The organism is Ruegeria sp. ANG-R, assembly GCF_000813985.1.
GTDB lineage: Bacteria > Pseudomonadota > Alphaproteobacteria > Rhodobacterales > Rhodobacteraceae > Ruegeria.
Genome location: NZ_JWLJ01000003.1, coordinates 55635 through 286320, shown reverse-complemented (window position 1 = coordinate 286320; position 230686 = coordinate 55635). Strand labels below are relative to the sequence as shown.

General features: G+C 57.8%; 205 protein-coding genes, 1 pseudogene and 1 riboswitch (2 of these 207 only partly in view). Of the genes and pseudogenes, 102 read left to right on the top strand and 104 right to left on the bottom strand.

What is annotated here, in order from left to right:
- The 3 genes from topA to RA27_RS11710 all read left to right on the top strand — a co-directional run.
- Positions 1-2615, top strand: partial view of a type I DNA topoisomerase gene (topA, locus tag RA27_RS11720; protein ID WP_039538908.1) — the 3' portion only. It extends 7 nt beyond the left edge of the window; the window shows 2615 of its 2622 coding nt (coding positions 8-2622); the start codon falls outside the window, past its left edge; the stop codon is at positions 2613-2615.
- Between the two features lie 99 nt (positions 2616-2714).
- Entirely contained in the window at positions 2715-3419 is a 705-nt protein-coding gene (locus RA27_RS11715; protein WP_039539065.1) for a CoA transferase subunit A, read from the top strand.
- Positions 3419-4045 (top strand): 3-oxoacid CoA-transferase subunit B, encoded by a 627-nt coding sequence (locus RA27_RS11710; protein WP_039538906.1) that lies wholly within the window; start codon positions 3419-3421, stop codon positions 4043-4045. Before RA27_RS11715 ends, RA27_RS11710 begins: the two co-directional genes overlap by 1 nt.
- Positions 4046-4078: 33 nt before the next feature.
- Here RA27_RS11710 and RA27_RS11705 read toward each other — a convergent pair whose 3' ends face one another.
- On the bottom strand, positions 4079-4945 hold the full coding sequence (locus RA27_RS11705; protein WP_039538903.1) for a lytic transglycosylase domain-containing protein: 867 nt from the start codon (positions 4943-4945) through the stop codon (positions 4079-4081).
- Between the two features lie 352 nt (positions 4946-5297).
- Between RA27_RS11705 and RA27_RS11700 the strand changes: the two genes are divergently transcribed.
- The 14 genes from RA27_RS11700 (at position 5298) to pdeM (ending at position 20536) form a co-directional block, all read left to right on the top strand.
- Positions 5298-5495, top strand: a complete 198-nt coding sequence (locus RA27_RS11700; RefSeq protein ID WP_039538901.1) for a hypothetical protein — start codon at positions 5298-5300, stop codon at positions 5493-5495.
- A 440-nt stretch (positions 5496-5935) separates the two neighbouring features.
- Positions 5936-6817, top strand: a complete 882-nt coding sequence (gene cpaB, locus RA27_RS11690) for a Flp pilus assembly protein CpaB (protein WP_039538897.1) — start codon at positions 5936-5938, stop codon at positions 6815-6817.
- 197 nt (positions 6818-7014) lie between these two features.
- Positions 7015-8421 (top strand): type II and III secretion system protein family protein, encoded by a 1407-nt coding sequence (locus RA27_RS11685; protein ID WP_039538895.1) that lies wholly within the window; start codon positions 7015-7017, stop codon positions 8419-8421.
- Positions 8422-8438: 17 nt separating this feature from the next.
- Positions 8439-9062, top strand: a complete 624-nt coding sequence (locus tag RA27_RS11680; protein ID WP_039538893.1) for an OmpA family protein — start codon at positions 8439-8441, stop codon at positions 9060-9062.
- 201 nt (positions 9063-9263) lie between these two features.
- A complete protein-coding gene (locus RA27_RS11675; protein ID WP_039538891.1) occupies positions 9264-10496 on the top strand; it encodes an AAA family ATPase in 1233 nt (410 codons plus the stop codon).
- Between the two features lie 17 nt (positions 10497-10513).
- Positions 10514-11953: a CpaF family protein gene (locus RA27_RS11670; RefSeq protein WP_039538889.1), complete on the top strand. Its 1440-nt coding sequence runs from the start codon at positions 10514-10516 to the stop codon at positions 11951-11953.
- A gap of 12 nt (positions 11954-11965) precedes the next feature.
- Positions 11966-12934 carry a type II secretion system F family protein gene (locus RA27_RS11665; protein WP_039538887.1) on the top strand — a complete coding sequence of 323 codons (969 nt, stop codon included), beginning with the start codon at positions 11966-11968 and terminating at the stop codon, positions 12932-12934.
- A gap of 10 nt (positions 12935-12944) precedes the next feature.
- On the top strand, positions 12945-13922 hold the full coding sequence (locus tag RA27_RS11660; protein WP_039538885.1) for a type II secretion system F family protein: 978 nt from the start codon (positions 12945-12947) through the stop codon (positions 13920-13922).
- 109 nt (positions 13923-14031) lie between these two features.
- Entirely contained in the window at positions 14032-14517 is a 486-nt protein-coding gene (locus RA27_RS11655) for a tetratricopeptide repeat protein (RefSeq protein ID WP_343294160.1), read from the top strand.
- A gap of 28 nt (positions 14518-14545) precedes the next feature.
- Positions 14546-15397 (top strand): tetratricopeptide repeat protein, encoded by an 852-nt coding sequence (locus RA27_RS11650; protein ID WP_039538879.1) that lies wholly within the window; start codon positions 14546-14548, stop codon positions 15395-15397.
- A 3-nt stretch (positions 15398-15400) separates the two neighbouring features.
- Positions 15401-15946, top strand: coding sequence for a prepilin peptidase (locus tag RA27_RS11645; protein WP_039538877.1), 546 nt, complete (start codon positions 15401-15403; stop codon positions 15944-15946).
- A gap of 116 nt (positions 15947-16062) precedes the next feature.
- Positions 16063-17370 carry an ATP-binding protein gene (locus tag RA27_RS11640; RefSeq protein WP_039538874.1) on the top strand — a complete coding sequence of 436 codons (1308 nt, stop codon included), beginning with the start codon at positions 16063-16065 and terminating at the stop codon, positions 17368-17370.
- 48 nt (positions 17371-17418) lie between these two features.
- Positions 17419-19830 (top strand): ligase-associated DNA damage response DEXH box helicase, encoded by a 2412-nt coding sequence (locus tag RA27_RS11635; RefSeq protein ID WP_039538871.1) that lies wholly within the window; start codon positions 17419-17421, stop codon positions 19828-19830.
- 43 nt (positions 19831-19873) lie between these two features.
- Positions 19874-20536, top strand: a complete 663-nt coding sequence (gene pdeM, locus RA27_RS11630; RefSeq protein WP_039538868.1) for a ligase-associated DNA damage response endonuclease PdeM — start codon at positions 19874-19876, stop codon at positions 20534-20536.
- 3 nt (positions 20537-20539) lie between these two features.
- On the opposite strand, the gene RA27_RS11625 is transcribed toward pdeM, so the two are convergent.
- The 19 genes from RA27_RS11625 to ruvC all read right to left on the bottom strand — a co-directional run bounded on the left by RA27_RS11625 (position 20540) and on the right by ruvC (position 37233).
- The gene (locus RA27_RS11625; protein WP_039538865.1) at positions 20540-21277 is read right to left on the bottom strand and encodes a LytTR family DNA-binding domain-containing protein; all 738 of its coding nucleotides are present in this window, start codon (positions 21275-21277) and stop codon (positions 20540-20542) included.
- A gap of 231 nt (positions 21278-21508) precedes the next feature.
- Positions 21509-22399 (bottom strand): bifunctional methylenetetrahydrofolate dehydrogenase/methenyltetrahydrofolate cyclohydrolase FolD, encoded by an 891-nt coding sequence (gene folD / locus RA27_RS11620; RefSeq protein WP_039538862.1) that lies wholly within the window; start codon positions 22397-22399, stop codon positions 21509-21511.
- 51 nt (positions 22400-22450) lie between these two features.
- Positions 22451-22756, bottom strand: a complete 306-nt coding sequence (locus tag RA27_RS11615) for a chorismate mutase (RefSeq protein ID WP_039538859.1) — start codon at positions 22754-22756, stop codon at positions 22451-22453.
- 58 nt (positions 22757-22814) lie between these two features.
- Positions 22815-24491, bottom strand: a complete 1677-nt coding sequence (locus RA27_RS11610; RefSeq protein WP_039538857.1) for a formate--tetrahydrofolate ligase — start codon at positions 24489-24491, stop codon at positions 22815-22817.
- Positions 24492-24656: 165 nt separating this feature from the next.
- Positions 24657-25232 carry a sulfurase gene (locus tag RA27_RS11605; protein WP_039538855.1) on the bottom strand — a complete coding sequence of 192 codons (576 nt, stop codon included), beginning with the start codon at positions 25230-25232 and terminating at the stop codon, positions 24657-24659.
- Between the two features lie 102 nt (positions 25233-25334).
- A complete protein-coding gene (gene ftsH / locus RA27_RS11600) occupies positions 25335-27251 on the bottom strand; it encodes an ATP-dependent zinc metalloprotease FtsH (protein WP_039538851.1) in 1917 nt (638 codons plus the stop codon).
- A 77-nt stretch (positions 27252-27328) separates the two neighbouring features.
- Positions 27329-28582: a tRNA lysidine(34) synthetase TilS gene (tilS, locus tag RA27_RS11595; RefSeq protein WP_039538846.1), complete on the bottom strand. Its 1254-nt coding sequence runs from the start codon at positions 28580-28582 to the stop codon at positions 27329-27331.
- The gene (gene ybgF / locus RA27_RS11590; protein WP_039539062.1) at positions 28579-29409 is read right to left on the bottom strand and encodes a tol-pal system protein YbgF; all 831 of its coding nucleotides are present in this window, start codon (positions 29407-29409) and stop codon (positions 28579-28581) included. Before ybgF ends, tilS begins: the two co-directional genes overlap by 4 nt.
- Before the next feature lie 4 nt (positions 29410-29413).
- Complete coding sequence (gene pal / locus RA27_RS11585) at positions 29414-29917, bottom strand: peptidoglycan-associated lipoprotein Pal (protein ID WP_039538843.1); 504 nt, start codon at positions 29915-29917, stop codon at positions 29414-29416.
- A gap of 86 nt (positions 29918-30003) precedes the next feature.
- Positions 30004-31323, bottom strand: coding sequence for a Tol-Pal system beta propeller repeat protein TolB (gene tolB, locus RA27_RS11580; RefSeq protein ID WP_039538840.1), 1320 nt, complete (start codon positions 31321-31323; stop codon positions 30004-30006).
- Positions 31320-32423, bottom strand: coding sequence for a hypothetical protein (locus tag RA27_RS11575; RefSeq protein ID WP_039538837.1), 1104 nt, complete (start codon positions 32421-32423; stop codon positions 31320-31322). The genes tolB and RA27_RS11575 overlap by 4 nt, the downstream gene beginning before the upstream one ends.
- Positions 32424-32438: 15 nt before the next feature.
- On the bottom strand, positions 32439-32909 hold the full coding sequence (gene tolR / locus RA27_RS11570) for a protein TolR (protein ID WP_039538835.1): 471 nt from the start codon (positions 32907-32909) through the stop codon (positions 32439-32441).
- A gap of 2 nt (positions 32910-32911) precedes the next feature.
- The gene (gene tolQ, locus RA27_RS11565) at positions 32912-33607 is read right to left on the bottom strand and encodes a protein TolQ (RefSeq protein ID WP_039538832.1); all 696 of its coding nucleotides are present in this window, start codon (positions 33605-33607) and stop codon (positions 32912-32914) included.
- 107 nt (positions 33608-33714) lie between these two features.
- The gene (ybgC, locus tag RA27_RS11560) at positions 33715-34098 is read right to left on the bottom strand and encodes a tol-pal system-associated acyl-CoA thioesterase (RefSeq protein ID WP_039538830.1); all 384 of its coding nucleotides are present in this window, start codon (positions 34096-34098) and stop codon (positions 33715-33717) included.
- Positions 34095-34745, bottom strand: coding sequence for a hypothetical protein (locus RA27_RS11555; RefSeq protein ID WP_052265266.1), 651 nt, complete (start codon positions 34743-34745; stop codon positions 34095-34097). Before RA27_RS11555 ends, ybgC begins: the two co-directional genes overlap by 4 nt.
- Positions 34715-35020: a MazG nucleotide pyrophosphohydrolase domain-containing protein gene (locus tag RA27_RS11550; RefSeq protein ID WP_039538824.1), complete on the bottom strand. Its 306-nt coding sequence runs from the start codon at positions 35018-35020 to the stop codon at positions 34715-34717. Before RA27_RS11550 ends, RA27_RS11555 begins: the two co-directional genes overlap by 31 nt.
- Before the next feature lie 17 nt (positions 35021-35037).
- Positions 35038-36057 carry a Holliday junction branch migration DNA helicase RuvB gene (ruvB, locus tag RA27_RS11545; protein ID WP_039538822.1) on the bottom strand — a complete coding sequence of 340 codons (1020 nt, stop codon included), beginning with the start codon at positions 36055-36057 and terminating at the stop codon, positions 35038-35040.
- Between the two features lie 4 nt (positions 36058-36061).
- Positions 36062-36739 carry a Holliday junction branch migration protein RuvA gene (gene ruvA, locus RA27_RS11540; protein WP_039538818.1) on the bottom strand — a complete coding sequence of 226 codons (678 nt, stop codon included), beginning with the start codon at positions 36737-36739 and terminating at the stop codon, positions 36062-36064.
- Positions 36736-37233 (bottom strand): crossover junction endodeoxyribonuclease RuvC, encoded by a 498-nt coding sequence (gene ruvC / locus RA27_RS11535; protein WP_039538815.1) that lies wholly within the window; start codon positions 37231-37233, stop codon positions 36736-36738. The genes ruvA and ruvC overlap by 4 nt, the downstream gene beginning before the upstream one ends.
- Before the next feature lie 333 nt (positions 37234-37566).
- On the opposite strand from ruvC, the gene RA27_RS11530 reads away from it, so the two are divergent.
- Positions 37567-37779 carry a DUF1127 domain-containing protein gene (locus tag RA27_RS11530; RefSeq protein ID WP_039538812.1) on the top strand — a complete coding sequence of 71 codons (213 nt, stop codon included), beginning with the start codon at positions 37567-37569 and terminating at the stop codon, positions 37777-37779.
- Positions 37780-37893: 114 nt separating this feature from the next.
- On the opposite strand, the gene RA27_RS11525 is transcribed toward RA27_RS11530, so the two are convergent.
- The 4 genes from RA27_RS11525 to RA27_RS11510 form a co-directional block, all read right to left on the bottom strand.
- On the bottom strand, positions 37894-38238 hold the full coding sequence (locus tag RA27_RS11525; RefSeq protein ID WP_039538809.1) for a hypothetical protein: 345 nt from the start codon (positions 38236-38238) through the stop codon (positions 37894-37896).
- A gap of 105 nt (positions 38239-38343) precedes the next feature.
- Complete coding sequence (locus RA27_RS11520; RefSeq protein ID WP_039538806.1) at positions 38344-39216, bottom strand: 50S ribosomal protein L11 methyltransferase; 873 nt, start codon at positions 39214-39216, stop codon at positions 38344-38346.
- A 67-nt stretch (positions 39217-39283) separates the two neighbouring features.
- The gene (locus tag RA27_RS11515) at positions 39284-40516 is read right to left on the bottom strand and encodes an MFS transporter (RefSeq protein WP_039538803.1); all 1233 of its coding nucleotides are present in this window, start codon (positions 40514-40516) and stop codon (positions 39284-39286) included.
- A gap of 79 nt (positions 40517-40595) precedes the next feature.
- On the bottom strand, positions 40596-42791 hold the full coding sequence (locus RA27_RS11510; protein WP_039538800.1) for a primosomal protein N': 2196 nt from the start codon (positions 42789-42791) through the stop codon (positions 40596-40598).
- An 88-nt stretch (positions 42792-42879) separates the two neighbouring features.
- Here RA27_RS11510 and fsa point away from each other — a divergent pair, with 88 nt between their 5' ends.
- The 4 genes from fsa to RA27_RS11490 all read left to right on the top strand — a co-directional run bounded on the left by fsa (position 42880) and on the right by RA27_RS11490 (position 46119).
- Positions 42880-43533 carry a fructose-6-phosphate aldolase gene (fsa, locus tag RA27_RS11505; protein ID WP_039538798.1) on the top strand — a complete coding sequence of 218 codons (654 nt, stop codon included), beginning with the start codon at positions 42880-42882 and terminating at the stop codon, positions 43531-43533.
- 193 nt (positions 43534-43726) lie between these two features.
- The gene (locus RA27_RS11500; protein WP_039538795.1) at positions 43727-44434 is read left to right on the top strand and encodes a DUF484 family protein; all 708 of its coding nucleotides are present in this window, start codon (positions 43727-43729) and stop codon (positions 44432-44434) included.
- Positions 44431-45351, top strand: a complete 921-nt coding sequence (locus tag RA27_RS11495) for a tyrosine recombinase XerC (RefSeq protein ID WP_039538792.1) — start codon at positions 44431-44433, stop codon at positions 45349-45351. Before RA27_RS11500 ends, RA27_RS11495 begins: the two co-directional genes overlap by 4 nt.
- A 54-nt stretch (positions 45352-45405) precedes the next feature.
- On the top strand, positions 45406-46119 hold the full coding sequence (locus RA27_RS11490; RefSeq protein ID WP_039538789.1) for a CDP-alcohol phosphatidyltransferase family protein: 714 nt from the start codon (positions 45406-45408) through the stop codon (positions 46117-46119).
- Here RA27_RS11490 and RA27_RS11485 read toward each other — a convergent pair.
- From RA27_RS11485 to RA27_RS11440, 10 genes are all read right to left on the bottom strand, one after another.
- A complete protein-coding gene (locus tag RA27_RS11485) occupies positions 46104-46571 on the bottom strand; it encodes a hypothetical protein (protein ID WP_039538786.1) in 468 nt (155 codons plus the stop codon). The two genes, RA27_RS11490 and RA27_RS11485, sit on opposite strands and share 16 nt — an antisense overlap.
- A 76-nt stretch (positions 46572-46647) precedes the next feature.
- A complete protein-coding gene (locus RA27_RS11480) occupies positions 46648-47103 on the bottom strand; it encodes a methylated-DNA--[protein]-cysteine S-methyltransferase (protein WP_039538783.1) in 456 nt (151 codons plus the stop codon).
- A 78-nt stretch (positions 47104-47181) separates the two neighbouring features.
- Positions 47182-50091, bottom strand: coding sequence for an isoleucine--tRNA ligase (ileS, locus tag RA27_RS11475; protein ID WP_039538781.1), 2910 nt, complete (start codon positions 50089-50091; stop codon positions 47182-47184).
- Positions 50092-50255: 164 nt separating this feature from the next.
- Complete coding sequence (locus tag RA27_RS11470) at positions 50256-52955, bottom strand: DUF2339 domain-containing protein (RefSeq protein WP_039538778.1); 2700 nt, start codon at positions 52953-52955, stop codon at positions 50256-50258.
- A 101-nt stretch (positions 52956-53056) separates the two neighbouring features.
- On the bottom strand, positions 53057-53536 hold the full coding sequence (locus RA27_RS11465; RefSeq protein WP_039538776.1) for a DUF2269 domain-containing protein: 480 nt from the start codon (positions 53534-53536) through the stop codon (positions 53057-53059).
- On the bottom strand, positions 53536-54849 hold the full coding sequence (locus RA27_RS11460) for an SDR family oxidoreductase (RefSeq protein ID WP_039538773.1): 1314 nt from the start codon (positions 54847-54849) through the stop codon (positions 53536-53538). The genes RA27_RS11465 and RA27_RS11460 overlap by 1 nt, the downstream gene beginning before the upstream one ends.
- 86 nt (positions 54850-54935) lie before the next feature.
- Positions 54936-55646, bottom strand: coding sequence for a VIT1/CCC1 transporter family protein (locus tag RA27_RS11455; protein ID WP_039538770.1), 711 nt, complete (start codon positions 55644-55646; stop codon positions 54936-54938).
- A gap of 54 nt (positions 55647-55700) precedes the next feature.
- Entirely contained in the window at positions 55701-56690 is a 990-nt protein-coding gene (locus RA27_RS11450; protein ID WP_039538767.1) for a TIGR01620 family protein, read from the bottom strand.
- The gene (locus RA27_RS11445) at positions 56683-57138 is read right to left on the bottom strand and encodes a GNAT family N-acetyltransferase (RefSeq protein ID WP_039538764.1); all 456 of its coding nucleotides are present in this window, start codon (positions 57136-57138) and stop codon (positions 56683-56685) included. Before RA27_RS11445 ends, RA27_RS11450 begins: the two co-directional genes overlap by 8 nt.
- On the bottom strand, positions 57135-58550 hold the full coding sequence (locus RA27_RS11440; RefSeq protein WP_039539060.1) for a YcjX family protein: 1416 nt from the start codon (positions 58548-58550) through the stop codon (positions 57135-57137). The genes RA27_RS11445 and RA27_RS11440 overlap by 4 nt, the downstream gene beginning before the upstream one ends.
- Before the next feature lie 108 nt (positions 58551-58658).
- On the opposite strand from RA27_RS11440, the gene truA reads away from it, so the two are divergent.
- Positions 58659-59426, top strand: a complete 768-nt coding sequence (gene truA, locus RA27_RS11435; protein WP_039538761.1) for a tRNA pseudouridine(38-40) synthase TruA — start codon at positions 58659-58661, stop codon at positions 59424-59426.
- A gap of 2 nt (positions 59427-59428) precedes the next feature.
- Here truA and RA27_RS11430 read toward each other — a convergent pair whose 3' ends face one another.
- The 5 genes from RA27_RS11430 to RA27_RS11410 all read right to left on the bottom strand — a co-directional run bounded on the left by RA27_RS11430 (position 59429) and on the right by RA27_RS11410 (position 63712).
- Positions 59429-60379, bottom strand: coding sequence for a membrane protein (locus tag RA27_RS11430; RefSeq protein WP_039538758.1), 951 nt, complete (start codon positions 60377-60379; stop codon positions 59429-59431).
- Complete coding sequence (locus tag RA27_RS11425; protein WP_039538755.1) at positions 60364-61011, bottom strand: DUF1007 family protein; 648 nt, start codon at positions 61009-61011, stop codon at positions 60364-60366. The genes RA27_RS11430 and RA27_RS11425 overlap by 16 nt, the downstream gene beginning before the upstream one ends.
- A gap of 70 nt (positions 61012-61081) precedes the next feature.
- The gene (locus RA27_RS11420; RefSeq protein WP_039538753.1) at positions 61082-61882 is read right to left on the bottom strand and encodes a thioesterase family protein; all 801 of its coding nucleotides are present in this window, start codon (positions 61880-61882) and stop codon (positions 61082-61084) included.
- Between the two features lie 15 nt (positions 61883-61897).
- Entirely contained in the window at positions 61898-63133 is a 1236-nt protein-coding gene (locus tag RA27_RS11415; RefSeq protein WP_039538750.1) for an acyl-CoA dehydrogenase family protein, read from the bottom strand.
- Between the two features lie 222 nt (positions 63134-63355).
- Entirely contained in the window at positions 63356-63712 is a 357-nt protein-coding gene (locus tag RA27_RS11410; protein ID WP_039538747.1) for a hypothetical protein, read from the bottom strand.
- Positions 63713-63888: 176 nt separating this feature from the next.
- On the opposite strand from RA27_RS11410, the gene RA27_RS11405 reads away from it, so the two are divergent.
- From RA27_RS11405 to RA27_RS11395, 3 genes are all read left to right on the top strand, one after another.
- A complete protein-coding gene (locus tag RA27_RS11405; protein ID WP_039538744.1) occupies positions 63889-64722 on the top strand; it encodes a bifunctional allantoicase/(S)-ureidoglycine aminohydrolase in 834 nt (277 codons plus the stop codon).
- A 91-nt stretch (positions 64723-64813) separates the two neighbouring features.
- The gene (locus RA27_RS11400) at positions 64814-65137 is read left to right on the top strand and encodes a hypothetical protein (RefSeq protein WP_039538742.1); all 324 of its coding nucleotides are present in this window, start codon (positions 64814-64816) and stop codon (positions 65135-65137) included.
- Between the two features lie 54 nt (positions 65138-65191).
- Entirely contained in the window at positions 65192-66181 is a 990-nt protein-coding gene (locus tag RA27_RS11395; RefSeq protein WP_039538739.1) for a glyceraldehyde 3-phosphate dehydrogenase NAD-binding domain-containing protein, read from the top strand.
- 40 nt (positions 66182-66221) lie between these two features.
- On the opposite strand, the gene RA27_RS11390 is transcribed toward RA27_RS11395, so the two are convergent.
- The 3 genes from RA27_RS11390 to puuE all read right to left on the bottom strand — a co-directional run bounded on the left by RA27_RS11390 (position 66222) and on the right by puuE (position 69617).
- Complete coding sequence (locus tag RA27_RS11390) at positions 66222-67649, bottom strand: nucleobase:cation symporter-2 family protein (RefSeq protein WP_039538736.1); 1428 nt, start codon at positions 67647-67649, stop codon at positions 66222-66224.
- A 67-nt stretch (positions 67650-67716) separates the two neighbouring features.
- Positions 67717-68202 (bottom strand): ureidoglycolate lyase, encoded by a 486-nt coding sequence (locus RA27_RS11385; protein ID WP_039538733.1) that lies wholly within the window; start codon positions 68200-68202, stop codon positions 67717-67719.
- Positions 68199-69617 carry an allantoinase PuuE gene (gene puuE, locus RA27_RS11380; protein WP_039538730.1) on the bottom strand — a complete coding sequence of 473 codons (1419 nt, stop codon included), beginning with the start codon at positions 69615-69617 and terminating at the stop codon, positions 68199-68201. Before puuE ends, RA27_RS11385 begins: the two co-directional genes overlap by 4 nt.
- 162 nt (positions 69618-69779) lie before the next feature.
- Between puuE and uraH the strand changes: the two genes are divergently transcribed.
- The gene (uraH, locus tag RA27_RS11375; protein ID WP_039538726.1) at positions 69780-70136 is read left to right on the top strand and encodes a hydroxyisourate hydrolase; all 357 of its coding nucleotides are present in this window, start codon (positions 69780-69782) and stop codon (positions 70134-70136) included.
- A 2-nt stretch (positions 70137-70138) separates the two neighbouring features.
- Here the strand turns inward: uraH and RA27_RS11370 are convergent, their stop codons facing one another.
- Complete coding sequence (locus RA27_RS11370) at positions 70139-71053, bottom strand: LysR family transcriptional regulator (protein WP_039538723.1); 915 nt, start codon at positions 71051-71053, stop codon at positions 70139-70141.
- A gap of 95 nt (positions 71054-71148) precedes the next feature.
- Here RA27_RS11370 and RA27_RS11365 point away from each other — a divergent pair, with 95 nt between their 5' ends.
- The 4 genes from RA27_RS11365 (at position 71149) to RA27_RS11350 (ending at position 79384) form a co-directional block, all read left to right on the top strand.
- A complete protein-coding gene (locus RA27_RS11365) occupies positions 71149-72372 on the top strand; it encodes a urate hydroxylase PuuD (RefSeq protein ID WP_039538720.1) in 1224 nt (407 codons plus the stop codon).
- Positions 72373-72525: 153 nt separating this feature from the next.
- A complete protein-coding gene (locus RA27_RS11360; protein ID WP_039538717.1) occupies positions 72526-74331 on the top strand; it encodes a BamA/TamA family outer membrane protein in 1806 nt (601 codons plus the stop codon).
- Positions 74332-74333: 2 nt separating this feature from the next.
- Positions 74334-78416, top strand: coding sequence for a translocation/assembly module TamB domain-containing protein (locus RA27_RS11355; protein ID WP_039539057.1), 4083 nt, complete (start codon positions 74334-74336; stop codon positions 78414-78416).
- A 266-nt stretch (positions 78417-78682) separates the two neighbouring features.
- Entirely contained in the window at positions 78683-79384 is a 702-nt protein-coding gene (locus RA27_RS11350) for a hypothetical protein (protein ID WP_152610700.1), read from the top strand.
- A gap of 79 nt (positions 79385-79463) precedes the next feature.
- On the opposite strand, the gene RA27_RS11345 is transcribed toward RA27_RS11350, so the two are convergent.
- The 4 genes from RA27_RS11345 to RA27_RS11330 form a co-directional block, all read right to left on the bottom strand.
- Positions 79464-80744 carry a serine hydrolase gene (locus RA27_RS11345; protein WP_039538711.1) on the bottom strand — a complete coding sequence of 427 codons (1281 nt, stop codon included), beginning with the start codon at positions 80742-80744 and terminating at the stop codon, positions 79464-79466.
- Positions 80745-81181: 437 nt separating this feature from the next.
- On the bottom strand, positions 81182-83968 hold the full coding sequence (gene fdhF / locus RA27_RS11340) for a formate dehydrogenase subunit alpha (protein WP_039538708.1): 2787 nt from the start codon (positions 83966-83968) through the stop codon (positions 81182-81184).
- An 11-nt stretch (positions 83969-83979) separates the two neighbouring features.
- Positions 83980-85683 (bottom strand): NAD(P)H-dependent oxidoreductase subunit E, encoded by a 1704-nt coding sequence (locus RA27_RS11335; protein ID WP_039538705.1) that lies wholly within the window; start codon positions 85681-85683, stop codon positions 83980-83982.
- Between the two features lie 85 nt (positions 85684-85768).
- On the bottom strand, positions 85769-86650 hold the full coding sequence (locus tag RA27_RS11330) for a LysR family transcriptional regulator (RefSeq protein ID WP_039538702.1): 882 nt from the start codon (positions 86648-86650) through the stop codon (positions 85769-85771).
- 441 nt (positions 86651-87091) lie between these two features.
- Here RA27_RS11330 and RA27_RS24075 point away from each other — a divergent pair, with 441 nt between their 5' ends.
- The gene (locus RA27_RS24075; protein ID WP_152610699.1) at positions 87092-87754 is read left to right on the top strand and encodes a hypothetical protein; all 663 of its coding nucleotides are present in this window, start codon (positions 87092-87094) and stop codon (positions 87752-87754) included.
- Between the two features lie 391 nt (positions 87755-88145).
- On the opposite strand, the gene ychF is transcribed toward RA27_RS24075, so the two are convergent.
- Positions 88146-89243, bottom strand: a complete 1098-nt coding sequence (ychF, locus tag RA27_RS11325; RefSeq protein ID WP_039538699.1) for a redox-regulated ATPase YchF — start codon at positions 89241-89243, stop codon at positions 88146-88148.
- Positions 89244-89444: 201 nt separating this feature from the next.
- Between ychF and RA27_RS11320 the strand changes: the two genes are divergently transcribed.
- From RA27_RS11320 to RA27_RS11290, 7 genes are all read left to right on the top strand, one after another.
- Positions 89445-89930 (top strand): acyloxyacyl hydrolase, encoded by a 486-nt coding sequence (locus RA27_RS11320; protein ID WP_039538697.1) that lies wholly within the window; start codon positions 89445-89447, stop codon positions 89928-89930.
- A 79-nt stretch (positions 89931-90009) separates the two neighbouring features.
- Positions 90010-90801: a tryptophan synthase subunit alpha gene (gene trpA, locus RA27_RS11315; protein ID WP_039538695.1), complete on the top strand. Its 792-nt coding sequence runs from the start codon at positions 90010-90012 to the stop codon at positions 90799-90801.
- A 163-nt stretch (positions 90802-90964) separates the two neighbouring features.
- The gene (locus RA27_RS11310) at positions 90965-92131 is read left to right on the top strand and encodes an alpha-hydroxy acid oxidase (protein WP_039538691.1); all 1167 of its coding nucleotides are present in this window, start codon (positions 90965-90967) and stop codon (positions 92129-92131) included.
- Between the two features lie 251 nt (positions 92132-92382).
- The gene (locus RA27_RS11305; RefSeq protein ID WP_039538688.1) at positions 92383-93036 is read left to right on the top strand and encodes a 50S ribosomal protein L25/general stress protein Ctc; all 654 of its coding nucleotides are present in this window, start codon (positions 92383-92385) and stop codon (positions 93034-93036) included.
- A gap of 131 nt (positions 93037-93167) precedes the next feature.
- Complete coding sequence (pth, locus tag RA27_RS11300) at positions 93168-93851, top strand: aminoacyl-tRNA hydrolase (RefSeq protein WP_039538685.1); 684 nt, start codon at positions 93168-93170, stop codon at positions 93849-93851.
- A gap of 73 nt (positions 93852-93924) precedes the next feature.
- Positions 93925-95088, top strand: a complete 1164-nt coding sequence (locus RA27_RS11295) for a serine hydrolase (RefSeq protein ID WP_039538682.1) — start codon at positions 93925-93927, stop codon at positions 95086-95088.
- Between the two features lie 9 nt (positions 95089-95097).
- A complete protein-coding gene (locus tag RA27_RS11290; protein WP_039538679.1) occupies positions 95098-95478 on the top strand; it encodes a DUF2237 domain-containing protein in 381 nt (126 codons plus the stop codon).
- A gap of 154 nt (positions 95479-95632) precedes the next feature.
- Here the strand turns inward: RA27_RS11290 and trpB are convergent, their stop codons facing one another.
- The 8 genes from trpB to RA27_RS11250 all read right to left on the bottom strand — a co-directional run bounded on the left by trpB (position 95633) and on the right by RA27_RS11250 (position 101783).
- Positions 95633-96880, bottom strand: coding sequence for a tryptophan synthase subunit beta (gene trpB, locus RA27_RS11285; protein WP_039538677.1), 1248 nt, complete (start codon positions 96878-96880; stop codon positions 95633-95635).
- A gap of 67 nt (positions 96881-96947) precedes the next feature.
- Positions 96948-97283 (bottom strand): hypothetical protein, encoded by a 336-nt coding sequence (locus RA27_RS11280; protein ID WP_039538674.1) that lies wholly within the window; start codon positions 97281-97283, stop codon positions 96948-96950.
- 44 nt (positions 97284-97327) lie between these two features.
- Entirely contained in the window at positions 97328-97972 is a 645-nt protein-coding gene (locus RA27_RS11275; protein WP_039538671.1) for a phosphoribosylanthranilate isomerase, read from the bottom strand.
- A 9-nt stretch (positions 97973-97981) separates the two neighbouring features.
- The gene (locus tag RA27_RS11270; RefSeq protein ID WP_039539054.1) at positions 97982-98332 is read right to left on the bottom strand and encodes a LapA family protein; all 351 of its coding nucleotides are present in this window, start codon (positions 98330-98332) and stop codon (positions 97982-97984) included.
- A 7-nt stretch (positions 98333-98339) separates the two neighbouring features.
- Entirely contained in the window at positions 98340-98624 is a 285-nt protein-coding gene (gene ihfB / locus RA27_RS11265) for an integration host factor subunit beta (RefSeq protein WP_008758048.1), read from the bottom strand.
- Between the two features lie 269 nt (positions 98625-98893).
- Positions 98894-100570 (bottom strand): 30S ribosomal protein S1, encoded by a 1677-nt coding sequence (gene rpsA, locus RA27_RS11260; RefSeq protein WP_039538668.1) that lies wholly within the window; start codon positions 100568-100570, stop codon positions 98894-98896.
- A gap of 236 nt (positions 100571-100806) precedes the next feature.
- A complete protein-coding gene (locus RA27_RS24705) occupies positions 100807-101157 on the bottom strand; it encodes a DUF6525 family protein (RefSeq protein ID WP_241484057.1) in 351 nt (116 codons plus the stop codon).
- An 89-nt stretch (positions 101158-101246) separates the two neighbouring features.
- Entirely contained in the window at positions 101247-101783 is a 537-nt protein-coding gene (locus RA27_RS11250) for a hypothetical protein (protein WP_039538662.1), read from the bottom strand.
- Between the two features lie 215 nt (positions 101784-101998).
- Between RA27_RS11250 and RA27_RS11245 the strand changes: the two genes are divergently transcribed.
- Positions 101999-102475 (top strand): YHS domain-containing (seleno)protein, encoded by a 477-nt coding sequence (locus tag RA27_RS11245; RefSeq protein ID WP_039538659.1) that lies wholly within the window; start codon positions 101999-102001, stop codon positions 102473-102475.
- Between the two features lie 24 nt (positions 102476-102499).
- Here the strand turns inward: RA27_RS11245 and RA27_RS11240 are convergent, their stop codons facing one another.
- The 10 genes from RA27_RS11240 to miaB form a co-directional block, all read right to left on the bottom strand.
- Positions 102500-103114: a d(CMP) kinase gene (locus RA27_RS11240; RefSeq protein WP_039538656.1), complete on the bottom strand. Its 615-nt coding sequence runs from the start codon at positions 103112-103114 to the stop codon at positions 102500-102502.
- Positions 103111-104457 (bottom strand): 3-phosphoshikimate 1-carboxyvinyltransferase, encoded by a 1347-nt coding sequence (gene aroA / locus RA27_RS11235; protein ID WP_039538653.1) that lies wholly within the window; start codon positions 104455-104457, stop codon positions 103111-103113. Before aroA ends, RA27_RS11240 begins: the two co-directional genes overlap by 4 nt.
- 69 nt (positions 104458-104526) lie before the next feature.
- Positions 104527-105237 (bottom strand): tRNA (guanine(46)-N(7))-methyltransferase TrmB, encoded by a 711-nt coding sequence (locus tag RA27_RS11230; protein ID WP_039538650.1) that lies wholly within the window; start codon positions 105235-105237, stop codon positions 104527-104529.
- A gap of 93 nt (positions 105238-105330) precedes the next feature.
- The gene (gene metK / locus RA27_RS11225; protein WP_039538647.1) at positions 105331-106512 is read right to left on the bottom strand and encodes a methionine adenosyltransferase; all 1182 of its coding nucleotides are present in this window, start codon (positions 106510-106512) and stop codon (positions 105331-105333) included.
- A gap of 5 nt (positions 106513-106517) precedes the next feature.
- Positions 106518-106566: riboswitch (SAM-SAH riboswitch) on the bottom strand.
- Positions 106567-106608: 42 nt separating this feature from the next.
- Positions 106609-108114, bottom strand: a complete 1506-nt coding sequence (lnt, locus tag RA27_RS11220; protein ID WP_039538644.1) for an apolipoprotein N-acyltransferase — start codon at positions 108112-108114, stop codon at positions 106609-106611.
- Entirely contained in the window at positions 108111-108995 is an 885-nt protein-coding gene (locus RA27_RS11215; protein WP_039538641.1) for a hemolysin family protein, read from the bottom strand. The genes lnt and RA27_RS11215 overlap by 4 nt, the downstream gene beginning before the upstream one ends.
- A gap of 36 nt (positions 108996-109031) precedes the next feature.
- The gene (gene ybeY, locus RA27_RS11210; protein ID WP_039538638.1) at positions 109032-109526 is read right to left on the bottom strand and encodes an rRNA maturation RNase YbeY; all 495 of its coding nucleotides are present in this window, start codon (positions 109524-109526) and stop codon (positions 109032-109034) included.
- A 40-nt stretch (positions 109527-109566) separates the two neighbouring features.
- Positions 109567-110589: a PhoH family protein gene (locus RA27_RS11205; RefSeq protein WP_039538636.1), complete on the bottom strand. Its 1023-nt coding sequence runs from the start codon at positions 110587-110589 to the stop codon at positions 109567-109569.
- A 147-nt stretch (positions 110590-110736) separates the two neighbouring features.
- The gene (locus RA27_RS11200) at positions 110737-111492 is read right to left on the bottom strand and encodes an outer membrane beta-barrel protein (RefSeq protein WP_241484061.1); all 756 of its coding nucleotides are present in this window, start codon (positions 111490-111492) and stop codon (positions 110737-110739) included.
- A 174-nt stretch (positions 111493-111666) separates the two neighbouring features.
- Positions 111667-112986 carry a tRNA (N6-isopentenyl adenosine(37)-C2)-methylthiotransferase MiaB gene (gene miaB, locus RA27_RS11195; RefSeq protein ID WP_039538629.1) on the bottom strand — a complete coding sequence of 440 codons (1320 nt, stop codon included), beginning with the start codon at positions 112984-112986 and terminating at the stop codon, positions 111667-111669.
- 120 nt (positions 112987-113106) lie between these two features.
- Between miaB and RA27_RS11190 the strand changes: the two genes are divergently transcribed.
- Positions 113107-113970, top strand: a complete 864-nt coding sequence (locus tag RA27_RS11190; RefSeq protein WP_039538626.1) for a hypothetical protein — start codon at positions 113107-113109, stop codon at positions 113968-113970.
- Positions 113971-113973: 3 nt separating this feature from the next.
- Here the strand turns inward: RA27_RS11190 and RA27_RS11185 are convergent, their stop codons facing one another.
- Entirely contained in the window at positions 113974-114771 is a 798-nt protein-coding gene (locus tag RA27_RS11185) for a phytanoyl-CoA dioxygenase family protein (RefSeq protein ID WP_039539052.1), read from the bottom strand.
- A gap of 85 nt (positions 114772-114856) precedes the next feature.
- Between RA27_RS11185 and RA27_RS11180 the strand changes: the two genes are divergently transcribed.
- Positions 114857-115753, top strand: a complete 897-nt coding sequence (locus RA27_RS11180; RefSeq protein ID WP_039538624.1) for a LysR family transcriptional regulator — start codon at positions 114857-114859, stop codon at positions 115751-115753.
- Position 115754: 1 nt separating this feature from the next.
- Here the strand turns inward: RA27_RS11180 and irrA are convergent, their stop codons facing one another.
- Positions 115755-116171, bottom strand: a complete 417-nt coding sequence (irrA, locus tag RA27_RS11175; RefSeq protein ID WP_039538621.1) for an iron response transcriptional regulator IrrA — start codon at positions 116169-116171, stop codon at positions 115755-115757.
- Between the two features lie 187 nt (positions 116172-116358).
- Between irrA and fabA the strand changes: the two genes are divergently transcribed.
- Genes fabA through RA27_RS11160 form a run of 3 tightly spaced genes read left to right on the top strand, consistent with a single transcriptional unit; the run spans position 116359 to position 118925 of the window.
- The gene (fabA, locus tag RA27_RS11170; RefSeq protein WP_039538618.1) at positions 116359-116868 is read left to right on the top strand and encodes a bifunctional 3-hydroxydecanoyl-ACP dehydratase/trans-2-decenoyl-ACP isomerase; all 510 of its coding nucleotides are present in this window, start codon (positions 116359-116361) and stop codon (positions 116866-116868) included.
- A gap of 30 nt (positions 116869-116898) precedes the next feature.
- Positions 116899-118128 carry a beta-ketoacyl-ACP synthase I gene (gene fabB, locus RA27_RS11165; protein ID WP_039538615.1) on the top strand — a complete coding sequence of 410 codons (1230 nt, stop codon included), beginning with the start codon at positions 116899-116901 and terminating at the stop codon, positions 118126-118128.
- A 5-nt stretch (positions 118129-118133) separates the two neighbouring features.
- Positions 118134-118925: an enoyl-ACP reductase gene (locus RA27_RS11160; protein ID WP_039538611.1), complete on the top strand. Its 792-nt coding sequence runs from the start codon at positions 118134-118136 to the stop codon at positions 118923-118925.
- A gap of 258 nt (positions 118926-119183) precedes the next feature.
- On the opposite strand, the gene RA27_RS11155 is transcribed toward RA27_RS11160, so the two are convergent.
- Positions 119184-119612 (bottom strand): peptidylprolyl isomerase, encoded by a 429-nt coding sequence (locus tag RA27_RS11155; protein ID WP_039538608.1) that lies wholly within the window; start codon positions 119610-119612, stop codon positions 119184-119186.
- A gap of 124 nt (positions 119613-119736) precedes the next feature.
- Here RA27_RS11155 and RA27_RS11150 point away from each other — a divergent pair, with 124 nt between their 5' ends.
- The 9 genes from RA27_RS11150 (at position 119737) to RA27_RS11110 (ending at position 127917) form a co-directional block, all read left to right on the top strand.
- Complete coding sequence (locus RA27_RS11150; RefSeq protein WP_039538605.1) at positions 119737-120426, top strand: haloacid dehalogenase type II; 690 nt, start codon at positions 119737-119739, stop codon at positions 120424-120426.
- Positions 120423-121250, top strand: a complete 828-nt coding sequence (locus RA27_RS11145) for an alpha/beta hydrolase (protein ID WP_039538601.1) — start codon at positions 120423-120425, stop codon at positions 121248-121250. The genes RA27_RS11150 and RA27_RS11145 overlap by 4 nt, the downstream gene beginning before the upstream one ends.
- Positions 121247-122221, top strand: coding sequence for a threonine/serine dehydratase (locus RA27_RS11140; protein ID WP_039538598.1), 975 nt, complete (start codon positions 121247-121249; stop codon positions 122219-122221). The genes RA27_RS11145 and RA27_RS11140 overlap by 4 nt, the downstream gene beginning before the upstream one ends.
- A 74-nt stretch (positions 122222-122295) precedes the next feature.
- The gene (gene pcaD / locus RA27_RS11135; RefSeq protein WP_039538595.1) at positions 122296-123084 is read left to right on the top strand and encodes a 3-oxoadipate enol-lactonase; all 789 of its coding nucleotides are present in this window, start codon (positions 122296-122298) and stop codon (positions 123082-123084) included.
- Positions 123085-123096: 12 nt separating this feature from the next.
- Positions 123097-123810 (top strand): alpha/beta fold hydrolase, encoded by a 714-nt coding sequence (locus RA27_RS11130; protein WP_039538594.1) that lies wholly within the window; start codon positions 123097-123099, stop codon positions 123808-123810.
- A 76-nt stretch (positions 123811-123886) separates the two neighbouring features.
- Entirely contained in the window at positions 123887-125086 is a 1200-nt protein-coding gene (locus RA27_RS11125; protein ID WP_039538591.1) for a tetracycline resistance MFS efflux pump, read from the top strand.
- 83 nt (positions 125087-125169) lie between these two features.
- Complete coding sequence (locus tag RA27_RS11120) at positions 125170-126288, top strand: Zn-dependent alcohol dehydrogenase (RefSeq protein WP_039538589.1); 1119 nt, start codon at positions 125170-125172, stop codon at positions 126286-126288.
- A complete protein-coding gene (locus RA27_RS11115; RefSeq protein WP_039538586.1) occupies positions 126285-127517 on the top strand; it encodes a mandelate racemase/muconate lactonizing enzyme family protein in 1233 nt (410 codons plus the stop codon). The genes RA27_RS11120 and RA27_RS11115 overlap by 4 nt, the downstream gene beginning before the upstream one ends.
- A gap of 112 nt (positions 127518-127629) precedes the next feature.
- Positions 127630-127917: a metalloregulator ArsR/SmtB family transcription factor gene (locus RA27_RS11110; RefSeq protein ID WP_039538583.1), complete on the top strand. Its 288-nt coding sequence runs from the start codon at positions 127630-127632 to the stop codon at positions 127915-127917.
- Between the two features lie 3 nt (positions 127918-127920).
- Here RA27_RS11110 and RA27_RS11105 read toward each other — a convergent pair whose 3' ends face one another.
- Entirely contained in the window at positions 127921-130962 is a 3042-nt protein-coding gene (locus RA27_RS11105) for a cyclic nucleotide-binding domain-containing protein (protein ID WP_241484056.1), read from the bottom strand.
- 169 nt (positions 130963-131131) lie between these two features.
- Here RA27_RS11105 and RA27_RS11100 point away from each other — a divergent pair, with 169 nt between their 5' ends.
- Positions 131132-131521 carry a DUF3307 domain-containing protein gene (locus RA27_RS11100; protein ID WP_039538578.1) on the top strand — a complete coding sequence of 130 codons (390 nt, stop codon included), beginning with the start codon at positions 131132-131134 and terminating at the stop codon, positions 131519-131521.
- 3 nt (positions 131522-131524) lie between these two features.
- Here RA27_RS11100 and RA27_RS11095 read toward each other — a convergent pair whose 3' ends face one another.
- Positions 131525-131986: an Lrp/AsnC family transcriptional regulator gene (locus tag RA27_RS11095; RefSeq protein WP_039538575.1), complete on the bottom strand. Its 462-nt coding sequence runs from the start codon at positions 131984-131986 to the stop codon at positions 131525-131527.
- Between the two features lie 144 nt (positions 131987-132130).
- Here RA27_RS11095 and RA27_RS11090 point away from each other — a divergent pair, with 144 nt between their 5' ends.
- Positions 132131-135526: an indolepyruvate ferredoxin oxidoreductase family protein gene (locus tag RA27_RS11090; protein WP_039538572.1), complete on the top strand. Its 3396-nt coding sequence runs from the start codon at positions 132131-132133 to the stop codon at positions 135524-135526.
- Here the strand turns inward: RA27_RS11090 and RA27_RS11085 are convergent.
- The 6 genes from RA27_RS11085 to RA27_RS11060 all read right to left on the bottom strand — a co-directional run bounded on the left by RA27_RS11085 (position 135523) and on the right by RA27_RS11060 (position 142765).
- Positions 135523-136827, bottom strand: coding sequence for an FAD-dependent oxidoreductase (locus RA27_RS11085; RefSeq protein ID WP_039538569.1), 1305 nt, complete (start codon positions 136825-136827; stop codon positions 135523-135525). The genes RA27_RS11090 and RA27_RS11085 overlap by 4 nt on opposite strands.
- A complete protein-coding gene (locus tag RA27_RS11080) occupies positions 136814-137497 on the bottom strand; it encodes a TetR/AcrR family transcriptional regulator (RefSeq protein ID WP_039538567.1) in 684 nt (227 codons plus the stop codon). Before RA27_RS11080 ends, RA27_RS11085 begins: the two co-directional genes overlap by 14 nt.
- Positions 137498-139042, bottom strand: coding sequence for a trimethylamine methyltransferase family protein (locus tag RA27_RS11075; RefSeq protein WP_039538565.1), 1545 nt, complete (start codon positions 139040-139042; stop codon positions 137498-137500).
- Positions 139043-139044: 2 nt separating this feature from the next.
- A complete protein-coding gene (locus RA27_RS11070) occupies positions 139045-141447 on the bottom strand; it encodes an FAD-dependent oxidoreductase (RefSeq protein WP_039538562.1) in 2403 nt (800 codons plus the stop codon).
- Between the two features lie 98 nt (positions 141448-141545).
- Positions 141546-142175: a glutathione S-transferase gene (locus RA27_RS11065; protein ID WP_039538559.1), complete on the bottom strand. Its 630-nt coding sequence runs from the start codon at positions 142173-142175 to the stop codon at positions 141546-141548.
- A gap of 92 nt (positions 142176-142267) precedes the next feature.
- A complete protein-coding gene (locus RA27_RS11060) occupies positions 142268-142765 on the bottom strand; it encodes a class I SAM-dependent methyltransferase (protein ID WP_039538556.1) in 498 nt (165 codons plus the stop codon).
- A gap of 227 nt (positions 142766-142992) precedes the next feature.
- Between RA27_RS11060 and RA27_RS11055 the strand changes: the two genes are divergently transcribed.
- The 5 genes from RA27_RS11055 to RA27_RS11035 are packed head-to-tail and all read left to right on the top strand — an operon-like array spanning position 142993 to position 150220.
- A complete protein-coding gene (locus RA27_RS11055) occupies positions 142993-144765 on the top strand; it encodes an ABC transporter ATP-binding protein (protein ID WP_039538553.1) in 1773 nt (590 codons plus the stop codon).
- A complete protein-coding gene (locus RA27_RS11050) occupies positions 144758-146671 on the top strand; it encodes an ABC transporter substrate-binding protein (protein ID WP_039538550.1) in 1914 nt (637 codons plus the stop codon). The genes RA27_RS11055 and RA27_RS11050 overlap by 8 nt, the downstream gene beginning before the upstream one ends.
- Before the next feature lie 14 nt (positions 146672-146685).
- Positions 146686-147714: an ABC transporter permease gene (locus RA27_RS11045; protein ID WP_039538547.1), complete on the top strand. Its 1029-nt coding sequence runs from the start codon at positions 146686-146688 to the stop codon at positions 147712-147714.
- Complete coding sequence (locus RA27_RS11040; protein WP_039538544.1) at positions 147711-148865, top strand: ABC transporter permease; 1155 nt, start codon at positions 147711-147713, stop codon at positions 148863-148865. Before RA27_RS11045 ends, RA27_RS11040 begins: the two co-directional genes overlap by 4 nt.
- Complete coding sequence (locus RA27_RS11035; protein ID WP_039538540.1) at positions 148862-150220, top strand: CoA transferase; 1359 nt, start codon at positions 148862-148864, stop codon at positions 150218-150220. Before RA27_RS11040 ends, RA27_RS11035 begins: the two co-directional genes overlap by 4 nt.
- Positions 150221-150307: 87 nt before the next feature.
- Here RA27_RS11035 and RA27_RS11030 read toward each other — a convergent pair whose 3' ends face one another.
- The gene (locus RA27_RS11030; protein ID WP_039538538.1) at positions 150308-152701 is read right to left on the bottom strand and encodes a mechanosensitive ion channel family protein; all 2394 of its coding nucleotides are present in this window, start codon (positions 152699-152701) and stop codon (positions 150308-150310) included.
- A 380-nt stretch (positions 152702-153081) separates the two neighbouring features.
- On the opposite strand from RA27_RS11030, the gene RA27_RS11025 reads away from it, so the two are divergent.
- From RA27_RS11025 to rpe, 8 genes are all read left to right on the top strand, one after another.
- Complete coding sequence (locus tag RA27_RS11025) at positions 153082-154296, top strand: membrane protein (protein WP_039538535.1); 1215 nt, start codon at positions 153082-153084, stop codon at positions 154294-154296.
- Positions 154293-155540, top strand: coding sequence for a glycosyltransferase family 4 protein (locus tag RA27_RS11020; protein WP_039538533.1), 1248 nt, complete (start codon positions 154293-154295; stop codon positions 155538-155540). Before RA27_RS11025 ends, RA27_RS11020 begins: the two co-directional genes overlap by 4 nt.
- Positions 155540-156616 (top strand): glycosyltransferase family 4 protein, encoded by a 1077-nt coding sequence (locus tag RA27_RS11015; RefSeq protein ID WP_039538531.1) that lies wholly within the window; start codon positions 155540-155542, stop codon positions 156614-156616. The genes RA27_RS11020 and RA27_RS11015 overlap by 1 nt, the downstream gene beginning before the upstream one ends.
- A complete protein-coding gene (locus tag RA27_RS11010; protein ID WP_039538528.1) occupies positions 156613-157191 on the top strand; it encodes a histidine phosphatase family protein in 579 nt (192 codons plus the stop codon). Before RA27_RS11015 ends, RA27_RS11010 begins: the two co-directional genes overlap by 4 nt.
- A gap of 2 nt (positions 157192-157193) precedes the next feature.
- The gene (locus RA27_RS11005; RefSeq protein WP_039538525.1) at positions 157194-158336 is read left to right on the top strand and encodes a glycosyltransferase; all 1143 of its coding nucleotides are present in this window, start codon (positions 157194-157196) and stop codon (positions 158334-158336) included.
- Positions 158333-159085, top strand: coding sequence for a polysaccharide deacetylase family protein (locus RA27_RS11000; RefSeq protein WP_039538522.1), 753 nt, complete (start codon positions 158333-158335; stop codon positions 159083-159085). The genes RA27_RS11005 and RA27_RS11000 overlap by 4 nt, the downstream gene beginning before the upstream one ends.
- A gap of 19 nt (positions 159086-159104) precedes the next feature.
- Positions 159105-159581, top strand: a complete 477-nt coding sequence (locus RA27_RS10995; protein ID WP_039538519.1) for a class I SAM-dependent methyltransferase — start codon at positions 159105-159107, stop codon at positions 159579-159581.
- Positions 159582-159742: 161 nt separating this feature from the next.
- Positions 159743-160432, top strand: a complete 690-nt coding sequence (gene rpe, locus RA27_RS10990; protein ID WP_039538517.1) for a ribulose-phosphate 3-epimerase — start codon at positions 159743-159745, stop codon at positions 160430-160432.
- 153 nt (positions 160433-160585) lie between these two features.
- Here the strand turns inward: rpe and RA27_RS10985 are convergent, their stop codons facing one another.
- Positions 160586-162679, bottom strand: coding sequence for a 3-hydroxyacyl-CoA dehydrogenase NAD-binding domain-containing protein (locus RA27_RS10985; RefSeq protein WP_039538514.1), 2094 nt, complete (start codon positions 162677-162679; stop codon positions 160586-160588).
- A gap of 592 nt (positions 162680-163271) precedes the next feature.
- Here RA27_RS10985 and RA27_RS10980 point away from each other — a divergent pair.
- The 16 genes and pseudogenes from RA27_RS10980 (at position 163272) to RA27_RS10905 (ending at position 182259) form a co-directional block, all read left to right on the top strand.
- Positions 163272-163985 (top strand): DUF4129 domain-containing protein, encoded by a 714-nt coding sequence (locus RA27_RS10980; protein ID WP_241484055.1) that lies wholly within the window; start codon positions 163272-163274, stop codon positions 163983-163985.
- Positions 163982-165298, top strand: a complete 1317-nt coding sequence (locus tag RA27_RS10975) for a hypothetical protein (RefSeq protein WP_052265263.1) — start codon at positions 163982-163984, stop codon at positions 165296-165298. Before RA27_RS10980 ends, RA27_RS10975 begins: the two co-directional genes overlap by 4 nt.
- Positions 165288-166244 carry a MoxR family ATPase gene (locus RA27_RS10970; protein ID WP_039538508.1) on the top strand — a complete coding sequence of 319 codons (957 nt, stop codon included), beginning with the start codon at positions 165288-165290 and terminating at the stop codon, positions 166242-166244. Before RA27_RS10975 ends, RA27_RS10970 begins: the two co-directional genes overlap by 11 nt.
- Before the next feature lie 143 nt (positions 166245-166387).
- Entirely contained in the window at positions 166388-167539 is a 1152-nt protein-coding gene (locus RA27_RS10965) for a DUF58 domain-containing protein (RefSeq protein ID WP_241484054.1), read from the top strand.
- Entirely contained in the window at positions 167539-168537 is a 999-nt protein-coding gene (locus RA27_RS10960) for a stage II sporulation protein M (protein ID WP_039538501.1), read from the top strand. Before RA27_RS10965 ends, RA27_RS10960 begins: the two co-directional genes overlap by 1 nt.
- Entirely contained in the window at positions 168534-169457 is a 924-nt protein-coding gene (locus RA27_RS10955) for an RDD family protein (protein ID WP_039538499.1), read from the top strand. The genes RA27_RS10960 and RA27_RS10955 overlap by 4 nt, the downstream gene beginning before the upstream one ends.
- Before the next feature lie 149 nt (positions 169458-169606).
- On the top strand, positions 169607-170380 hold the full coding sequence (locus RA27_RS10950) for a membrane protein (RefSeq protein WP_039538492.1): 774 nt from the start codon (positions 169607-169609) through the stop codon (positions 170378-170380).
- Between the two features lie 71 nt (positions 170381-170451).
- A pseudogene (locus RA27_RS23690) lies at positions 170452-170983 on the top strand (IS5/IS1182 family transposase).
- A 476-nt stretch (positions 170984-171459) separates the two neighbouring features.
- Positions 171460-172563 carry a hydroxymethylglutaryl-CoA reductase gene (locus tag RA27_RS10940; protein WP_241484053.1) on the top strand — a complete coding sequence of 368 codons (1104 nt, stop codon included), beginning with the start codon at positions 171460-171462 and terminating at the stop codon, positions 172561-172563.
- Entirely contained in the window at positions 172560-173471 is a 912-nt protein-coding gene (locus RA27_RS10935; RefSeq protein WP_039538484.1) for a UbiA family prenyltransferase, read from the top strand. Before RA27_RS10940 ends, RA27_RS10935 begins: the two co-directional genes overlap by 4 nt.
- Entirely contained in the window at positions 173468-175924 is a 2457-nt protein-coding gene (locus RA27_RS10930; protein ID WP_039538481.1) for a PEP/pyruvate-binding domain-containing protein, read from the top strand. Before RA27_RS10935 ends, RA27_RS10930 begins: the two co-directional genes overlap by 4 nt.
- On the top strand, positions 175917-177017 hold the full coding sequence (locus tag RA27_RS10925) for a DUF3419 family protein (RefSeq protein WP_039538478.1): 1101 nt from the start codon (positions 175917-175919) through the stop codon (positions 177015-177017). Before RA27_RS10930 ends, RA27_RS10925 begins: the two co-directional genes overlap by 8 nt.
- The gene (locus RA27_RS23165; protein WP_052265262.1) at positions 177014-178345 is read left to right on the top strand and encodes a hypothetical protein; all 1332 of its coding nucleotides are present in this window, start codon (positions 177014-177016) and stop codon (positions 178343-178345) included. The genes RA27_RS10925 and RA27_RS23165 overlap by 4 nt, the downstream gene beginning before the upstream one ends.
- Positions 178342-179187 carry a hypothetical protein gene (locus RA27_RS10915; RefSeq protein ID WP_039538477.1) on the top strand — a complete coding sequence of 282 codons (846 nt, stop codon included), beginning with the start codon at positions 178342-178344 and terminating at the stop codon, positions 179185-179187. The genes RA27_RS23165 and RA27_RS10915 overlap by 4 nt, the downstream gene beginning before the upstream one ends.
- Entirely contained in the window at positions 179180-180601 is a 1422-nt protein-coding gene (locus RA27_RS10910; RefSeq protein ID WP_039538474.1) for an AMP-binding protein, read from the top strand. The genes RA27_RS10915 and RA27_RS10910 overlap by 8 nt, the downstream gene beginning before the upstream one ends.
- A gap of 446 nt (positions 180602-181047) precedes the next feature.
- Positions 181048-182259, top strand: coding sequence for a GlxA family transcriptional regulator (locus RA27_RS10905; protein WP_241484052.1), 1212 nt, complete (start codon positions 181048-181050; stop codon positions 182257-182259).
- Here the strand turns inward: RA27_RS10905 and RA27_RS10900 are convergent.
- The 8 genes from RA27_RS10900 to RA27_RS10865 all read right to left on the bottom strand — a co-directional run bounded on the left by RA27_RS10900 (position 182237) and on the right by RA27_RS10865 (position 190559).
- Positions 182237-183169 carry a 3-hydroxyacyl-CoA dehydrogenase NAD-binding domain-containing protein gene (locus RA27_RS10900; RefSeq protein ID WP_039538467.1) on the bottom strand — a complete coding sequence of 311 codons (933 nt, stop codon included), beginning with the start codon at positions 183167-183169 and terminating at the stop codon, positions 182237-182239. The two genes, RA27_RS10905 and RA27_RS10900, sit on opposite strands and share 23 nt — an antisense overlap.
- The gene (locus tag RA27_RS10895; RefSeq protein ID WP_039538464.1) at positions 183169-183909 is read right to left on the bottom strand and encodes an SDR family oxidoreductase; all 741 of its coding nucleotides are present in this window, start codon (positions 183907-183909) and stop codon (positions 183169-183171) included. The genes RA27_RS10900 and RA27_RS10895 overlap by 1 nt, the downstream gene beginning before the upstream one ends.
- Positions 183909-185327, bottom strand: coding sequence for an aminobutyraldehyde dehydrogenase (locus RA27_RS10890; protein ID WP_039538462.1), 1419 nt, complete (start codon positions 185325-185327; stop codon positions 183909-183911). Before RA27_RS10890 ends, RA27_RS10895 begins: the two co-directional genes overlap by 1 nt.
- 10 nt (positions 185328-185337) lie before the next feature.
- Positions 185338-186270, bottom strand: coding sequence for a 3-keto-5-aminohexanoate cleavage protein (locus tag RA27_RS10885; RefSeq protein ID WP_039538459.1), 933 nt, complete (start codon positions 186268-186270; stop codon positions 185338-185340).
- Entirely contained in the window at positions 186270-187064 is a 795-nt protein-coding gene (locus RA27_RS10880; RefSeq protein ID WP_039538456.1) for an SDR family oxidoreductase, read from the bottom strand. Before RA27_RS10880 ends, RA27_RS10885 begins: the two co-directional genes overlap by 1 nt.
- Positions 187061-188596 carry a choline-sulfatase gene (betC, locus tag RA27_RS10875; RefSeq protein WP_039538453.1) on the bottom strand — a complete coding sequence of 512 codons (1536 nt, stop codon included), beginning with the start codon at positions 188594-188596 and terminating at the stop codon, positions 187061-187063. The genes RA27_RS10880 and betC overlap by 4 nt, the downstream gene beginning before the upstream one ends.
- On the bottom strand, positions 188593-189714 hold the full coding sequence (locus tag RA27_RS10870) for a ring-hydroxylating oxygenase subunit alpha (protein WP_039538450.1): 1122 nt from the start codon (positions 189712-189714) through the stop codon (positions 188593-188595). Before RA27_RS10870 ends, betC begins: the two co-directional genes overlap by 4 nt.
- A 518-nt stretch (positions 189715-190232) precedes the next feature.
- On the bottom strand, positions 190233-190559 hold the full coding sequence (locus tag RA27_RS10865; RefSeq protein WP_039538447.1) for a hypothetical protein: 327 nt from the start codon (positions 190557-190559) through the stop codon (positions 190233-190235).
- A gap of 255 nt (positions 190560-190814) precedes the next feature.
- Here RA27_RS10865 and RA27_RS24065 point away from each other — a divergent pair, with 255 nt between their 5' ends.
- Positions 190815-191084, top strand: a complete 270-nt coding sequence (locus RA27_RS24065; protein ID WP_152610696.1) for a hypothetical protein — start codon at positions 190815-190817, stop codon at positions 191082-191084.
- Positions 191085-191114: 30 nt separating this feature from the next.
- Here the strand turns inward: RA27_RS24065 and RA27_RS10855 are convergent, their stop codons facing one another.
- The 7 genes from RA27_RS10855 to RA27_RS10825 form a co-directional block, all read right to left on the bottom strand.
- Positions 191115-191393, bottom strand: coding sequence for an autotransporter domain-containing protein (locus tag RA27_RS10855; protein WP_152610695.1), 279 nt, complete (start codon positions 191391-191393; stop codon positions 191115-191117).
- Positions 191394-191616: 223 nt separating this feature from the next.
- Entirely contained in the window at positions 191617-193002 is a 1386-nt protein-coding gene (gene tcuA / locus RA27_RS10850) for an FAD-dependent tricarballylate dehydrogenase TcuA (RefSeq protein ID WP_241484051.1), read from the bottom strand.
- A gap of 87 nt (positions 193003-193089) precedes the next feature.
- Positions 193090-194769, bottom strand: coding sequence for a thiamine pyrophosphate-binding protein (locus RA27_RS10845; RefSeq protein ID WP_039538440.1), 1680 nt, complete (start codon positions 194767-194769; stop codon positions 193090-193092).
- A 3-nt stretch (positions 194770-194772) separates the two neighbouring features.
- Entirely contained in the window at positions 194773-197184 is a 2412-nt protein-coding gene (locus RA27_RS10840; RefSeq protein WP_039538437.1) for an FAD-dependent oxidoreductase, read from the bottom strand.
- Positions 197184-199583 carry an FAD-dependent oxidoreductase gene (locus RA27_RS10835; protein WP_052265261.1) on the bottom strand — a complete coding sequence of 800 codons (2400 nt, stop codon included), beginning with the start codon at positions 199581-199583 and terminating at the stop codon, positions 197184-197186. Before RA27_RS10835 ends, RA27_RS10840 begins: the two co-directional genes overlap by 1 nt.
- Positions 199580-200875 (bottom strand): aminotransferase class III-fold pyridoxal phosphate-dependent enzyme, encoded by a 1296-nt coding sequence (locus RA27_RS10830; RefSeq protein ID WP_241484050.1) that lies wholly within the window; start codon positions 200873-200875, stop codon positions 199580-199582. The genes RA27_RS10835 and RA27_RS10830 overlap by 4 nt, the downstream gene beginning before the upstream one ends.
- Positions 200875-202416, bottom strand: coding sequence for a trimethylamine methyltransferase family protein (locus RA27_RS10825; protein ID WP_039538432.1), 1542 nt, complete (start codon positions 202414-202416; stop codon positions 200875-200877). The genes RA27_RS10830 and RA27_RS10825 overlap by 1 nt, the downstream gene beginning before the upstream one ends.
- A gap of 109 nt (positions 202417-202525) precedes the next feature.
- Between RA27_RS10825 and RA27_RS10820 the strand changes: the two genes are divergently transcribed.
- The gene (locus RA27_RS10820) at positions 202526-203392 is read left to right on the top strand and encodes a LysR family transcriptional regulator (RefSeq protein WP_039538429.1); all 867 of its coding nucleotides are present in this window, start codon (positions 202526-202528) and stop codon (positions 203390-203392) included.
- Here the strand turns inward: RA27_RS10820 and RA27_RS24895 are convergent.
- The 4 genes from RA27_RS24895 to RA27_RS10795 form a co-directional block, all read right to left on the bottom strand.
- Positions 203379-203957: a hypothetical protein gene (locus RA27_RS24895; RefSeq protein ID WP_052265260.1), complete on the bottom strand. Its 579-nt coding sequence runs from the start codon at positions 203955-203957 to the stop codon at positions 203379-203381. The genes RA27_RS10820 and RA27_RS24895 overlap by 14 nt on opposite strands.
- Positions 203958-204742: 785 nt before the next feature.
- Entirely contained in the window at positions 204743-205711 is a 969-nt protein-coding gene (locus RA27_RS23155) for an adenylate/guanylate cyclase domain-containing protein (protein WP_241484059.1), read from the bottom strand.
- Positions 205712-206675: 964 nt separating this feature from the next.
- Complete coding sequence (locus RA27_RS10800; protein WP_241484049.1) at positions 206676-208043, bottom strand: sensor histidine kinase; 1368 nt, start codon at positions 208041-208043, stop codon at positions 206676-206678.
- Positions 208040-208708, bottom strand: a complete 669-nt coding sequence (locus RA27_RS10795) for a response regulator transcription factor (RefSeq protein ID WP_039538423.1) — start codon at positions 208706-208708, stop codon at positions 208040-208042. Before RA27_RS10795 ends, RA27_RS10800 begins: the two co-directional genes overlap by 4 nt.
- A gap of 139 nt (positions 208709-208847) precedes the next feature.
- Here RA27_RS10795 and RA27_RS10790 point away from each other — a divergent pair, with 139 nt between their 5' ends.
- The 5 genes from RA27_RS10790 (at position 208848) to RA27_RS10770 (ending at position 214405) form a co-directional block, all read left to right on the top strand.
- Positions 208848-209936: a tricarboxylate transporter gene (locus tag RA27_RS10790; RefSeq protein ID WP_039538420.1), complete on the top strand. Its 1089-nt coding sequence runs from the start codon at positions 208848-208850 to the stop codon at positions 209934-209936.
- A 76-nt stretch (positions 209937-210012) separates the two neighbouring features.
- Entirely contained in the window at positions 210013-212043 is a 2031-nt protein-coding gene (locus RA27_RS10785; protein ID WP_039538417.1) for a tripartite tricarboxylate transporter permease, read from the top strand.
- Positions 212044-212053: 10 nt separating this feature from the next.
- Positions 212054-213142, top strand: a complete 1089-nt coding sequence (locus RA27_RS10780; RefSeq protein ID WP_039538415.1) for a 4-oxalomesaconate tautomerase — start codon at positions 212054-212056, stop codon at positions 213140-213142.
- Between the two features lie 49 nt (positions 213143-213191).
- Positions 213192-213428: a hypothetical protein gene (locus tag RA27_RS10775; RefSeq protein WP_039538412.1), complete on the top strand. Its 237-nt coding sequence runs from the start codon at positions 213192-213194 to the stop codon at positions 213426-213428.
- Positions 213425-214405, top strand: coding sequence for a D-2-hydroxyacid dehydrogenase family protein (locus RA27_RS10770; RefSeq protein WP_039538408.1), 981 nt, complete (start codon positions 213425-213427; stop codon positions 214403-214405). Before RA27_RS10775 ends, RA27_RS10770 begins: the two co-directional genes overlap by 4 nt.
- Here RA27_RS10770 and RA27_RS10765 read toward each other — a convergent pair.
- Positions 214374-215438 carry an AbrB family transcriptional regulator gene (locus RA27_RS10765; RefSeq protein ID WP_193746505.1) on the bottom strand — a complete coding sequence of 355 codons (1065 nt, stop codon included), beginning with the start codon at positions 215436-215438 and terminating at the stop codon, positions 214374-214376. The two genes, RA27_RS10770 and RA27_RS10765, sit on opposite strands and share 32 nt — an antisense overlap.
- Positions 215439-215516: 78 nt before the next feature.
- Between RA27_RS10765 and RA27_RS10760 the strand changes: the two genes are divergently transcribed.
- The 3 genes from RA27_RS10760 to tcuB are packed head-to-tail and all read left to right on the top strand — an operon-like array spanning position 215517 to position 218672.
- A complete protein-coding gene (locus tag RA27_RS10760) occupies positions 215517-216197 on the top strand; it encodes a GntR family transcriptional regulator (protein WP_039538405.1) in 681 nt (226 codons plus the stop codon).
- Between the two features lie 11 nt (positions 216198-216208).
- The gene (gene tcuA / locus RA27_RS10755; RefSeq protein ID WP_039538402.1) at positions 216209-217603 is read left to right on the top strand and encodes an FAD-dependent tricarballylate dehydrogenase TcuA; all 1395 of its coding nucleotides are present in this window, start codon (positions 216209-216211) and stop codon (positions 217601-217603) included.
- Positions 217593-218672, top strand: a complete 1080-nt coding sequence (gene tcuB, locus RA27_RS10750) for a tricarballylate utilization 4Fe-4S protein TcuB (protein ID WP_039538398.1) — start codon at positions 217593-217595, stop codon at positions 218670-218672. Before tcuA (RA27_RS10755) ends, tcuB begins: the two co-directional genes overlap by 11 nt.
- 639 nt (positions 218673-219311) lie before the next feature.
- On the opposite strand, the gene RA27_RS10745 is transcribed toward tcuB, so the two are convergent.
- Together RA27_RS10745 and RA27_RS10740 are read right to left on the bottom strand one after the other, a co-directional pair.
- Positions 219312-219524, bottom strand: a complete 213-nt coding sequence (locus tag RA27_RS10745) for a hypothetical protein (protein ID WP_039538396.1) — start codon at positions 219522-219524, stop codon at positions 219312-219314.
- Positions 219525-219763: 239 nt separating this feature from the next.
- Positions 219764-220375: a TetR/AcrR family transcriptional regulator gene (locus RA27_RS10740; RefSeq protein WP_052265258.1), complete on the bottom strand. Its 612-nt coding sequence runs from the start codon at positions 220373-220375 to the stop codon at positions 219764-219766.
- Here RA27_RS10740 and RA27_RS10735 point away from each other — a divergent pair.
- From RA27_RS10735 to RA27_RS10710, 6 genes are all read left to right on the top strand, one after another.
- A complete protein-coding gene (locus tag RA27_RS10735) occupies positions 220344-220982 on the top strand; it encodes a peroxiredoxin-like family protein (RefSeq protein ID WP_241484048.1) in 639 nt (212 codons plus the stop codon). The two genes, RA27_RS10740 and RA27_RS10735, sit on opposite strands and share 32 nt — an antisense overlap.
- A 56-nt stretch (positions 220983-221038) precedes the next feature.
- Positions 221039-221506 carry a nuclear transport factor 2 family protein gene (locus RA27_RS10730; RefSeq protein WP_039538393.1) on the top strand — a complete coding sequence of 156 codons (468 nt, stop codon included), beginning with the start codon at positions 221039-221041 and terminating at the stop codon, positions 221504-221506.
- A 50-nt stretch (positions 221507-221556) separates the two neighbouring features.
- Positions 221557-221964, top strand: coding sequence for a hypothetical protein (locus RA27_RS10725; protein ID WP_152610693.1), 408 nt, complete (start codon positions 221557-221559; stop codon positions 221962-221964).
- Between the two features lie 102 nt (positions 221965-222066).
- Positions 222067-222555, top strand: coding sequence for a cytochrome b (locus RA27_RS10720; protein WP_082025100.1), 489 nt, complete (start codon positions 222067-222069; stop codon positions 222553-222555).
- 420 nt (positions 222556-222975) lie between these two features.
- Entirely contained in the window at positions 222976-223545 is a 570-nt protein-coding gene (locus RA27_RS10715) for a hypothetical protein (RefSeq protein ID WP_039538387.1), read from the top strand.
- Between the two features lie 436 nt (positions 223546-223981).
- Positions 223982-225496, top strand: a complete 1515-nt coding sequence (locus RA27_RS10710) for an ABC-F family ATP-binding cassette domain-containing protein (protein WP_039538385.1) — start codon at positions 223982-223984, stop codon at positions 225494-225496.
- 438 nt (positions 225497-225934) lie between these two features.
- On the opposite strand, the gene RA27_RS10705 is transcribed toward RA27_RS10710, so the two are convergent.
- Together RA27_RS10705 and RA27_RS24695 are read right to left on the bottom strand one after the other, a co-directional pair.
- Positions 225935-228397: an ATP-binding protein gene (locus RA27_RS10705; RefSeq protein ID WP_039538382.1), complete on the bottom strand. Its 2463-nt coding sequence runs from the start codon at positions 228395-228397 to the stop codon at positions 225935-225937.
- 44 nt (positions 228398-228441) lie between these two features.
- Positions 228442-228933 carry an oxidoreductase gene (locus RA27_RS24695; RefSeq protein ID WP_039538379.1) on the bottom strand — a complete coding sequence of 164 codons (492 nt, stop codon included), beginning with the start codon at positions 228931-228933 and terminating at the stop codon, positions 228442-228444.
- A gap of 345 nt (positions 228934-229278) precedes the next feature.
- On the opposite strand from RA27_RS24695, the gene RA27_RS10695 reads away from it, so the two are divergent.
- Positions 229279-229893 (top strand): response regulator transcription factor, encoded by a 615-nt coding sequence (locus tag RA27_RS10695; protein WP_039538376.1) that lies wholly within the window; start codon positions 229279-229281, stop codon positions 229891-229893.
- Positions 229894-229915: 22 nt separating this feature from the next.
- On the opposite strand, the gene RA27_RS10690 is transcribed toward RA27_RS10695, so the two are convergent.
- On the bottom strand, positions 229916-230686 hold the 3' end of the coding sequence (locus RA27_RS10690; RefSeq protein ID WP_275451358.1) for a calcium-binding protein. Its footprint extends 1809 nt past the window's final position; 771 of the gene's 2580 nt are visible here — the last part of the coding sequence; the start codon falls outside the window, past its right edge; it ends in the stop codon at positions 229916-229918.

The following is a 230686-nucleotide window of genomic DNA, read 5'->3' as shown; positions in this document are numbered from 1 at the left end:
TAGTTGTTGTAGAATCTCCGGCCAAAGCAAAAACGATCAATAAATATCTTGGCCCCGACTACACTGTTTTGGCCTCATATGGCCATGTGCGAGACCTGCCGCCGAAGGATGGGTCGGTCGATCCCGAGCATGAATTCTCGATGAAATGGGAGGTCGGCAATGACAGCCGCAAGCATGTCAAAGCGATTGCCGACGCGCTGAAGGAAGACAACGCCCTGATCCTCGCAACCGACCCTGATCGCGAGGGCGAGGCGATCAGTTGGCACCTGCAGGAAGCACTAACCAAGCGCCGCTCGATCAAGAAGGACACCCCGGTCAGCCGCGTGACCTTCAATGCGATCACCAAAGACGCCGTGACCGAAGCGATGCAGAACCCGCGTGAGGTCGACATGCCTTTGGTCGAGGCCTATCTGGCCCGCCGCGCGCTGGACTATCTGGTGGGGTTCAATCTGTCGCCCGTGCTGTGGCGCAAACTGCCGGGTGCCAAATCGGCTGGCCGCGTCCAGTCGGTCTGCCTGCGGTTGATCGTCGAACGCGAGATGGAGATCGAGGCGTTCAAGCCCGTCGAATATTGGTCGGTCAAGGCACTGTTCGAAACGCCGCGCGGCCAGACCTATGAGGCGCGCCTGGTCACTCTGGCCGGCAAGAAGCTGGACAAGCACGATCTGGCAAATGCAACACAGGCCGAACTAGCGGTGCAGGCGATTACCAGCCGGGCGCTCAGCGTCACCTCGGTCGAGGCCAAACCCGCCGCGCGCAACCCCAGCGCACCGTTCATGACCTCGACCCTGCAGCAGGAGGCCAGCCGCAAATTCGGAATGGGCGCCCGCCACGCGATGCAGGTGGCTCAACGGCTCTATGAGGCCGGGTACATTACTTATATGCGGACCGACGGCATCGACATGGCGCCCGAGGCTGTGGCAGCCACCCGGGATGCCATCGCCGATCGTTATGGTGCGGAATACGTTCCGGACAGCCCACGGATGTACAAGAACAAAGCCAAGAACGCGCAGGAAGCCCACGAATGTATCCGCCCAACGGATATGTCACGTGATGCCAAAGCGCTGAAAGTCACGGATGAAGACCAGCGAAAGCTCTATGATCTGATCTGGAAGCGCACCATCGCCTGCCAGATGGCCGCCGCGCGGCTCGAGCGTACAACGGTCGAAATCGGCAGCGATGACGGCCAGGTCGGTCTTCGTGCCACGGGTCAGGTGGTGCTGTTTGACGGTTTCATGCGCGTCTACGAAGAAGGTCGCGACGATGTTGTCGACGACGACGACAAGCGCCTGCCGCAGATCATGCAGGGCGATCCGGCGCGCTTTGCCAAAACCTCGCTGCGCGACCAGCACGCAAAAGCGATGGGCGACAGCAAAGCTGCGATTCTGTCTGACAACGAGGCCGTTCTGGCGTTGCAGCATCATACTCAGCCACCGCCACGTTATACGGAGGCCACGCTGGTCAAGCGGATGGAGGAACTGGGGATCGGGCGTCCTTCGACCTATGCCTCGATCGTCACCACGATTCAGGACCGCGAATATGTCCGCAAAGACAAGAACCGCCTGATCCCCGAAGAAAAGGGGCGGATCGTCACGATCTTCCTGCTGAACTTCTTCCGGCAATATGTGGGTTATGAATTCACCGCCAACCTGGAAGAACAGCTGGACGATGTCAGCGCCGGTGATCGCGACTACAAGGATCTGCTGGGCAAGTTCTGGCGTGATTTCTCGGCTGCTATTGGCGAGACATCGGAGCTGCGCATCTCCGAAGTGCTGGACAAACTGGATGAGGCGTTGGCGCCGCAGCTTTATCCGCCGCGCGAGGATGGCTCGGACCCTCGTATCTGCCCGAAATGCGGTGTCGGGCAGTTACACCTGAAAACCTCGCGCACCGGCGGGTTTGTCGGGTGCGGCAACTACCCGGAATGTACCTATACCCGCCCCATCGCGGGTGAAGGCGCCGAAGGGGACGAACGCCTGCTGGGCGAAGATTCCGGTGATGAGATCTGGCTGAAGTCCGGTCGTTTCGGCCCTTATGTCCAGCGCGGAGAACCGACGCCCGAGAACAAGAAGCCGCCTCGTGCCTCCCTGCCGCGTGGTTGGAGCAAGGATGACATGGATCTGGAAAAGGCCCTGATCTTGCTCAGCCTCCCGCGCCAGATCGGCGAGCATCCCGAAGGCGGCATGATCACCTCGAACTTTGGCCGCTTCGGGCCGTATTTGATGCATCAGCTGGCGGATGAACCAAAGCCGGTTTACGCCAACCTGAAAGACCCGAACGATGTGTTCGAGATCGGGATGAACCGAGCCGTCGAACTGCTTGCCGAGAAGCGTGCCAATCCGGGACGGCGCGGTCAGGCGGCAAAGCCGCTCAAAGAGTTGGGCGAACACCCCGATGGCGGCGCGATCCAGGTTCTGGACGGGCGTTACGGGCCATATGTGAAATGGGAGAAGGTCAACGCTACCCTTCCAAAAGACATCAAGCCCGAAGATGTGACACTTGAGATGGCGGTGGAACTGGCTAACGAAAAGGCGGCCAAGAAGGGCACCAAAAAGAAAGCGGCACCCAAGAAGAAAACCGCGACGAAGAAAACAACAAAGAAGGCGACCAGCTAGGGGTTAGGTAGAAATACCACCACCCCTTCGGTTTTATTGACTTCCCCGTGACGCGGCGGCACAACTCGGCCCAACACCATGTCATTGGGGGAGTTTTCCATGAAGAAAATCTATGCCAATGCCACCGAGGCGCTCGATGGGGTGATCTCGGATGGCATGTTGATCGCGGCAGGCGGGTTCGGCCTGTGCGGTATCCCGGAGATGCTGCTTGAGGCGATCAAAGCCTCGGGTGCCAAGGACCTGACCTTTGCTTCAAACAACGCGGGTGTGGATGATTTCGGCATCGGGATTCTGCTGCAGACCAAGCAGGTCAAGAAGATGATCAGCTCGTATGTCGGCGAAAACGCGGAATTCATGCGCCAGTATCTGAGCGGTGAGCTGGAGCTGGAATTCAACCCGCAAGGTACATTGGCTGAACGCATGCGTGCTGGCGGCGCGGGTATTCCGGGCTTCTACACTAAAACTGGTGTGGGCACCGTGATTGCCGACGGCAAAGAGCACAAAGAGTTCAATGGCGAAACTTATATTCTGGAAGAGGGCATCTTTGCAGACCTTGCCATTGTGAAAGCTTGGAAAGCCGACGACACCGGAAATCTGGTGTTCCGTAAGACCGCCCGCAACTTCAACGTGCCCGCTGCAACCTGCGGCAAAATCTGTGTGGCGGAGGTTGAAGAGATCGTGCCCCGCGGATCGCTTGAACCGGATTCGATCCACCTGCCCGGTATCTATGTGCATCGTATTGTGCAGGGGAATCACGAAAAGCGTATCGAACAGCGCACCACCCGTAAGAAGGAGGAAGCATAATGCCCTGGGACCGCAATCAGATGGCCGCGCGCGCGGCAGAGGAACTGGAAGACGGCATGTATGTGAACCTCGGCATCGGTATTCCGACGCTGGTGGCGAACTATGTGGGTGACAAGGACATCACCCTGCAGTCCGAGAACGGAATGCTGGGCATGGGCCCGTTCCCGTTTGAAGGCGAAGAGGATGCTGACCTGATCAACGCGGGCAAGCAAACGATCACCGAATTGTCCCGCACGTCTTATTTCGACAGCGCCACCTCATTTGCCATGATCCGGGGCGGTAAGATAGCCGCTGCGATTCTGGGCGCGATGGAAGTGGACGAAAAAGGTGATCTGGCCAACTGGATGATTCCCGGCAAGCTGGTCAAAGGCATGGGTGGCGCGATGGATTTGGTCGCCGGCGTTGGGCGTGTGGTGGTCGTAATGGATCACACCAACAAGCATGGCGATTCAAAGGTGCTGAAGGAATGCACCCTGCCACTGACCGGTCAGGGCGTTGTTGATCGCATCATCACCAATCTGGGCGTGCTGGACGTTGTCGAAGGCGGCTTGAAGATTGTCGAACTGGCGGACGGTGTCAGCGAAGACGACATGCGCGCGGCGACTCAGGCGACGATCGTTAACTGATATGGGCAAGGCCCGCCATGAGGCGGGCCCCCTTCAATTGGAGGTCTGGAATACACAGGCATCCGAAATGAACTGCGGTGGTGTCGTACAAAGCGCGCTTGCGACCTGAAACGCCGCAAGGACTTTGGGAACATAGTCTCGGGTCTCGGCATAGGGTGGGACTCCGCTGTGTTTGTGCACGGCCCCCTCACCTGCATTGTAACCTGCGAGCACGAGGATCGGGTCACTCTCGAATTCCTCCATCAGCCAATGCAGGTATTTAACCCCGCCTTCGATGTTCTGCTCTGGCCTCAGGCTGTCCTCAACGCCAAAGCGCCGCGCCGTCGCTGGCATCAACTGCATCAACCCCTGCGCCCCGGCAGAGCTTACAGCCTCGGTCTTTCCGGCCGATTCCACCGAGATTACGGCCAGCACCAGAGCAGGCGAGACGTTGGTGCCCACTGTCGAGCGCAGAATGTCCACTCCGCGTTGATCTGCGATGTCTTGCAGCGCTTGCAGACGTGGAGAGGCAACTCCCGTCGCGGTCAACGCCTGAACCGCGTCTCTAAGCCGCCCTGCATTCGCCTGCGCCAGATCGGGGGATACCCGGCTCCAGAACGCTTTGTAGGAACCAACTGGCTTGTCGGCCCCGGCTATCTTCGGCGGGTTCGACGGCGGTACTTTTGCGCGGGTGATGATCTCGGGTGCCTCCAACTTGGCACCCGTGCTGGGTGCAGACGGCGATGCCGCGTGTTGCTCGGGCGTGATCTGAATCGTCACACGCGGACGTGCGCCCGGTTTGGGGGCTTTGATACGCTTATAGACCCCACGCGGCTCTGTCTCGGTTGCGGACACTGGAATCGTGCCCGACAACAGAAACGCCACCGCACCAGCACAAAAGACTGCGTCCCGGAAATGCATTTGCCTGCCTCGATTTCTTATCTTTTGAAGCATTTTGAACATCATAACCGCCTGCAACACCAGAAAAACAAAGTGAAATGGGGCAATTTCGCCTCATTTGCCGCTATTTTGCATCGCACGTCACTTGCGCAGCAGAAAAAGAGTTCATTTTTTTCATTTACAATCAGTTAGTTACAATAATTCTCAACAAAAAATTAAGCTCTACGTAAAAAAAATGAGGTTTGGCCCAATTCCTGCCACGCACAAGGGGCAAACATATATCCATACCGAGACGATCGGGAGCGGACTGAGAGAGAAAGCTCTGAAAGACGCCGAGGTTAATTACTTTTTGATCCTTTAGGAGGGACGTAACATGATCAAGTTCATCAAGAACTTCCGCAAAGACGAAGACGGCGCCGTAACTGTAGACTGGGTCGTTCTGACCGCAGCCGTTGTTGGCCTGGCCGCTGTTGCTTACAACCAGATTCATTCGGGCGCTAGCAGCCTGGCGGGCACCATCAATGACGCTCTGGGCTCTGCAACAGTGACTCTGCCAAGCACCAACAACTAAGCCTTAGTCGGTTTATTGTAACAATTAGGGCCATGTCTTTATTCAAAGGCGTGGCCCTTTTGTTTCAATCAAGATTAATCCGGTGTAGCACAATGTTGAATAGGTTAAATAGTTTCAAAACTGATGAAACTGGCGCAGTTGCGGCAGACTGGGTCGTTCTGACGGCTGTTATCACAGGCCTTTCTGCAACAGTTTATTTCTTCTTAAGTCAGTCACTCCAGGACGCTGGACAACCAATCGTTAATGTCGAGGTCGAAGAAATCGAATTTGACTAAGATAACACTTAGCGGGCCTTACTACTTCCATCATCCAGCACCAATGCACCTTTTTAAGGAATAGTAGACGGATTGTCCGCTTTTTCGACACAATTCCAAAATATCTTGGACGCTGAATCACCGTGACGCTATGAGTCATGGTCTTAAGAAGAAAAAGAGGAACAAATGCGAGCTGTTTTTGGACTTGTTCTTATCATCGGGGTCGCCCTAGCCGGTGGTGCTGTCTATATGGCACGCGAGTACATCACTGATAATCAGGCCAAACTTGCGCAGGAACGAAAGTTGCGTGAAGAAGCGTTGGCTAATGCGAAGGCGGGCTTGATTCCGACCGTAGACGTATTGGTTTCAAATCGTTCACTAAAATATGGTGAACGATTGTACCCGGATGATATTCGCGTTGTACAATGGCCGGAAAACGCTATTCCGGAAGGCACCTTTGCGGATGCCGCCGTCCTTTTCCCAGACATCAAAAACAATGAACGGTTCGTCCTCCGAGCGATGGAGAAAGACGAAGCCATAATGGAAGTCAAAGTCACTAGCCCAGGTGAGACAGCGGGCCTCAGATCACAGCTGCCCAAGGGTATGCGCGCCTTTGCTATCAGCGTCGACGTGGCGTCCGGGGTGTCAGGCTTCCTTCGCCCAGGCGACACAGTGGATGTTTATTGGACTGGCTCCTTGCGCGGAACCAGCGAATCCGGACGCGGCGAAATAACTCGCCTCGTGCTGACAAACATCGAATTGGTCGCCGTTGACCAGACTGCAGGGCTGGATGTGACTGGCACAACCATTGCCCGTACAGTTACAGTCGCGGCAACACCGCAGCAAATTGCCGCTTTGGCTCAGGCCCAGAACACGGGACGCATGTCACTGGCACTGGTAGGTGCGCAAGACGACGAAGTGGCTGAGGTGGTTGAGATCGATCAGCAGTCGCTTTTAGGAATTGTAGAGCGAGCACCGGCTCCTGTCGTAGCGGAAAAGAAGGTCTGCACCATCCGAACGCGTCGGGGCGGCGAGACTGTAGAAACCCCAATTCCCTGCACAAACTAACGACAATTCATACCTTTATAATGGAAAGGCCGCGCAGTCCGCGCGGTCTTTCTTTTTGTGTTGTTGCGAATAATCCACATAAGGAAAATTCCAGAAACCATTGATTATTGCAATAAATCTGGTTTTGGAGCAGGGTTCCAAAGCATAGGGCATAAGACCCAAAAAAAAATCGAGTGGTGATCGGAGAGGCAGGTCACATGACAATACATTCCTGGATCAGCGCAACCCTATTGGGGTTGACGCTTGTTATGAGCCCAATCGGCGATGCCGCTTGGGCTGAAAATCTTCGCGTGGTAAAAAAGGGAACATCAGAATCGCTGGATGTTCCTGTAAACCGCGCAATTGTGGTGGAAAGCGAGCAGCCGTTCGCCGACATCAGTATCGCCAATGCTGGCATTGCGGATATCTCGACATTGTCGGACCGCACCATCTACGTGCTTGGTCGTGCCCCGGGGACGACTACTCTGACGATGTTCGACGGCGCAGGTAACTTGATTACCAATGTGCGCGTACGTGTCTCTCCGGATGTTACGGAATTCAAGGAACGGCTGCGCCAGATTCTTCCTAACGAACGAATCGAGGTGCGAACTGCCAACGATGGTATCGTCTTGTCTGGCACCGTTTCCAGCAGCGCCAAACTCGCGCGCGCGCTCGAATTGGCGGAACGGTATGCACCTGAACGTGTGTCGAACCTGATGAACGTCGGTGGCGTACAGCAAGTAATGCTTAAAGTTCGTTTCGCTGAAATGAACCGCTCTGTTGCCAAGAACTTGTCGGCATCGTTGGGTTTTGGCGGTGGCGATACGACCGCCGGTTTCAATACCTTAAACAACCAGGGCGCTCTGAACAACGCCATTGGGAACAATATCCCGTTTGTTCAAACGAATACAGGCGCTATCCTGTTTGGGTTTGGCGCGGGTTCGACGCAAGTTCGCCTGCTGCTGGAAGCTCTTGAAACTAAAGGCCTCGTCCGCAGCCTGGCTGAACCCAATCTTTCAGCCTTGTCAGGCCAAGAAGCCGAGTTTCTGGCTGGCGGCGAAGTGCCAATCCCTGTGCCACAGGGCGACGGGGTTGTTGCCATTGAGTACCGCCAATTTGGTGTACAACTCTTGTTTGTTCCTCGTGTTGTCGATGGCAACCTGATCAATCTGGAATTGGGTGCATCAGTTTCGAGCATCGACCAAAGTGCAAACTTCACAATCAACGGTGACAATGTTCCTAGCTTCATCACCCGCCAAACCCGCACAACCATCGAGCTCCGCGATGGTGAGAGCTTTGCAATTGCCGGTTTGATTCAGGATGACTTCACGGATCTGAATAGCCAGGTTCCTTGGCTCGGCGATGTACCTGTACTGGGAGCCCTGTTCAGAAGTGCGCAATACCAGCGTGAGCAGAGCGAATTGATCATCATTATCACCGCGCATCTGGTATCGCCCACACGTGGCGAAGCGCTCGCCTTGCCAACCGACCGAGTAAAGCCCCCCAGTGAATTCGACCTGTTCGTGAACGGTAAGGTCTCGCGAACCGAACGCGCAGGCAATGGAGCGGCCTCGGAAGTTGCCAAGCAGGATTTTGGCACATCTTACGGCTATGTCCTGGATTGATAGAGAGGATAGAACCAATGGAGAAGTGGATCATCGCACTGGGTCTTTCGGTTACTGTCGCCGGCTGCACGCGTGAAGCCGGATACGAAATCGATCAGGGCACATTCGGCAACGCAACCTTGAACAACATTCAGGTGATGAATGGAGAGTTGACGTATGGCCAAATTCTCGCGCGGCGTTTCGCTGCCGAGGTGCCGACGCAGATTAACTTTGCATTTGATAGCGCCCAACTGGACGCATCGGCACAACGTATTCTGCTGCAGCAGGCTGCCTGGATCAAACGGTTCCCTGAGGCACGCTTCCGTGTTTACGGCCATACTGACGAAGTCGGATCTGACGCTTATAATAAGCGATTGGGACAGCGCCGTGCAAACGCCGCCGTTGCCTTCCTGACGCGACAAGGCATATCGCGTTCACGGTTAGAATCTGTTGTGTCCTTCGGCAAATCCAGACCGCTAATCGACACTCCGGATCGTGATCGGCGCAACCGACGCACGGTTACAGAGGTATCGGGATTTGTTGACCGTCATCCAAACGTCTTGGATGGTAAGTACGCTGAAGTGATTTATCGCGAGTATATCTCAAGTGCGATTCCACGAAGCTATGTCCAGAGGCAAGAGGACGCTAGCGGCGGCGAATAATAATAAGGGGTTGGGCGGCATTGTCGCCCATTTCCCTACAATTGGTTCTTTTGCGCCCAATTCTCGCCCAACTTCCAAGCGATCTTGTGAACAATTGGGTGACCTGCGGCCAAAATTGACCGCATCGGGCGACAGCATTCCAGAACTGACCCTTCAAGCGTTCAAATGGTTTGCTCAGCCCTCTCGATGAGGATTGTGTTAATGACGAGCGCGACACCGCAGGACGAAAACAACAGCATTCTGGCTTGCACCATCAGCCGGGACGTCCAGAACTTCGATCTGTTGATCGAGGATATGGAGGTAGCGCTGGGTGAGCGCTGGGGCGATCTTGGCTTTGCCGAAGCGTTGGCTTTCTTCACCCAGCCGGAAGCCGGGTCGCTGCAATTCGTAGCTTTGGCATTGGATGGCGATGATGAAGACAATCTGACGCTGATGGGTGAAATCATCACTCAGGCTAAAGAAAAAGGTATCAAGGTCGTTCTGATCGCAGAAGACGTAACTCCGGCCGCGCTGCATCAGCTGCTGCGCAAAGGCGCGGATGAGTTTGTTCCCTACCCGCTGCCCGAAGGTGAATTACAGGAAGCTATCGACCGGATGAATCAACCCGATCCGGTTATGGCGCCTCAGGCGGCACCGTCCTCGATCAACGGCGCGTCGAAAGAAGGGGCGCTTTTTGTTGTTCAGGGCCTGGCAGGCGGCGTTGGCTCGACCACCATGGCCGTCAATCTGGCCTGGGAGCTTGCAACCGTATCCGCCAAAGAAACACCCAAAGTGTGCTTGATCGATCTGGACCTGCAATATGGCACCGTCTCGACCTATCTGGATTTACCGCGCCATGAAGCTGTCTTTGAGATGCTCTCGGACACGGATTCCATGGACGAAGAATCCTTCGGGCAGGCACTGCAGACGTTTGAAGAGAAACTGCAGGTTCTGACAGCGCCATCCGACATGGTGCCGCTGGACATCATCACCCCGGAAGACATCCAGCGCGTGATCGACACTGCGCGCGCGAACTTTGATTATGTCGTTATCGACATGCCAAAAACACTTGTTCACTGGTCCGAGACGGTTTTGCAGGCTGCGCATGTGTATTTTGCACTGATCGAACTGGATATGCGATCAGCCCAGAACGCTCTGCGTCTCAAGCGCGCGTTGCAGGCCGAGGAATTGCCCTTCAACAAGTTGCGGTTTGCCATGAACAGGGCTCCGAAATTCACCGATCTCAACGGCAAGAGCCGGGTTAAGCGCATGGGCGAAAGCCTCGGGATTTCGATCGATCTGCTTCTGCCCGACGGTGGCAAACCGGTCATGCAAAGCGGTGATCACGGTTTACCGCTCGCCAATTCGGCGGCCAAGAACCCGCTGCGCCGGGAAATTGCCAAATTGGCTCAATCGCTTCACAGCCTGGGCAGCAGCGATGCTGAAGCCGCTTAACACGAAGGGGAGCCAGCGTGTTCTCAAGATATAAGAAACAGCCTTCGGCGCAGCCGGTTGAAACTCAAGCGCCTAAAGCAGAAGCCCCGACTGCGACTGCGGCTGCGCCCAGCACAACGGCTGTCGCACGCAAGCCCGTGAAGAAAAAGGCCGCGGAAGTTGTTGGAAACGACAAGGAACGCAAGCGCAAAGAACGGCTGGGGGAAATCAAGCTCGAGCTGCACCGCGAACTCCTCGAAAACCTGAACCTCTCCGCCCTTGAAAAGGCTGAGGAATCCGAACTGCGAACGGAAATCAGCGCGATTGCCAGTGAAGTTCTGGAAACGCGCAATATTGTTCTGAACCGCGAAGACCGTATCCAGCTCAACAAAGAGCTTTATGACGAGGTGACAGGTCTTGGACCGCTGGAAGCCCTGCTACAGGACGATACGGTCAACGATATTCTGGTAAACGGACCACAGCAGATATTCGTCGAACGGCACGGTAAGCTGGAAATCAGCGACATCACGTTCAAGGATGAAAAGCACCTGATGCGGATCATCGACAAGATCGTGTCCGCCGTGGGCCGCCGTGTTGATGAATCCAACCCGTATGTTGACGCCCGTTTGGCTGATGGCTCTCGTTTCAATGCCATGGTGCCCCCAATTGCGGTGGATGGCTCACTGGTCTCCATTCGTAAGTTTAAAAAGGACAAGCTGGGCATTGACGATCTGGTCAACTTCGGCGCCTTCACCGAAGAGATGGCAGCCTATTTGCAGGCTGCTGTTTCGACGCGTCTGAACATCATCGTCTCAGGCGGTACGGGCTCTGGTAAAACGACAACACTGAACGCCCTCTCCAGCTTCATTGACGATGCCGAACGCATTCTGACCATTGAGGATACGGCGGAACTTCAGCTTCAGCAGACACATGTCGGTCGCATGGAAAGCCGCCCGCCCAACGTGGAAGGCAAAGGCGAGGTAAGCCCGCGCGACTGTTTGAAAAACGCTCTGCGTATGCGACCCGATCGCATCATCGTGGGCGAGACGCGTGGCGCCGAGGTGATCGACATGCTGCAGGCCATGAATACCGGCCACGACGGTTCGATGACCACGATCCACGCCAACTCGGCCCGTGACGGTATTTCGCGTCTGGAAAACATGATCGCGATGGCCGGGATCGAGATGCCGATCAAAGCCGTTCGAAGCCAGATCTCATCGGCTGTGAACCTGATCGTCCAGGCCAGCCGTCTACAGGATGGTTCGCGCCGCATGACATCGATCACCGAAATCACCGGCATGGAAGGTGACGTGATCTCGATGCAGGAACTGTTTAAATTTCAACGCGTTGGACTGACACCGGATAACAAGATCATCGGTCATTTCACTGCGACGGGCGTGCGCAGCCACTATTCCGAACGCTTCCGTCTGTGGGGCTTCGACCTACCTGCCTCGATCTACGATCCGACCACGATGTAGGAGAAAAGAGTTATGCAACTGCCTGTCGAGGCGCTCATCTATATCGTGATATTCGTCGGGGTATTTGCCCTGGTCGAGGGTATCTATCTCGTCGCGTTCGGAAAATCCATTAGCTTGAACAGCCGCGTGAATCGCAGGCTGGACATGATCGACAAGGGTGTCGGACGCGAGCAGGTGCTCGAACAGCTGCGCAAGGAGATGCAGCAGCACATGAAGTCGCAGAGCATACCGCTCTACTCACTTCTGGCCGACAAAGCGCAGAAAGCCGCGATTGCCTTTTCTCCCAGGCAATTGATCATGATTATGGCTCTGGTTTCAGCATTGGCATTCGCAGCTCTCAGCGTCGCAACCGCAACCGATATGAGCCTTCGGATCGCAATCTCAGGCGCCATTGGCATAGGTGCGGTGTATACATGGGTCAGCAACAAAGCCAAGAAACGCATGGCGTTGATCGAGGAGCAGCTACCTGATGCGGTGGAACTCATGGTCCGATCATTGCGCGTCGGCAACCCCTTCGTTTCATCGATCCAGATCGTTGCAAACGAGGTCGAGGACCCACTTGCAACTGAGTTCGGCATAATCTCGGACGAGTCTGCATACGGTCGGGATGTGGGTGAAGCCCTCAAGGATATGGCGGAACGGTTGGACATGCAGGACCTGCGATTTCTTGCGGTCGCGGTCTCGATCCAACAGCAATCGGGGGGCAACCTTGCCGATATTCTGGCTGGATTGGCTAAGGTTATCCGTGCCCGGTTCCGATTGTTTCGCCGGGTGAATGCCATCACCGCCGAGGCAAAGTGGTCGGGCAAGTTCTTGTCCGGGTTCCCTGTTGCTTGTCTTGTTTTTATCCTGATCAAAAGTCCGGACTACTATGACTCGGTCATCGATCACCCGTTCTTCATTCCCGCATGTTTCTTCGTCGGCATAATGTTGACGTTGAATCTAATCGTCATGCGTATCCTGACCGACATCAAGGTTTAGAGGCTCGACAATGGAATTCCTAAACCAGATCAACGACCTGCTGAAAGAAAATCTTGGCGAATTCGGCCCTTTGATCGTTGTCGGCGTGCTGGGATTGTTCATGATCCTGGTTACTGTGCCATTGATGCTGAACCAGCCGGAAGACCCCCTAAAAAAGCTGCAGCGGTCGAATACAGCACCGAAGAACGGTAAGAAGGAAAAGAAAGAACGCCTCAGAAATGCGAGCCGAAACGAGCAGCTTGAGAAGTTCGCAAATTTTCTCGAGCCCCAGAATGAGGAAGAATATTCGGCGGTCCAGCTCAAACTGCGTCAAGCGGGCTATCAGTCAAAAGATGCCGTTCGATTCTATCACTTTGCGCAGTTTGCGCTGGGAATTATCGGAATTTTAATCGGAGTGTCTCTGGTTACCGTATTCGCGGGTGATCAGGAGTTCGATTCTACTCAACTCCTCATTCGCGTATTGGGACCTGGGATTGCCGGATACTTCGTACCCAAATACTGGATCACACGTCGCGTGGAGGAGCGCAAGGAAGCGATCGTAAATGGTTTCCCCGATACGCTCGACCTGATGCTGGTATGCGTTGAGGCCGGACAATCGCTGGATCAGGCCATTGTTCGCGTGGCGTCGGAGATGAAGGCATCCTACCCCGATCTCGCTCTCGAGTTCGAGGTGGTCGCTTATGAAATGAAGGCAGGTAAAGAAAAGGACACCGTATTGCGTGATTTCGCAACACGCTGTGGTGTCCAGGACGTCAGTGCATTCGTCACAGTTATGATCCAATCGGCGACTTTTGGCACATCGATCGCCGAAGCGTTGCGAGTATACGCCGAAGAAATGCGAGACAAACGCGTTATGCGCGCGGAAGAGGCAGCAAACAAGTTGCCAACGAAAATGACGCTTGCGACAATGATGCTGACCGTCCCCCCACTGTTGGTCATTCTTGTTGGCCCCTCGGCGAAAGGTATCATGGACTTTGGAAACCGGTAGAATTCTCTGCAAGATAGGGAATGCCGTCGGACGCGTCGGTTTGAGGCTCCGCCACACAACACAGGCCACCATGGTTATCGCCATGGTGGCCTCTTGCACTGAGACAAGCGTGACTGACGATCCGTTTGCGCCCGGCATCGACCCCGATGGTCCAGCGGTGGATGAAGTGGCCGTCGGCAATCGTCTTATGGCAGCGGGTGAATACGAGCTTGCGCTTGAATCTTTCACCAGAGCCGCTCTGCAACAAGGTATGACGCCGGAAATCCTCACATCTCTCGGCACTGTCAATTTGGGTTTGCGCCGTATCAATCAAGCCGAACCCCTGCTCCGTCGTGCTGTCGAGGATGACCCAGAATGGCCCGTAGCATGGAACAATCTGGGCGTGTTCCTTGTTGAAACGGGCGAATATGCCGAGGCCGCGCAAGTGTTTCGCAGGGCCTATGCGCTGGACAATGGCGAAAGTGACGCAATCCGCGACAATCTGCGGTTAGCACTCGCAAAAATGGAAAATCCTGTTAATAATACCCCTCAAGAACAAGAATTTGAGCTGGAGCAGCGCGGCGACGGAGAATTCGTTCTGCGCAAAACCCGGTGATAGAGGCAGAGCAGTAAAGGACGCAAAAATGCGCCAACCCTTCTTGATTCCGACGATGCTTGCGTGCGGAGTGGTTTTAACCGCCTGTGCAAAAGAAACCGAAGAGGAAAAGGTCGAGCGTACTTTTCAGGAAGTGAACGTCATTGACGAGACCAACCTGAACGACGTGATGCTGAACGCGGCCGATCCCAACGAGGCGGTGACATATTTCCGTGGTGCAGCCGCCAAGAACCCCGATCGGATCGATCTTCAGCGCGGTCTGGCGATTACACTTACACGCGCCAAGCGCAGCACCGAGGCCGCCGCCGCGTGGAAACGCGTGCTGAGCATGAAGGGCGCCAACAACGCGGATCGCGTCGAATACGCGGATGCACAGATTCGCGGCGGAAACTGGGACGGCGCGAAGGCTACGCTGGATAATATTCCACCAACCTATGAGACCTTCAAGCGGTACCGGCTCGAGGCACTGGTCGCTGATTCCCGAAAGGACTGGAAGCGCTCTGACCATTATTACGAAACCGCAGTTGGCCTGACGACACGTCCGGCTGGGGTTATGAATAACTGGGGCTATTCCAAACTGACACGCGGACAATATGCGGAAGCCGAACGCCTGTTTACCGAAGCGATCCAGCAGGATAACTCATTGTTTACTGCCAAGAACAATCTGGTGCTGGCGCGAAGCGCGCAGGGCAATTACAGCGTTCCGGTTGTCCCAATGACGCAGACCGAGCGGGCCCGTTTGCTGAACACGATGGCCATTTCGGCGGTCAAGCAGGGCGATATCAACCTTGCGAAGAATCTGTATCGCGAAGCGATCGCCACCCACCCACAGCACTATGACGAGGCCGTCCGGTCGCTTCGTGCACTCGAGGACGCCTGATCCATGATCATACCAGCGTCAGCGGCGGCGTGGTTCTTACCTTTCGTTCTGCCGATCTGTTTCTACGTTGCCTTTACGGATATGCGTGAGATGCGGATCAAGAACCATGCTGTCCTGGCGCTGGCGGTCGTTTACCTCGTTATCGGGCTCATCGCCTTGCCTCCATGGTCGGGGCCGTGGAATCCCGGCAACCTTGGCCCGTTTACCCTCTCGCTGCCAGTTTACCTGTGGCAACTGCTTCACATGGTGGTCGTGCTGATTATCGGCATCGTGTTGAATGCCGCCGGTGTCATGGGGGCCGGAGACGCGAAGTTCTGCGCAGCAGCCGCGGCTTTTGTCTGGGTCGGCGACCTGATGCTCGTCATGGTAATCCTGACGGCCACGCTGCTGGGGGCCTTCTTTGCCCATCGGTTGGCAAAACATACACCCCTGCGCCAGATCGCACCACATTGGGAAAGCTGGGATCGCGGCAAACAATTCCCGATGGGTCTGACGCTTGCGGGCAGCCTCGCTGTCTATCTGATTCTGGGTATAATCCACGGATCGTAAACAATCATCAGCGCGCCTTGCCCGTGCCTTGGTCCTGCCACAAATCCGCGCAAAATTCTTCCAAAGCGGCCCTGCACGGGCCTTTAACGTTATTTTTGTATGGACGAGCCCCGCTCATGAATATGCAGACCTCCTCTGTGATTGCCCCCCCTGCCCCCAAAGGTCTGGGGGAAATGCAGCTGCCTCTGGTGATGATGCGGGACATTCTGCTGAAGACGATCTTTCGCAAGAATGTCGATACAGTAAGCGAGGTTGCCGCAGCAGTCTGTTTGCCCGGTTCAGTAACGCAAGAATTGATTGACATTGCCCGAGAGCAGAAACTGCTTGAGGCGACAGGTACACTGAACGCGAACTCGGGCAATGAGATGGGTTATCAATTGACCGATGCGGGCAAGGCGCGTGCCTTGGACGCCCTGAGCCAGTCCGAGTATTTTGGTGCGATGCCGGTGCCACTGGACGTCTACCGCGAACAGGTCAAACGCCAGTCGATCCGTAACATTCAGGTCACCCGTGATCAGTTGACCGGCGCAATGGGCCATCTGGTTCTGCCCGACAGCCTGCTGGACCATCTGGGCCCGGCGGTCAGCGCGGGTCGATCGATCCTGATGTACGGGCCTCCGGGTAACGGTAAATCCTCAATCTCGAACGGGATTCGCGACGCGCTAGGGGACAATGTCTATGTTCCGCGCGCGATCGAATATGCCGGTCAGGTGATCACCGTCTATGACCCGATCGTTCACAACGCAATCGAACAGGAAGAGGACGATCCCAACAGCTTGCGTCGACGCAAGCGGTTCGACACGCGCTATGTGCAGTGCGAACGTCCCACCGTTGTGACAGGTGGTGAATTGTCGCTGAGTATGCTGGACCTTGTCTACAACCCCACGGCGCGGACCTATCAGGCGCCCTTGCAATTGAAATCAACCGGCGGCATCTTCATCGTCGACGACCTTGGGCGTCAGGCCGAACCCCCTCAGGCCCTGATCAACCGCTGGATCGTTCCGCTGGAAGAAAGCAAAGATATCCTCGGCCTGCAATCGGGTGAAAAGTTCGAAGTACCGTTCGATACGCTCGTCATCTTCTCGACCAACTTCCACCCGAATGAAATCTTCGACCAAGCGGCCCTGCGCCGGATCTTTTTCAAGATCAAGATTGACGGCCCGAACCAGGAAAACTTCCTGAAGATCTTCGCCATGGTGGCCCGCAAGCGCGGGATGCCGTTGGACGAGGCCGCATTGGTGCACTTGTTGAAGGTCAAATATCCAACAATCCAGAACATCTATGCGAATTATCAGCCGATCTTCCTGATCGATCAGATGATCTCGATCTGCGAGTTTGAGGGCATTCCCTATCAGATGAGCCCCGACCTAATCGACCGCGCCTGGGCAAACATGTTCGTGAAGGAAGAAAAGATCGTTCACTGATCCCCAGCCAAGGTTTCCATGACCTGAGGGCTACGCTAGTTTTGCCGGATGGCGCAGATTCCTCCGGCAATCCAGAACTGGTTCTCGAGCAAAGGATGGTCGATCCACCCGCATCAGCACGAGATGTTTGGCCGGGCCGACGATCCTGCGACGCTCCTCATTGCTCCGACTGGTGGCGGCAAAACCATGGCCGGATTTCTGCCTTCACTGGCCGAATTGGCTGATGGGGCGCATGATGGCTTGCACACGCTCTATGTCTCGCCTCTCAAGGCGCTGGCCGCGGATATCAGGCGCAATCTGCGTGTTCCGGTGGAAGAGATCGGTCTGCCTATTCGGATCGAAGATCGCACCGGCGATACCTCGGCCACGCAAAAGAAGCGCCAGCGCGCCGATCCGCCGCACATCCTGCTGACCACGCCCGAAAGTCTGGCATTACTCACATCCTACGACGACGCTCCCCGTATGTTTTCCGGGGTCCAGCGTATCGTTGTCGATGAGATTCATGCGCTGGCAGAAAGCAAACGAGGCGATCAACTGATGCTGGCGCTGGCGCGTTTGCAATCCCTGTGCCCTGACCTGCGTCGTGTCGGGCTGTCAGCCACAGTCGAAGACCCCGAGGCCATCGCCCGATTTCTGGCCCGGCACCCCGATTCCTGCTACATCATACAGGCTGATCCCGGACCAGATCCCGATATCTCGATGCTGCAAACGCAAGAGATGCCTCCTTGGTCGGGCGGGGGTGCGGCCTACGCCATCCCAGCGGTGATGGAGCAGATCAAGCAGCACAAAACGACGCTCATTTTCCACAACACTCGGGCGCAGGCCGAGATTTTCTTTCATAATCTTTGGCTCGCAAACGACGAGGCCCTGCCCATCGGAATTCACCACGGCAGTCTGGATCGACAACAGCGAGACCGGGTCGAAGCGGCAATGGTCCGGGGTGATCTGCGCGCGATTGTCTGCACCGGTAGCCTCGATCTTGGCATCGACTGGGGCGATGTTGATCTGGTGATCCAGATCGGCGCACCAAAGAACGTCAAACGGTTGGTGCAGCGGATCGGTCGCGCGAACCATCGTTACAACGCCCCTTCGAAGGCCATTCTTGTGCCGGCCAACCGTTTCGAAGTGGTTGAGTGCGTTGCAGCGCTTGAAGCCGTGCAGGAACATGATCTGGATGGCGATCCGCGCGGGCCCGGCCCTCGGGACGTTCTGTGCCAGCATATCTTGATCGCGGCAGCAGCCGGTCCGTTTGAAGCGGATGCGCTCTATACCGAAATGAGGGCCGCCGGGCCTTATGCGCACATCACACGCCCGGATTTTGACGCCTGTCTGGAGTTCTGCGCCACCGGGGGCTATGCCCTGCGCGCCTATGATCGCTGGCAACGGTTGCAGCAGCGTCCTGACGGAAGATGGCAATTGCGCGACCCGAGGGCGGCGCAGCGTATCCGTATGAATCTCGGCACGATTCAGGATACCGACACCCTGAAAGTCCGCCTGAAGCGCAATCGCGGCGGCAAGCCTCTGGGCGAGGTCGAGGAAGGATTCGCAGCCTCGCTAACCCCGGGCGATACCTTTCTGATCGGCGGCCAGATCGTCCGTTACGAGGGCCTGCGAGAGATGGTGGTCGAGGTCAGCCGCCGCGCCGACCGCAAGCCCAAAATCGCTACATTCTCGGGCACAAAATTCGCCACATCAACGCAGCTGAGCGAGCGAATCCTGCGGATGTTCGCGCAACGTGATTGGCCTCAGCTGCCCCCTCATACTGCCAAATGGCTGGGACTACAGCGCGAGATATCTCGATTGCCACAACGCGATCGGTTGCTGATCGAGAGCTTTCCCGACAATGGGCGCGAACATCTCTGCGTTTACGGCTTCGCTGGACGCAATGCGCAGCAGACGTTGGGATTGCTGCTAACCAAACGCATGGAGGAGATGAGCCTTGCGCCCTTGGGTTTTGTGGCCACCGATTATGCCACTTTGATCTGGGGGCTGGATGCGGTGACCGATCCGCGCCCACTGTTCCAACTTGGCGCGCTACGGGATGGTTTGGAAACATGGCTTGCGGGTAACGCGGTGATGAAACGCACGTTTCGCGCTTCGGCCACGATCGCTGGTCTGATTGAACGCAACACCGGCGGGCAGCGCAAAAGCGGTCGACAGGCGACATTCTCGTCAGATATCCTCTACGACACACTGCTAAAATACGACCCGGACCATCTGCTGATGCAAATCACCCGCGAAGAAGCCATGCGTGGATTGGTCGATTTTGGACGGATCGAAGCAATGATCAACCGGATCGGAGGTCGGGTCGACCTTCTACGGCTGGACCGCGTTTCACCGCTGGCGGCGCCGCTCTTTCTCGAAGTTGGAAAGGTCCCCGTCAAAGGCGAGGCCGAAGAACGTCTGCTGGCCGAAGAAAGCGCGCGGTTATTGCGGGCTGCGGGATTGCAACCTGCGTGAAGCCCCTTGCGTAGACGTCAGAATCGCATGAAAAGAACGGATCATGAACAGGATTGATTTTACCTTTGCGGGTCAACAGCTGACCGCCTTGGGCTCTGGCGCCTTGTGGTGGGCCGAGCGGAACCTGCTTTGCGTCTCGGATTTACATCTGGGCAAATCCGAGCGTATCGCCCGCCGGGGTGGTCCGGCCCTGCCCCCATATGACAGTCGTGAAACGCTGACCCGATTGGCGACTGATTTAACCCATACGGGTGCTACAACCGTCATCTGTCTGGGCGACAGCTTTGACGATCTGGATGCCTCAAGCGCGTTAGCACGTGAAGACCGATTGCAGATCACAACTCTGCAGGCCGGCAAGCGCTGGATCTGGATCGAGGGAAACCACGACCCCGGCCCGGTCGAAATGGGCGGCACGCATCTTTCGGAATGGATCAGCAGCGATCTGGTTTTTCGCCATATTGCCCGTGAGGACGGCCGGGGTGAGATCTCTGGCCATTACCATCCCAAAGTAAGTCTGACTGCCCGGGGATGCTCGATCACACGCCCTGCGTTTCTGCTGGATCAAGCGCGCCTGATCCTGCCGGCCTACGGGGCTTACACTGGTGGGCTGCGCAGTTCAGAGATAACTCTGACCAACATCATGGCGCCGGATGCCATGGCTATTCTGACCGGAGCGAAACCCCAGCTCATTCCGATGCCAAGATAGGCGCTAAAGCAGCCCGTCTTTCACGAGCTGTTGCTTGTATTTTCGGCTGACCGGAACCTGATCGCCGTTGCTGAGCCGCAGAAAGGACTTTCCGCCTTCTTTATCGACTCCGACGATCGCCGCATCCACGATCCAGTGCGATCTGTGTGTACAATGACCGGGCACCGGCTCCATCTCGGCAATGGCATCGGTAAAGCGGGAGCGAATGGTAAACGTCCCCTCAGTCGTGACCACATCGACACAGTGATCACGCACAGTCAACCGACAGACCTGCCCCTGGAACGTATCCGGCAAACGAGTGTACAGCCGTGGTTTCTGCGGTTCCTCGGGCATCGCTGTATCTTCCCGCTGACGTACCAGTAACAGTCCGGTAGCAAAAAGAACGCCATAAGGGACAACCACCAACAAACCGGGTGCCATCAGCCCGTTCAGCGTGAACACGGTCCAGGTCAGCAACCACAAGGAAGGGGCAAACAGCATCAGAATCAGCAGCGCGAAAACCAGATCCCGAACCAGCAATCCCGAACGGCAGAGCCGTTCGCGTACCAGCTTTCCCGCCGTCCATGTGGCCGTCAGCGCAAGCAGCATAACACCAGTCCAGAACAGCAACCGCTGCGAAAATGACAGCGTCATATCCCGAAAAGGCGCAAACGAATAAGCCAGCAACGGAATGAAAACGAGGCCAGCCACGACCCGCTGAAGGCTACAGAACGAGATGATCGGGCTCAGTTTGGACATCATACCAGGTAACGCACCTCCTTGAAGGCAGAGCAAGAAATCCCCAAGACGGAGGATATGTTTACCCCATAAACCGCTGGAACAGAAGGTCTATTACCGACTGATCCCGGGTCAACCAGTTAGCTGAGCGGACAAGAGACCTTGCCTTTAGATACAAAAGAGCCAGAGAGCATATCCGCTCTCCGGCTCATCAGCATATTCGGGTTGCGCCCGGTTTAGACCCCGGCGCGGCAGTTATGCTGTTAGCCCTTCGGGCTCTGGCAGACCATTTGCGCGGCACGCAGCGGTGAGCGTATTCGCCAGGAGGCAAGCGATGGTCATGGGGCCGACACCGCCGGGAACCGGGGTGATCGCGCCAGCGCGTTCGGCGGCACTGGCGTAGTCGACATCGCCGACCAGTTTGTTCTTGCCGTCCCGCTCAATCCGGTTGATACCCACATCAATCACGGTTGCGCCTTCCTTGATCCAGTCACCCGGTACCATCTCGGGGCGGCCCACGGCGGCGACAACAATATCCGCACGGCGAACAACGTCCGGTAGGTCCTTGGTGCGGCTGTGCGCGATGGTCACGGTACAGCTGTCACCCAGCAGCAATTGCGCCATTGGCTTGCCGACAATGTTCGACCGGCCAATCACAACCGCATCCATGCCGGACAGCGAGCCATGGTGGTCGCGCAGCATCATCAGGCAGCCCAGCGGTGTGCAGGGCACCATCGACTTCTGACCGGTCCCCAACAGGCCCACGTTGGAGATGTGGAACCCGTCCACATCCTTGGCAGGATCAATCGAATTGATCACCAGATCCTCGTTCAGGTGCTTTGGCAGCGGCAACTGCACCAGAATGCCGTGTACTGCGGGATCGTTGTTCAGCTTGTCGATCAACGCCAGCAGATCTTCTTCGGAAGTCTCCGCGTCCAGCTTGTGCTCGTACGAGTTCATGCCGACCTCGACGGTCATTTTGCCTTTCGAGCGGACATAGACCTGGCTGGCCGGGTCTTCGCCCACCAGAACCACGGCCAGGCCGGGTGTGATGCCGTTTTCCTCTTTCAGCTTCGCCACCTGATCGGCCACCTGCGCCCGCACCTTGGCGGCAAAGGCTTTTCCGTCGATAACCTGCGCTACCATCCTTTGATCCCTTCTTTCAAAAGCCAAACGGGCGCAAAGCGCGCCCGATCTCTATTCGTTTCCAAGCACACGTTCTTCGCGCGCGATCGACCAGTCAATCAGAATGCGCCACAGCCGCTCGGCCAAATCCGGGTCCATCCCCGCTTCATCAGAACCGGCGCGCACCTTCCGTACCACCTCTTCGACCCGGTCCGGGATGCGGGCGGGCAGGCCCTCGCTGGGTTTCAGCTCGGATGCGCGGTCGATATAACCCGCGCGCGTCACCAACATCTCGATCAGTTGGCGATCCAGCTTGTCGATCTGAACCCGCAATTCCTGCATCGAATGACAGTCTTGCGGCGGTGTAAGGGTGGGCATTCTGTTCTCCTCACGGCCCGGGGATATCCCCGGACCACGAGATGTCTTATTCAGCGGCTTAGAACAAGCCCTCGATCTCACCTGCGTCGTTAAGGCAGATGGTTTCGGCTGCGGGTTTGCGGGGTAGACCGGGCATGGTCATGATCTCGCCGCAGACAACCACGATGAAACCGGCACCTGCTGACAGGCGAACCTCACGCACGGGAACCGAATGGCCCGTGGGCGCGCCGCGCAATGTCGGGTCGGTCGAGAACGAGTACTGGGTTTTCGCCATGCAGACCGGCAGGTTGCCATAGCCCGCTTCTTCCCACTCGCGCAGTTGGTTGCGGATCTTGTTGTCAGCCAGAACCTCGTCGGCGCGGTAGATGCGCTTGGCGATGGTTTCGATCTTCTCGAACAGTGGCATGTCGTCGGGGTAGATCGGAGCGAAATTGGCGCTGCCGCCTTCGACGATTTCAACCACCTTCTCGGCCAGCGGTGCCGAGCCTTCCGAGCCCAGCTCCCAGTGGCGCGACAGAACCGCCTCGACACCATGTTCACCGCAGTAGTCGTTGACTGCCTGCACCTCGGCGTCGGTGTCCGTGACGAAGTGGTTGATGGCGACAACAACCGGTACACCGAACGACTTCACGTTCTCGATGTGACGGCCCAGGTTGGCACAGCCGGACTTGACCGCATCAACGTTTTCCGCACCCAGATCGGCCTTGGCAACGCCGCCGTTCATCTTCATCGCACGCACGGTGGCAACCAGCACCACAGCCGACGGAGCGATGCCCGCCTTGCGGCACTTGATGTTCATGAACTTCTCGGCACCCAGGTCGGCACCGAAACCAGCTTCGGTCACGACATAGTCGGCGACTTTCAGCGCGGTTTTGGTTGCGATGACCGAGTTACAGCCGTGTGCGATGTTGGCGAACGGGCCGCCATGGACAAAGGCCGGGTTGTTTTCCAGCGTCTGCACAAGGTTCGGCTGCATTGCGTCTTTCAGCAATACGGTCATTGCGCCTTCAGCTTTGATGTCGCGGCAGTAAACCGGGGTTTTGTCGCGGCGGTATGCAACGATGATGTCGCCCAGACGCTTTTCCAGGTCTTTCAGGTCGTTTGCCAGGCAAAGGATTGCCATGACTTCGGATGCAACGGTGATGTCAAAACCTGCTTCGCGCGGGAAGCCGTTCGACACGCCACCCAGAGACGCCGTGATCTGACGCAGAGCGCGGTCGTTCATGTCGACCACACGACGCCATGCCACGCGGCGGGTGTCGATCTCGCACTCGTTGCCCCAGTAGATGTGGTTGTCGATCATCGCCGACAGCAGCGAGTGGGCCGAGGTGATGGCGTGGAAGTCACCTGTGAAGTGCAGGTTCATCTCTTCCATGGGAACTACCTGCGCGTAACCGCCACCTGCAGCGCCGCCCTTCATACCGAAGTTCGGGCCGAGCGAGGCTTCGCGGATACAGATCATCGCGTTCTTGCCGATGCGGTTCAGACCGTCACCCAGACCAACGGTCGTGGTTGTCTTGCCCTCACCCGCAGGGGTCGGGTTGATCGCGGTCACAAGGATCAGCTTGCCATCCTCACGGTCCTGAACCGAATTGATGAAGTCCTGACTGACCTTTGCCTTGTCATGGCCGTAAGGCAGCAGATCAGCCGAATCGATGCCGATCTTCGCACCGATCTCCTGAATCGGCTTCTTGTTCGCCTCGCGGGCAATCTCAATGTCGGATTTGTAGCTCATTGGGCAGGGTCCCTGATTGAATTCCGTGCAAAACCGACGCACGGGCGTCGGCGCTGAGCATTCCATACCTTTGTACACCGAATTAATGGATATGGATTCCGACATAATCATGCCGTGAAACGGCGTCGGGTCATTTCCGGGGTCTTCTATGGGAAACCTAAGGTCTTATGGTGCCCAGGGACGCTGATCCGGAACAAACAGTTTCAGTGTATCGCCAAGTCTGAGTTGACCCGGACGCTCGACCCAGGCCGTGACGCCCCGCCGCCCCTGCGCGGCGGGCTTGAAGGCAGCTCCGTAACCTGGACTCTCGGACTCGATCTCGCGTCCAGGCAAGACACAAGGTCGGTTTTCCATATCGATCGTCAGGGTCAAGCCATCCGCCACTTGCAGGCGCGACGATGGCGGCACATGGGTGAAATCGGGAATGCCACGTAAAACGATGCTGACCCCGAGATGTACGGGGTCCAACCGTTCCAATCCCATTTCAGCGGCGATGGCATCCATTTCCTCGACAGAAAGAATGGTCAGTTGGCGAACATTTCGGATTTCGGTGCCCTGCGGATAGAGATTCTTGACCCGCACACAGGATGCGCGATTCACCCCCTCGTGACGCGCGCCGCGATCACCCGAGAACTCAAGACATAAGGTTTCCACTGCTTCGGCGCGCAGGGATTGCCGCGCAGGAACGTGCCCCAACCAGACGACCTCGGCCTGATATTCAGTTTCGCGCAGCACCGGCATACATCACCTCTTTCGCCTCCTAATGGACACGAACTGTAGACCCGGTCGCCAAGGAAAGAACAACATAAAAAAAAACCCGGGCTTGGCCCGGGTTTTTCTGGATTACGCGGAAGGCTCTGGTTCCATCCCGCCATCAGGCGGGGATTTCTTCGCCTTTGTCTTCGGAATGGCGGTTACACTAGGCGCGCTGCCCTGATCCGGGCTGTCACCTTCGTCGTCACCTTCGGTCGGTGATTCACCATTCATGACCCGCTTGATCTCGTCCCCAGTCAGGGTCTCGTATTCAAGCAGCCCCTGAGCCAGACGTTCCCAGCCTTCGTTTTGCTCGGTCAGAATCTGATGCGCTCGTTCATAACCCTGCTGGATCAGGCGCTTCACTTCTTCTTCGATCAGTTCTTTAGTATGTGCCGAGACCGAGAACCCGGCGGTGTTACCCGAATAGCCTTCATGCGCCTCGGCATAATCGATGTTGCCGACCTTGTCGGACATACCCCAGCGCATCACCATGGCACGTGCCAGCTGGCTGGCCTGCATGATGTCACCGGCAGGGCCATTCGACACATGATCTTCACCGTATTTGATAACCTCTGCCGCCTTGCCCGCCATGGTCATAGCCAGCTTCTGCTCACATTCATCACGGTGATAGTTCAGGCGGTCCATCTCGGGCAGCGACACAACCATGCCCAGTGCACCACCGCGCGGGATGATCGTCGCCTTGTAGACCGGATCACACAACGGCAGGGTCAGGCCGACAACGGCGTGACCAGCCTCGTGATAGGCAGTCTTTTCCTTCTGATCCTGAGTCAGCACCATCGAGCGGCGCTCAGCCCCCATCATCACCTTGTCCTTGGCGTTCTCAAAGTCTTCCATGGTGACAAAGCGACGGCCCACACGGGCGGCCATCAAAGCGGCCTCGTTCACGAGGTTCGCCAGATCAGCACCTGAGAAACCCGGTGTGCCACGTGCAATGATACGCAGATCAACATCGGGGCCCAGAGGGGTCTTGCGCGCGTGAACGCCCAGGATTTTCTCTCGACCTTTGATGTCGGGATTGCCAACAGTCACGTTCCGGTCAAAGCGGCCCGGACGCAGCAGAGCCGGGTCCAGTACGTCCTTACGGTTGGTCGCGGCCAGAATGATCACACCTTCGTTGGCCTCAAACCCGTCCATCTCAACCAGCAGCTGGTTGAGCGTCTGTTCGCGTTCGTCATTGCCGCCGCCATAGCCGGCGCCGCGATGGCGACCCACTGCGTCGATCTCGTCGATGAACACGATACATGGCGCGTTTTTCTTGGCCTGTTCGAACATGTCGCGGACACGGCTCGCGCCGACACCCACGAACATCTCAACGAAGTCAGACCCCGAGATGGTGAAGAACGGCACACCCGCCTCACCCGCAATCGCACGGGCCAACAGCGTCTTACCAGTACCCGGAGGGCCAACCAGCAGTGCGCCTTTGGGGATTTTACCGCCCAAGCGCGAGAATTTCTGCGGGTTACGCAGGAATTCAACGATCTCTTCCAGTTCTTCCTTGGCCTCGTCGATGCCCGCCACATCGTCAAATGTCACGCGGCCATGCTTTTCGGTCAGCATCTTGGCCTTGGACTTGCCAAAACCCATCGCTCCGCCTTTGCCGCCGCCCTGCATCCGGTTCATGAAGTAGACCCAGACACCGATCAGCAACAGGAAGGGCAGCAGTGTGATCAGGAACGACTGGAACCCCGACTGCTGCTGTTTCACAGCCTCAACAGGGATGTTTTTGTCGATCAGCAGCTTGGTAACCTCGGCGTCGCCGGGTTTGATCGTCGTATAACTGGCGCCGTTTTGAGTCGTGTAGCGAATCTGCTCACCGTCCAGCGTGACTTTGTTCACCTCGCCACTTTCGACAGCGGTCACAAAATCAGAGTAGGTTTTTTCATTGCCCTGAAGCGAACCGCTGGGTCCGCTGAACAGGTTGAACAGTGCGAGGATCAGTAGAAACAGAACGACCCAGAAGGCGATGTTGCGAGCGTTGCCCAAGGAAAATCTCCCGAAAGGTTTCGGCAGGTGGCGACCTGCCGGAGTTACTCCTTAAAATAGAGAGGATTGTGGCAGGTTCAATGCGATAAAATCACTGCGGCGAAGTCAGACCTCTCGGATCGCATCTCGGCCTGCCATCCATTCGCGAAACCAGCAAGAGGCGCAGCCACCATGGTACCTCCGGCCCACACCGCAGGGGTCGACAATAGCGCAGTGCGGGGTTTGCCCGCCGAGCGCCAGTCTTCAAGCTGCAAAATGCCATCTTCGCCCAGAGCGCGGATTTTCGCATCCTCGGCTTTGGGACCGGTTAAGATCCAGCGCCGATCCCAAAGCTCAGCAGGGTGCGCCACCTCATTGCTGATGGCGTTTAGCTCTCTGCAAATCCATGTTTTTTTATTTTCGGGGATCAGAATACACCCCCCCAAGGTCGCCGTTTGACCGGATGATATCGCATCCAGGACCCGATCCACCGCTTTCCGGCGCGACGGATACTCTCCGCCCGCGATCCAGAAGACGGATGCGACAACAATGCGGCGGCGAATTTCTTGGGGCAGCCCATCGAATCCATCGCGATCGACGCACAAATCCCCATCCACGACCCGCACAAAGCGGAGAGCGGATTCCCGCGCGTAGTGCGCCAGAGCCTCACGCGCTTGTGCCAGATTATCAGCAACCCGTGACAATGTCTCGACCGTGATGCCGATCTGATCCAGCCCCGAAAGCGCCTTACGGGCTTTGATCCGGTCAAAGCGCTGATCCTGATTCGATGGATCGTCGACCCAGGGGATATCCTGCGCCCTCAGATATGCGCGCAAACTTGCCCGGGTTGTCGCAAGCAAAGGGCGCAACAACGTGACCCCGCGCTCTTTGCGTGCGCTCGCCATTGCGGACAGACCCGACACCCCGGCGGCGCGGGCCAGTCGCATCAGGACGGTTTCCGCCTGATCATCCGCCGTGTGGCCCAGTGCTATCGTGTTAAGCCCCTTCGTCCGGGCCCATGCGGTCAGCAATCGATAGCGCGCACGCCGTGCCTGATCCTGCAGGTTACCGGTTCCATCCCAACCCTGCCATGTCAGCGTTTCATGCGGGATATCCCAGCGCTGCGCCAGCGTCGAGACAGCCAAAGCTTCATCGGCTGATTCAGGTCTCAGGCCATGGTCGACGGTTGCCGCGAACAGGTCAATCTGCTCGTGCTGCGCGAGGTCTGCCAGCAGACGCATCAGCGCCGTCGAATCGCCGCCCCCCGAAACCGCCACGCCCAGCCGCCGTGGCAGCGGGTCAGGCAAGCATGCCCGAAGTTCAGCCCGAAGCGTATCGGCGTCAAAGGTCAAGAACAGCCCAGCGTTGCCATTTCCTGCGTAGCCGAAGTCGCGGGCGCCGAGCTCGGAAACCGCACGCCAACCTCACCGAGCGTGATGCAGGCCTGATCAGTCTGCCCCAATCGTCCAAGCGCCGCGCCAAGTTCGAACAGCGCCTCGGGGGCCAGAGGGCCTTCGGAATCGCCGGTGAAACTGGCCAAGAAGGCACGCGCAGCTTCCCGGGTATCGCCTACCCCTTTCAGCGCCTGCCCGCGCCGCAGATTGGCTTGGCTGGCCAACGGACTGCCGGGATAGGATTGGTCAAACTGCGCAAACAGCTCGGCCGCCGCCTGGAAATCCCCATCCGCCAATGCCTGTGAGGCAGCATCAAAATCCGCCTGCTCGCCTACGGCAAGTTCTCCCTGATCTGCGACCGAAGGTTGGCTCGGCGTGGGTGACGGCGCCACGGCAACATCTGTCTGCGTTTCACCACCAAGCGTCGACGTCTCGCCCAATGTGCTCAGGTCGCCGCCCTCCAGCTCAACCAGACGAAATTCCAGATCGCCGATGCGGTTGGTGCCGTCGGTCACGATATTCTGCACCCGTTGATTCAACTGCTCGGTCTGGCGCGTCAGCCGTTGCAACTCGGCCTCGATGGCGTCCACACGTTCCAGCACCGAGCTGCCCGACAGGTTTGGCGCGGGCGAGCCGGTGGTCGAAAACTCGCGCTTGAGACGCTGAATTTCCACATGCAGCACAGTCAGTTCCTGACGGATATCCGCCAGCGTCTGCTGATCCTGTGCGTGTGCCACACCAGCGACGGCCACAACCGCCGCCAGAACCAAACCTGCAAATCGCATCATCTTACCCCAAGGTTGAACCGGTCAGCACCGTCACCGCGCGACGGTTCTTGGAATAGCATTCCTCGGTGCTGCAAATTTCGATTGGGCGTTCCTTGCCATAGCTGACGGTGGTCAGCCGATTGCCCGCAACCCCGCGCGAGATCAGGTACTCACGCGCCGCATTTGCCCGACGGGCGCCAAGGGCAAGGTTGTACTCGCGTGTGCCCTGCTCGTCGGCGTGGCCTTCGATATTGGCGACGAAATCCGGGTTGGCCAGCAGCCAATCCGCCTGCCCCTGCAGGATGGTCTGCGCCTGCGGGCTGAGTGTGGACTGATCGACCGCGAACAGGACCCGGTCACCAACCGTCTGTTGGAAATAAGCCGGCGAGCGCGGATCACTGGGCGAGCCCGGGACCAGCGCGCCGCCGCCCCCAGCGCCTCCGCCCAGCGCCGACGGATCATTATTGGAACAGGCAGCAATCAGGGTCAGCGCCCCGATAGCCGCAACTTTGCTCAACAGTTTCATCTCAAGTGCCTCGTGTTTCGTTGTTTATTGCCGCGCTTCTATCACATTGCGGGTTTGTTGTGAACTTTACCCGCCATCGGTTCCAATCAATTCTGCAATGGCCCCCAGGAGGGGTCACTACCGCCATCCGGCGTCCGCACGGGGCGCAGGTTGCGGCCCGAAATATCCACGGAGTACAGCGTCGACCGACCGCTTGCCCCCTGCGTTTCGCGGGTGAACATGATGACGCGCCCGTTGGGCGACCATGTGGGGCCTTCGTCCAGGAACGAGGCGGTTAATAGGCGTTCTTCGCTGCCATCTGTGCGCATTACACCGATATGGAAGCGTCCTTTATTTTGCTTCGTAAACGCAATCAAATCCCCGCGCGGTGACCAGACCGGCGTGCCATAACGACCCTGCCCGAAACTGATCCGTGTCGCCTCGCCCCCAGTGGCGGGCATGATATACAGCTGCGGAGTGCCCGAGCGGTCACTTTCAAACACGATTCGGCTGCCATCCGGGGAATAGCTGGGCGCGGTTTCAATCGCCGGTGTATTGGTCAACCGCACACTCTGACCTGAGGCCAGATCCATCTTCCACAGATCGGTGTTTCCGCCCTGCGTCAGAGAATAAACGATTGAACGGCCATCAGGTGAAAATCGCGGCGAAAAGCTCATCGTGCCTTCCTGCGTCGGCAGTTCCTGCCGTTTCACGCGGCCCACATCCAGCAGATAGATACGCGGCTGTCCCGTTTCATAACTAGTATAAAGCAGACGGTCACCCGTGGGCGAGAACCGAGGGGCCAACACGATCGCAGCGCTGTCGGTCAGGTACTGCACATTCGCGCCGTCATAATCCATGATGGCCAGCCGTTTACGCCGCTGATCCTTCGGCCCGCTTTCCGACACAAACGCCACGCGGCTGTCGAAATAGGCGCCTTCACCCGTGATCCGGGTGTAGACTTGGTCGGCCACCTTATGCGCCATGCGCCGCCAGCCGTCGGTGGTGCCCGCAAATTGCAACCCATTGCCCAGTTCCTGACCCGAGAACACATCCCAGACCCGGAACCGGACGGTCAGACGCTTACCCGATACATTGACCGCCCCGGTCACCAGAGCCTGCGCGTTGATCGCCTTCCAGTCGGCGAACTGCACTGGTGCATCAAAACTGCTGACGCGGCTGATGAAAGCATCTGATGAGATTTCGCGGAATAGCCCCGTTCCCGTCAGGTCCGACACGATCACACGCGAGATATCCTGCGCATATTGTGCCGCCGACGGTCCATCCGGCACGAAGCTCGGCACCGCAAACGGCATTGGTTCAATGATGCCTTCGTCAATCTCCAGACGTAACGGTCCGCTTTGGGCGTAGACCGGGGCTGACAGAATAGTAAGGCCAACTAAGAGGCTGGTCAGAAGTTTCATCATTTGATCCGCATCCTCTCGGGATTGAATGTAATCTCAATATCCTGCCATTGATCGTATTTGTCAGCAGGCAGGTCATATCCTTTAGACCCGCAGCGCAAAATCGCGCGTCGGGCTGTATCGTAGGCCTGTTTTGCCGACGCATCCGAACCGCCGGAACTGCCTACCATCCGCAGACTGCCATCGACTACCTTGCCGTCACGGCTCAGCGAAAAGCCAACAACAACAACTGTCTCGAGTGCATCCGTAGATAACGATCCAACATTCCAACACCGCGATACCGCAACCCGCATCGCATCCTTTTCACCGCTCGTCAGCGGCGGACCGGATGGTTCGGTCCCGCCGCCAAGCGCTTCGGCAAGCGCGTCATTGATCGCCTGCTCGTTTTGCGCGGGCTCGGTCGGAGCAGTTTCGGGCGTTTCAGCAACCTCCGGTTCGGGCGTCGGTGCAGGGCGGTTCGGGCGCACCCGCGGACGGGGTGAGGTCCGGGGCGCCGGATCATCGACTTCTTCGGCCTCGGTCACGATCTCGGGCGCGGCCTCTTCGGGTGCTGTCTGATCCTGCTGTTCCTGCTGGGTTTCCGCCCCTTCATCCAGCGAGACAGGCGGGGTCTCAACATCATCGGGCTTGGCCTCTGGCGGTGGCGGGGCAATCTGCTCGGGCGCAATTTTGTCGGCTGGGCTCGGTTCCGCCTCCGGGCCAGGAGGGCTTGGAAGTGCTGCCATCTCGGGTTCCGGCTCCTCCAGCGTCGGGGGCTGTTCGATCAATTCGGGTTCGGGAGATATGTCCACAGTCTCCGGCTCAACCTCGGGCTCGGGCTCCGGTTCTGGTTGGGCAACAGGTTCCGGTTCTGGCGGCTCTTCCGGCATCGGCTCAGGAGTTTCGATCTCATCAGGTTGTGCGGGCTGTTGCAACTCAACCGGATCGGTCGGCACCTCTGGTGCCTCCCGCTGCGCGGTCATTGCAGCAAACTGCTCAGCCGAGATCACAGTGACATCCTGCACTGCCATCGGCAACGGCTCGGACCGGAAAGTGCCGCCGAACAGCGCCCAGCCAATCAGGCCGACATGCGCAATTGCCGAAATCTTGGTGCCGGTCTCCACCGCGCGACCTCACTCTCACCCTTCGTCCAGCGTCGGCCCGCCGGTATCGGTCACAAGGCCTACGTTGGAGAACCCGCCTGCATTCAGCGCACCCATGACCTGCATCACCTGCGCATATGGGATAGCTCCGTCGGCACGCAGAAAAACCCGGTCACTGCTGCGCTCAGCCGCAATCGCGCGCAGCTTGCCGATCAACTCATCGCGTTGAACATCCGTTGTCTGGATCTGCACCCGGCCATCTGCTGTCAGGGTCACGGTCAAAGGTTCTTCGTTATCGCCGGGCAAGGCGCTCGCGGCTGTCTTTGGCAGGTCAACAGGCACACCGACTGTCAGCAACGGGGCCGCCACCATGAAGATGATCAGCAACACCAGCATGACATCCACAAAGGGTGTCACATTGATCTCGGCCATCGGCTGCGCACGCCCGCGCCGCCGTCCGCGCCTGCGCCCGTTATCGCCCGAGGATTGCTGAACCGCCGCGCCCATCGTCAGCTATCCAATTGGCGTGACAGGATGGTTGCAAACTCATCGGCAAAGGCTTCGTAACCCCCTACGATCCGATCGCTGTCGGCGCTGAGTTTATTATAGAAAATCACCGCAGGGATCGCGGCCAGCAGGCCCAAACCCGTGGCCAGCAAAGCCTCGGCAATACCGGGGGCCACAACGGCCAGGTTGGTGTTTTGCTGTTCGGCTATCTCGATGAATGCGTTCATGATACCCCAGACTGTGCCGAACAGTCCGATAAATGGCGCGGTCGAACCCACGGTCGCCAGAATGGACAACCCCTTCTGCAGCCCTTCAGCCTCTTTCGCGATCGCCACATCCATCGAGCGGTCAATCCGCGCCGTCGCCCCGGCGATCAGTCCGCCGTCCGTCCGGTGCGAGCGCCGCCACTCGATCATTCCGGCCGCGAATATCTTCTCCGAACTGCCACTGGGCTGTGTTCCGATCTGTTCGAACAGCTCATCCAGTGGGTTGCCCGACCAGAACGATTCATCAAACACCTGCGCCTCGCGCCGCGCCGCGCGGTAGTTGATCAGCTTCTGAATGATGATCGCCCAAGACCAGAACGATGCGACCACGAGAATCAGCATCACCACCTTGACGATGAATGTCGCGCGGGCAAACAGCCCCCACATGGAGAAGTCGATCTCCTGCGCCAGCGCCAGCGTTTCAGCTTCCATGAACCTGCTCTTTTGTTTTTGCCTGACAGCCATTTGGCCTTGTTTTGCCAAACGCTAAAGCAGTTGGTCACGAAAAGCCAACAGAACCACCCGGAAAGGCCAATTTGTTACATCAATGCGCGAATCTCTGCCGGAAGGCGCACCGGTTTGCCCTGTTTGTTCATACACACGGCGGTAACAACCGCGCGAAATATTTCGGTTTCCCCCCGCTTGACCAGTTGAGACATGGTCAAGCGCGCACCAGACAGCGAAACAACATCCGTCTCGATCATCAACTCATCCTCGAATTTCGCTGCTGCCAGATAATCGGCCTCGATCCGACGCACGACCCAGACGATCCCCGCGTCCCGCATCGCGTTCTGGTCATTGCCCAGCTTGCGCACCCAGTCTGATCGGGCGCGCTCGATGAATTTCAGATAATTCGCGTGATAAACGACCCCTCCCATATCGGTGTCTTCGTAATACACGCGGACCGGGTAGAGGTGTTTCATTGCGGCGGCTCCAATCTTGCAAACAGGCGCAACGCGTGAGAGCTGTCCTGCGCCGCACCCGGCAAAACCGGATCATAGGCGGCGCGGATAAGCGCGGCGATATCGGGTCGCAGGATCGTCGCATCACCCGCAATCGCCAGGGGTGAGGCGCTGCGAAAGGCTATATCCGACCAGAGCAGCATGGTTTGCACGACCTGGCTTAGCGCCAGAGTTTCAGCGGGAACTTCGGACAGTTCCTTATCCATTCGCAAAAACACAAAGGCTGCTCGGATGGAGCCATCTTCTTCAAACCGGAATATCCGGTATTGATTGGCGTCCGCCGCAACCAGGCGATCAACCAAGGGTGCAAGGTCGGGTATCAGCCGATCCAGATCGGGCACTTGTGGGAGTTCCTGCCAATCCCGAAAAAAGAAGACCATACAATTGACGCCCAATTCCGGGTCGGTCTCAGCCATTTGATGACCCGCCAGTGCGACCACGGCCTCGAACGCGCCTTTGACGGTGGCAAGCGTCTCATCCTCGACACCAAAGACCACCGGCACGATGGGCCGCCCCCAACGCGCAAACAAAAACTCACCGCTTTCGCGGGTAAACAGCGCCTCGATCTCATCCGGTGTCACGCTCCGACCCCCAAGTGCTTTTCCCATTTGCGCCTTAATGCATCACCCGGATCTATGCCTTGCCATTCTGCGAACAACAACAAGAAACCCAGCAAATCGCCGACCTCATCCGCCAGATCATCGTGCCCGCAGACGCCGCGCCCTCTGCCCGAGTGTTTGAGGTAGGCAGATGTAACCTCCCCAAGTTCCTCAGTCATTTTGCCAAGATACCATGCAGCGTCGCGGTCGATCTCAAAACGCTTTGCATAGATGTCCGAAACTGCCCGAGCCAGTTCGGTCAGGTCCCGCAGGTTCTCAGCCATATTTTGATACACGAAAGCTATTCAAACAAATCACTCTGCCCCTTGGGCGCCTTCATCCCCAGATGCGTCCACGCTTTTTGCGCCAACATCCGCCCCCGCGGCGTGCGTTGGATCAAACCCTGTTGCAGCAAATACGGCTCGATCACTTCTTCCAGCGAGTCGCGGCTCTCGGACAAGGCCGCTGAAAGCGTCTCAATTCCCACAGGCCCGCCGGCATAGTTTTCGGCAATCAGTTTCAGATACCGACGATCCGCGCCATCCAATCCCAGATTATCGACGCCCAGCCGGGTCAACGCGCCATCCGCCAATTCGCGGGTAATCCGCCCATCGCCTTCGACAATTGCAAAATCCACAACCCGCCGCAGCAGCCGCCCTGCGATCCTCGGTGTCCCGCGCGACCGCCGCGCGATTTCGCGCGCGCCTTCGTTATCGGCCGGTGCGCCCAGCTTGCGGGCATTGCGGGTGACGATCTCATGCAGTTCGTCAACGGTGTAGAACTGCAGCCGCGTCGGAATTCCGAACCGATCCCGCAACGGTGTCGTCAGCAGCCCCATCCGGGTCGTCGCCCCGACCAGCGTAAAGGGCTGCAATTCGATCCTGACGGTTCGGGCCGCCGGACCTTCTCCGATCACCAGATCCAGTTCGAAGTCCTCCATCGCGGGATAGAGCACCTCTTCGACCGCCGGGTTCAGGCGGTGAATCTCATCGATGAACAGCACATCCCTCGATTCCAGATTGGTCAGGATCGCCGCCAGATCTCCCGCCTTGGCCAGCACCGGCCCCGAGGTCATGCGAAAGTTCACCCCCAACTCGCGCGCCACGATCTGGGCCAGTGTTGTCTTGCCCAATCCGGGAGGGCCATGGAACAGCGTATGATCCATCGCCTCGCCCCGCTGCCGGGCCGACTGGATAAAGATGCGAAGATTGGCGCGTGCTTCGGCCTGGCCAATAAACTCGTCCAACCCCTGCGGGCGCAGGGCGCGGTCATTGTCTTCGGGCATCGGTTCGGGTCGCAGGGCGGGATCAGCATCTACCATTCAGTTACCCTTTCGGAGCGAGCAGTTTCAGCGCGGCACGAATCAACTCAGCCTCACCCGCATCAGGCAGATTGGCCGCCGCCTCCGCCACCGCCGAGGCGGCCTCCGATGGTCCGTATCCCAGATTGGCCAGCGCCGACAATGCCCCGGCCGACGCCGCAGCAGCGCCAGAAGCCGGTTTTGCCATGCGGTTTGGCGCAGATGCAGGCTCGACCACTTCAACCACCTCAAGCGCCGGACCGTCCGTCGCCTCGGTCACGGTGCCGCCCATGGCCATCACGCCGGGGGCCTTGTCCTTCAGGTCCAGCACTATCCTTTGCGCCGTCTTTGGTCCAACGCCCTTTGCAGCCTTGACCGCGCCCCAATCTCCCAAGGCAATCGCCCGGCTGACCCCATCCGGCCCCAACGCACTGAGGATCGCCAGCGAAACCTTCGCCCCGACGCCCTGCACAGAACACAAAAGCCGATGCCATTCCTTCTCCACCAGCGACAGGAAGCCATACAATTGCATCAGGTCTTCGCGCACGACCATATCGGTGTAAATCGACATGGCCTCACCCACCCCCGGCAGGGACGCCATGGTGCGATCCGAGCAATAGACGATATAGCCGACCCCCCGGACGTCAATCAGAACGTGATCCGCGGCGCGGTAATCCAGCCGTCCAGTGAGCTTGCCTATCATGCGCGTACCTCTTTCATCCGTGCCTGCGGTGCGGCCCCATAATAGGAATGACAAATTGCAATCGCCAAAGCATCCGCAGCGTCCGCCCCCTTGGGCGAACAGCCAGGCAGCTGCAGCTTGACCATATGCAGAACCTGTTCTTTTTCGGCATGACCGACACCCACGACGGTCTTCTTCACTCGGTTAGGAGCATATTCCCCGACCGGCAAGCCCGCCTGCGCCAGCGTCAAAAGCGCAACGCCGCGCGCCTGACCCAGCTTGAGCGTGCCCGCACCGTCTTTGTTGACGAAGGTCTGCTCAATAGCGGCCTGATCCGGAGTATGCTCGGCTATGACTTCGACGATTTGATTGTGCAGCGACAGCAGCCGCTCACCCAGATCATCTCCGTCCGATTTGCACAATCCGTTGGCAACGTGGCTCAGGCGGCTGCCATGCGATTCGATGACGCCCCATCCCAGGGTTCTAAGCCCCGGATCAATGCCCAGAATTCGCATATTTTGACTCGGCCTGCTCGGGTTCGTGTGATCTTTTTTCATCGATTAGCACGAAGCATGAACATTTTCCAAGGAAATCGATTGGCTTCCCAAAACCGACATCCATGTCGCAGCTGCTTTATCCCGGTCTGTTTGCGACCGTGTCAGGTTCGTTTTCGACGCATTTCTGAAGGGGAATTAATCAATGATTTAAAGGGCTTTCAGTGATTTCGAGCATTGCAAAAAACGCATAGGACACATGCAATTTCTGCGCTTGTGCGGAGCGAAACACATCACTAAATGCCGGCCAGATCGCAAGATCAGAGTTTAACACAAACCAGAAGGACACAGGATATGGCTGCACTGGACACCACCCGCACCACCACTGGCTCGTTCGGCCTCGTCGGCCGTATCGGCGCATTTTTCGCATCGGTTGTAAACACCGTTGCCGAATGGAATGACGCCCGCGCAACCCGCAACGCGCTGAGCGGTCTGAGCGACCGCGAGCTGGACGATATCGGACTGTGCCGCGGCGACATCGACCTTGTTGCAGAAGGCCGCCGCTAAAGATAGCGCTCCATCACTCATACGCCCCTTCCTCCTCCCTGTGGGGCGAACAGAAACACCGCGTGTCGGACGACATGCGGTGTTTTTGTTTTCAGGAGGGTATAAGGGGTCCGGCTAGAACCAAACTTTATTCAGATGCATGGACAAAAACGCGGTCACCGGGTCGGCTTGCATAATCCAGGCGCCAGCTTGTTCAACAGGCGTACCCTGATTCAGGCTTTCGACGCGTGTTTCATAGGCAGCCGGACCGAGATGGGACAGCAGAAACGCCTTAAATGCGAAGAAACCTACCAGACAAAGCAGCAAGACCTTCGCTGAAACGGCTGACCGCATACGCTGCGGCTTCATAACCACCAGCCCATCCGGACGCATCGTGGCCCGATAGCCGCGACTTAGTTTCTGGTGTTTCTTGCTCAAACGCGTAATGCGCTGATCAAATTCGAGTTGTTTTCCTGTCATGGCAGCCTCCGAAAACCGCCCCCTCGATTGCATTCAGTGACGGTAATTAGAGAATGCGACAAAAACGTGGCAAAAATCCACAAATCTCCTGCAAATAGACTTACTTCAGCCCTGTTTGCTTAAGATTAGCGTCGTCCAATCACCAATCATATCCCTGCGAACCAGATTAAATCCATTTTGGATATAAACTGATATCACATCATCGGCCTGCTCATTGAGGATTCCCGATAGGATCGCCTGCCCGCCCGGCCGCAGATTCGCTGAAATCTCGGGCGACAGCGCCACAAGTGGCCCTTTGAGGATATTGGCGAATATCAGGTCGTACGGCGCATGTGTTTTCAGGTCCGGGTGGTCGAAACCTGCCGCTTCGACGCAGGTAACCGCACCCGCCATGCCGTTTGCCTTCAGGTTGGCCGCAGCCACATCGACGGCAACCTCGTCAATGTCGCTGGCGATGATATCACCCTCCCAGATCCGCGCGGCGGCCATGGCCAGAACGGCGGTACCGCAGCCGATATCGGCGACCTTGGTTGCGGCGAACCCCTCATCCAGAAGGTAATCCAAGGCTTTGAGGCAGCCCAGGGTAGTGCCATGATGACCCGTTCCAAAGGCCATCGCGGCCTCGATCAGCAGCGGAATACGCCCTGCGGGCAGTTTGTCGGCATCATGGCTTCCATAGACGAAGAAACGGCCCGCTTCGACCGGGGCCAGTTCACGACGCACATGTGCCACCCAATCTGTTTCGGGCAACTCTGACACCACGAAGGGCTTGGCCTCGAACGCGACAGCCAGAACGGCCAGGGCGGTCTCGTCCGGCGCTTCGGTAAAATATCCACCGACCTCCCACAGGCCCGAACCGTCCTCGACCTCGAACACGCCTACGCCGGTGGGTTCCGGATTCAGGCGCTCCATCGCCTCGCCAAGACCTTCGGCTGCAGTCTTGCTGGGCAAAGTGGTCAGCGCGGTGAATGTGGGCATGGGGGCCTCCTGTCTCAAACTTCCCCTGCGCGTAGGGCCGCACGGCGACAAGGTCAAGCGCTGGAGGTTATTCGGCGGGCGCGGGCGCGTATTTAGTCAGGATCGTTTCATTCCCCGGCTCGGGGTGCCGTGGAATCAGAAGCGACAGGCCCAGAGACACCATCGCCATGGCGGTGGCCAGACCAAATACCGCGCCAGGTGACACCACCCAAAGCAAACCCAAAATCGCGGGTAAGAACACCGCAGCAATGTGGTTGATGGTGAAGGCCACCGCAGCCGTTGGTGCAATGTCCGCCGGGTCGGCGATTTTCTGAAAATAGGTCTTCAGGGCCAACGCAAGTGCGAACAGCACATGATCGATCACGTACAGGATTGCCGCCAGCAAAACGCCCCAACCGAACCAGTAGATACCGCCATAGGCAGCAAAGACGATGGCGAGACCCGTATACTCAAAAATCAGCGTGCGGCGTTCCCCGAATGTGGCCACCGCTTTGCCCAGCATCGGAGCGGCAGCCATATTGATCATCAGGTTGATCAGATAGAGACTGGTGAGTTCATGCACCTCGAAGCCGAATTTTTCGACCATCATGAAACCGGCGAAAACGATGAAAATCTGGCGGCGCGCACCAGCCATGAATTGCAAAGCGTAGTATAGCCAGTAGCGCTTGCGCAGCACGATCTTCTTGGTCTGAGGTGTGGGGGACTCGAATTGCGGAAAAGCCACCAAACAGAATAATGCAAGCAAGACGGTCACACCGCCCGCAGCCATGAACACAAAGTTATAGGACAGGTCGAACCGGTCCCACGTCAACACGATCAGCCCATAAACCACAGCCGTCGCGGCAGATCCCATCGCGACCAGCCAGCCCAATATCTGCGGGGCACGATCCTTGGGCAACCACTGCAGTTGAAGGGACTGATTCACCGTCTCGTAATAGTGAAACCCGATTGAGCTGAACAAGGTTACAAACAGCAAGCCTCCGAGACTTGGGAACCAGGCTGTCACCGCTGTCGCGGCACCCAGCATCATCAGCGAGATCGCGGCCAGAACCTGTTCACGGATGAAGATGATCACCGCAATCACGCCCACGGCCAGAAACCCCGGAATTTCGCGTACCGTGTGCAAAAGGCCGATATCTGCCCCGTCGAAATTCGCCGCCTCGATGACGAAATTGTTCAACAGCGCACTCCACGCGTTGAACGCGATCGGCATGGTCAGCGCCATCACGAACAACAGCGTCATAGGACGGCGCCAGAGCGGGAGACTCTGCGCCTCTGACAGGAGCATGGGTTTCAACATGGCTCTGCTCTACGCCCATTTACCACTTTTGGCGAGAGGAAAGCAGCCAACGCACATCAGCTCTGCGCTGATGCAGGGGTCAGTAGAAACTTTGCGGGTCGATATCCACGGTCAGACGGGTATCGCCTTTCAGTTTCAACGGGGCGATCCAGCGGGCGATGGCGTCCTGAATGGGTGCCCCTTTCGGGGCTTTCACAAGTAATCGCACCCGGTGTCGCCCCCGAATACGGGCAATCGGGGCCGGGGCCGGTCCAAAGACCTGAGCGCCGACATCGCGCAACGGCGCATCGTTGCGCGCCATGGCATTACCGATATCAAAGACTGGTCCGACCTCTGGCCCCGACAGCACGATCCCGGCCATCCGGCCATAAGGGGGCACCCCTGCGGCCTGACGGCCTGCGGCTTCGGTCCTCCAGAACCCCTCTTCATCGCCCGACAGGATTGCACGAATTACAGGGTGTTCTGGCTGGAAGGTCTGCAACAAGGCCTGCCCCGGCTTGTCCGCCCGTCCAGCCCTGCCCGCCACCTGCCGCATCAGTTGAAACGTCCGCTCGGCCGCGCGCAGGTCAGCCCCGTGCAGGCTGAGATCTGCGTCGATCACACCGACCAGTGTCAGCTTGGGGAAGTTATGCCCTTTGGCCACCAGTTGCGTTCCGATGACGATATCGGCGTCGCCCTCAGCAATTTCTTCAATCTTGGCCTTCAGTGCCCGGGCTGACCCAAACAAATCAGAGCTTAACATTGCGATCTTAGCTTCGGGGAAAGTCGCCTCAGCCTCTTCCGCCAGCCGCTCGATCCCCGGCCCAACCGGGGCCAGCTTACCTTCGACCCCACAAGAGGGGCATGCCTCGGGCATTGGCTTGGTCTCGCCGCACTGATGGCACATCAGGCGCTTGAGGAACCGGTGTTCCACCATCCGCGCGTCGCAGTGATCGCAGGCAATCTGTTCCCCACACGCCCGGCACAGCGTCACCGGAGCATAGCCGCGGCGATTGATGAACAGCAGCGATTGCTCGCCCTTTTCGATCCGTTGCTGCACAGCTTGCCGAAGAGAGGGCGAAATCCACGTTCCCGGCTGCATCTGCTCGGCCCGCATGTCGATCGGCTTCATCTCAGGCAGCACTGCCTCACCAAAGCGCGAGGTCAGGTCAAGTCGATCATACTTTCCGGCCTCGGCATTGGCCCAGCTTTCCAGCGACGGTGTCGCGCTGGCAAGAATCACGCGCCCACCGCAGATCGAGGATCGCAGCACCGCCATATCCCGTGCGCTGTAATGCACCCCGTCTTCCTGTTTGTATGAGGTGTCGTGCTCTTCATCGACCACCACCAGCCCCAGATCGCGAAACGGCAGGAACAGAGCAGATCGCGCACCGACCACCAATTGCGCGTCGCCCTGCCCGACCATCCGCCAGACCCGACGACGTTCTGTCATCGTGGCACCCGAGTGCCACTCCGCCGGGCGCGCACCAAAACGCGCTTCCACGCGGGTCAAGAATTCTGCGGTCAGCGCGATTTCCGGCAACAAAACCAAAGCCTGCCGCCCCAGGCGCAACGCCTCAGCCACGGCCTCGAGATAGACCTCGGTTTTGCCCGAGCCTGTTACGCCCTTCAGCAGAGTGGTGCCGTAATCACCTGACCGCTGACCTGCTTGCAGCTTCGCGACTGCAGTCGCCTGATCTTCCGTAAGCGCCTTGCCCGGTAAATCAGGGTCCAAATGGGGATAAGGCAGATCACGTGGGCTGTCTTCTTCTCGAACCGCGCCCTGTTTTACCAAGCCCTTGACGACTGAGGACGTTACCCCCGCCTGTTCGGCCAGTTCTTTCAGAGTGAACGCCAGCCCCCCGTATTCCCGCAATACCTCAAGCACACGGGTGCGCGCATCGGTCATCCGATCCGGTTCCGAACCACCCAACCGATAGATTTTGCGCATCGAGGGCGGATCACCCAACCCCGGCGCGCGAGTCGCAAGGCGCAGCATCGCGGGCATTGGCGTAAGCGTGTAGTCAGCCACCTTTCCTAAGAACAGGCGCATCTCCTCGCGCATTGGCGCAACTTCAAGCACCCGGATCACCGACCGCGCCTTGTTCAGATCAAAGCCACCCTGCCCCGGTCCCCAAACCACACCCAGAACCTTGCGCGGACCCAAAGGTACTTCGACAAACGCACCCAGAAAGCACCCACCTTCGGGCGCTCTATAATCCAACGTCCGGTCCAGCGGCTGCGTTGTCAGCACCGCAACAAGCTCTCCTTCGTCGAAAAATCCGTTAGCGCTCACGGTCTATCCTTCGCAGGGGGTTCCAGCAGGGGTCTCTTTGAGGTAAAGCCATCCGCGACCAAGGCCAACCCATCAAAGGACTGCCCTCATGAAATTCTTCGTAGACACCGCCGAGATCGACGCCATCGCCGAACTGAACGATCTGGGCATGGTGGACGGCGTAACCACCAACCCCTCGCTGATCCTGAAATCAGGCCGCGACATCCTCGAAGTCACCAAAGAGATCTGTGATCTGGTCGACGGCCCCGTATCCGCCGAAGTTGTCGCAACCGAAGCCGAGGACATGATCGCCGAAGGCCGCAAGCTGGCCAAAATCGCACCGAATATCGCTGTCAAAGTGCCGCTGACATGGGCAGGTTTGAAAACCTGCAAGACGCTGACCGACGAAGGCCAGATGGTCAACGTCACGCTCTGCTTCTCGACCAATCAGGCAATTTTGGCCGCCAAAGCAGGCGCAACCTTCATCTCTCCTTTCATCGGGCGCTTGGACGACATCAACCTCGACGGTATGGATCTGATCGCTGACATCCGTCAGGTCTATGACAATTACGGATATGAAACCGAAATCCTGGCCGCCTCGATCCGCACCGTGAACCACGTGACCGACAGCGCCCGCATTGGTGCCGATGTGATCACCGCACCTCCGGGCGTGATCAAAAAACTGGCCGACCACCCACTGACCGACAAAGGCCTGGAAACCTTCTTGGCCGATTGGGCCAAAACCGGTCAGAAAATCCTCTAATACTCTGCACAGCCGCGCGGTGCCGTCAGGCACCGCGCCCGGCCCAACGGCCAAAGCTGATCTTTGATCAGCGCATGGCAGGCGGGAGCCGCCGCCACAACGGCGCCAAAATCGCCTGAGTTGTGCATTTTTCCCGAGGCAAATCCGGCAACCCGTGGTATAAGCCGCCAAAATAAAAAAGACCGGACGGGACATGAGCAGCAATCCTAAACTCAAGGACAATCTTCGCGCCGCGATTCTGGCCGAGCCGGACGCCGTGCTGGATGACAAAGACCTGATGCAGGCCTTGGTGGCGGCCAATGAACAGGCACGAGGCGACAATGTGATCGATCTGCGCGGCATCGCCATGCAGCGCCTCGAGGCACGGCTTGATCGCCTCGAAGACACCCACCGCTCGGTCATTGCTGCAGCTTACGAAAATCTGGCAGGCACAAATCAAGTGCATCGCGCGATTCTGCGACTGCTGGAACCGGTCGAGTTCGAAGATTTCCTGCGCGCACTCGGCAACGATGTGGCTGAGATACTACGCGTTGACCACATTACGCTGGTGCTCGAAACCACAGTCGTTCGCGATGACCCCGTCGTGAACCAGCTTGGCGGTGTTCTGACCGTGGCCGATCCCGGCTTCATCGACAGGTATCTGACCTCTGATCGCAGCGGCCAGCCACGCGACGTCACTCTGCGCGAAATCCGCCATCCCAATCCTCAGGTGTATGGCGAACAGGCCGATCAGTTGCGATCCGAAGCCTGTTTGAAACTGGACCTGGGAACAGGCCGTCTGCCGGGCATGATTGTCATGGGCGCCCGCGACCCGAGGCATTTTTCCCCTCAACTCGGCACCGATCTTCTGGCCTTTTTTGCTGGCGTGTTCGAACGCTCGATGCGCCACTGGCTGTCGTGAGCCTGATTTCCCCAGCCTGCCGCGATGCTCTGCAGCATTGGCTGGACAGTCTGGGGGCGCTGTCGGGACGGTCTGAAAACACCCTGAACGCCTATCGTGGAGACGTAACCGAATTTCTGTCTTTCATGACCCTGCATCATAACGAACGTCAGGGGCTGGCCGCGCTGGAGCGTATTACTGTGTCGGACATGCGGGCCTGGATGGCCGATCAGCGTAACTCGGACGTCGGCGCGCGGTCATTGGCACGCAAATTATCGGCCGTCAAAACCTTCTATCGCTGGCTGGCCGAGCGTGAGGGGTTCGAGCCCACCGCGGTCCTGTCCACTCGCGCGCCCAAGTTCACCAAGAAACTCCCTCGCCCTCTGGCCGAAGATGCCGCCCGCGCGATGATCGATACTGTCGAAATGCAATCCTCTTCGGATTGGGTAGCTGCACGAGATGTCGCTGTGGTGACGCTGCTCTATGGCTGTGGGTTGCGCATATCCGAGGCGCTGTCTTTGACCGGAGCAGATGCCCCCCTGCCGGATACACTGCGTATATCGGGAAAGGGTGACAAGGAACGAATCGTACCGGTCCTTCCCACTGCCCGATCTGCAGTCGACCGCTATGTCCGGCTGTGCCCACATCCCAAATCTGCGGATGCCGCCTTATTTCGGGGTGTACGTGGTGGCCCGCTCAATCCGGGGATCATTCAGGCCGTGGTTGCCAAAGCACGAATGCAGCTTGGTCTGCCCGCGACCGCCACCCCACATGCAATGCGCCATAGCTTTGCTACTCACTTGCTTTCTGCGGGCGGCGATCTGCGCGCGATACAGGAACTTTTGGGCCACGCCTCGCTTTCGACCACGCAGACCTATACTGCTGTGGACACCGCAAGGTTGATGGAAGTCTACAACCGTACGCACCCGAAAGCGTGACATAAAGACCCTTTTTGCTTTGCATCTACGCCTTGCTTCGGTCATGACACAAGCATGACACTCAGATTCAAAGCGCTTTCCGTTCACCTCTTCACCGCGACAGGTGCCGTTTTTGCAATGTTGGCCATGTTGGCTGCCGTCGAAGAGAAATGGAGCCTGATGTATCTGTGGCTGGTCGTTTCGTTCATCGTCGACGGTATCGATGGACCGCTTGCGCGACATTATCACGTCAAACAGAACGCGCCGGAATTTGACGGAGTGTTGCTGGATCTGATCATCGATTACCTGACCTATGTCTTCATCCCGGCCTTTGCCCTGTTCAAATCAGGACTGATGGATGGTTGGACCGGTTGGTTCGCGATCATCGTCATCACCTTTACCAGCGCCATGTATTTTGCCGATACGCGCATGAAAACAAAGGATAACTCTTTTTCCGGCTTCCCGGGTTGCTGGAACATGTTCGTCGTCGTGATCTTCGCGCTCGAGCCCAATTTCTGGATCATCCTGTTTCTGGTGACATTGCTGGCAGTGGCAATGTTTCTGCCGCTCAAGTTCATTCACCCCGTCAGGACCGAGCGCTGGCGCACGCTGTCATTACCGATGGCCTTTGCCTGGACCTTCTTTGCTGGCTGGGCCGCATGGGTCGATTTTCACCCAGAAAGTTGGGCCCATTGGGGACTGGTAATCACCAGCCTGTATCTGGTCTCGGCCGGGATCGCGCAGCAGATCATTCCCGCGCGCAAGGCACGGAACTACAGGACCTCCTGAACCTCGAACTCGGTCCCGTTGTGGGTAAACACGTCGCCTTCCTGCAGGCCGACCATAGCCAGGTAGATCGGGCTTTGGGTCGAAATGCCCATATAGGTTTTGCCGTCCACCTCAAAGCGTGTGGTTGAAACACACACAACGAAGCGACGATTGTTGAATTTGATCACGGCCCCCGGCTGTACCGTATCGGTAACGCTGAAATCAGTGTTCTCGATGACGTCAATCTTTGCGTGATGCGCATGAACCGGCGCGTCGAAAGCTGCTGCCAAATCCGCATTTTCGCGCGAGGCGGCAATGTCATCCTTGTCGTGCCCTTCCCGGTCATCCAGTTGGGAATCCTTCAGAAACGCATCGTAATGCGCCTGCGCAGTTGCCAGTTCCTGTTCTTCCAACGACATCAGGTGGTCGATGATCGCTTTCTTGCGGGTGGCGGGATCTGTCTGGCCGGTCATTCAATTCGATCCTTCAAATTCACTATTCGATATAGGTTGGGGCCGTGCCGCGCCGATTGCAACAGGTAAGTGCGGATCAGATCAACAGGCTTGCCGCGCCTTCGTGACGCAGCAAGGCCACCTTGGTCTCGATCCCGCCATCGCCAGAAAAGCCGCCCAATCCGGTCGCAGACAGCACTCGATGACACGGTATGATGACCGGAATCGGGTTTGCGCCACAGGCCTGACCGACCGGTTGCGCCGGTTGATCCAACTGTTTTGCAATATCGCCATAGGTCAGGGTATGGCCGAACGGAATGGCAAACATGATGTCACAGACCTGCTGCTGAAACTCCGATCCGGCAACGGAATAAGGCAGATCGAACTGCGTGAGCCGCCCCTGATCATATGCCCGCAATTGCGCCGCGGCTTCTTTCAGCAACGGCGTATCCGGGGCGTCGTCTGCCCCGTCCCAGACCAGACGCGTGATGGCCCCATCCGTCTCTTCCACACCAAGGCGTCCAAACTGGGTATCCACAGCGATCATCGGCATGTGCGCAGGCTTTCAGATCGCAGTGTGCTGCGCAACCCAAGAAAAAACCCCGGCTGAGGCGATCAGCCGGGGTTCAGATCAGCTCAGCGCCTCGTTGCAGCGCCCGCACACGCCCGGATGGGCGTGTAGCCCCACGTCGGGCAGGATTTTCCAGCACCGCTGGCATTTGTCGCCCTGGGCCTTCTCGAACACCACTGCGACGCCTTCGATCTCGGGGATACGGAACGCCTCGGCCGGGGCCGGGTCGGCGGTGACGGTCAAACCGGATGTGATACACAGGTCATCCACATCAAACGTCGCCAGCAACGCGCGGGTTTCCTCATCTTCGACATGCACAATCGGCGCGGCCTCGAGGCTGGACCCGATCACCTTGTCCTGGCGCTGAATTTCCAATGCGGCAGTCACCGCGCGTCGGACGCGTCGGACTTTAGCAACAGCCTCTTCCAACTCGGCAAAGCGCCACTCGGCAGGTGTGTCCGGGAAATCCACCAGATGGACCGAGCTGTCCGCGGCGGGGAATCTTTCCAGCCAAACCTCTTCCATGGTGAACACCAGAACCGGAGCCAGCCAGGTCGTCAGGCGGTGGAACAGGATATCCAGCACAGTACGCGCGGCACGGCGGCGCTGGCTGTCACCGTCACAGTACAGCGCGTCCTTGCGGACGTCGAAGTAGAAAGACGACAGATCGACCGTCGCAAAGGTGAACACAGCACTGAACACACCCTGAAAGTCGAAGGACGCATAGCCTTTGCGTACCTGTTCATCCAGATCGGCCAGGCGGCTGAGCACCCAGCGCTCCAGACGCGGCATATCCTGCGGATCGACGCGGTCGGCCTCGGTGAAATCCGCCAGCGAACCCAGCATGAACCGCATCGTGTTGCGCAAACGGCGATAGCTGTCGGCGGTGCCTTTCAGGATTTCCGGCCCAATCCGCTGGTCGGCGGTGTAATCGGTCTGAGCCACCCACAGGCGCAGGATATCCGCGCCGTATTGCTTGACGACCTCTTCCGGCACGATGGTATTGCCCAGGGATTTGGACATCTTGTTGCCCTTGGCATCCAGCGTAAAGCCGTGGGTCACTACGTTGCGGTACGGCGCGCGACCTTTAGTGCCGCAGGCCTGCAGCATGGACGAATGGAACCAACCGCGGTGCTGGTCGGTGCCCTCCATGTAGACGTCAGCGATGCCGTCCTCAGTTCCGTCCTCACGATCACGCAGAACGAAGGCGTGGGTTGAACCCGAGTCGAACCACACGTCCAGCACGTCGAACACCTGATCGTAGTCCTCGGGGTTGGCGATGCCGTCCAGCACCTGCTCTTTGAACCCGTCGGTATACCAGATATCCGCGCCGTCTTTCTCGAACGCCGCCTTGATGCGGGCGTTCAGATCGGCGTTGCGCAGCAGGTAATCCGCGTCGGTGGGCAATGCGCCTTTCTTGGTGAAGCAGGTCAGCGGCACACCCCAAGCACGCTGGCGCGACAGAACCCAATCCGGGCGCGCTTCGATCATCGAGTACAGGCGGTTACGGCCTGTCTGCGGCGTCCATTTCACCAACTCGTCGATGGACCGCAGGGCGCGTTCGCGGATGGTGTCGCCCATCTGACCCATGCCGTCATCCAGCTTGCGGTCAACGGATGCAAACCACTGCGGCGTGTTGCGGTAGATGATCGGAGCTTTCGAGCGCCACGAATGCGGATAGCTGTGCTTGATCTTGCCACGCGCCAGCAGCCCGCCGACCTCGGCCAGCTTGTCGATGACGGCTTTGTTCGCATCGCCCTCGCCGCCTTTGCGAGAGAGGATGTACTTGCCGCCAAAAAACGGCAGATCGGCGCGGAAGCTACCATCATCCATCACGTTATAAGTGATGACCTGCTCGAGCATTCCCAGATCACGATAAAGCTCGAATTCCTCCATACCGTGCGACGGTGCGCAGTGGACGAAACCAGTGCCTTCGGTATCGGTCACGAAGTCAGCCGCGCGAAAATCTCGGATATCGTCCCATTCGCCATTGCCGCCTTCGGCTCCGGCCAACGGGTGGGTCAATTGGATCTTTGCCAAGTCTTCCTGCGTGACATCGCACAAACGGCGATACATTGAGTCGTCCAGACGCGCACGGGCAAAGACATCCGCCGCGCGGTCGTCGGCCAGCAGATAACGCTCACCGATCCGCGCCCAGCACTCCTCGGGGCGTCCGGTGATTTCGTAGAGGCCGTAAGAAATACCCTCGCCGTAAACCACAGCCTTGTTAGACGGCATAGTCCAAGGGGTGGTGGTCCAGATCACCACGTAGGCGTTGTCCAGTGTTACGTCGCCCGTGTTCACGACCTTGAACTTCACCCAGATGGTAAAGCTTTCCTTGTCGTGATACTCGACCTCAGCCTCGGCCAGAGCGGTTTTCTCGATTGGCGACCACATCACGGGCTTGGAACCCTGATACAGCGTGCCGTTCATCAGGAACTTCATGAACTCGTCGGCGATAACGGCTTCGGCGTGATAGTCCATGGTGATGTAGGGATCGGGCCAGTTGCCGGTGATGCCCAGACGCTTGAACTCTTCACGTTGGATATCGATCCAGCCCTCGGCGAACTTGCGGCATTCCTGACGGAAATCGACGATGTTCACCTCGTCCTTGTTCTTGCCCTTCTTGCGGTACTGTTCCTCGATCTTCCATTCGATGGGCAGGCCGTGGCAGTCCCAGCCGGGTACATAGCGTGCGTCATGACCCATCATCTGATGGCTGCGCACAATCATGTCCTTGATGGTCTTGTTCAACGCGTGGCCGATATGCAGGTGGCCGTTCGCATAGGGAGGGCCATCGTGCAGGGTAAACGGCTTCCGGCCCTCTTTCTCGCGCAGGCGGTCATAAACGCCGATTTCTTCCCAGCGCTCCAGCCATGCGGGCTCGCGCTTGGGCAGGCCCGCGCGCATGGGGAAATCGGTCTTGGGCAGGTTCAGCGTATCTTTGTAGTCAGGTGTTTCGGCGCACATTGGGGGCGTCCTCAGGATGTTCTGGTCGTGTATGGATCGAAGCGGTCAGTGCGATAACTCAAGCACCTTTGCCCGGCGTCTCGCGATATCAGAGCGCCGGGGATATAATTCGAATAATGATGGCCAGCCGGTCAAACATGGCCGCGCTTATAGGACGCCTGCCCTCAATGGTCCAGAGGTTCCGGCCCATGCGGCGAATGGCGCAGCTTGGCCCAGCGGTTGAGCCATGCCAGCCCTGCCAAGGCGAGCCCCAATGCGAGCAAGGAAAAGACCCGGATCAGACCGCCAAGCCCCGCAATATCGATCAGGAACACCTTGGCCACCGCCAGCCCGATCACCGCCAGCCCCGCCTTACGCATTAAATCCGACCGTCGGGCGAGCGACTGGTAGAACAGCGTCGCCCCGATCACCAACAGAGTGATTGTATAGGTGTAAAGCTCAGGCTGGGTAACGCCGTTACCCTGATACATGCCGTCGGCGCCCTGCCAGAAATGACGGATGCTCAGGCCCAGCCAGAGAACTGCCAGAAATCCCGACAGACCATAACAGATCCGCTTTAGCAGAACGGGTGACGAGATAACCCGCCAGGCCGAGAAGCCAATCGCAAGCGCTGGCAACAGATAGGCAACAGATAGCGTGTTCAAAACCGGCGGGCCAAACACGGGTGCCGTCAACGGGTTGATCAACGGGTTGGCCTCCGACAGCGCCTGCGCCAGACGGAACACGCCATGCGCAGCAAAAAACGCGGCCAGCAGATAGCGAGCATAGTTCAGCTTTCCGCCAAGCTCAAACCGCTGCACCTGTGCAAAGGCCAGCAGCAGCCAGATTATCGCCAGCAGGCCCAGCCCCCAATGGCTGTTGGTGGCGCCACCTTCTCCGAAGCTCTCAAGCCAGCGCAGCAATAAGAGAGATAACAGTATTCCCGCCGTCGCCCAGGCCGCGCTTTCCAGCAGCAGGGATGCAATCGGTCGGTCCAGGGGTTTCAGCAGCACCCAGCCTGCGACGAATCCGATGACCGAAGCGGCATAGACCAGTGTCATTTCAATCAATGGTGCGCTCTCGGCCCAATCGAGCCCCGGGGCCAACACCAGTCGTACAGTCACTGTGAAGACGCCAACCCAGATGAACCAGCCCATCGGGGGCAATTCAAAACGCCGGTCCAGCCCGGCGGCGACGACGGTCATGGCGACCAGCGCTATGGTCAAAGCAGCAGAGCTTAGGACGATGATGCAGGCGAAGCTGAGGCAGGACAGCGCAGACAGGGCCGCCAAGGCTGGACGCATACGGTTTTCACCGTCGACCCGCGCAAACCGTTCGGCCAGAACAACCATCACCGCGCCCAGCGCGACGGCGTGTATGGCCCAAGGATAGGCACCGATCACGTCGGCAGGCCGCCAACCGACCTCAAGTGCGATCGCCAAGGCCGGAGCGAATACAGATGCACCTCCGGCCCAGACCACAGCATAGCGCCCGCCCCTGAAGGATCGCCAGGCCGCAAGCAGCGTGACCAACGCACCCAAAGCGACCAGAAGCGTGACGCTCCATGGAAAATCAGCCTCGGCGGTTTTTGCGTATGTTTCGGCAAAACGGGACAACACGGCACCGCCGTCCAGCCCGTGCACCAGAACAAACCAGATCAGACCCGATGCAGGGAGCACGGTCGCATCCTGCAAGGCCTGTGCGTCCCTGGCCCAGAGGATCAGCGCCAATATCAAACCGGTGAACAGGGCAACGCCCAGCCAGAATTCCCCGCTGGAATCCGCCCAATGCAAAGACAGGATCACTGAACTGGTGAGAACGGCCCCGAAAGCCAGCCGGGTAGGAAATTCGGGCCATGCTTCTCCTTTCCGATGCCGGATCATCTCGGTGATCATCGGGCCGGTATGATCTGGCCAAATGCGCCGCACGGGGATCGCTATGGCGATAAGCGCAAATGCTGTGACACATGCGAGATACCCGGATTCGGTTGCCGGTGACGACAGCACCAGCAGAAACGCCGCCCCATATGCGCCCACAAGCGTCAAAACCGAAATCCACGCCCAGCGCCGAACCGCATCGATACCCAGTCCCAGCACGGCGGCGATGACGAAATAGCCATATAGCCAGTTCGGATCATCCGAAGACCCGCCAACAACAAAGGGGGCGACAAAGGCCCCGATCAACCCCACCGCGGCCAGCAGCGGCCCGTGGAACCAGCCCAGCACGAGCCCGAACAGCGCAATCACGACCATACCGGCCAAAGCACCCTCGGGGCCGATCAGATCATAGAGCTGACGTGCCGCCAAAACGCCGCCGAACAGACTGACCAGACCTGCGCCCGAGAAAACCGATGGCAGATATGCGGTAGACGACACCTCATCATCGCCGAACCGGCGTCGTATCACTTCGCCCGCACCGATCAGCAGCACACCAAAGGCCAATGCCGCAACGACGCGCGCTGTGGGAGGCAACAGCCCTTTCTCGACACCGTACTGAACCAGAAATATCCCTGCCAGGGCCAGAGACAGTGCCGATACCGCGTAGAACCAGTTCTCGCGCAGCCAAACGCTCAGGGCGGCAATCTTCTCCTCACGAAAAACGATAGCGGCAGGAGGATCGTCGGTCTCAGGGGCGTTTGACAGGCTTTCATCCACGGCAGGTGAGGCTTTCGCCGCTGCCCAGGGAGCGGGCTTGGCTTGAGCAGCCGTCGGTTCCGGCCCTGATGGCTTGGGCGTTTCGGCGACACCCTCCGGCGAGCGTCCCGCAAGTTGCTGTTCAAGCTGTTCCACGCGCTTGCGCAGCCGCGACTGGCCAATCAGCAGAACAATGATCGAGACAGGAATGGCCAGAACGATCAGACCAACGAGGACAAGCAAGGATTCCAACCGAAACCTCCGAAATGCGATACCCCAAACGTATCGCGGGGACAGGCCGGTTTATAGTCCGCAAATCCGTAAGGTTACCGTCTGTCGCTCAGGCAAAATGCCTAGAAAAGCACAATGTCGGGCCGTGCCAGCATCAGCCAGAGGATCGCCAGCACCGCGGCAAACGCCGGAATGCCGCAGGCAAACCAGATATGGAACAGCCGGTAGTAGCCGGCCGGCAAAGCCGCGCCCTCATTTTCGGCCTGTCGGGCGTAGTTCCGCAACCTGATCTGTATCCAGACCACCGGAAGCCAGAACAGACCTGTCAGCACATAAAGCAGCAGTGAGAGCATGATCCAACCCTCAGTCAGCGACCAACCCAGACGTTCGGCCAGCAGTACGCCGGTTATGGGTTGCAAGATGACGGCCGTCGCCGTGAACACCATGTCTGCCAACACCACGATTCCAGCAGTGTGTGCGATGACCCGAGCATCCGCCGTACGGTGCGCCATCAGCATGAAAAACGCGATCCCCGCGCCTGTGCCCAGCAGAACACAGGCGCCGACCACGTGCAGCCAGCGCAGGATCAGGTCCGGGTCCATCAGCGGCTCTCCAGCATGGGGCGGGCGATTAGGGACAACATCAAAGCAGGCAATACCTTGACCAGCGGACCCAGAGGATCAAGCCAAAGCTCTGGCACCAGAAGAGTGGCAGCGACCAAGTAGAAAGCCGCGATCGCAGCCTGCGCAAGGCAGATGCGCGCAGCCCAGGGGCGCCACAGGATTGCCAGGCCCAGCGCGATATCCACCAGCGACCAGAACATCACGCTCGAACCAGCAACACCGGCGGACCACCCCCTGTTCGTGAGAAGCTCGGCGGCCTGAGAAAGACCTGTCAGACCAAACACCCCGGACAGCAACCAGAAGAGGCTGAGTACGCCAACAACGATGGGCATAAGCAGCGTCATGCGTGCCGTCAGCCTGTGTTCACGTGCGCTATCCAGCCGATTGTAGATTTCCTCCAATCCCGCCAGGGATCGACCTGTAGCGCGCCTGTAGGGCTCGGCGTCACCGGTCACACCCTGCGTCATTATCGCCATCGCCGTGCTTCTCAGGGGCGATCGCCATCCAAGGTGCCCCAACAGATCGGCCAGACCCGCCACTGCATTCGTCAGCAGTGGTGGCATCGGTATCGTTCGTCGCGCAGGTGGAAATCCCAGCCATCGTCGGGTTGTAGACAAGACCTGCGACAGCGGATGCGATGTATCTTCCACCAGATCATACTCACCGGGCGCCAGATCGCCGCGGATGGCTGCAGCGATCACTGCGCACAGATCTTTCATCCCCACGCATTGAACCGGAGTTTCCGGGTATGCGACCGGTTGCACAAAGGGAACGGCAGCCAACATTCGCAGGAGCGCAGTACCGCCATAATCGCTCTGCCCGATCACCAATCCGGGTTTGAGACACCACAAGGTCACCCCGCTTGCGCGCAAAGCAGCGTCCCCCTCTGCCTTTGTGCGCATGAAATCCGTTGAGGCGTCCGGCTCGGCTCCGATCGCCGAGACCTGTACGACTGCAATTCCCCTTCCCGCACAGACCTGCGCCAGGGTCGCAATTGCCGTGAAATGGACGGCGCGCAGATCATCGCCTCCTCCATCCTGCAAAGCCCCGGCGCAGTTTACGACGACATCGACATCTTCGAGAATTGCCAGCCAGTCTGAAGTGGATTCAAAATCACGTAAATCTGCCGATACAAACTCAATACCCGGCAAGACCCGACCCGCAGTTTTCAGGCTGCGCACAAGGCCCTTAACCCTGATACCATCCGCGCCCAACGCCCGAACGACCGCAGCACCGATAAACCCGTAAGCGCCAAGCACCAATACAGTTTTTTCATTGAGGTTTGTAGCCACGAGACGGTCCGAGGTTGTTTTCCACACCCTAACGGATCGCCCCTAACGAACCAGTCCGTTTGACCGATCTGCGACAAATGCACCATTCAGGGGTGAAACAATGAGCCGACAAAGAAGGCGATACTGGCTGCCAAACCACCAATCAGCAATGTCTCGCCCCCTGATCTCCACCACGGCGCAAGCGACCATCGGCTTTTGATCGCTCCGATGGCAAAGAACATGCCCGCCGTCATCCATGCCGAGAGCGTGAATGCGTTGCCCATCGAGAGCAAAAACGGCAACAGCGGGATCATACCGGCGACCAGAAAAGCAAAGAATGTCGCCATGGCCGCCTTAACCGGATGCGGATCAACGCCACTCAGCCCGTATTCCCCCTCGATCATAAGATCGATCCAGTTGTCATGGTTGGACGTGATTGCATCGGTTGCTTCTTCCAGAACACGGCCCGACAGGCCCTTCTGCGCAAGGATTTCCCGCACCTCGCGTCGTTCGCCGCCCGGGTAGAGCATGATATGCTGTTCTTCGATTGCCCTGATACGTCGAATATTGTCGAGCTCGGCCTTGGTGCCCGAATAGTTGCCCGCCGCCATGGAAAATCCGTCTGCCAGTACATTGGCCAGCCCAAGGGCGACGATAACAAAGGGGGAAAGCCCCGCGCCTGCCACTCCAGCGACGATCGCAAAGGTGGTCACCGACCCATCAATGCCCCCATAAACCACGTCCCGCAGCACCCCACGCCCTGGTGGAGCGTTAATGCGTTCCGAAATTTCTTGCTGGCTGTGGCCGTGATCGGTCATGGCTTGCTCCGTCCCTTTTATGCGGACTCAGGGCAAGCACAGCTTTGCGTCAGATCAATTCTTTGAAAACAAGCCACCCAGCGCGCGTTTGATCATGCCTCTGGTCGAGGGTTTGTGGCGCGCAGAAAATGGTAGCGGGCGGCAAACCTCCATCGCGGCAACGCCGACGCGGGCGCTCAGCGCACCATTCACGAGACCCTCACCGAACCGGCGGGACAGTTTACTCAGCACCGATCCGCCCAGAATGGGTTCCAGCAGGTCATCCCCGACAGCCACGGCTCCGGTCGCGACCAAATGAACGAATACGGCCCGGGTCAGGCGCCAACTGCCCAGAAAACCTGCGCGCCCGCCATAGATCTCGGCAATCCGCCGGATCATCCGCAGGGAGCTTGCCAAAGCCGTCGCGACATCCGCCAGCGCCAGAGGTACCAGTGCCGTCACCGTTGCCACCTGCCGCGCTGCTGCCTCGACCTCGCGGCTGGCGGCAGCGTCGAGCGAGGCTAGAATTTCGTCTTCAGCAAGCGTCAGCAGGGTTGCCGCATCGAATTGCTCGCCCATACGCTCCGTCAGCCGGTCCCGACCCCAACGGGTTTCATCGCGCCCTCTGTAGAAAGCGATCAGGCGGTTGGTGACGGCACGGGCTTTTGACAGATCATCCTCGGCCAGTGCGGTATCGGCAGCGCGGCGCATGTCGTCCACACGCGAAAGGCGGCTGATTGCGGCCAGTTCCCGCAGCGCAATGATTGCGACAACCAATAGCAGAGCCGCGATCAGCCCCGTAACGATCCATCCGATGACAGGTGCTCGTTCCAATAGCGAGATCGCAAAATCCCACGCGGCAACGGACACCGCAGCACCAACGACAGCAAGCGCCAGCCCCCAGAACCAACGCGCCAAGGCCGATGGCTTGCGAGCCGCCAATCGTGCCGCTGACTGCATGGCCTGTCCTTGCGGTGGCCCGACATCAGGCACCGGCGGTGCGTTCGCGACATCGGCAACCGGGGTGTCATCTTCGAGGTCGATCAGTACCGGGCCCTTAGCCATCGCCTTCTTCCTTACGTTTCCAGACGTATCTGATATCCGGCAGGTTTTCATCATTGCCCGACCCGTCGCTACGCGCGACCTCGGCAAAGCCGTTGCGCTCATAAAATCGACGTGCCGGATGGTTGGCCTGAAATGCAAATAGGCTGAGCTCTGGCCGCTGCGCCTTGGCATGGTTCAGCAGTTGTTGGCCGATACCTCGCCCACGCGCCGGAACTGCCAGATAGAGCGAGTGAATCTCGGTCTCGTTGAGGGCGAGAAAGCCGACAACATTTCCCTGCAGTTCGGCCACAGTGACCCAACCCAGATCGATCATCCGACCGCAAAAGGCAATGGTTTCGGCCTCAGAGTGCAACTCCGGCATCCAGTCGTTTTCGCGGGCGAAGCTATGCAGTATCGCGCCGGTCTTTCCGGCATCGGTACTGCGGGCCGGGCGAAGCGCCACAGTCACAGCCGGTCTCCGATCAAAAACTGCGCCGCCTGATCCAGCCGAATATGCGGCGGGCCATCGCCGGGGTTCAGGGTCAGATGAGCCGGAGCAAAGGCCATGAACCCGTAATCTTCTCCCAACCAGCCAGCATTGCCATTGCGTGCTGGGCCAAGCAAATGCGCCGGGTCTTCAGGAAGATCACCGGGATAGAATGCCGCCTGTTTCCCGCTTTCCAGCAAAGTGCCGCGCACGCAGGGCAGCTCCGCGCCATTGTGACTGCGTATTTCTTCCGTTGTGGCACGCAACGCGGCAAGCGACAGAGCCGCCGTTTCGGCACCGGCGAAACGCGCCCGGTCTCGGGCATCGCGGGTCAAAGCTTCGATAATCGCGGTCAAGCGCGGATGTTGGAGGTGATGCAGATGATCAGCCTTGGTGGCAGCAAACAGGATTCGTTCAACCCGCTTGCCCAGCAGCAGTTTGCTCAGCCACGCATTCCGACCGGGGCGGAAAGCCGACAGGATATCGGCCATCGCACGGCGCATATCCTCAACTGCCTGCGGACCCTTGTGGATCGCACCCAGCACATCAACCAGAACAATCTGGCGGTCAATCCGAGCGAAATGGTCGCGAAAGAACGGCTTTACCACTTGCGATTTATAAGCCTCGTATCGCCGCTCCATCTCGCGGTGCAATGTGCGACGTCGCGACGCCTCAGAGACTGGCAGAGGCGCGAATGTCAGAACCGGCGAACCAGCGAGGTCGCCCGGCAGAAGGAACCGCCCCGGGGTGCAATCATAGAAACCTGCGTCCCGCGCGGCGTTCAGATATTCGGTAAACCCTCGGGCCAAATCCAGAGCCGTCGACTCATCATGGGGTGTAGTCGGATCAACCGCACGCGCTTTGGTCAGGAACGCCTCGGCTTGCGTGCGTTTGTCGATATGTTCCAGCGTATCACGCGACCATGTGTCATAAGATTTGTCGAGCAGCGCCAGATCCAACAGCCATTCACCGGGATAATCCACGATGTCGAGGTGCAAGGTGCGCGGGCCTTGCAACCCGGACAGCAAGCCCGCCGGCTGTACCTTGAAAGACAGGCGCAGTTCCGACACAGCACGGGTGCTGTCAGGCCAATGCGGGGCGGAACCGGTGAGGGCTGACAGATGGGATTCAAAATCGAATCGAGGCACCGTATCGTCGGGTTGAGGCTGCAGATAGCTGGCGGTGATCCGCCCTTCTTGCTGCGCGACAAGGCCGGTCATACGCCCCCGATCCAGCAGGTTGGCCACCAGCGATGTGATGAACACGGTCTTGCCGGATCGCGCCAGTCCTGTGACGCCCAGCCGGATGACCGGTTCGAAAAATGTCTCGGACACGCGGTCGCCTACGGATTCGACGCCGCGCACAAGATTGTCTGCCAGTGATGAGATGACCAATCCGCCGCCCCGCAATTATCGTTTGTACCAAGATAGGTAGCGGTTGCAGGACATGCCAGAGGTTATGCCCCCCTTGCCCGTTCGGGCGCGGCACGTTACCAGCGCCCCATGCCCAGATATGCATTGAAAGTCGAATACCAGGGGGAGCCGTTCGCCGGATGGCAGCGGCAGAAAGAGTTGCCTTCGGTTCAGGGCGCGATCGAACAGGCCCTGTCTCGAATCGAACCCGGAGAGCACACGATCGCTGCCGCCGGCCGCACCGACGCGGGCGTGCACGCGCTGGGGCAAGTGGCGCATTGCGATCTGGCCAAGGAATGGGACCCGTTTCGCCTGTCAGAGGCTTTGAACTATCACCTCAAGCCGCAGCCCGTCGCCATTGTGAAGGCCGCGCGGGTCGATGACGACTGGCACGCGCGCTTTTCGGCACTTGAGCGACAGTATCTGTTCCGTATCCTGATGCGCCGCGCGCCTGCGACCCATGACAAGGGGCAGGTCTGGCAGATCAACCATAATCTGGATGTCGCGGCGATGCAGGCCGGAGCCGATATGCTGATCGGGCGACATGATTTCACGACCTTCCGCTCGTCAATCTGTCAGGCCGCCAGCCCGGTCAAGACACTGGATGAGTTGCGGGTGGAACAGGTTCAGGGCTTCTCGGGGTCCGAAATCCACTTCCACGTACGCGCCCGGTCTTTCCTGCACAATCAGGTGCGCAGCTTCGTCGGCACGTTAGAGCGTGTAGGCGCCGGGGCGTGGACACCAGAAAACGTGCGCTCAGCGCTTGAAGCGGCAGATCGCGCCGCCTGCGGGCCGGTTTGCCCGCCGCAAGGGCTGTATCTGGCGCGGGTTGGGTACCCCGACCCGGTGTTTGACTGAAACTATAGAGCCCGCAGCAGCAGCCCGCTTGCGACCACGGCGATCATGAGACCCGCCATCAATTCGATGGTGGGGGCCAGAACGGACGCAAACCGGGTTGCCGAGACCGAGGTCCGCAACCCGCCCCGCAGTCCAAAGGACGTCCATCCGACCAGAGTTGTGACAGTTGCAGTGCCCAGCGCCATGGCAAAAGCTCCCGCGATGCCGACCATTGCGATGCCCATCTGCCACGTCAGGATCAGCACAAACAAAGCACCGGTACAGGGGCGTGCGGCGATGCCCGCGATCAAAATCAACGCCTCACGCAAACTGCCGACCTGAGCGACCTCTTCTGCGGTTGGACCATGGCGATGGCCACAATCCGAGCAGACCCCGTGGTCGTAACCATGGTCATGGTGGTCGTGATGATGATCATGATCGTGGTGATGGGCGTCATGCGCGGCTGCCACCCTGGCTTTGTGTTGCCGTGCAAAGCTACGGAGCGCGCGAAAGATCAGCCACAAGCCAATCGCGGCAATCGCGCCATAGCTGATCGGCGCCATGACCTGTTCGGTCGTGCCTACCAGTGACTCACGCGACATCTGGAATACCAGTACACCAGCATAAACCAGAATAACCGCCGTAACCGCCTGCCCGAGACTCGACAGGACGCTGATCGCAGACAGCCGCCAGAACGCGACACGGCGGCCTAGCCCGTATCCTCCGATCAGAACCTTGCCATGACCCGGTCCGATGGCATGGAAAAACCCATAAGCGAAACAAACGGTCAGCAGCGTTGCAACGGCCTCGGGTTTCTCGGCGCGTGCCGCGCGCAGGGACCGGGCAATCTGGTTCTGGAACTCTCGCTGTTCCCCCGCCGCCCAAGCAGCTAGATGGTCAAAGCCACCACTGCCCCAAAACCACAGCAGCAACCCGCAAGCGATGGCAACGGGAACGATCAGGTACTTGGACATGAAAGCCGGATCTCGGTCGCGAATTTCTCACCAACCAGCGGGATATCGTTCTCCTCGAGATCGAAATCGGCATCCAGCGACAGCAGAAACGCCTGCATCTGCGCAAGCTCCGCGTCAATATCAGGGTCAGTACGCTCGATATCACATGCGCTTGCGCCCGAGACGACTACGGGCCGATTGACCTCATATGCGGTGTAGAAGGACTCATCAAAGGCTTTGATCGACGCCGCGCTTGCCGGCACCGGGTCACCCTCGATCGCGCGAAGATGGGTGGTCACGATGCGGGCGTCTTCGGTGGTCGCACTTGGTTCAAGTGGCCCGGACAGCGGGACAATTTCATCGCCCACACGAATCACAAGATCACCATTGTAACCTTCGACCCATTGCGCATCGAAGCCCGCGAGAAACTCTTCTTCCGCTGCAGTCAATATGCCGTCTGCGTCCTGATCCAACCGCATATCTTCCAGGACCAGCAGTGAATAGAACTCATCATAGGCCCATGTCACGCGAACATGAGTCAGATTGCCGGCCTCATCCACAATGAACTCCAGCCCGGTGTCGATAAAGACATGCGGGTGAGCCAAAGCCGGTACCGGCAGGTTGCAGATCAGAAAGGTAGCAAGCCAACGCATGGCGCGAAGATAGGGTGCGGAGCAGCCGTCGGCAATCCGGTTGCAAGGAATAACGCAGAAACCAGCCGATTCAGACAGGCGGGAACAGAACCAGCGTCTGCAGCGCCGTCCCGACCGGCCCCTTAGAGTCATAAAGAACCGACTGTGACATACCGATACCGGATGGCTGCCAGTGCGAGATCGATTCGGACGCCAACCAGTCCGAAACGGGCTCTCGGTGAATCTGCACCGTCAGATCCGTGTTCATGAACCCCATTTCCCTGGTCGGCGCATTCCACGAAATACCGTTGCCGCAATCGGCAAGCGGGCAAAGTGCTTGAATCGGCGATGGTTTTTCACCTTCCAGCAAAGGCGGCGTGCGCATCCAGACCGTTTTGGGGCCTGCGCCCTGATTGCCACCTTTGGGATAGGCAATTTCGGAATGGTGGGCGAAACCAGGCAGATCGTGACGCATCTCACCAATCGGGAAGGGGCCGTCGACGACATCATTCAAACAAGGTGCTGGGATTTCGACATTGGGCACTGCGCCGAGGTCCTTGCGCACCATATGCATCGTGGTTGCAGCGGCGCAAAGCGTATCGTCCAGATCATGCACCGTTACCCGCGTTGTCGCCAGCGTCTTGGTGTGGCGCGTGGTCTCGGCCGCGACGCGCAGCCCGGCCAGTGGCAACGGGCGGAGCAAATCAATGGTCAGCCGCGTCAGCATTTTCTCGGGACCAACCTCGGTTTCAGCGGCACGCACGACCAGACCGCTGACAGGCCCTGCATGGCAGTGATGGGCAGACCAAGGCCCTCGGGCCGGATCGTTACCAACAAATACCCCCTGGGCGTTCTGGTGAAAATACGCCTGTTCTTTTATATTCGAAGTCATCGCTTTACCGTCGCCTCAGACCTTTTCCTGCGTATGCTTCTTCAACTCGGCACGCGCCACCTGACGACGGTGTACCGCATCCGGTCCATCGGCCAGTCGCAGGGTGCGCACATGCGTCCAGGCACTTGCCAAAGGTGTATCCTGGCTGATCCCCTGCGCGCCGAACATCTGCACGGCTTCATCGATTACCTTCAATGCGACCCGAGGCGCAACGACCTTGATCTGGCTGATCCACGGCGCCGCCGCACGCGCATCGCCCTGGTCCATGTACCACGCCGCCTTGAGGCACAGCAGCCGGGCCATTTCGATCTCCATCCGGCATTCAGCGATGATGTCAAAATTTGCACCCAGCTGCGCCAGCTTCTTGCCAAACGCTTCGCGCTGCAAGGATCGCTTGCACATCTGTTCAAGCGCTATTTCGGCCTGCCCGATTGCGCGCATACAATGGTGTATGCGCCCCGGACCCAGGCGGCCCTGAGCAATCTCGAAACCACGGCCCTCACCCAGCAGGATATGGTCAGCCGGAACCCGAACATCGGTAAAACGAATATGCATATGCCCGTGGGGCGCGTCATCGTGGCCATAGACTTCCATCGGGCGTAGCACCTCGACTCCCGGAGTGTCGGAAGGCACCACGATCATCGACTGGCGCTGGTGCTTCGGCAGATCGCCCCCACCGGTCTTCACCATCACGATATAGACCTTGCAACGCGGATCACCCGCCCCTGAAGACCACCATTTCTCGCCGTTCAGTATGTAGTCGTCCCCATCCCGCACACAGGACATCGAGATATTGGTGGCATCGGAAGAGGCCACATCCGGCTCGGTCATCAGATAGGCGGACCGGATTCGGCCATCAAGCAGCGGTTTCAGCCATTGCTCTTTCATCGCCTCCGACCCATAGCGCTCGAAGACTTCCATGTTTCCGGTATCGGGCGCTGAACAGTTGAACACCTCAGCCCCCAACGGTGTTTTCCCCATTTCCTCGGCGAAGTATGCGTACTCAACCGTGGACAGTCCGAAACCCTTTTCGCTGTCAGTCAGCCAGAAATTCCATAACCCCTCAGCCCGGGCCCGGGCCTTCAGGCCTTCGAGAATCTCGGCCTGACGATCAGTGTATTGCCAGCGATCCCCCTTGTCGATTTCCGCCTGGTATTCCCCTTCAAGCGGCATGACCTCATCCCGGATCATGTCCGTCACACGCTGCAACAGGGCGCGATTCTCCTCACGCAGTCCGAATGTCATGGTCATGATAGATCCTCTCTGTGGCGTAATAGCCGCCTTTCGCATGGGTCCGAAGATGGCTCAGCAGCCATAACGCTGTCCAGTTGGGTGACGGAACGTCACACAGGCAAAATGAAGCCAGACCGGCGCTTTGGCGGCGCCTGATCAGCTGTGGCGGAAACCATCCGCGGTTTCAGAGTTGATCGGATGCGGCGGTGCGACGCCAACTACCAGTCGGGGTGCTGATCCTTAAGGTGTCAGTATCCAGTTGCCGTCAGCGGTTCTGCAGCGGCGTGTTCTGATGTCACGGGCCTGTTCAGCGCCTGCGGGCTGCACGACGTGCTGCAATATCACACAATTGCCCTGAATACTCTGCACCCGGATCGTGCCTTTTGAACCCGTGTCCTGGTTGAGCCATGCCCTCTCTTGCCCGACGGCGGGCGAGCCCGTCGACAGCAATGCGTTTGATGTGGCGCTCAGCACCTCGAAATCGGCGGGGCTCAACCCCATTTCCGCAATGATTCGGGAAAGCGGTTTGGCCTGAGCGTTTCCGTTCGATCCAAGGAAAAGTGCAGCAACCAGCGCCGTATAAACAAAGGCTTTCATGGGAGGGCCTCACCGATCTGAATTACTTTCACGCCCATAGATATACCTCTAATCCGGTGCGGCCAAGCCCCACATGACCACCTTCAAATTATCCCGAACAAACCTATCGCAAGGCGGGTGCTAGGTCCGCCTGCCCATTCGCCTCATATTGGGAACAGATGAACCAGAGGCATTCAATGACACATCCGAAATACTACGCGCCGACAGGCGGGCTGCCGGGTCAAGAGCAGCTGTTGACCGACCGCGCCATGTTCACCGACGCCTATGCAGTGATTCCGAGGGGCACGATGCGCGACATCGTCACCAGCTTCCTGCCCTTTTGGGAAGGCACGCGCGTGTGGGTTCTGTCGCGGCCTCTGAGTGGATTTGCCGAGACGTTCTCGCAATACATCATGGAGGTTCAGCCCGGTGGTGGCAGTGACGCCCCCGAAACGGACGCCGAGGCACAGGGCGTGATCTTCGTCGTCGAAGGCTCCGTGACCCTGACATTGAACGAAGCCGATCATGTTCTGGAAACCGGAGGGTATGCCTATATCCCGCCCGGCAGTGACTGGACGCTGCACAACCGCGCCGATGCCGTCGCCCGGTTCCATTGGGTGCGCAAAGCCTATCAGGCTGTACCCGGCCTGCCCGCTCCTGATCCGATCATCACCAATGAACGCGACGTGATCCCCTCCGAAATGCCCGGCACCCAGGGCCGCTGGTCCACCACCCGGTTTGCGGACCCGGAGGATCTGCGCCACGACATGCACGTCAACATCGTCAACTTCGAACCCGGCGGCGTAATCCCCTTTGCCGAAACCCACGTGATGGAACACGGTCTTTACGTGCTCGAGGGTAAGGCTGTCTATCGGCTCAATCAGGACTGGGTCGAGGTCGAGGCCGGCGACTATATGTGGCTGCGCGCTTTCTGCCCGCAGGCCTGTTATGCAGGTGGACCGGGGCGGTTTCGCTATCTGCTTTACAAGGATGTGAACCGTCATATGCCTTTGACTCTCTCATCACGATAGGCGGCGATAGTAGTAATCGCTGGCTTGGGGGTTCCCAGAATCGCTGGAATCTGATGAAATCACATGAGTTTTCAGCACTGGAGATTGTTCGATGTTACTGCGCGGAACGATGATTGCACTGGTTGCCACCCTTGGCGTTTCGGCGTTCAACGCCGCACCTGTCGCCGCAGAGGAAGAAACCAAATCCGTTTTTGTCATGAGCCGGACCTGGGCGGTAACGCAGGTCTCGGACGCACCGGTGGTCTACCGGGCCACGCGGGACAACAACAATCTGAACCCCTTTGGCCCTCCACCTCGTCTGCGCACTATCCAGGCCATGGCCGCGATACAGAAAGCAACCGGGTGTAAGGCGATCTATTCCAGCATGTATCAGAACATCTCGGGCCAGTTCTTCTCGCAGGTCAGCTGCGGCTGATATTGGTACAATACTTTCATTGAGGTCGCCTGATCTGCCTGCCATAGCTTGCGCATGAAACTCGCGATCAACGGATTCGGCCGTATCGGCCGCACGATCCTGCGTCAGGTGCTTGGCCTGTCGCAGCATTCAGATATCGAACTGGTGCTGATCAACGATATCGCGCCGCTTGAAACCTGCGCTTATCTGTTCAAGTACGACAGTACCTTTGGTCCCTATCCGGGTTCGGTGGCAACCGAAGACGCTGCGCTGAACATCGGCGGTCGCATCATACCGATGTCTCACAGCGCAGATTTGGCGCAAGTCGACCTGTCAGGCGTGGATGTTATGCTGGACTGCACCGGCATCGCGCGTACATCCGATGTGGCGAGCAGGGGATTTAGCGCCGGGGCGGGCAAAGTGCTGATCTCCGGCCCCTCGCCCGCTGCCGAGGTGACAGTCGTGCTGGGGGCAAACGAAGCTCAATTGGGCAACGCACGGATCGTGTCGAATGCGTCGTGCACCACCAATGGGCTGGCTCCGCTGGTCAAGCTGATCGATGAAATCGGCGGTCTTGTATCCGGTCACATGACGACGATCCATTGCTACACCAACAGCCAGCCGATGGTCGATGCTCCGCGCGGTGATCTGGCCCGCTCGCGCGCGGGAGCACTGTCAATGGTGCCGACGACCTCAAGCGCGACGCATCTGATTGATGTCGTCCTGCCCGATCTGGCGGGTCGAATCTCGGGGGCTGCCCTGCGTGTCCCGACCGCCAGCGTATCTGCCGTCGACCTTGTGGCCACGCTTGGGCGCAGCATGAGCCCTGCGCAGTTTGACCGAGCGCTCCGCGAAGCGGTCGCTGCGTCCGATGTGTTGGGCTGGACCGATCTTCCTCTGGTATCGTCGGACCTGCGGACCCGCCCGGAATCTCTTGTTCTGGCCGGGCCCGAGACGCGCATGATCGGCGAACACCAGGTCAGGGTCTTTGGCTGGTATGACAATGAGTGGGGGTTTTCGGCACGGATGCTGGATGTCGCGCGCCTGATGGCCCAGGCGGAATAATCCGCAGCGCCGCCACGCGCTGCGGATTTGTTCACGAAACTCAATCGTGAGGCAGACTGCCCGCCCCGTGTCCGGCCATCCCACCCGAAACCTCTTCGGTCGATTCTTCGGCCAGTTCCTCAGGCAGAATCAGGTTCAGCACGATTGCAATCAGGGCAGCAGGCAGCAGGCCACTGGTCATCAGAATACGCAAGGTATCCGGCAGGTGCTGAACCGCTCCAGGTTCCAACTGCAGCCCAAGACCAATCGAAAGCGAAATCGCAAAGATCACCATATTGCGGCGGTTCCAACCCACATCCGACAGCATCGAGATACCCGCCGCGACCACCATACCGAACATGACGATCACACCGCCGCCCAGCACCTCGATAGGCACGGTGCGGATGATTGCTCCGACCTTTGGCACGAGCCCGCACAGGATCAGGAACACGGCCCCGCAGGTCACCACATGGCGGCTCATCACGCCGGTCATCGCGATCAAGCCGACATTCTGGCTGAACGACGTATTGGGAAAACCGCCGAACATGCCCGCAAGCGCAGTTCCGAAACCATCGGCGTAGGTCGCGCCCGCGATCTCCTCGTCGGTGGCTTCGCGACCTGCCCCGCCCTTGGTGATCCCCGACACGTCCCCGACGGTTTCGATGGCCGAAACGAAGGACATCAGAGCAAACCCGATCACGGCGGCCAGCGAGAACTCGAACCCATATTTGAACGGCACCGGCAGCGCAAAGGCCGAGGCGCGCGACCAACTTGTGCCAATGGCTTCGAACGTCACCATGCCAACCATCAGGGCATAGACATAGCCGACGGCCAACCCGACCAACACCGCAGAGACCGAAAGCATACCGCGCGCAAAGAACTTGAGCCCCAGAGTCACAACAACCACAACCAGCGCAGCGGACCAATTGAGCAGCGATCCGTATTCCGGGGTGCCAATCGCAGGCACGCCGCCCGCAGAATATTGTATGCCGACCTTGACCAGCGCCAAACCGATCATGGTCACCACCAATCCCGTCACCAGCGGTGGCAACGCAAACCTTATCTTTCCGATGAACAGGCCAAGGAAGGCGTGAAACAAACCACCAATCAGGACGCCGCCAAACAGCGCCGCCAAAGCATCCACACCTTTGCCAGCGACCAGAGGGATCATGACGGGAAGGAACGCAAAACTCGTTCCCTGTACAATCGGTAACGCAGCACCCACCGGGCCTAGCGTCACAGTCTGCAGCAGGGTCGCAAGACCCGCAAACAGCATCGACATCTGGATCAGGTAGAGCAGTTCAGGAAAATCCGGGGAATTCGAGCCAAATCCAAACCCGGCTGCACCGGCCACGATGATGGCCGGGGTCACGTTTGAAACGAACATCGCCAGAACGTGCTGAATGCCCAGCGGTATCGCCTTGTGCAGGGCGGGTGTGTAATTCGGGTCCCGAAGCTGTTCGGGCGTCCCTATCGAAGTTTCAGCCATGATCTCAATGTCCTCCCTAAGATCCAATGGGGGTCTTGCCGCTTCTCTGGCGGCTTCGGTTCTGGTTTCAGCGATCGACCACCTCGTACGGTGTGCTGAACCAGTGTTCTTCCAGATTCGGGCCTTCCCCGATCCGATCAACAACCGCGAACAGGCCGGGGGCGTACAAAGGTGTCAGAACCCCGTGCCATGTGCCCCGGTGATAGTTCACTGCCTGTCCGGGATGAGTGATGAATGCGCATGGCCGCCCCGGTTGTCCCTCTTCATCCGGGGCGACGATCACCAGGAAAGACTGATGGGTCATCGGGATGAAAGCCTGACTGCCATCGGGATGACGCTCGACCATCTCCAGCAGGTATGGCAATTCGCGTGGATTGGCATTGAACAGGCTGATACCGGCGTCCGCATCACCAAAATCCATCCTGGCTCGGTCATGGTACCGCCCGCACTGGCCCTGATTGATGATCTTGTCAGGCGCGCCCGAGATATCGATCAGATCACCAAAGGGCGCGAAGGCTTCGGTCGAGATCGGTTCAGCGACAATCCGGGTCATGAGGGCAGCACATCGCGCAAACGAAACTCGGCGATCCGCTCGACCTGTTTGCAGGCTTCGGAAAATTCCGTATCGCGATCCTGTTCGATGCGCCGCTGGAATGCACCAAGGATCGAAGCTTTGTTGTGGTCCCGCACTGCAATGATGAACGGAAAGCCGAATTTGTCAGTGTAGCGCTGGTTCAGATCGGTGAAGGTGGCGCGTTCCTCATCCGTCAGCGCATCCAGCCCTGCCGAGGCTTGCTCGGATGTGCTTTCCTGTGTCAGCCGCTTGGCCTGTGCCAGTTTACCGGCCAGATCGGGGTGAGCTGTCAAAACCCCCAACCGTTCTTCGGCTGAGGCGGATCGGAACATGCGGGTCAAAGCATTGTGCAAGCCGCCCGCGGTATCATGCGCCGCACCCAATTCCAGATCATAGGCACGCTCGGCGATCCAAGCGGAATGCTCGAAAATCCCTCCATACGCAGACACAAATTCATCGCGCCCCATCCGCGAGGGTTTTGGACGCACAACCGATGGGTGCGTTTCGGCCCAATGCTCCGCAATCTGCAAACGCGTTGCGAACCATACATCCGAGAACCCGCGCGCGTAATCCAGAAACCGTTTCAACGCCATGACCCGCCCCGGACGCCCGATCAGGCGGCAGTGCAGGCCGATCGACAGCATTTTGGGCGCGCCAGCTTCACCTTCTGCATAAAGCGCATCGAAGCTGTCTTTCAGGTAGGAATAGAATTGATCCCCGGCGTTGAACCCCTGCGGCGTGGCAAAGCGCATATCGTTGCAGTCCAGCGTATAAGGAACGATCAACTGATCCCGCCCACCGGCCGGCATCCAGTACGGAAGATCGTCTGCATAGGTGTCCGCGACATAGGCAAAGCCACCTTCCTCGGCGACCAGTCGCACGGTGTTGTCCGAACAACGCCCGGTGTACCAACCGCGCGGGCGTTCTCCTACGACCTCGGTATGAAGGCGGATCGCCTCGTCGATCTGGGCTCGCTCTTGTTCTACGGGCATGTCCTTGTGCTCGACCCATTTCAGGCCATGGCTGGCGATCTCCCACCCGGCCGATTTCATCGCCGCCACCTGATCCGGTGAACGCGCCAGCGCTGTGGCCACGCCATAAACGGTGATCGGCAGATCTTTCATCAACCGATGCAGGCGCCAGAACCCCGCCCGCGCCCCGTATTCGTAGATCGATTCCATGCTCCAGTGACGCTGGCCAGGCCATTGCGCCGCGCCCACGATCTCGGACAAGAACGCCTCGGACGCGGCATCCCCGTGCAGAATACAGTTTTCGCCGCCCTCTTCGTAATTCAGCACGATCTGCACAGCCAGTTTTGCCCCGCCGGGCCATGCGGCATCAGGCGGGTTGGCTCCGTATCCGATCATATCACGGGGGTAACGAGGCGGCTGCATAGGGTCTTCCAGTCCGTTAGGTGTTTTGACAGGTTTACCCCAGAAACACTCCTTTGATTATCAAATCAATCCGAACACTGTTTCCGGTTCTTTCGGCATTTCAACCGTTTTGCGGTTTGTCCCAGACTGTGGCACACCGAAGCAAACACATAGGAGAGACCCTTGGCTGGCTATCTGACGACCCACGTTCTGGACACGGCGCGCGGCTGCCCCGCCGAAGGTCTGAAAATCGCACTTTATGCGGTGTCTGGAAACTCTCATCGCAAACTGGTCGAGATGGAAACCAACGCGGATGGCCGAACCAACAGTCCGATCCTGCCGCAGGACGACTTCAAGACCGGCACATATGAATTGATCTTTTTTGCCGGAGATTACCTGCGCGCAACGGGTCAGGACGGTGATGACCCACTGTTTCTGGATCAGGTTCCGATCCGCTTTGGCATGTCCGACCCGGATGCCCATTACCATGTGCCGCTGCTTCTATCCCCTTATGGGTATTCGACCTATCGGGGCAGCTAGGCCTAGATTTCGGCGCTGCGGACCACCTTGCCGATGCGGTCAATCATGAAGTCCATAAACAGCCGCGCCTTGGGGTCCTGATGGCGGCGATGGGTGTACAAACAGGCCATCTGTACCGGAACCGGAGGCGTTTGCGTCGCCACCGGGATCAGCAGTCCTGCTTTCAGGTGTTCGGACACCTCGAAAACAGGTTTCATGGCAATCCCCTGCCCAGACAACGCCCAATCGGTCAGCACGTCGCCATCGTCACACTCATAACGGCCCGAAACAGCGAACCGTTTCGGGCCATCAGATGTTTCCAGCATCCACTGAAACTCTGCCGCGCCGGGGAAGCGCAGGTTCAGACACTCGTGCTTGCCTGAAATCAGGTCGGTCCCAGATTCGGGCATCCCACATCGACTCACGTAATCCGGGGCCGCGCAGAGCACGCGCTGGCAATCCGCGATCTTACGGATGCGCAGAGTGCTGTCCTCGGGCTGGCCAATGAAAAAGGCCAGATCCAGCCCTTCGGTAGTCAAATCGACCGAGCGGTCCGTCAACCTGAGCCGTACATCGATCTCAGGGTATTCCGACAGAAAATCGGGCACGTGAGGCGCCAGCAACCGGCGCCCGACCCCCAACGGCGCGGCCACAAACAGCGATCCGCGGGGCGCTTCGGTCAAATGCGTGACCTGCGCCTCGGCCTCATCCACCGCATCCAGAACTGCGACTGCACCGGGATAAAACGCCCGCCCCTGCTCGGTCGGGGTCAGGTTGCGCGTGGTCCGTTGAAACAGGCGCACCCCCAAATGATCCTCAAGCTGCGAAATCCGCGCCGATGTCACCGCAGGTGAGATTCGCATATCGCGCCCGGCGGCTGACATACTGCCCAGATCATAAACCCGTACAAAGGTGCGAATGTTGTCGAGATAGGACATCTTATCGTTTTTTTTGATACAGTTTGACAATATACGGGAATACCGAAGAAAAGCCCGTTTGCCTAGTGTGGCGCAACGCAATCGGAGACATTAGCATGTACGACTTCGCCGTGTTCTGGGATTGGATTGGTTTTGGCGTGCGCTGGCTGCATGTCATCACTGCGATCGCCTGGATCGGATCATCCTTCTATTTCATCGCGCTGGACCTTGGCCTGAACCGCGACATCCCCGGCCCGGCGGACGGCGAGGAATGGCAGGTCCACGGCGGCGGATTCTACCACATCCAGAAATATCTTGTTGCGCCCGAACGGATGCCCGACCACCTGACCTGGTTCAAATGGGAAAGCTATGCCACATGGCTCAGCGGCGCTGCACTGCTGATGATCGTCTATTGGGTCGGCGGAGAGCTGTATCTGATCGACGCCCAAAAGGCCGATCTGGCGCTGTGGCAAGGCATCCTGATCTCGGCTGCCTCGCTGACTGTCGGTTGGTTGGCCTATGACTTCCTGTGCAAATCGGGGCTCGGCGAACGCCCGACACTGCTGATGGTTCTGCTGTTCGTCCTGCTGGTGGCGATGGGCTGGGGTTATAACCAGATCTTCACCGGCCGCGCGATGATGCTGCATCTGGGGGCGTTCACGGCCACGATCATGACCGCGAACGTGTTCTTCATCATCATGCCAAACCAACGCATTGTGGTGGATGATCTCAAAAACGGACGTACACCTGACCCGAAGTACGGCAAGATCGCCAAGCTGCGTTCGACCCACAACAATTATCTGACCTTGCCCGTCGTATTCCTGATGCTGTCGAACCACTACCCGCTGGCTTTCGCGACCAAGTATAACTGGATCATCGCCGCACTGGTCTTCCTCATGGGTGTCACCATCCGGCACTATTTCAACACCCGCCACGCGCGCGCCGGCAACCCAACCTGGACATGGGCCGTAACCGCCCTGCTGTTCCTTGCTATCATGTGGCTGTCGACCGCCTCGATGCACGACCCGCTGGAAGAGGCCGAAGCGCAGCAGCTCACGCCCTATGAACAGAAATTCGCAGCCGCGGAAGGCTTTGAAGAAGCGCACGATGTCGTGCTGGGCCGCTGTTCCATGTGCCACGCGCGCGAGCCTGTTTGGGAAGGTATCCTTTGGGCGCCCAAGGGCGTCTTGCTGGAAACCGAGGCCGACATTGCGCAGAATGCGCAGCAGATTTACCTGCAATCCGGCGTCACCCACGCAATGCCGCCTGCGAACGTGACGTATATGGAGCCCGAAGATCGGGAGGCGATTGTCCGCTGGTTCCGAAATGCCGGTCTCTAGCGGATTGGCACTTGTGGCGGTCAATAAAAGCGACTGAGCCTTGTTTAGTTCTTCCCCTAAGCGCCGTCAGATGCTCTAAATGAATTCAACACGCCGCATTCGTATTGGATCGCGGCGATAGCGATTTCGACTTGGGGCAGTTGGAGCCAGACAATGACAGGGAGCAGACCGCGCAGCGTTCTGAGATGCTGGCTCTATGGCGTACTGATTGCCCTCGCTCCCAATCTCGCAAATGCTTTGGAAACCACCCTGTCCGCACCCGGCGCCTCGAAGGACCTCGTGGACCGGCTGGAAGAAACGTCTTCCGTCTTCACCTCGGAATCGCGGGGCCTTGATACGTCGCTGGAAATCCTGTCAGCAGCTCTGTCCGACTACCGAACCATCGTTCAGATCATGTATGATGAAGGCTATTTCAGCCCCGTCGTCAGTATCAAACTGGACGGTCAGGAAGCCGCCAATATCAACTCCCTGAACGTCCCGGCACAGTTCAGACGGGCAACGATCCTTGTGACACCGGGACGAAAGTTCAAATTCGGCACGGCGATCGTGCAACCGCTGGCCCCGGGCACCGAACTGCCTGAAGAATTCGCCACGGGCAAGACTGCGACCACAGGGGCGATCCAACAAGCAGCCTCGGCCGGGGTGCAGGGCTGGCGCGACACCGGCCATGCCAAGGCGGAAGTGGCAGATCAAACGGTGATCGCGCGCCATGCCCAGGCACGGCTGGACGCGACGATTGATCTGGCCCCCGGCCCGAGGCTGAGATTCGGCAAGATGATCATTCAGGGCGACACCAATGTCCGCCACCGCTCAATCGAAAAAATCGCAGGTTTCCCGTCAGGCGAGGTGTATTCGCCGGAACAGGTGCAAAAGGTCGGCACACGGCTGCGACGCACCGGCACGTTCAGCACCGTCGCGCTTAAGGAGCATGACGAACCGAACCCGGATGGCACGCTGGATTTCGACGCGACGTTTGAGGACCTGCCACCGCGCCGGCTGACCTTCGGTGCCGAAATCGCATCGCGCGATGGGGTGGACGTTACAGCCACATGGACCCATCGAAACGTGTTCAGGCGGGCTGAGCGGCTGAGGTTCGAGGCCGCGATCCGCAACATCGGCGGCGCCGAGGATATCGACGGGCGCATTGGCCTGCGCCTGGACCAACCCGACCGTCTGGGACCCGATGACAATACATTCTGGAGCGCCCTGCTGGAGCGGCGCAATACCGAGAACTACAATGTTTCGGTCGCCTCGCTTGCTTATGGTGCCCGCCGTACATTCTCGGACCGTCTTTATGCCGAAGCCTCGGCAGGGTTCCAATGGTCGGACGCGGATGACGCCTATGGCAACGGGCGCAAGTTCCGGTACTTTATCATTCCTTTCCGGTCCGAGTGGGATGAGCGTGACAGTAAAGTCAGCGCCACGCGGGGGTACTATCTGGATTCACAGCTGATGCCCTTCGTGGGATTCTCGGGTTCGGACACCGGCTTTCGAATGTTCTTTGACGGGCGCGCCTATAATGATCTGGGCACGGCCGGTCGGCTGGTGCTGGCAGGGCGCGTGCAACTGGGATCGGTCATCGGACCGCCTGCGGATGGCGTTACCCCGGACTTTCTGTTTTTCTCGGGCGGCGCGGGAACGGTGCGCGGTCAGCCGTATGAAAGCCTCGGCATCCCCGTCGGAGATGGCGTCGCCGGGGGGAAATCGTTCCTGGGCCTGTCAGCCGAAGTACGCGGACGTGTAACCGATGCCATCTCGTTAGTCGGGTTCTACGATTACGGAGTGGTCGACACGTCCTCGTTCATCGGCAGCGGTTCGCAAGAGCATTCTGGCGCGGGGCTTGGAATCCGGTATGATCTGGGAGGCTTCGGCCCCTTGCGTTTTGACCTTGCGGTGCCGGTTCAGGGCGACACCGGCGACGGGCTTCAATTTTACCTCGGGATCGGGCAGGCATTCTGATGATGCGTCGCGTTGCATATCCACTGTTGCTAAGCTCGGCAGCGATGATCGCACCAATTGCGGCGGTCGCTCAGGACGAGGGCGGCAGCATGATCGAACGGTTCCTGCAGGATACCCTTTCAGGCGATGACCAGAATGTCCGGGTGATCGGGCTGGAAGGTGCCTTAAGTTCCCGCGCGACCATTCAGGAAATCACCGTTGCCGATGACGAGGGCGTCTGGCTGACCATCAAAAATGCCGAACTGGATTGGAACAGGCTGGCGCTGCTGCGTGGCAGGTTCTCGGTCAATACACTTTCGGCGCAGGAAATCGACGTTGCCCGCGCTCCGGGCACAACAACCAAGGATACACCTCCCCCATCGGCTGAGACCCAGCCCTTTCAACTGCCCGAGCTTCCGGTTTCCATCGAAATCGGTGAACTTCGGGTCGATGATCTGTCTCTGGGCAAACCGCTGATCGGCGTCGCTGCCGATCTTGCCGTAAACGGCAACATTTCACTGGCTGACGGAACGCTGGATACTACGCTGGATATCGACCGGCTGGACCGCGCGGGGGATACGATTGACCTCAAGGCAGGCTTTCAGAACGACAGCCGACAGATCGATCTGGATCTGACCGTCTCGGAAGCGTCCGGCGGATTGATCGCGACCGCATTGTCCATCCCCGATGCTCCGCCTCTCGAACTGACAGCGAAAGGCTCGGGTCCTGTAACGGATTTCAATGCCGATATAGGGCTTAGCAGTGATCAGCAACTTCGCGTGTCCGGGCAGGTTCAACTGCGCACCGCCGAAGAGAACGGCACTGCATCGGACGGCATCGCCTTTACCGCTGATCTCGGGGGCGACCTGACACCGTTTCTGGCCGAAGAGATGGACACATTCTTTGGCGCCGACACCCAACTACTGGTGGACGGGCGCACCTATTCCGACGGCGCGCTGGATATTTCGAATATCGAGGTCACATCCGAGGCGCTGGAACTCAAAAGCGAGTTGACCCTTGCGTCGGGTGGAGTGTTGCAGCTGGTCGCCCTGCAGGGTCGCATAGCGCCGCCGGACGGTAACACCGTTGTCCTGCCCATCAGCGGAGGAGACACCTCCATTGGCGCGGCACAGATTTCAGCATTGTTCAACGCTGCAAACGGTAACCTCTGGGACCTGAGTCTGACCACGAGCAATATTGAGACCCCCAACCTGAACCTGGATCACGCAAGGATCAGCGGGCAAGGCACGCTGGACCAGTCCGGTGGTTTGTCGATGGAAGGCGATGTGCAGGCTGTTCTGGATGGTGTCGATTTGACCGACGCAGCATTGAATGCTGCCGTCGGGGATCAGATCACGCTGGACGGGCAGTTCGACTATGGCAAAGACCAGTTACTGCAACTTTCCGGGTTCGAACTGGTCGGCAGCGATTACACCCTCGGGGCCGATGCGGTCGTCAGTGGGCTTGCTACCGGATTGCAGGTTGATGGCGAGGCAGTATTGCAGGCGAATGAACTGTCGCGGTTCTCTGATCTGGCCAAACTCAAGCTTGGCGGTGAGGCTTCGATCCGTGTCGAAGGTAAGGGCTCACCGCTGGAACGCAGTTTTGATGGCAAGGTGGCGGTGAATGGGCGCGATCTCGTAACCGGGCGCGACGATATTGATCCCATGATCACCGGCGAGACCGAGATCGTTTTGGATGCCAAACGCGGCACCGACGGAGTGACCGTTCGCGCATTCACCATCAATGGCGATGCATTGACGGCACAAGCCAGCGGCACGGTCACGACTCCTAATGGCGATCTGACCATTGATGGTCAGGCCAGCGTCAATGCCCCCGATCTGGCGGTGTTTTCCGGCATCGCCAAGCGTGATTTGGCGGGCGCATTGCAAGCCCGTCTGAATGGCAAAGGCACCGTCCAGACGCTGGAATTCGACGGTCAGGCCAGCGTGATCGGGACAAGTATCCAAACCGGCATGACCGAGTTCGATCCGCTTCTGAAAGGTCGCATATCGATCAATCTGGATGGTGCACATTCAGGCGATCAGATCGTCATCCGAAATGCCACCGTGAAAAGCGCCGCTCTGACCGCCCAGGTCGGGGCGACGATCGATTATCCGACCGACAATATTGCAGTCGATGGAAGCGCCAGTTTGAACGCGCCGGACTTGTCTTTGTTCTCGGGCCTGGCGGGGCGGGGTCTGGCCGGTGCGGTCAAGGCAGACCTCTCAGGCCGCGCGGCGCAGGGAAGCAAGACATTTGACGTCAAAGGCAATCTGAGCGCAGATGATCTTGGAACAGGGATCAAAGCAGTCGATGCGCTGGTTGAAGGACGAACAACGCTAAACGTGGATGCGGAGAACGATGATCAGGGCTTGAACATCCGCACGTTCCAACTGAACGGCACCGCACTGACCGCAAATGCCTCGGGCCGCCTGGACCGCGACGCAGGAGGTCTGGATTTCTCGGCGATGCTGGACAATGTCGGTCGTCTTTCATCCACGCTGTCCGGGCCGCTCAAACTGGAGGGCAACGTCGCGCCAACCGGATCGGGCCTGGAGGGCAATGCGCGCCTGTTGGGTCCTGACAGCTCTTACGCCAATCTCACCGGATCGGTTGACACCAATGGCACGGCCGATCTTGACTTTGAGGCGCGCCTCAACCGGATCGAGCGCGTCGTGCCCGAATTCCCGGGAACCATCTCCGCGTCCGGCACCGCCCGCCGTGACGCAGGCAAGTGGACAATCGACGCCAAGGCAGACGGCCCGGCTCAGATCAACGGTACCGTCTCCGGTACGTTTGACGAAGACAATGGCGAGGCGGATCTCAAGATGCAGGGCGGCGTCAATATTGGCATCGCGAACGCCTTTATCTCACCCAACAATCTGGAAGGCACGGCCCGGTTCGATCTGGCCCTGAAAGGGGCGCCTGCACTGGGTGCGCTCAGCGGGACCGTTTCAACATCCGGCGCATCGATGGCTTTGCCGGACGTGGGGCAAACGATCACCGGTATCGGAGGCTCGGTCAATATCGCGCAAAGCCGCGCCACGATTTCGCTGCAAGGCGGGCTGCGCGCCGGCGGAGGTTTCACCGTCAACGGTCCCGTTGATCTGACCCCGCCCTTCAACGCCCAGATCACCACCGCGCTCAACAATCTCGTCCTTACTGATAAACTGCTCTACGAAACCACATTAAATGGTCAGATCGCTTTGACCGGAGCATTGGCGGGCAACAGTTCCCTGGCCGGTCAGATCACCTTTGGTGAGACCAACATCAACCTCGCCGCCGCTGCCGGGGCGGTTGGCGCGGCACCGATACCCGTGATCGAGCATCTCGATGAAAGCCGTGCTGGGTTCGTCACACGGGAACGCGCCAATCTGGTGGAGTCCGAAGACGAGGTCAAAAGCAATTCGCGCATGGCACTGGATATCGGCTTGCTTGCACCCAAGGCGGTTTTTGTGCGGGGCCGTGGTGTCAACGCTGAGCTGGGCGGACGCATTCAGATCGGCGGAACCACAACATCCGTCATACCGTCGGGCCAGATCGAATTGATCCGGGGCAATATCGACATCCTGGGTCGCCGCCTTGCCCTGACCAAAGGTCTGGTGACCCTGCAGGGCGACCTGACCCCCTATATCGAGTTCGAATCCTCGACCAGCACCTCAGACGGCACCGCGACGATCGAAATCGCCGGACCGCTGGACTCGCCCGAGGTCGACGTATTCTCTGACCCGGAGCGCCCGACCGAAGAAGCCCTGGCCATGCTGCTTTTCGGCAACCGCTTCTCTGAACTTTCGCCCTTTGTCATCGCACAGATGGCGGCGTCTCTTGCCCAGCTCAGCGGTGCGGGCGGGGACGCAACCAAAGGTGTGCGCGAGGCGACCGGACTGGATACCATCGACGTGGGAGCGACCGAGGGGGGCGCCGGCCGGTTGGGGGCGGGCGCCTATCTGAGCGACAATCTCTACACCGATTTCACCGTCAATACCGAGGGCGATACCGAGGTGAACCTGAACCTCGACGTCACTGACAGCTTCACGGTACGCGGTACGGTGGACGGCCGCGGCGAGACGGGTCTCGGCATCTTTTTCGAACGCGACTACTGATCACGAAAAAAGACAACTCCCAAAAGCAAGCCTCTTACCGGAGGATTCGCTGATTGTGTTTCCGGCGCTGCCACGATCAGCGAAGCCTTAATGTCAGTTTCGAGCCCTAAGTTCAAATTTCTGCACCGTGCATCAATGCCGGAAGTGCAGAAGAAAGCTGTCGTTGAGTGTTCTATTCAAACCGCACCTTCTTCACTTTTTGGGTTGTGCTTTTGCTCTCAAGGGATGTCTCATGCAAATTGCAATGTGATCATTGGAGCTTAGCCGTGTTCGACGCGTCGACATACCTCGCGATAACTTCGATTGCAGTCATCGGCACTGTTCACGTCTTCTGCGTGTCCTTTTACCGGAGATTCCCCACCCTAGCAGGCTGGCTTTCTGATTTTTCATCAGGGATCGGACTTGGCTATGCTTTTCTTTTCTTATTGCCAAAAATCGGTGAATTGTCGGCCGATTTGGCTGCAAATGGGAAATGGGAAAACTCGCTGTTCGGTTATTCGCTCCTAGGATTTCTCATTTACTACTTGCTGGAAGCCAGTCGCGACACGGGGACCGATAACAGGTTGTCGCTCGGCTTGGACACGGTGGCGCTTGGAACCTATAACTGCTTGCTTGCCATTACCGTCATGCAAACGACGGGAACATCACCTGAGCTGTACGCTGTTGGGACGTTGGCCTATTCATTGCATTTGTTTGGGGTGAATATCTTTCTTTATAAGACCCACCCCGGGCACATGTCTGGATGGCTACGCGCATACTTTGTCGCGTCGCTTGCAGTCGGCATATTGATCGGTCTCAACGCAGACAAAAGTAGCATGATCTATTCAATTGCAACTGGGCTAACAGGGGGCGTGATAATAGCTCTGTCTCTTCGGGTTAAACTCCCCAGCTTTTCGGCGGTGAATACAAAAGCACTTTTGATTGGTGTGGTGTTTGCTGCGGTCGCAGTCGAGGTCACCCGGTACTAATCCGACGACACTGTTAAGTCATTCTATAGTATAAGCCGAGCCATTTGGCTCAGCTTACTAGATTAAGATAATCTGAAATTCACTTGCTCAAAGTCTCTGCAATTCCTTTCATCGCAACCATAGAGTCCAGGTACATAGCTGTGTTCTGAACTTCTGGTTGGCTTGATAGCTTCACCATAACCACATTGGCTTTCTGGTTCACATACAATAGCTGCCCATAGACACCAATGCCGTAGAAAGCACCATTCTCTCTATCTTTGACCCAGACTTGGTTACGGTAGTGGAATCCTTCAAACACCTCTGCATATGCGCTTTTCTCATAAGCTGCGATAACGTCATCATTTGCTTGAATCGTGTCAGCTATCCAATTTGGAGGAATAACTTGAGTGTCGTTAACCTTTCCGTTGTCCAGCATCATTATGCCAAATCGCAATAGGTCACGAGAGCTGGTAAACAACCCACCACTCGTTTGCACAATCCTTTTGGGCCCTAGTTCGCTATATGCAGGGTCCTGAGCACCGATGTCCTGCCACAACTCGGCCAGTACATCCAGATAGCTTTCTCCAGTTGCCGACTCGATAACCATACCCAGCAGCGCAGATAGCACTGAACGGTAACTATAAACTTCACCGTCTTCTACCAAGGTCTCGCGATCACTAAGAGAGATCATGTACTCTTTAACACCAGACTCAGTATCACAAATTTCAACCTTTTCAGAGAGGTCCTGACCAAAGGCACAGAACAGATCACCGGCATCGTCTAAGTAGCCGCTAGAGGCATCTTTCCAATCAACAGCAGCGGTCATATCAAGTAGGTGTCTAACTGTTGTATTTTTGAATGCTGGGCCTTCCAACTCTGGCAGGTATTCGGTGATCAGCTTTTTAGTATCTAATTCTCCCGCCTCAACCGCCAGCCCCGCTGCCATACCCAACACTGTCTTGGTGATCGAGTGAATGCGGTGAGGCGTATCAGCTCTCATGCCATTGAAATACTTTTCAGCGACCAATTTGCCATCGTGATAAATCAAAAAGCTATCGGTATGCGTTTGATGCAACCAGTCGTTGATGTTCTGTTCTTCATTATTGCTAGCTGTGAAAACAAAAGTCTCAAGCTCAGTTGGGTATGCCGCTTTTTCCAAAGTACGCACCCAATCTGACGGTGGAACTCGTGCTAATTCGCCAAAAACACTTGTGCCTTCAAATATCCAAGGGCTTCTATCTACAGACTCAACGGTTTCATCCCAGAAATAACCAGCCTCTGCGCTTGCTGGTTTTGCAGAAGCAGTAAATACCGCACCGGACCCCAAAAGAGCGATAGCAATAGCGGAAATCACTAACAGCTTGTTTGCATTTCTTTTCATTTTGGGGATCTCCGTCCGACTAGACAATCTCTAAGCAATCCAGCCACGCTTCAGCTCTGGTGTCTAGCCCCCTATGTTTGGGCCAGAGACTGTCAGACGACTGCGAATTATTCTCTGGTAGGACAGTTTAGTAGTCGCAAGCGACGGACGGCAGATACTGTGCGTTAGTCGCCTTGAGCAATGCCCGCTTCGTACGCATCTCGGAGGATGTAAAGCTCGTAATGAAGGTCCGCTTCGGTGTGAGATCAGTCATCAGAAAGCGATGAGCATAAGGCGGCTTTGTCCGCTCAGCCGACACTCTCCAAGCTAAAAAACCCTCGCAGCGCTCTGCGAGGATGTTTTTCTTGTAAGAGCCGTTGCACCTTGCGTTTTTTGACTATGCAACACTTCCGATAACAGACGTGCCTAAACGCCGCCCTTTCCCGGATGCATAAAGTCTATTCCGCAGCGATGGCCTCTTCGATCTTTTCGACACGAATAGCCGAGAACTTGAACTCGGGGATCTTGCCATATGGGTCGATGGCCGAATTGGTCAGGATATTCGCCGCCGCTTCAACATAGGCGAACGGGATGAATACCATATCTTCGGCGATCGCCCGGTCAGCACGTGCCATGATCTCGATCGATCCGCGACGGGTGGTCAGACGGATCATCTCACCCGGCTCGATCCCCATCAGTTTCAGCGTGCGGGGGTTCAGCGAACAGTTCGCCTCGGGCTCGACCGTGTCCAGGACATTCGACCGACGGGTCATCGAACCCGTATGCCAATGCTCCAGTTGACGGCCTGTGGTGGCGATCATGGGGTATTCGTCATCCGGCGCCTCATCCGGCGGAATGACGCTGGCTGGCGTGAACCGGGCCCGACCATCGGCGCGCGGGAAGCCGTCGCCGAACACAATCGCCTGCCCGGGGTCCGTCTCGGACAGAGACGGATAGGTGATCGTCTCGGTCTCAAGCCGTTCCCAAGTGATATTGTCGAGCGAGTTCATCGTCAGCTTCATCTCGGCGAAAACCTGAGACACATCCATGTAATCCCAATTCAGACCGATCCGCTGCGCAAGCTCAACGGTGATCTTCCAATCCTCGCGCGCTTCACCCGGAGGCGTCACAGCCGGACGTACACGCTGCACCTGACGGTTGGTGTTCGACACGGTTCCGTTCTTCTCATACAGCGCCGAAGCAGGCAGGATGATGTCGGCATAGTTCGCCGTTTCGGTCAGGAAGATGTCCTGCACGATCATCAGCTCAAGCTTGGCTAGAGCGTCGCGCGCGTGGCCAACATCCGGGTCGGACATCGCCGGGTTTTCACCCTGAATGTACATCCCTTTGATGTTGCCCGCATAGGCTTGGTCGATGATCTCGGTAACGGTCAGGCCCTTCTCGTTCGAGAAGTCGCGCTCATCATTCCATACATTGTTGAACTTGGCCCGAATGCCGTCATCGGTGACCGACTGGTAATCCGGCAAGAACATCGGGATCAGACCCGCATCCGAGGCGCCCTGAACGTTGTTCTGACCCCGCAGCGGGTGAAGACCCGCGCCCGGCTTGCCAACGTTACCAGTCATCAAGGCCAGCGAGATCAGGCAGCGCGAATTATCGGTTCCGTGGATGTGCTGGCTGACGCCCATACCCCAGAAGATCAGACCGGCCTTGGCTTGTGCAAAGGTACGCGCGACGCGGCGCAGCTGATCCGGTTCAATACCGCAGATCGGTGCCATTGCCTCAGGCGTGAAGGCGCGCAGATGCTCTTTCTCGGCCTCCCAGTTTTCAGTCCAGCGGTGGATGTATTGGCTGTCATAGAGCTCCTCTTCGACGATCACGTTCATGATCGCGTTGAGCATCGAGACATCCGCACCGGGGCGGAATTGCAGCATCTCATCCGCGAACTTGCGCATCCCAACGCCGCGCGGGTCCATCACGATCAGCTTGCCACCGCGCTTGGTGAACTGCTTGAAGTAGGTCGCCGCGACAGGGTGGTTTTCGATCGGGTTGGCCCCGATAATGATCGCCACATCCGCGTTTTCGATCTCGTTGAAGGTAGCAGTAACAGCACCGGAGCCGACATTTTCGATCAGAGCCGCAACCGACGACGCGTGGCACAGACGGGTGCAGTGGTCAACGTTGTTGTGGCGGAAGCCCTGACGGATGAACTTCTGGAACAGATAGGCTTCTTCGTTGGTGCATTTGGCCGAGCCAAAGCCTGCGACACTGCGCGGATCTTCCTCGCGCAAGGCTTTCAGCTTGGTGGCGGCCAGATCCATCGCCTCTTCCCAGGTCGCTTCGCGGAAGTGAGTCGACAGATCGCTGGGATCAACATTCAGGCCCTTGGCCGGTGCATCGTCGCGCCGGATCAGCGGCTTGGTCAGGCGATGGGGGTGGTGGATATAGTCGAAACCAAAGCGGCCTTTGACGCACAGGCGGCCTTCGTTGGCGGGGCCGTTGATACCCTCGACATATTTAACCTTGCCGTCTTTGACCTTCAGCGAGACTTTGCAGCCAACGCCGCAGAACGGGCAGACGCTTTCGGTTTCGCTGTCGTAATCCTTGCTGTCACCCCTCTGCTGGTCATCCAGCACAGTTGCAGGCATTAGGGCGCCTGTCGGGCAGGCCTGAACGCATTCACCGCAGGCCACACAGGTTGAATCACCCATCGGGTCGTTCTGGTCAAACACCACCTGCGCGGTATGACCACGACCGGCCATGCCGATCACGTCATTGACTTGCACGTCACGGCAGGCCCGAACGCAGAGGTTGCAGTTGATGCAGGCGTCCAAATTGACGCGCATCGCAACGTGGCTGTCATCCAACAGCGGGATTTTCTCAGCCTCTTTCGCCGGGAAACGGCTGTCGCTGACATCGTTCAGTTTCGCCATATCCCAGAAATGGCTGGACGTGTCGTGGGCTTCCTCGGGCTGGTCGGCAACCAACAGTTCCATGACCATGGCACGCGATTTCTCGGCCCGGTCACTGTCGGTTTTCACCACCATACCGTCCGCCGCCGGGCGGATGCACGAGGCAACCAGTGTGCGCTCACCTTCCACCTCAACCATACAGGCGCGGCAATTGCCGTCGGGTCTGTAACCGGGTTGCGGCTTGTGACACAGGTGCGGGATTGTGAACCCTTGCCCCTTGGCGGCTTCCCAGATGGTCCAGCCTTCGGGCACGGTGACGTCTTCGCCGTTCAGGTTGAAGGTGACGGTCTTGTTTGGGCTTGCATCAAGCATGGCTGTCTCCCTCAGATTTCGTTAGCGAAATGTTTCATGACAAGGCGGATCGGGTTCGGGGCCGCCTGCCCCAGACCACAGATCGAGGCATCGCCCATGACCTGACACAGGTCTTCCAGTAGGTCCTGATCCCACTTGTCAGCTTGCATCAGCTTCACCGCCTTTTCACAGCCTGCACGGCAGGGCGTGCACTGGCCGCAGCTTTCATCCTCGAAGAAGCGCAGCATGTTCAGCGCCGCATCGCGCGCGGTGTCCTGATCGGACAGAACCACAACCGCAGCGGACCCGATAAAGGTTCCATGCGGTTGCAGCGTGTCGAAATCCAACGGGATATCATCCATCGACGCCGGCAACAGACCCGAGGACGGACCGCCCGGCTGGTACGCCTTGAATGTCTGCCCTTCGGCCATACCTCCGGCCGCCTCAATCACGTCCAAAATGGTCGAACCCGCCGGCAGCAGGTAAACCCCCGGCTTCGCCACCCGGCCCGAGACCGAATAGCTACGCAGTCCCTTACGACCATTCTTTTCGGTGCTGTTAAGACATTCCGGCCCCTCGCGGCACACTTTGGTCACCCAATAGAGCGTCTCGACATTGTGCACCAAGGTCGGGCGGTTGAAGATACCCACCTGCGCCACAAACGGAGGACGGTGACGCGGCAGGCCCTTTTTGCCCTCAATCGACTCGATCATCGCGGATTCTTCACCGCAGATGTATGCTCCGGCACCACGGCGCAGGTCGATGTAACCCTGTTCAACAATCCCGGCCTGTTCCAGAGCGGCAATCTCGCGGGTCAGGATTTCAATAACCGCCGGATATTCGTCGCGCATATAGATAAAGCAGGTCTCAGCCTCAACCGCCCAAGCCGCGATCAACATGCCTTCGAGGAAGATATGCGGCGTACGCTCCAGATAGTAGCGGTCCTTGAATGTACCGGGTTCGCCCTCGTCGCCATTCACGGCCAAATAACGCGGGCCTTCGTTCATACGAACAAAACCCCATTTCTTGCCCGACGGGAAGCCAGCGCCACCAAGACCGCGCAGGCCCGAGGACAGGACGTCTTCCTGCACCTTTTCCCAATCACCACCGTCGCGCAGCTCTTTCAGCTTGGCGTAGCCTCCATTTGCCGCATATGCGGCAAATGCTTCGTAGTCGGGGATGTGCGCGTGGGTGTCATCCGCGGCAATCGCGGCCTGCACCTTTTCCGGCGTCGCGTGGTCGATATGATTGTGACCGATTTCAAGCACCGGGGCAGTATCGCACCGGCCCATGCAAGGCGCACGGAGGACACGCACCCGTGACGGGTCAAGCCCGTCTTCCAGCGCCTTCTGCAACTGCTGGGCACCTGCCATTTCGCAAGACAGTGAATCACAGACCCGAATGGTCAACGCCGGAGGGGGCGTTTCATCTTCCTTCACCACATCGAAGTGGGCATAGAAGGTGGCGGTCTCGTAGATCTCGGCCTGCCCTATCCGCAATTCGACAGCCAGCGCCGCGATGTGATCCGCACTGATATGGCCGTGCTCGTCCTGAATCAGATGAAGAAACTCGATCAACAGATCGCGGCGGCGCGGGCGGTCGCCCAGAAGGCGCGCGATCTCAGCCTGCGCCTCATCCGTGAACTGACGGCCTTTAGGCGTGTGCCGACCTTTGCCTTTACCTGACTTCCAGACGCCCTTGGGTGCGCCTGATGGCTTGGTATCTAATGGTGCCATGATGCCCTCCGATTGAGGCCCCGTGTCTCATCAGATTATCATATCGTCAAATAGCAAATTCATATCGCACGATAACGACAGTTTATCATCGTAAAGACGCCACAACGTCTCGCAGCGCCTCGACTGTGGGCAATTCAGGATCACGCGACAACGTCGCAAGGCAGATCGGTTTGCTGACAACCGGATCGACCAAGGGCAGAACACGGGTCCCTTTCAAATCACCCAATGCACTAATCAGAACACGCGGCACCACTGTCGCCGCCAACCCTTCCCTTGCCATCACCATTGATGCGGTAAATCCACTGGTCTCGGCAACGATGTCGGGATGCAGACCCTGTTCAGCAAAGATGCGATCCAGAATGCGCCTGTTCTGCATTTGCGGCTCCAACAGGCTGAGCGGGAATTCCGCCACCCGCGCCCAGGGCATCGGACCCGTTTCAGCCGTCATGTGTGATGGCACGAGCAGAACATAGGATTCATCATAAAGCGGTTGAACCTGCCGCAAATCTGTTCCGATACTGTCGCCATAGGTGACTCCGGCATCGACACTCCCTTCGTCCAGCCGGTGCTGAATGGCTGTGGCCGACATGGTCTCAATCCGCGTCACAATCCGTGGATGAGCCTGACGCAGGCGCTTGGTCAATCTGCCTGTGAAAGCAATTGCCGTTGGTATGACGCCAAGAATCAGAGTTCCCGTGATCTCGCCTTTGGCCGCCAGCACCTGCTGTTCAAGCGCCTTTGTATCATCGAGTATGCGCCGCGCGCGCTGGACAATCATCTCGCCTTCTTCGGTCAGGCCCTGAAACCGATTGGCACGACGAACGATGGAGACACCCAGCCTGTCCTCAAGATTGCGGATGCGCATCGAGAACGCTGGCTGCGATATCCCGCATTCTTCCGCCGCCTTGGCAAAATGACGATGCCGCGCCAGTGCACTGAGGAGTTGGAGGTCGCGGATTTCGATCATTTTGGGGTGTCTCGGATGGCGGACTAAAAAACTATTCTAGCGAGGTTTTCAGTGCTTAGGAACGCGTGATCTGGTAAGCATTTTCCGATTAGCGCGAACATTCAAGGCAATGTGCCAGCAAGCAGGTTTACTAAGGAGTTAGCTGAATGTCACAGAAGCGGACAAAACTGACTTTCGCTGTTGCGGCGCCAATGGCTGCTCTTAGTCAGAGCCCGTCAAATACGGTGGTTTTCGCCGGTACCAGAACCGGTTAAGTTATTGGCACACTCCGGGCTGTGAAGAAGGTCTATGCAGCATCCGGTAACGAGGACTCACTCCACCGCACAAACGTCCAACCTTCCGCGCTTCGAAGCTGTTAAGCCATCCTAAAAAGATTGACTCAAACTTAATGTCCTGTGTACGATCATAAGCGTTGTTATGTTAAAGGTAGGTCGGTATATCATGAAAATTCTGGCTGGTGCAATCTGTGCTGCATTACTAGGGTTCGGCGCAAATGCTGCGACAATAAATTTTTCTGCGTCCGGAACTTTAAGCGGTGGTCCACTCGTGCAGGTACCAGCCGTTGGTTTACCTGCAGACTGGTCTCTTTCGTTTTCAATCGATGATAGCGCCGTCCCGATATCTGACGATGGCACTTTCGCTACTTACGAAGTCACGCCAAGTAGCAACCCGAACATCAACTTTTCATTGAATGGAAGTTCTGTTTCTCTTAACGAAACACCAAACTTGGACAGTCGCATGGTGTTGAGCGCTAACACTATATCCTTTATAGCGCGGTTCGATCCCACCGACCCTTTGTTTTCTGGTAGTGTTGCGACATCAGGTTTACTTTCAGTGACTTTCGATGGAGCAAACTTTATTTCTGACCGGGCAGACCTAAGCACTCTTAATCTGCCTCTAGCTTTGAGCGCGATAAACCAAGGATTTAGTAGCGGCTTGGTTTTTCGAGATGGTAATGAATTTCTTACTACATCTGCTATTTCTTCTGGGAACTTATCAGTAACAACTGTGGCACCCGTCCCCCTTCCGGCTGGTGGACTGCTCCTCTTGTCTGGTCTAGTGGGGGTTTTGGGAGTAAATCGTTGGAAAAAGCGAACGGCATAGTCGCGCACTACCCTAGCGCAGAGTGCTTCAGCTTGTGGACTCGCTAGAAAAGGGTTCTTTCCGCATCCTCATGATTTTCTGCTTGAGAACTCGTCTCAACATCGACATTGGTGTTGAGCACACCCATGGCAGAATTGCTTGCGCAGCAGACAACAATCGCTTACCAGAAATTCAAGTCAAAACGGCCCTTTTAGCCGTGCAAGGCCACTCAGCCAATATCCTTGAAGTTTCTTATGCAACATACCCTTGGCAAAACTTGGTTTGATTTTGACATGTTTTTGGCAATGTTTTGGGAAAGCAGACATTGGTATTGTTCGCAGCATTTGTCGAAATGGGCTCAAAGCAGTCATTGCCTCCGGCCCGCGAAGAACCATGCCGCAGGCGTCAATGGCTAGGTATTAAACAAAAAGTGCATCACGTCGCCGTCCTTGACGATGTAGCCTTTTCCTTCGGCTCGCATTTTGCCTGCCTCTTTCGCCCCCTGCTCACCGTTTGCAGCGATGTAGTCGTCATAAGCGATGGTCTCGGCGCGGATGAAGCCTTTCTCGAAGTCCCCATGGATCACACCAGCAGCTTGAGGTGCGGCGGTTCCGGTGCGAATGGTCCAGGCGCGGGCCTCTTTCGGGCCGACGGTGAAATAGGTTTCCAGTTTCAGCAGGTCGTAACCGGCGCGGATCAGACGGTCGAGACCGGGTTCTTCCAAGCCCATTTCCTCAAGGAACATCTGTGCCTCATCGTCTTCTAGCAGGCTGATCTCTTCCTCGATCTTCGCGCTGATGATGACATGGGCATTGCCTTGGGCCGCAGCCATCTCGGCCACGCGGGCCGAGTATTCATTCCCCTCGGCGGCCTCTTCCTCGGACACGTTACAGACATAGAGCACCGGTTTAGTCGTCAGCAGCTGCAGCATTTTCCATGCCTTCGCATCTTCATCCGAGACCTCGACCAGACGCGCGGGCTTGCCGCTCTCTAGCATTTCCTGTGCGACAGACAGCAATCGATCCTGCTGCTGTGCCTCTTTATCGTTGCCTTTGAGCTTGCGCACCAGATTTGCACGGCGCTTCTCGATGCTTTCCAGATCGGCCAGCATCAACTCGGTCTCGATGGTCTCTGCGTCAGCCACCGGATCAACGCGGCCATCCACGTGGGTCACATCGCCATCTTCGAAACAGCGCAGGACATGGGCGATCGCGTCGGTTTCCCGGATATTTGCCAGAAACTGGTTTCCAAGCCCCTCACCTTTCGAGGCGCCTTTGACCAGCCCGGCGATGTCCACGAAGGTCATCCGCGTTGGAATAATCTGTTTCGAGCTCGCAATCGCCGCCAGTTTGTCCAGACGATCATCCGGTACCGCAACATCGCCCACATTGGGTTCGATGGTGCAAAACGGGAAATTCGCCGCCTGAGCTGCCGCGGTTTTGGTCAGCGCATTGAAGAGGGTCGACTTGCCGACGTTCGGCAGACCCACGATTCCCATTTTAAAGCCCATGACGGCCTCCTGATACCATTCGAGCGCCGCTTCTAGGCAGGTCCGGCGCAATGCGCAAGGCGTAGCGCATGAACACATGCGCGAGTCCATTCTGCCACATCACGAAAATGGCATCACATTGTGTTCTTGCGCCCATTGAAAACTTGCATCTACATTCTGCAATAAAACCGACACCAAAGAACGACGGACAAAGTAGGTACGATGAAATCCCTTGTTTTTCTGGCCTTCGCATTGATGGCCGCGACAACTGCACAGGCCCAATCCCTTGTTTTCGGCGCGGGTTATGCAGATTATTCCAATAGTGAAGCTGAAGATCAGGCGATTGTTTCGCTCGAGTATCAGCATCGCTCGTTTTACGAAGCCACCCGATTTAGCGCCACATGGGGCGCGGCCTTGTCCGTTGACACAGACGGCGACACGCATATCGGCGCGGGTCTGATCGGGCTTTATACGTTTGCCGACCGCTGGTTCGTCGAAGGCAGCGTCATGCCGGGTTACTATCACGAAGCCAACGAGCGGAATGATCTGGGTGGCAGTTTTCAGATTCGCAGCCTGCTGGGGCTGGGATATACGCTGGAAAGCGGAAACAAGCTGTCCATTGCGGTCACACACAAGTCCAACGCCAGCACGCAGGAAGATAACCCCGGGGTGAATGCGCTCCTCCTACGGTATCACTACGCGTTCTGAGCGCGCGCCGACCAAGCGGGATTGATTTTCAGCGAAAGTTTCTGCACATCAGGTCCAAACCCGAGTGCAAGGATTTCCGATGACCCGTATCGACGCCAAATTCGCCGCCCTGAAGGAACAGGGCAAAAAGGCATTTGTAGCTTATGTCATGGCCGGAGACCCCGACTATGACACCTCGCTCGAGGTCGTAAAGGGTTTGCCCGGCGCAGGCGTTGACGTGATCGAACTGGGCTTGCCCTTTACCGACCCGATGGCGGATGGCCCCACGATCCAGGCCGCCGGTCAAAGGGCGTTGGATGGCGGTATGACGTTGCAGCGCACACTGGATCTGGCACGCGCTTTCCGCGAAACGGATGACACCACACCAATTGTGCTCATGGGATACTACAATCCCATCTATAGCCGGGGCGTCGAGAACTTTCTGACCGACGCCAAAGCCGCCGGAATAGACGGGCTGATCGTCGTTGACCTGCCGCCGGAAGAGGACGAAGAGCTCTGCCTTCCTGCGCAAGCCGCCGGATTGAACTTCATCCGGCTGGCCACTCCGACCACCGATGACAACCGCCTGCCCCGCGTCCTGCAAAATACATCGGGCTTTGTCTACTATGTGTCGATTACAGGCATCACCGGCGTCGCCGAAGCGCAGGCAACCGATGTCGGCCCCGAGGTCGCGCGGATCAAGGCCGCAACAGACCTGCCCGTGATTGTCGGGTTCGGGATCAATACGCCCGAAAAGTCACGCAATATCGCCAGCGTTTCAGACGGCGCCGTCGTCGGCTCCGCGATTGTGAGCCAGATCGGCGCAGGAAAACCGGTGCCCGAGGTGCTCGACTTTGTAAAGTCTCTGGCGGACGGCGCACACTCCGCCTGACGGTTTCTACATTTTTCAGATGCAAACACACCGCAGCAAGCGTCCCTTTTGCTGCGGTTTTTTTTGATCATGGCGACGCGGCAACCCACCGCAGCACGCAGGCGTTGCGCAGCGTTGAGAAAATTGGTAAAGAAACTTAACCAATCCTTCGAAAGCCTGATCTATGCCAGTCATTACCAACATCGAAGACCTCAAACGGATCTATGAACGCCGCGTTCCCCGCATGTTTTTCGACTATGCGGAAAGCGGCAGTTGGACGGAACAAACGTTCCGCGAGAACACGTCAGATTTCGAAGACATCCGCCTGCGCCAGCGGGTTGCCGTAGATATGACCGGGCGCTCGACTGCGTCGCAGATGATCGGGCAGAATGTGTCAATGCCTGTCGCGTTGGCGCCGGTTGGCCTCACCGGCATGCAGCACGCAGATGGTGAGATGAAAGCCGCAAAAGCTGCAGAAGAATTCGGAGTGCCGTTCACCTTGTCGACCATGTCGATCAATTCGATCGAAGATGTCGCCGAATACACCGACGCACCGTTCTGGTTTCAGCTTTATACCATGAAGGACGAGGACTACATCCGACGTCTGATCCAGCGCGCCAAGGACGCGAAGTGCTCGGCCCTGGTGATTACGCTCGACCTGCAGATTCTCGGACAGCGACACAAGGATCTGAAAAACGGGTTGTCGGCTCCGCCCAAGCTCACCGCCAAAACCGTCGCAAACCTGATGACGAAATGGGCGTGGGGCATCGAAATGCTTGGCGCCAAAAGGCGCGAGTTTGGCAACATCGTCGGCCATGTCGATACCATCACCGACACTTCCTCGCTCGGAACATGGACTGCTGAACAGTTCGACCCCAGCCTTGACTGGAAGAAAGTCGAAAAGCTGATGGAACAATGGGGCGGCAAAGTGATCCTGAAAGGGATTCTCGACGCCGAAGACGCCAAAATGGCCGCCAAACTGGGTGCAGACGCGATCGTTGTTTCAAACCACGGTGGCCGACAACTGGATGGCGCGCTCAGTTCAATCCGCGTACTACCCGAGATCATGGATGCAGTTGGTAGCGATGTCGAGGTGCATCTGGACAGCGGTATCCGCTCCGGTCAGGATGTTCTGAAAGCTCTGGCGCTTGGCGCCAAGGGAACTTACATTGGCCGCGCCTTTGTCTACGGCCTGGGTGCCATGGGTCAGAAGGGTGTGACCGCAGCGCTGGAGGTAATCCAGAAGGAACTCGACACAACCATGGCGTTGTGTGGAGAGCAAAATGTAAACAACCTTGGTCGCCATAATCTACTGATCCCTGAAGACTTCGGTGGCCGCTGGCAGGAATGATAAGGCACCACCCGATTGGGGGCTCTGCCCCCGCCGCCCGTTGGGCGCCTCCCCCGGGATATTTGGGGCCAGATGAAGCAGGAGACCCATTCTTCATCTGGCCCCAAATATCCCGGAGCGCGAGGCAGAGCCTCGCAAAAAACTCTGAACCGCAAAAAGCCCTTTCCAAACCGGGTGAATCGAGCTAAGGACGCGGCTTCACGCGGGCATACAGCCTTGGAGGATGCCCGCCCTAACATTGGAGAATTATCATGGCTGGAGAGATTCCTGATCTCGTAGCTCTGGAACGGACGGGGACAGGCAAGGGCGCCGCTCGTCAAGCACGCCGCGATGGCATGGTTCCGGGGATCGTATTTGGTGGCGACAAAGATCCGCTGCCGATCCAGATTCCGTTCAACGAACTGTTCAAGCGCCTGAAAGCGGGCCGGTTCAAGTCGACCCTGTGGAATCTTAAGGTTGAAGGCCAGGAAGACGTTCGCGTCATCTGTCGCGACGTTCAGCGTGACGTCGTCAAAGACCTGCCGACCCACCTGGACCTGATGCGCCTGCGTCGGACCACAAAGATCGCGCTGTTCATCCCCGTTGAGTTCGTCAACGAAGAAGCAGCCCCCGGCATCAAAAAAGGCGGCGTTCTGACGGTTGTTCGCCCCGAAGTCGAGCTGATGTGCACCGCCGGCGATATTCCCGAGAAGATCACTGTTGATCTGACCGGTCTGGAAATCAACGACGTTGTCACCATCTCGGCGGTTGACCTGCCTGCCGGCACCAAGCCGACCATCGACCGTGATTTCGTGATCGCCAACGTCTCGGCACCCACCGGTCTGTCGTCCAGCGACGATGAAGAGGGTGAAGAGGACGAAGTGGCCGCAGATGAAGTTGAAGTCATCGGCCAGGAAGAAGAATAAGTCTGGATCATCTCCGGATTTGAAGCGGGGTTCCTTCTTGGGGCCCCGTTTTCTTTTGGCCGCACGGGGCTGGAAATCAATCGGCAAACCATGCAATTAGATAACGACGCGAGACTGCAGGGGACAAAGCGATGAAACTGTTTGTCGGTTTGGGGAATCCAGGATCAAAATACGCTCGCAACCGGCACAATATCGGCTTTATGGCGCTAGAGCGGGTTGCCGAGGATCACGGATTTGGCCCATGGAAGTCTAAGTTTCAGGCCGAAATTTCCGAGGGTCGTCTGGGTGGTCAAAAGGTGCTTCTGCTGAAACCCCAGACCTTCATGAATCGGTCGGGTCAATCGGTGGGAGAGGCGATGCGGTTCTACAAGCTCGACTCAACCGACGTGACCGTATTCCACGACGAACTGGACCTGGCCCCCGGAAAAGTGCGCGTGAAGGCGGGCGGTGGCCACGCGGGCCACAACGGGTTGCGGTCGATCCACGAGCATATAAGCCCGGCCTATGATCGCGTTCGGCTGGGTATCGGGCATCCTGGCCGGAAAGAGATGGTCTCGCCCTATGTTCTGAGTGATTTCGCAAAGGCGGATGCCGACTGGTTGGACAACGTCCTGCGTGGAATTTCGGACGGCGCGCATCATCTTGCTGACGGCGAGAGCGGGAAGTTCATGAATGCCGTTGCGTTGCACACCGCTCCGCCCCGGTCATCTAAAGAACCGGCCAAAACTGACACGCATCCTAAAACCACCGTCGAAGCCGTACCTGAACCGGACGAACGCTCGACGATGCAGAAGCTGCTGGACAAATTCAAGTAAGCATTCCGCAACGTAGTGGTTGCGCAATGCGTTGGGCCGAAGTCCAATATCAGGGGTAAAAGGGAGGTGTCGCATGAGAACCGTGCTCAAATGGTTGCTGCGCATTGTACTGGCTCTGGCGCTGGCAGCGGTGGTTGTCGGCATTTGGAAACGCGAGGAAATTCAGCGTCTGATGGCGGTGAACTCGTTGTTTTCCGAAGAGAAAATCGTGCACAACTTTTCGCATATGGACGAAGCGTTTCTGACGGTCAATCTGCCGCGTGGCAACGGCCGGACATGGGAACTGCCCTATGGACGCGGATTCGATCTGCCCGAAGGATTGGACCAGTGGATCGATGAACGCGCGGTAACCTCATTGTTGGTGATGCAAGACGGAGAGATTCGGTTCGAGGAATACTATCTGGGCACCACATCCGATGACCGGCGGATTTCGTGGTCCGTCGCAAAAAGTTATTTATCCGCGCTGTTCGGCATTTTGCTGAATGAGGGTGCGATTGGATCGCTGGATGACCCGGTTGTGCGATACGCGCCTGAACTGACCGGCAGCGCCTACGAAACCGCAACGATACGCAATGTGCTGAACATGGCCAGTGGCGTGACGTTTGACGAGGATTATCTGGATTACAACTCTGATATCAACAGAATGGGCCGTGTCGTGGCGTTGGGGGGTGAACTGGATGACTTCGCGGCCTCGTTGCAGGACAGCTTCACGGAACCCGGCGAAACATGGCAATATGTGTCGATCGACACGCACGTCATCGGAATGGTTATCCGGGGCGCAACAGGGCGCAGCGTTGCCGATCTGCTGACCGAAAAGGTAATCCAACCGTTGGGGCTGGAGCGGGATGGATACTATATCACCGACGGCGCGGGCGTGGCTTTTGTGCTGGGTGGACTCAACTTCACGACGCGGGACTTCGCGCGGTTCGGGCAAATGATCCTGCAGAACGGCACGCGCGATGGGCAACAGATCGTGCCCGCCGATTGGATCAGCGCATCGACCTGGCCCAGCGCGCCGACCGAACCGGGCAAGGTTGGCTATGGGTATCAATGGTGGATTCCGGTTGGTGCGCACGAAGGCGAGTTCATGGCACGAGGCGTCTACGGCCAGTATATTTATTTCGACCAGCCGCGCGGTGTTCTGCTTGTTACCACAGGCGCCGACCGGAAATTCCGCGATCCCGGTGTCAGCGCGCAAAATGTAGAAATGTTCCGCAAGATCGCGCAAAGCCTGTAAGATATTGTCATGCAAAAGCAAGACAGCATCAATGTATTGGGGGGCGTACTCGCACCTTGCTCACGCGACCCGCTGACCGGGTTCTTCAGAGACGGGGCATGTAATACATGCCCCGAAGACCAGGGCAGTCATACAGTCTGCGCCGTGATGACGGCTGAGTTTCTGGCATATTCAAAATATGTCGGCAATGACCTCAGCACCGCCCGTCCCGAATTCGACTTCCCGGGTCTCAAGCCCGGGGACAGCTGGTGCTTATGTGCATCACGCTTTCTGCAGGCTTACGACGAGGGCTGTGCGCCCCTGGTTCACCTTGAAGCCACGCACCAGAGGGCACTGGACATTATCCCTCTGCACATTCTGAGGGCCCAACGCGCCGAAGACCGAAGCTAGATCGCAAGGACCCGATATCCTCCGGGTGTATGCGCGAGGAATAGCCGGTCGAAAAGCCATGTTCCGCGCGCAGTTCTCATCCCGGGCCCGCCAATTGCAGCCTGCGGTGCAAACTGGCGCGGTTCCTCAACGGCGCCAGGCGCGTTTGGCATGATCAGTCGGCTGCTCGACCTTCGGTATCAGACATATCGAAGTTCAGATACCGCGCGACAGTCTGAACGTCCTTGTCTCCGCGTCCACACATATTCATGCAGATCAGATGATCCCCGGGAAGATCGGGCGCAATCTTCATCACGTGCGCCAGCGCGTGACAGGGCTCCAGCGCGGGGATGATGCCTTCGGTGGCGCAGCACAACTGGAACGCTTCCAACGCTTCTTTGTCGGTGATCGAGACATAGTTGGCGCGGCCGATATCATTCAGCCAGGAATGTTCGGGGCCGATACCCGGATAGTCCAGACCGGCCGAAATCGAATAACCTTCCAGAATTTGCCCGTCGTCATCCTGCAGCAGATAGGTCCGGTTACCATGCAGCACGCCCGGGCGACCACCGGTCAGAGAGGCACAGTGCTCCATCTTCTCATTCACGCCCTTACCGCCAGCCTCAACGCCGATGATATTGACGTCTTTATCGTCGAGGAAAGGATAGAACAGACCCATCGCATTCGACCCACCGCCAATGGCAGCGATAATGGTATCGGGCAAGCGGCCCTCGGCCTTCATCATCTGCTCTTTGGCTTCTTTGCCGATGATCGACTGAAAATCGCGGACCATGGCCGGATAGGGATGCGGGCCAGCCACCGTGCCGATACAGTAGAACGTGTCGCGCACATTGGTCACCCAGTCGCGCAGCGCATCGTTCATCGCATCTTTCAATGTGCCGCGTCCCGAAGTCACGGGGATCACTTCAGCCCCCAGCAGACGCATCCGGAACACGTTCGGGGCCTGGCGCTGCACGTCATGCGCGCCCATGTAGACGATACATTTCAGGCCGAACTTGGCGCAGACGGTGGCGGTGGCCACGCCGTGCTGCCCTGCCCCGGTCTCGGCGATGATCCGGGTCTTGCCCATGCGACGCGCCAGAATGATCTGGCCCAGCACGTTGTTGATCTTGTGCGCGCCGGTATGGTTCAACTCATCCCGCTTGAGATAGATTTTTGCACCACCCAGATGTTCGGTCAGCCGCTCAGCGAAATACAGAGGCGAGGGGCGGCCCACGTAGTTGGCCCACAGATCGTCCATCTCGGCCCAGAAGGTCGGATCATCCTTGGCCTTGTTGTATTCCTCTTCCAGAGACAGAATCAGCGGCATCAGCGTCTCGCTGACGAACCGTCCGCCGAAGATGCCGAAACGGCCCTGCTCATCCGGGCCGGACATGAAGGAATTGAATAGATCGTTGGCCATGGGTGTCTCCCTCGTCGTACCGCTTGTTCATAGGAGGTAGCGACAGGATTTGCCATCGCAAAACGTATCATTCCCTTTCCCGAACGCGCTGCGCCCAGACCCTCAAAGCCTGATCCCGGCTGGGTACGGCAATGCAGGGAAAATGGTGAAATTCATTGACCTCGGCCAGCCTCGAGGCCGCATCCGCAACCCGGCGATGCGGGCCGGAATGGGCAAAGGTCAGCATCGCCTCAACGTCTTGCCAAACACTGAGCGAAAAATAGAGACCCCGATGCGGAAAAACATCCGCCAACATACACAACGGATCGCCACGCGCCTGCAGCAATGCCTGACGCGCGTGCCAGAAGAGTTCCGGCCCGTAGTACCATCGTTTCAATGAAACTCCGCCAATCGCCGCCAACATTGCTGCACCCCCTACCGGAGATACGTGGCCGACACGTGTTCAGATCACCGGGTCGCGTCAATAAAGGCCCGGATCAACGCCTCATCCTTGACCCCCGGTGCACTTTCAACACCTGAGGCCACGTCCACTTGCCGCGCCCCGGTCGTGCGGATCGCCTCCGCAACATTCTCCGGATTCAGACCACCAGCCAGCATCCACGGCTTGCGCCAGTATTTACGTCCGGCCAGCAACCGCCAGTCGAACACCAGCCCATTGCCGCCAGGAAGGGTCGCATTTTTGGGCGGCTTGGCATCAATCAATATCTGATCTGCGATATCGCTGTAGAGGTCGATGGCCGCCAGATCCTCGGCATCGGCTACGCCGACAACCTTGATCACCGGCAATCCATACCGCGCCTTGATTTCCGACACGCGTTCGACACTTTCGCTACCGTGCAGCTGCAGCATGTCAAAAGGCGCTGTTTCGGTGATTTTATCCAGCACATCATCGGACGCATTCACGACCAATGCCACCTTCGCCACCCCTACAGGGACCGATCGCGTCAACATTGACGCTTGTTCCGGGGAAACATAACGCGGCGACTTGGCAAAAAAATTGAAGCCAAGATAGCGGGCCCCTGCTTCTGCCGCTGCGCGCACATGATCAGGGGCGGTCAGGCCGCAGATTTTTACACTGATTTCTCCGGGCATGGATCGGCCTCAGCTTGCCTCATCCAGCAGCGCAAGAACGTCGTCTTGCCCTTCGTTCTGCTTTTTCTTGAGCCTCTTGACTTCGCGCTCAAGCTTGCGCACCTCGCCCTGCTTTACGGTCGCGTCCCGGCGATGCTTGTGCTCGCGCAGCCACTCCCACAGGAAACCGATAATCAGTCCGGCAACCACGCCACCGAGCACCACCAGAAACAAAGGTAGCGATGCGGAAAAATTGAAGCCCAGTAACTCTGCCAGAGCATCCGGCATGAGTTTCAGTTCAACCATCTGACGATTGGCCAGCGAGACCGAGACCAATATGATCCCCAGGGCAGCGAGAAAGGCATAACGAATGTAGCGCATCATGAGGCTAGGCTTTACCGTTCAAACGATCCCTTAGCAACTTGCCGGTCTTGAAAAACGGTACACATTTTTCCTCGACCTGCACGGTTTCCCCGGTGCGTGGGTTCCGCCCGACACGCGCATCGCGTTTCTTGACTGAGAACGCACCGAAGCCGCGCAACTCAACACGGTCGCCCCGCGACATGGCATCGGTCACTTCCTCGAAGACAGTATTTACGATCCGTTCAACGTCGCGCTGATAAAGATGCGGGTTCTCGTCGGCGATTTTTTGAATCAGTTCTGAACGGATCATGCGCAATACCCTCCCAGGCGGCCGGTGTGTCTGGTCTACTGTTTTGACAGTATAGGAAAAAACCCGGAACGGGGGAACGCATACTCTGCACGGTTTGGCTTTATTTTGCCACATTCTGACGCGAATTTTAGCGCACAACCCTGTTTTCCACACCTATTGAGCGAACAAGACCGGGAATAACCCGGATAATTGGAACATATTGATTCGCAACAAAAACGGCCCCGCGCACATGCGCGGGGCCGAAAATCTTTTCAGACTGTAGCCTGAGATCAGTCGCCGGATTTCAGCGCTGCGCCCAGGATATCGCCCAGCGATGCGCCCGAGTCGGAAGAACCGTACTGTTCCACAGCTTCTTTCTCTTCGGCGATTTCGCGTGCCTTGATCGACAGACCCAGACGGCGGGTCTTGCTGTCCACGTTAGTGACGCGAACGTCGACCTTGTCGCCGACCGAGAAACGCTCGGGGCGCTGCTCAGCACGGTCACGGCTCAGGTCCGAACGACGGATGAACGACTTCATGCCTTCGTACTCGACCTCGATGCCGCCATCTTCGATTGCGGTCACTTCGACGGTCACGATCGAGCCACGCTTCACGCCGCCCACGGCTTCGGCAAACTTGTCACCGCCCAGGGCTTTGATCGACAGCGAGATACGCTCTTTCTCAACGTCAACTTCCGAGACAACGGCCGAAACCATGTCGCCTTTGCGGTAGTTCTGGATCGCATCCTCGCCACGCTCGTCCCAGCTGAGGTCGCTGAGGTGGACCATGCCGTCGATGTCGCCTTCGAGGCCAATGAACAGACCGAATTCGGTGATGTTCTTGACTTCGCCTTCGACCTCGGTGCCCTCGGGGTGTGTTTCTGCAAACACTTCCCATGGGTTGCGCTGAGTCTGCTTCAGGCCCAGAGATACGCGACGCTTGGCGCCGTCGATTTCCAGAACCATGACGTCGACTTCCTGGCTGGTCGATACGATCTTGCCGGGGTGGACGTTTTTCTTGGTCCAGGACATCTCGGACACGTGCACCAGACCTTCGACACCGGCTTCCAGCTCGACGAACGCACCGTAGTCGGTGATGTTGGTGACGCGACCCTGATGGACAGAGCCCAGCGGGTACTTCGCAGCAACCAGATCCCACGGATCTTCCTGCAGCTGCTTCATGCCCAGGCTGATGCGGTGGGTCTCTTTGTTGATCTTGATGACCTGAACCTTGATGGTTTCGCCGATCGTCAGGATCTCGGACGGGTGGTTCACACGACGCCATGCCATGTCGGTGACGTGCAGCAGGCCGTCAACGCCGCCCAGGTCAACAAATGCACCGTATTCGGTGATGTTCTTGACAACACCTTCGACGGTCTGACCTTCGGACAGGTTGCCGATAACTTCGGCACGCTGTTCGGCACGCGATTCTTCCAGGATTGCGCGGCGCGAAACAACGATGTTGCCACGGCGGCGGTCCATTTTCAGAATCTGGAACGGCTGCTTCAGACCCATCAGCGGGCCAGCGTCGCGCACAGGGCGGACGTCAACCTGCGAGCCGGGCAGGAACGCAACTGCGCCACCCAGATCGACGGTGAAGCCACCTTTGACGCGGCCAAAGATTGCACCTTCGACGCGCTGGTCGTCGGCATATGCTTTTTCCAGACGGTCCCATGCCTCTTCACGGCGGGCCATCTCGCGCGAGATGACAGCTTCGCCACGGGCGTTTTCTGCGGCGCGCAGGTATACTTCGACCTCGTCGCCTACAGCGATTTCAGGGGCTTCGCCGGGGCTTGCGAATTCTTTCAGATCAACGCGGCCTTCCATTTTGTAGCCAACGTCGATGATGGCCTGGCCGGCTTCGATCGCCAGTACCTTGCCTTTGACAACAGAACCCTCTTCGGGTGTGTCCATTTCGAAGCTTTCGTTCAGGAGGGCTTCGAATTCCTCCATGGATGTATTAGCCATGTGGCGTCGTTTTCCTTTACATACGTTTTTGCTGGCCGAGCGGTTGTCTCCGCCGGTCTTGTTTCATGGTGTCATCGGGCGTGATCCGGAACGCGCCTGAGCAAACAAACACAAAGGGCCGAGGTGACCCGGCCCTGCTCAGATACGTCATCCGGACGTTGACCGCCCTTGTTCAGACAGCGCGCGTATATGCGGATTTCAAAGCTCGTGCAAGGGCAAAGCCCATAAATACTGGCTTATGCGACAGGATCAGCGCCTGATTGCTTACCCGGTGCCGCCCAGATCACCGCATCCTGCCGCAACATCGAACGCTCGACCGCCTCAAGTCGAAGGATAGCCGCCGCGGGATTTGCCGCCCCCCCCGCCTGGTCCCAGATTTTAAGCGCCGAGGCCGGGCTCCACGGCAAACAGGCCGAGGCCAGCCAGTGCCTGAGGCCTTGCGGCAGCGCATCATACGCCTGCATTGGTGAGCCGCGCCGCTTACGACGTTTGAGGTTGGTCCGCAGGTTCCTACCTGTAGCACCTTTGCCCGGTTTGCCTTCTGCGGCAGGGACAGCGCCTCGTTTCACATCACAACGTGCAGACACATAAGAGCTCCATCTCTTCAGCGTTCGTTACGATATCATATAACATTTACTGGATGGCAAGATGTTCGTTGGTCAGGAGCGCGGAAAAATCAGATTTCTTCGCCTTTCTTCAATAGCTCTTCAACTAACTGCTGCTGCAGATCACCACTGTCGCCGCCGCCAAACTGCGCCCCTCCGCTGGAATAGAGTGTGCCATAGGTTCTCGCGATATTAACGGTTTGCGCCAGCCCCGAGATCAACTGATCCCTTTCCAGCGGTGAAAGCGGATGAAGGAATGCCGCCCATAGCGTACCATTTGCAATCGCATATCGCGCATCCAGAGCACTGTCGAAATTGGCCTGCATCATCCGCCGCAGATCGTCCTGAGTAAGATCAGCCGCGCTGCGGATCGGCACCATGACCCGCATCCGATCCGCATTGGTATCCGTCACAACAAATACGCGCCTATCCGAGATTGTCAGTTCGAAACCATGTCCATGCGGTTGCGCCTCGGGATCAAGCGCAAACAGGATTTTACCCAGACGTTCATAGGTCATCGAGGGCTCAGCATCCGGAGATTGAGATTCGGCGTCCTGAGCGGCAAGGCTGCCAGCCGCAAAAATCAGAAACAAAGCCAGTCGGATCATGGGGCCACTCCTGCAGATACACTCGAACCTTAAGGGACCCCGCACTGGCTGACCAAACAAAGCTATGTGAACACTATTCGCAGTTCATACGCCATCCCGAACGATCTGCAATGTTTTACGAATTATCGGGAATTACACGTCCGCACAGCCTTTCCTAACTTCATCCTACCGGTCGGCAATCACACCGGCCCGCACCAGATGGAAAGGAAAAACAAATGAAGTCCCTTACGCTCACCGCCCTTACAATAACCATGGCCCTGTCTGCTCCGGCATTTGCGGCCGATGAGATCAATGTCTCCAAAGGTATCTCGGCCGCAGGCGCACCGCTGGCGGTACATGGCGTGGATCTTGTGGAATTGGTTACCAGTGGAAACCCCGTTGAAGGCTTCGCCAATCACTCAGCCACGTTTGATGGCGCGTCCTATTACTTCACCAGCGCCGAAAACCTTGAGGCGTTCGAGGCCAATCCGGCGGCTTATCTGCCTCAGCACGGCGGCTATTGCTCGTTCGGTGTTTCGGTTGGCAAGAAGTTCGACGGTGACCCGGATCAATACCTTTTAGCTGACGGTAAGCTGTATCTGTTCCTGAACGCCACAACACGTGGTGAGTTTCTGAAAGATGTCACCGGTACAGCGGAAACAGCAGACGATCAGTGGGCCAATATCAAAAGCATCGCAGTCGGCGATCTGTAAGCACGTGGTCTGCTCGCGGCATACCTATACCGCGGGCAGAGTCCGCTCGATGATTTCAAGCGCCCGCGCCAGCGCCGCTTCGATACTCAAATCTGAGGTGTCCAGCTGAGCGGCGTCCTCGGCGGGTTTCATCGGCGCGGTGCTGCGTTCGGCGTCACGGGCATCTCGTTCCTTGACGTCCGCCAATACCTGCTCGCGTGAAATGTCCGCGTCCTTGGCCGCAAGCTCAAGATATCGCCGTTCAGCCCGTACCTCGGGGCTTGCTGTGACGAACAGTTTGACCTCAGCGTTCGGGCAAATCACGGTTCCGATGTCGCGCCCGTCCAGAACGGCACCTCCGGCACGTCGGGCAAATGCACGCTGAAAATCAACCAGCGCACTACGAACGTCGGGAATGGCAGCCACCTTCGAGGCCGCCTGCGCGATCTCAGCTGTGCGCAGTTCGCCGTGCTCCAACTCTTCCGCGGTCAGGGTCTGCGCCGCTGCGACGGGCTCCTCCCCTTGCAGCATACGACGCCCGACAGCACGGTAAAGCAGCCCCGTATCCAGATGCGCAAACCCGAAATGCGCGGCCACCGCTTTCGAGATGGTGCCCTTGCCAGCAGCGGCAGGACCGTCGATGGCCACCGTGAACCTCATGTACGCTCGACCCTTGCGCCAAGCGCCGCCATCAATGGCTCGAAGATCGGGAACGACGTCGCGATCGGTCCGCCATCATCCACCGAGACGGGCGTTTTTGCCCCCATCCCCATGATCATGAAGGACATGGCAATGCGGTGATCCAGGAAGCTCTGACAAGTCCCACCCCCGGGTACGCCGCCGATGCCAAGACCCTCGACAGACCACCAATCATCGCCTTCGTCCACAGCCACGCCATTGGCGCGCAAGCCACGGGCCATGGCGTCGATCCGGTCGCTTTCTTTGACGCGCAGTTCCTTGACACCGCCCATCATGGTCGTACCCTTGGCATTGGCCGCAACAACGGACAGCACCGGATACTCATCGATCATCGAAGCCGCGCGTTCTTGCGGAACATCGATGCCCTTCATGTCGGGCGAGTAGCGGGCGCGCAGGTCGGCAACGGGCTCGCCACCCTCTTCGCGTTCGTTTTCATAGGTCAGGTCTGCACCCATCTCGCGCAGCGTTGTAAACAGGCCCGCACGCGTGGGGTTCAGTCCGATACCCGGCACCAGAACATCCGATCCCGGCGTGATCAGCGCGGCGCAAACCGGGAAGGCCGCGCTGGAAGGATCGCGCGGAACGGCAATGACCTGTGGTTTCAGTTCAGGACGTCCAGCCAAGGTGATCACGCGACCTTCTTCGGTATCTTCAACAGTGATTTCCGCGCCAAATCCGGCCAGCATCCGCTCAGAATGGTCGCGGGTGGCTTCTTTCTCGATCACCACCGTCTTACCCGGTGCGTTCAGACCCGCCAAAAGCACGGCCGATTTGACCTGCGCCGAGGGCACCGGGACCTCATATCGAACCGGAACCGGATCAGCCGCCCCGACGATTGTCATCGGCAGGCGCCCGCCCGCGCGACCTACAGACTGTGTGCCAAACAACGCCAACGGGTCAGTGACCCGTGCCATCGGGCGTTTGTTCAGGCTGGCATCGCCCGTGAAGGTCGCCGTGATCGGAGAGGTTGCCATCGCTCCCATGATCAGGCGCACGCCGGTGCCCGAGTTACCGCAATCAATCACCTGATCGGGCTCAGCGAAGCCGCCGACGCCCACCCCGTACACCGACCATTCTCCGCCACCGTGATCCGTGACCTCGGCCCCCAAGGCACGCATGGCCTTGGCGGTGTCCAACACATCCTCACCCTCAAGGAGACCCGAAATCCTGGTCTCGCCCACGGCCATTGCACCCAATATAAGCGACCGGTGCGAGATCGACTTGTCCCCGGGCACCTCTGCCGTGCCGGTCAGCGGGCCGCAAGGATGCGAGGTCATCGGGATGGGCGTGCCGTGTCCGGACATGGGGGCTCCTGTTTTCGCTATCAGTACTCAGGCCGATTAGCGAATTGGGGCCGGTTGGTCCAGCGGCAATCAGCCTTTGCGGCGGAAGGTCAGGTAATGTGGCGTACGACCCTCACGCAGGGCTTTCTGTTCGTATCGGGTGGAAATCCAGTCATCCCACGGTTCACGCCAATCGGCTGGGCGTTCGGCCAGCCACTCGAAACCCGCGCGCGGAACTTCTTCCAGCGTCTGGCGCACATAATCGGGGATATCCGTAGCAACACGAAAGATCGATCCCGGCTTCAACGTGCGCGCCAGCGGTTCAAGATGTTCGGGGGTGACAAACCTGCGGCGGTGATGACGGGTCTTGGGCCATGGGTCGGGGTAGAGCAGGAACGCATGCGAAATACTGGCCTCGGGCAGAACATCGAACAGATCACGAGCGTCTCCGGGGTGCACCGCAAGGTTCTCGACCCGCGCGCGACGGATTTTACCCAAAAGCATGGCAACGCCGTTGATGTAAGGCTCGGCCCCGATAATGCCGATATTCGGGTTTTGCTGCGCCTGATGTACCAGATGCTCACCCCCGCCGAACCCGACCTCCAGCCAGACCGGCTTGCCCCCGAACAGCGCGTTCAGATCAAGGGGTTCGCGCTTGGGATTGGTTTCCCAATCCACCGCGCCAGGGGACAGGGCGGCCAGATCTTCCGACAGATACGTCTTTTGGCTGGGCTTCAGGGTTTTGCCCTTGAAGCGGCCATAAAAGTTCCTGCGAGGGCGTTTTGGGGTCTGAGTACTCATGGCGCAGCCCATACTGCGGGGCCGTGGCTGTTGCAAGAGGTCGCCCCCATGCAAAAAACGCGCCGAAACCGGCGCGCTTTTTTTGGTCTTTGATCAAACCGCCTTTTTCAAGGCATCAGCCAGATCGGTGCGCTCCCAGCTAAATCCGCCATCCGCATCGGGCTCGCGCCCGAAATGACCATATGCGGCGGTGCGTTGATAGATCGGTTTGTTCAGTTCCAGATGCTGTCGAATGCCGCGCGGCGTCAGGTCCATGGCCTGATCAATCGCCTTTTCGATCTGCGCATCCGCAACGTTGCCGGTGCCATGGGTATCGGCGTAGATAGACAACGGCTTGGACACGCCGATCGCATAGCTCAGCTGAATGGTACACCGTTCCGCCATGCCAGCAGCCACAACGTTTTTGGCCAGATAGCGTGCCGCATAAGCCGCCGAGCGGTCCACTTTGGTGGGGTCTTTGCCCGAAAACGCGCCACCGCCATGAGGCGCAGCCCCTCCGTACGTATCCACGATGATCTTGCGACCGGTCAGACCCGCATCGCCGTCCGGCCCGCCAATGACGAACTTGCCGGTTGGGTTCACGTGCCATTCAGTTTCGTTGGTCAACCACCCTTCGGGCAGGGTCTCACGAATGTATGGCTCGACAATCTGGCGGATATCATCCGAGGTCAGCGCTTCATCAAGATGCTGCGTCGACAACACGATTGAACTGACGCCAACGGGCTTGCCGTCACGATAGACGACCGAAAGCTGCGACTTCGCGTCCGGGCCGAGCGCTGGTTCGGTACCATTTTTACGGACCTCGGCCAAACGGCGAAGGATCGCATGAGAGTACTGGATCGGAGCGGGCATAAGCGCAGGCGTTTCGGTCGTGGCATAACCGAACATGATGCCCTGATCGCCCGCGCCCTCATCTTTGTCGCCGGCGGCATCCACGCCTTGCGCGATATGAGCCGATTGCTCATGAAGCAGGTTGGTCACTTCAACCGTTTCATGGTGAAACTTGTCCTGCTCGTAGCCGATATCCTTGATACAGGCCCGCGCGATATCGTCGATATGCGCCATATAGTCGTGCAGTTTGTCCTGATCCGACAGCCCCACTTCGCCACCGATCACCACGCGGTCAGTCGTAGCAAAGGTTTCGCAAGCCACGCGGGCTTCGGGTTCTTCGCGCAGGAAAGCGTCAAGCACCGCGTCGGAAATGCGGTCACAGACCTTATCCGGGTGCCCTTCGGAAACAGACTCCGAAGTAAAAGTGTAATTCTGTCGGGACATGAAAGTGCTCCATTAAGATTTCCCCATCACGCCAGGAAGCCGTTGTGACGGGCATCCGACCGAATACGCCCACAAATTAGCAGGGTCAATCGGTAATTAGACCCGCCTCGTCCGGGCGCGGCGCCATAGCAGCAGGAAAAGCGCCAATAGAACGAAAAACAGCGGTTTGTCCCCGATCCGGGAATATACTGTAGGAGAGTGAGGTCGCGGCAAATCGGCATCGATAAACCCGGCCTGCCCCAGTGGCAGCGCCTCGGTGATCCGCCCCAAAGGGTCAATCATCGCCGAAACGCCGGTGTTGGCAGAGCGCAGCATTGGCAGCCCCTGTTCGACTGCACGCATCTGTGCCTGGGCCAGATGCTGATACGGACCCGATCGTGTCCCGAACCAAGCGTCATTGGTGATTTGCAACAAAAAGTCCGGTCGATCCGGCGCGGCCAGGACATCCTGCGTGAATACGGCCTCATAACAGATCAGCGGCAGGGCTTTGCCCAGCGCCCCCGTATCGATCAGCGCGGCACCCGGTCCGGCACTGAACCCGTTGCCGGTCGTTGCCGCCATCCCGTAGATGCCAAAGCGGGCCATCATTTCGCCAAACGGCACATATTCACCAAATGGCGCCAGATGATGTTTGTCGTATAACCCTTCCTGCTGACCTTCCGCATTCAGATAGATCATCGAGTTGTAAATCTGCTGACCCTCGGCACGCTGGATACCAAGAAAAACAGGCGTGCCCTGAGCCGCGTCGACAATCGCCGAAAGGTAGGGCTGCGCGCTTCCCAGCCATGCCGGGACGGAAGTTTCGGGCCAGACGATAAGGTCCGGTCGGGGCTCGGCCACCGTAAATTCGAGCTGACGGGCAAAGAACAACGGTGCGTACTCAGGGTCCCATTTCTGATGCTGAGGGGCATTCGGCTGAATCAGACGCACGATCTGGCCGGTGTATTCGACAGGCGGACGGGTCGCAGCATAGACCAGTGCCAAAACGGCACACCCTGCTGCAATTCCCAGCGGAATAACCAAACCTCGAAGCGCCCGACCGCTGAACAAAGCCGCACCCAGGGGCAAGGTCGCAAGCAGCGTCAACGCCCCCAGACCATAGGGCCCGACGACCGAAAGCAGCTGAGCGAAAGGCGTATCCACCCAAATCTGCGCGATGCCCGCCCAGGGAAAACCGGTAAGCAGATAACCTCGTCCAAATTCAGCCAGAGACAGAGTCATGGCCAGCAACATCCCCTGCCCCGTTACGGACCCGCCGATCCGTCTTGCCGCTCCGAAGGCGAGCGCCCAGAACAAACCCAATCCGCCTGACAGGAAGATCAACGCAAAGGGCGCCATCCAGGCATGGCGGTCCGCGTCGACCAGAAACGGCTCGACAATCCAGCTTAGGGCATGGGCGAAATACCCCGTGGCAAACACCCATCCCAACAATGCCGCTCGACGGGATGTTTCCGAGGCCAGATACAACGGCACCAGCAAAACCAGAGCCAGCAAGGTCGCCGGCCAGTACCCCAACGGTGCCAGCCCGCACGCCGCCGCAACACCCAATAGTGCCGCTAGCAGCAACCGCAACCAGTAGGGCCACCCATGGGCAGGGTTCATGCAGCGATATCCGGCAACATGACCCGCAACCGTTTTATGCGGCGCGGGTCGGCGTCGATGACTTCGAACTCGGCCCCTTCGGGGTGGCACACAACTTCGCCACGCGCTGGTACTCGCCCAGAAAGCATGAAGACCAGACCGCCCAAAGTATCGATTTCTTCTTCATCCACATCCTCGTGGCTGGTCAAAGACCGACCGATTTCAGCTTCGAAATCCTCAAGCGGCACACGGGCTTGAACCACATAGCAGCCGGGTTTCTCCTGTATCCAAAGTTGATCTTCGTCGGCATCATGTTCGTCGGCGATTTCCCCCACGACCTGTTCGATCAGGTCTTCGATGGTCAGCAATCCATCGACCCCGCCATATTCATCGATCACCAGCGCCATATGCCGGCGCTCGGTCTGCATCTTGGTCAACAATACACCGATCGGCATCGACGGCGGCACGAACAGCAGAGTCCGCAGCATCGACGTCAGATCGAACTCGGCCGAATTACCGTTAAAGCCATGTGTCAGCGCAAAGTCCTTGAGGTGAACAAATCCCAGCGGTGTATCGAGCGTGCCATCGTAAACCGGGATTCGCGACAATCCGCTTTCACGGAAAATCTGCGCCAGTTCGTCTTTCGGAGTCGTCGAGGGGACTGATACGATCTCGGCTGTCGGGATCGCTACATCTTCGACCCGCATTCTGCGCAGGTTGATCATACCCCTCGGCTGAGCGCTCGTGACTTCAGCCCCGTTTACATGGCTGGTCTCATCGCTCTGAGAAGAAAATGCGTCGAAAATTCGGGAAAAAAGCCCGCCTCTTTCGTCGCTGTCATTGTTGCTGTTCTCGGAATGCGCGCCTTGCGCCGCCCTAGAACTGCCGTCTGTTTCGCCCATTATCCTGTTCCAAATGATCGGGCAAAGGTGCCCATGTCATACATTATATGGGTCATCTATACCCAGTTTGCCAAGTATCTCGACCTCCACCCGCTCCATCAAAGTGGCGTCGAGGTCACGAATGTGATCGTAGCCCAGTAAATGTAATGTACCGTGAATGATCAAATGCGTCACGTGATCGTGCATGGCCTTCCCGGCTTCAGCGGCCTCGCGGACGCATGTATCATAAGAGATCGCAATATCACCCAGCGCAATTTCGCCAGTAAAGTCTGGTTGTGGTGGCAGTGGTTTGTCGCCCGCTCTATCTGCGGCCAGATCTTCGGCAGGCCAGCTCAGAACATTGGTGGGGCCAGGTTTTTCGCGAAACTCCGCATTCAACTCGGCGATCCGCGCGTCGTCGCAACCAAGCACGCTTATTTCGCAATGATCCAAATCTAGGCCGCAATGATCCAGCACAGCGGCAATCGCGCGCGTGGCGAGTGGTTCCAGCCCGTCCCAGCGCTCATCCTCTAGGGTGATTTCCAGATTCATACCTGTGGTTCCGGCCCTGATACAATCAAGCCCCTGGACGTTATCCGGTCTCGCGGCCCGCGTCGGCCTCATACGCTTCGATGATGGCGGCGACAAGCGGGTGGCGCACGACATCCTTCGAGGTGAAGTAATTGAAGCTGATATTCGGAATCGTTTTCAGCAACCGTTCGGCGTCCGCCAGTCCTGACTGCACACCGCGCGGCAGATCGACCTGCGACCTGTCGCCGGTGATGACCATCCGGCTGCCCTCGCCCAGACGCGTCAGGAACATCTTCATCTGCATGGTCGTGGCATTCTGCGCCTCGTCCAGAACCACAAAGGCATTCGCCAGAGTGCGTCCGCGCATGAAGGCGAGCGGAGCAATCTCGATCCGCTTTTCCTCGATCAGTTTGGCCAACTGTTTGCCAGGCAGGAAGTCATTCAGCGCATCATAGAGCGGCTGCATGTAGGGGTCGACTTTGTCCTTCATGTCACCTGGCAGATAGCCCAGCTTTTCCCCGGCCTCGACCGCCGGGCGGCTGAGAATGATGCGGTCGACGTGCCCGCCGATGAACATCGAAACACCCACTGCGACGGCCAGATAGGTCTTACCAGTCCCTGCCGGGCCGATACCGAAGGCCAGTTCGTTGTTGAACAGCGACTGTACATAAGCCTTTTGCGCATCCGTGCGCGGCTCGACCAGTTTTTTGCGGGTTTTGATCTCGACCGTGCCCCCCTTGAACATCTCAAGCTGGTCACCATCGCGCGTACCAGTTCCGGCTTCGGAATTGCCCATGCGCAACTCGCGGTCGACATCTGCGGCTTCCACATCACGCCCGCCTTCGAGCCGTGTGTAGAGGGCCTGTAGAACCTCGATCGCCTGCTTTTGCGAATCCTCGTCACCCAGCACGACAAGCTGATTGCCGCGTCGAACGATCTGCACCGAGAGCTTCTGTTCGATATCGGTCAGGTTGCGGTCATATTCACCGCATAAATCGATCAATAATCTGTTGTCAGGGAATTCAACAAGCGCCTCACGCTGGGGCATGTCATCTTGCGGTGGGGTCAGGGCACCGATGGCCAATCCGTTCTCCTGTCTTGGCGTTTCACCTTGAGCGTAGACAAACTCCGGAGGTGGACGCAAGCAGCAGATTCATTTTTTGCACAGCACATGACAAATGCGCCGATTAACGCGGCAACCGCTGTCTGAAAATCACGCCTGGCACCCGTATCAGAACGTATAGTTCAGCCCAATCCGCAGCCCGCGATAGCTTGGCGTCGATTTGGTCGAGAAGGTTGGGCCCAATTCAACGGTCTTTGATTCGAATTGCAGGTACTCAATCTCACCTGTGATCGACCAATTGTCGTTCAATTGGTGTTCAGCGCCCAGGCTGGCCGAGAACCCGCCCCGGCGGTCCTCACTCTCGAACCGGCTTGTGCCACTGACATCCGTAACCGAGGTCGATGTGGTGATATCACCGCGGACATACCCAACAGTAACGAAATAGAGGACGCTGCCACTGCGATTGGTCAGCCCATTCCGAAGCCGAATGGACAATACATCGGAAATCGCGGATCTGCCACTGACCTGCTCACCTCCAATCTGGTTCGTTGTGCTGTCGTCGAGCGTGCCAAAATCATATCCGAGTTCAAGGCCGTACACATAATTACGCCCCCCCCTGGCTGGCAGGGTGCCGCGCCACCCACCACGAAACCCAGCAAAGTTGCCGCTGGGTTTGACATCACCTGCGCCAGAAACCTGGCCACCATCGACGCGCAGGCCGAATTCGTCGGAGCCGCCCGAGGCGTGCCCGGCGCTTATCCCAAGATAAAACGCGCTGACATCCCGCGCGAGACGCCCTGATGAAATCACATCGGGTTCGGTGATGTCACCGATCACATCCCCCGCCAATGTCGGGGCAGCGCAGGACATGAATACGGCAGTCGCCGTCAAAATACGGGAAAGTTCCAGTCTTGGAAAACGCATCCAGCTCACTACTCGTACCCTCCGCCAAGGTAGGCTATCAGTTTGGGTCAGCGCATACGACGACACCCAAGAATCCGCCCGGAAAATTCTGGCCTTCCTCCGAACATAGTTCCAAGCAATAAATCAAGGGTTAAATTACACGGCAGGGCCCCCTGGCGGGCCGAGCACGGCGTGTCAGACCAGTTCACCACCCAGCGAGTTCGCGCCGGATGTGACAACCCTTACCTTACGTAAATCTCCGCTCGCCAAACCCGGGTCCGAGACGTGAACTGCGTGAAGATACTCGGATTTTCCAACCATCTGGCCTGCTTGTCGTCCTGGCTTTTCAAACAGGACGTTGACAGTCTGGCCAACCATCGAGTCCTGAATCTCGCGCTGATGGCGTGTGATCATGGCCTGCAGTCTTTGCAGACGCTCATCGGCGACGTCAGCATCGACCTGTGGCCGTTCTGCCGCAGGGGTGCCGGGGCGCGTGGAGTATTTGAACGAGTAGGCGTAGCCGTATTTGACCTCTTCCACCAAATCCAGCGTGGCCTGGAAATCTTCTTCAGTCTCTTCCGGGAAGCCCACGATGAAATCACCGGACATCAGAATATCGGGCCGCGCTTCGCGGATACGCTCGATCAGACGCAGATAGCTGTCTGCGGTATGGCTGCGGTTCATCCGTTTCAGGATTTTGTCCGACCCCGACTGCACCGGCAGATGTAGATAAGGCATCAGCTTTTCGCAGGTGCCATGCGCTTCGATCAGCGCATCGTCCATGTCGTTGGGGTGCGATGTGGTAAAGCGGATGCGCTCCAGCCCGTCGACCTTGTTCAATTCCCAGATCAGTCCGGCAAGAGTCATGTCCCCGTTCGGTCCGGCCCCGTGATAGGCATTGACGTTCTGCCCTAGCAGCGTGATCTCGCGCACACCGCGTTCGACCAGATCCTGTGCTTCACGAATAATACGACCAGCTGGGCGGCTGACCTCAGCCCCACGGGTATAGGGAACTACACAGAAAGCGCAGAACTTGTCACAACCCTCCTGCACGGTCAGGAATGCCGTCGGCCCGCGCTTGGCCTTGGGGCGGTTCTTGAGCTTCTCGAACTTATCTTCTTCGGGGAAATCGGTATCCAGCGCCTTTTCGCCAGTACGCGTCTTCGCCTCCATCTCGGGCAGGCGGTGATAGCTTTGCGGGCCAACGACCAGATCGACCAGAGGCTGGCGGCGCATGATCTCTTCGCCTTCGGCCTGAGCTACGCAGCCGGCGACACCAATCTTCAGATCGGGTTTGTCTGCTTTCAACCCCTTGAAGCGGCCCAGTTCGGAATAGACTTTCTCGGCCGCCTTTTCACGGATGTGGCAAGTATTGAGCAGGATCATATCCGCATCATCGGGTGATTTGGTCTCGACATACCCCTGCCCGCCCAGCGCTTCGGCCATGCGTTCACTGTCATAGACGTTCATCTGACAGCCATAGGTCTTGATAAACAGCTTTTTCGGTTCTGACATGGGTCGGCCTTTGCAGTCGCTGGGTCGGCGTCGTCTATACGTATCGAACGCCGCTTGCAATGCTGGCGCAATTACCCGAATTTGGCGGGAATTTCCAGCAAGGCGGAAACGAAGCCAACGATGCAGTACGAATCCCTCGATCACCTTCTGAAAACCGGGCGAGCGGTCCTGAGCACGGGGCCCATCGCACTGATCTTCGCAGAGGATGATGTCGAATTAGAAGGCACGCTGCGCCACCACCTGAAGCTGGGGTTCAAATCGGTGATTGCGTTTCTGCCGCAGGAATTCACATTGGACGGCGCTTTGGGTGAACGGATTCATCGCGTCTCGATGACCTGCGCGCCCAGAACCGTCGTTTTTGACGCCATCAACCGGATCATTCAGGCCGCTCAGGGCAGTTGGGTCTACTACTGCTACAACGCCGAATACCTGTTCTATCCGTTCTGCGAGACCCGCACGGTCGGAGAACTGCTCGCCTTCCATTCAGAAGAACGCCGCAAGTCGATGCTGACCCACGTGATCGACCTGTATGCGAACGATCTGACGGCTTTTCCCAACGGGGTGGCCCCCGATCACGCCATGCTGGACAAGACCGGATACTACGCCCACACCCGCCATGACGCGTCCGGCAAGCCGTTAGAGCGTCAGCTGGAAATGTCCGGCGGCCTACGCTGGCGATTTGAGGATCACATCCCATACGAGCGGCGCCGTATCGACCGGATTTCGCTGTTCAAGGCAAAACCCGATCTGAATCTGCTTCCGGATCACACGTTCAGCGAAGCAGAGTACAACACCTATGCCTGCCCGTGGCACAACAACCTGACCGCCGCGATTTGTTCCTTCCGGGCGGCCAAAGCGCTGAAGACGAACGCCGGGTCGACGTTCGATATCTCTGACTTCTGCTGGAGCCACTCGGTTCCATTCGAATGGGATTCGCGCCAGTTGCTGGACCTGGGCCTGATCGAATCGGGCCAATGGTTCTAGGCCCTAGCGCTGCAACAGGACCGGAAACCAGTCTTCGCGCAGCCGTTGGCCCGGCACCATATCATGTCCGGGAAACGGAGGAGAGGTCCGGCCCGGACGTTCCACGTAACGCGCATCGTCACCAACCAGGCGCAGCGAGAACGCCCGGCGGCGGCTATCGGACGTATTGCCTCGGGCTCCGTGCAGCGTGCGATAGTTGAAGGCCACGGCGTCTCCGGGCTCCATCTCAAACTCGACCACCTTCATCCCTTCGGCGTCCGGGTCGGGAATCGGCATGTACTGCCCTTCGTCGGGAAAGAACCCCTCTTCCGAAACCCAGCGCGTGGGCAGCACTTCTTTGTCCCAGCGGTGCGAACCGGCAACGCAACGCAGAGTGGCCTGCTTCACCGAATCAAGCGGCGACCAGAAGCTGATATTCTGCTGACCATCGACAAAGTAATACGGGCCATCCTGATGCCAGGGCGTGGCCATCGAGGTTCCGGGCTCTTTCACCAGTACATGGTCGTGGAACATCTGCACGGATTGCGATTGCATCAGGTCTGCGGCGACTTCGGCGGCAGGCGACGCCTCGATCACCTCGCGAAACTGCGGGATGCGCGACCAGTTGCAGTAATCATCGAAGAAGCGGCCAGTCTCGCCTTCTTTCTTGTTCTCTGACGCATAAGGGCCGGGCTCTGCCATGTTCGCGGCAACTCCGGCCCGCAGGGCATCGACATGGTCGGCGAACAGGCCTTTGACCAGCACAACGCCGTCTGTCTGATAGTCGTCGATCATCGCCTGCGTAACAAGGGGGTGAGTCATTTCGGTCTCCTCGGATTGCTCCACCGATCTGCACATGAATGGGGCCTCTGTTCAAATCATATCTTTCGATCTAGGTATTAACTTCATGTTATATATTACACTGCGCCAGTACGAATATGTTTGCGCCATCGGCCGCCATGGCAGCCTGTCCGCAGCGTCGCAGCGCCTGAATGTTTCGCAACCGGCTCTGTCCAACGCGCTGACCCGGGTCGAATCGCATTTGGGATATCCGCTTTTTTCCCGAAGACGGGGCGCCCCAATGGCGCTGACCCCCCAAGGCCGCAGGTTCATCGAAAAGGCAGAGGCCCTTTTAAACCGAGCAGCACTTCTTGAGGATTCCAAGCAACCGCTGATGGGCGAGAGTCGGCTGCGACCGGGTTGCTTCATTGATCTGGCACCATTTCTTCTGGCGCAGTCGCTTCACCACCTGAGACAAGCCCTACCCGATGTTGTTCTGACACACGGGGTTGAGACGTTCGAAGGACTGATTTCCGGTCTTATCGATGGCAGATTTGATTTCGCGCTGACTTACGATATGGGAATGGATGCTGGTTTCTCGTGCGCAAAGCTGTTCGACAGCACTCCACGCGCGCTGCTCTCCATTGATCATCCTCTGGCCGGGTGCCGGCAGGTGACCCTTTCGGACCTCGCAAAGTATCCGTTGATTCTTTCCAAAGAGGGGTTGTCGGCGCAGCATGTGCTTGGGCTATTCAGGCGCAAAGGTTTGAACCCGACAGTCTCACACCGGGCGGAATCGCTGGAAATTCAACGCAGCCTGGCCGCCCACGGTGAGGGTGCGGGGATAAGTTACGCCAGCCCTGCGAGCGGGAACAGCTATGATCTGGTAGACCTTCTCAATCTGCCCATAGCCGATCCTGAAGCGACTGAATCGGTCGTGCTGGCGCGTCATGGGACCGGGCCGACTGACTCGCTCATCGCGACGGCTGAACGCGTACTTATTGAGGGGCTAAAGAAGAAGTAGATTACTTCTTACGCAGGCGGATCACCACATCGACCGATGCAATCTCGACGCCTTCAGGCGCTTCCGGCAATTGCTTAATCACCAACTGTTCAGAAGGCGCGTCACTCAGTCGGCTTTCATCTTCCCAAAAGAAATGCGGGTGGTCATGCGTATTGGTGTCGAAATAGCTTTTGGACCCGTCCACCGTGATCTCTTGCAGCACCCCGGCCTCGCAAAACGCGCGCAGGGTGTTGTAGACAGTCGCCAGAGAAACCGCGTCGCCGTTGGATTTGGCGGATTCAAACAGACTTTCAGCTGTAACATGACGATGCAACCCATCGCCCACGAGCAATTCGGCCAAAGCAACCCTTTGGCGCGTGGGGCGCAAACCTGCGTCAACCAACCAATTTGTAGCGATGTTACGGCTCTGAGGTGTCATGAATCCGATACCTGTGTTTTGCTGCCTTTAATATAAGTGCGCCTGACCTGCAATTTCAAATGAAATTCATTCGCAATTAGTATCGCCATCACAACATGATATGGCGCGTCGGTCTTGCAGGACCTTGCAAACGGGTGATAGACGAGGCCAGATGCAACAAACGGACCCAGGCAGGAGAGGCGGCAGAATGGCCCAATTCCCGAGCAGCTTTGACAAGGACGATCTGCTGAAATGCGCCCGTGGCGAGCTATTCGGCCCCGGTAACGCGCAGTTGCCCGCTCCGCCGATGCTGATGATGGACCGCATCACCGAGATCTCGGGCGATGGCGGTGCCCACGGCAAAGGTCACGTGCTTGCTGAGTTTGATATCACGCCTGACCTTTGGTTCTTTGACTGCCATTTCCCCGGAAATCCGATCATGCCCGGCTGTCTGGGACTGGATGGATTGTGGCAACTGACCGGGTTCAACCTGGGCTGGCGCGGCTGGCAGGGGCGCGGCATGGCGGTTGGCGTTGGCGAGGTCAAGCTGACCGGAATGGTACGCCCGGACCGGAAGATGCTGACCTACAAGATTGACTTCAAAAAGGCGATCCAGACCCGCCGCCTGACAATGGGTGTGGCAGATGGCATCGTCGAAGCCGATGGCGAGTTGATATACGACGTCAAGGATATGAAGGTCGTTCTGTCAGACGCCTGAGCCTGACCGGCCGCAACAAGGAGTACGCACATGCGTCGAGTAGTCGTCACCGGTCTGGGGGTTGTGTCCTCGATCGGGAACAACGCCGAAGAGGTGCTCGCCTCTCTCAAAGCAGGAAAATCCGGCATTGAGGCCAACGAACAGATGGTCGAACATGGCTTTCGCAGCCAGATCGCCGGATCGCTGAAAATCGATGTGGCCGAGCACGTGGACAAGCGTACACTGCGTTTCATGGGACCGGGTGCAGCTTATGCACATATCGCCATGAGCCAGGCCATTACTGATGCGGGCCTGACCGAAGATCAGGTTGTCAATCCGCGCACCGGTCTGGTCGCCGGTTCGGGCGGACCTTCGACCAGCGCGATGCTGACCGCGCACCAAACTGTGCTGAAAACCGGCGCGACAAAGCGGATCGGTCCGTTTGCGGTGCCAAAATGCATGTGCTCAACGATCTCGGCGAACCTGGCGACCGCGTTCAAGATCAAGGGCATCAACTATTCGATCACCTCGGCCTGCTCGACCTCGCTGCACTGCATCGGCAACGCAGCCGAACAGATCATGCTGGGCAAGCAAGATGTGATGTTCGCGGGCGGCGGAGAAGAGCTGGACTGGACCCTGTCTTGCCTGTTCGACGCGATGGGTGCGATGTCGTCCAAGTACAACGACACACCCGATAAAGCCTCGCGCGCATTCGACCAGAACCGCGACGGGTTCGTGATCTCGGGCGGTGGTGGCATCGTGGTACTGGAAGACCTCGAACATGCCTTGGCCCGTGGTGCCAAGATTTATGCCGAAGTCACCGGGTATGCCGCGACATCGGACGGGCACGACATGGTGGCCCCATCCGGCGAAGGCGGCGAGCGTGCGATGCGTCTGGCGCTGTCGACCGTGCCCGAAGGTCGCAAGGTTGGCTATATCAACGCCCACGGCACCTCGACCCCGGTTGGCGACGTCGGAGAAGTTGAAGCCGTACGCCGCATCTTTGGCGAAGGCAGCGTACCTCCGATTTCATCGACCAAATCGATGACCGGTCACGCGCAGGGCGCGGCAGGTGCGCTTGAGGCGATCTTCTGCCTGCTCATGCTGGAACATGATTTCATTACTCCGTCGATCAATGTCGACACACTTGCCGACGGCATCCTGCCCGGTGAAATTGCAACTCAAGTGGTTGAAAACGCAGGCTTGGACAGCGTGATGACCAATAGCTTCGGCTTTGGCGGCACCAATGGATCCATGGTTCTGTCGAAGTATAACGGGTGAACAAGATGTCGGATATTCTCAAGGGTAAACGCGGCCTGATCATGGGTGTGGCAAATGACCGCTCGATCGCGTGGGGCATCGCCAAAGCCATGCACGAAGCGGGCGCTGAACTGGCATTCACCTATCAGGGCGAGGCCTTTGGCAAGCGCCTGGAACCGCTGGCCCAAAGCCTTGGCAGCGATTTCATGGTCGATGCCGATGTCACCGATGACGAATCCCTGGATCGTGCGTTTGGTGAGTTGGGCAAGCGCTGGCCGACAATCGACTTTGTCGTCCACGCCATCGCTTATTCGGACAAGAACGAGCTGACGGGCCGTTTCCTGAATACCACCCGCGCCAATTTCAAGCATTCCATGGATGTGTCGGCCTATTCGTTTATTGAGGTCGCACGCCGCGCTTATCCGCTGATGAAAGACAATGGCGGCACGCTTCTGACCCTGACCTATCAGGGCTCAAACAAGGTGGTACCGAACTACAATGTCATGGGCGTGGCCAAAGCGGCTCTGGAATCAGCGACCCGTTATCTGGCAAACGATCTGGGGCCCGACGGCATCCGCGTCAACGCCATCTCGCCCGGCCCGATGAAAACACTGGCCGGAGCGGCCATTGGCGGAGCGCGCAAGACCTACAAGTTCTGCGACCAGAACGCGCCGATGCGTTCGAACGCAACGCTGGAGGCTGTCGGCGGCACCGCCGTTTATCTGGCTTCAGATGCGGGAAGCTACACCTCGGGTGAGATCATCCGCGTCGACGGCGGGTATCACATTCTGGGTATGCCTCAGCCCGAGGCCATGTGACCATATCTTTCCCTGCGGGCGCCAAGATTTGACCATCTTTGCCCTGCAGGGATTACGATATGAGTAAACTTGATCAGATCCTTGCGAGCAACGCGCGCTCGCCAGCTTTCAAACGCAAGTCAGGAAGTGGACGTGTACGTCTTTTGATGCTCGTCCTCACTACGCTTCTGATTGCCTTTGTGTTCCTGACTCAACCGCCCGTGCGGGACGCGGTTGAGCCTTGGTTGTCACAGATACCTGGGCTTTGATCCGATCGCGTCAGTTGATCGAGACGATTTCAATATCAAAGATCAGATCCTGCCCCGCCAGCGGATGATTTGCATCCAAGGTCACCGTCGCCTCATCGGCCTCAACAACGGTCACGGGTAAGGCTTGGCCATCGGGTGTTTGCATCTGTAACTGTGTGCCGGGCTCCAACGGAATGTCATCCGGGATACCTTCGCGAGGAATCTGCTGGCGCATACCCGGATTGATCGGACCATAGGCGTCAACACAATCGATCTCGACGCGCTTCTTCTCACCGACCTCCATGCCCGGCAACGCAGCATCAAGGCCCTTGATAATCTGACCGGACCCAACCGCAAACTCCAGCGGATCGCGCCCGTCGGAGCTGTCGAAGACTTTGCCATCCAGCAGAGTTCCGGTGTAGTGGATGCGAACCGTGTCGCCTTGTTTGATTGCTGTCATGATGGCCCCTGCGCCTGGAAAGAAATGAACGGCGCAGCCTAGAGGCTGACACAGCATTGTAAACCCTGACCTCTTTAACCCTGGAACCGGTTGTGCTTACCTGCGCCCGATCAGGGAGGACCGGATGGCTATCACCACTTGTGTATTCGACGCGTATGGCACGCTGTTTGACGTGGCGGCCGCCGCCCGGCAGGCCGCGGCCGAGCCGGGTTTCGGAGCCTTGGCAGAGAAATGGCCGGAACTGGCCGGTCACTGGCGTCTGAAACAGCTGCAATATACCTGGCTGCGGGCCGTGGCTGATGCGCATTGCGACTTTTGGGACGTGACCCAGGATGGGCTGGATTGGGCGCTGGAAGCGGTTGGTCTGCAAGGGGATTCCGCCCTTCGGCAGCGTCTGCTGGATCTCTATTGGCAGCTTCAAGCCTATCCCGAAGTCCCCGAGATGCTGAGCGCGCTGAAGGCCGGAGGGATGCAAACCGCCATCCTGTCCAACGGATCACCCCCGATGCTGGATGGTGCAGTTCAATCGGCAGGGATCGGAGATGTACTTGACGATGTCCTGTCGGTCGAAAGCGTTGGTGTCTTCAAACCCCATTCCAGCGTCTACGATCTGGTGCAGAAACGATTTGGGTGCGCGCGGGATGAAGTACTGTTCGTCAGTTCCAACGGCTGGGACGCAGCCGGCGCCAGCGGTTATGGATTTGTCACCGCCTGGGTGAACCGCATGGCCGAGCCGATGGACCGTCTGCCGTGGAAACCTGCCCATGTGCTGCCAGACCTGACAACGATTCCGCAATTGGCAGGGCTTCGATGACGTTCTTCACCACCTCGGACGACAAGCGCCTTTACTATGAGGATACGGGCGCGGGTCAGCCTCTGCTCTGTCTGGCGGGTCTGACCCGTAACAGCCTCGATTTTTCGTTTCTGGCACCCCATATGCGCCATCTGCGGATGATCACGATGGACTATCGCGGGCGCGGGAAATCCGATTTCGACGCGGAGTATCTGAACTACAACATTTTGCGCGAAGGGCAGGATGTAACCGAACTTATGGACCATCTGGGGCTGCGCAAGGTGACGCTGCTGGGCACGTCGCGCGGAGGTCTGATTGCGATGGCTCTGGCCGCCGGTCATCCTGACCGTCTGGCGGGTGTTATCCTAAACGATGTCGGGCCAGTGATCGAACCCGAAGGCATCGCCAAAATCATGAACTATGTCGGCAACCGTCCGGCCTCTGCCTCTTATGACGAAGCCGCTGAGGCCCTGCACCGGATGATGGCCCCTCAGTTCCCCGGCGTCCCTCAGCACATCTGGAGACAGCAGGTCGAATTCCAGTATATCCAGACAGATACCGGGCTGGAATTGCGCTATGATCCCGCCCTGCGGCAAGCGCTGATCGAACAGGCCGCCATCTCTCCTGCGCCAGACTTGTGGCCTTTGTTCGATGCGCTGCGCAATATCCCGACCGGCGTGATCCGGGGTGCGAACTCTGATCTGCTGAGCGCGGCTACACTGCAGGACATGCACGCCCGACACACCGGATTGATCTCAGCCGGGGTGCCTGACCGGGGTCATGTTCCTTTTCTGAACGAACCGCAATCCCTTGACCTGATTCACAAGATACTGGACGCCACATGAGCAGCATAGACATGATCGAAGCCGCCGCTGAACGACTGAAAGGTCATGTACGCGAGACACCGCTGCTATCATCGCCTTTTCTGGACGAACTCGCGGGCCGCCGGGTGCTGGTGAAGCCGGAATGCCTGCAACACACCGGCAGCTTCAAGTTTCGCGGCGCGTGGTCCGCGATCTCAGCGCTGGACGACACGGCGCGCAGCCGGGGCGTTATCGCCTATTCCTCGGGCAATCACGCGCAGGGCGTAGCTTACGCAGCGGCGCAGCACGGAATATCGTCGGTCATCGTCATGCCTTCGGATGCGCCAAAGCTAAAAATTGAAAACACCCGCGCGCTGGGGAGCGAGGTCGTCCTTTATGACCGCGCAAACGAAAGCCGGGAAGAGATCGGTGAAGCATTAGCCGCCCAACGCGGGTTGACCCTCATCAGGCCCTACGATGAGCCACAGGTCATCGCGGGCCAGGGGACAGCGGGGCTGGAACTGGCCCGACAGGCGCGACAGTTGGGCGTGACCGAAGGGGATGTTCTGATCTGTTGCGGCGGCGGCGGGCTGACATCCGGCATAGCGCTTGCGCTGGAACGTCACGCGCCCGGCCTGCGCGCCCGACCGTGCGAACCCGAAGGGTTCGAAGATGTGAAACGCTCGCTGACGACAGGAGCAATCCAAAGCAACGATGCCACGTCCGGCAATATCTGCGACGCGATCCTGACACCACAGCCGGGGCAAATTACCTTTCCGATTCTGCAGCGGCTCTGTGGACCCGGCCTTGCGGTCTCCGAACAGGAAGCCTTGCACGCCATGGCCCTCGCCTTTCTCCGCCTCAAAATCGTGCTGGAACCGGGTGGTGCGGTCTCGCTCGCCTCAGCCCTGTTTCGCAAGGACCAGATCGAAGCGGATGCGGTAATCGTCGTGGCCTCGGGTGGCAACGTTGACCCGCAAATCTTCGAACAGGCGTTGGAATTCCTGACCTGACAATCGGTTACGACCGGTGCAAAATCCGGTTGTAGTCTTTCAGCCGACACCCTGAGCAGACGGGGAATTTATACATGCATATCGCTGACCTCTCAGACCTGGGGATACACTACCGGATTGACGGTGAAGCCTGCGGCGCGCCCATTGTGTTTGCCAACTCGCTCGGCACGGACATGCGCCTGTGGGACCCGATATTACCTCTGCTTCCCAAGGGCTTGCGAATCATAAGGTATGATAAACGCGGGCACGGACTGTCATCGCTAACCCCTGCGCCCTATTCCATGGGAAATCTGGTGCGTGATGCTGAACGACTGCTGGACTATCTGGAGGTCAAAGACTGCGTGTTCGTGGGCCTTTCGGTCGGTGGCATGATCGCACAAGGCTTGGCGGTGAAACGGATGGACCAGATTCGCGCGCTGGTTCTGTCAAATACAGCTGCCAAGATCGGTACACCTAAAATCTGGCAAGACCGTATCGCGGCAGTCCGCGCCGGTGGGATCGAAGCTTTGGCAGACGCTACAATGGAGCGGTGGTTCTCGAAGTCTTTCCGCGCCAGCCCCCAAATGACCTTGTGGCGTAACATGATGGTCCGGCAACCGGTTGAGGGCTATCTCGGCTGTTGTGCTGCAATCTCGGGCACGGATTTCTATACTCCAACCAGCGGGCTGCGCCTGCCGACCCTTGGAATTGCAGGCAGCGAGGATGGTTCGACCCCACCCGATCTGGTACGGGAGACAGTTGATCTGATCCCGGGCTCGCGCTTTGCTTTGATCCGCAAGGCAGGTCACCTGCCTTGCGTAGAGCGCCCTCAGGAATACGCCGAACTGCTCGGCAGCTTCCTGACCGAGGTCGGACATATTTGAAGGAGTAATAGGTTGGCGGACTTCTTGCTTATACACGGGTCATGCCACGGCGCCTGGTGCTGGCGTGACCTGATCCCGGAACTGACCACGTTCGGGCATACGGCCCGGGCCATCGATATGCCCAGCCATGGTTCAGATCCGACGCCCATCCGGGATGTAACACTCGATTCATGTCGGGATGCGGTTCTGAAAGCCTCAACGCCGCAAACAATCATCATCGGGCATTCGTGGGGCGGCTACCCCGTCAGCGCCGCCGCCGAGGCTGACCCGGACGCCATGCAGGGCCTTATCTATCTAAGCGCCTATGTCCCACAATCCGGCCTTTCCATGGTTGAGATGCGTAAACGCGCGCCACGCCAGTTGATCGGTGATGCGGTCGAGAAATCTGCCGACGGATTGTCGTATACCGTGGTGCCGGACCGGGTGCATGATCTGTTCTACCACGACTGTCCGCGCGAAGTTGTGGCCTATGCGTTCGGCCGCCTGTGTCCACAGGCGATCGCGCCGCAAACGACCCCGCTGCACACCGGCGAGAATTTCGCACGCGTTCCAAAAGGGTATATCCGAACCACCGATGACCGCACAGTTCCGACCGAGTACCAGGCACAAATGGCCCGCTGTGCTGGCCCCGGTATGAACCTGACCATCGACAGCTCTCACTCGCCGTTTTTCTCGCATCCCGAACACCTGGCCGGGTTGATGCATCAGATCTCGCAGCGGATATAGGCAGGCTGCAAAGTCTTTGCTTTCAACCGATCGGACCCGCCGCTACGGTCCGGATACAGCCAAACTCAGAGGCTTCATGCGCCTGCCATTTCTGTTTGTCCTCGGGACAGTGATGATCGACGCGATGGGCATCGGACTTGTCCTGCCGATCATGCCGCAACTGATCGTCGAGGTTCAGGGCGGCACACTTGCCTCGGCCGCGATCTGGGGCGGCATTCTGAGCACCGCATTTGCGACCATGCAATTCCTGTTCGGACCGGTTTTGGGCAATCTCTCGGACGCATATGGGCGAAGAACGGTCCTGTTGATCTCTCTTTTTGTCATGGCGCTGGATTATGTGGTGATGGCCATCGCTGGCAGTATCTGGCTGCTGCTGGCGGGCCGGATTGTCGGCGGTGTTACTGCCGCGACCCATTCCACCGCCGCAGCCTTCATGGCGGATGTTTCAAAACCCCATGAAAAAGCTGCTAATTTCGGCCTTCTGGGCGCAGCCTTCGGGGTGGGCTTCGTCCTCGGTCCGCTGATGGGCGGGTTGCTGAGTGAGTTTGGAACACGTGCGCCATTTTGGGCCGCCGCCATTCTGTCGGCATTAGGTTTCCTTCTAGGACTGTTGGTCATGCCTGAAACCATCACCGACAAGACTCGCCGTGCCTTCGACTGGCGGCGCGCCAATCCTGCCGGATCGTTGCGCGCAATCGCCTCCCTGCCCGGTATCCGACCCTTGTTGTGGGTCTATTTCCTGTATTCGATCTCGATCTACGTCTATCCGGCCATCTGGTCCTATTTCACTCTGGAACGTTTCGGCTGGTCACCGCAGATGATCGGCCTTTCGCTGGCTGTCTACGGGATCGGGATGGCCGCAGTTCAGGGCGGTTTGATCCGTCCCGCCACACGCTATTTGGGCGAAAGAGTCACGATCATCTGGGGCATGGGATTCGAGATCGTCAGTTTCGTGCTGCTGAGTTTTCTGACAAATGGTCTGGTCGCATTGATGCTGATCCCCGTCACCGCATTGGGGGCAGTCGTAACCCCTGCCTTGCAGGCCATGATGTCGCGCGCGACACCTGATTCCCAGCAAGGAGAGCTGCAGGGTGTCCTCACGTCGCTTCATGCTCTGTCGATGATCATAGCGCCGCTGGTCATGACCAACGTGTTTGCGTATTTCGCAGGCCGGGATGCTCCGGTCTATCTGCCGGGCGCTCCGTTCTTGCTGGCATTCGTTCTGATGACGATCGGGCTGTTGCTTTTTCTGCGCCCTCGTCCGGCATTGGCATAACAACGACATATCCGTGGCGGATTTCGCCTTGCAGGTTGGATTGCGACGGGCCACCGTGACCGCAACAGGGAACGGGGAAAGATATGCAATCCATCAAAGCAGCCGTGTGCCGGGCCTTCGGCGAACCACTGGTCATCGAAGATATCCTGATTTCACCCCCCGGAATGGGCGAGGTTGAGGTCACGCTGGACGCCGTGGCGATCTGCCATTCGGACATTTCGTTCGCAAGCGGAGCGTGGGGTGGACACTTGCCCGCGGTTTACGGACACGAAGCGGCCGGGGTGATTTCAAAAGTTGGAGACGGTGCCGGAGATTTCAGGATTGGCGATCCCGTTGTGGTCACCTTGATCCGCGCCTGCGGCTCTTGCCCGTCCTGCGCCGGTGGCAAGCCAACCGTTTGCGAAACGCCCTATGATACGGTCAAGGGGCCGCTGCGGACTGCCGATGGCGGTCCGCTTGAGCAAGCCATGGCGTGCGGAGCCTTCGCCGAGAAGGTCGTGGTCAGCCACCGTCAGATCGTCCGCATTCCCGAAACGCTGCCCAAAGAGCTTGCCAGTCTGCTGTCCTGCGGTGTGATCACGGGCGTGGGGGCAGCGGTCAACGCAGCCAAGCTGCGCCCGGGGCAGGATGTCGTTGTGATCGGTGCCGGGGGCGTTGGACTGAATGCCATTCAGGGCGCGCGTATCGCCGGAGCACGCCGCATCGTCGCCGTAGACATGTCCGAAGACAAGCTGGACATCGCAAAGGAATTCGGCGCGACCCATGGCGTTCTGGCCAGCCTCGAGCAGCCATGGAAGGCGGCGCATGAAGCGCTTGGTGGGCGCGGCGCGGATGCGGTTCTGATCACCGTGGGTGCAATTCCAGCCTATGATCAGGCTCCACGTTACCTTGGCCGGGGAGGCAAAGCGATCATGATCGGGATGCCTCATTCCGGTGACATGTCCAGCTACGAGCCCGTCGTGCTGGCCGCGTTGGGCCAGGGTATGATCGGGTCGAAGATGGGAGATGTGGTTATCCAGCGTGATATCCCTTGGATGATCGACCTTTATGAACAGGGGCGGCTGAAACTGGATGAATTGATCTCGGGTCGTTGGACGTTGTCGCAGATCAATGAGGCGATCGAAGACACCAAAACCGGTGCTGCCAAACGCAACGTGATCATATTCGATGAAGACCGAGGCTCCGGCGGGAGCGCCGCATGAGGCTGCAAGACCTCGATATCATCGTTACCGCCCCTCCGGCCCCGGGCTGGGGTGGACGTTATTGGATTCTGGTCAAGGTCACCACCGATACGGGCGTCACCGGATGGGGGGAGTGTTACGCGTCATCCGTGGGTCCCGACGCCATGAAACATGTGATCCGGGATGTGTTCGAACGTCATATGCTGGGGGAGAACCCCGAGAATATCGAATTGATGTTCCGCCGCGCATATTCTAGTGGATTCACGCAACGCCCGGATCTGACCGTCATGGGTGCATTTTCAGGGCTTGAGATCGCGTGTTGGGATATCCTCGGCAAAGATCGGGACCGACCTGTTTATGCCTTGCTGGGTGGCCGGATGAACGACCGAATTCGGGCCTACACCTATCTGTACCCCCTTCCTCAGCATGACCTGACCGATTTCTGGACCTCGCCAGAACAGGCCGCAGACTGCGCAGCAGAGATGGTCCGGCGCGGCTATACAGCAGTCAAATTCGATCCGGCAGGGCCTTACACAATCCGCGGCGGGCACATGCCCGCGATGTCCGATATCTCGCTGTCAGTTGCATTTTGCAAAGCCATCCGCGAAGCGGTCGGCGACAAGGCGGACCTGTTGTTTGGCACCCACGGTCAGTTCAACACTGCCGGAGCCATACGCCTGGGGCAAGCGCTGGAGCCCTACGCACCGCTGTGGTTCGAAGAACCCACGCCCCCGGACATGATCGAGGATATGGCCCGTGTCGCGCGCAACGTCCGCATCCCCGTCGCAACGGGTGAGAGAATGACGACCAAAGCCGAATTTGGCGCGGTCTTGCGTGCCGGGGCCGCCGAAATTCTTCAACCCGCGCTTGGCCGGGCAGGTGGCATATGGGAGATGAAGAAGGTCGCGGCCATGGCAGAGGTCTTCAATGCACAGATGGCACCCCATCTTTATGCGGGACCGGTTGAGTGGGCCGCCAACATCCATCTGGCCGCCTCGATCCCCAACCTGCTGTTGCTCGAGAGCATCGAGACCCCTTTCCACGATCGATTGATCAAGGGGAGCATCCGCGTCGAGGAGGGCTTCGTCACGCCTCCGACCGAACCCGGTCTTGGTATCGAGGTTGATGAAAAACTTGCCCGCGCGAACCCTTACGATGGCGACGGGTTACATCTGCAAATGCAGGAAGCCCCCTGCGATTATGCAAACGGAAACGCGTTCCAGGGCGGCGCGCCCGCGACCGAGGGGTGACAATCATCGGACCGGTGAGGCATATTGGTCCAACCCAAAACTGTTTATTGGTTGTTTCGTGACAGCTCAGGACATCGACTCTCGCCTTTTGTCCGCAGAAACTCCGGCGGATATGAAAGAAAACGCGGCTCAGGCAGCCGCCTTTCTCAAGGTGCTGGCCCACGAAGGCCGTCTGATGATCCTATGCCATCTGGGGGCTGGCGAGCGATCCGTAGGAGAGCTGGAGGCCCTGCTGGACATGCGGCAGGCAGCGGTCAGCCAGATGCTGGCGCGACTGCGCGAAGAGGGCTTCGTGAAGACCCGCCGCGACGGCAAAACAATCTACTACGCGCTGAACGACGGCAAGGCCGCGCACGTGATCGAACTGCTCTATAGCCTGTTCTGCGAACCCGATCACTGAGCGTCAGTTCGAGACATATCCGGCGATCACCTGTAGCAGTTTGAAAGCCGTGGCCGCGTCATTTTCTACAACCGCGAGGAATTCTTCCTCACCGATGCGCAGGCAGGACAGGTCGGTCTCGGCCACCATGCTCAGGGCACGCGGCTCCTTGCGGATCAGGCCCAGTTCCCCCACCAGCGCGCCGGCACCGACCGTTGTGATCAATTGGTCGGGCCCATCCGAGCGCGGCAGGTACAGGCCCGCTTCACCCTCAAGAATCACATAGGCGCCGTCGGTCGGTTGGTCATCCTTGAGAAAGACCACCTGACCCGGTTTGGCGTCGAACCATCGGGCGCCGAAAGCCAACAGGCGCAGCTGGCGGCGGTCCAGCCCCGAAAACAGCGGCGTTTGCTCAAGCGCCCGCAACTTGCGCACCAGGTCAGCGGACGCCGCGCCGTCACCCTCGACGTCGGCTGGGCCTTCTCCGGTCACCACCCGGCCCTGACGGATTTCGACGTACATGTCGAAAACATCTGGATTTTCGAACGCGTCATTCAGGTAGATTACCGTAGTTTCAGGCAGCAACTCTCGCAGATTTTTGTACACCGCCACCTGCGTCTCCATATCATAGCTGGCAAGTGCCGTTTCCAGGATCAGAATATCAGGTTTCTTGATTGCGGCCCGGGTAAAAGCCAGTGGCTCGGCGAACACTGCGGGCAGGTTCTGACCACCCAGCGAGACCGGTACATCATAGATCAGTTCGACCACCATCGGACGCGCCCCGTTTTCGGCCAATACGTCGACGATCAGCTTGCGCGCCTCATCGGTGCGGGCGCCTCCGATCTGGCTGACCTTGCCGAACAAGGCGTTTTCCATGACCGTCAAACCCGGGGCAAAGGCGTCCTTGTCCAAAGGCACAAAAACATCGTGCAGCGGTTCCAGCAACTTGTCGGAATGGCTGTGGCGCAGCTCGAGAATGCGGTTCTTCAGCTCATCCGAAAACGCCGGTCCGATCTGCTCGGCCGAAATCACAAACGGCACCGACAGCAAACTGGCCAGTTGCTCGTCATCGAGTCCGCGCCCGCCTTCTTTGCGCGTCTGCTCGACCAGTTCAACGGCAGCCTCGTAGGTCTTGGCCTCGAGCCCAAGTTTGCGAAACAGGGGGTGATCAGTGCCATCCAGCCCAAAGATCTGGCGCAACATTTCGATCACGTCACGTGTCAGGCTGATCAGGGTTTCGTCCAATCCCAGCTCTCGCAGCTGGCCCAAAAACACGGTCTGTTGCGCCAGCAATTGCTGAGTGACCGGTACGCAGGGGGTCGCGAACAACAGGTTCTCAGCGACAGGTAGTGCCGGGTTGTAGGTCGACCGATCAAAAACCAGCGCCTGCTCGTCCAGACCGGCCTCACGCACCGCTCTTTGCACCAACGGCCGCAACTCGACCAGTTTTGCCGCCAGCCCCGGGCGTTCGGTGGCATCAAAGACCTGCTCAGCCCCGCGCTGAAACAGCGCCGCGCCCGAACCCATGCCGTCGATCAGCTGCAGCCACCAATCGCGCAAGCGAGCGGTATCATCAAAACCGGCCAAACCGGGGTCCAGCCATTCGACGCGGAAAGGGTCGGTGCTGTTGCCTGCCCGCAGCGTTTCCGGGAAATCCGGATCATCGGTGGACAAGGACAAGGGGCGCGACCGCATCGGCATCATCACATTTTCGCCCAACGTACCCTGAAACATGACCGGGCGCGAGGTCGCCAGACCGATACGCGCTGCAACAACGCTCTGATGCAGGCTCGCCATATTTATACCGCCAATTTCGATCCGGCCCGAGGTTGGCAGAATCTCGCGGGTCAGCAATTCGGTCAGGGCGTGGCGGTCCTCTTCGCTGGTGGCCGATATACCGATCGTCTTCCCGGCCGGGAAAGTCAGATCCAGATCGTCCAGCACCTGATTGCCGTCGATATCGCGTACGGAAACCCGGTTCAGAACAATGTCTCCATCCAGCCGAGGACGCTCGGCAGGCTCTCCGTCGAACTGAGCCTCATCGACCATGCCATCCGGGGCGAAACGCTCGATCACGACATCCCAGCGCAGCGACATGTCCTGCGTTTGGTTATAATAGGTCAGCAGTTCCTTCCACGGAGAGCTCAGGTCCTTATACGCCGCCAGCGCCGCCACCAGCGCCCCCAGCGAAACCGATCCCTGCAACACCAGCAGGCCGCCAACCAGATAGAACATGAAGGGCGTCAGTTGCGAGATGAAGTTGTTGATGAACTTCATAAAGAATTTCTTCTGGTAAATCTCGAACCGGATACCGAACAACCGCCCCAGCTGATCCGAGATCATCGCCCTCCGGTACCGCCAGCCGCCATTGGCGCGCAGGGTGGACGCACCGGCGGCGTTCTCGCCGATCTGGGCGGCCAATACGCGGACCTCCTGAATCCGCTGCTTGTTCAGCAAGTTGATCTGGCGTTGCAATTTCGGGATCAGCCAGGCCTGCAGCGGGATCAACGCAACCGCTGCCAGACCAAACCAGACGCTTTGCAGGAACAGGAAGGACAGGATCGTGATCATCTGCCCGGCCTGCAGCACAGGTTGACTGATCGCGTCTCCCATCAGCCCGCCCATCGGCTCGCTTTCAGCCGTGATCATCGACACCATCTCGCCCTGGCTTACCCGCTCGAAATACGGCTGCGGAAAGCGCAGCGCGCGGTTGATCAGCTGATAGCGGAAACGGCGCAGCATACGTTCGCTCAGAACGCCCTTCATGGTGTTGATGCGCATTTTCATCAGCCCGTGCGCCAGCACCGCGGCCAGGAAAGCGAAGCACAGGATCATCAGGAATGTGGTCTGCGGTAGGCTATAGCCCCAGACATCGATAATCTGACTGGTCGCACCAATCGCGTCGTTGATGATGCGCTTAGGCAGTTCCAGCGTCAGATAGAGCAACGGAAACAGAGTTGCCGTCACCGCCAGCAGAATCAACTGATCGCGTTTCGAGTATTTCCAGATGAACCGAAAGATTGTTCGTTCTATTGAACCCGCCCCTGCTAATAATGCGCCGCTCAAATCATTGATTTTGGCGTGAATACAACGGGCCGAATTTACCGCAATCGTATCCGCAGACGCAAATGAATTTCCAATTTGCGCTTAATTCGCGTTGTGTGAACAAGTTCATTTGCGCGGCACGGCATTACCCCCTAGTCTTCTGTTTCAGGACGATATCGGGAGGATTCATTTGCCTGCCAGCTATGGCGCTGTGTTTCTGTTGCTCTGCCTGCTTCAGGTCAAACACATGTTCGCCGACTATTATTTACAGACGCCCAAAATGCTTTCCGGGCGAGGCACGTATTTCCATATGGGACGCGCGCAACATGCTGCTGTGCATGTTGTGGGTTCTGTTGTCATTTTTGCGCTGTTTCGTGCTCCGATCGAATTCATACTGATCATCGCCGCATTGGAATGGATCGTGCATTTCCACATCGACTTCGCCAAAGCCAGTTATTCCGACCGCAAACAGCTTCAGCCAAATCAGGCGGCCTTCTGGCGCGCGGCCGGTCTGGACCAGTTGTTTCACAACCTGACCTATATAGGTATGGCGTGGGCCTGGGTGGCCTTTGCCGCCTGAGCCTCAGGGTACGACTGGTCGGCTCCGCTTGATCGTGCGCAACACCACATTCGTCTGGGCGCTGGCGACGGCGGGCAGACGAAAAAGGAAATCCTCCAGAAACGTGTTGTAAGCCGCCAGATCCCGGCACAGGACGCGCAGGTGATAGTCCGCCTGACCTGTTGTGGCATAGCATTCCTGCACTTCAGGACTTCTTTCCACCGCCCGGATGAAGTCAATGATTTTGTCCGGGTCATGCCGGGTCAGATGCACATGAACGATCGCTTCAAAGGTCAAGCCCATGGCCGAAGGGGAAACCAACGCCCCATAGCGTTCTATCACCCCCGCCTCTTCCAGCGCACGCACTCTGCGCCATAGGGCCGAGGCCGACATCCCAACGGCGTCTGCCAACTCGGCATTCGAAACCCTGCTGTCATCTTGCAGCAGCGTCAGAATACGGCGGTCTCTGTCATCAAGAGCAATCATGCTGATTATTTTAACCGTAATTTTCTCAGATACCGAAGCAGTAAACCACTTTTTTATAAATCCCTACACACTCTGGTACGTTTAACCAGTGCTTGGGGGGTAAAATAACCGGATACCAAAGGCAAAACCCATGGAACCAACATAATGAGCCAGCACGATCCCGCTCTCCGCACCTATCAGCTTGAAGATCGTTACGACTTGTCTGAAGGGCGGGTCTTTCTGACCGGAACCCAGGCGCTGGCGCGGATCATGATGGATCAGGCCCGGCGTGACCGACAGGCCGGGCTTAACACCGCAGGCTTTGTGTCGGGCTATCGCGGTTCACCACTGGGTGGGCTGGACCTTGAACTTTGGCGCGCCAAAGACAGGCTAAAGAGCGATCGCATCACCTTCATGCCTGCGGTGAATGAAGACCTTGGGGCGACGGCGGTTCTGGGTGCACAACAGGCGATACTGGACCCGCATTGCGAGGTCGAGGGCATCTTTTCGATGTGGTACGGCAAAGGCCCCGGCGTCGACCGGTCGGGCGATGCACTCAAACATGGCAATGCCTACGGCTCGGCCCCGAAAGGTGGCGTGCTTGTTGTGGCGGGCGATGACCACGGGTGTGTAAGCTCCTCGATGCCGCATCAGTCGGATGTGGCCTTCATGGCCTGGTTTATGCCAACATTAAATCCGGCCTCGGTCGAGGAATATCTTGAATTCGGCGAGTACGGCTTCGCTCTTTCACGCTTCTCGGGCAAATGGGTCGGGTTCAAGGCCATATCGGAAACGGTCGAAAGCGCGCGTTCGGTCGACCTGCGCCCGGACCGCAATTTTACCCTGCCCCAGATCGATCAGCCCGAGCGTGGCTTGCATGTCCGGAGCGCTGACCTGCCTTCGCCCGAGATCGAAACCCGCATTCAACACAAACTGCGTGCCGTGCGGGCTTTTGCCGAAGAAAATCCAATCGACAAGCGCATCTATGACATCGACAACGCCAAGTTCGGATTTGTGACCACCGGCAAAGGGCATCTTGACCTGATGGAGGCCCTGCGCCTGCTGGGATTGGATGAACCCGCTTGCCGCCGTCTTGGCATCGACATCTACAAGGTCGGGATGGTCTGGCCGCTGGCCCGTCGCAACGCGTTGCGCTTTGTGAAGGGGAAAGCTGAGGTTCTGGTCGTCGAAGAAAAACGCGGCATCATCGAAAGCCAGTTCAAGGAGTACTTTTATGACTGGCCCGGCGACAAGCCACACAAGATGGTGGGCAAGTACGACAGCCATGGCGAGCCACTGATCCCCTGGACGGGGGAACTCAGCCCTCTGATGCTGGCCCCTATCGTGGCCGCTCGTCTGGACACATTCTTTCCCGAAGAGAATCTGCCTGAAAAGGCCAAGGCTCTGACGGAAACTCCAGCACCGGTGATCAATGTGCCCGGGGCAAGCCGAACACCGTATTTCTGTTCGGGCTGCCCGCACAATACCTCGACCAAAGTCCCTCAAGGTTCGACCGCTGCCAGTGGGATCGGTTGCCACGTCATGGCGTCTTGGATGGATCGCGAAACTGTTGGCTACGCGCAAATGGGCGGTGAAGGCGTGCCGCATGTCGTGGCGTCGCAATTTAACGGTGGAAAACACATCTTTCAGAACCTTGGCGAGGGCACTTGGTACCATTCGGGTTCTCTGGCGATCCGGCAGGCGGTCGCAGCGGAGACAAATATCACCTACAAAATCCTCTACAACGATGCTGTTGCCATGACCGGGGGGCAGCCCGTCGATGGCCCTGTGAGCGTTTCAGGCATTGCACAGACCTGCCGCGCAGAAGGCGTGGACCGGATCGCTTTGGTCTCGGATCATATCGACAAATTCCGCCGTGCCGATTTCCCGGCCGGAACCACATTTCACGACCGCGCCGAGATGGATATTCTGCAACGCGAGTTGCGGGACGTACCCGGCGTCACGGTCTTGATCTACGAACAGACCTGCGCCACCGAAAAGCGCCGCCGTCGCAAGCGTGGCACGATGCAGGACCCGGACAAGTTCGTCTGGATCAACGATCTGGTTTGTGAAGGGTGTGGCGATTGCTCGGTCGCGTCAAACTGCCTGAGCATCGAACCCCGCAACACGCCGCTGGGCCGCAAACGCAAGATCAATCTCAGCTCATGTAACAAGGATTTTTCCTGTCTGGACGGGTTCTGCCCAAGCTTCGTCACCATCGAAGGCGCAACCCGAAAAAAACGCGCCATCGATCTGGATTTATCTGCGCTGGAGGCAAATTTACCTGCGCCAGAGTTGCCATCCCTCGATACGCCCTTCGACCTTCTTGTGACAGGTGTCGGCGGCACCGGAGTTGTCACCGTCGGCGCGCTGATCACCATGGCCGCGCATATCGAGGGTAAAGGTGCATCAGTTCTGGATTTTACCGGGTTCGCGCAGAAGTTCGGCACGGTACTTAGTTACATCCGGCTTGGATCAGAGCCCGAGACGTTGAATCAGGTCCGTATCGATCAGAGAGCCGCGGATGCGGTAATCGGCTGCGATGTGGTCGTCAGTTCAGCACCTAAGGCTTCAGCCCACTACCGGAACGGCACGCGAATGGTTCTGAATCGCGCGGAAATGCCGACCGGTGACCTGGTGCTGCGGCGCGATGCGCAACTAAGTGTCTCTGAGCGGGAGCAAGCCATTCGGAACGTCATCGGCGCAGAAAACCTGACTGGATTTGATGCAAATGCCGCGTCCGAGACCCTGTTGGGAGACACCGTGTTCGCCAATGTCATCCTGCTGGGCTATGCATGGCAGAAGGGGCTTGTTCCCATCTCGCTCAGCGCGCTGGGGCAGGCAATTTTGCTAAATGGGGTTGCTGTCGAAAAAAACCGGCTTGCACTGGCAATTGGCCGCGCCCTGTCTGCAGACCCCTCGCGCGTGCCGGGGTACAGCGAACCTCAAGAAACCGAAGAAACGCTGGACGAGATGATCGCGCGCCGAGCCGCATTCTTGCGCCGCTACCAAAATGACGCCTACGCAGATCGCTACACCAACCGCATTTCTGCTATACGGTCGGCCCATCCTGCTGGTGACGATGCAGTCATACGAACCATAGCAAGCAACCTGTTCCGCTTCATGGCCTATAAGGATGAGTACGAGGTCGCACGGCTACAGAGCTCGGATATCTTCGCAGAAGAATTGGCTCAGCATTTTGAAGGGGACTACAAAACCCGATACCATTTCGCCCCTCCCCTCTTTAGCTGGCGACAAGATGGTTGGGGACGTCCGGTCAAACACGCGTTTGGTCCTTGGATGCGCCCCATTCTAAGTGGCCTTGCCCGGGCGAAATGGCTGCGCGGAAGCATCCTGAACCCGTTCGGATATCACGCCGAGGCTCGGCTGCACCGCGATATTCTGAACTGGTACGAAGCGTTGTTGGATATGTTTGTTACCAACCCCACTGCCCATGCAGAGGCAGAGTGGTCGGAGGCTCTCGCAACCGCAGACCAGATACGCGGATTTGGTCCAGTGCGCGCCGAAAGTTTTGAGAAAGCGCGCGCGCTGACCTCCTAACCGAGAACCGAGAAACTGCTGTCCGTATTGACCGCTCGCTTGCGTGAATAAAAACCAGTGTCGATTGTACGCCCGATATAGGGCAGTTCAAACTGCATCGGCTTGTCGTCATGATCCGCACCGCCTTCGACATGCTCGATCAGCGACGCCATCATCTTGCCTGCGATTGGCGCGTTCTTGTACTGGTTGCCGCTGGTGCCACAGGCCATGTAGAAACCCGGCAGACTGGACTTGTCATAGATCGGAATCCAGTCGGTCGAGGCATCATACAAATCGACCACTCCCCGAGTTCTGGAGGGTATCCCGAGGCTGGGAACCCGCTGAGCAAAGCGCATGGCTTGCGTAGTCCATTGGTCTGTGAAGTCGTGGTTGTAACTTATGTCGTCCTCGCACCATTGATGCGGGTCACACGCAGGGTCTTCCGAGCCGATCAAAATGTGATTGCCATGCTCAGGACGACAATAAAGCGCGATGTCGCTATCTGAGACAATTGTGCCCTGTGTTTCGAAATCAAACCCCTCAGGTGCGGGCACGTGGACCACTTCCTGCCGCAAGGCGCGGGTGGTAATGGTCATATCGCTCAGAACCCCAGCCATTTCATTGATGATCGCCGATCCGGGACCGGCGACATTCACAACCACATTGGCATGAATCTCTTCGCCCGAGGCAAGTTTGACGCCTGCTACGCGCCCTTCACTGGTCAGGATTTCGCGAACCTCGGCACCGGTTCGAACTTCGGCACCGTGCAGCTTGGCCGCCTCCATCAGGTTTTGCGCTGACAAAGCCGGGTCGGTAACGTAACCCGCCTTTGGCCAGAACACTGCGCCCTGAACCTGTTTTCCGTTCGGCTGGCCAAATTCAGGATCATCCATGCGCCGCGCCGGAGCGAAGCTATCCAGCGTATAAATCGGCAGGCGTTCTGTGATTTGTTCGGGCGTCCATTCTTCAAACGGGCAATCCAGTTCAGCACTGTATTTCTTGTGCTTCTCCAGAAATCCGTTGGCCTCGGTCTTCATAACCAGACAGCCGGTTTCACGGAACTGAGCCAGATCTGCGCTATCGGGCAAACCCAGATAACCCGCCCACTCGCGCCAATAATGATAGCCTTCCCACGCAAACGCCGTGCCATCTAGGGTCGAATAATGCATCCGGACGATCGCGCATGAACCTGCGGTCGAACCGTGCCCGACCTGAGCGTTCCGATCCAGCGAAAGGGTTTTCCAGCCTGATTTGGCCATCTCAAACGCGATTGCCGCGCCTATAACACCGGTTCCGATGATGATTGCGTCAGGTTGGCTCATGTCCTGCCCCTTCCCAGAAACGTTTTGCATATGCGCTGAATTCGGTGATCTCTTCGGGTCGAGGTTCGACCCCGGTAAAGACGTAAAGGTAGTGCGGAACCATCGATAACCGGATCGCCATCGGCTCGTTCAACTGCGCAAGATCATAGCCGATCTGCATATAATACAGCACGCGTGCGCGGGTCTCGGCCTCGGTCGCATCATAGTTGAAACGGATGAACATCGCACGCAACGCTGCCAGTCGACTCGCATCGGATTGGTCCAGCATCCGCCGCACTTTTCCCGACCGCCTTGCCCAGTCCCGAACGGCAAAATCGAGCGCCGTATCAAACAGTTCTGTATTCACGACGCAACGCTGAACATTGCAAACCGCGGCCGTTATCGTCTCCGCGGGCAATTCGGATTGCGCGATCAGTGCGGCGGTGTTGGTTGCCTGCCATCGTGCCAGAAGCGCATCCAGCAATTCCTGTCGGGACTTGAAATACCAGTAGAATGATGAGCGAGAGACTGCCATCCGCTCGGCAAGGTTCATGACCTTCACCTGCTCGACCCCATCCGAGATCAACACGTCCATGGCCACGTTCAACCAATCGTCACGCGTGACCTTGACGTTGCCAGTCAGAGGTTCGGCTTCGGGGTCATCCCGGTGGAGGACGGGTTTTGTATTCATTCAACTCTCCGGTGGTGCGCCACCCTCTTCGGTGCGACGCACGATGAAGTCCTGCAGTGCACCAATACGGTTTGCGTCCTGAGCCGGCGCTTCGAAATTCGCCAGAATTTCTTTCCAGACCCCAGTTGCACGATGATTTGCATCCACGGAACCACGTTCGGTCCATGTGCCAAAGTTGGCATAGTCATGTACATGCGGTTCATAGAACGCAGTATTGTAGCGTTCCATCGTTTGGCTGGTAGCGAAGAAATGGCCGCTGGGTTCGACCTCGCGCAGGGCGGTGTCAAACCCGATTTCGGCCCCACCTGCCTGCGCGCCGGCGCAAAGTTCGGCCACCATGTTCAACACTTCGGCGTCACAGATCATTTTCTCAAATGACACGGTCAAACCGCCTTCCAGCCAACCCGCTGAATGGATGATCACAGTGGCCCCGGCCATCAAACAGCCCCACAGACCGAACTGGTTCTCATTGGCGGCCTGTACGTCATTGATGTTCGCGGCCGAACCCGCCGCCGACCGCCAGGGCAACCCGAGGTGACGCGCCAGTTGTCCGGCCGCCAGCGAAGCCTGAAAGTGCGAGGGCGTTCCGAAAGCTGGCGCACCAGACTTCATGTCGACATTGCTGGTGAAGGTTCCATAACAAACCGGCGCGCCGGGATTGGTCAGTTGGGTCAGCGTCAACGCCGCCAGCGCTTCGGCATGGGACAGCGTAATCGCCCCGGCCACCGTAATCGGTGCCATCGCCCCCATCAGGGTAAAAGGGGTGATGATCGACATCTGACCGTGTCGGGCAAAATCGATCAGGCCCTGTGCCATCGGGATGTCCAGAGTGCGCGGGCTGTTGGTGTTGATGATCGTATAACAGTGGGCATTGGCGCGGAACTCATCGTCAGACAGGCCCCGCGCGGTCGAGAGCATTTCGAAACAGTCCATCACCTGCGGCGTTCCGCGCGAGAAGAAGAATGGGAATTTGTCTGTAAGCTCCATCTGCGCCTTGGTCGTGAAATAGTGCCGCAGGTTTGTCGGCACATCCTGCGGCTCAACCTGGGGCGAGATCATCTGGAACACATCGAAATGATGGGTGAGTTTCAGGAACTCAAGATAATCCTGCCCGGTAGCCGGGCGGCGCCCGCGTTCCAAATCGGTGGCGTTTGGCGCCCCTGCCCCCGGCTGGAACACCAGACTGCCGAGTTCCAGAGTAAAATCCCGTCGCCGCGCCCCGGCTCGGCAGGAGATTGATTTGGGTGCCGAGGCAACTGCTGCATCTACGATCTCGCGCCCGATAAAGACCATTTCGCTGTCTTCATCCACCCGTGCGCCGCCCTTAGAAAAGATGCGGCGCGCCTCGGGCAGCAGAACTTTGACGCCAAGTTCCTCAAGCGTTCGTAGCGCGGTTTCGTGCATATCCGCGATTTGCTCTGCCGGAAACACCTCCATCAAGGGGAATGGATTTCGCAATTGGCGATAGTTTACATCACGGCTGGGCTGCGGTGACGCATCCGCGCTACGCCCCCGTCTCCGGCCTCCTCGCTCCCGTGTAGCCATGGTCAACCTCGCATCGCTTTACCCTGAGGATCGTAAGGCGACGGTTCAATAACCCGTGCCGGCCGCTCGACGCCCACAACATGCACTGACAATTCGGTTCCCGGTACGGCCATGTCGCGATTGACGAGCGCCATTGCCAGAGACTTGCCGGTATAGTGACCGTATCCGCCCGAAGTGACAAAACCCACGCGTTCACCGCTGGCCCAGATCGGCTCATACCCGCTTGCATCCGCGTCCTGCGCTTCGATTTCCAATGTAACCTGCACCTGTGCTGGTCCATTTCCATCGCGTTCAGCCAATGCGGCGTCTTTACCAACGAAATCTTTTTCCCAATCGATCCAGCGATCCATGCCCGTCATACCCGGCGTATAAAGCTGCGTAAATTCCGCCGACCAGATGCCAAAGCTTTTTTCCAGGCGTGTCGACAACATCGCATTGAAGCCGCATTCCCGGATGCCCTCATCAGCTCCGGCCTCCAGCAACATCCGACGCAGCTTGATGTGATCGCCGTAGCGGCAGTTGATCTCGTAGCCCTTTTCGCCAGTCACCGACATACGGGCGACACGGGCACGCACCAGACCGATATCAAAATCGCCGCAGCCCATGAATTTCAGGCCCGAGATGTCCTGTTCTGCCAGCTTCTCGACCACGGCCTGCGATTTCGGTCCAACCACGGCAAAGCCGCAATATTCCTCGCCCAAATCGCGAATTTGGACGCCATCCATCATGTGATCATCGAACCAACGCATATGCCAGGCACGCAGATAGTAGCTGCCCATGATCCACCAAGTGCCATCGCCCCAGTTGAGCACGGTCAGATCACCCTTGAGCCGTCCGTTCTCGCCCAGCATTGGGGCCAACTTGGCCCGTCCCGGCGCGGGGAGTTTTGAGGCCATGACTTTGTCGAGCCACTCCTCGGCGTTCGGCCCCGAGACCTCAAACCGCGAGAATCCCGAGATGTCTAGCAGGCCCACGCCTTCGCGGATCACCTTGCATTCCTCGGCCACGATATCGTGTGCGTTTGAACGTTTGAGCGTCGGCGTCTCCTCGAACCCTTTCGGCGCGAAGTAGAGCGGCACTTCGAGGTCCCAGCTCACACCCCATTTGCATCCCGCTTCGGTCATCGCGTCATGGGCCGGAGCCATTTTCAGTGGCCGGCCAGCAGGCAACTGTTCGTTCGGATAGGTCATCACAAACCGACGCGAATAGAACTGTCCCGTTGTCTCGCGAATATAGCGTTTATTCTGCGCGAAATCGCCATAGCGCGCCACGTCCATCGGCCACGCATCAGCCTCTGGCTCGCCATGGATCATCCACTCGGCCAGCGTCTTGCCCACGCCACCACCCTGCAGGAACCCGGCCATCACCGCACAGGCTGACCAATACCCGCGCTTACCGGGCACCGGACCGACCAAAGGGTTACCATCTGGCGAGAAGGTGAACGCGCCATTCACCCATGTTTTGATGCCAACATTCTGGATTGACGGATAGCGTTCAAAACCGAGCGTCAATTCATTCTCGATCCGGTCGAGCTGTTCCTGAAACAGCTCTTCGCCGTAATTCCAAGGCGCACCGTCCATGGCCCAGTGTTCATGATCGACCTCATAGATACCGACCAGAACGCCCTTCTGGTCCTGCCGCATATAGGTAAAACCTTCGAGGTCGACGGTCATCGGCATCTCGAAATCAGCCTCGGCAACTTCAGGCACTGTATCTGTGATCAGATAGTGGTGTTTGAGTGGCGACACCGGCAGTTCGACCCCTGCCATACGGCCCACCTGCTTGGCCCAGAGACCTGCGGCATTGACCACATGCTCACACGTGATCGTGCCCTTGTCGGTCACAACTTCCCAGCCATCCGCAGTCTGCGTCAGGCGTTCGACCTTGGTTTCCTCGTAATACTCGGCTCCGCGCTTTTTGGCCGCCGTGGCATAGGCCTGAACCGTTCCAGTGGTGTCGATATAGCCTTCGCGATCCGCCCACATTGCGCCAAGCACGCCGTCGGTTGACATGATCGGGCAACGTTTCTGCGCCTCTTCCGGGGATAACAATTCGCAATCATCAATGCCGATAGATTGAAAGATGCGGTAGTTGGCCTGCAGCCACTCCCACCGTTCAGGCGTGCCAGCCAAGGTCAGGCCGCCGGTCATATGCAGGCCGATGTTCTGACCCGATTCCTTTTCGATCTCGCTGAGCAAATCGATCGTATAGGCCTGAAGAGACGCCATGTTGGGATCGGCGTTCAGCGCATGGATGCCCCCTGCCGCGTGCCAGGACGAGCCCGAGGCCAAACGCCGACGCTCCAACATCACCACATCGGACCAGCCGAACTTGGCAAGGTGATACAGAACCGAGGCGCCCACAACGCCGCCACCGATGACTACGACACGATACTGAGACTTCATCCCGACCTCCGCTGAATGATCCGAATTGGACGCTAGAGGTACTGTTCACTTCTGTCTAGACATTTCTGTACAGTTCGAAGTTCACTATATTTGCAGCATCAAATCTGTGCGCTTGGGCGTGCTTGGATGGCGTCAAACCAGGCAAGTGTCGCTATGTTCCCTGTGGGAATGCGCTTCTTGATGACGCGGGCGAAATCGACAAACACGAATGTGGTAATATCGGCCAGAGAGAACGTGTTGCCCGCAACGAATTCGCTATCGCTCAGACGGGTTTCGAGCAGATCGAAGAAGGCATCTACCCGCTCAGCACCCCGCTGCGCCAATTCCGGTATTTGCGCATAACTCATCGGACCGGTAATCGCGCGATCCTTGAACGAGGGATGGGTATTGCGAAGAGTTTCAGCAATCGGCGCACCGCCCTGCTGCTCGGCAACAGCATTCCACATCAGAACCTGGCCTTTTTCATCCGCAGTTCGACCTAGCAACGGCGGCTCGGGAAACCGCGCCTCGAGATATGCGGCAATGCCGAGATTCTCTGTTAGCGTCGCACCTTCATCCGTGATCAGAACCGGGATCGTCGCACCGGGATTCACTGCACGAAACGCATCGCTCAACTGTTCGCCTTTGGCGATCGAAATGTCACGAGTTTCGATTTGCAGCCCCTTTTCCGCAATGAACATCCGGGCACGGCGCGGGCTGGGTGCGGTTGAGCAATCGTAGAACAGCATCGGAACAGTCCCTCCTGAAACGTCACGCTTCTGAAGTTAGACTGTCCTGACCGGACTGAGCTAGTCGGAATGCAAAGTGATCCCGCGGCGGATCAACGTTGATAAATGAAGCAGCGCCCTTCCACGGCGCCTTCCGGCAGCGGCAGCTCGGTCAGCGTTTCGAAATACATGCGGTCACTGGAGACCATCAGCCCGCCCGGCGCCAGCAGCGGCTCGATCAGGGGTGAGACGAGGCGGGCAAAAACATCGTTCTTTTGCCGGTTGTGCCCCCCAAGATCGGCGTGAATAAGGCTGGCCGACGCACCAAATCGCGCAACCGACGCGGGCAGTGTCTCACGCACATCGCCCAAAATCACGAGATCCTCGGGCGGGGTCGAATCCGGGTGGGAGGCCACGGCACGTTCAAAAACGTAAACAGGACGATCCTGAATATGCTGAATCATGTGGTGATAAGTGCGCCCGTTGCCCAGGCCCAACTCAAAAACCGGGCCGGACTGATCTGCCGTCCGCGCGATTGCATAGTCCAGACAGGCGCGCTGCGAGACCATACGGTCAATGAACAGATCCAGACGGCTTTGATGCTCGGACACGGGGAACCTCTTTTTTTGGCGTCGACACGAACAAGGTGCCGATTGCGCCTTTGATGACAAAATCTCAAGACTTTGTGTAGCCATACAGGCCAAGTTTCACGCTTCCGCGACAATTCAGGTAAAGAAGGTGTTTGACTAGCCCGCCCCAACCGCGCGAGACTGCGCAAAAAAGACAGGGAGTTCACTAAGCCGATGTTATCTAGCGGCCAGCCGGGTGGAAAACCCGCATGAGTGCGTTGTTGTCCGTTCGGGATCTCAGCATCGGTTTCGGCTCGGGCCCTTCGGTTGTCCGCGATGTCAGCTTTGATGTTGAGCCGGGCCAAACACTGGCATTGGTTGGTGAATCCGGGTCGGGCAAGACGATTTCGTGCCGAGCGGCATTGCGCATTTTGCCGCGCACCGCTCAGATTCGCAGCGGAACGATTGTCCTGAACGATTCCAAAGGCACTGCGAATCTGACCGAACTCAGCGAACGTCAGATGCGCGGCATTCGCGGCAATCGGGTTTCCATGATCTTTCAGGAACCGATGCGATCACTTTCGCCCCTGCATAAAATCGGCAACCAGGTCAGCGAGGTTCTCTGGCTGCATCGCGGTGCATCCGAGGCAGAGGCGCGCAAACAGGTCCTGAACCAGTTTGACCGAGTAGGCTTCCCCGACCCGGCCCGTGCCTATGACAGCTATCCGTTCGAACTGTCCGGGGGTATGCGTCAGCGGGCGATGATCGCCATGGCTATGGTTTCAAAGCCGGAACTGTTGATTGCGGACGAGCCGACGACGGCACTGGACGTCACCACCCAGGCACAGGTTCTGGGGCTGATCAAAGAATTGCAGCGCGAGACCGGCATGGCGCTGATTCTGGTCACTCATGATCTGGGGGTGGTCGCCAACATGGCCGAGCAGGTCGTTGTGATGCACAAAGGCCGCGTGATGGAGGCCGGTCCGGCCGAACCGATCCTAAACAAACCCGCGCATCCCTACACGCAGCAACTGTTCGATGCTGCACCGCAGATTCCTGATCGGGAAGCGGTGGGCTTGCCGATGCCCGACGAAGACCTGATTCTACAGATGACCGGGGTCTCGAAGACCTACACGATGCGCTCCAGCAAAGGCTGGAAGGCCGACAAGCTGATCCACGCCTGCCGTGGCGTGGATATGAAACTGGCGCGCGGCAAGACGCTTGCGATTGTGGGTGAAAGCGGCTCGGGTAAAACCACAGCAGCGCGAATCGCACTTGGCGCTGAGCTACCGGACCTCGGTGGCGAGGTGTTGTTCCGCACGACCGGCGAATCCGAACCCATCACCGTTCACAATATGACACGGGCCGAGCGCACCGCCTTTCAGCGTAAAGCTCAGATGGTGTTTCAGGACCCCTACAGCTCTCTCAGCCCACGGATGCGCATTCAGGATGCAATGACCGAGCCATTGGAGATTCATCGCCTCGGCACCACAGCCGAGCAGCGCGACAAGGCTGCCGAGATGTTGCAGCGGGTCGGGCTGAACTCGGATATGCTCAAACGTTATCCACACGCCTTTTCGGGCGGACAGCGGCAACGCCTGTCGATCGCGCGCGCAATGATGCTGGACCCGGCCCTGATCGTGTGCGACGAGCCGACCTCGGCACTGGATGTCTCGGTGCAGGAACAAATCCTGACGCTGCTCGAAAACCTTCAGGACGGCCTGAACCTGTCTTATTTGTTCATCTCGCACGATCTGGCCGTCGTCGCACGCATTGCCGACGAAGTCGCCGTGATGCGCCGGGGTCTTGTCGTCGAACAAGCCCCGCCCGAAACCCTGTTCTACAATCCACGTCACCCCTATACCAAGGCACTGATCGCCGCCCAGCCCGAACCGGATATTAACCGTCCGATTGACCTGAAACTGGTCGCGCTTGGTGCGGGTTCACCTGACAGTTGGGATGACGCCTTTCGATTTTCCGACACCGTGATACCTTCACTGGTAGAGTTGGAGCCCGGCCATAAGGTACGTTGCCATGTTTAAGACCACTCATCACTTGTTTCTGGCTGCCTCGCTGGCCGTCGCAGGAATGCTGCCCGCCGCGGCGGAAATTCCGACCAATCTTCAGGAAAGCACGTTCTGGAAGTCCGAGGTTGAAAGTGGCAACCTGCCACCGGTTGCCGAACGCATCCCTCAGGACCCGCTGATCGTCGACCTGGCCGCGAAGGGGCGCGAATTCGGCACCCCCGGCGGGACGTTGCGCACGATGGTCACCCGGTCCAAGGATATCCGGCAGATGGTGGTCTATGGCTATGCGAGGCTTGTGGGGTTCGACCACGAATACAACATCGTTCCCGATTTGCTGGACTCCTACGAGAATGAAAACAACCGCAAGTTCACTCTGAACCTGCGCCCGGGTCACAAATGGTCGGATGGCACACCGTTCACGTCCGAAGATTTCCGCTACTGGTGGGAGGACGTGGCCAACAACGAATTGCTCAGCCCCTCGGGCCCGCCTGATTTTCTGCTGGTAGAGGGCAAACCGCCCACCGTGACGTTCCCCGACGAAAAAACGGTTGTGTTCGAATGGGACGACCCCAACCCGGATTTCCTGCAATCGCTGGCGCAGGCACGTCCACCATTTATCTACCGCCCGTCCGAGTTCCTTAAGCAATATCACGAGAAGTTTGCAGACCCTGAAGAACTGGCCTTTCTGGTCGAGGACGCGCGGGTCAAGAGCTGGGCCGCCCTGCACAACAAACTTGATAACCTCTACAAGTACGACAATCACGAACTTCCCACGCTGCAGCCCTGGCTCAACGCAAGTTCCGGCAAGAAGATCCGGCACAATTTTGTCCGTAACCCCTATTACCATCGGGTAGATTCAAACGGCGTTCAACTGCCCTATATTGACGTGGTCGAGATGGAAATCGTCGCTCCGGGTCTGGTTGCAGCCAAGGCAAATGCTGGCGAAAGCGACCTGCAAGGCCGTGGGTTGGCATTCCGTGACGCCTCGATCCTGAAAAAGGGCGAGGCTGAGGGTGGATACAAAACGCTTCTGTGGAAGACCGGTGTTGCATCGCAGATCGCAATCTACCCCAATCTGAACTTTAACGACGATGTCTGGCGCGACGTCCTGCGCGACGTGCGCGTGCGCCGGGCGCTGTCGCTTGCCATCGACCGCAAAACGATCAACCAGGCGCTGTATTTCAAGCTCGCCCATCCCGGAGCGATGTCGGTTCTGCCCGCATCGCCCTTCTATGACGAAGCAAATGCGCAGGCATGGGCAGAGTATGATGTCGAAATGGCGAATGCGTTGCTGGACGAAGCGGGTTTGACCGAGCGTGATAAAAACGGCATTCGCCTGTTGCCAGACGGACGCCCGATGGAACTGGTCATCGAAACCGCGGGCGAGCGGCAGGAGGTGGAAAGCGCCCTGCAGATCGTCACGGACACCTGGCGCGAGATCGGTGTCGACCTTGTGATGCGGCCGCTGGATCGTGACATCCTGCGCAACCGGGTGTTTTCCGGCAACACGATGGCTTCGGTCTGGTTCGGCTGGGATGACGGTATCCCGCAAATGCACACCTCACCCGCCTATCTGGCGCCTACCGATCAGGTCTTTCTGGCCTGGCCCAAATGGGGCCAGTATTATCAGACAGCCGGGGGGTCGGGTGAGGCACCTGACATGCCTGAGGCTGAACATCTGATGACGCTGGCGCATAACTGGGAACTCGCGACAACCGACGATGAACGCAACGCAATCTGGTCCGAGATGCTGAAAATTCACGCCGACCAACTGTTCGCCATCGGCATCCTGAACGGGGCACCGCAACCAATCGTCGTATCGAACCGTCTGCGCAACGTGCCCGAGCAGGCCATGTGGGCCTGGGAGCCCGGCGCACATTTCGGTATTCACCGCCCCGACGAGTTCTTCTTCGCCGACTGATCAGGAGCAGCTAAATGGTCATGCTGCGCTATGCGGTGTATCGCTTTTTCACGATGCTTCTGACATTGTTGGTGGTGTCGGTTCTGATCTTCGTGATCATCAACCTTCCCCCTGGCGACTATCTGAGCAACCAAATCGCCGAGTTGCAGGCCTCGGGTCAGTCCGCAGGCGTCGCCAAAGCCGAGTTTCTGCGGAAAGAATATTCTTTGGATCGGTCCCTGCCGGAACAATACCTGATCTGGATGGGATTCTGGTCGGGGCCGCACGGGTTTGAGGGGCTGTTGCAGGGCAATTACGGCTGGTCCTTCGAATTTGACCGCCCTGTCTCGGAAATCGTCGGTGATACTCTATGGCTGACAGTCGTCGTTAATCTGGCGGCTATCCTGTTTGTCTATGCGGTGGCGTTACCGCTGGGTGTTATGGCCGCGGCCAAATCGAGAACATGGATCGATTATACTTCGGCCTTCGTCGGCTATCTGGGACTGGCCACGCCAAACTTCCTGCTGGCGCTGATCCTGTTCTACTACGGTCATCGCTATTTCAATCTGCCCATCGGCGGCCTGATGGACCCCTCGTTCGAGGGGCAACCGATGAGTTGGGAAAAGCTGAAATCCATTCTCGTCCACCTGATCGTGCCGACCTTCGTGATCGGCACCTCGGGGGCGTCGGCCATGATGCAGCGCTTGCGCGCCAACATGTTGGATGAACTGGGCAAGCCCTATGTGGAAACCGCCATTGCCAAAGGCATGGCGCCGTCGCGAATGCTGACGAAATACCCGCTGCGTGTGGCCTTCAATCCGTTTGTAGCCGATATCGGCAACCTGCTGCCGTCGATGGTATCGGGCTCGGTTCTGGTCTCGGTCGTTCTAGGTCTGCAAACTATCGGCCCGACGCTGCTGACCGCTTTGAAAACGCAGGATCAGTTCCTCTCGGCTTTCATTTTGATGTTCGTGGCTTTGCTGACCCTGATTGGCACCATGATTTCCGATATCCTGCTGGTCATGCTTGACCCGCGCATTCGTTATGAGGGGCGGGAAGCATGAGCAAACTCCCTGACGGTCGTTATGTCGACGAAGCCCCATTCGACCCGCAAGCTTCGATCCAGCAGCTTGAGCGTGCAGACCTCGACGCTCCGAATTGGGTATTGGTCTGGCGGAAGTTCAGAACACATAAGCTGGGTCTGATATCCGGCCTGTTCCTGCTGCTGTGCTATCTAATGCTGCCCTTTGCCGGCTTTATCGCCCCCTACGGCCCCAATGACCGGAACGGAGAGCACCTTTATGCCCCGCCCCAGTCCGTCAACTGGTTCCACGAGGGTAAGTTTATCGGCCCCTATGTCTATCCGATCGTAGCAGAAGCGGACCTGGAGACCTTCCAGTGGAAATTCGTACCCGACACGGAAGACCCGCGCCCGATCCGGTTCTTTTGCAAAGGGTCGGAGTATAAGCTGGCCGGCCTGATCAAATCCGACACCCATCTGTTCTGCCCGCCCGAAGGCGCCACATTGTTCCTATGGGGATCAGATCGTCTGGGCCGCGATGTGTTCAGTCGCATATTGTATGGCGCGCAACTGTCGCTGACCGTTGGCCTGATTGGCATTTCGGTGTCGTTCGTTCTGGGCATCCTGTTTGGATCAATGGCAGGTTACTTCGGCGGCAGGATCGACTGGGTGATCAATCGCGTGATCGAAATCCTGCGCTCGTTACCGGAGTTGCCCCTATGGCTGGCGCTGTCTGCCGCAGTTCCCTCGAACTGGAGCCCGGTCGCGGTGTTCTTCATCATATCGATCATCCTCGGCATACTGGACTGGCCCGGCCTCGCCCGCTCCGTGCGGGCAAAATTCCTGTCTCTTCGGGAAGAGGAATACGTTCGCGCCGCCGAAATGATGGGTGCAAGCTCGGGCCGCGTGATCCGCAAGCACCTGCTGCCGAACTTCACATCGCATCTGATCGCCTCGGCCACGCTGTCGATCCCTGCGATGATCCTTGGTGAGACAGCTCTCAGCTTCCTCGGCCTTGGCCTGCGGGCTCCGGCGGTCAGTTGGGGCGTGATGCTGAACGATGCACAGAACCTTGCATCAATCGAAATCTACCCGTGGACGGCAATCCCGATGCTGCCGATCATCATCGTTGTGCTGGCCTTTAACTTCCTCGGCGACGGGCTGCGCGACAGTCTTGACCCCTATCAGCAATGAGCTTGCTGTCCGCCCTCCCCTCAGCTGACGCATATCGGGTCTGTGGGGCGGGCGCCCGGCCCAGCGCGTATGCAGTCTCGGAACTGGCGACCGCCAGCTTCGCGGCGGTCGGGCAAGAGCTGTCCCGCCTTACCGCTGCGCTGAATCTGTCTCCGAAACCCCCTGAGATTTCCGTGGATCACCGGCTGGCCTCGCTGTGGTATGGCTTTTCATTCAAGCCCGAGGGATGGGAAATGCCGGGCCTTTGGGATGCGATTGCCGGTGACTATCTGGCCGCTGATGGTTGGATCAGGTTGCACACAAACCTGCCCCATCACCGAGCGGCGGCCCTGAAGGTTCTGCAGGTCAAAGCCGACCGGGCACAGGTGTCGCGCGCCATCCGGGGTTGGACCATCGCGGCACTTGAGACCGCGATTGTTGCCGAGGGTGGCGTAGCAGCCGCGATGCGCAGCCGCTCCGAATGGCTGGATCATCCGCAAGGGCGCATGGTGGCACGCGAGCCGCTGATCGGGTGGCAGGGACCACGCAACATCCGGCTGCGTGACCGGCATCAGGCAACTGCCGCGCGACCCCTCGCGGGATTGCGCGTGCTGGACCTGACCCGCATTCTGGCCGGACCTGTCTCAACGCGAACACTCGCTGGTTTCGGGGCTGAAGTGCTGCGCATAGATCCACCCGGCTGGGATGAGCCCGGCGTTATTCCGGACATTTCGCTGGGCAAGCACTGCGCCTATCTGAACCTGAAATCTCCCGGTGGAATAGCAACGTTCAAAGAGCTTCTGGCACATGCGGATGTACTTGTGCACGGATATCGCCCCGGTGTTCTGGATGCACTCGGCCTGGACAAAGCCACACGCGACAAGCTCGCGCCGAACAGGGTCGAGGTCACGCTTGACGCTTATGGCTGGCAAGGACCATGGTCGATGCGCCGCGGTTTCGACAGCTTGGTACAGATGAGCACCGGGATCGCCCACAGAGGTATGGAATGGGCGGGCGCCGACAAACCTACTCCGCTGCCAGTGCAGGCGCTCGATCACGCCACCGGGTATCTAATGGCGGCCTCCGTGCTGTCGGCGCTGGCCGGGGCCGCATCCGGGCAGGCCGTGATGGACGCCCGCCTCTCGCTGGCGCGTACCGCTGAATTGCTTGCAACTCTTGCGAAAGGTGATGCCACCGGAGGTGACATCACAGGTGCAACCGCGACCGACTACTCCGATACGTCCGAACCTACCGGCTGGGGTTCCGGCCATCGCCTGAAACCAGCTCTGACCGTCGGGACCGCCACGATGCGCTGGCCCTTACCCGCCTCGCAACTGGGAACGTCCAGTCCAGTCTGGCCTTCACTCGCCACCTAGACCAACCGCCGCGCGGTACGCGCGGCGCGGCCCAACGCTTTGGCGCGCGTCTCGTCAGAGACGTGTGTCAAAGGGGCGGGAGCCATTCTAGCGATCATCGCCGCCGGGGCCGATATCGTCCAGATAGTCTTCATCAATCGCGGCCTGAACGGCACCCGTCACCGCCTCGCGCTGTTTCGGCGTCAGGTCGTCCGCTTCCTTGCCGTCAGCCAGCCGCACAGTGACCTCACGGTGGGCAAACCGGATGCCTTCTCGTGCGAACAACTCGCGGATATCCTGATAGACTTTCTTGCGCACCAGCCACTGATCGCCCGGCTTGGTCATGAACTTGACCCGGATAATCATCGCCGAGTCCTGCATCTCGATCACGCCCTGCGATTTCAGCGGCTGAATGAAGTTCTCACCGATCACCGGATCGCTCAGCAGTTCCTGACCCAGCTTCTTGATCAGTTTGCGTACCTTTTCGACATCAGTGTCATAGGTCACCCGCAGCGGAAGCTTCATGATCACCCAATCGCGCGAGTAGTTGGTCAGTACTTTGATCTCACCAAAGGGAATGGTGTTCAGCGCCCCAAGGTGGTGGCGCAACTGGAAGGACCGGACCGATATCTTTTCGACGGTCCCCTTCACATCGCCGATGTCGATATATTCACCCTTGCGGAAGGCATCATCCATCAGGAAGAACGCACCAGAAAAGATGTCCCGCACCAGTGTTTGCGACCCAAACCCTACGGCCAGACCAACAACACCGGCACCAGCGAACAGCGGGCTGACATTGATCCCCAGTTCCATCAGCACAATCAGCGCGATGGTGACGACAACCACGGCCAGAATGGCGCCGCGAAACAGGGGGAGCAAGGTTGCCAGACGGCTCTGGCCGCCCTCCCCGCCTTCATCGCCCAGTTCCGCCTCTCCACCGCCGTCATCGACCTCTTCAGCGATCTTGCTGTCGATCCACACGCGAAAGAAGTGAAACAGGATATACCCGATGAACAGGATCACCATCACATCCAGCGCCCGCTCGACCGGCAAATCGTCGCTCCAGTTTGCCTGGGGGTTCCAGATCACGACCAGTGCATAAAGCCCCACGACAAAAGCCAGAATGCCTGCCACGCGGCGGGCAAGGTCTTCGAAGGTCAGGATCGCGTGTTTGCGCTTTTCAGCCTGTGGTGTTTCTGCGGCCAGTTCTTCTTCGATCGCCTCTGGCTCTGCGCCGTCGGCATTCAGTGCTTCCATCTTGCGATTGCGATCAAAATACCGCTCAAGCAGGTAGTTCATCGCGCCATAGGCCACGACGACCGACATAAAGATCGCGTAGCTGCTGGCGACGATCGGGATCGAATCCTGAACCTCAAGCACCAGATCGACAGCCAGTTTGAACCAGCTGAACACCATGTAAACCACCAGAATCGGTGCCCATGCGAACGAGACAAAACGCAAAATCCACGACACCTGATCCGGCACGCGCCCACCACGAATGGCGTTGGAAATCGCACGTGCATTGAACAGGATCATCAGCACATTGCCCAGCGCGCCAACCAGTGTCAGGCTGCCGTAGACCATGGCATAAACGTTATAGTTCAGCCCAAAATCAGCCACCCAGGTCGAGAACATAACGACCGAGATATCATATGTCGCAAGGGCCGAGGCCCAGATATACAGGCGCTTGGCGTCACGATCCGAAAACGGCGGCAGGCGATACTGACTGAGGTAAGGCGACAAAACCATCCGCCACAGATCCGAAACCGTGCGGGACAGGAAATATGCGCTAAAGATCGCCGTGACGGTAAACTGGATCGATATGTCTTCTGCTTCGCCAAAAAACAGATAACCGACGATCAGGGCAAGAACCATGGCAAAGATCGTACCGCCGATTCCCATCAGGAAACGGTAAACAAGGAAGGGCATCTTTTCACGATAGCCCACAGGGTTTTCCTTGATACGGGCCACTACCCAGCGTTTCGCAAAACGCTTGCCGTAAATCTCGGTCGACAACCAGCGCCCCAACAACAGAAACAGGATGTTCCAGGCCAGCACTTCGACATAGGTCTGAATCCGCCCGTCGGGACTGGTCTGCCTGAGGATATACTGCACCTCAAACACCGAATATGGCAGAGCTTCCAACCGCGAACGGACGGACTCCATAAACGCCGAGAACCGTTCCTGCGCCTTCATCAGTTGAGATCCGTCCCCCATCGGATCAGAACCGTCGGCCCCGGTCGTTGAACCGTCGGCATTATCGGCCGTCGACACCACCTGACCGGCGCTGTCTATGACGATTACGCTTGCACCTGCTTCGGTGGCTGAGCGAATGGCCGCTGCCAGATCGCCGTCTGTGTTTGACGAGGTCGTACCGGCATTGTCGGCTGATCCCGAAGGGTATCCCGGAATAAGAGAGGTTTGCGCTGCCGCCCCGGTGGCACAAGCCAGCATCGCCACCCAAATTGTCAGTACCAACCCGGCCAGAACATTCGTTTTCATCGTGTATCGCACCCAATTCGCAATTGCGGCCAAGACTACAGAACCTCCGGGGGCTGTTCAAATCTTCCGCACACCCGTTATCAACATCGTGAGAGCGCGTGTTCCCGGCGCAATGGCCGGATAAAGTGTTTTCAAGTCAACAAAAATTGAATATGACCAGCTGAGGCGAAAAATGTACGGGTTGTCTGATCAATCACGGACCTTCGCTCTGTATATAGCAAGGCGCATCGACGGCCGGCAGAGTAATATGCTGTTGCCAATTCGCAATGTTTAGCGCATTTGGACGGCAAATTTTGCGCCTTGGGCAAGCAGGTGTGGAAGAAATACGATAATCAGATGCAGACGCGCGGAGCTGCACCGGAATCGAAACAGGCAAAGGCATGAGCCTAGGTATCAAAAACGAAAATCACGGCCGCGCCCCGCGCATCCTGCTCTACAGTCACGACACGTTCGGTCTGGGCCATCTGCGTCGGTCGCGGGCTTTGGCTGCGGCGATCACTCAGGCTGATCAGCGGGCCTCGGCACTAATCCTGACCGGCTCGCCCGTTGCCGGGCGGTTTACCTTTCCGCGCCGCGTTGATCACGTGCGGCTTCCCGGCGTCACAAAGCGTGCCGATGGCTCTTACGCCTCACAGACCATCGGTATGGGCATCGACGATGTGACCGAGCTGCGCGCGAGCCTGATCCAGACGTCGGTCGAGCAATTCGACCCAGATGTTCTGATCGTCGACAAAGAACCCACCGGTTTTCGCGGGGAGCTGTTGCCGACGCTTGAGTATCTCGAAAACTCGGGCTCCACCAAGCTGGTTCTGGGTCTGCGTGATGTACTGGATGAACCAGAGGTTCTGGCCGCCGAATGGGGCCGCAAAGAGGCGATCGCGGCGACCGAGCGGTTCTATGACGAGATCTGGGTGTACGGGTTACGCTCGATCTACGACCCGACGCAGGGTCTTCCGCTCAGCCCCGCAACGCAACAGCGCATTCACTGGACGGGGTATCTGCGGCGCGATCTGGGTCCCGTCGGCGCCCCCCCCGAACAACCCTATATCCTGATCACCCCCGGCGGAGGTGGGGACGGCAAAGCAATGGTCAATCTGGTCTTGTCTGCCTACGAGAAAGACCCGGACCTGTCGCCCCGTGCCGTACTGGTCTACGGACCTTTCCTGTCAGGTGAACTGCGCGATGATTTCGAAACCCGCGTTGCCGCACTTGATGGCCGGGTTACAGCCGTTGGTTTTGAATCCCAGATCGAAACGCTGTTCGCCGGAGCCGCCGGTGTTGTCTGCATGGGGGGCTATAACACCTTTTGCGAGGTTCTGTCCTTTGACAAGCGCGCCGTTATTGTCCCGCGTACGACACCCAGACTGGAGCAGTGGATTCGCGCGTCCCGCGCCGAAGATCTGGGTCTGGTGCGAATGCTGGATGAAAACCGCGACGGGCTGACAGCAGATGCGATGATCCACGCCATCCGTAATCTGCCACATCAGCCGTTACCATCGCAGGCCATTCGCGCCGGATTGCTGGACGGTTTGAACTATGTCACCCATCGCATCGACGCGCTGCTGGGTACGGAACAAGAGCGCGCCACCGGATGACCACAACGCCCCCCAAGCTGGCGGTGCTGGTCAAGGGCTGGCCGCGCCTGTCCGAGACGTTCATCGCACAGGAACTGGTGGCCTTGCAGGAGGCCCGGCACCGGTTCGATATCTGGTCGCTGCGCCACCCCACAGATACCAAACGGCATCCGCTGCATGATCGGTTCAAAGGGCAGGTGCATTATCTGCCGGAATACCTCTACGAGGAGCCCGAACGGATTGCGGCGGCGCGTGGCATAGCATCGCGGCTACCCGGCTACAGGCAGGCCTACCAGGTCTGGAGACAGGATCTGCGTCGAGACCCGAGCCATAACCGCATCCGCCGGTTTGGCCAGGCCTGCGTTCTGGCCGCGGAGTTGCCCCAGCAAACGCGGGCTTTATACGCGCATTTCATGCATACCCCCTCTTCGGTGGCGCGGTATACCGCGATCATGCGCGGCCTGCCCTGGAGTTTTTCGGCTCATGCCAAGGATATCTGGACCTCACCAGATTGGGAGAAGCGGGAAAAACTGCAACTGGCCACTCACGGTGCCGCATTCGGGGCAACCTGCACCGCCATCGGTGCCGCGCATCTGCGCGACCTGGCTGATGATCCCGCACGGGTTGAGCTGATTTATCACGGGCTGGATTTGTCCCGTTTCCCTGCGCCGCCCGACAGGGGTATACGTGCAGCGGATGCTCCCTTTCACATGCTTTCGGTGGGGCGACTGGTCGAGAAGAAAGGGTTTGACCGTCTTATCGCGGCTTTCACGATGCTTCCGGAAACGCTGGATTGGCACTGGACCCATGTCGGCGGTGGAGCACTTGGAAAAGAACTGAGCGCACAAGCCGATGCAGCTGGGTTGTCTGATCGGATCACGTGGAAAGGCGCATGTGATCAACCTGAAGTCATCACCGAGATGCGTCGCGCCGATTTGTTTGTCTTGCCCAGCCGGATTGCCGAAGACGGCGACCGGGATGGCTTACCTAACGTGCTGATGGAGGCTGCCTCTCAGCGCCTCCCGATACTTTCAACGCCCGTGTCAGCAATTCCGGAATTCATCAAAAATGGCGTCCATGGCGTTCTTTCAGAAGATGACCCGTCCTCGCTGGCCTCGGCCATTTCAGACATCGCCGGGAACCCTGTCAGAACCGCACAGATGGCAGAGGCGGCTTATGACCGGCTAATCGCCGACTTCCGCATGGACCCCGGCATCCGTCGCCTGTCCGGGCGGCTGAACGCATTGTGCGCGGGCGACGTGTAATGGCGCGGGTAGCATTTTACGCGCCGATGAAAACCCCCGACAGCCCCAAACCTTCGGGCGACCGCGAAATGGCCCGCAACCTGATCACCGCGATCAGTGCCCTAGGCGATACCGTTGAACTCGCATCAGACCTGCGTATTTACGACAAAACGGGCGACCGCACGTGTCAGGACGTATTGCAAAGCAAAGCCAAGGCCGAAGCCGCGCGGCTGATCGCGGCGCTGCCAGCGGACACCGACCTTTGGGTGACCTATCACAACTACTACAAGGCCCCGGATCTTCTGGGGCCCGCTGTGAGCCGCGCAAGGGGTATCCCCTATGTGCAACTGGAAAGCACGCGCGCCACCAGCCGGCTTTCAGGCCCATGGGCGGATTTCGCCCATGCGGCCCATGACGCCTGCGATGCCGCTCAGGTGATTTTCTATCACACCGCAAACGATCTGATCACGCTGGAGCGGGAACGGTTCGGGAATCAGGCGCTGGTGGAATTGCCCCCTTTTCTGCCCCTCGACGAGTTGCCCCCCACCTCGACCCGTGATGGGTCGATGCTGACAGTAGGCATGATGCGCCCGGGAGACAAATTGGCCTCATACTCCATACTGGCCGAGACACTGGACCATCTGACCGGGGACTGGACGCTGGATATTGCCGGAGACGGGCCAGCGCGACCTGATGTCGAGGCACTGATGGCGCGGTTTGGCGCCCGCGTTCGGTTTCTGGGCCAACTTGACCGAAACGCATTGCAGGCCCTGTACCGCCGGGCCTCGATGCTGGTCTGGCCCGGTGTCAACGAAGCCTATGGCATGGTCTATCTTGAGGCTCAGGCCAGCGGCGTACCTGTCATCGCACAGGACCGCCCCGGCGTGTGTGATGTGCTGATGCCCTCAGATCACCCAAGCGTCGCTTCGGGTGCGAAAGGACTGGCGGCCCGCATACAGAGGTTTCTGGATGATCCCATCCTTCGCCGATCCGAGGGCGATCTTGCCCGCGCCTACGTCGCACGCCGCCATCTGATACCATCGGCCACCAAACGATTCTGGACCGCCGTTCGCCCCCTGCTGGAGAAAAAATCATGACCCGTCTCGCCCTGCTGCGCCATGGACACACCGACTGGAACCGCGCGGGTCGCATTCAGGGGCGCAGCGACATTCCGCTGGATGCCGATGCCCGTGCCGAGCTTGCAGGGTACCGCCTGCCACCGCCATGGGACGCAGCAACAATCTGGTCCAGCCCATTGAGTCGGGCGGCTGAAACGGCCCGGCTGGTGTCTGGCGAAACACCCGAAACATCTGATGCGCTGACCGAGATGAATTGGGGGGAATGGGAAGGGCAGCGGGGGGCCGAACTGATCGAAATCCCCGACAGCGGTTATCGTCATATAGAAGATTGGGGCTGGGAATATCGGCCTCCGTGCGGTGAAAGCCCGGCCGAGCTTTGGGCAAGGATCGCTCCCTGGCTGAACGGTTTGAAGGGAGACACCGTCGCGGTCTGCCACATAGGTATCATGCGGGTAATTCTGGCCAAAGCCTGGGGTTGGAACTTTGCTGGCCCGGCACCGTTCAAAATCAAGCGCAACAGGCTATATGTACTGGAGCTGGACCCGATGCGGGCCGAGCCCGAACCCGTTCGACTACTTGCGCGTGAGGCCTGATTGTGAAGGTGATGATCGTCGTTACCCACCTGCTGGGCACCGGGCATCTGAGTCGGGCGCTCACTTTGGGACGTGCGTTCGCCGAGCAGGATCATGAGGTTCTTGTGGTCTCAGGCGGAATGCCTGCACCTCAGCTAGACACAAGTGGATTGTCATTACTGGGATTGCCGCCGCTGCGATCTGACGGCACCGATTTCACCCGCCTGCTGGACCAGAACGGCGCCGTGGCAGATTCCGCCTATTTCGACGCTCGGGTAACCGGGCTAACGCAAGCGATACGCAGCTTCGCGCCGCAGGTTCTGATCACCGAACTTTATCCGTTTGGCAGGCGTTCTCTGGCCACGGAATTCCTCGCAACGCTGAGGATCGCGCGGGAGTTGCCTCAGCCCCCGGTCATCCTGAGTTCGATCCGAGATATTCTTGCGCCGCCTTCGAAACCAGAGAAAGCGATACAGACGGACGAGGTTATCGCGGAGTTTTATGACGGCGTTCTGGTCCATTCCGACCCCACAATCACGCCGCTCGACATCAGTTGGCCGGTCACGGCACAACTGGCATCGCGTCTGCACTACACCGGTTTCGTCGCCCCAAGCGCGCCACCAAGCCATCCGGATGGTGTCGGCCAGGGAGAGATTATCGTTAGCGCAGGCGGAGGGTCTGTCGGCCAACCGATCTTTCAGGCGGCCATCGAGGCCGCCCGAAAGATGCCCAACAGGCAGTGGCGCCTGTTGGTGGGAGGGCAGGATGCCGAAGCGCGGATCGCTGAGCTCTCGCACTTGGCCCGGGAGGCATCGGTTACCATTGAAACCGTCCGCCCCGATTTTCGACAGATGCTGCCGCTTGCTGCTGCCTCGGTCAGCATGTGCGGTTACAACACAGCCATGGATCTGCTGCAAAGCGGTACCTCTGCTGTTCTAATCCCGTTCGATGATGGCAACGAGGTCGAGCAGGGTTTGCGCGCGAAATCGCTGTCGCGATTAACCGGGATCGAAGTGCTGAACAGTTCGGACCTGTCCGGGCAATCGTTAGCTAGCGCGCTGCGCCGTGTCTTGTTGGATACCGCACGCGCCCCAATGACCGCAGGTTTCGATGGCGCACGCCGATCTGTGGACATCGCGACAGACTTGTTCGAGGCCAGCCGATGAATCCGGATTGGCACCCCCTGCAGGACGAGCTGCAACGCTGGCAGGATGCCGGATTGACGCTGCCAGTGTGGTGGCGCGATGACGATGCAATAGCGGTAACACCTCAACTCAAACAGTTGACCGCGTTGTCTGGTGAACTCGGCCTGCCCGTCCATCTTGCGGTGATCCCTCGCGATGTAGAGGCCAGCCTTGCGGAATATGTGTCAGACCAGTCTGCATTGGTACCGGTCGTTCATGGCTGGGCGCATCAGAACCACGCGCCAGTCAACGAGAAGAAAGCCGAATTCCGTCTGCACCGCCCGATCGAGGCATTGATTGCGGATGCAGAGGCCGGGCTGACCCGACTGCGAACCCTGTTCGGTGATCAGTTACGCCCGGTTTTCGTACCCCCGTGGAACCGGATCGATACGGAAGTTACTGCTCACCTGCCCAAGCTGGGCTACCGGATTCTGTCAACGGCAACCCCCCGGAAAACTCCAGATGCCGCGCCGGGCATTGCCCAGGTGAACACTCATCTCGATCCCATTGACTGGCACGGAACACGCAGTCTGGTTGAACCCCGGAAGCTGATCACGCAGACGGTGCAGCTGTTGCAGGATCGCCGCACAGGACGGGCGGACAATACCGAGGCGTTTGGGGTGTTGACGCACCATCTGGTCCATGATCAGGACATCTGGATGTTTGCTCAAGACCTGTTGCACAGGCTGCTTGAAGGGCCGGGCATTCCCTGGACCGCACCGTACAACTGAACCCGCAAGGAGAGCCGGAATGAGTCGATTGGATTCCATGCTGCGCCGCCTGACCGCGCAACGCGACGGGCTGAACTGGGCCGCCGCACAGATCGAAAACATAAACGGCGACGTTCTGGACTTGGGTCTGGGGAACGGGCGCACCTATGACCACCTGCGCGAGGTCCTGCCCTCTCGTCGAATCTGGGTAATGGATCGCGTCTTGCAGTGCCACCCGGACAGCACACCGCCAGCGCAGGATTTTCTACAAGGCGAAGCAGAGCCGATGTTGCGAAAGCTGGCGGAAGCAGGCCGAACAATCGCGCTTGCGCATTATGATTTCGGCCGCGGGATAAAGTCTGACGACGTTGCCGAGGCCGCCCGTCTCAGCCCCTTGATCGAACGGGTAATGCGACCGGGCGGGTTGCTGATTTCAGGGCAGCCATTGGTTGGCTTCGATCAGATAGACGGCCCGGAAACCATCGCGCCCGACAGGTATCTGTTCTATCGCGCCTAAGCCGGGTTTCGGGCGCATCCAGACACGCCGCGCCCAAACTCCCTCGGAACACTCGGCAACGCTGTCAGAATCATCTACTGGAATCGGCGCGGCAAGGTCTACCCTTCAACGCGACTCAGGTTTATACGCCGTCGCAACCGTACATCCATATGAGGTCTCTCATGAGCTTTGACCGTTCCATCAAGATCGCACCATCGATCCTGTCTGCCGATTTCGCCAATTTCGGACAGGAAATTCAAGCCATCGAAGCACAGGGGGCAGACTGGGTCCACGTGGACGTGATGGATGGGCATTTCGTTCCCAACCTCACTTTTGGCCCCCCGGCCGTCAAAGCGTTCCGCCCTCATGTGAAAACGGTTATGGATGTGCATCTGATGATCGCCCCGGTCGATCCGTATATTCAGGCGTACGCCGATGCGGGCGCCGATGTGCTGACTGCCCATATCGAAGCCGGTCCGCATTCGCACCGTACGCTGCAGGCGATACGCGCCGCAGGCATGAAAGCCGGTATCGCACTGAACCCCGGAACACCGGCCGAAGCGGTCGAGCATCTGCTGGACCTGACCGATCTGGTGTGCGTCATGACCGTAAACCCTGGCTTCGGGGGGCAGAAATTCATCGATATGACCGCAAAAATTCAGCGTTTGCGCCAGATGATTGGGGACCGCCCTGTGCATATCGAGATCGACGGTGGCGTTGATCCCAGGACCGCGCCTCTGGTCGCAGCCGCAGGTGCAGATGTGCTGGTTGCCGGATCGGCTGTCTTCAAGGGCGGGTCGGTCTCAACTCCGTCAGTCTATGGCGATAACATTCGCGCAGTACGCGCGGCTGCCGAAGGCGCACTGAGTTAACCACTTGGTCTCCCGCCAGTCGTCGACGTTTCTTGCGAAACGCCTCCTCCTGTTGGGCCCGGCATCGCGCACGGCGCGATGCCGGGCCCAAGGCCGCTAGCAATATTGGCGCAGCCAATGTTGCGCGGGCGCGGGAGCTTTTGCTTTAAACCCTCAGCTTTCTTTATTGAGATCATCAAAGCCACGGCCATCAGCTACCAGTTGAACAAGTAATGGCGCCGGTTTCCAGAAATATGCATCTTCCTCGGACCACGTGTCGATGTCATCCAGCACCTTTGGCAGACCCTGCAGATCAGCCCATTTCAGCGGGCCGCCCCAATAGCAAGGAAAGCCGTAGCCATAGAGCAGCGTGACATCCACATCCAGTGGTCGGCGGGCAATACCTTCCCCGACGACCCTTGCCGCTTCATTCACCATCGCGACCATGTAGCGACGCACGATTTCCTCATCCGTAAACGCACGAGGCGAAATGCCTCGCGCTGCACGCTCGGTCTCGATCAAGGGCATGACTTCGGGGTTCGGCTCTCCTTCGCGCTTGCCCTTTTCGTAGATATAGTAGCCCTTACCGGTTTTCTGACCCAAATACCCCGCTTCGCACAGCTTATCCGCATAGAAGCTGTCACGCGCGCGCGGGTCCAGACCCGCAGCCCGTTTGCGTTTACGCGCCGCCCAACCAATATCCAGCCCGGCCAGATCATACACTGCAAACGGCCCCATCGCGAAACCGAACCTGGTCAGCGCGGTATCGATCTGAAAAGGGCTGGCGCCATCCAAAACCATGTGATCCGCGCAAGTCCGATAAGCGCTGAGAATCCGGTTTCCAATGAACCCGTCGCATACGCCCGCCCGAACCGAGACCTTCCCCAACCGCTTACCCAAAGCAAATCCCGTCGCCACAACGTCCGGCGCTGTCTGATCCGCCACCACGATCTCGAGCAGCTTCATCACATGTGCAGGTGAGAAGAAATGCAGGCCGATCACATCGCCGGGCCGTCCGGTCGATCCTGCTATCTCGTTGATATCGAGGTAGGAGGTATTGGTAGCCAATACGGTCCCGTTCTTGCAGACCGCATCAAGTTGCGCAAAAACCTGTTTCTTGACCTCAATATCCTCGAAAACCGCTTCGATCGCCAGGTCAACGCCGCTCAACGCGCCATAGTCGGTCGCCAGGATCAGCTTGTTCTTAAGGATATCCTCCTGATTTTCCGGGCTCAGCTTGCCGCGTTTCACCGCACCGGCCAGATTTGATGCGATCCGATCTTTTGCGGCATGGGCCGCCTCTTGCGTCATCTCAAGCAACACGACCCGAAACCCGGCCAACAGGGCGGAGGTGGCGATCCCGGCGCCCATAGTGCCCCCTCCGATGACACCGATCCGATCAAGGTCCCGGGGTTCGATCCCCTGCAATTCCGGCAGTTTCGAAACTGCGCGCTCGGAAAAGAAAGCATGGATCAGGCCCTTGCGCTGATCCGAGGCCATCAATTCCAGAAACAATTCCCGTTCGCGCGCCTGGCCTGCGGCAAAGTTTTCAGCCTCACAGCTGGCTTGCACGGCGCGCACGGCGATGGCGGGAGAAAGCTGTCCCCGCCCCTTTTTCAACACAGCATCATAGGTCGCATCAAAGTCGATCGGGGTGGGTCTGGCCATATCACAGACCGGACGGCGCGGCGCGTCGGCCTCAAGCAGATCTCGCACATAGGTCAGGCCAATCTCACGCGGGTCTCCGTCCTCCACCTTGTCCAGCACGCCCATCTCAAGGGCTTCGGACGCGCGAACATGCCGCCCGGTTGTAATCATGCCCAAAGCCGCATCGACCCCTGCGACGCGTGGCAGACGCTGGGTTCCGCCCGCGCCGGGAATGATCCCCAGATTGACCTCGGGCAACCCCACCTTCGCAGACGGCACCGCGATACGGTAATGGCAGGACAGCGCGACCTCGAGCCCGCCGCCAAGCGCCGTACCGTGCAAAGCCGAAACCACCAGCAGCGGCGACGCCTCGATGCGATCACATAGCACAGGCAAACTCGGGTCCTGTGGCGGCTTGCCAAACTCGCGAATGTCCGCGCCAGCAAAGTATGTCCGTCCCTGACCGTAGATCAGAACGGCCTTTGCCCCTTCGGATTCGGCACGTTCAATCCCCGCCATAAGACCCCGGCGCACATGGACCCCCAGCGCGTTGACCGGCGGATTCTGCGCCGACAAAACGGCGATATCGCCCTCTCTCTCATATCCGATGACCTGGGACATGTAATCCTGCCTCCTCAAACGAATTGCGTCGCCACGCGGAGTTTCAGGAATCCCCTAAATGACGCGCAACCCGAGACTGACCCGGTCTGCGTTCGTATTCAACCCTATTTTCGACCAACCGTTCGGTTTTTATCTTTGCTTCCAAATTTGTCGCCAACAACTATTCCTGACATCGGCACCAAAGGGACAGGCTGAGTTGACCGGCTATTGAAGTGGTTCTGGCTCATCTTAACCGCCAAAAAATGAAGATGAGATGGGTCATCTGCAGAGGCGCAAAAAAATACCCGATCCCCGCGGTTCTCTGCGCGCGGCACAAGCAAACGGCTGAAGTAGACCAGATGTCGGCTCAGGGTCTGAACCAAAATCGCTTCGCATCGCAGACAATCACTGTAGCGAGCCCGAGGCCATCGCTAGCAGATGGATGAATTTAAGTCTGTCAAAGGCTTTGCAGCCAACGATCAAGCAAAGTGTCTTATAATGTCACTTGGTGGAACGACTTACTGCTGACACAGATATCTTTTGTCAGAAACAAACGATATCTATTAACAACTTAAGATTGCGGGCGGGCAGGCGTTCCACTATCGATATGCACATGAGCCGTCGTCTGCAGTTGATAATCTTAACCAGCCTTCTCCTAGTACCTCGATTGACCGCTGCTCAAGAGGCCAACGAAAATCAGGTGGTGATCGGCGGTAGCGGCGAAGCTTATTTGAAGGCGATCAGATTAAGCCGTGTCGATGCCGACGTGACTTATTTCGACCCGGAAAGCCCACCGCCGCCGATGCACACCCGTCAGAGGCCACGGCCACCCTCTAACTCAAGCGAATGGTCGTTGAACGGCGACATGAATTTTCCAGTTCTGCTTGGCTCCGCAGTTATCCTGATGGCAATCGCTTTTGTCTTCGTCCGCTACGGCAGCGGCTTCGCCGTTATATTCGGACGCCGGGGGGCGAATGCGGTAAGCAGCCGCAGCGGGTCCGCACCGGGTGCAGGATTGGAAACACCATCGCGTCCGGGCAACCTGAATGCGATCCTGCAGATACGGGATCGCCGCGAGGCTTTGATCGAGCTGACGCAGGCCACCCTAAGCGCGGTGACCAGGGCCAATGGGGTGCTGCTGCAGCGCAGTTGGACTGCACGCGACGCGTTGCGCCACCTGCCGGAGGATCAAAATTGTCTTAGCGCTTTGCACCATCTGGTTCTGACGAGCGAGCGGGTGCATTTCGGCGGCCGGGAGGTGAGTGAAGAGGACTTTCAAGCGCATGTCGCGGGCATTCGCCCGCTATTGACGGAGGTGACCGAATGAATCAGTTGGCCACCGAAAAAAAGAAACGTGGCCCCAGAATTGAGACGCTGGCAATTTTGGGTTTCCTGGCATTACTGCTGTTCACGATCTTTTTCATCGTATCTCAGCGTCAACAGGTACTGCGGAGTTCGCCATCGGGGTTTGATGGGCTGCGAATCTGGTTGAATTCGAATGAGGTAAGTGCGCAGAGTTTTCTGGGCGGTTGGCAAGTCGATCAGGAAGCCATCGGCCTGCTGGTGCTGCCGCTTTTTGATACCGCCCTAGATGAGGATCGGGTTCCTCCGAGCACAGAGGAAGAACTGCTTTTACAGCAGGATGAATATGACCTACGGTTCGACGCGGTGCTGGAAAAGGCCAACCGATTGTCGACCCTGGTGATCCTACCCAAATGGCGCAGCGGGATGCGATTAACCGGCCTGGCCCATCCGGTCTTGCTAAGCAGGCGGCAAAATATCGAAATCTTGCTGCAACAGCTAACCGGGCAAAATGATGCTCGGATCGAGTATGCACGCACGCCCTTTTCCGATTTTGATTATTTTGACGAGGGAGATGTCCAGCTTTCGGCTCAGATCTATGCCGCGCAACTATTCACTAGCGCCGCTTGCGCCCCGCTGATTGGCAGTCCAGATGCGATGCTTCTGGCAGAGTGCCCACTGGCGGGTGTGGAGGGGGATGCACGGGTACTGGTGCTATCGGACCCAGATTTGCTGAACAATCATGGGCTGCGCATGGGGGACAATGCCACCATCGCGCGCAGCCTCCTGAGCTCCCTCGCCGGGAAGCGCAACATTATGATCGATTACAGCCGCGAAGTCTGGTTTTCTGATCCCAATGAGAACGTGCGTTACGAGCGGAGCTGGTCTGATCTGAAGCGATTTTTCGACCCGCCATTCCTGACGCTCTGGCTGGGCGGGGTTCTGGCATTGGCATTGTTTGTTTGGCGCGGCTCGCAACGCTATGGCCCGGTGCAAACCGAGGACAGTACTGACACAAGCGCAAAGTCGCTGGCGGTTCAGGCGCGGGCACGTCTGATGCGGTTGTCGGATCAAGATGGCGCCCTGATCGGAGAATATGCGAAGGCGCGACTAGCGGCCTCAGCCTCGGCTCTATTCGGTCCCGCACTTGCCCGTCATTATGCCAAACCTAAGACGTTCTTGAGCTATGTGGCACGGCACAATCCGGATCTCGCGCGCGAAATGGAAACGGTTTTGGGTGCAATCCGGAACCTCCCACACCGGGTCCCACCGGCAGGGGCAATGCGCCATGTGGATGAACTTGAAGCGCTATTGGAGCAGATAAAGAATGACACTTGAAACATTGCGCGCACGTTCGGACGCGCTGCGCGCCGAGATCGGGAAAACGGTGTTGGGGCAGGAGGATGTGGTCGATCTGGTGCTGATCTCGCTTTTTGCGCGCGGCCATGTTTTGCTGGAAGGGCCGCCGGGTACCGCCAAGACCCTATTGGCGCGCAGTTTTGCCGCCGCGCTGGACTTAGATTTCGGACGCATCCAGTTCACCCCCGATTTGATGCCGGGGGATGTGCTGGGCACCTCTATCTTCAATTTTCAGACCAATGATTTTGTCCTCACGCGTGGACCGGTCTTTACACAGGTACTTTTGGCGGATGAGATTAACCGCGCTCCGCCAAAAACCCAGGCTGCGCTCTTGCAGGCGATGAACGAACGCACGGTCAGTATCGACGGCGGTGATCACTCCTTGGGCAGTGAGTTCATCGTGGTCGCCACCCAGAACCCAATCGAACAGCAAGGTACCTACCCCTTACCTGAGGCGCAGTTGGACCGTTTCCTATTTAAGCTTGAGATCGACTTCCCGCCCGAGGCGATTGAAATGGCGATCCTGCGCCAACACGCCAATGCCCGCATCGAGAGCGGTATGGAAACCGATGTTTTGTCGAAAACTCTGGATGCGGCCGCTCTGGCGGAAAGCAGGGCGCTGATCGATGGGATCATTCTGGATGACGATATTCTTGCGTATATCCTGCGGCTGGTTCGTGCCACACGGGAAAGCGCCGAGATTGCCTTTGGAGCCTCTACCCGCGCCGCAGATGCACTTGCGGCAGCAACGCGGGCACAGGCCGGGTTGAGCGGACGCGACTTCGCCATCCCGGACGACGTGAAACGGCTTTTCGTGCCGGCGCTGCGCCATCGCATCGTTTTGGGCGCCTCGGCCGAGATCGAGGGTCGAAATGCCGCGATGGTTCTCGAGAACATCCTCAACCAGATAGAGGCCCCCCGCTGATACGTCCGTCTGCCAAATTGCTGACTGCGGCCTGCGCCGCCCTCGTGTTGTCGGTTCTGGGCGTCACCTTTTTCGGGGGGCTGCGAGAATTGGCGCTGGTACCTTGGGCGCTGTTGGCCTTGCTGGCAGCAACAGATATTCTGATGTCTTTCAGTCCTCGTAAGCAGCTGATTTCCGACATGCGGCCCGAGATTTTCGTGGGCGAGGTGCGGGTACTGAAATTGCAGGTTCCCGACGCACCGAGGGAACTGCAGGCGCGGCTGGAGTGGCCTGAGGGATTGAGCGGTGCGGCGGAATTCATGTTCAAGATCGGACCGGATGGGGTCGGGTCGGCTGAGATTGAATGCCGCGGCATACGCCGCGGCATCTGGGCCTTCGAACATCTATGGCTTAAATGGCCCTCCCGCCTACAGCTTTTTGAATTCGTGCCACGATTGGATTTCGTGCTGGAGGTGCGGGTGGTACCCAACATCCGGCTGATTCAGTCAGGTGAAATCGCCACGACGGTTAAATCTACGCTTTATGGTGTGAAGGAAAACCGCGCCATCGGCGAAGGGTCGGAGTTTCACCAGTTGAGGGATTTCGTGCATGGCATGGACGTGAAATCGATCGACTGGAAACGCTCGGCCAAGCGGCGGGAGCTCGTGGCCAAAGAATTGAGGGCCGAGCGCAATCACCACGTCATTGTCGCGCTGGACAATGGCTATCTGATGCGTGAGGAGATCGCCGGTCTGCCCAAGATCGACCATGCGGTGACAGCCGCGCTGGCCGTGGCTTGGGCAGCGGCAATCGGCGGTGATCTGGTAGGGTACTACGCCTACGACGTGCGTCCGCGATCTTTTGCGGCACCGCGGGCAGGACGCCAGACCTTTGCACGCCTGCGCAGTTGGACCAGTGAACTGGCTTATGTAGGCCATGAGACCAATCATACCTTAGCCCTGACCGAATTGAACGCCCGCACCCCAAAACGCAGCCTGATCATCATTTTCACCGATTTCATCGACACGACCTCGGCTGAACTGCTAGTCGAAAACATCGCCATTCTGGCCAAGCGTCATTTGCTGATCTTCGTCACCATCCGCGACCCTGAGGTTGAGGCTTTGGTAGAGGCTGCGCCCAGGGATCTGGATGGGGTCGCCGCGCTGGTGGCAGCAAACCAGACGATCAGCGAACGCCGCCTTGTGCTGGAGAGGTTGGCACGCCTGGGGGTCACGGTACTGGATGCGCGTCCGGACACCGTGACGGCCAAGCTGATCTCGACCTATCTGGAAATTAAGGCGCGGGAGTTGATCTGATGGCTGAAAGCGATCTCATCCGTTCGGCCCGGTTCCGGAAAAAGCGTGAAGCCGACTGGCGGCGTCTGGAAACGTTGGTTAGCCAAGCCGAACGCGTCGGGCTACAGCGGATGGAGTTCGCGGCTGCCCGCGATCTGGCGGCGCTGTACAAAAATGCGACCACATCACTTGCCATAGCCCGCGAAATCTCGTTGGACAAGGCGTTGCTGGACTATCTCGAAGCACTAACTGCGCGCGCCTATCTGTCGGTCTACGCACCTCAGGAGCGTCTGGGCGGGCTTGTGCGCAAGTTTTTTGTAAGTGGGGCACCGACAGCTATACGTCGGTCTTGGTTGTTCATCGCGATTGGTTTTCTGTGTATGGGGCTGGGGGGGTTGGCAGGGTATCAGCTATTTCTGGAAAACCCGGCCTGGTATCACGTATTCATGCCACCCGAACTGGCCGGAGGGCGCGGGCCGACATCAACCACCGAAGAACTGCGGCAAATGATCTATGATGATGAACCGAGCGCCTCCGGGCTTGGAGCCTTTGCCACTTATCTGTTCTCGCACAACACCCGCATCGCAATCTTTGTGTTTGGCCTTGGGGTGTTCCTATGTGTGCCCGCGATCCTGCTGACCTTTTACAATGGTCTGTTGCTGGGTGCGTTTTACGCGCTGCACGTGGAACGCGGACTGGGCAGCGATCTTGGGGGATGGCTATCGATCCATGGAGTAACCGAGTTGGCGGCGATCTGCATTGCCTCCGGTGGAGGGGTGCAGCTAGGGGCAGCGATCCTATTTCCCGGGAAACGAAGCCGCCGCGCTGCGCTGCGCCACGCGGGCCGAGATGCGGTGAAGTTGGCACTGGTGGCGGCCTTTATGCTGGCGGTGGCTGCCCTCGTGGAAGGGTTCGGGCGTCAGCTTATCCAGGATAAAAGTGCGCGGTATCTAATTGGCTGGGGGTTGGGATTGTGCTGGCTGGCTTGGTTCACTCTGGGCGGCAAGGCGTGGAAATGAGACTGTGGCGACGCAAATGCGACACTACGCCGCCGCCATCGGCGGCTGAGCTGATCCCGCCAGAAGGCGTACCCCTTTATCTTGAGGTGGCCGGGCTGGGCGTGCGACTTGCCGCGCAGATTACGGATGTGGGCATCACGCTGGTCGCCGCCATCGCAGCATTAATTCTACTCATGTCTCTTGGGGTTGCCGAGCCGAGTACGCTGATCGCTATCGGCAGTTTACTTTTCTTTGCAATCCGGGTGCCCTACTACGTCATAGCCGAGTTGGCTTGGAACGGGCAGACCTTGGGCAAGCGGTTAATGAAGATCAAGGTTGTCTCACATGATGGCAAGTCGTTGGGCACCCATGCGCTGGTGCTTAGGAACCTGATGAAAGAGGCCGAAATATTCCTGCCTGCAACCCTGCTTTTGACCCTTGATGCCGCATCACCAGTGGCCACGGGACTGGCGCTGGTCTGGATACTTGGGGGACTGCTTGTACCGCTGTTCAATCGTCATAGACAGCGACTTGGCGATCTCATGGCAGGCACCCACGTGATACACCTGCCAGTACCGGTGCTGCTGATGGATTTGGCTCAGGTCCCGGCCAAAGAGACCACAGCGACAGAAAGCTTTACCTTCCTAACACATCAGCTTGACCAATACGGCGCATTCGAGTTGCAGACCCTCGAAATGCTTCTGAGGGCGCAAGAAAAAGGCGGGTCGCCGGTTCGGTCGCAAAGCAACAAAGCCACCATTGAAAGCGTTGTCGAAAAAATCCGCCAGAAGATTGGTTACGCGAACAAGGTGCCCGAAACCGAGCGACTGAGTTTCCTCAGGGCGTTCTACAATGCACAGCGCGAACATCTTGAAAAGCGCCAACTGTTCGGTGAGCGACGCATGGACAAACATTATGCGGGCAACGACAACTCGTCGTGATCAAAATCGATAACCGCCCCTTTTCTGACCAAAAATCGACTTGCAGAGGCCGTTTTTTAAATTCAATTACCGGCTTTAAGAGGATACTGCACACAACTTTTAGAAGATTATCGCGCAGCAATTGAAGTACAAAAAAGTGAGGTTTAATAATGGTGAGCTCAACAGAATACGGCGGCAGTGAGTCTCTCGGCGTAGGTAATATCGTGGGTGAGAGTTTTTCGATCCTCTTCAAAAACTTAATTGCCGTAATCCTGCTGGCATTAGCACCGACGTTGTTGAGCTCGTTGATCGCAGGCATGATGGTCGGCGCGGATGTTGCGCTGGGTGTCGAAGAGCCAGATTTCAGTACTTCTTCCAGCCTTGCCAACTGGATGCTGACAATCATTTTACAGATCGTATTCTATGCCCTTGCCACAGCTCTGCTGGTGCAACTGGCCTATGATTCCAAGCTGGGACGTCCACTACAGCTCGGCCGCTATTTTTCACCAGCTCTGCGGGCGGCCATTCCGATTGCGATCCTGACGACGATCAGCAGTATTCTCGCCGGGCTCGCGTCGCTTGCTTTCATAATTCCCGGGCTATGGGTTTATGCAGTTTTCTCGGTGGTTGCGCCTGCCGTAGTCATTGAGGGAGCAGGATTTCGCGGTCTTGGGCGGAGCATGGCACTGACCAAGGGATATCGCTGGCCGATCTTTGGCACGTTGCTTCTGATCGGGATTTGTGCCGGGATCGTTAATTTTCTAGCCGGTATTGTTGCCGACATGCTGGTGGAGGCTGGAAACTGGGCAATGATGGCCGGGTTCTCAGTTATTGCTGCATTTGCTGCGGGGTTGACCGGTATCTCGATCGCTCTGATTTACGCCCGCCTGCGCGAGATTAAAGAAGGGGTAAGCGTCGATCAAATTGCGTCGGTATTCGATTGACCCCGTAGGCTCAGGATGCATTGAGTTTCAGTGCGCTGCATAATTCACGGCGCGGAAAACGGAGCGTTGAACTGAGCGACGTTTTCCGGCCAACCGCCGAGCAGATGGGCGAGCTTTTCGTTTTCTTCCCGTAGTCGCATGGCAAGCCATGCGCCAATGACAAAAGGCGGCTGAGCGGCATTATGTTCATCAATCGCAATGGGTTGCGATGACGTGGCGCCCCCACGGAATACGGACCGCACAAGACGCTTTATAGCCAATGGAAGCGTTGAAGCGAGAAAGCTATCTTCGCTCGGATGATGGTCGGCCCGGCAGCCGGACGCGACAAGGAAAAGCCCGTGGCGATCGACGCGCCCCAACTAAAGGCGCATCTTACCGCGGCCAGCATGGCTGCGACAAAGGGATACGCGCCCGCACCCCTGGTCGAGAGCAACGCAACATTTCCGCGACGTATGACAAGCGCCGCTACAAACGACGCAGCCGCATCGAGATCATGCTTGGCAGGCTCAAGGATTGGAGACGCGTGGCGACACGTTATGATCACTGCCCAGGGCCTTCCTCTCCGCAAGCGCCCCCGCAGCAACCATCATCTTTTGGTTATGAAGCCTGACCCTAATCGGACACATGCTGTCTCAGCACAACTCGCATCTAAACTCGTGGCTAAACTGTGCCCAAAGTTTGATCGCTCCGCGTTTAGCGTCAGAAGGGTTACATTCCTTTTGGCGGTGCTTGCCGTGCCCAAAATGTCTTGCAGAGAATACCAGTACCTTCAACTGCGACAAATGCGAGACCCTTTGGGATCAAACACTTGGTTGATGGACATTTGGCTGGATTTCGGCCTTACAACTGATAACTTGCCAACGCATCGGTTTTTTGGCTGCAACACATCTGTACAGAAAATCTATTGGAGCGCGCTTTTGGTAATTCCGTTTCACGTTCGGGAAATGCTTCAACGCATAAAAGCACGATTTGACGCCGACCAGATACCGCAGCATATGGCGTCAAACGACGCAAAGTTTTCAACATTGCGGCCGTCCCGCAAACCTACCGCTGAGATGGTGGCTCGTTTTTGGGACAAGTTGAGACCCACAGCCAGTGAAGAGGATCAGGAGGCGATCGCAGATCGAGCAACCGTCGAAGACGCTGAAACGTACGGTACCAATATCGAGAACTTCATCGGGACGGTAAAGCTACCTGTCGGGGTCATTGGTCCTTTGCGACTGAACGGAATGAACGCAAATGGCGATTTTCATGTTCCCCTCGCAACGACCGAGGCCGCACTGGTCGCCTCCTACGCACGGGGCGCATATGCCGCCACCCGGGCAGGCGGGGTCAGCACCGCCGTGCTGTACGAAGGAGTGCTGCGGACCCCCGCATTTGTGTTCGAAAGCCTACTGAAGGCAGGGCAATTCGTGGACTGGGTAGTGACAAACGTCGAGACGCTCAAGTCTGCGGCGGAAGCGACGACCCGCCATGGTAGGCTTATATCGCTGGAGCCGTTTATTGACACAAACGTCGTTTTCCTGATTTGCCGCTACACCACAGGTGACGCGGCGGGTCAGAATATGGTGACAATCGCCACCGACGCCCTGTGCCAAGCAATCGCTGACAGCTGCCCTGTTGCGCTTGAGAACTGGTATGTTGAAGGCAATTTCTCGGGCGACAAAAAGGCCTCGGCGCTGGGGTTGGTGACGGGACGCGGGCGCAAGGTCAGCGCCTCGGTTACGCTTCCGGCCGAGATTGTTGAAAAGACGCTGGGAACAACGGTCGAGGCGATGCTGGACTATGGTCGTGTCGCCAATCTGGGGGCGCATTTGTCTGGCCAGTTTGGGGCGCAGGCGCATTATGCCAATGGGCTGGCGGCGCTTTACATCGCAACCGGACAGGACGCGGCCTGCGTTGCCGAAAGCGCAATGGGTGTCACACGTATGGAACCAAGGGGTGACGATCTGTTCTGCTCGGTGACGCTCCCCAACATCCTTGTTGGTTCAGTCGGTGGTGGCACCGGTTTGCCAAGCCAAGCAGCAGCGCTGAACATACTCGGCCTACGGGGCAACGGTTGTGGCACGGCTTTGGCAGAGGTTGTCGCAGCGACATGTCTATGCGGAGAAATCTCCATCGTTGCCGCGATAGCTGCGGGTCACTTCACCCGCGCCCATGAAAGTCTGGCCCGCCAAAGATGAGTTCGCAGAACCGATTTTGGATCTATCAATCCGAGCGATTTCCGCTGAAGAAAACCGTCCCTCTGCTGCTGGTGTTTTCCTCGGCCAGCATCTGCGTGTCCGCCCGTCTGGCAGACCGCCCCCTGCCCGAGTGGCCCGCATTTGCCGCCGGTTTTGTGCTGGCCATGGCGTTATTCTTCCAGATGCGGGTCTGTGACGAGTTCAAGGACGCCGAGGACGACCGGCGGTACCGTCCCGAAAGGCCGATACCACGCGGATTGGTCTCACCGGGCGAGGTTCTGAGCCTGGGTTTGCTGACGATCCCGCTGGCACTTGCTGCGGCCTGGTTCTGGCACCCGTCGATTTTGTGGCTGTTGGGTGCGGTCTGGATCTGGCTCGCGGCGATGACGGTTGAATTCGGTGTCCCGGCCTTGTTGAAGGCTCGGCCGGTTCTGTACTTGCTAAGCCATATGGCAATCATGCCCTTGATTGATTTGTTGCTGACCGGTCTCGAATGGATACCGGCTGGCGGGGCGGCACCCTCGCTGTGGCTATTTCTGGCGTTGTCCTTTGTGAATGGCTGCGTCCTTGAAATCGGGCGGAAATTGTGGGCGCCTGAAAACGAAATCGCCGGGGTCGATACCTATTCCGCGCTATGGGGTCCGCTTCTGGCGGGACGTATCTGGTTCGGCTGCGTCCTGCTGTCCTGCGCGCTTCTTGTCGGCACGGGCAGCGCCACCGGAGTCGGCTGGCCAAGCGCCCTGATCGGCGCGCTGGCGCTGATTCCCTGCGGGGTTGCCGCATTCCGTTACAGTCAGGCGCCAACTGTGAAAGCGCAGAACTGGATGGATACTGTGTCCGGCCTGTGGGTGTTTTTTTGCTATGCCACTGCCGGGTTCCTACCCTACCTGATCGGAGCCGTTGTATGATTTTCATTGTGGCCCAAGCGGATGCCAAAGATGCCTCAGTTGTCGGTGGTAAAGCGGCAGCCCTGTCGCATCTGACGCAGCACGGATTTTTCCCGCCCGCGTTCTTTGTCATCACCAATGACGCGTTTCGCATGGGGCAATCCGGCCCCATCGCGCAAAAAGGCCTGCAATCGGCTGTGACCGCCGCACTCGAGACGCTCGGACCCGGACCTTTTGCGGTACGCAGCTCTGGCCAGTCTGAAGATGGTGTGGATCACAGCCATGCGGGACAGTTCGAGTCGGTCCTGAACGTTCCCGACAAGCGTGTGATCGCGGCTGCCAAGCAGGTTTGGCAATCCGGTTTCTCAGCAACGGTCGAAACCTACCGTGCGGTCAAATCCGGCGGCGAGGCCGAGGCTCCTGCGATCATCGTGCAACGCATGATCGACGCCAAAACGGCCGGCGTCGCCTTTTCCGCCGATCCGGTTAGTGGTAGGCGCAATGTGGTCGTGATTTCGGCCATTGATGGCCTTGCAGAAAAGCTCGTGTCTGGTGAAGCAGACGGAGAAGACTGGGTCGTCGGCGCGGATGGCGCACCGGAAAGCGCACCAGACACCCCCGCACATTTGACCGTACCTGAGGCGCAATCCATCGCAGCCCTTGCCCGAAAAGCCGAAGCGCTGTTCGGCTCCCCTCAGGACATCGAATGGGCCATTGATGCGCAAGGGTTACATATTCTGCAGGCTCGGCCGATCACTACAGCCCTGCGCCCCTCTCCGCTCGAAGACCAGACACTGACGATTTTTGACAACTCCAATATCGTTGAAAGCTATCCCGGCATCGTCAGCCCGCTGACCTATTCCTTTGCCTTGCATGTGTATTCTCAGGTGTATCGCGCTTTCGTCAGGCTGTTGGGTGTGTCCCAGCACACGGTTGCCAGGAACCCAACCGTGTTTGATAATTTGCTTGGGCGGGTGGACGGGCGTGCCTATTACAATCTGATCAACTGGTATCGCGCGCTGGCGCTATTGCCTGGGTTTTCGCTGAACCGCGACCACATGGAAACGATGATGGGCGTTTCTGAACCGATGCCACGTGAGGTCACGGATGCGCTTGCGCCGCCGCCCACCAGCGGCTGGCGCAAACTTGTGGAGTACACAAAGCTGTTAAAGGTTGCGAGCGGTTTGATCTGGCAAGCCATCCGACTGCCACGGACCCGGCGTGATTTTTATCGCAGGTTGAACGACATCTTGCAGACGGGGTTGGATGTAGATGCCTCGAACGCGACCGAACTGGCAGCGGAATTTCGACGCATCGAAAGCACCCTGTTGGATCGTTGGGACGCCCCGCTTATCAACGATTTTCTATGCATGATTGCCTTTGGCGGCTCGCGCAGTCTGCTGCAAAAGTGGCTGGGCGAGGACGGGTTGACCCTGCACAATGACCTCATGATTGGGCAAGGCGATATCGTCTCGGCGGAACCCGCTCAACGCATTGCCCGGATGGGAGAGTTGGTCCGGCAGGCGGGTCTTGCCGCACCTTTGAAGGCCAATGCACATCTGTCAGTTTTGTCAGGACACAGGCAAATCGAAGCCGAAGTTAATGCGTATCTTGAGAAATTCGGCGACCGATGCACGGAAGAACTCAAGTTGGAAAGCGTCCCGCTACGCGACGATCCCACCAGCCTTTTGCTGGCCGTTGCAGCCAGCGCCGAACGCCCTCCATCCGGGCGCCAGAAAGGCGTTGAACCGGACTGGCAGGCGCTGTTTCCGGCAAACCCCGTCAAACGGCAGTTGGCCACGTGGATTTTGGGTTGGACCAAGGCACGTGTGCGCGATCGTGAAAACCTGCGTTTTGAACGCACGCGTATCTTTGGTTATGCGCGGCGTGTGTTTTTAGGCATCGGCCGGGAATTCGCCGCCCGTGATCTGCTTTCAACACCAAGGGATGTATTCTTCCTGACAACACATGAGGTTCTCGGAGCAGTCGAAGGCTACAGCCTGTCGCCTGATTTGAAAGGCATCGTTGAGCGACGCAAACAGGAGGATGAGGCCTCGTCCCGACGTCCCGACCCGCCGGAACGCATCGAAATCCGTGGCCCCGCCATCGCGCCGGTCTGGTCCGAAAGCGCCGAAGCCGAGGCGGACACGGCACGGGTGAAGCACGGCACGGGCTGTTCCGCAGGACAGATCAAGGCGCGCGCGCGTGTGATCCGCGATCCACGCACCGAGGCTCTGGACCCCGGAGACATCCTGGTCGCCCGCCACACCGACCCGGGCTGGATCGCCGTATTCTCAAACGCATCCGCCATCGTCGTCGAACGAGGGTCGTTATTGTCCCACTCAGCCATTGTCGCGCGAGAACTGGGTATCCCGTGCGTGGTTGGCCTGAAAGGCGCCACGAACTGGATCGAAGATGGCGAGATGGTCCGGGTCGACGGAGCAAGCGGCGCGGTGGAGCGGTGCGATGGGTAGCAGTGAGATTGAGGAAAAAGCGGATTTCGACCATATCCGCTATGCCCAACTGTGGGAGGACGCAGATGTTCTCACCTCCGCCTTGGGCGATTGTGCGGGCAAGACATTGGTGTCCATCTGCTCGGCCGGGGATAATGCGCTGGCGATGCTGACGCTCGATCCCGCGCGCGTTGTTGTTCTGGACCTTTCACTAGCCCAGATCGCCTGCCTCAAGCTGCGGATCGCAGCCTACAAAGTGCTGACCCATCCCGAGTTCATTGAGCTCACAGGCTCGCGGCGAAGTACCCGACGGGGTGCCCTACTGAACCGGGTTCTGAAGGCCACCGATGCCGAAACGCGCGCTTTCTGGCGGGCTCTGATCCCGGATGCCGAAAAGCACGGCATCGGCGGCGTCGGCAAGTTCGAGCGCTATTTTCGCATCTTTCGAACCTGGCTGCTGCCTCTTGTGCATTCACGGCGTACGATTGACGCAGTGTTCGTTCCCCGCGCTCCTGCAGAGCGACAGACGTTCTTCGACACGCGGTTCAATACGGTGCGATGGCGTCTTTTGCTGAACATCTTCTTCTCTCGCTTCGTCATGGGTCGCATGGGCCGGGACAGTGCCTTTTTCGACCATGTTGACGGCAGCCCCGCTAAACATGTCGCCCGTCGCATCCGTCATGCAGGGGTCACCACCGATCCCTCGCAAAATCCCTATCTGCACTGGATTCTCAAAGGCGATCATGGCGACGCGCTGCCGATGGCGTGGCGTCCCGAGCATTATGAGACGATCCGATCCCGGCTGGATCGCCTGGATATCCGCCATGGATCGCTTGAGGCTTTTGTATCGACAGGTGAGAAAGCCAGCGGGTTCAACCTTTCCGACATCTTCGAGTACATGTCGCCCGAGACCTTCCGAGAGGTCTACGGCTCTGTCCTGACCGCTGCCGAGCCAAACGCCCGGTTGGTCTATTGGAACATGATGGCACCCCGTCGGGTTCCTTCGAAATACTTGGATCGCGTCGAAACCCTGACCAACATCGAAACCCAGCAGAAAGCCCGCGACATGGCATTCTTCTATTCGGATTTCGTCGTCGAAGAGGTTCAACCGTGACTGTTCTTGGGCAGATTCTGCTGGCGGCGGGGTCCGTGCTGGCACTGATCGGTGTCATGATGGTCATACGCCATCTGGCCAGTACAGCGGGCCTGAACCCCGAAGTGCAGCGCAAGCTTATGCATGTCAGCACAGGCCTATTTGCACTGCTTCTGCCTTGGCTGTTTCCCGATCGCTGGCCGGTTTACATGCTGATTGCGGCCACAATCCTGGTGATGCTGGTGCTACGCCTGCCCCGTTTTTCTTCGGGTCTGGGCGCGACCCTGCATGGCGTGGAGCGTACCTCCTATGGTGACTTTCTACTCGCCCTGTCGGTTGGGCTATGCTTCCTGCTGGCAAGGGATAATACGCTGTTCTACATTCTGCCAATCGCCGTTCTGACACTGGCGGATGCAGCCGCTGCGCTTGCCGGGACCACGTATGGAACCAAACGCTACGTGGTAGAAGATGGCGATAAGAGCTTAGAAGGATCAGTCGTGTTTTTTGTCGTAACGCTATTGGTTGCGATCATCTGCTTCTTGTTCCTATCGAAACTCCCGCCATCTAACATCATGATGTTGTGCCTTATGGTTGCAGGCTTTGGCACTTTGGTCGAGGCGCAGAGCTGGCGGGGGTTTGACAACCTGTTCCTGCCGCTTGGCTTGTTGATCTTTTTGAACGGCCACTATTACAGCTCTTTGGCAGAGCTCGCCCTGTTGGCTGGCATGTTCTTTGCCGCCCTTGCCAGTTTCGGCGTGGTTGGAACCAAACTGGGCCTGACCAAACATGCGACCCGTGTTTATGTTGTCGCGATTTTTTTGCTGCTGGCCGCCGCAAAATTGCAGAACACAGTACTGCCGATCATGGTTCTTGCCGCGCACGGCTGGGCGCGTACTGCGTCGCCTTGTGACAGTAGGTACCCCGATCTGGATATCATAGCAGCCTTGGGGCTTTTGGGATTTGGTTGGCTTGCGGTGGGAAATGCAACGGGATGGGATGCGGTATCCTTCTTTGGGCTCAGCGCGATGGGGCTGGCTATGGGCCTCGCTGCTGTGGCGCTGCGTCCCATTCCTATTGTTATACCGCTTGCTGCGGCTGTCCTTTATTTCATTCGGGCTTGGGCTGTTTCCCTGAATTCTGAACAGTCGAACTGGGCCGAACCACTGACGATTCTGGCCCTGTTGTCGCTATTTTGTACAGTCGCAGTGCCGCTGCTCCGACCACATTGGTTCGAAAAAGACCGAGTGCTCAGGTTGACGCTGTTGGCCCTCGCCCTGCCCTTGATTTACTACGTTTGGATCGTTGCTGGATCGCTTGGTGCAGGGTTCTTTACCGGAGTCGTTTCATGACCAAAGAGACCATCAAAACAGCGGATGCAAAGCTGACCGTTTATCTGAACGGTCCGAGCTGGGACGGCGTTCCCGCCGCGACCTTCGGCGATTTTTCCTGCAAAACGCCCGACGCGGGTGCCGAAATCCTGTTCAAAGGGGTAGAGCGGGTACAAGACGCGGGCCTCGACCGCATCATTGGGCCAATGTCGGGCGACACCTGGCACAGTTACCGGTTTGTCTCGGACAGCGACGGGTCCGCTCCGTTCCTTATGGAGCCTACCAACAAACTTCATGAGCCCGGGGTTTTTCAGTCGGCAGGCTTCACAGAGATCAGCCGATATTTTTCGGCCCGGGTGCCGTTGCGGACCGCCGCTGGATCAGCACCCCCTGAAACCGATGGTATTGTCGTGGAAGAATGGGATGGAACAGACCCCGAGGCCCTGTTTCGTCAGGTCTTCAAACTTTCGACCCGTGCGTTCTCAAACAACGCGTTCTACACGCCGATTTCCGAAACGGATTTTCTGGCCATGTATATGCCGGTTGTGCCGATGATGAAGCGCGACCTGATCCTGTTTGCGCGCCGCCGCGACGGGACACTGGCCGGGTTTCTGTTCGGCATTCCCAACTATGCCGAAGGCCCCAATCCGAATTCTGCAATCCTTAAGACCTATGCCAGTCTCGAACCGGGTGCCGGGCGGCATCTGGCCCACAGGTTTCACAAGACGGCGTTCAGCATGGGATATGAAACCGCCATCCATGCGCTGATCCATGATGACAACACTTCTGCCGAGCGCAGCGCCGCCGAAGGCGCGACGATCTTCCGGCGCTATTCCCTACTTGGGCGCAAGCTGAATGGCTGACCTGCTGTCCCATTTCGCCGCTGCGGTTGAGCGGACTCCGAACCGAACAGCCATCGTGGACGGCAAGGGTCACCAGATCAGCTTTCAAGGCCTTCAGTCGCGCGTTCAGCACTTGGCTGGTCGGTGGCAGGACAAGGGTATCCAGCCGGGGGATCGTGTCCTGATGGCCATGCCCGTCAACGCGGACCTCTATGCCAGTCTGGCCGCCCTGTGGTCCCTTGGTGCCACCGTTGTCTTGCCGGAACCGGCTATGGGACTGTCTGGTCTGCGCCATGCCGCCCGGACCACAAAACCAAAAGCGTTCTGTGCGGCGGGCGCATATTCGTTACTGAAGTTTCTGTTTCCCAGCCTTTGGACCCTCCCCCTGCTGACGCCCGGAGAAGGCCACAGCACCCCGACGGTGCACAAGGTGCAACCGGACGATGTCGCCCTTATCTCCTTTACCTCCGGCACGACCGGTCAGCCCAAAGCCATTCCACGCTCGCACGCGTTCCTGATGGCACAGCACGATGCCATCGCGCCCCTCCTCCACAGCAACAATGCCGAGCGTGATCTGGTCGCCTTTCCGGTGTTCACCCTGATCAATCTGGCGGCCGGACGTACAAGTGTTTTGCCCAACTGGAAGCTCAGCAAGCTGAGCCGCCTGTCGTCCGGCCAGTTGGAAAGCTGGATTCAAACGCAGCAGATCACCCGCGCCCTGATCCCCCCATCACTATGTGAGAAACTGGTCCAATCCGGCAACACCGGCCCGCTACACACGGTGTTCACCGGCGGCGGTCCGGTGTTTCCAAACCTGGTGGAAGCGTTGATATCCCGGCACAGTCTTTCGGTTATGTGTGTCTACGGATCGACCGAAGCTGAACCGATTGCCCATCTCAACGCACGCGACATCTCGGCGAAGGATCACCGCGATATGGCTGCTGGGATGGGCCTTCTCGTGGGCTACCCGGTGCCGGACATCATGCTACGCATCCGCGACGATGAGATTCAAGTCTCCGGCGCGCATGTGAACGACGGGTATTTGAACCCAACTCACTCAGAGAAAAACAAAATCAAGGAAGGTGACATCATATGGCACCGGACTGGTGACGCCGGTACGCTGGATGATCACGGGCGTTTATGGCTGTGGGGGCGGGTCGGGTCCGAAATTGAAGTCGCTTCAGGTATTCTCTTTCCCTTTGCAATCGAAGTCGCAGCACAGCAATGGCCCGGTGTAGACCGATGCGCTTTTGTCAAAACGAAAGCAGGCCCCACTCTCTGCGTCCAGGGATCCCGGACTCACCTCAATGATTGGAGTAAATCTGCGCTTGGTTTTGGCGTTCCAAATGTAATTTCGATAGACAATATGCCGATGGACAAGCGTCATGCCTCCAAAGTCGATCGCGCGAAACTTAGACGTATCTTAGAGACTTAACGCAGTTCGGCTCGAAAGCCGCTGTGACACCCCACCTGAGCGAGCCCATCGCTACGAGCAGTTAACAGAGGACTAGAAAGAGCGACAAGGACCTCGGCTACTGCACAGCTTGGCAGGGGAAATACACATACGCGAGTCACATCTGGCAGTATGAAACACTTGACCGCAGTTATCTTGGCATGGTGCGCCTTTGCCATTGCTTCACCGATCTTGTGCTAAAGTTCAATCCTCAGACACAGTTGAGCTTAAGGACGTATTGGCCATCGCGGAAGCCATTGAAATCTGGCAGCCTGGGCCGCCCTCGCGGGTGGTTCAAACCGGACTTTCCGCATAGTATTGCGACGCTGCAGTTGCAGCCCGCGTTCGAGACATTCGCTACAGGTGTGTTATCCAAGAATGGGCGTAGTAAACGAAACGCAAACTACGACAAACTTCAGTATAGTTGAGTGATCGTCTGGTTTCTTGGTTCATCAAACAATGAAGCTTTATTAACGACGAATTTGCCCTTCGCATTTTGGAAACGCTTGCGTCAAAGCTTTGGTATTCTCCTAACATGCCAAGATTTGACACTCCAAACACCGTCAAAACGATTTGACAATTTTGGCCGCCACTTCTCAAAATCGGCCATGATTCAGCCAATAGACCGTAAGCTAGACATCATTGTTTTCGTGAGCCCACATTTCAATGTTTCGGCGACGACTTCTTTCGTGGACCCATTCAGAATAGCCAATTATCTGACAGGGTCGTCTAGATTTTCCTGGACCTATGCTTCAGATGCAGGTGGACTTGTCGAATCCAGCAGCGGCTTGGTCGTTGAAACTGTCCCATTGGTGGACGTGACAGGGCGCAGGCCTTGGCTTGTTCTTGTGAGTACAAGCTGGACACCTGAACGGCACGGAACGCCTGAGTTCAAGGTAGCACTTCGGAAGTGGGAGTCAGGAGGAGCAATCGTTGGCGGTTTGGATACCGGCGCGATTGTCCTTGCGACGGCTGGACTGCTCAGGGGAAAAACCGCAACGGTTCACTATGAACACATGGATGCCTTTGCGGAAATGGCCCATGACACCACCGTCTCGGAAAACATGTTTACAACTGATGGCAAGATTTTCACGTGTTGTGGGGGATCAGCCGCAACAGATCTAGGGTTGCGATTTGTACATAATATCGCTGGTGAAAGTATCGCCAATGCATCTGCGCGATATCTGTTTCATCACAATGTGCGTGGGGAAGGTCAGTCTCAGAATCCCAAAGACGTGGAGCCGCTGGGCTATGTCACTTCTGAGGTTGTCCGGGATGCGATCGATCTGATGGAAGCACATTTGGAAACCACTCTATCGATCCCTGAAATATCAGCGCGGTTGAAGATTTCGCAACGACAGCTAAGCAGATTGTTTCAGCAATATGTTCAAAAGTCGCCTGTCGAGTACTACCGCGACATACGTCTTGATCGTGCGCGCGGATTGGTGACGCAAACTGAACTAAAATTCAGCGAGATTGCGGAAGCATCAGGGTTTAACGGACAGGTTCATTTCAGCCGGGCATATCGCCAACGCTTTGGCCTGACACCAAGCGCTGACCGTATTGAAGGCCGCACGCCGTTCGAGTTTCGCGCTTGGCCGATGTTCAAGCCAGATATCAAGTCCGAAGGTGCCGGGTAGCTTTTTGCATCGCTGTCAGCATCTTGTCGCGTTGCGCTGATAACTCTTCGGTACTTTGCCCCTGTGTCTGATCCTTAACGCCATCGACCAGTTTAGCTATGACATACTCATCAAGACGAGGGTCGCCCAGGTCGTCCCACCAGCCATTGAATGTGTCTTTGAAATGGTCACAGAAGGCCTGCAGGCCACCATCGCCTGCACCCAAGTGAAAAAGGGTCGTCGGACCCATCGCGGCCCACCGGAGTCCCGGACCAGCCCACATCGCTTTGTCAATGTCTTCGACACTGGCAACACCTTCGACAGCCATATGAACGGCCTCGCGCCAAACTGCGGCTTGCAAGCGGTTCGCGACATGCCCTGGCATTCCTTTCTTGATCCGGATCGTGATTTTACCAATGTCTTTGTAGAAAGCTTCTGTGCGGTCCAAAATATCTGAACCGGTGTGTTCGTTCGCCGTCAACTCGACCAGCGGAATGAGATGTGGCGGATTAAACGGATGACCTAAGATGAGTTTGCTCGGATCGCGCCATCCCTTTTGCAAAGCTTCGAGCGTCAGGCCGGAAGTTGAGCTGGACACAATCGCGTCCGCCTTCAACTCAGGCTCAATCGCGGCATAAAGCGAATGCTTGATCGGAAGCCTCTCTGGCACATTCTCCTGAATGAATTGCGCGCCTTGAACAGCCGCTTCGGCGGTCGATACGAACGTGATGGCATCGGGTTTTGCCTCGTCAGTAAGATCCAGCTCGATCAAAGCCGGCCACGCCTTTTCGATATAAGCGCGAACGGATGCTTCTGTATTCGGATCGGGATCGAAGACGGTCACACTGCGACCCGATGCGAGGAACAGCGCTGCCCAGCTTGCCCCGATGACACCGGCTCCAAGGATGGCGGTTCTTTCGACTTCTGACATCAGAACAGTCCTGGATTAAGGGGGGAGGCCGCGGTCATGCCTCCGTCCACTGTGAACAGCTGCCCGGTTGCAAAAGACGAGTCGTCAGACGCCAACCATAAGGCCATCGAAGCAATGTCGGCAGGCTTGCCAAAGCGTTTGACAGCGTGGCGCGCCAGCGCGTCGGATTTAGCCTTCTTCGGGTCCTGGGCGAGGTCGAACCCTGCGTCCAACATGCCTGTTTCAATCCATCCCGGGCTGATCGCATTGCAGCGCACTGCCGGTCCATGGTCGACCGCGATGGATCGTGTCAGCCCATGCACAAAGGCCTTTGAAGCATTGTAGAGCGCCATCGAGGGGTCCGCGACATTGCCCGAAATCGAACCGATGTTGATGATCGAACCGCCCTGAGACATTTCTGGAATAAAGGCGCGGCAACAGTTAAAAACGCCTCGTGCATTTACCCCCATCACCAGGTCCCAATCCGCGTCTGAGCTTTCGGTCACTGTTTTTTCGACCTGAACGCCGGCATTGTTTACGAGGATATCCGTCACTCCGACTGTCCGGGCGATTTGCGCAACCTCTTCGGCGTCGGAAACATCCAGTGTGTACCAAATTACGTTTTCCGGCAGATCAACTGGTTGAGGGCCGCGCCCACAGGTCGTGACAGCGGCCCCTTCAGCCATGAACGCCTCAACGATACCGCGACCAATGCCCTGCTTGCCGCCTGTCACAAAGGCGCGTTTACCAGCCAACCGCATCAGTGTGCCACCATCACATGACGGACTGCGGTGTAAGCGTCCAGCGCATAGACCGACATATCGCTACCCGTGCCTGAACCTTTCATCGCGGCCCAAGGCATCTCGGGGGTCGCAACCCCATGCGTGTTTACCCAGGTGAATCCGTAGCGCAGCTTGGACGTCATTTGCATTGCTCTGCCAACATCCCGTGTCCAGACCGACGAGGCCAGCCCGTAACGTCCGGTGTTGGCGATCTTCAACGCCTCTTCGGCGTCGGAAAATCTGGAGACCGTTACAACGGGGCCAAATACCTCGGTGCAGGCAATCTCTGCGGTGTTGTCGACATTGGCGATGACAGTCGGCTGGTAGAAAAAGCCGTTTCCCTCGCTCAACGTGCCACCGGTGACGATTTCAGAGCTTCTGCGTGCGCGATCCACAAAACCCGCCACACGATCCCGCTGAGTCGCAGAGACAAGCGGGCCCATTTCCGTTCCTTCAGTTTTTGGTGCGCCAATTTGGATCTGAGCGACCTGTTCGGCAATGGCAGCCACAAGCTTGTCGTAAACACGATCTGCAACCATCACGCGGCAAGGCTGCGCGCAGTCCTGACCGGCATTGAAGTAACTGCCGTAACGGATCGTCTCGGCCACGGCATCAAGATCAGCGTCATCAAAAACAATGACCGGCGCCTTGCCGCCCAACTCCAGATGGACGTGCCTAATCTGCTGGGACGCTGCCCGCATTGCGGCCATGCCAGTCGCCGGCGATCCCGTAACGCTGATCCCTTCCATCTGCGGACTGTTCATCAAGGTATTTCCAACGGTGGGCCCACGACCGTGAATCACGTTCAGCACTCCTTTTGGCAGCACATCTTGCAGCAGTTCTGCAAGCAGCAGGGTGGATAGCGGCGTGATCTCGGACGGTTTCAATACCACAGAACATCCTGCCGCAATTGGTGCGGCAATCTTCCAGGACGCCATCATCAGCGGATAGTTCCAGGGGGCGATGGCCGCTACGGGACCAATTGGATCGCGCCGGATCATCGAGGTATGCCCCGCAACATATTCGCCAGAAGCGGACCCCGTCATGGTGCGCGCTGCACCAGCAAAAAAGCGAAAGACATCAATCGTCAGCGGCATCTCGTCATCATGAGCGGATGGCCAAGGCTTTCCCACATCTAGGCTTTCAAGTTCTGCCAACTCCTGGCTGTTCGCCTCGATAACGTCCGCGATCTGGAGCAAGATTGCAGAGCGTTCCGCAGGAGTCGCAACGGAAAAGGTCTCAAACGCCTCTGCCGAGCCGCGCACTGCCGCCTCGATCTGTGCATCGCTGGCTTCTTTCACTGCGCCCATAACCTCGCCTGTCGCAGGGTTCAGGACATCCAAAGCCTCTCCGGTCCCTTCGACCATTTCGCCGTTGATCAACATTTTCGTCTGCATATGCGCCTCCTCAAAACCCAACCTGATCGCCGCCCTTAAGTGCGAGCCGCTCACGCGCCTCGGCTGGAGTCGCGATCGTAAGGCCAAGGTTTTCAATAATTGATCTGATGCGCCTGACTTGTTCCGCGTTGGATATTGCCAACTCACCCTTGCCGATGAACAGGCTGTCTTCGAGACCCACCCGAAGGTTGCCACCCCGCATGGCACTTTGGGTTGCGAAAGGCATTTGGTGACGTCCAGCGGCAAGGACGGACCATTCGTAATTCTCTGCCCCAAACAGCTTATCGGCCGTGTTGTGCATGTGGGTCAGATGGTCGGCATCGGCTCCAACGCCCCCCAAGATGCCAAATACCATCTGAATGAAAAAAGGCGGTTTGATCAGGCCCTGATCCACGAACCATTTGACGTTGTAGAGATGCCCAAGGTCATAACATTCGAACTCGAACTTGGTGCCGTGATCTCCACCAAGTTTTTCGATGGCGTAACGAATTGTTTTGAAGGTGTTGGGAAAGATAAAGTCTTCCGTCATCTCTAAAAATGACCGTTCCCAATCGTGCTGAAACTCTGTGTATTTCTGCAGCATCGGAAAGATACCAAAGTTCATGGACCCCATGTTGAGCGATGCCATCTCTGGGCTGGTAGACGTCGCCGCCAGCAGCCGTTCATCCATCGACATCCCCAAGCCGCCGCCGGTAGAGACATTCATCACAACATCGGTAGACTGTTTGATCACAGGTAAGAACTGCTGAAACAGCTCGGGCCGGGGATCGGGTTTACCGGTCTCTGGATGCCGCGCGTGTAAGTGGATGATTGAAGCACCTGCTTGCGCCGCTTCAATACTTGCTGTCGCGATCTCAGCGGGCGTAATCGGCAGATGAGGTGACATCGATGGCGTATGGATGCCCCCTGTTGGCGCGCATGTGATGATGACGGATTTGGGCATCAGAGCTTCATCTGCTGCACTTGCGCAGACAGCCCCCCGTCCAAAACCCACAGCTGGCCGGAGGCATAGCGCGCCTCGTCCGAGGCCAGCCAGTTGACTAGGTTTGCAATGTCGTCGGGCGTCCCGTAGGTGCGCATCGGATGAACATCGCGCACGGCCTTCTGCAGCGTTTCAATGTTGCCGCCGCCTCCGCCTGATCCATCGCCGTTGAAGAAGCTCTGCAGCATTGGGGTATCGATATAACCGGGGCAGATGGCGTTTACGCGGATACCTTCAGGGCCATGATCGCAGGCCATCGCCCGGGTCAAAGCGTGCACTGCACCTTTGGTTGCGCAATAGGCCGCAAGGCCCGGGTCTGCGATGAACCCATCGTAGGAGCCAAAATTGATGAGGCTCGCGCTATTCCCTGTCTTCGCCGCTTCGCGCATCAAAGGGATGGCGTATTTCGAGGTCAGGAATGTGCCCGTGGAGTTAACCGCGAAGCTTTGGTTCCATTCCTCCAGAGTGGTTTCCTCAACCGTTTTTTCGATCTCGATCCCCGCCGCGTTCACAAGGATATTCAGTTTGCCATATGCCGCGCGCACATGATCCATCGCTGCAATCGCGTCTGCCTCTTGTGTCACGTCAAGCTTAACAAAGTGACTGCCATCATCGTCGTGCTGATCTAACGACCCTTCCGGTGTGAGGTCAGCGGCAAATACCGTTGCACCTTCTCTTAGGAATCGCGCGACAATCGCGCGCCCGATACCACCGCGCGCACCCGTCACAAGGGCGATTTTCCCGTTCAACATCATTGGTTTTCATCCTTCAACGACGGATAGCGGTAACGGCGTGCGGCCACCGTCCAATCCATATTGTTGCGTACATACTGCTGGCTTGCGTCAGACGGAGGGTTGTAATCCCAAGGCTCGCTGGCACCCGCTTCCATCGCGGCATGTAACGCGCGCCGCGATTTTTGCGTGGCAATAATCTTCTTCCGCAAACCCTTGCCGTCCCAACGCTCGGCGACTTCGGTTGCAAAACGGGCCGCCGCCTCGGCATAGCCAGGGTTTTTGGCTAGGTTTTTAGTTTCCAAAGGATCGGCGCTTAGGTCGTAGAGCTGAGGCGGATCGCTATCACAATGAATATATTTCAAGGGCCCGCGACGGATCATGATCACGGGATAGCTCGTCATCTCGGCACAATACTCACCGATGGCTTCATCAACCGGGTCGTCTTCGCCACGAGCCAAAGGCATTAGGCTGCGCCCGTCGATCGGCTCTCCGATCATCGTCTCACTACCGCCGCCAATATCGATAAAGGTTGGCAGCAAATCAACCAGCGACACTGCATTCTGCGCGGCCCCTACTGCAACGCCCGGCCCGGCCATGACCAGTGGAACGCGGGCTGAATGCTCAAAGAAATTCATTTTGTACCACAGCCCACGTTCGCCCAGCATGTCGCCATGGTCGGCCGTGACAATCACAATGGTGCTGTCCAATTCGCCCGTTTCTTCGAGGGTCTGAACCAGCTGCCCGATCTTGCTGTCGAAGTAGCTGACATTGGCCAGATAAGCATGACGCGCGCGACGGATTTCTTCGTCGCTAAGCGGCACATAAGATGCTTCGATCCCATCCATCAATCGGCGGGAAAAGGGGTCCTGATCGTACAGCGCAGGTACAAACGCGGGCATGTCAATCTCGTCGTCCGAATAGAGATTCCACCATTCAGGCCGCGCCACGTAGGGATCATGCGGGTGAATGAAGCTTGCCACCATCGCAAAGGGCGCATCCTCGCCACGTGCTTTGTCACGGGCCACATCGAAGAGCCAACGTTTGGCTGCAAAGCCAACTTCATCATCATAGTCGATCTGGAAGGTTGCATGGGCCAAGCCGCTTTCCTTGACCGTTTGCATGTTGTGATACCACTTGTCGATCCGCTCGTCCGGTGCTTCCCAATCCGGGGTCCACGCGAAATCGGCAGGGTAAATATCTGTCGTCACCCTGTCTTCGAACCCATGCATCTGGTCCGGGCCAATGAAATGCATCTTGCCTGAAAGGCAGGTCCTATAACCCAGCGATTTGAGGTAATGCGCAAATGTAGGCACAGAAGCCTTGAACTCGGATGCATTGTCATAGGCTGCAATGCGGCTGATGTGCTGACCCGACATAAAAGCAAATCGGGAAGGTGCACAGAGTGGGGAATTGCAGTAAGCCGCATCAAAGCGCATACCGCGTGCGGCCAAAGCATCAAGGTGTGGTGTCTTGGCGATCTTGTGCCCATAAGCCCCTGTGAAATGCGGAGCCAACTGGTCCGCCATGATCACAAGGATGTTTGGCCGCGTCACGCAGCACCTTTTGCGTAATCGTCAAGGACCAGACCATGGAAGTGATGCACGGCGTGCTCGGACTTGCCGGACCCATCCGGGTCATTGACGATCCGGCCTTGGCTGAATGCAGGCGTGTTCATCCCACGCTGCACACTTTCGACGAGGCTGATGTCTTCGACCTGTAGAACTTCATCCAGATAGCGAATTGCGTCCAGTTCCATTGCATCAGGTTCCGGAGTCTCAAGAAAGAAGTCATAAGTCTCAAGCGTCCGATCTGGCCCAACAGGGATGATGTTCAACACGATCATGCTGGACCGTCCCGGATATCGCATCAGGCAAGTGGTAGGATAGAGCCACCAAACCGCGTGGGTTTTCACCGTGGCGTTCGAGACATCATAGGCGGTATTTGGACTGTTGCCTGCGTCGGCCATATGGCTGGAGTAGATACCGTAGGTTGTAACCTTGTAGGTATCCATATCCACGAGGTCACAAAAATCCTTATGGGCCGTAGGGCAATGATAGCACTCAAGGAAATTGTCCACGACGTTCTTCCAGTTTGACTTGATGTCGTAGGTCAGACGGTGGCCAAAAGTGAGTTGATCCACATCCGGCGCCCAGTGACGAACCTCGGTTTCCAAGTTTCCGGATTGCTCTGACAATGAGGCAGCTGCCGGATCCAAATTGACAAAAACAAAGCCGCAGAACTCTTCGACCTGCACTTCGTCGAGACAAATCTCGTCTTTGCTGAAGTCTTCGAGGTTTTCAGTATGTGGCGCGCGGACCAACTGCCCATCCAGCTTATAGACCCAGGCATGGTAGGGGCACATAATCCGTGTGGTATTGCCTTCGCCCGATAGCAGTTCATGCGCACGGTGTTTGCAGACGTTGTAAAAGGCACGAAGCTTACCCTCTTTGTCACGCACAACCGCAATTGGCTGACCGGCAATATCCACCGTTACAAAAGACCCCGGCTCTCGTGTTTTCTCGACATGACACACCCATTGCCAAGTTCTGGAGAGTATGGAGCGAACATCGGCGTCAAACCACTTGTCTTCGGTGTATGCTGCAGCCTGCAACGAACTAGAGCGTGATGGATCAACGTGATAGCCAAAGGAAATTTTTTCTGAATCAGTCATGCTGCCCCTCCCAAGTAAGGATAAGCCTATTTCAGGCAAGAACCGGCGATATACATAATCAGTCGGTATTTTAACTTTTTTCGCCAGGAGTATAACCGGCTATCTGACCAAGCGCGGGTGATCAGGTCCGAATACTTAAGAACACCGTGCACAGATCCATCAAACGGCCCGTTCGGCACACCTTCTTTTTCGAGTCTTCTACATCAGCGATTACCGCATCTCAAAAGCGGCACTGAACACTCTGGCGCCGACGACTGCGGCGGAACTGAAATCGCATCGCATCCTCGTCAACACCGTTTGCCCCGGTTAGGTGGCGACAGATAGGGGGGCGGTGGTCGTCCCGTGTCTGAAGGCGCAAAGGGCGTGGTTTAGGCGGTAAGATGAAACGCGGATGTTAGTTTGTACTCAATTCAGATTGAGCAGCCTGATTGGATGCGGCGCGGATCGGTTGAGTCTGGAAAGCCCCGGCGTTTTTGGAGCTTTCCCTGTAATTCAGACGCCGCTGATATGATGTTTGATCAGTCGGTGAACGTGTATTCGCCGAGATCACAAAGGTTCAGCCCAAAATCCTCGGCCTCGGAACCGTCGGCAAAGATGCCACGGATGTCGTAAATACAGGTGGTCAGCCCGTCCGCGATATCGACGCCGATTTCGTAGCCCGGTGCAAGATAGCCCCCCTCAAGCAGATCGTTCTCCCAATCGCCGGATGACGCCGGAGAGATGTTGAACTCGACCAGATCGGAACTGCTGTCATTGTAGAGGAGGAATTCGAGATCTTCCGCCTGAGCCGGGGAATGAACCGCCAGTGCACCCAAAACCAGCGCCGCGGAGATTAGAGTTTTCATCGTATTGATCCTTCTGTTCGATCGGTAAATTGGTTGTCGGCCACCTTTGCTCGTGAGTGGGGGTGTGAGTGAGCGGCGCGGTGACCCACAATGTGGCGATACGAGGGGACATACCATCTCTATTTTGTGAAAGGTAGTTCAGAACCGGAATTCGAAACCCAATTGGCCGGCAATTCCATAGTCGTCAGAGCAGCTGCCAAATCCGCTCTGAGCGGACACTTCTCCGAACAAAGTAGTGTTTGCTGTAACGTCCACATGACCTCCCAGCGTGAGGGCAAGGTTGTTACTGTCGAGTTCGGTCAGACCCGTGTCGTTTCCAAAAGATACCGAAGTGTCATCATCAAGCGCATGGTATTAGTCGAATTGGCCGAAGAGGACACTGGTGCCGAACTCGCGCGCGGCCCGCAGACCTACGAGCGCACTCAGTATATCTCCGTCAGAGACCGTCCCGGCGGCACCGCTCTACACATCGTCAAGATCGTCGGCATCAACACTGCTGTGGAGAAGTCGCGCTTGAGGGATTAGGTTCAGGGCATACACCTTGTCGGCCTCAATCTAGGCAACATAGCCATCCCCATCCGTATCGACCTCCCGTCCTCTGGCAAATCGGGTCGTATTGTCGAAGAACGCATATCGCACGTGGCCGTTCAGATAGAGTTGACTGTCCGCCAGCCACAATGTGCTCAGCGTTACATCGCAGGCGTCGGTGTCAACCTTGCCGTCGGCCAATGATGTTTCGCTGTTTGTCGATAGTGTTGTTGCGCCGAACTCGAACCCTCCGATCAAGAAGCCGTTGCCGATTTCGGAAAATCGCAGGCTGGCGCCGGCACGCAGGCCGCCACTGTCGTTTCATTCGTGCGATCGCCAGAGCTGAGTTCGGGCAGAGATCGGCTGACTACGTTCGCATCTTCCGCACCTAACCCCCCGAACCGAAGCTACGTATTATCTAAAAACAAACCCGCCAATTTCGCAGACCAGAAATCTTGGTAAGCGCCCTTTTGCATAGAAAACCGGACAGCCGACACCTCTCGAAAGGTCGAACTGCGCGGCGCAAAACTCACCGAGGCGCCGCGTGGGTGCCGGCCAGTCGGCCAAAGACAGACCCGTTAATCAGACCAGTGCCGCCGGGGTAGTTAAAATAGAACACCCCGCCAACCAGTTCACCTGCGGCAAAGAGGCCGGGGATCGGCGCTAAATCGTTGTCCAGCACTTGGGCACTGTTCGGTTCAATGCGCAGACCGCCAAAGGTAAAGGTGATGCCACAGCCAACCTGATAGGCCTCAAACGGACCTTTATCTATCGTGTTGGCCCAGTTGGACTTCGGAACTGAGAGACCTTTGGTGGCGCGCCCGTCCTTGATGTTGGGGTCAAACGGTGTCTCTGTGTCAACAGCGGCGTTATAGGCCTTGATCTCATCCAAGAACCCTTTCGGATCAACCCCTTCTAGTTTCTGAGCCAGGGTCTCGATCGTCGGAGCCGTGACCTTGGTCACCCGTTTGATCCGATACTCATCGCGCAGGAAATGCGTGACCTTGGAATCGAAGATCTGCCAGGCAAACTGATCGGGTTGGTTCAGGATGACGCGGCCATATTTGGCGTAGGTATAGTTTCGAAAATCCGCGCCCTCATCGACGAAACGACGCCCCGTGGCATTCACCATGATGCCCCATGGATAGGAGTGTTTCTGGAACCCATCGCCCACATCAAGATCGCCAAATTCGGGTGCGTTGTAATCCCAGCCCACCGCATGGCAGCCCGACCAGTTGCCATAGGTCGAAGCGCCGATATCCATCGCCATCTTGATGCCTTCGCCAGTGTTGAAACGCGAGCCCCGCACGCGGGCCATTTCCCAGCCGGGTCCAAGATAACGGGTGCGCATCTCAGGGCTGGCCTGAAAACCACCCGCTGCAACGATAACGGATTTTGCGCCAAGCTCTTCGATCTGCCCGTGGTGACGGACCTTGACGCCGGTCACCGCGTGGCCAACTGTCAGCAGTTCAATCGCCCGCGTATCATAGCGGATCTCGACACCAGACCTTTTGGCAATCTTGGTATGGGCATCCACCAGACCTTCGCCGCCACCCCATGCTTCAAGCGTGAGCCCGCCCCAGAATTTGAAACGGCCATCGACTTTAAAGGCCTGACGACCATAAATCGGCAGGAACCGGATGCCTTTCTCACGCATCCAGTGCATCGTTTCGCGAGAGGAGCGCACAAGACGCTCACACAGGGCGGGGTCCGTGCGATACCGGGTGACGCGGAACATGTCGTCGAAGAACTGCTCTTCGGTGTAGGTCCCGAAATCTGTTATCGCTATTTGTTCTTCGGACAGATCGGGGCAAAGTGCGCGAATGTCTTCCACGCCGTCATAGGCAAAGCGAATGGCCCCGGCTGTGTAGCGGGAGTTGCCGCCGTTTTCAGCCTCGTGCGCGCATTCCAGCATCAACACGCTGGCCCCTTTTTCGCGGGCTGCATGGGCGGCGCAAAAAGGCCGCGTTTCCGGCGCCAATGATGATGGTATCCCAAATGCTCATGCCTGTGCCTCTTTCTGCGGCGCGTTGAACAGGTCCTTGCGCAGCGTCATCAGCGCACCCGGGTCGATCTTGGCTTGGATAACCGTGGTTTCGCCCGACGCGATCGCCTCTTGCAGGGCGGGGCCCATATCGCCGGGACCGTCAACCCAGATGCCTTTGCCACCGCAGAGTTCAGCGAATTTGTCAAAGCGTGGGCTCTCAATTTCCGCGCCCAATAGACGACCGCCGTAAAACTCCTGCTGATAGGCTTTCTCGGCGCCCCATGCCTCATTGTCGAGCACCACGATGGCAATTGGAAGCTTGTGCGAAATTGCGGTCTGGATTTCGATCATAGTGTAACCCACAGCCCCGTCGCCCATGATCGCAACAACTGGTCGCTCAGGGGCCGCAGCTTTGGCACCGATCGCTGCGGCAAGGCCAAAGCCGACAAGACCGAAATCCAATGGCGTGATCAGCGATAATGGTTCGTAATGGGCAAGTCGATCCGCGGCCTGAAGGCAGGTGTTACCGGTGTCGAGCGTAACGATGGCGTCCTTGGGCAAGGCATGGCGTAGCTCTGCCAAAGCACGGCGGGGGTGCATGGGCAGCGTTTCGATCTTGGCCTCTTCGTCCCGTTCAGCCCACAGGCTATCCATGTCCGCCTTGAAACTTTCGCGCCACGCGTCGCAATTTGGTTTGCGGCCTACCTCGGTCAGCGCTTCCGCAGTCAGACGCGCGTCGCCCTGGGCCGCGATTTCAGCCGGGAAGTATCGACCGACGGCCGAGCCTTCGACATCAACATGTGCGATGCGGGTATCTGCTCCAACATAATCGTTGGAATGGAAGGTTGAGTTGAAGCCAAGCCGCGCGCCCAGCACGACCATCACATCTGCTTCTTTCGTCAGGCGGCTGGCCACGCGGTTGCCGCGCGGTCCGGCTTGTCCGGCAAACCAGGGATGGCCGTGGAGCATCACATCCGCATGGCCGGTCGAGGCTACCACGGGCACTTCGAGTGTTTCTGCCAGCGCGGTCAGCGCATCGCGACCTGCGCCCCATTTGAAACCACCTCCGGCAAAGATTACCGGGCGTTCCGCCCCGGCCAGCAACGCGGCAATGGCGCTGATGTCAGCAGGCGCGGCAGGCCCCGGGCGCGCAACCCGTAGTGGAATGGGATCAAAGACGGGGATTTCTTCTGCAAAGAGATCACGCGGGACGTGCAGCACAACGGGGCCTCGACGACCTGTGTTGGCCAAACGAAGGGCATCTTCAAGCATCGGGACCAGCCGCGAAGGATCTGTTACCATCACCGAGCGTTTGCAGATCGGCGCAAACAGGGCGACCTGATCGATCTCCTGAAACGTATCCTTGCATTGATCCGCGCGGGTGATCGCGCCCGCGATGACAACCATCGGCGAATAGGCCAGATAGGCCTCGGCCACTGCGGTCACGATGTTGACAACGCCCGGTCCCGCCTGCGCGCCCAGCACCACGCCCGGCTTACCGGTCATACGCGCCCAGGCATCGGCCATATGCCCCGCTGCACGTTCATCGCGCGCACCGACATAGGCGATCTCGCCGCCCTGATACATCGCGTCGTAAAGCTCGAGCATCGATCCGCCCAATAGGCCGAACACAGTGTCTATCCCGTTGGCCTTCAAAACGCGATAGACGGCCTCGCCGCCGGATATATATGTCATCTCTCAGTCCTCAGCTCGCGGGCGCACGTTGTTGGCATCAAACAGCGGGGCGTCATGTATCGTCACCGGATAGGCTTCATTCAAAATCTGGACCGTGAGATTTGCACGCGGTGTTCCCTTCTTCACAAAGAGCCACCCGAGCGATTTTCCCACTGTATAGCCATAGCCGCCGGAGGTTGTCAGACCAACGACCCGGTTACCCAACAAAACCGGCTCGCCGCCATGAATATCGACACCATCGGCATGAAGTTCTGCATAGAAAAGCTCCCATTGCGGATCACACGCCAACGCCGCGTCCTTGCCGATGAAATCACGATCCTTGGTCACGACGAACCGCTCCAGTCCCACATCCAGCGGCCCGACATCCGTCGTCAGTTCACCGCTGGCGCGATAGGCTTTTTCCATCCGCATTCCGTTAAAGGCATAGGAGCCCAGATCGGTCAGTCCAAACTTGGAACCTGCCTCGAACAGAGCATCATAGATCTGGGCAATGCGATCCAGCGGGGCGTGAAGTTCCCAACCCAGTTCGCCCACAAATGAGACCCGCAACGCATAGCATGGCACATCGGCGACGCTGATTTCCTGCCCTGAGAGCCACGGGAAGGCGGCATTAGAGAGATCGGCATCGGTCATTTGGGACAAAATACGCCGTGACGCCGGACCAGACATCGCCAGCATTCCCCAATCGGCGCTGCGATTGATCATCTGCACGTCTTCACCAGGCTGAATATGGTTTTTGATCCAATCGAAATCAGGATTGGCACGGGCAATGGGAGAGCCGGTGAAATAGCGATCCTTGTTGATGCGCCAGATGGTTATCTCGGTCTCGAAATGACCCTGCTCCGTCAGCAAGTGATTGAGGCTCATCTGCCCGTCTTGTCGCGGGATACGATTGGCAGACAGGCGATCCAGCAGTTTGCCCGCATCCGTGCCGGTGATCTCGAACTGGGCGAATGCGCAAAGGTCGATCACACCGGCGGCTTGTCGGGTGGCCTTTGCCTCGGCCATTGCGTTTTCATGCCATGGTTGCTGGCCCCAGCCGATTTGCTCAACCTCTCCAACTTTCCCAAAGTATCTGGGGCGCTCCCAACCAGAGATCTCACTAAACACGGCGCCTTTGGAAGCGAGCCGTTCATAAAGCGGATGCCGGTTCAGCGGGCGCAGGCTGTGAAATTGTTTTCCGGGGCACGGCGTGTCATGGCGGCGCATAAATTCGTCTTTGGTGCGTTCAACGATGTAATGATCCGATGCGAAATCACCGTAACGGCGGGGATCAAGGCTGCGTGTGTTGATCGAGGTTTCACCATGCACCATCCAATCGGCCAGCACCTTGCCAGCACCGCCGCCCCACGCAAGACCAATAGAGGAACCGCACGACAGCCAGACATTGGGCGCCCCTGACGGACCAACCAGCATACCGCCATCCGGCGTATGGGTGATCGCGCCGCGCACTGTGCGTTTGATCCCAAGCTCGGCCAGGATCGGCATCTTTTCGAAAGCGACCATCAGGAAATCGCCGATCGAGTCGTAATCGGCCTCGAACAGCTCGTTCTCGGCGGCCCATGGCGCGCCTTCAGGCATTTCCCAAACCGTCGGGCACACGTGGCCCTCATAGATGCCAATCAAACCGGATTTCTGTTCCTGCCGGATATAGCCACCGTAGGAATTGTCGCGCATCACCGGCAATTCCGGGCGGCCTTGGAATTCGGGAACCGTGTCGGTGACAAGGTAGTGATGAAGGCACGAGACCGAGGGGATCTTGAGCCCAAACCACTCACCGACCTGATTGGCGTAGGACCCGGCGGCGATCACGATATGCTCGGCCAACACGTCGCCCTTTTGGGTTTTGAGCAGCCACATATCGCCTTTGCGACTGGCACCAAGAACCTGATTGTGCCGCTCGATCCTGGCACCGCGTGCGCGGCTGGCTGCGGCCAATGCCATGGTCACGCCAGACGGGTCGATATGCCCGTCCTCATAGGTGCGCACCGCGGCTTTGATGTTATCCACCTTGTAAAACGGGTTGCCTTTCGCGACTTCATCCGGTCCAACCAAATCCATCGGTAGATCCAGCAATCTGCCGACGCCCATGATCGATTTCATCCAGTCGACTTCATCGTCGGTTGTGGCAACGCGAAACCCGCCGACCTCATGCCAGCCGATGGATTGCCCGGTTTCCTGCTCGACCCGTTTGTAGGTCTCGATCGAGGTCTTGTTGATCCAGCCTGCAACACGGCTGCCTACGGCATGGGCGATTTGCCCCGCTGCGTGCCAAGTGGACCCGCTGGTCAGTTCGGCCTTTTCAAACAGGATCGTGTCGGTCCAGCCGTTTTCAGCGAGTTGGAACTGGGCGGCAACGCCCATGATGCCGCCGCCAATGATCGCAACGCGGGTGGTGCGTGTGGTCTGCGACATCAAAACGCCTCCTTGGCGGGTTTGAGCGAACATTTTGCGGCATAGCGCGTACAGGCGATTTCCACCTCGAACCCCGTCATAACGTCTTGTCCCGCAATCAAGTCCAGCGGCGCGGTGATCATCGCCAGCGCAGCAGAGCGGCCAAAGCGATAGCTCCACGCAGCCGAGGTAATCTGTCCCACGACACGGCCATCATAGTAGATCGGTTCATCATGGATCGGGATCGCATTCGGGTCATCGAACAGAAGCGAAACGATCTGACGCTTGGGTGGACCCGCTTTAGCCAATGCCTCCTCACCCACGAAGCGGGTGCCAAACGCACAGAACGCACCCAACCCGGCCTCCAGCGGGGAGGTGCCCGGTGTCAACTCATGGCCAAAGGCCCGAAATCCGCTTTCGATCCGCAAACTACCGCTGGCAAAGAGGCCTGCATGAGAAGCGCCTGCCGCGACAAGAGCCTCATGCGCGGCCATGGCCATGTCAGCGGCAACATAAAGTTCGTACCCGCTTTCTCCAGTAAAGCTCAGGCGACCGGCCCAACCGCGCGCCAGCCCGATCTCGACCGGCGCAAAACCAAAGCGTTTAAGCTCAGGTACTGGCGCATTGCTGGTGGCCTGCAACACGTCTCGCGCTTTGCCCCCGACAAGACCAATCACGGCATAGCCGCTTGTCACATCTGTAAACTCGACACGGAAGTCACTCTTGGTATCGCGCATACGTTTCATGACTCGCACAACCTCGCCCGCACCTAGGATCATCAGATAGGTTTCCGGGCCATGGCGCTGCACTGTCAGATCGCTTTCAACACCGCCGCGCGCATTCAGGATTTGGGTATAGGCGATGCGCCCTTCGGCGATGTCCATCTGCGCGGCACATAGCCGGTTGAGAAAGGCGCAGGCGTCCGGCCCCTGTACCACGACCTTGCCAAAGGCGGATTGATCCAGAATAGCCGCGCCATTTCGGCAGGCGTCAACTTCACGCGCCACCTGATCGCGCCATTTCGGCGCGGCGAAGGTGAGCGGCAAATGCGCTGCGTCTCCACCGAAATGCAGGGCGCGCTCCCAGCCGCCACGCGCCTCAAAAAACGCGCCCGCAGCGACCAACCCCTCGTGAATGGGCGAGCGGCGCTGACCGCGTGCCGTGTCCATTGATCGGCCCGGATAGGGGTTGTCATAGTGCCGGCCTAGCACCTCAGGAATACGGGCTTCCAGCGCCCCCAGCACGTTCATTTCAGGGCTGAAACGGCGGATATCGGCCTCATTCAGCTCCATCGTCGGTTCACCCGCAATGATCCATTCTGCCATCGCCTTGCCCGCACCGCCAGCCAATGCGATCCCGGTCGAGTTCATGCCCCCCATCAGGAAGAGACCCGGCACCTCAGGGCTTTCCCCCAGCATGAACTGGCTGTCGAGTGTAAAGCTTTCCGGGCCGTTCAGCAGCATCCGCACCTCGGCGGTTTCCAGAGCGGGAATGCGGCGCAGCGCATTCTCCATCATCGGCATGAAATGGTCCCAATCCTCATCCAGCAAATCGAATGAAAAATCCGCTGGCAGATCGCGCGTGGAAATGCCCTTGGCTTGGGGCTCAAACGAGCCAACCAACAAGCCCTCAACATCGTCGCGGGCGTAAAGATAGGCGTCTTGATCGTTCAGAGTTGGCAAATGCACGCCCTTGCCAAGCGCCTGCACCTCGGCCAGTGGTTTCGTCAGGATATAGAAATGCTCGCAGGCATAAAGCGGCATATGCGCGCCAGCCATTTCGGCCACTTCGCGCGACCAGAGACCGCTGGCAATCACGACCTCTTCGGCTTCGATCACGTGCTCACCGATTTCAACGCCCGAGATGCGATCACCTTTCTTTTGCAATCCGGTCACACGGGTGTCTTCGAAGAATTTCACGCCGCGCGCTTTGGCTCCTTTGGACAGCGCAAGCGCCACGTCCGAAGGGTTCACCCGCCCATCGGCAGGCGACCAGACGGCTCCGATTACGTCGTCCACCTCGATCAGCGGCCAAAGCTCCTTGGCGCGGTCGGCATCGACCACCTCAGCCTCTAGCCCAAAGGCGCGGCCAAGCGACACCTGCCGTTTGATATTGGTCAGCCTGTCCTCATTGGTGGCTAGGGTCAGCGATCCCGTCTGGGTCCAGCCGGTGGCCTGGCCGGTCTCGCGTTCCAGTTCGCCATAAAGATCAATCGAGTAGTTGATCAGTTTCGTCAACGTAGCGGACGGGCGTAGGCGGCGCACCAGACCGGCGGCGTGCCATGTGGTGCCTGACGTCAGTTTCGAACGCTCTAGCACCACGATATCTTTGCGCCCTTCGCGGGCCAGATGATAGGCGATGGAGCAACCGATGACGCCACCGCCGATGATGACCGTGCGAGCAGTTGAGGGAAGGGTCATTGCAATACTCCGTCCCCGGTGAGCACGGCCAGGGTGTCATCGAAAATGCTCACTGCCTCGTCGATCAGTGCAGGCGTGTGGGGCAGACCCGTGACGCACGAGGTGAAGGACATGAAATCAACGCCCCGGTCGAGCAGCCCATCACGCAATGCCTTGATCAGAGCGGGTGGTGTGCGACGGATCGTTGCTGCATCAAGGCCCTCGATGGATCGCCGACCAAAATACAGATGGCAGGTTGAGCTGTCGCCGTAGGCCAGCGCCTGCACATCGTTGCGCGCGAAAGCGGCGTTGAAGCCATTGCGCAGTCGGGCAGCCATGGCATCGGCGTGGCGCTGCACATCACCGGTCGAGAGGATCTCCATCGCCTTTACCGCACCTGCCGCCACCATCGGCGCCGCATTGAACGTACCCTTGTGGCTAACTGGCGGCGCAAGTCCATCTCGCGAATTTGCAGGGCTGAGCAGCTCCATGATTTCGGCCTTGCCGCACACCGCGCCACCAGGGAGCCCACCGGTCACGACTTTGGCCAGTGTGGTGAGATCAGGGACCACATTATCACGCGCCTGACGGCCGCCAGGTGACCAGCGCAGGCCCGTAATCACTTCGTCGAAAATCAGCACATGGCCGGTGTCGTTGGTCAGCGCCCTGATCGCAGGCAAAAACCCCTTGGGCAGCGGGACAGAGCCGTAGTTCGCGCCCGAAGCTTCGACAAAGATCGTTCCAATTCCGGGGTCACGCTCCAGTATCTCAGCAATTGAATTGATATTGGGCGGTGCCACTACGACCAAGTCGCTGATCACTTGAGGGATTCCGAGCGATGGCGGTGTATTCGCATCAGGTTTTGAACCTTTGAGCAACATGTCATGCCAGCCATGGAAATGCCCATCGATACGCAGCACCTTGTCGCGGCCAGAATGGGCGCGACCAAGGCGCAAAGCCAGCATCGTGGCTTCAGTGCCGGAACCGGTAAAACGCACACACTCAGCCGAGGGGAACAAGCGGCACAGCCATTCGGCCCACTCGACCTCCAGGGGATGACAGTCGCCGGTATAAGGCATTTCGGTCATTTGGCGGGAAACAGCCTCGGCTATGTCTGGGTGTGCATAACCGAGGATCTGGCTGGCAGCACCTAGTTTGAAGTCGATATATCGCTTGCCCTCGACGTCCCACTTCTCGGCGCCCGATGCGCGAATAAAATAGGATGGATGTGGGGTTCTGTAGCGCAGTTCGTGACTAACACCACCAGGCATGACGGCGCGTGCACGCTTGGCGAAATCGACATTATTTGGCATCATCTGCGCCCTAGCTGGCTACGTGTCAGACGAATATCGAACCTCTCTCTGAGTGCATGATCGACATCGTCGGACAGGTGGATCGGAAAGTGCTCTCTCAGGATTTCGCGCGTCTTTTCACGCGCAATATCGCCAATCCGTTGCGCGCCATCATCCTGCCATTCCCGGGGTGCGCGTCGGTCGCCGATCACGGGATAGTAGTAGTCTGACTTCATACGGCTGAACGTATGCTGCTCACCCAAATAGTGCCCTTCACCCCGGCAGACTTCTGCGATGACATCTGCGGCGATATTCTCAGGCGTTGCCTCGATGCCGCGTACAGTGCGCAGGATGTTACCCAATAGGTCGTTGTCGCTGACATAGGCCGCATGGCTCACGCCCAATAGGCTCGACATCATACCGGCGGCCTGAGTAATGATATTTGACCCGGCGTGTGCCGCCATTGTCACTGCTAGCGATTTCTCTGCCCCGTACTGGGCATCCAATCTCTTTGCATCGGTGATCCCCGCGATCGAGCTTGTCGGCAAATCCCATCGCCGCCCCATCTGCGCCGCACCCGCCATCAGGATGGCCTGCTCGCCTCCGCCGCCGCTCATCGATCCGGTGCGCAGGTCGGCCACAAGGGGTTTAGGGGCAAAGATCGCGCGGACGTCAGGATCGACCAAGCGCGCAAACACCAGACCTGCGAGTGTCTCCGCCACTGCCTGCACCAGAGATCCGGCAATGGTTGCCGGGCTGGTGGCCCCGGCCTGACCGGCGCTGATCAGTTGCACCGGAAACCCGGCCTTGATGGCCAACTCCAGCACCTCACAGGCTTCTTCGGCAAAGCGCATGGGCGGGACTACATGGCACACCATGACCGTCAGGAAAGGCCGTGCGCGAAACACTGCTTCTCCGCCGGCGATTTCATAGCAGAGCTCTGCAATATCGGCGACGTTTTGCGGCTCGGTTACTGAGATCGAAACGTGCTTGGATGTGCCCGCAAGACAGGCATATGCGGTGTTCAGATCCATCAATGCGGTATCTTCGACATCACGCGCCACAACCGGCCGGCTAAAATGGTGGATGTTCTCCATCCGGTCCACGATCCGCGCAGCATCATAGAGGTCCTGCAATGTCGAGTCGCGATACGCATGAGTGTCGAGATCAAACACGCCGGGTGCGGCGCCGCCGGTAGACATATACACGCGGGCGACTTCAATCTTCAGGTCATTTTCCGCACGCTGGCCACACAAGGTGAACCCTCGCCGCGCTCCGTCTATCGCCCACTTCACCAGCGCGCGCGGGAACAACAGCCGACCATCATCCGTCATGGACCCGCCAGCAGCCGTGACTTTTTCGATCATCGAGGGAATAGCCTGACTGAGCCCCAGGTCTTCAAGAAGCTTGTATGCGGCTTCCTCAACCATACTCTCTTCATCAGGCGAGAGCGGTTTGAGACGCCCCCCAACTACCCCCGGCCAGACCGGTGGCTTCGGGTCAGAATCCGAGACCTGCTTTAGGCGGTCTTTGCGGCCGCGCCGACGGTTTTCCTTGGTCATCGATTCATGAGCTTAGGTTTATACAATTCTATCATGCACCGGAAATAGCGCAGTTTACAAAAGCAACGTTCTCAGCAATGAATGAGAAAAACTCATCATTTGGATTCCCGTGACAGCTTCTCTTGCAGCTTTACGTGCCTTTGACGCCGCCGCCCGAAACGGTAGTTTTCGAGCAGCTGCGGCGGACCTCACCGTGACCCCGACAGCGATCAGTCATCATATTCGTGGGTTGGAGGACCAGCTTGGTGTCAAGCTTTTCAGGCGCGAAGGGCGAGACGTCGTCCTGACAGACGAAGGCAGGCGTTTGGCCGATGCGACCATTCAAGCCTTTGGCCTTTTGGACACTGCGATTGGGTCCCTGCGTCGAAACGCACGCAAAGCGGTTCGAGTTTCGGCGGGACCGATCTTTACCGCGCGCTGGCTTATGCCGAGGCTTAGTGATTTTTGGGGAGCCCATCGTGAGATCGAATTGGAAGTCGTACCAGCCCTTCATCCCGGCGCGCGGGACCGCGAGAATGTTGATATTGTCATCCGTTGGGATCGCATCGCAGATATGACAGGTGATGCAGTCAAGCTGCTTGAGCTTAGCCCCGTTGCCATAGCATCCGAAGAATTCGTCACCACACGAGGACCTATCGAACATCCCAAGGATCTGTTGACCCTGCCCCTGCTGCATCAAAGAAATCACTGGGGATGGCTCGACTGGTTTGAGGCAATGGGCGTTTCAACAACCGACCCACTCTACGGGCCGATCTTCGAGGACGCAAACGTGCTGCTGCGCGGCGCGGCCGAAGGTCAGGGCGCGATCATTGGCTGGCTTCCACTGATTGACCAGGATCTGGCAGAAAACAGGGTCGTTCGGATTTTTGATGAGCGTATCGCCCCGACCCATGGCTACTTTATCGACGTCCAGCACACCAGCAGGACCCGTTCTGAGGTTCGAGAGGTTGAGGATTGGCTTGTCACACGATCATGATTGACAAATGCGTCAGTAGTTGAGCAAGAGGCCAGCGTGTTTTCATGAAGCTGCCAATCCACAAGTTGTGTCGCGCACTTTTATGAAATGTCCGGTGACTGCGCCGCCCGCCCGGCTTGCCCGGACGCAAAGGCGCATCCGGGTCAGCAGGCGCATCGCCCAGCGCAGACACAGTGCCGGACAAGGTTGCTTTCCTTGAACCGTTCAAATTGCTTATGGAAGGTCTGCCGAACACAGACAGCATTGGCCGGGACGAACAAGTTTCCGTTGCCCATGCTGTCCACGACGCAGTTGACGGTATCCCATCTCCGCCGTTGTAAACGCCGTTACCAGCTTCTTCGACCTCTATCCAACCTTCATGTGTAAACCGAAACCACGTATAGCCGATGTTGATCAGAGTATCGTCACCTGCGCCACCATTCAGTTGATCATATCCGAGCCAACTCTCAAGAATATCATCGCCTTCGCCACCATGCAGGATATCGTCACCGAACCACGCAGTCAGACTGTCGTTGCCCACAGCGCCCAAAGAGCAAGCGTCTGGATGCTTCGCTTGGAAGGCCATCGTTTGAGACGTGCCAAGTTATCGAATTGATGCAACGCACGCTCGACTGTGCGGGCGTCGGCAGGAGTTTCCTGAGATACGCGTTCCAGCCTTTGCTCCGCCGCGTGTGCAGAGCGCATATGCTGCACATTCTGATAGCCTGCGGCGCGCGCGGCCATATTTATGAGGGTAAGGTGAGATGAGCTTGCGTCACCCAACTGATCAGAGAGGGCACGCACAAAAGTCGTCAAGTCGTCCGCTCGAAGCGGCAAGGAAGTCTTCGGCATAGTTCATCCAAGTCAAGCGCCATTAGCTATCATCGGTCGCTGGCTTAATGACGCGGCGCTCATATCAGAGGGAATAGATGCGATGCCGTTGGTCAGGATGGCAGGTTTAGCTCTCCCACAGGAGCAGCGACGCCTCGGTGTCTGCCGACCGTGTAGACACCTATAGCCTACAGCAGCTAGATAGCCAAGCTGGTCGGCCATTCAGCGAATGACGATCTGTCATAAACAAACGACTTTGGCCTCGCTAGATTTTCGGCAACGAATGAAAACCTGTCATTCGTCCAGACCGCAGCATTAAACACGCTGGGCTCACTGCCGCGCAATGACCGTGCAGAATAGCCCTTGGTTCAGGCAGAATGGAACCGGTCATCTATTTATCGAGCCAAACCTTTGATCTTGCGACGCTTCGCTTAACGCTTGATCGTTCATAAATCAGGAGCCGAAGTTCGGGCAGGAGGCGGCTAGATCTGTCACTGAAACCCAAACCGGCTTTCAAGATGTTGAGAATTCTCGGTGCGGTCAGGATCGCCAATCTAGGCTGTGCAATACACTTCTTTCGGGCTGACCCTGCAGGTCGTAGCTGCCCAAAGTTTCAAACCGCAATTCTGGATCGTCCCCAACCAACCAGCGAGTGACATCCGATACGAAGATTTCACCACGGTCTGCTTCTGCAGCAATGCGCGCCGCGACATTCACCACAGTACCAAAGAAATCTTCGCTTGCTTGCACGACATCGCCAGCATGAATCCCAATTCGTGCCGCCAGTCTCGGCTCTTCACTTTCCTGCGCTAGAGTTTGTTGTATCTCAGCAGCCGCCGACAGCGCCGACCGGGCAGACGAAAAAGACGACATCGTTCCGTCTCCTAGCGATTTGACGAACTGACCTCCGCTCGATTCAATAATTTGCCTGAGCTTCTTGAAATGCGAATTAACTTTGGCAGACCAAGCGCGGTCGCCAAGTGTATTCGCCAAAACTGAGGAAGCCACCACGTCAGTGAACATGATCGAAGCGAGGCCTTCAGTTTGTTCAATCGATGTGCCATGGCGCGCCGCTTCCGCCAACTCGGCAATTCCTGTTTGTTCCTTTCCCATCATCTCTTGATTTGCCATCGGCACCGAACCATGGCGATGGATAATTCTCCAACTGCCGTCCTCAAGGTAAAAAATCAGAGTATCCCTAATCTCGACAGGCCTATCTGCGCGACCCGCCCACGTAACTTTGTGAATGAACAGAGACCATCCGATATCACCATCTTCAAATGCTTCAGCGAAGCTTTCCTCATAATGAAGGACATCGGGCGTTTCCTGAAAAAACTCCGCCGCTGCCTCTCGGACGTCATCCCCGCTCCAGTTCTCACCAGGTGCCGTTCCCAGCAGCCGTAGGAAATCGCTATCCGATAAGAAATTGCGCGGCGTGTACTGACCACCTTCGAGATTAGTTTTGAACCAGCGGCGTGAAACAGCCAGCAATTCTGAAGAAGGCGTCACCAAAAAAATTCGTCCCAATAGCGCTGCGGAGCAAAAGAATTAGCGTCAGTCTGTCTTAAGTCTACAAATTTCAGGTGGATGGTAAAGGTATTCGTCAGCTGGCTTTGTCCCACGACCACCAGTTCACCTGACTAGCAAATTTGCTGGCGCAGCTAATGTCGGCTAAGCCCGCTCCTCGATGGTTGATTCTGTTCGCGGCGAAAGAGCGGTTTGAATCTCATCCCTCGAAGTGGCTTTCAATGACCGCTTTGGCGGCATCGGCTGCAATGCAGCGACAAGTGTGCGGCACCTACGAACAGATGCTGCGCCAGCAAACACAGGGAACGGCAACGGCGGTAATGTCCGCTTTTCAGTCGCCTGAACCAGCTGCAGCGATGCGTTCGCAGCGAATGTCAGCAAAGCAGGCTGCGAATGCAGCATTGGCGGCCCACGTCCAAGGTCGGCTTAGGGCCGTTTAGACACAGTCCGAGAGGTGGACGGATAGGCAATCAGCCAAAGCGGCCGTTCGTGCACACCGCTGCATTGTGCACTTGTGGGCTCGTAGCGGACATCCGAAGTCAACAATAGGGAGCCAACGGCGGCTATGCGGACAAAAGGACCAAATTGATACTTGGCTCAGAGGGCTGAAACGACCGGGAAAGCGGTCATTCGTCATAACACGTCACATTGTCGACATCTGATCGAACACGCAGTCCTAGCGTCAAAGCTGAACGTTAGTTGCTCTCAGCTTTTGCAGGTGAGGTTGTTTTTAGCACCGAGCCTTTCGGGGGCATCGATGACTTGTTTAACTCATGAGTTGCGCATTGCGTAGCTAAGTTGTGAAGCGAACGACGTCTTCCTGTCTATTGAGGCGGTAAAACAGTGTGGCTTTTTGCACGAAGGCGGAAACCGGTCATTCACTGAAATCGCAAAAACTCTCTTTGATTGTGACAGGTTTCGGGTTCCGAGCAGAAATAGAAACAAACTACAGGGCTATGGGAAGCTCAAGCGTAATGCTCGCCCCTTTTTCGACTTGGTTGATTGCGACCACTCCTCCGTGACGCTTCGCCACAACTGAGACAATCGACAACCCTAAACCGCTACCTTCGGAATATTCCAGCTGCGAAAATCGACTGAAAACGGCTTCGCTTTGGTCGGGTGAAAGGCCGGTTCCGTCATCAGATACGGTTAGTTTGACGTTCCCCGCGTCACAACGCAGTACAACTGATATTTGATTCAGTTTAGCGCCGCCGTGCTTAAGCGCATTGTCCAGCAGGTTTTTGATAGCCTCTGCCAAAAAGACCCGATCTCCCGAGACCAAGATTGTTGATTCTGGCATTGTGACTTCAAAATCGATCCCTTTTGTGAGGATATGAACGCCCATGTCAGCGCAGGCCTCTTCTACAACCGCACGGAAATCAATCTTGTCCATCTGATCCTGATGCGTAGGCTGCCGCAACCGCTCCAACGACAATAGCTGCTCGGCCACCGTGGCCGAGTTTTTTGCTGCCGCCACCAGCTCGATAATCCGTTTGTCCTTGTCTTCATCCGTTTTTGCATCCCGCAGCGCCTCGGCCATGGACTGGACTGCCGCCGCCGGATTTCGCAACTGATGTGCAGCTTCTGAGATAAACACCTGATGGGCATTGATACTGTGCTCGACCTGCGCAAACAGCCGGTTCAGAGTTTGAACAATGCCATGAACCTCGACCGGGACCGGGCGCTTGATCTGGCTCAGGTCGTCGGGTGAGCGTAGGTCGATCGCATCCTGCAAATCCAACAAGGGGCGCAACCCGCGTGCGACCCCGAACCACACGACAACAGCAAGGGTGGCCAGCAGGATACCCATCAGGATCGCGGCGCGGATCGACAGTTCGTTGGCGAAGGCGTTGCGATCCGCAACACGTTGCCAAGCTGTTACTGTCGCATCGCCCACCAGGTTATCAAGTGTGACGCGCTCGGTCATTTTCAGTACGCGCACCGGCTCATCCCGATAGATCGCCTCGAAAAACCTCGGCTGGTACGCGTCTTGCTCAGACGGGTTTGCAGCGGCCGGAGGGTATGCATACCCTGTGACGTAGATGCCACCGGGTCCGGTCACGTGATAAAAAATCTCTCCGCCCGATGCATCGCGGATCAAGCTGCGCGTGGAGGGTGATAGGGCATCACCTTCTGACACTGCCACATCGCGTGAAATGGCCAGACCGGCGGACAACAGGCTGTCATCAAAAAGTTCCTGCGCCGTTTGCTGGGCCACGGTGTAGCGCCAATATCCAAGAAGGATCGCGAGAAGCACCAAGGGCGTCAGGATCAGAATGAAAAGCCTGAGCCTGAGTGAGCCGTGCCGGATCACTTCTGCACCTCAAGCAGATATCCAAGGCCACGGGCGGTCTTGATCCGGATGCCAAGGTTCTGAAGGCGCTTGCGCAGTCGTGACACGTGCGGCTCGACCGCTGAATCGTCGACATCAGCGCCCACGCCGTAGACGTAGTCAGTCAGCTGGCTTTTGGGAACAATCCTGCCGCGTCGTTCCAGCAGGCATTCAAGCACGGCCATTTCCCGGCGCGGCACGTCGAGCACTTGGCCCTTTGCGCTGACCTGCCGGGCGGTGCGGTCGAACTCAAGATCTCCGATGGTCTCGCGCGCGCCGTAATCCAGTTGCTTGCGGCGCGACAGGGCACGGATGCGGGCCTCAAGCTCGTCCATTTCGAAGGGCTTCACCAGGTAGTCGTCGGCGCCCATATCCAGACCCGAAACGCGGTCGCTGGTCTCGCTGCGCGCGGTTAGCAGGATGACAGGCGCGCTGTCGCCCCGGTTGCGCAGAGACCGCAAGATCTCAAGCCCTGACCGACCCGGCAGGTTGATATCCAGAACGATCAGGTCTGCGCCTTCCTGTTCCAGATACAGATCGGCAGCATCGCCATCTGTCAGCACGTCAGCGGCATGGCCTCGATCCCGCAGGCGATAGGCAATGGCGTTGGCGAGGGTCTCGTTATCCTCGACGATGACGATCCGCATTCGGGCTCCTGCAAGTTTCGCGCAAGGTTGGCGCTCCATGATTGCCAGATGGGAGGGGGAATCAACCCCACAGTTCTATTTACAATCACGGTGGCGCGGAGGGCGCCGACGTGGTTGTCTGGTCAACAGGGAGGAACCAATGGCCATTTCCAACTTCACCCGTCGCGCCGTCGTGGGGCTGATCGCCGCCGCCGGACTCGCCGCGCCTGCCGCTGCCGAGGTCGATTTCTCGGGCAAGACCATCGAATGGGTCATTCCGTTCTCAGAAACGGGCGGGTCTGCCAAATGGGCCAATTTCTTCGCCCCGCTTCTGTCCGAGGCTCTGCCGGGTCAGCCGACTGTTGTGGTGAAGTTTATGCCCGGTGCAGGATCGACCAAGGGTGCGAACTGGTTTCAGGAGCAGAGCCACGATGACGGTACGCTGCTGTTTGGCACTTCTGGCTCGACACAGTTCCCCTATCTGCTGAGTGACCCGCGCGTCCGCTATGAATACAATGACTGGATTCCGGTGATGGCGTCGGGCACTGGCGGTGTCGCCTATCTGAACGCCGAAGATGGGGCCAAGTTTGATGGCTCGACCAATGCGCTGAAAGACACCAACTTCATCTACGGCTCGCAGGGCGCGACCCGGCTGGATCTGGTCCCGCTGCTGGCGTGGCAGATGTTGGGTATGAATGTGGAGCCGGTCTTTGGCATCAAAGGCCGTGGTGATGGTCGCCTGATGTTCGAACGTGGCGAAGCCAATATCGACTACCAGACCTCGTCCGGTTATCTGGGCGGCTCGGCTCCGTTGGTCGAAGCCGGTCAGGCGGTTCCGATGATGACATGGGGCGCGCTGGATGCGGATGGCAATATCGTGCGCGATCCGACCTTCCCGGATATCCCCACTTTCAAGGAGGTTTGCGAGGCAACCGATGGTTGCGAAACCAGCGGTGAGGCTTGGGATGCCTGGAAAGCCTTCTTCGTGGCAGGCTTCCCTGTTCAGAAATTGGCGTTCTTGCCCGGGGACACACCACAGGAAGTGGTGGACGCATACACCGCAGCGTTCCAAGCTGTGACCGAGCGTGGTGACTTTGCGGACATTTCGTCCAAGCGCGTTGGTAAGTATCCTGTATTTGTCGGCGAAGGCTCGAAATCTGCTCTGCAGACGGCGACCAATGTGGATGACAGTGCCAAGCAATACGTCCTGAACTGGCTGAGAGAGGCCTACGGCGTCGAGCTGAACTAAGCTGACACGTCGTCGCGCGCCCAACGAAGGGCGCGCGTTTCTCTACATACAAAACAGTTTATGAAAGGCGGCCGCTATGGAGGTTTTCGCCACCGCTCTACCTGCGCTTGGTGACGCGTGGGGTTTGATCCTGCAACCCATCGTTCTGGGGTATCTCATTCTCGGCGTCGTCATGGGGCTGGCTGTGGGCGTCTTTCCGGGGCTTGGCGGTATTGCCGGTCTGTCCCTGCTGTTGCCTTTCATGTTCGGAATGGACCCGATCCTTGGTCTGGCGCTGATGATCGGGATGGTCGCGGTGGTGCCGACCTCGGACACGTTTGCGTCCGTCTTGATGGGCATCCCCGGCAGTTCTGCTTCGCAGGCCACCGTGCTGGACGGCTTTCCGATGGCGAAAAAGGGCGAGGCTGCACGGGCTTTGTCAGCAGCCTTTTCCTCGTCCCTATTCGGAGGGCTCGTCGGCGCGACCTTCCTGACCATGTTCATACTTATCGCGCGCCCCATCGTATTGGCGTTCGGCCTGCCCGAAATGCTCATGATCACAATTCTTGGTCTTTCGATGGTCGCTATTTTGGCAGGGCGTATTCCTCTGAAGGGGGTTGCCGCCGCCGGGCTGGGCTTGATGGTCGGTACCATTGGTGAGGCCGACGCTGGCGGCTCGCTGCGCATGGCGACTTATGACATTCCCTATCTGACTGACGGCCTGAAATTGGTCATCGTCGGGCTGGGTATCTTCGCCGTGCCCGAGATCGTCTCACTGCTACGGCAGGATCGGTCGATTGCCAAAGGGGCATCTCTGGGGGCCGGTTGGCTGGACGGTGTCAAAGACTGGGCGGCCAATATCTGGCTTTCTGTCCGCTGTTCGATCATTGGCGTAATTGTTGGCGTCATACCTGGTCTTGGTGGTTCGGTCGTCGACTGGATCGCCTATGGCCATTCGGTGCAAACAACCAAGGACAAAAGCAACTTCGGCAAAGGCGAAGTGCGCGGGGTCATCGGCCCGGAAAGCTCAAACAACGCCAAGGAGGGCGGCGGTTTGGTGCCGACCCTGCTGTTTGGTATTCCTGGCTCCGGCTCAATGGCGATCTTTATCGGCGCGGTGGCTCTGCTGGGGTCGGGTGATATCGAGGTCGGTCCGAGCATGCTCAAGGACAATCTCGACATCACTTATTCGATCGTCTGGCTGCTGGCGCTGGCCAATGTGGTGGGCACCATCCTGTGTATCGCGGCCTCGGGCGGCATCGCCAAGCTCACGACCATCCGCTTCACCTATCTGGCGCCGTTCCTGTTCATGCTGATCAGCTTTGCGGCCTTCCAGTCCGGCCAGAATTTCGAAGACCTTCTGGCCTTGTTCGTCATCGGCCTGATCGGCATCTTCCTGCGCCGCTTCGACTGGTCGCGCCCGGCCTTCCTGATCGGTTTCGTGCTATCAAACCCTGTCGAGAAGTTTACCAATCAGGCCTTCCAGATCGCCTCATTCCGCTTCCGGAAGAGCTTTGGCGAGGGGATGGAATATGTCTTCAGCCCTATCGTCATCGTCCTGATCGTGATCACCGTGGTCTCAGTCATTCTGGGCATCCGTCAAGCCAAGATGATCATGGCCGAGGGCGATGTTCAGGCGGGTACAAAGCGCGCGCCGCTCATCTTTCTGCTGGTGATCATGGCCTATCTGATCGTCGCTTTGGTCAACGCCAACATGATCCCCGACTACAACATGACCGACAAGATCATCCCGCTGGTGATCGGCAGCGTCTCGCTATTCTGTTGCGTGATCCTTCTGATCCAGATGATGCGACGTCCCGAAGGCGACTCGATCTTTGCGGACAAGGAAATCGCTGGTGAGGACGCCAGCGCACCCCACGGTCTGTGGTCCACTCTGGCGTGGTTCGCCAGTTTGATCGCGGCCACGTGGGTGGTGGGCTTCATCCTCGCCCTGATAGGGTTCCTGATCGCCTTTCTCCGTATCCGCGCCGGGTCCAGCTGGCAGATGACTCTGATCCTGACCGCCTGCGGCATCGGGTTCATGTGCCTGATGGCGGGCGCTCTGAACCGCGATTTCCCGCCGGGTCTGTTGCAGGACATGATCAGCCTGCCCTGGCCGTTGAAGTGAGGGGTTCAAAATGACTCAAACCGCAATCCCTTATATCTTGATGCGTGGCGGCACGTCGAAAGGCCCGTCTTTCCGCCGCTCGGATTTGCCTGAGGATCTGGACGCGCTGGCCGAGGTGCTGATCGCCGCTCTTGGGTCCGGGCAGTCGCTGAACATCGACGGCATCGGCGGCGGCGCGGCGGTGACCACAAAGGTCGCGATGCTTTCGGTCAGCGAGGATGACTGGGCCGATATCGACTATTTCTTCGCGCAGGTCTCGGTTGAGGACAAGCTGGTCGATTTCAAACCCACCTGCGGCAATATCCTGTCTGGCGTTGCACCTGCTGCAATCGAAATGGGGCTGTTCAAGCCGCAGGGCAATGAGACCGAGATCCGCATTCGGGCCGTCAATACAGAGGCTCGGGTGGTGGCCAAAGTAAGTACCCCCGGGGGCGAGTTGACCTATGAGGGCGATGTGGAAATCGCTGGCGTTCCCGGCCATTCCGCGCCTGTTCAACTGAGCTTTATGGGCGTGGTGGGCTCGGCCACCGGAGCGTTCCTGCCCACGGGCAACCTGCACGATACAGTTAAGGGCATTGAACTGACTTGCATGGATGTCGCCATGCCGATGGCCATTGCCCGCGCTGCAGACTTTGGGTTGACGGGCTATGAAAGCGCTGAGGAATTGGACGCTAACCGAGCTTTTTTTGATCAGATGGAGGCTGTTCGGATCGAAGCGGGGCAGCGGATGGGCATGGGGGATGTGTCCAAGTCAGTGACACCCAAATTCGGCCTAATCGCGCCTGCCAGAGAGGGCGGAACGCTTGCGGTGCGGTATTTCATGCCGTGGAAAACCCACCCGACCATGGCCGTCACCGGGGCGCAATGCATGGCGTCTTGCGCTTTAACACCCGGAACCGTTGCGGATGGTTTGCTGGATCGCCCTACGACAAGCCCGGCTGAGGTCGTACTGGAACACGCCTCGGGCAATATCGAGGTGCTGGTGGACTTCACCACCACCGACGGGTTCTCCGTGAACGCGGCGGGCTTAGTGCGGACCGCACGTAAGTTGGCGGACGGGCATGTTTATGTGCCGCAATCTGTTTGGAACGGGAGTTGATCGGGTGTCGCCTATAAGGTATACTATAGTATACAAATGGGAGATAACGATGGACGACTACTCGGAATGCCTCGATATCGCGCGTCAGGAACTTAAGCTGGCGCAAGCGGTCTTGCGGCGGGACATGGCAGAGTATCCGACACCGATCGCCGGGTGCGATGAGCAGTTCAACCATCTGCTGGACCAAAGCGAACGCGTCCGGAACGCGCTGGCCGCCCTCGACGCGCCGCACTTTGTGCCAACCCCAAGAAAGCTGACCACCGGGCAAGGTATTGAAAGCCGATGAAGGTCCACATTCTTGATGACTGGTTTGACACGCTGCGTGGCGTGCCTTGCTTTGAGAAACTCACCGGTCATGAGGTGACGGTATGGACGGATCATGTCGAAGACACTGACACTCTGGCCGAGCGACTGCAGGACGCAGAGGTGCTTATCCTGTTCCGCGAACGTACCAAAGTCACCCGCGCCTTGCTGGAGAAATTACCGAACCTGAAACTGATCAGCCAGCGCAGCGTTTATCCTCATGTCGATGTCGAAGCCTGCACAGATCACGGCGTGTTGTTGTGTTCGAACATGCATGGTGGGACGCCGTCCTACGCCGCAGCCGAACTCACTTGGGCACTGATCATGGCCGGGATGCGAGACTTGCCCGCACAAACGGCCTCGGTCAAAGCAGGGCACTGGCAGGCGGGCGTGGGCAAGACGCTGCGTGGCCGTCAGCTCGGGCTCTACGGCTACGGCCGGATTGCCCGCGCGGTTGCGGGCTATGCCGAGGCGTTCGGGATGAATGTTGTTTGGTGGTCGTCTGAGGAAGGCCGGGCACGTGCGCAGGCGGATGGCGCACAGGTCGCGCCCAGCCGTGAAGCGTTCTTTGGCTGCAGCGATGTCGTCTCAATCCATGTGCGCTTGAAACCTGACACACGCGGGATCATCACCGCACCGGATTTCGCGCAGATGCAGTCGGAGGCGCTGTTTGTGAACACCTCACGAGCCGGGCTGATCGCACCTGGTGCTTTGCTTGAGGCGCTGAATGCCGGTCGCCCAGGCAAAGCGGCGATTGATGTGTTCGATACTGAGCCACTGACCGATCCAACCGATCCTTTGTTGTCGCATCCCAACCTGATCGCGACACCGCATATCGGCTTCGTAACAGAGGACGAGTTCGACCTGCAATTCGCGGATATTTTCGATCAGGTGAACGCCTATGCCGAAGGCGCTCCGATCCACATGATCAACCTCGAGGTTTGGACCAAAGCAGAATAAGATTTGCGGCGATGGGCGCACCAATGATCACCAACACGATCCTTGTCAGATGGTGGGTGATCACAAAACCCAAATCCGCGCCCGAGACGATGGCCAGCACCGTCATCTCTGCCTGCCCACCGGGCGCGAAGGCCAGAAACGCCTCGACAGGTTGGCCCAGTCCCAAGGTGGTGACAACGGCGGTGAAAGCGGCTGCCAGGACGGCAAGGACAATGACATAGGCGAAGCCCGCTGCCACTACCCGGCGTAGTTCGACCCATGTGACACCTACGAATTTCACACCAATTCCGCAGCCAATGAAAAACTGCGCTGCAAGGATGGCCTCGCGAGGCGGCCGGGTATGAATGAAGTCGCCCAGTGACAAGGCTGCAGTCAGGATCATTGGCCCAAGGATTGACGCCCCGAATAAGCCGATCCGCTCCCCGCCTTTCCAGCCGATAATGGCGGACAGAACCATCAGCGCCAATTCATGTATTGGTAGGTTGTGCGCGGGCTCGCCAATCGGATTGGTGAGTTGGGCATCATAGAACACGGTGAGGAACAAGGGGGCCAACGTCACGATGATCAGCACGCGCGTACCGTGGATCAAGGACAAGGTACGCGGATTGGCCCCCGCCTCAGTGCCAAAGATGATCATGTCTTGCAAACCGCCCGGCATGGCTGCGTAGAAAGCCGTTGTGGCGTCAAAGCCCCAGAATTTGCGAAAGAATGGCACACCTACCAGCGCGATCAGAAGGATGAAGAACGGGATCAGCGCAATTGACGCGGCCATTTTTGGCAATTCAGCAAACAGAGCCGGCGTAATCGATGCCCCTACCGCCACGCCCAGTATAGTGCGGGCGGCAACCGAGACCTGTCCAAAGCCTTCCATCGGTGCGTGCGCAAGAGCTGCAATCAAACATGCGCTCATTGGCCCGAACAGAAAAGGTAGCGGCAGGTTTAGCGCCCAAAATACCCCAGTGCCCAACACCGCCAGGCCGAGCGTGACGGCCCGTTTCGTCAGAAGAGAGGGGGTATCGGTTTGGCTGTGCAAGGTAAGCGTTCCAGCTTCGTTGACTTACATTGTATCCATATGTATACAATTGGACGCAAAATGACAAGAGAGCCCGAGATGACGATCCAAGACGCCCCGTTACAACCTGGCCCACAAGGCAATTCTGCGTATCAGCGCCTGCTGGACGAGATTCGCGAGGGCACTCTTCTGCCCGGCGACCGGCTGCGTGAGATTGAGCTCTCGGAACGGTTGGGCATCAGCCGTACCCCGGTACGCGAGGCGATAAGGCAGTTGGAGGCCGACGGGCTGGTCACGCATGTGCCACGGCAAGGTGCCACCGTGCGCAGTCTGGATTACGCTGAGGTCATGGAACTCTATGAGATGCGCGCGGTGCTTGAAGGGACAGCGGCCCGTCTGGCAGCCCGCGCGGCGTCTGATGTCGAACTGGATGAGCTTGAGGTTCTGAACGACCGGCTTGCCGAGGCGGGTACTGGCCCCGATGCGGCCCAAATCAACAAGATCTTTCACGCGACGTTGCTGGATGCGGCCAAGAACCGGTTTCTGGCAAAATCCATGCTCTCCTTGCAAAAGGCGCTATTGATCCTGGGTCCCTCGCAATTGCTGGATAGCGACCGCGCCGAGGCCGCAGTGGCCGAGCATCGGCGCATCATGGCGGCTTTGAAGTCCCGCGATGGCGCAGCGGCCGAGACAGAGATGCGCGCGCATATTCAGGCTGCGCAGCGGATGCGCATCCGCGCGTTGCAGGAACGTGACCGCGCAATCGACGATAATCAATAGGTAGACAGGATATGGCCACCCCAAAGGAAGCTTACGATATTGCTGTGATCGGTGGCGGCAATGCGGCTCTCTGCGCTGCGATGACTGCCGCTGAGGCCGGCGCGCACGTTTTGATCCTTGAAACGGCGCCAAAACCTTATCGCGGCGGAAACTCCCGCCATACCCGCAATTTTCGCTGCATGCACAAGACACCTTTGGGGCCATTGGTCGAGGAATATAGCGAAGACGAATACCTCTCGGATCTGCTGAAAGTCACCGGCGGTAAAACCGATGAACATCTTGCCCGCCTCGCGATCCGAACGTCGGAAGAATGCCTTCCTTGGATGGAAGAGCACGGGGTCCGGTTTCAGCCTTCGCTTTCCGGCACATTGTCATTGGCACGGACCAATGCGTTTTTCATGGGGGGCGGCAAATCTCTGGTGAATGCCTATTACCGGGCGGCGGCAGGTTTGGGTGTAGATGTGCTGTATGAGGCCGCTGTGACGCATCTGGAACTGAACAGCGATCAGATCGAGTGGGTCGATTACACCTATGAAGGCCAGTCTCATCGGATCACACCCAAGGCGGTCATCGTTGCCTCGGGCGGGTTTCAGGCGGATACGGATTGGCTGACCCGCGCTTGGGGCGAGCCCGCCAAGAACTTTCTGATCCGGGGAACGCCGTACAACCGAGGCGTGGTCCTGTCTGATCTGCTGGACCAAGGAGTAGAAAGCGTCGGCGACCCGACCCAATGCCACGCCGTTGCCATCGACGGGCGCGCGCCGAAATTCGACGGCGGCATCGTCTCCCGTCTGGACTGCGTTCCGTTTTCCATCGTCGTGAACAAACATGCCGAGCGGTTCTATGACGAGGGCGAAGACGTCTGGCCCAAACGCTACGCGATCTGGGGCCGTTTGGTGGCGGCGCAGCCGGATCAGGTGGGATATGCCATCATCGACACCAAGTCGCTGAACCTGTTCATGCCGTCCGTGTTCCCTCCGCTAAAGGCGGACACGTTGGACGAATTGGCCGGGATGATGGACCTGCCCGCGGAGAAACTGAAAGCAACCGTCAGCGCATTCAACGCCGCCTGCGGCGACACCAACGGGTTTCATCCGACCGAACTGGACGGGGTGACGACCTCGGGCCTGATCCCGCCCAAGACCAACTGGGCGCGCCCAATTACCGAACCGCCGTTTTATGGCTACTCGCTGCGGACCGGCGTGACCTTTACCTATCTTGGGTTGAAGGTTGACGAGACGGCCCAATGCTCGACGTCCAGCGGTAAGATCAAAAACCTTTGGGCTGCCGGGGAAACGATGGCCGGGTCCATCCTTGGGCAAGGTTATCTGGCGGGCTTTGGCATGACCATCGGAACGGTTTTTGGACGCATCGCAGGACGAGAGGCCGCCGCTTATGCAAACTGATCTTATTCAGGAAGCTCGCCGCCAGGCCGAGATCTGCAACGCCTGCCGCTATTGCGAGGGCTATTGCTCGGTCTTCCCGTCGCTGCACGCAGAGCGCGCGTTCTCGGATGGGGACATCACGCAATTGGCCAACCTGTGCCACAACTGCCGGGGCTGTTACTACGCCTGTCAGTACACCGCCCCGCACGCGTTTGACCTGAACCTGCCCAAGGCGCTGGCCGAGGTGCGGCGCGACAGTTGGGAAAGCTTCGCCTGGCCGCAGCCGCTGGCACGCCGGTTCCACACCCATGGTGGGGCCATCGCCCTGGCGCTTGTGATCGGATTTGCCCTGTTGTTCTGGGCGGTCCGCGCCATCGGTTCCAGCGGAGGCGAAGGGTTTTATGCCGTCCTGTCGCATAACGCGATGGTCGCGATCTTTGCGCCTGCATTCCTGCTGCCTCTGTTCAGTATCGTCTTCAGCCTGAGGCGGTATTGGGCAGAGGTTGGTGGCAAACCCATCCAAATGTCTGATTTGACGGCTGCGCTCAAACGTGCGGGCAAGATGCAGGATCTGGCCGCAGGCCATAGCGAGGGTTGTAACTTCGAGGACGAAGACCGTTTCAGTCAGGGCCGACGCCACATCCACCACGTCATCATGTATGGCTTCCTGCTATGCTTTGCGTCGACCTCGGTGGCGACGATCATGCACTATGTCTTCGGATTGCACGCGCCTTACGGGTTCTGGTCGTTGCCGAAACTGTTCGGGATTTCCGGGGGGCTGCTGCTGACGGTGGGGTGCGGTGCGATGGCGCTGCTCAAGCAAAAGTCAGACCGAGACCTCGGCGATCCGTCGGCCTGGGGTGGGGATATCGGCTTCATCCTGTTGCTCGGGTTTGTGGGGCTCAGCGGGCTGGTTCTCTATGCCCTCGGTTCAACGCCTCTGATGCCCGCACTGCTGGCCATCCACCTCGGATCGGTCCTGACCTTCTTCCTGCTGACGCCCTACACAAAAATGGCACATGGGTTTTACCGATTGGCGGCGCTGATCCGGGACGCGCAACGGAAAAGAGATGTGTCCATGGTCCGTTAACAGCCCGTCGCGCCTGTGTGAGCAGAAAGAACATGCAATTGGATCAAATATTATTTTGAAGATCTCTGTGTCGCAGCACTTCGAGTTGCGGACAACGTCCGGAATGGGCCGTTCACACCTGCCCGACCTGGGGCAGTCGACAAGATGCCATGATCGCTCCGGCGTCAGCATCGAACTCATTTTGACCGATGCCGCACCATGCACCAATGTCCGAACTAAGGTTTGAATAAGTATGGAGGGGCACATGCTCCTCCATTTGAACTCTGGAACTATTCCTCCGGGTGAAAGTGAACGTCCATTGGACCCTCCCATTGAATCAACAGGATTGTTGGTTCATCGGTGGGAAACGAGTCATTGTGATGCTCTTTGGGCCGTTCACGAGGATATCGTGGCCTGTTTTTGGTCGATGCTGTGCTGTCTCCACGGTCGACTGCGAGCCTAACCTCCGCCGGGCGCATTTGAGAGAATTTCAAACCGAGGTCTTGTGGGATTGACAATTGCGATGCGCAACAACGATCAGCAGCTCCGATAGAGAGGGTTGGACCAAAGTCCGGTTAGAGGCGCGATCTGATGGTCGACCAGCCAACCCGGAGGTGGCTCTCTGACTCTCGGTGCCCGACCTATTGTCGTGTGGTAAGCTTAGATGGAAGCTTGATCTCGTTCATAGCGGGTCGGCGAGTTGAACGCCGTCAACATCCAACCGTTGTCCAGATCGAACTTGCACAGCCGTTCCGGCGCTAAGCGTTCTTGCAAATGACCTGTGAGTTCTTCCTCGTGCTCACGCGAACCTTCAAACAACTTTGCATAGGTAATCCTTGAACATTCAAACTCGACATGATCGATCCTCGACATCAGCCCGGGTCGTCCTTGGCGATCAACCCAATCCCACCGGGTGATGCCGATGCAGCGTCACTGACGATGAAGGCGGTTCTGAACCTGCGATTTGCCTAGTGGGCTACGCAACTGAGATTTAGCTGTTTTTGCGGATGCACCGACATTCGCGCATCGACAGCTGGCGTCGAGACACCACGCCGCGAAATCTGACTGCGAGCCCACTCTAACCAATGCTGCGCTTTGCACCAAAGTCAGCTCTAGGGATTTGCCAGAACAGAACTGACGTATTTGTCGATGTCGCCTGCAAGGTCAGCATCTTCGAAACCCGCGCGCGCGCGGAATACCATGCCTTGCCGAAGGTCGAACATCAGCTTGGCGCGATCTGCGCTTGGGAAGCTCTGGGGCAGTTTGCCGACCCTAATTTCATGATCGAAGCGCGCTTTGATGCGTTGATCCGTTGACGTTATGGCATCCCGTAGCATTTCGGCGGTCCCATCAACATGCCCCGCACTTGTCGCTACGCACGAGACAAGAAAGCATCCCTTTGCGCCGCTGGCATGGTGCGTCGAGTAGTCGATGACTGCATCAAAAAATGCGCGGACGGCAGCGCGAATGTCGGCGATAGTTTCCAGAGCGACCAAAGGCGTGCAAGCGTCGTTTGTCGCATAGCTGTTAATGGCTTCGAGATAGAGACCGCGCTTGTCACCAAACTCAGCATAGAGACTGGGGCTGTTGATCCCCATCTCGTCCGTAAGCAGCTTCATTGACGCCCCTTCATAGCCCTGCTTCCAGAACACCCCGATTGCCTTGGTAAGTGCCTCGTTGCGGTCGAAGGTTTTGGGCCGCCCGACTTTTTTTGTGACGTTCATTACAAAAATCCTTGACGCTTCGGTTCGGATGTATTTTATAACGATCATAACAAAACGCAAGGACTACAAAATGTCATCACAAAAAACACCTGCTGGCTCTCAGTTTCCAGCACTCAAAGTCGCCAAGTTGGGTGGCGGCGATCTGACACTTGGCTTTCCTCAAGGGGGGCATGATTGGCAAATGGTTGTCGTATATCGCGGCAAGCATTGCCCAATGTGCACCACTTACTTGAAGGAGCTGGAGACACTGCTGCCCGAGTTTAATGCTCTTGGCGTAGATGTCGTGGCGGTTTCCGCTGATCCTGAAGCCAAAGCGACTGATCAGATTGCTCTGGTGCAGCCAAGCTACCCGGTCGGCTATGGGTTGAGCCGTGATCAGATGCACGAGCTTGGCCTTTACGTATCTGATCCTCGATCTGCGCAAGAAACAGATCGCCCCTTCGCAGAGCCCGGTATCTTCGTTGTCAATGCCGATGGTCAGGTGCAGGTAACAGATATCTCGAACGCGCCATTTGCCCGTCCCGATCTGAAAACCCTACTTGGCGGTCTTCGGTTCATCCGCAACCCTGAAAACAACTATCCAATCCGAGGAACACGCGCCGCATAAGGCAAGCTTTCCTTTAACTCCCTAAAATCACAATACAAACTTGAAAGGACAAGCTCATGCGCTTGACATCCGCCCTCTCTACTCTTGCTATCGTTGCTTCTTTGGTGCTGCCCGCTTTTGCTGAAACTCAGGCCCAAGCCGACGCCCGCGAAAGCCTGATCGAATTCAATGAGCGATTCAATGAACTGGCCGCATCACATGACGCAGCGGGGTTGATTGCCCTTTATGACGAAGACGCATTCTGGATCGCGCCCGCAACTCGCCCGGCCCAGGGTCGCGACGGTGTACCACGTCAGACAATCACCTTCATGAGCGAAAACAAAGGCGAGCTGTCACACACCATTGAAGACCTGTTCATCTCTGATGATGGCACACAGGCGGTCATGAAAGGCGTGACCAAGGCGGCGGTCGAAAGCCAGGGCTTCCAGCTTGAAGGGTCGTACATCTACGTCCTTGAGCGCGAGAACGAAGACGGTCCATGGCAGATCGTGCTGGATATGTTCAGCAACTACGCCACCGAATAACCCGGCAAACCTTCCCCCCTGAAAAACGAATATCCGAAAGGAAGCCAACAATGGCTATGACCGAAAATCACGCGAATGCAGCCGCCGTCAAAGACACACTGGACGGGCTGATCCATGGCGTCTCCGGACACTCATTCGAGGTTCTGGGCAACCTCTATCACCGCGACATGCAGACCTATGTTCTCTTGAACGACGGAACGTTGATGCGCAACGACAAGAACGGGTTCATGGCGTTCATCAAGGAAAACATGGGTGCGTTGAAAGACGATAATCCGTGGGTGAAATACCATCTCGTCGAAGCTGACGATACGCATGGCCACATCGTTGTCAGCCGCAAGAATGACGCCACCGGACGCTATCAGCTCATCTCGCTCAGCATTGACTTCGTGTTTGAGGATGGCCGGTGGCAGATCACGCGCGAAATCATCATGACGCGGAACGAAGCAGAAGACGCGTAAGAGCTTTGCCGCGATGCGTCGTCAGATAACGCATCCTGGCATCTACAACGCCCAGAAGGACTACGCCATGACAACCTATAGTTTTGTCTCTCGTATCAATCATTGGCTCTTCGCCATCCTGTTTATAAGCATGTTGGGGTTTGGGTTCTACCTTGCCTACGGTGGCTTGGAATTGCCGAAAAACTGCCACTAATAGCAACCCACAAAGCCATCGGTGTTGTTGTGTTGGTTCTGGCCATATGGCGTGTCGGATATCGCGCTTTGCAAGGCTTTGCCGAGCCGGTTGCAGACATGCCAAAGGCGCAGGAAACCGCCTCCAAGGTCAGTCACGTTGTTTTGTTGGTGGGGATTATCGTGATGCCAGTTTCCGGCCTGATATTGGCGCTTTACTCTGGCATTCCGTCGGATGTGTTCGGACTGTTCACGATACCTGCTGTCGGCAAAGTGGACGGGATCGCCGGGACCACACGCATCGTGCACAAAATCGCCGCCTACGTCGTTACGATAACACTTGGTCTGCACATCGCAGCGGCACTCAAGCACCACCTGATTGACCGCGACAGAACACTAGTTCGCATGATCAGCGGGTAGCAATGCTAGCCAAACTCAGAAAGAAGCGGTCATTTAACTACGGTTGCTGGATGGCGGCTTTGTCCCGCGTCTAGCCAGTTCGTGCGCTACGCCGCGAAAGGCGCTCCACCCCGGAACGGTCGTTCATAGATTTAGCGGCGAAGGCGCCGGGGAGCCCTTTCTTTCTGATATTGTACTTTGTCACAATGTCGGCTTTTTGTCCGTTTCCGACTTCCAACTATCCAGTTTCGCGGATGTCTGCAGCGAAACCAATGTTAACCTGATTGAAGTCCCCCATTGCGGAAGGCGAAGCAAACGGGCGTCGATTTGAAGCCTTTTCTCAAAACCTTGACGTACCAGCACAATAAATCCGACAGGCAGATTGCCATGTTGAGTGCACATACAGTGTATCAAACATGCTTAACTGGAAGGAGCTAAGAGATGAAAAAGGCAATCATTGCATCCGCTACGGTGTTCGCGCTAGTCGCAAGTGCCGGAATGTCCACGGCTGGCCCGTTGCGTGACCATGGCCAACGCGGGTTTGCACACAATGTTCACGCATCTGTTTCGCAAACACTCAACCACGCTGATGGGATGGCCAATACTCACCAAACCACTAAATCGTCTGGTTTTAGTTTCGATTTGCCCTCAGAGCGCCATTTGGGTCAAAATAACCGGTTCGCCACTGAGCAGTATCCCACAATTAACCCAAATTGGGGCTGGGATTTGTCCAATGCAGACGTGATCGGAAATGATGCTGGTGGGTACGCAATCGAAGACGATATTCGCCTGAATTGGGGGCAAAATCAAGTAAGCCCACTGCTAGGCCAAGGTGAGGACGATTCACGAGATGCACGCACAGTTGCTGCAAAGGCAGCCGTAGTAGCGGTCGCATATGGGTACGCGACAGGGAAAGTAAACTGGTCCATGGCAATCGCTCAGATGGCCACGTTCTGGGACGAGCTTTGCTTTCTTACTCGAGACGGTCGCAAAGGTGGTGCCTGCAGTTGAGTGCAGCAGGCATGGCGTTACGCCAAATGTGACAACAGAAGACATTTGTGCAGTCGCAACGGATGCTCACTTTGTCCGCGTCTTGCCAGTTCGTGCGCCGAGCCGCGAAAGGCGCTCCATCCCGGAGCGGACGTTCATGGATCTCGCGGCGAAGGTGTCGGGAGACACCTATACCTACAATTTTTGGCGATGCGGCAAACATCTGCTTTTCTTATCGAGCCGCTTGCTGAGACGGGAGTTGTTTCTTAAGGTCTCAGCACACAGTCACAATCTACAACGGGAGGGCACAAGCTGAACATGCGTATCATCCGCCGACTTCAGCATGGTCCCCGCTTCGCCCTGTAAATGCGTTTACAGGGCGGGCCCGAGAAACAACCCTTCTATCGGCCTGCCCTAAGCCGCATCGCGGCACCTCTTTCTATGAGCAGAGACTCCGATGACTGTGATGAACATCAACGCTTTGAGCGCAATCCGTGGCGACGTCCTTTTCGATGAACTGAGCCTGACAATTTCCAAGGGTGATCGTATTGGATTGGTTGCCGCAAATGGGCGCGGCAAGACAACACTTTTGGAATTCATGGCCGGTCAATCCGAACAGACCAACGGGAGTATCGTCCGGGCGCGCGGTTTGCGGGTGGGATATGTGACCCAATATGTGCCGGAACGCGCTTATACCAAGACGCTCTATGAGTGGGTGCTTGGCGCCCTTCCTGCCGAGCAGGCAGAATACGAAAGCTGGCGTGTAGATGTTGTGCTTGGTGATCTGAGTGTTCCGTATGAGTTGCAGCATCGTCTGCTCAACGAATTGAGCGGCGGGTGGCAAAGGACTGCATTGTTGGCTGCCGCCTGGATTCAGGAGCCAGGTATTCTATTGCTGGATGAACCAACCAATCATTTGGATTTGCATCGTATAGGCTTGCTCCAGAACTGGTTGGCTGCCTTGCCACGTGAAGTGCCCGTTGTAGTGACGTCGCATGATCGCGCATTTCTTGATGCGACCACCAACAAAACACTGTTTTTGCGCGCGAAAAGGTCACGTGTTTTTTCACTCCCATTTTCGGAAGCACGAGCAGCACTTGATGAAGCGGATGCTGCCGACGAACGGCGGTTCGCCAATGACTTGAACAAAGCGCAGCAGCTACGCAAGCAGGCGGCGAAGCTGAAGAACATCGGCATCAATTCCGGGTCTGATCTTCTGGTGACCAAAACCAAACAGCTAAATGATCGCGCGGCGCAGATTGAAGCGACTGCCAAACCGGCCCATTACGAACGCAGCGCCGGTGATATCAGATTGGTCAATAGCGGCACTCATGCCAAAGCTCTGGTCACATTAGATGACGCACGGGTTGAAACGCCTGACGGTCGCTTATTGTACAAGACCGGGCGGAAATGGGTTTTGCCAGGGGACCGCATCGTGCTTCTGGGGGCCAATGGCACCGGCAAGACCCGATTGATAAAGATGGTGCAAGGCGCACTCTCGGGGAATGGCGGGGCGGTCAAATGTGCCCCTTCGGTTGTGTCTGCCTATTCAGACCAGCATCTGAGCCAGCTTTCGAACAGCGACACACCGATGCTCGCTGTTACGGGGCAATTTGACATTGGTGATCAACGCGCGCGTAGCGTTCTGGCTGGCGCGGGTGTGAACATACAAATGCAAGACACCAAAATCGGTGCGCTGTCTGGGGGGCAAAAGGCGCGCTTGGCGATGCTGATACTGCGGCTCAGAAATCCGAATTTTTATTTGCTTGATGAGCCGACGAACCATCTAGACATTGAAGGACAAGAGGCTCTCGAGGATGAATTGATCACACAGGGCGCTTCATGTTTGCTTGTTAGTCACGACCGCAGCTTTTTACGAAATGTCGGCAATCGGTTTTGGCTTGTCACAGATAAAGGTCTGGAAGAGACGGACAGCCCCGAGCCGTTTTTGGCAAGAGAATTGGGTTCATAGTAATCAATTTGGTTCAACAGGTTGTGCAGGGCGGTCGTCGTCGAAACGGACTTTCGTGTGTTTTCAGCGAAAGTCCGCTCCGTCCCGTTTCGCGGCCATTTGTGGACGATGATGTGAATGGCAGCGATTCCTGAAAGCAAGCATTCCTGCATCGAGCGGCGAAGGCGTCAGAAAGTCCCAGTGCGACCGATGCTACGGCCCGCGCAAATGGTCGATATTATCCGATTTGGTTCTCTGGTAGCCCGGGATCAGTTTCAGCGACGCTTGCCCGCTGAGATGTCCATATCACCATTTTTGTATGTCTCATTGCGATCTGAATCTTTGGAGCTCTTGCGATAAAAATAGAACGCATGGTCGAATTGGCCGGTTTTTCCTGACTTCACATAAAGCTGGGGATGCAAATGGGAGAATAGTCGGCCGTAGCCAGCGAATTGAACTTCAACGACAACGTTTGGCTTCGTACTGCAAATCCCTCAAGAAAGTAGCCTTCTCGTCGTCCCATTCCTGCGAATTGCAGTTTTGAATCTCATTCAACTTGGACCATAAATCGTTTTGCCCGAGTATAGCAGCAGAGCCACATAGTTTATGCGCCGCTTGCCTATGTGTGTCATTTAACTCATTGGAATTATTGAGACTGTCAATAAGACCAACAACTTCGCTGTTCAATTCCCTGCAAGCTTCACGGAATTTGTCCTCTCCAAATCGAATCCTGAAGTCATTGTCTGCCTCCATAACCTCAACCCTTTGCACCTTCACAACTTTAGACAGTTCTGACTGTAAAGCCGCCAATGAAACGGGTTTAACCAGCAACCCCTGAAACTCAGCCGCCAGTATGGCCTCGTGATCTTTGGGGGCTGCATGGGCCGTGACCGCAATAGCTGGCAAATTGCACCACTCGACATTCCGTTCGCGAACTCTGCCGAGTGTTTCGATGCCATCGATACCAGGCATGCTAATGTCCAGAAGAAGGACGTCGAAAGGCTCCGCGCTGAGCTTTTCCAAGGCAGCATATCCATTTTCGGCTTCGGCGACCTCAAAACCAATATCCGCAAGCATGTCGGTCAAGATCATCCGGTTGATTGCGTTATCGTCCACCACCAGTGCTTTCAAACCTTGCCGAACGCTTGCCTGTGGCGTTTCGGAAGTATTCAATTCGCGCGCCATTTCAGGTCTGGATGCTGGCAGAGGCAACCGCACGGAGAACAGGCTTCCCTCGCCGAGCACGCTTTCAGCGGAAATGTCGCCTCCCATCGCCTCAACGAGCCTTTTGGTGATAGCCAGTCCTAATCCTGTTCCGCTTTTATCTCGCGCAAAGGCAGTATCGATCGTGACAAATTCATCGAAGATAACATCCAGGTATTCCGGTGATATCCCCACCCCGGTATCTGCAACGCGAAACTCGACCAAGTCGTTGTGCTGAAGTCTTTCAACTTCGATGGAGACTGAGCCGCCTCGCGTAAACTCGATTGCATTGCCCAGGAGGTTCACGAGACATTGCTGCAGCGCCGTTCTGTATCCAAGAACCTCGCAAAGCTCCTCAGATAGAACATCGACCTTCAGATCGTTGCCACGCGCGTCGGCATTTGCTGCGAGGCTATCCGCCACCTCCCTCACGACTTTGCATAAATCAAAATTGGATTTGTCACGCAAAGCATTGCCGGAACCCAGCCGAGAGAAATCCAGCACATCGGTTACATGCGACAGCAATAGCTTACCGGACACTTCGATTGAATGAAGATGCCGCTTTTGCCGGTCTGTCAGGTTGCTATGGTCAATCAGTTCGGCAGACCCGAGTATTCCGTTCAACGGAGTACGCATCTCGTGGCTCATCACGGTCAAAAGATCAGACTTGGCCCGCTCACTTTCCTGCGCTTTGTCTCTTGCAGCACGCAAATCTTCCTCGGCCTTAAGCTCCTCGGTGATATCGCGAAGAAACGACACAAAAACCCGCTCTCCGTCGGTTTCGGCAAGGGAAATCGACAGCTCAACCGGAAAGGTCTCTTGCGATTTGCGCAGACCCTCCAGCCTCACACGACCAGCGCCGATGACCTTTTGCTCCCCAGTCTCCAGAAATCGCGCCATACCCTTTCTGTGGAGGTCACGCAGGTGCTCAGGAACGATGAGTTCGGCCATATCAGCGCCGATTGCTTCGGCTTGGCTATATCCAAATACATCTTCGGCAGCGCCATTGAACTCCAGGATTCGACCAGACGTGTCGACGACCAGAACCGCATCCAATGAAGATGTAATGGCCGCCTCAAACCGATTGCTGGCCGACTGGCTTTGGCGCGCCAATAACTGCCCCTGCCGAAATAATTTCACGAGGATTGCAAATGCCAAAAGCAACGCGACGAAAAGCACGACGAGCGATGAAGCCAATCGGATCAGCGTTCCGGCCAACTCAGCACGTCGGCTTGCGTTTTCCTGCGCAAATCCCTGAATTCCGCCAAGCGCAAGTTCACGAATTTGGGGGCGCAGTGTCTGGATTTGGGTTCGCAACTCAGAAAGCCCCGCGCGCAATTGACGATCTGGCCCATCGATCAACGGGATCAGCCGGGATTTGAAGTCTTCGGTTGCCCGCAGGGCGGATTGTGCCGCCGTGTCCTCTCGCAAGAATGAAAACAGCGCGCTGCCCGACAGAGTATCCGCACGGCTGTAGAAAATATCGAAACGATTCCGGACGGCCGCCAAGTCAACGCCTGAGTCTTTCGAAGCATCGATAACCGCGACCTCGAGCCTAAGAAGCTCGACTTCGAGCTGGGACATCAGCCAGCTTACGTTGTCCGTTTTGGAAGTAGCCAGGGCATCGAGGTCTGACTTAACCTCACGCCCCAGCGAAAATACGATCAAAAGGCCTGCAAACAGCAAGCCTATGAACGCAAATATCGGCCATCTCTTCATGTTGACGAAAAGCTCTTGTGTATCGATGGCCTTCTCCTTGGATCCTATTGCGCAACAACCTCCAAGCGATTGAGTTGCCAAATGCTGCGGGCATAAATTTCTTCGGACTGATACGCTTCGTTAGCATCGTAAGGGTAAATGATCCACAAAGGTCCTTTGTCGCGAACCGACATTGCCCGGCTATTGCGCGAGTAGGCGACAATCGGGCCACCTTCTATTGCATCGCTGGTTGGAATGGTGACGGCGTAGTCGTTCAAAGCCACCGCTCGTATGGTCCCCTCTTCCGCCTGAACATGGTTCAATAACACGTCAAGGGAAACGCCTTCAAAGCTTTGCATACCTTCGGTCCAGATCGTCGTTGTTTCGATTAACTGACTAGGCAGCGCCTCAAGGGCCTTCCTGTCAAATGCCCAAGTGTTCTGACCGTTGTTGGGACCCACATCGCCAGAAACTGTGAGGATGACTTCTTCCGCAAGTGTCGATGTACCAAGTGATACGACAAGTATGACACAAAATGATTTGAGTGTTTTGAACATGCGAGATTGTGTCCGTTGGAAGTTGCGACTTTGTCTAATGGGTTTTGACATGGGTCCGGGAAACAGTCTCAGGTGGAAAAGGATAGACCGCTATACTTTAGGATAGGTCAGCGCGCCAAAGGTCAGATCATCAACCTAATTTGCACGCATTCGCATTCCCCATTCATGCCATCAAAGTCAGCGCAACGTTGGTCAAGAAATCAAGCCGGCCAGTGTGACAAAGCAAGAGTCTAGGGAAACAACATGGCTTCACAAATTTTGGCGAATAGTAACCCTTTGCATGGTTCAACTATACCGGGTGCGGTAAAACCGGATCAAAGCAATTGTTCAAGGTCACCCATATCGATGCGGATTCTACTGGCTGATGATCACGGGTTGGTTCGTGACACGATTTCCTCCTACCTCGAAACCGAGGGGCGCGCGGCTGTCGTAGCAGTGCCCGACTACATGGCCGCAATGAAAACACTGTCATCCGAAGATCCATTCGACCTTGTCCTCTTGGACTTTGAAATGCCGGGCATGAACGGGATCGACGGGCTGTCCGATGCAATCCGCCAATTCCCTGAGCAGGCTTTTGCGATATTGAGCGGAACCGCGCCAAACAAAATAGCGCAGCAAGCGGTTGAAATGGGTGCCGTTGGCTTTTTGCCCAAGACTATGGGCGCCAAATCCCTGGTCAACGCGGTGCGCTTTATGATCGCTGGTGAAACCTTCGTCCCAGCCAGCGTTCTAAGCATGGATGGTGACGTCAGAGAAAGCGATTTTTCCCGTCAGCTCAGCCAGCGGGAAAAACAGGTTCTGCGTGGATTGTGCCGAGGGCAATCCAACAAAGAAATCGCGCGCGAGTTGGATCTTCAAGAAGTTACGATCAAGCTACACGTGCGGACGCTTTGCAAGAAACTGAATGCAAAAAACCGGACCCAGGCTGCTCTCATCGCGCGGGATGCAGGATTCGAGTGACCCGGGTCCAGAGGTTGGGACCTCAGAATAGGAAGTAGTCATAAAGTTGATCGTAATCCGCAGCTGCGCCTTCAAGGATCAGCGTGGTATCGGCTGACAATGCGATGGACACATCGGTTCCGTCCACGATTTCGGAGTTGGCGTTGAACCAATCCAACGTGTCAGCACCACCGCTATCAAGGTTGAGACCACGCAGATCCAGCACATCCCCCTCGCTTATCAAAAAGTCAGTGATCGTATCGGTCGACCCGTCCAGGTCCTCACCGCGGAAAACGAACCTGTCTGCATCTGCACCGCCAGTGGCCTGATCGTCCCCGGCACCCAGATAAAGCCGATCTTTCCCTGAACCTCCGTCCAAAGCGTCGTCACCGCTGGAGCCATTGAGATAATCGTTGCCGGCGCCACCGATCAACTCATCATCGTCGGAACCGCCCTTCAGCGTGTCGGAACCCTCGCCGCCAGCTAAGGTGTCGTTTCCGGAACCACCGTCCAAAGTATCAGAGCCGAGACCACCTATCACGGTATCACTACCGGAGCCCCCTGAGAGGCTGTCATCGCCCACACCGCCATTCAGGTCATCGTTGCCAGATCCTCCAGACAGCGTGTCGTTTCCGTCATCTCCAGACAGAATGTCATCGCCAGAACCGCCTGACAAACTATCGTTCCCATCGCCACCATTCAGGACGTCCGCACCCGATCCGCCGTCGATTTGGTCGTTGCCTATGCCACCGAACATCTCATCATTGCCAGAGCCACCGTCCATAACGTCTTGGCCGTCTTCACCTCGCAATGT

What these genes read in the sequence shown, in the direction of transcription:
- RA27_RS11715 (WP_039539065.1), top strand. Translation starts at nt 2,715, where the DNA reads ATGAAGAAAATCTATGCCAATGCCACCGAGGCGCTCGATGGGGTGATC.
- RA27_RS11710 (WP_039538906.1), top strand. Translation starts at nt 3,419, where the DNA reads ATGCCCTGGGACCGCAATCAGATGGCCGCGCGCGCGGCAGAGGAACTG.
- RA27_RS11705 (WP_039538903.1), bottom strand. Translation starts at nt 4,945, where the DNA reads ATGCATTTCCGGGACGCAGTCTTTTGTGCTGGTGCGGTGGCGTTTCTG.
- RA27_RS11700 (WP_039538901.1), top strand. Translation starts at nt 5,298, where the DNA reads ATGATCAAGTTCATCAAGAACTTCCGCAAAGACGAAGACGGCGCCGTA.
- cpaB (WP_039538897.1), top strand. Translation starts at nt 5,936, where the DNA reads ATGCGAGCTGTTTTTGGACTTGTTCTTATCATCGGGGTCGCCCTAGCC.
- RA27_RS11685 (WP_039538895.1), top strand. Translation starts at nt 7,015, where the DNA reads ATGACAATACATTCCTGGATCAGCGCAACCCTATTGGGGTTGACGCTT.
- RA27_RS11680 (WP_039538893.1), top strand. Translation starts at nt 8,439, where the DNA reads ATGGAGAAGTGGATCATCGCACTGGGTCTTTCGGTTACTGTCGCCGGC.
- RA27_RS11675 (WP_039538891.1), top strand. Translation starts at nt 9,264, where the DNA reads ATGACGAGCGCGACACCGCAGGACGAAAACAACAGCATTCTGGCTTGC.
- RA27_RS11665 (WP_039538887.1), top strand. Translation starts at nt 11,966, where the DNA reads ATGCAACTGCCTGTCGAGGCGCTCATCTATATCGTGATATTCGTCGGG.
- RA27_RS11660 (WP_039538885.1), top strand. Translation starts at nt 12,945, where the DNA reads ATGGAATTCCTAAACCAGATCAACGACCTGCTGAAAGAAAATCTTGGC.
- RA27_RS11650 (WP_039538879.1), top strand. Translation starts at nt 14,546, where the DNA reads ATGCGCCAACCCTTCTTGATTCCGACGATGCTTGCGTGCGGAGTGGTT.
- RA27_RS11645 (WP_039538877.1), top strand. Translation starts at nt 15,401, where the DNA reads ATGATCATACCAGCGTCAGCGGCGGCGTGGTTCTTACCTTTCGTTCTG.
- RA27_RS11640 (WP_039538874.1), top strand. Translation starts at nt 16,063, where the DNA reads ATGAATATGCAGACCTCCTCTGTGATTGCCCCCCCTGCCCCCAAAGGT.
- RA27_RS11635 (WP_039538871.1), top strand. Translation starts at nt 17,419, where the DNA reads ATGGCGCAGATTCCTCCGGCAATCCAGAACTGGTTCTCGAGCAAAGGA.
- pdeM (WP_039538868.1), top strand. Translation starts at nt 19,874, where the DNA reads ATGAACAGGATTGATTTTACCTTTGCGGGTCAACAGCTGACCGCCTTG.
- RA27_RS11625 (WP_039538865.1), bottom strand. Translation starts at nt 21,277, where the DNA reads ATGATGTCCAAACTGAGCCCGATCATCTCGTTCTGTAGCCTTCAGCGG.
- folD (WP_039538862.1), bottom strand. Translation starts at nt 22,399, where the DNA reads ATGGTAGCGCAGGTTATCGACGGAAAAGCCTTTGCCGCCAAGGTGCGG.
- RA27_RS11615 (WP_039538859.1), bottom strand. Translation starts at nt 22,756, where the DNA reads ATGCCCACCCTTACACCGCCGCAAGACTGTCATTCGATGCAGGAATTG.
- RA27_RS11610 (WP_039538857.1), bottom strand. Translation starts at nt 24,491, where the DNA reads ATGAGCTACAAATCCGACATTGAGATTGCCCGCGAGGCGAACAAGAAG.
- RA27_RS11605 (WP_039538855.1), bottom strand. Translation starts at nt 25,232, where the DNA reads ATGCCGGTGCTGCGCGAAACTGAATATCAGGCCGAGGTCGTCTGGTTG.
- ybgF (WP_039539062.1), bottom strand. Translation starts at nt 29,409, where the DNA reads ATGCGATTTGCAGGTTTGGTTCTGGCGGCGGTTGTGGCCGTCGCTGGT.
- pal (WP_039538843.1), bottom strand. Translation starts at nt 29,917, where the DNA reads ATGAAACTGTTGAGCAAAGTTGCGGCTATCGGGGCGCTGACCCTGATT.
- tolB (WP_039538840.1), bottom strand. Translation starts at nt 31,323, where the DNA reads ATGATGAAACTTCTGACCAGCCTCTTAGTTGGCCTTACTATTCTGTCA.
- tolR (WP_039538835.1), bottom strand. Translation starts at nt 32,909, where the DNA reads ATGGGCGCGGCGGTTCAGCAATCCTCGGGCGATAACGGGCGCAGGCGC.
- tolQ (WP_039538832.1), bottom strand. Translation starts at nt 33,607, where the DNA reads ATGGAAGCTGAAACGCTGGCGCTGGCGCAGGAGATCGACTTCTCCATG.
- ybgC (WP_039538830.1), bottom strand. Translation starts at nt 34,098, where the DNA reads ATGAAACACCTCTACCCGGTCCGCGTGTATTACGAAGACACCGATATG.
- RA27_RS11555 (WP_052265266.1), bottom strand. Translation starts at nt 34,745, where the DNA reads ATGGGAAAAGCACTTGGGGGTCGGAGCGTGACACCGGATGAGATCGAG.
- RA27_RS11550 (WP_039538824.1), bottom strand. Translation starts at nt 35,020, where the DNA reads ATGGCTGAGAACCTGCGGGACCTGACCGAACTGGCTCGGGCAGTTTCG.
- ruvB (WP_039538822.1), bottom strand. Translation starts at nt 36,057, where the DNA reads ATGGTAGATGCTGATCCCGCCCTGCGACCCGAACCGATGCCCGAAGAC.
- ruvA (WP_039538818.1), bottom strand. Translation starts at nt 36,739, where the DNA reads ATGATAGGCAAGCTCACTGGACGGCTGGATTACCGCGCCGCGGATCAC.
- ruvC (WP_039538815.1), bottom strand. Translation starts at nt 37,233, where the DNA reads ATGCGAATTCTGGGCATTGATCCGGGGCTTAGAACCCTGGGATGGGGC.
- RA27_RS11530 (WP_039538812.1), top strand. Translation starts at nt 37,567, where the DNA reads ATGGCTGCACTGGACACCACCCGCACCACCACTGGCTCGTTCGGCCTC.
- RA27_RS11525 (WP_039538809.1), bottom strand. Translation starts at nt 38,238, where the DNA reads ATGACAGGAAAACAACTCGAATTTGATCAGCGCATTACGCGTTTGAGC.
- RA27_RS11520 (WP_039538806.1), bottom strand. Translation starts at nt 39,216, where the DNA reads ATGCCCACATTCACCGCGCTGACCACTTTGCCCAGCAAGACTGCAGCC.
- RA27_RS11515 (WP_039538803.1), bottom strand. Translation starts at nt 40,516, where the DNA reads ATGTTGAAACCCATGCTCCTGTCAGAGGCGCAGAGTCTCCCGCTCTGG.
- fsa (WP_039538798.1), top strand. Translation starts at nt 42,880, where the DNA reads ATGAAATTCTTCGTAGACACCGCCGAGATCGACGCCATCGCCGAACTG.
- RA27_RS11500 (WP_039538795.1), top strand. Translation starts at nt 43,727, where the DNA reads ATGAGCAGCAATCCTAAACTCAAGGACAATCTTCGCGCCGCGATTCTG.
- RA27_RS11490 (WP_039538789.1), top strand. Translation starts at nt 45,406, where the DNA reads ATGACACTCAGATTCAAAGCGCTTTCCGTTCACCTCTTCACCGCGACA.
- RA27_RS11485 (WP_039538786.1), bottom strand. Translation starts at nt 46,571, where the DNA reads ATGACCGGCCAGACAGATCCCGCCACCCGCAAGAAAGCGATCATCGAC.
- RA27_RS11480 (WP_039538783.1), bottom strand. Translation starts at nt 47,103, where the DNA reads ATGCCGATGATCGCTGTGGATACCCAGTTTGGACGCCTTGGTGTGGAA.
- ileS (WP_039538781.1), bottom strand. Translation starts at nt 50,091, where the DNA reads ATGTGCGCCGAAACACCTGACTACAAAGATACGCTGAACCTGCCCAAG.
- RA27_RS11465 (WP_039538776.1), bottom strand. Translation starts at nt 53,536, where the DNA reads ATGGACCCGGACCTGATCCTGCGCTGGCTGCACGTGGTCGGCGCCTGT.
- RA27_RS11455 (WP_039538770.1), bottom strand. Translation starts at nt 55,646, where the DNA reads ATGACCGATCACGGCCACAGCCAGCAAGAAATTTCGGAACGCATTAAC.
- RA27_RS11450 (WP_039538767.1), bottom strand. Translation starts at nt 56,690, where the DNA reads ATGGCTAAGGGCCCGGTACTGATCGACCTCGAAGATGACACCCCGGTT.
- truA (WP_039538761.1), top strand. Translation starts at nt 58,659, where the DNA reads ATGCCCAGATATGCATTGAAAGTCGAATACCAGGGGGAGCCGTTCGCC.
- RA27_RS11430 (WP_039538758.1), bottom strand. Translation starts at nt 60,379, where the DNA reads ATGTCCAAGTACCTGATCGTTCCCGTTGCCATCGCTTGCGGGTTGCTG.
- RA27_RS11425 (WP_039538755.1), bottom strand. Translation starts at nt 61,011, where the DNA reads ATGCGTTGGCTTGCTACCTTTCTGATCTGCAACCTGCCGGTACCGGCT.
- RA27_RS11420 (WP_039538753.1), bottom strand. Translation starts at nt 61,882, where the DNA reads ATGACTTCGAATATAAAAGAACAGGCGTATTTTCACCAGAACGCCCAG.
- RA27_RS11415 (WP_039538750.1), bottom strand. Translation starts at nt 63,133, where the DNA reads ATGACCATGACATTCGGACTGCGTGAGGAGAATCGCGCCCTGTTGCAG.
- RA27_RS11410 (WP_039538747.1), bottom strand. Translation starts at nt 63,712, where the DNA reads ATGAAAGCCTTTGTTTATACGGCGCTGGTTGCTGCACTTTTCCTTGGA.
- RA27_RS11405 (WP_039538744.1), top strand. Translation starts at nt 63,889, where the DNA reads ATGACACATCCGAAATACTACGCGCCGACAGGCGGGCTGCCGGGTCAA.
- RA27_RS11400 (WP_039538742.1), top strand. Translation starts at nt 64,814, where the DNA reads ATGTTACTGCGCGGAACGATGATTGCACTGGTTGCCACCCTTGGCGTT.
- RA27_RS11395 (WP_039538739.1), top strand. Translation starts at nt 65,192, where the DNA reads ATGAAACTCGCGATCAACGGATTCGGCCGTATCGGCCGCACGATCCTG.
- RA27_RS11390 (WP_039538736.1), bottom strand. Translation starts at nt 67,649, where the DNA reads ATGGCTGAAACTTCGATAGGGACGCCCGAACAGCTTCGGGACCCGAAT.
- RA27_RS11385 (WP_039538733.1), bottom strand. Translation starts at nt 68,202, where the DNA reads ATGACCCGGATTGTCGCTGAACCGATCTCGACCGAAGCCTTCGCGCCC.
- puuE (WP_039538730.1), bottom strand. Translation starts at nt 69,617, where the DNA reads ATGCAGCCGCCTCGTTACCCCCGTGATATGATCGGATACGGAGCCAAC.
- RA27_RS11370 (WP_039538723.1), bottom strand. Translation starts at nt 71,053, where the DNA reads ATGTCCTATCTCGACAACATTCGCACCTTTGTACGGGTTTATGATCTG.
- RA27_RS11365 (WP_039538720.1), top strand. Translation starts at nt 71,149, where the DNA reads ATGTACGACTTCGCCGTGTTCTGGGATTGGATTGGTTTTGGCGTGCGC.
- RA27_RS11360 (WP_039538717.1), top strand. Translation starts at nt 72,526, where the DNA reads ATGACAGGGAGCAGACCGCGCAGCGTTCTGAGATGCTGGCTCTATGGC.
- RA27_RS11355 (WP_039539057.1), top strand. Translation starts at nt 74,334, where the DNA reads ATGCGTCGCGTTGCATATCCACTGTTGCTAAGCTCGGCAGCGATGATC.
- RA27_RS11345 (WP_039538711.1), bottom strand. Translation starts at nt 80,744, where the DNA reads ATGAAAAGAAATGCAAACAAGCTGTTAGTGATTTCCGCTATTGCTATC.
- fdhF (WP_039538708.1), bottom strand. Translation starts at nt 83,968, where the DNA reads ATGCTTGATGCAAGCCCAAACAAGACCGTCACCTTCAACCTGAACGGC.
- RA27_RS11335 (WP_039538705.1), bottom strand. Translation starts at nt 85,683, where the DNA reads ATGGCACCATTAGATACCAAGCCATCAGGCGCACCCAAGGGCGTCTGG.
- RA27_RS11330 (WP_039538702.1), bottom strand. Translation starts at nt 86,650, where the DNA reads ATGATCGAAATCCGCGACCTCCAACTCCTCAGTGCACTGGCGCGGCAT.
- RA27_RS24075 (WP_152610699.1), top strand. Translation starts at nt 87,092, where the DNA reads ATGAAAATTCTGGCTGGTGCAATCTGTGCTGCATTACTAGGGTTCGGC.
- ychF (WP_039538699.1), bottom strand. Translation starts at nt 89,243, where the DNA reads ATGGGCTTTAAAATGGGAATCGTGGGTCTGCCGAACGTCGGCAAGTCG.
- RA27_RS11320 (WP_039538697.1), top strand. Translation starts at nt 89,445, where the DNA reads ATGAAATCCCTTGTTTTTCTGGCCTTCGCATTGATGGCCGCGACAACT.
- trpA (WP_039538695.1), top strand. Translation starts at nt 90,010, where the DNA reads ATGACCCGTATCGACGCCAAATTCGCCGCCCTGAAGGAACAGGGCAAA.
- RA27_RS11310 (WP_039538691.1), top strand. Translation starts at nt 90,965, where the DNA reads ATGCCAGTCATTACCAACATCGAAGACCTCAAACGGATCTATGAACGC.
- RA27_RS11305 (WP_039538688.1), top strand. Translation starts at nt 92,383, where the DNA reads ATGGCTGGAGAGATTCCTGATCTCGTAGCTCTGGAACGGACGGGGACA.
- pth (WP_039538685.1), top strand. Translation starts at nt 93,168, where the DNA reads ATGAAACTGTTTGTCGGTTTGGGGAATCCAGGATCAAAATACGCTCGC.
- RA27_RS11295 (WP_039538682.1), top strand. Translation starts at nt 93,925, where the DNA reads ATGAGAACCGTGCTCAAATGGTTGCTGCGCATTGTACTGGCTCTGGCG.
- RA27_RS11290 (WP_039538679.1), top strand. Translation starts at nt 95,098, where the DNA reads ATGCAAAAGCAAGACAGCATCAATGTATTGGGGGGCGTACTCGCACCT.
- trpB (WP_039538677.1), bottom strand. Translation starts at nt 96,880, where the DNA reads ATGGCCAACGATCTATTCAATTCCTTCATGTCCGGCCCGGATGAGCAG.
- RA27_RS11280 (WP_039538674.1), bottom strand. Translation starts at nt 97,283, where the DNA reads ATGTTGGCGGCGATTGGCGGAGTTTCATTGAAACGATGGTACTACGGG.
- RA27_RS11275 (WP_039538671.1), bottom strand. Translation starts at nt 97,972, where the DNA reads ATGCCCGGAGAAATCAGTGTAAAAATCTGCGGCCTGACCGCCCCTGAT.
- RA27_RS11270 (WP_039539054.1), bottom strand. Translation starts at nt 98,332, where the DNA reads ATGCGCTACATTCGTTATGCCTTTCTCGCTGCCCTGGGGATCATATTG.
- ihfB (WP_008758048.1), bottom strand. Translation starts at nt 98,624, where the DNA reads ATGATCCGTTCAGAACTGATTCAAAAAATCGCCGACGAGAACCCGCAT.
- rpsA (WP_039538668.1), bottom strand. Translation starts at nt 100,570, where the DNA reads ATGGCTAATACATCCATGGAGGAATTCGAAGCCCTCCTGAACGAAAGC.
- RA27_RS11250 (WP_039538662.1), bottom strand. Translation starts at nt 101,783, where the DNA reads ATGATCCGACTGGCTTTGTTTCTGATTTTTGCGGCTGGCAGCCTTGCC.
- RA27_RS11245 (WP_039538659.1), top strand. Translation starts at nt 101,999, where the DNA reads ATGAAGTCCCTTACGCTCACCGCCCTTACAATAACCATGGCCCTGTCT.
- RA27_RS11240 (WP_039538656.1), bottom strand. Translation starts at nt 103,114, where the DNA reads ATGAGGTTCACGGTGGCCATCGACGGTCCTGCCGCTGCTGGCAAGGGC.
- aroA (WP_039538653.1), bottom strand. Translation starts at nt 104,457, where the DNA reads ATGTCCGGACACGGCACGCCCATCCCGATGACCTCGCATCCTTGCGGC.
- RA27_RS11230 (WP_039538650.1), bottom strand. Translation starts at nt 105,237, where the DNA reads ATGAGTACTCAGACCCCAAAACGCCCTCGCAGGAACTTTTATGGCCGC.
- metK (WP_039538647.1), bottom strand. Translation starts at nt 106,512, where the DNA reads ATGTCCCGACAGAATTACACTTTTACTTCGGAGTCTGTTTCCGAAGGG.
- lnt (WP_039538644.1), bottom strand. Translation starts at nt 108,114, where the DNA reads ATGAACCCTGCCCATGGGTGGCCCTACTGGTTGCGGTTGCTGCTAGCG.
- RA27_RS11215 (WP_039538641.1), bottom strand. Translation starts at nt 108,995, where the DNA reads ATGGGCGAAACAGACGGCAGTTCTAGGGCGGCGCAAGGCGCGCATTCC.
- ybeY (WP_039538638.1), bottom strand. Translation starts at nt 109,526, where the DNA reads ATGAATCTGGAAATCACCCTAGAGGATGAGCGCTGGGACGGGCTGGAA.
- RA27_RS11200 (WP_241484061.1), bottom strand. Translation starts at nt 111,492, where the DNA reads ATGCGTTTTCCAAGACTGGAACTTTCCCGTATTTTGACGGCGACTGCC.
- miaB (WP_039538629.1), bottom strand. Translation starts at nt 112,986, where the DNA reads ATGTCAGAACCGAAAAAGCTGTTTATCAAGACCTATGGCTGTCAGATG.
- RA27_RS11190 (WP_039538626.1), top strand. Translation starts at nt 113,107, where the DNA reads ATGCAGTACGAATCCCTCGATCACCTTCTGAAAACCGGGCGAGCGGTC.
- RA27_RS11185 (WP_039539052.1), bottom strand. Translation starts at nt 114,771, where the DNA reads ATGACTCACCCCCTTGTTACGCAGGCGATGATCGACGACTATCAGACA.
- RA27_RS11180 (WP_039538624.1), top strand. Translation starts at nt 114,857, where the DNA reads ATGTTATATATTACACTGCGCCAGTACGAATATGTTTGCGCCATCGGC.
- irrA (WP_039538621.1), bottom strand. Translation starts at nt 116,171, where the DNA reads ATGACACCTCAGAGCCGTAACATCGCTACAAATTGGTTGGTTGACGCA.
- fabA (WP_039538618.1), top strand. Translation starts at nt 116,359, where the DNA reads ATGGCCCAATTCCCGAGCAGCTTTGACAAGGACGATCTGCTGAAATGC.
- fabB (WP_039538615.1), top strand. Translation starts at nt 116,899, where the DNA reads ATGCGTCGAGTAGTCGTCACCGGTCTGGGGGTTGTGTCCTCGATCGGG.
- RA27_RS11160 (WP_039538611.1), top strand. Translation starts at nt 118,134, where the DNA reads ATGTCGGATATTCTCAAGGGTAAACGCGGCCTGATCATGGGTGTGGCA.
- RA27_RS11155 (WP_039538608.1), bottom strand. Translation starts at nt 119,612, where the DNA reads ATGACAGCAATCAAACAAGGCGACACGGTTCGCATCCACTACACCGGA.
- RA27_RS11150 (WP_039538605.1), top strand. Translation starts at nt 119,737, where the DNA reads ATGGCTATCACCACTTGTGTATTCGACGCGTATGGCACGCTGTTTGAC.
- RA27_RS11145 (WP_039538601.1), top strand. Translation starts at nt 120,423, where the DNA reads ATGACGTTCTTCACCACCTCGGACGACAAGCGCCTTTACTATGAGGAT.
- RA27_RS11140 (WP_039538598.1), top strand. Translation starts at nt 121,247, where the DNA reads ATGAGCAGCATAGACATGATCGAAGCCGCCGCTGAACGACTGAAAGGT.
- pcaD (WP_039538595.1), top strand. Translation starts at nt 122,296, where the DNA reads ATGCATATCGCTGACCTCTCAGACCTGGGGATACACTACCGGATTGAC.
- RA27_RS11125 (WP_039538591.1), top strand. Translation starts at nt 123,887, where the DNA reads ATGCGCCTGCCATTTCTGTTTGTCCTCGGGACAGTGATGATCGACGCG.
- RA27_RS11120 (WP_039538589.1), top strand. Translation starts at nt 125,170, where the DNA reads ATGCAATCCATCAAAGCAGCCGTGTGCCGGGCCTTCGGCGAACCACTG.
- RA27_RS11115 (WP_039538586.1), top strand. Translation starts at nt 126,285, where the DNA reads ATGAGGCTGCAAGACCTCGATATCATCGTTACCGCCCCTCCGGCCCCG.
- RA27_RS11110 (WP_039538583.1), top strand. Translation starts at nt 127,630, where the DNA reads ATGAAAGAAAACGCGGCTCAGGCAGCCGCCTTTCTCAAGGTGCTGGCC.
- RA27_RS11095 (WP_039538575.1), bottom strand. Translation starts at nt 131,986, where the DNA reads ATGATTGCTCTTGATGACAGAGACCGCCGTATTCTGACGCTGCTGCAA.
- RA27_RS11090 (WP_039538572.1), top strand. Translation starts at nt 132,131, where the DNA reads ATGAGCCAGCACGATCCCGCTCTCCGCACCTATCAGCTTGAAGATCGT.
- RA27_RS11085 (WP_039538569.1), bottom strand. Translation starts at nt 136,827, where the DNA reads ATGAGCCAACCTGACGCAATCATCATCGGAACCGGTGTTATAGGCGCG.
- RA27_RS11080 (WP_039538567.1), bottom strand. Translation starts at nt 137,497, where the DNA reads ATGAATACAAAACCCGTCCTCCACCGGGATGACCCCGAAGCCGAACCT.
- RA27_RS11075 (WP_039538565.1), bottom strand. Translation starts at nt 139,042, where the DNA reads ATGGCTACACGGGAGCGAGGAGGCCGGAGACGGGGGCGTAGCGCGGAT.
- RA27_RS11070 (WP_039538562.1), bottom strand. Translation starts at nt 141,447, where the DNA reads ATGAAGTCTCAGTATCGTGTCGTAGTCATCGGTGGCGGCGTTGTGGGC.
- RA27_RS11065 (WP_039538559.1), bottom strand. Translation starts at nt 142,175, where the DNA reads ATGCTGTTCTACGATTGCTCAACCGCACCCAGCCCGCGCCGTGCCCGG.
- RA27_RS11055 (WP_039538553.1), top strand. Translation starts at nt 142,993, where the DNA reads ATGAGTGCGTTGTTGTCCGTTCGGGATCTCAGCATCGGTTTCGGCTCG.
- RA27_RS11050 (WP_039538550.1), top strand. Translation starts at nt 144,758, where the DNA reads ATGTTTAAGACCACTCATCACTTGTTTCTGGCTGCCTCGCTGGCCGTC.
- RA27_RS11045 (WP_039538547.1), top strand. Translation starts at nt 146,686, where the DNA reads ATGGTCATGCTGCGCTATGCGGTGTATCGCTTTTTCACGATGCTTCTG.
- RA27_RS11040 (WP_039538544.1), top strand. Translation starts at nt 147,711, where the DNA reads ATGAGCAAACTCCCTGACGGTCGTTATGTCGACGAAGCCCCATTCGAC.
- RA27_RS11035 (WP_039538540.1), top strand. Translation starts at nt 148,862, where the DNA reads ATGAGCTTGCTGTCCGCCCTCCCCTCAGCTGACGCATATCGGGTCTGT.
- RA27_RS11030 (WP_039538538.1), bottom strand. Translation starts at nt 152,701, where the DNA reads ATGAAAACGAATGTTCTGGCCGGGTTGGTACTGACAATTTGGGTGGCG.
- RA27_RS11025 (WP_039538535.1), top strand. Translation starts at nt 153,082, where the DNA reads ATGAGCCTAGGTATCAAAAACGAAAATCACGGCCGCGCCCCGCGCATC.
- RA27_RS11020 (WP_039538533.1), top strand. Translation starts at nt 154,293, where the DNA reads ATGACCACAACGCCCCCCAAGCTGGCGGTGCTGGTCAAGGGCTGGCCG.
- RA27_RS11015 (WP_039538531.1), top strand. Translation starts at nt 155,540, where the DNA reads ATGGCGCGGGTAGCATTTTACGCGCCGATGAAAACCCCCGACAGCCCC.
- RA27_RS11010 (WP_039538528.1), top strand. Translation starts at nt 156,613, where the DNA reads ATGACCCGTCTCGCCCTGCTGCGCCATGGACACACCGACTGGAACCGC.
- RA27_RS11000 (WP_039538522.1), top strand. Translation starts at nt 158,333, where the DNA reads ATGAATCCGGATTGGCACCCCCTGCAGGACGAGCTGCAACGCTGGCAG.
- RA27_RS10995 (WP_039538519.1), top strand. Translation starts at nt 159,105, where the DNA reads ATGAGTCGATTGGATTCCATGCTGCGCCGCCTGACCGCGCAACGCGAC.
- rpe (WP_039538517.1), top strand. Translation starts at nt 159,743, where the DNA reads ATGAGCTTTGACCGTTCCATCAAGATCGCACCATCGATCCTGTCTGCC.
- RA27_RS10985 (WP_039538514.1), bottom strand. Translation starts at nt 162,679, where the DNA reads ATGTCCCAGGTCATCGGATATGAGAGAGAGGGCGATATCGCCGTTTTG.
- RA27_RS10980 (WP_241484055.1), top strand. Translation starts at nt 163,272, where the DNA reads ATGAGCCGTCGTCTGCAGTTGATAATCTTAACCAGCCTTCTCCTAGTA.
- RA27_RS10975 (WP_052265263.1), top strand. Translation starts at nt 163,982, where the DNA reads ATGAATCAGTTGGCCACCGAAAAAAAGAAACGTGGCCCCAGAATTGAG.
- RA27_RS10970 (WP_039538508.1), top strand. Translation starts at nt 165,288, where the DNA reads ATGACACTTGAAACATTGCGCGCACGTTCGGACGCGCTGCGCGCCGAG.
- RA27_RS10965 (WP_241484054.1), top strand. Translation starts at nt 166,388, where the DNA reads ATGTCTTTCAGTCCTCGTAAGCAGCTGATTTCCGACATGCGGCCCGAG.
- RA27_RS10960 (WP_039538501.1), top strand. Translation starts at nt 167,539, where the DNA reads ATGGCTGAAAGCGATCTCATCCGTTCGGCCCGGTTCCGGAAAAAGCGT.
- RA27_RS10955 (WP_039538499.1), top strand. Translation starts at nt 168,534, where the DNA reads ATGAGACTGTGGCGACGCAAATGCGACACTACGCCGCCGCCATCGGCG.
- RA27_RS10950 (WP_039538492.1), top strand. Translation starts at nt 169,607, where the DNA reads ATGGTGAGCTCAACAGAATACGGCGGCAGTGAGTCTCTCGGCGTAGGT.
- RA27_RS10935 (WP_039538484.1), top strand. Translation starts at nt 172,560, where the DNA reads ATGAGTTCGCAGAACCGATTTTGGATCTATCAATCCGAGCGATTTCCG.
- RA27_RS10930 (WP_039538481.1), top strand. Translation starts at nt 173,468, where the DNA reads ATGATTTTCATTGTGGCCCAAGCGGATGCCAAAGATGCCTCAGTTGTC.
- RA27_RS10925 (WP_039538478.1), top strand. Translation starts at nt 175,917, where the DNA reads ATGGGTAGCAGTGAGATTGAGGAAAAAGCGGATTTCGACCATATCCGC.
- RA27_RS10915 (WP_039538477.1), top strand. Translation starts at nt 178,342, where the DNA reads ATGACCAAAGAGACCATCAAAACAGCGGATGCAAAGCTGACCGTTTAT.
- RA27_RS10910 (WP_039538474.1), top strand. Translation starts at nt 179,180, where the DNA reads ATGGCTGACCTGCTGTCCCATTTCGCCGCTGCGGTTGAGCGGACTCCG.
- RA27_RS10900 (WP_039538467.1), bottom strand. Translation starts at nt 183,169, where the DNA reads ATGTCAGAAGTCGAAAGAACCGCCATCCTTGGAGCCGGTGTCATCGGG.
- RA27_RS10895 (WP_039538464.1), bottom strand. Translation starts at nt 183,909, where the DNA reads ATGCGGTTGGCTGGTAAACGCGCCTTTGTGACAGGCGGCAAGCAGGGC.
- RA27_RS10890 (WP_039538462.1), bottom strand. Translation starts at nt 185,327, where the DNA reads ATGCAGACGAAAATGTTGATCAACGGCGAAATGGTCGAAGGGACCGGA.
- RA27_RS10885 (WP_039538459.1), bottom strand. Translation starts at nt 186,270, where the DNA reads ATGCCCAAATCCGTCATCATCACATGCGCGCCAACAGGGGGCATCCAT.
- RA27_RS10880 (WP_039538456.1), bottom strand. Translation starts at nt 187,064, where the DNA reads ATGATGTTGAACGGGAAAATCGCCCTTGTGACGGGTGCGCGCGGTGGT.
- RA27_RS10870 (WP_039538450.1), bottom strand. Translation starts at nt 189,714, where the DNA reads ATGACTGATTCAGAAAAAATTTCCTTTGGCTATCACGTTGATCCATCA.
- RA27_RS10865 (WP_039538447.1), bottom strand. Translation starts at nt 190,559, where the DNA reads ATGAAAACTCTAATCTCCGCGGCGCTGGTTTTGGGTGCACTGGCGGTT.
- RA27_RS24065 (WP_152610696.1), top strand. Translation starts at nt 190,815, where the DNA reads ATGACCTCCCAGCGTGAGGGCAAGGTTGTTACTGTCGAGTTCGGTCAG.
- tcuA (WP_241484051.1), bottom strand. Translation starts at nt 193,002, where the DNA reads ATGCTGGAATGCGCGCACGAGGCTGAAAACGGCGGCAACTCCCGCTAC.
- RA27_RS10845 (WP_039538440.1), bottom strand. Translation starts at nt 194,769, where the DNA reads ATGACATATATATCCGGCGGCGAGGCCGTCTATCGCGTTTTGAAGGCC.
- RA27_RS10840 (WP_039538437.1), bottom strand. Translation starts at nt 197,184, where the DNA reads ATGTCGCAGACCACACGCACCACCCGCGTTGCGATCATTGGCGGCGGC.
- RA27_RS10835 (WP_052265261.1), bottom strand. Translation starts at nt 199,583, where the DNA reads ATGACCCTTCCCTCAACTGCTCGCACGGTCATCATCGGCGGTGGCGTC.
- RA27_RS10830 (WP_241484050.1), bottom strand. Translation starts at nt 200,875, where the DNA reads ATGCCAAATAATGTCGATTTCGCCAAGCGTGCACGCGCCGTCATGCCT.
- RA27_RS10825 (WP_039538432.1), bottom strand. Translation starts at nt 202,416, where the DNA reads ATGACCAAGGAAAACCGTCGGCGCGGCCGCAAAGACCGCCTAAAGCAG.
- RA27_RS24895 (WP_052265260.1), bottom strand. Translation starts at nt 203,957, where the DNA reads ATGGCCTTCCAAGCGAAGCATCCAGACGCTTGCTCTTTGGGCGCTGTG.
- RA27_RS10795 (WP_039538423.1), bottom strand. Translation starts at nt 208,708, where the DNA reads ATGCGGATCGTCATCGTCGAGGATAACGAGACCCTCGCCAACGCCATT.
- RA27_RS10790 (WP_039538420.1), top strand. Translation starts at nt 208,848, where the DNA reads ATGGCCATTTCCAACTTCACCCGTCGCGCCGTCGTGGGGCTGATCGCC.
- RA27_RS10785 (WP_039538417.1), top strand. Translation starts at nt 210,013, where the DNA reads ATGGAGGTTTTCGCCACCGCTCTACCTGCGCTTGGTGACGCGTGGGGT.
- RA27_RS10780 (WP_039538415.1), top strand. Translation starts at nt 212,054, where the DNA reads ATGACTCAAACCGCAATCCCTTATATCTTGATGCGTGGCGGCACGTCG.
- RA27_RS10775 (WP_039538412.1), top strand. Translation starts at nt 213,192, where the DNA reads ATGGACGACTACTCGGAATGCCTCGATATCGCGCGTCAGGAACTTAAG.
- RA27_RS10770 (WP_039538408.1), top strand. Translation starts at nt 213,425, where the DNA reads ATGAAGGTCCACATTCTTGATGACTGGTTTGACACGCTGCGTGGCGTG.
- RA27_RS10760 (WP_039538405.1), top strand. Translation starts at nt 215,517, where the DNA reads ATGACGATCCAAGACGCCCCGTTACAACCTGGCCCACAAGGCAATTCT.
- tcuA (WP_039538402.1), top strand. Translation starts at nt 216,209, where the DNA reads ATGGCCACCCCAAAGGAAGCTTACGATATTGCTGTGATCGGTGGCGGC.
- tcuB (WP_039538398.1), top strand. Translation starts at nt 217,593, where the DNA reads ATGCAAACTGATCTTATTCAGGAAGCTCGCCGCCAGGCCGAGATCTGC.
- RA27_RS10745 (WP_039538396.1), bottom strand. Translation starts at nt 219,524, where the DNA reads ATGTCGAGGATCGATCATGTCGAGTTTGAATGTTCAAGGATTACCTAT.
- RA27_RS10740 (WP_052265258.1), bottom strand. Translation starts at nt 220,375, where the DNA reads ATGAACGTCACAAAAAAAGTCGGGCGGCCCAAAACCTTCGACCGCAAC.
- RA27_RS10730 (WP_039538393.1), top strand. Translation starts at nt 221,039, where the DNA reads ATGCGCTTGACATCCGCCCTCTCTACTCTTGCTATCGTTGCTTCTTTG.
- RA27_RS10725 (WP_152610693.1), top strand. Translation starts at nt 221,557, where the DNA reads ATGGCTATGACCGAAAATCACGCGAATGCAGCCGCCGTCAAAGACACA.
- RA27_RS10715 (WP_039538387.1), top strand. Translation starts at nt 222,976, where the DNA reads ATGAAAAAGGCAATCATTGCATCCGCTACGGTGTTCGCGCTAGTCGCA.
- RA27_RS10710 (WP_039538385.1), top strand. Translation starts at nt 223,982, where the DNA reads ATGACTGTGATGAACATCAACGCTTTGAGCGCAATCCGTGGCGACGTC.
- RA27_RS10705 (WP_039538382.1), bottom strand. Translation starts at nt 228,397, where the DNA reads ATGAAGAGATGGCCGATATTTGCGTTCATAGGCTTGCTGTTTGCAGGC.
- RA27_RS24695 (WP_039538379.1), bottom strand. Translation starts at nt 228,933, where the DNA reads ATGTTCAAAACACTCAAATCATTTTGTGTCATACTTGTCGTATCACTT.
- RA27_RS10695 (WP_039538376.1), top strand. Translation starts at nt 229,279, where the DNA reads ATGCGGATTCTACTGGCTGATGATCACGGGTTGGTTCGTGACACGATT.